173 protein-coding genes, 3 tRNA genes and 1 pseudogene are annotated in these 175645 nt (G+C 72.4%); 60 read left to right on the top strand and 117 right to left on the bottom strand.

Features of this window, described 5'->3' with window-relative positions; all coding sequences use genetic code 11:
- Window positions 1–77 precede the first annotated feature (77 nt).
- Both FXF60_RS08155 and FXF60_RS08150 read left to right on the top strand, forming a co-directional pair.
- Window positions 78–833 (top strand): IclR family transcriptional regulator, encoded by a 756-nt coding sequence (locus FXF60_RS08155; protein WP_151525351.1) that lies wholly within the window; start codon window positions 78–80, stop codon window positions 831–833.
- Window positions 833–1336, top strand: coding sequence for a type II toxin-antitoxin system PemK/MazF family toxin (locus tag FXF60_RS08150; RefSeq protein WP_151525349.1), 504 nt, complete (start codon window positions 833–835; stop codon window positions 1334–1336). Before FXF60_RS08155 ends, FXF60_RS08150 begins: the two co-directional genes overlap by 1 nt.
- Before the next feature lie 12 nt (window positions 1337–1348).
- Here FXF60_RS08150 and FXF60_RS08145 read toward each other — a convergent pair whose 3' ends face one another.
- The 12 genes from FXF60_RS08145 to FXF60_RS08090 all read right to left on the bottom strand — a co-directional run bounded on the left by FXF60_RS08145 (window position 1349) and on the right by FXF60_RS08090 (window position 12394).
- Window positions 1349–2560, bottom strand: a complete 1212-nt coding sequence (locus tag FXF60_RS08145) for an MFS transporter (RefSeq protein ID WP_151525347.1) — start codon at window positions 2558–2560, stop codon at window positions 1349–1351.
- Window positions 2561–2621: 61 nt separating this feature from the next.
- Window positions 2622–2694, bottom strand: a tRNA-Ala gene (locus FXF60_RS08140).
- A 63-nt stretch (window positions 2695–2757) separates the two neighbouring features.
- Entirely contained in the window at window positions 2758–3405 is a 648-nt protein-coding gene (locus FXF60_RS08135; RefSeq protein ID WP_151525345.1) for a histidine phosphatase family protein, read from the bottom strand.
- Between the two features lie 5 nt (window positions 3406–3410).
- A complete protein-coding gene (gene rsfS / locus FXF60_RS08130; protein WP_151525343.1) occupies window positions 3411–3791 on the bottom strand; it encodes a ribosome silencing factor in 381 nt (126 codons plus the stop codon).
- The gene (gene nadD, locus FXF60_RS08125) at window positions 3792–4376 is read right to left on the bottom strand and encodes a nicotinate-nucleotide adenylyltransferase (protein WP_302849019.1); all 585 of its coding nucleotides are present in this window, start codon (window positions 4374–4376) and stop codon (window positions 3792–3794) included.
- Window positions 4376–4594 carry a hypothetical protein gene (locus FXF60_RS08120; protein ID WP_151525341.1) on the bottom strand — a complete coding sequence of 73 codons (219 nt, stop codon included), beginning with the start codon at window positions 4592–4594 and terminating at the stop codon, window positions 4376–4378. Before FXF60_RS08120 ends, nadD begins: the two co-directional genes overlap by 1 nt.
- Before the next feature lie 41 nt (window positions 4595–4635).
- On the bottom strand, window positions 4636–5919 hold the full coding sequence (locus tag FXF60_RS08115) for a glutamate-5-semialdehyde dehydrogenase (RefSeq protein WP_151525339.1): 1284 nt from the start codon (window positions 5917–5919) through the stop codon (window positions 4636–4638).
- A gap of 25 nt (window positions 5920–5944) precedes the next feature.
- Complete coding sequence (gene proB, locus FXF60_RS08110; protein WP_151525338.1) at window positions 5945–7069, bottom strand: glutamate 5-kinase; 1125 nt, start codon at window positions 7067–7069, stop codon at window positions 5945–5947.
- A gap of 222 nt (window positions 7070–7291) precedes the next feature.
- Entirely contained in the window at window positions 7292–8797 is a 1506-nt protein-coding gene (gene obgE / locus FXF60_RS08105; protein WP_151525336.1) for a GTPase ObgE, read from the bottom strand.
- A 115-nt stretch (window positions 8798–8912) separates the two neighbouring features.
- On the bottom strand, window positions 8913–9182 hold the full coding sequence (gene rpmA / locus FXF60_RS08100) for a 50S ribosomal protein L27 (protein ID WP_151525334.1): 270 nt from the start codon (window positions 9180–9182) through the stop codon (window positions 8913–8915).
- A 31-nt stretch (window positions 9183–9213) separates the two neighbouring features.
- On the bottom strand, window positions 9214–9528 hold the full coding sequence (gene rplU / locus FXF60_RS08095) for a 50S ribosomal protein L21 (RefSeq protein WP_151525332.1): 315 nt from the start codon (window positions 9526–9528) through the stop codon (window positions 9214–9216).
- Between the two features lie 136 nt (window positions 9529–9664).
- Window positions 9665–12394, bottom strand: coding sequence for an Rne/Rng family ribonuclease (locus FXF60_RS08090; protein WP_151525330.1), 2730 nt, complete (start codon window positions 12392–12394; stop codon window positions 9665–9667).
- A 404-nt stretch (window positions 12395–12798) separates the two neighbouring features.
- On the opposite strand from FXF60_RS08090, the gene serC reads away from it, so the two are divergent.
- From serC to FXF60_RS08075, 3 genes are all read left to right on the top strand, one after another.
- Window positions 12799–13884: a 3-phosphoserine/phosphohydroxythreonine transaminase gene (gene serC, locus FXF60_RS08085; protein ID WP_238335765.1), complete on the top strand. Its 1086-nt coding sequence runs from the start codon at window positions 12799–12801 to the stop codon at window positions 13882–13884.
- 13 nt (window positions 13885–13897) lie between these two features.
- On the top strand, window positions 13898–15088 hold the full coding sequence (locus FXF60_RS08080) for a phosphoglycerate dehydrogenase (RefSeq protein WP_151525328.1): 1191 nt from the start codon (window positions 13898–13900) through the stop codon (window positions 15086–15088).
- A 76-nt stretch (window positions 15089–15164) separates the two neighbouring features.
- The gene (locus FXF60_RS08075) at window positions 15165–16385 is read left to right on the top strand and encodes an MFS transporter (RefSeq protein WP_151525327.1); all 1221 of its coding nucleotides are present in this window, start codon (window positions 15165–15167) and stop codon (window positions 16383–16385) included.
- Window positions 16386–16403: 18 nt separating this feature from the next.
- Here FXF60_RS08075 and FXF60_RS08070 read toward each other — a convergent pair whose 3' ends face one another.
- A complete protein-coding gene (locus FXF60_RS08070; protein ID WP_192796658.1) occupies window positions 16404–17339 on the bottom strand; it encodes a sugar-binding transcriptional regulator in 936 nt (311 codons plus the stop codon).
- Window positions 17340–17557: 218 nt separating this feature from the next.
- On the opposite strand from FXF60_RS08070, the gene FXF60_RS08065 reads away from it, so the two are divergent.
- Genes FXF60_RS08065 through xylB form a run of 5 tightly spaced genes read left to right on the top strand, consistent with a single transcriptional unit; the run spans window position 17558 to window position 23690 of the window.
- The gene (locus FXF60_RS08065) at window positions 17558–18898 is read left to right on the top strand and encodes an ABC transporter substrate-binding protein (protein ID WP_238335763.1); all 1341 of its coding nucleotides are present in this window, start codon (window positions 17558–17560) and stop codon (window positions 18896–18898) included.
- Window positions 18895–19857: a carbohydrate ABC transporter permease gene (locus FXF60_RS08060; RefSeq protein WP_151525323.1), complete on the top strand. Its 963-nt coding sequence runs from the start codon at window positions 18895–18897 to the stop codon at window positions 19855–19857. The genes FXF60_RS08065 and FXF60_RS08060 overlap by 4 nt, the downstream gene beginning before the upstream one ends.
- Window positions 19854–20747, top strand: coding sequence for a carbohydrate ABC transporter permease (locus tag FXF60_RS08055; protein WP_151525321.1), 894 nt, complete (start codon window positions 19854–19856; stop codon window positions 20745–20747). Before FXF60_RS08060 ends, FXF60_RS08055 begins: the two co-directional genes overlap by 4 nt.
- Window positions 20744–22270: a mannitol dehydrogenase family protein gene (locus FXF60_RS08050; RefSeq protein ID WP_151525319.1), complete on the top strand. Its 1527-nt coding sequence runs from the start codon at window positions 20744–20746 to the stop codon at window positions 22268–22270. The genes FXF60_RS08055 and FXF60_RS08050 overlap by 4 nt, the downstream gene beginning before the upstream one ends.
- Window positions 22257–23690, top strand: coding sequence for a xylulokinase (xylB, locus tag FXF60_RS08045; protein WP_151525317.1), 1434 nt, complete (start codon window positions 22257–22259; stop codon window positions 23688–23690). Before FXF60_RS08050 ends, xylB begins: the two co-directional genes overlap by 14 nt.
- A 50-nt stretch (window positions 23691–23740) precedes the next feature.
- On the opposite strand, the gene FXF60_RS08040 is transcribed toward xylB, so the two are convergent.
- The 9 genes from FXF60_RS08040 to rimP all read right to left on the bottom strand — a co-directional run bounded on the left by FXF60_RS08040 (window position 23741) and on the right by rimP (window position 34004).
- Window positions 23741–25579, bottom strand: a complete 1839-nt coding sequence (locus tag FXF60_RS08040) for an AMP-dependent synthetase/ligase (RefSeq protein ID WP_151525315.1) — start codon at window positions 25577–25579, stop codon at window positions 23741–23743.
- Window positions 25580–25613: 34 nt separating this feature from the next.
- On the bottom strand, window positions 25614–26750 hold the full coding sequence (rodA, locus tag FXF60_RS08035; RefSeq protein ID WP_151525313.1) for a rod shape-determining protein RodA: 1137 nt from the start codon (window positions 26748–26750) through the stop codon (window positions 25614–25616).
- 6 nt (window positions 26751–26756) lie between these two features.
- The gene (locus FXF60_RS08030) at window positions 26757–27722 is read right to left on the bottom strand and encodes a bifunctional riboflavin kinase/FAD synthetase (protein ID WP_151525311.1); all 966 of its coding nucleotides are present in this window, start codon (window positions 27720–27722) and stop codon (window positions 26757–26759) included.
- Window positions 27723–27732: 10 nt separating this feature from the next.
- Complete coding sequence (gene truB, locus FXF60_RS08025) at window positions 27733–28650, bottom strand: tRNA pseudouridine(55) synthase TruB (protein ID WP_151525309.1); 918 nt, start codon at window positions 28648–28650, stop codon at window positions 27733–27735.
- The gene (rbfA, locus tag FXF60_RS08020; protein ID WP_151525307.1) at window positions 28647–29114 is read right to left on the bottom strand and encodes a 30S ribosome-binding factor RbfA; all 468 of its coding nucleotides are present in this window, start codon (window positions 29112–29114) and stop codon (window positions 28647–28649) included. The genes truB and rbfA overlap by 4 nt, the downstream gene beginning before the upstream one ends.
- Before the next feature lie 93 nt (window positions 29115–29207).
- On the bottom strand, window positions 29208–31940 hold the full coding sequence (infB, locus tag FXF60_RS08015) for a translation initiation factor IF-2 (protein WP_151525305.1): 2733 nt from the start codon (window positions 31938–31940) through the stop codon (window positions 29208–29210).
- Window positions 31941–32135: 195 nt separating this feature from the next.
- Complete coding sequence (locus FXF60_RS08010; RefSeq protein ID WP_238335769.1) at window positions 32136–32393, bottom strand: YlxR family protein; 258 nt, start codon at window positions 32391–32393, stop codon at window positions 32136–32138.
- A 64-nt stretch (window positions 32394–32457) separates the two neighbouring features.
- Entirely contained in the window at window positions 32458–33489 is a 1032-nt protein-coding gene (gene nusA / locus FXF60_RS08005) for a transcription termination factor NusA (protein ID WP_151525369.1), read from the bottom strand.
- On the bottom strand, window positions 33489–34004 hold the full coding sequence (gene rimP / locus FXF60_RS08000; protein ID WP_151525300.1) for a ribosome maturation factor RimP: 516 nt from the start codon (window positions 34002–34004) through the stop codon (window positions 33489–33491). Before rimP ends, nusA begins: the two co-directional genes overlap by 1 nt.
- 107 nt (window positions 34005–34111) lie before the next feature.
- Between rimP and FXF60_RS07995 the strand changes: the two genes are divergently transcribed.
- The 4 genes from FXF60_RS07995 to FXF60_RS07980 all read left to right on the top strand — a co-directional run bounded on the left by FXF60_RS07995 (window position 34112) and on the right by FXF60_RS07980 (window position 39532).
- On the top strand, window positions 34112–35083 hold the full coding sequence (locus tag FXF60_RS07995) for a ferritin family protein (RefSeq protein ID WP_202879588.1): 972 nt from the start codon (window positions 34112–34114) through the stop codon (window positions 35081–35083).
- 71 nt (window positions 35084–35154) lie between these two features.
- Window positions 35155–37104 (top strand): thioredoxin domain-containing protein, encoded by a 1950-nt coding sequence (locus tag FXF60_RS07990; RefSeq protein ID WP_151525295.1) that lies wholly within the window; start codon window positions 35155–35157, stop codon window positions 37102–37104.
- Window positions 37105–37131: 27 nt separating this feature from the next.
- Window positions 37132–38268 carry an LCP family protein gene (locus FXF60_RS07985; RefSeq protein ID WP_151525293.1) on the top strand — a complete coding sequence of 379 codons (1137 nt, stop codon included), beginning with the start codon at window positions 37132–37134 and terminating at the stop codon, window positions 38266–38268.
- Window positions 38269–38281: 13 nt separating this feature from the next.
- Window positions 38282–39532 carry a CapA family protein gene (locus FXF60_RS07980; protein WP_151525292.1) on the top strand — a complete coding sequence of 417 codons (1251 nt, stop codon included), beginning with the start codon at window positions 38282–38284 and terminating at the stop codon, window positions 39530–39532.
- Between the two features lie 11 nt (window positions 39533–39543).
- Here the strand turns inward: FXF60_RS07980 and FXF60_RS07975 are convergent, their stop codons facing one another.
- The 3 genes from FXF60_RS07975 to FXF60_RS07965 form a co-directional block, all read right to left on the bottom strand.
- Window positions 39544–40347, bottom strand: coding sequence for a TSUP family transporter (locus FXF60_RS07975; protein WP_151525290.1), 804 nt, complete (start codon window positions 40345–40347; stop codon window positions 39544–39546).
- Window positions 40348–40361: 14 nt separating this feature from the next.
- Window positions 40362–42176, bottom strand: a complete 1815-nt coding sequence (locus FXF60_RS07970) for a proline--tRNA ligase (RefSeq protein ID WP_238335762.1) — start codon at window positions 42174–42176, stop codon at window positions 40362–40364.
- Window positions 42177–42371: 195 nt separating this feature from the next.
- The gene (locus tag FXF60_RS07965; protein ID WP_151525288.1) at window positions 42372–43583 is read right to left on the bottom strand and encodes a cysteine desulfurase-like protein; all 1212 of its coding nucleotides are present in this window, start codon (window positions 43581–43583) and stop codon (window positions 42372–42374) included.
- A 66-nt stretch (window positions 43584–43649) separates the two neighbouring features.
- Between FXF60_RS07965 and FXF60_RS07960 the strand changes: the two genes are divergently transcribed.
- Window positions 43650–45719 carry a prolyl oligopeptidase family serine peptidase gene (locus FXF60_RS07960; RefSeq protein WP_151525286.1) on the top strand — a complete coding sequence of 690 codons (2070 nt, stop codon included), beginning with the start codon at window positions 43650–43652 and terminating at the stop codon, window positions 45717–45719.
- Between the two features lie 19 nt (window positions 45720–45738).
- Here the strand turns inward: FXF60_RS07960 and FXF60_RS07955 are convergent, their stop codons facing one another.
- Entirely contained in the window at window positions 45739–46593 is an 855-nt protein-coding gene (locus FXF60_RS07955) for a GNAT family N-acetyltransferase (RefSeq protein WP_151525284.1), read from the bottom strand.
- A gap of 121 nt (window positions 46594–46714) precedes the next feature.
- On the opposite strand from FXF60_RS07955, the gene FXF60_RS07950 reads away from it, so the two are divergent.
- The 6 genes from FXF60_RS07950 to FXF60_RS07925 all read left to right on the top strand — a co-directional run bounded on the left by FXF60_RS07950 (window position 46715) and on the right by FXF60_RS07925 (window position 53347).
- Window positions 46715–48478 (top strand): glycerol-3-phosphate dehydrogenase/oxidase, encoded by a 1764-nt coding sequence (locus FXF60_RS07950; protein ID WP_151525282.1) that lies wholly within the window; start codon window positions 46715–46717, stop codon window positions 48476–48478.
- A gap of 84 nt (window positions 48479–48562) precedes the next feature.
- Window positions 48563–49261 (top strand): MIP/aquaporin family protein, encoded by a 699-nt coding sequence (locus FXF60_RS07945; RefSeq protein WP_437440856.1) that lies wholly within the window; start codon window positions 48563–48565, stop codon window positions 49259–49261.
- A 43-nt stretch (window positions 49262–49304) separates the two neighbouring features.
- Window positions 49305–50840: a glycerol kinase GlpK gene (gene glpK, locus FXF60_RS07940; protein ID WP_151525278.1), complete on the top strand. Its 1536-nt coding sequence runs from the start codon at window positions 49305–49307 to the stop codon at window positions 50838–50840.
- A 70-nt stretch (window positions 50841–50910) separates the two neighbouring features.
- Window positions 50911–51753, top strand: coding sequence for a transporter substrate-binding domain-containing protein (locus tag FXF60_RS07935; protein WP_151525276.1), 843 nt, complete (start codon window positions 50911–50913; stop codon window positions 51751–51753).
- A 26-nt stretch (window positions 51754–51779) separates the two neighbouring features.
- On the top strand, window positions 51780–52577 hold the full coding sequence (locus FXF60_RS07930) for an amino acid ABC transporter permease (RefSeq protein ID WP_151525274.1): 798 nt from the start codon (window positions 51780–51782) through the stop codon (window positions 52575–52577).
- Window positions 52577–53347, top strand: a complete 771-nt coding sequence (locus tag FXF60_RS07925) for an amino acid ABC transporter ATP-binding protein (RefSeq protein WP_151525272.1) — start codon at window positions 52577–52579, stop codon at window positions 53345–53347. The genes FXF60_RS07930 and FXF60_RS07925 overlap by 1 nt, the downstream gene beginning before the upstream one ends.
- Before the next feature lie 314 nt (window positions 53348–53661).
- On the opposite strand, the gene FXF60_RS07920 is transcribed toward FXF60_RS07925, so the two are convergent.
- The 11 genes from FXF60_RS07920 to FXF60_RS07870 form a co-directional block, all read right to left on the bottom strand.
- Window positions 53662–54141 (bottom strand): SRPBCC family protein, encoded by a 480-nt coding sequence (locus FXF60_RS07920; protein ID WP_151525270.1) that lies wholly within the window; start codon window positions 54139–54141, stop codon window positions 53662–53664.
- A gap of 14 nt (window positions 54142–54155) precedes the next feature.
- Window positions 54156–54857, bottom strand: a complete 702-nt coding sequence (locus FXF60_RS07915) for a nucleoside/nucleotide kinase family protein (protein WP_151525268.1) — start codon at window positions 54855–54857, stop codon at window positions 54156–54158.
- A gap of 4 nt (window positions 54858–54861) precedes the next feature.
- On the bottom strand, window positions 54862–55716 hold the full coding sequence (locus tag FXF60_RS07910) for a GNAT family N-acetyltransferase (protein ID WP_151525266.1): 855 nt from the start codon (window positions 55714–55716) through the stop codon (window positions 54862–54864).
- A gap of 34 nt (window positions 55717–55750) precedes the next feature.
- Complete coding sequence (gene ispG / locus FXF60_RS07905; RefSeq protein ID WP_151525264.1) at window positions 55751–56923, bottom strand: flavodoxin-dependent (E)-4-hydroxy-3-methylbut-2-enyl-diphosphate synthase; 1173 nt, start codon at window positions 56921–56923, stop codon at window positions 55751–55753.
- Window positions 56924–56977: 54 nt separating this feature from the next.
- Window positions 56978–58300, bottom strand: coding sequence for a M50 family metallopeptidase (locus FXF60_RS07900; RefSeq protein ID WP_151525262.1), 1323 nt, complete (start codon window positions 58298–58300; stop codon window positions 56978–56980).
- Between the two features lie 17 nt (window positions 58301–58317).
- A complete protein-coding gene (gene dxr, locus FXF60_RS07895; protein ID WP_151525260.1) occupies window positions 58318–59532 on the bottom strand; it encodes a 1-deoxy-D-xylulose-5-phosphate reductoisomerase in 1215 nt (404 codons plus the stop codon).
- Window positions 59533–59536: 4 nt separating this feature from the next.
- Window positions 59537–60790 carry a threonine/serine exporter family protein gene (locus FXF60_RS07890; protein ID WP_151525258.1) on the bottom strand — a complete coding sequence of 418 codons (1254 nt, stop codon included), beginning with the start codon at window positions 60788–60790 and terminating at the stop codon, window positions 59537–59539.
- Window positions 60787–61617: a hypothetical protein gene (locus FXF60_RS07885; RefSeq protein ID WP_151525256.1), complete on the bottom strand. Its 831-nt coding sequence runs from the start codon at window positions 61615–61617 to the stop codon at window positions 60787–60789. The genes FXF60_RS07890 and FXF60_RS07885 overlap by 4 nt, the downstream gene beginning before the upstream one ends.
- A complete protein-coding gene (locus FXF60_RS07880) occupies window positions 61605–63002 on the bottom strand; it encodes a coiled-coil domain-containing protein (RefSeq protein WP_151525254.1) in 1398 nt (465 codons plus the stop codon). Before FXF60_RS07880 ends, FXF60_RS07885 begins: the two co-directional genes overlap by 13 nt.
- A gap of 34 nt (window positions 63003–63036) precedes the next feature.
- Window positions 63037–63312, bottom strand: a complete 276-nt coding sequence (locus tag FXF60_RS07875) for a hypothetical protein (RefSeq protein WP_151525252.1) — start codon at window positions 63310–63312, stop codon at window positions 63037–63039.
- A 138-nt stretch (window positions 63313–63450) separates the two neighbouring features.
- Window positions 63451–65367, bottom strand: a complete 1917-nt coding sequence (locus tag FXF60_RS07870) for an acetate--CoA ligase (protein ID WP_151525250.1) — start codon at window positions 65365–65367, stop codon at window positions 63451–63453.
- A 96-nt stretch (window positions 65368–65463) separates the two neighbouring features.
- On the opposite strand from FXF60_RS07870, the gene FXF60_RS07865 reads away from it, so the two are divergent.
- Window positions 65464–66672, top strand: coding sequence for an LOG family protein (locus tag FXF60_RS07865; RefSeq protein ID WP_151525248.1), 1209 nt, complete (start codon window positions 65464–65466; stop codon window positions 66670–66672).
- A 22-nt stretch (window positions 66673–66694) separates the two neighbouring features.
- Here the strand turns inward: FXF60_RS07865 and rlmN are convergent, their stop codons facing one another.
- From rlmN to FXF60_RS07840, 5 genes are all read right to left on the bottom strand, one after another.
- Window positions 66695–67864 (bottom strand): dual-specificity RNA methyltransferase RlmN, encoded by a 1170-nt coding sequence (gene rlmN / locus FXF60_RS07860; RefSeq protein WP_151525246.1) that lies wholly within the window; start codon window positions 67862–67864, stop codon window positions 66695–66697.
- A 23-nt stretch (window positions 67865–67887) separates the two neighbouring features.
- Complete coding sequence (locus tag FXF60_RS07855) at window positions 67888–68790, bottom strand: phosphatidate cytidylyltransferase (RefSeq protein ID WP_151525244.1); 903 nt, start codon at window positions 68788–68790, stop codon at window positions 67888–67890.
- A 26-nt stretch (window positions 68791–68816) separates the two neighbouring features.
- Complete coding sequence (frr, locus tag FXF60_RS07850) at window positions 68817–69383, bottom strand: ribosome recycling factor (protein WP_151525242.1); 567 nt, start codon at window positions 69381–69383, stop codon at window positions 68817–68819.
- A 58-nt stretch (window positions 69384–69441) separates the two neighbouring features.
- A complete protein-coding gene (gene pyrH / locus FXF60_RS07845) occupies window positions 69442–70203 on the bottom strand; it encodes a UMP kinase (protein ID WP_151525239.1) in 762 nt (253 codons plus the stop codon).
- A 200-nt stretch (window positions 70204–70403) separates the two neighbouring features.
- A complete protein-coding gene (locus tag FXF60_RS07840; protein ID WP_238335761.1) occupies window positions 70404–71294 on the bottom strand; it encodes an NUDIX hydrolase in 891 nt (296 codons plus the stop codon).
- A gap of 142 nt (window positions 71295–71436) precedes the next feature.
- Between FXF60_RS07840 and nadA the strand changes: the two genes are divergently transcribed.
- The 3 genes from nadA to nadC are packed head-to-tail and all read left to right on the top strand — an operon-like array spanning window position 71437 to window position 74845.
- The gene (gene nadA / locus FXF60_RS07835) at window positions 71437–72441 is read left to right on the top strand and encodes a quinolinate synthase NadA (protein ID WP_151525237.1); all 1005 of its coding nucleotides are present in this window, start codon (window positions 71437–71439) and stop codon (window positions 72439–72441) included.
- Complete coding sequence (locus FXF60_RS07830) at window positions 72438–73985, top strand: L-aspartate oxidase (RefSeq protein WP_151525235.1); 1548 nt, start codon at window positions 72438–72440, stop codon at window positions 73983–73985. Before nadA ends, FXF60_RS07830 begins: the two co-directional genes overlap by 4 nt.
- Complete coding sequence (nadC, locus tag FXF60_RS07825; RefSeq protein ID WP_151525234.1) at window positions 73982–74845, top strand: carboxylating nicotinate-nucleotide diphosphorylase; 864 nt, start codon at window positions 73982–73984, stop codon at window positions 74843–74845. Before FXF60_RS07830 ends, nadC begins: the two co-directional genes overlap by 4 nt.
- 114 nt (window positions 74846–74959) lie before the next feature.
- Here the strand turns inward: nadC and tsf are convergent, their stop codons facing one another.
- Window positions 74960–75787: a translation elongation factor Ts gene (gene tsf / locus FXF60_RS07820; protein ID WP_151525232.1), complete on the bottom strand. Its 828-nt coding sequence runs from the start codon at window positions 75785–75787 to the stop codon at window positions 74960–74962.
- Between the two features lie 27 nt (window positions 75788–75814).
- Window positions 75815–76783, bottom strand: a complete 969-nt coding sequence (rpsB, locus tag FXF60_RS07815) for a 30S ribosomal protein S2 (protein WP_151525230.1) — start codon at window positions 76781–76783, stop codon at window positions 75815–75817.
- A gap of 263 nt (window positions 76784–77046) precedes the next feature.
- Here rpsB and FXF60_RS07810 point away from each other — a divergent pair, with 263 nt between their 5' ends.
- Genes FXF60_RS07810 through FXF60_RS07800 form a run of 3 tightly spaced genes read left to right on the top strand, consistent with a single transcriptional unit; the run spans window position 77047 to window position 79713 of the window.
- Window positions 77047–78210 (top strand): pyridoxal phosphate-dependent aminotransferase, encoded by a 1164-nt coding sequence (locus FXF60_RS07810; protein WP_151525228.1) that lies wholly within the window; start codon window positions 77047–77049, stop codon window positions 78208–78210.
- Between the two features lie 13 nt (window positions 78211–78223).
- The gene (locus FXF60_RS07805) at window positions 78224–79162 is read left to right on the top strand and encodes a tyrosine recombinase XerC (protein WP_151525226.1); all 939 of its coding nucleotides are present in this window, start codon (window positions 78224–78226) and stop codon (window positions 79160–79162) included.
- A 35-nt stretch (window positions 79163–79197) separates the two neighbouring features.
- Window positions 79198–79713, top strand: coding sequence for a DUF4112 domain-containing protein (locus tag FXF60_RS07800; RefSeq protein WP_151525224.1), 516 nt, complete (start codon window positions 79198–79200; stop codon window positions 79711–79713).
- Between the two features lie 18 nt (window positions 79714–79731).
- Here the strand turns inward: FXF60_RS07800 and FXF60_RS07795 are convergent, their stop codons facing one another.
- Genes FXF60_RS07795 through FXF60_RS07780 form a run of 4 tightly spaced genes read right to left on the bottom strand, consistent with a single transcriptional unit; the run spans window position 79732 to window position 83418 of the window.
- Entirely contained in the window at window positions 79732–80397 is a 666-nt protein-coding gene (locus FXF60_RS07795) for a M23 family metallopeptidase (protein WP_151525222.1), read from the bottom strand.
- Window positions 80397–81515 carry a DNA-processing protein DprA gene (gene dprA / locus FXF60_RS07790; RefSeq protein WP_151525220.1) on the bottom strand — a complete coding sequence of 373 codons (1119 nt, stop codon included), beginning with the start codon at window positions 81513–81515 and terminating at the stop codon, window positions 80397–80399. The genes FXF60_RS07795 and dprA overlap by 1 nt, the downstream gene beginning before the upstream one ends.
- A complete protein-coding gene (locus tag FXF60_RS07785; RefSeq protein WP_151525217.1) occupies window positions 81512–83041 on the bottom strand; it encodes a YifB family Mg chelatase-like AAA ATPase in 1530 nt (509 codons plus the stop codon). Before FXF60_RS07785 ends, dprA begins: the two co-directional genes overlap by 4 nt.
- Window positions 83041–83418, bottom strand: a complete 378-nt coding sequence (locus tag FXF60_RS07780) for a YraN family protein (protein ID WP_238335760.1) — start codon at window positions 83416–83418, stop codon at window positions 83041–83043. Before FXF60_RS07780 ends, FXF60_RS07785 begins: the two co-directional genes overlap by 1 nt.
- A 242-nt stretch (window positions 83419–83660) precedes the next feature.
- Between FXF60_RS07780 and FXF60_RS07775 the strand changes: the two genes are divergently transcribed.
- The gene (locus FXF60_RS07775) at window positions 83661–84233 is read left to right on the top strand and encodes a hypothetical protein (protein WP_151525215.1); all 573 of its coding nucleotides are present in this window, start codon (window positions 83661–83663) and stop codon (window positions 84231–84233) included.
- A gap of 46 nt (window positions 84234–84279) precedes the next feature.
- Here FXF60_RS07775 and FXF60_RS07770 read toward each other — a convergent pair whose 3' ends face one another.
- The 4 genes from FXF60_RS07770 to rplS all read right to left on the bottom strand — a co-directional run bounded on the left by FXF60_RS07770 (window position 84280) and on the right by rplS (window position 86611).
- Window positions 84280–84600, bottom strand: coding sequence for a DUF2469 domain-containing protein (locus tag FXF60_RS07770; RefSeq protein WP_151525213.1), 321 nt, complete (start codon window positions 84598–84600; stop codon window positions 84280–84282).
- On the bottom strand, window positions 84597–85322 hold the full coding sequence (gene rnhB, locus FXF60_RS07765) for a ribonuclease HII (RefSeq protein WP_151525211.1): 726 nt from the start codon (window positions 85320–85322) through the stop codon (window positions 84597–84599). The genes FXF60_RS07770 and rnhB overlap by 4 nt, the downstream gene beginning before the upstream one ends.
- Window positions 85319–86089, bottom strand: a complete 771-nt coding sequence (gene lepB, locus FXF60_RS07760) for a signal peptidase I (protein ID WP_151525209.1) — start codon at window positions 86087–86089, stop codon at window positions 85319–85321. The genes rnhB and lepB overlap by 4 nt, the downstream gene beginning before the upstream one ends.
- A 120-nt stretch (window positions 86090–86209) precedes the next feature.
- Entirely contained in the window at window positions 86210–86611 is a 402-nt protein-coding gene (gene rplS / locus FXF60_RS07755; protein WP_151525207.1) for a 50S ribosomal protein L19, read from the bottom strand.
- A 280-nt stretch (window positions 86612–86891) separates the two neighbouring features.
- Here rplS and serB point away from each other — a divergent pair, with 280 nt between their 5' ends.
- Complete coding sequence (serB, locus tag FXF60_RS07750; protein WP_151525205.1) at window positions 86892–87767, top strand: phosphoserine phosphatase SerB; 876 nt, start codon at window positions 86892–86894, stop codon at window positions 87765–87767.
- Here serB and trmD read toward each other — a convergent pair.
- The 5 genes from trmD to FXF60_RS07725 form a co-directional block, all read right to left on the bottom strand.
- Entirely contained in the window at window positions 87740–88465 is a 726-nt protein-coding gene (gene trmD / locus FXF60_RS07745; protein ID WP_151525203.1) for a tRNA (guanosine(37)-N1)-methyltransferase TrmD, read from the bottom strand. The two genes, serB and trmD, sit on opposite strands and share 28 nt — an antisense overlap.
- A 5-nt stretch (window positions 88466–88470) precedes the next feature.
- Window positions 88471–88983 (bottom strand): ribosome maturation factor RimM, encoded by a 513-nt coding sequence (gene rimM, locus FXF60_RS07740; protein ID WP_151525201.1) that lies wholly within the window; start codon window positions 88981–88983, stop codon window positions 88471–88473.
- An 86-nt stretch (window positions 88984–89069) separates the two neighbouring features.
- On the bottom strand, window positions 89070–89312 hold the full coding sequence (locus FXF60_RS07735) for an RNA-binding protein (protein WP_151525198.1): 243 nt from the start codon (window positions 89310–89312) through the stop codon (window positions 89070–89072).
- A gap of 2 nt (window positions 89313–89314) precedes the next feature.
- A complete protein-coding gene (gene rpsP, locus FXF60_RS07730) occupies window positions 89315–89902 on the bottom strand; it encodes a 30S ribosomal protein S16 (RefSeq protein ID WP_151525196.1) in 588 nt (195 codons plus the stop codon).
- A gap of 133 nt (window positions 89903–90035) precedes the next feature.
- Entirely contained in the window at window positions 90036–91592 is a 1557-nt protein-coding gene (locus FXF60_RS07725) for an XRE family transcriptional regulator (RefSeq protein ID WP_151525194.1), read from the bottom strand.
- A 116-nt stretch (window positions 91593–91708) separates the two neighbouring features.
- Between FXF60_RS07725 and aceA the strand changes: the two genes are divergently transcribed.
- A complete protein-coding gene (gene aceA / locus FXF60_RS07720) occupies window positions 91709–93016 on the top strand; it encodes an isocitrate lyase (protein ID WP_192796656.1) in 1308 nt (435 codons plus the stop codon).
- Window positions 93017–93079: 63 nt separating this feature from the next.
- Window positions 93080–94693: an aldolase/citrate lyase/malate synthase family protein gene (locus FXF60_RS07715; RefSeq protein WP_151525192.1), complete on the top strand. Its 1614-nt coding sequence runs from the start codon at window positions 93080–93082 to the stop codon at window positions 94691–94693.
- 162 nt (window positions 94694–94855) lie between these two features.
- On the opposite strand, the gene FXF60_RS07710 is transcribed toward FXF60_RS07715, so the two are convergent.
- Window positions 94856–95959: an amidohydrolase family protein gene (locus FXF60_RS07710; protein WP_151525190.1), complete on the bottom strand. Its 1104-nt coding sequence runs from the start codon at window positions 95957–95959 to the stop codon at window positions 94856–94858.
- A 73-nt stretch (window positions 95960–96032) separates the two neighbouring features.
- On the opposite strand from FXF60_RS07710, the gene FXF60_RS07705 reads away from it, so the two are divergent.
- Window positions 96033–96716, top strand: a complete 684-nt coding sequence (locus FXF60_RS07705; protein ID WP_151525188.1) for an N-acetyltransferase — start codon at window positions 96033–96035, stop codon at window positions 96714–96716.
- A gap of 417 nt (window positions 96717–97133) precedes the next feature.
- Here the strand turns inward: FXF60_RS07705 and FXF60_RS07700 are convergent, their stop codons facing one another.
- Both FXF60_RS07700 and FXF60_RS07695 read right to left on the bottom strand, forming a co-directional pair.
- On the bottom strand, window positions 97134–97718 hold the full coding sequence (locus FXF60_RS07700) for a mismatch-specific DNA-glycosylase (protein ID WP_151525186.1): 585 nt from the start codon (window positions 97716–97718) through the stop codon (window positions 97134–97136).
- Window positions 97715–98860 carry a M4 family metallopeptidase gene (locus FXF60_RS07695; protein WP_151525184.1) on the bottom strand — a complete coding sequence of 382 codons (1146 nt, stop codon included), beginning with the start codon at window positions 98858–98860 and terminating at the stop codon, window positions 97715–97717. Before FXF60_RS07695 ends, FXF60_RS07700 begins: the two co-directional genes overlap by 4 nt.
- 91 nt (window positions 98861–98951) lie before the next feature.
- On the opposite strand from FXF60_RS07695, the gene FXF60_RS07690 reads away from it, so the two are divergent.
- The gene (locus FXF60_RS07690; RefSeq protein ID WP_151525182.1) at window positions 98952–99875 is read left to right on the top strand and encodes a hypothetical protein; all 924 of its coding nucleotides are present in this window, start codon (window positions 98952–98954) and stop codon (window positions 99873–99875) included.
- Window positions 99876–99909: 34 nt separating this feature from the next.
- On the opposite strand, the gene ffh is transcribed toward FXF60_RS07690, so the two are convergent.
- The gene (gene ffh / locus FXF60_RS07685; protein WP_151525180.1) at window positions 99910–101553 is read right to left on the bottom strand and encodes a signal recognition particle protein; all 1644 of its coding nucleotides are present in this window, start codon (window positions 101551–101553) and stop codon (window positions 99910–99912) included.
- 87 nt (window positions 101554–101640) lie between these two features.
- On the opposite strand from ffh, the gene FXF60_RS07680 reads away from it, so the two are divergent.
- Complete coding sequence (locus FXF60_RS07680; RefSeq protein WP_151525178.1) at window positions 101641–102573, top strand: oxygenase MpaB family protein; 933 nt, start codon at window positions 101641–101643, stop codon at window positions 102571–102573.
- Window positions 102574–102689: 116 nt separating this feature from the next.
- On the opposite strand, the gene ftsY is transcribed toward FXF60_RS07680, so the two are convergent.
- Window positions 102690–103865: a signal recognition particle-docking protein FtsY gene (ftsY, locus tag FXF60_RS07675; RefSeq protein WP_151525176.1), complete on the bottom strand. Its 1176-nt coding sequence runs from the start codon at window positions 103863–103865 to the stop codon at window positions 102690–102692.
- A 62-nt stretch (window positions 103866–103927) separates the two neighbouring features.
- On the opposite strand from ftsY, the gene FXF60_RS07670 reads away from it, so the two are divergent.
- Window positions 103928–104665, top strand: a complete 738-nt coding sequence (locus tag FXF60_RS07670) for an AAA family ATPase (protein ID WP_151525174.1) — start codon at window positions 103928–103930, stop codon at window positions 104663–104665.
- Window position 104666: 1 nt separating this feature from the next.
- Here FXF60_RS07670 and FXF60_RS07665 read toward each other — a convergent pair whose 3' ends face one another.
- The 4 genes from FXF60_RS07665 to FXF60_RS07650 all read right to left on the bottom strand — a co-directional run bounded on the left by FXF60_RS07665 (window position 104667) and on the right by FXF60_RS07650 (window position 109801).
- Window positions 104667–104957 carry a hypothetical protein gene (locus FXF60_RS07665; protein WP_151525172.1) on the bottom strand — a complete coding sequence of 97 codons (291 nt, stop codon included), beginning with the start codon at window positions 104955–104957 and terminating at the stop codon, window positions 104667–104669.
- A gap of 213 nt (window positions 104958–105170) precedes the next feature.
- Window positions 105171–105683 carry a tetratricopeptide repeat protein gene (locus FXF60_RS07660; protein ID WP_151525170.1) on the bottom strand — a complete coding sequence of 171 codons (513 nt, stop codon included), beginning with the start codon at window positions 105681–105683 and terminating at the stop codon, window positions 105171–105173.
- Entirely contained in the window at window positions 105680–109360 is a 3681-nt protein-coding gene (smc, locus tag FXF60_RS07655; protein WP_151525168.1) for a chromosome segregation protein SMC, read from the bottom strand. The genes FXF60_RS07660 and smc overlap by 4 nt, the downstream gene beginning before the upstream one ends.
- A gap of 159 nt (window positions 109361–109519) precedes the next feature.
- Window positions 109520–109801, bottom strand: coding sequence for an acylphosphatase (locus FXF60_RS07650; RefSeq protein WP_151525166.1), 282 nt, complete (start codon window positions 109799–109801; stop codon window positions 109520–109522).
- 22 nt (window positions 109802–109823) lie between these two features.
- On the opposite strand from FXF60_RS07650, the gene FXF60_RS07645 reads away from it, so the two are divergent.
- Window positions 109824–110861, top strand: coding sequence for a Gfo/Idh/MocA family protein (locus FXF60_RS07645; RefSeq protein WP_151525164.1), 1038 nt, complete (start codon window positions 109824–109826; stop codon window positions 110859–110861).
- A 17-nt stretch (window positions 110862–110878) separates the two neighbouring features.
- Window positions 110879–111154, top strand: coding sequence for a hypothetical protein (locus FXF60_RS07640; RefSeq protein ID WP_151525162.1), 276 nt, complete (start codon window positions 110879–110881; stop codon window positions 111152–111154).
- Here FXF60_RS07640 and mutM read toward each other — a convergent pair.
- From mutM to FXF60_RS07600, 8 genes are all read right to left on the bottom strand, one after another.
- Window positions 111151–112074 (bottom strand): bifunctional DNA-formamidopyrimidine glycosylase/DNA-(apurinic or apyrimidinic site) lyase, encoded by a 924-nt coding sequence (mutM, locus tag FXF60_RS07635; protein ID WP_151525159.1) that lies wholly within the window; start codon window positions 112072–112074, stop codon window positions 111151–111153. The genes FXF60_RS07640 and mutM overlap by 4 nt on opposite strands.
- A 7-nt stretch (window positions 112075–112081) precedes the next feature.
- Complete coding sequence (gene rnc / locus FXF60_RS07630; protein WP_151525157.1) at window positions 112082–112834, bottom strand: ribonuclease III; 753 nt, start codon at window positions 112832–112834, stop codon at window positions 112082–112084.
- Window positions 112835–112850: 16 nt separating this feature from the next.
- Window positions 112851–113045, bottom strand: a complete 195-nt coding sequence (rpmF, locus tag FXF60_RS07625; protein ID WP_151525155.1) for a 50S ribosomal protein L32 — start codon at window positions 113043–113045, stop codon at window positions 112851–112853.
- 1 nt (window position 113046) lies between these two features.
- Complete coding sequence (locus tag FXF60_RS07620; protein WP_151525153.1) at window positions 113047–113643, bottom strand: YceD family protein; 597 nt, start codon at window positions 113641–113643, stop codon at window positions 113047–113049.
- Between the two features lie 117 nt (window positions 113644–113760).
- Window positions 113761–114243 carry a pantetheine-phosphate adenylyltransferase gene (coaD, locus tag FXF60_RS07615; RefSeq protein WP_151525151.1) on the bottom strand — a complete coding sequence of 161 codons (483 nt, stop codon included), beginning with the start codon at window positions 114241–114243 and terminating at the stop codon, window positions 113761–113763.
- Window positions 114240–114815, bottom strand: coding sequence for a 16S rRNA (guanine(966)-N(2))-methyltransferase RsmD (gene rsmD / locus FXF60_RS07610; protein WP_151525149.1), 576 nt, complete (start codon window positions 114813–114815; stop codon window positions 114240–114242). The genes coaD and rsmD overlap by 4 nt, the downstream gene beginning before the upstream one ends.
- Window positions 114816–114819: 4 nt before the next feature.
- Window positions 114820–117126, bottom strand: a complete 2307-nt coding sequence (locus FXF60_RS07605; RefSeq protein ID WP_151525147.1) for an ATP-dependent DNA helicase RecG — start codon at window positions 117124–117126, stop codon at window positions 114820–114822.
- Window positions 117126–118778: a DAK2 domain-containing protein gene (locus FXF60_RS07600; protein WP_151525145.1), complete on the bottom strand. Its 1653-nt coding sequence runs from the start codon at window positions 118776–118778 to the stop codon at window positions 117126–117128. Before FXF60_RS07600 ends, FXF60_RS07605 begins: the two co-directional genes overlap by 1 nt.
- Window positions 118779–118937: 159 nt before the next feature.
- Between FXF60_RS07600 and rpmB the strand changes: the two genes are divergently transcribed.
- Entirely contained in the window at window positions 118938–119123 is a 186-nt protein-coding gene (gene rpmB, locus FXF60_RS07595) for a 50S ribosomal protein L28 (RefSeq protein WP_151525143.1), read from the top strand.
- A 92-nt stretch (window positions 119124–119215) separates the two neighbouring features.
- On the opposite strand, the gene thiL is transcribed toward rpmB, so the two are convergent.
- The gene (gene thiL / locus FXF60_RS07590; RefSeq protein ID WP_151525141.1) at window positions 119216–120211 is read right to left on the bottom strand and encodes a thiamine-phosphate kinase; all 996 of its coding nucleotides are present in this window, start codon (window positions 120209–120211) and stop codon (window positions 119216–119218) included.
- A 50-nt stretch (window positions 120212–120261) separates the two neighbouring features.
- On the opposite strand from thiL, the gene FXF60_RS07585 reads away from it, so the two are divergent.
- Together FXF60_RS07585 and FXF60_RS07580 are read left to right on the top strand one after the other, a co-directional pair.
- Window positions 120262–120495 carry an Lrp/AsnC ligand binding domain-containing protein gene (locus FXF60_RS07585; protein ID WP_151525139.1) on the top strand — a complete coding sequence of 78 codons (234 nt, stop codon included), beginning with the start codon at window positions 120262–120264 and terminating at the stop codon, window positions 120493–120495.
- Window positions 120474–120956 carry a DUF3515 family protein gene (locus tag FXF60_RS07580; protein WP_151525137.1) on the top strand — a complete coding sequence of 161 codons (483 nt, stop codon included), beginning with the start codon at window positions 120474–120476 and terminating at the stop codon, window positions 120954–120956. The genes FXF60_RS07585 and FXF60_RS07580 overlap by 22 nt, the downstream gene beginning before the upstream one ends.
- 18 nt (window positions 120957–120974) lie before the next feature.
- Here the strand turns inward: FXF60_RS07580 and FXF60_RS07575 are convergent, their stop codons facing one another.
- The 3 genes from FXF60_RS07575 to FXF60_RS07565 are packed head-to-tail and all read right to left on the bottom strand — an operon-like array spanning window position 120975 to window position 123904.
- Entirely contained in the window at window positions 120975–122126 is a 1152-nt protein-coding gene (locus FXF60_RS07575; RefSeq protein ID WP_151525134.1) for a D-alanine--D-alanine ligase family protein, read from the bottom strand.
- A gap of 36 nt (window positions 122127–122162) precedes the next feature.
- Complete coding sequence (locus FXF60_RS07570; RefSeq protein ID WP_151525132.1) at window positions 122163–123164, bottom strand: NAD(P)H-dependent glycerol-3-phosphate dehydrogenase; 1002 nt, start codon at window positions 123162–123164, stop codon at window positions 122163–122165.
- The gene (locus FXF60_RS07565; RefSeq protein ID WP_151525130.1) at window positions 123161–123904 is read right to left on the bottom strand and encodes a lysophospholipid acyltransferase family protein; all 744 of its coding nucleotides are present in this window, start codon (window positions 123902–123904) and stop codon (window positions 123161–123163) included. Before FXF60_RS07565 ends, FXF60_RS07570 begins: the two co-directional genes overlap by 4 nt.
- A gap of 37 nt (window positions 123905–123941) precedes the next feature.
- Between FXF60_RS07565 and cofC the strand changes: the two genes are divergently transcribed.
- Window positions 123942–124601: a 2-phospho-L-lactate guanylyltransferase gene (gene cofC / locus FXF60_RS07560; protein WP_151525128.1), complete on the top strand. Its 660-nt coding sequence runs from the start codon at window positions 123942–123944 to the stop codon at window positions 124599–124601.
- Between the two features lie 9 nt (window positions 124602–124610).
- Window positions 124611–124841 (top strand): hypothetical protein, encoded by a 231-nt coding sequence (locus FXF60_RS07555; protein WP_151525126.1) that lies wholly within the window; start codon window positions 124611–124613, stop codon window positions 124839–124841.
- Between the two features lie 2 nt (window positions 124842–124843).
- Here FXF60_RS07555 and FXF60_RS07550 read toward each other — a convergent pair whose 3' ends face one another.
- The 6 genes from FXF60_RS07550 to clpS form a co-directional block, all read right to left on the bottom strand.
- Window positions 124844–125560: an HU family DNA-binding protein gene (locus tag FXF60_RS07550; protein ID WP_151525124.1), complete on the bottom strand. Its 717-nt coding sequence runs from the start codon at window positions 125558–125560 to the stop codon at window positions 124844–124846.
- A 141-nt stretch (window positions 125561–125701) separates the two neighbouring features.
- Window positions 125702–125774, bottom strand: a tRNA-Glu gene (locus FXF60_RS07545).
- 87 nt (window positions 125775–125861) lie between these two features.
- A tRNA-Gln gene (locus tag FXF60_RS07540) sits at window positions 125862–125933 on the bottom strand.
- 94 nt (window positions 125934–126027) lie between these two features.
- Entirely contained in the window at window positions 126028–127587 is a 1560-nt protein-coding gene (gene gltX, locus FXF60_RS07535; protein ID WP_151525122.1) for a glutamate--tRNA ligase, read from the bottom strand.
- A 105-nt stretch (window positions 127588–127692) separates the two neighbouring features.
- Complete coding sequence (locus FXF60_RS07530) at window positions 127693–128277, bottom strand: DUF2017 family protein (protein ID WP_151525120.1); 585 nt, start codon at window positions 128275–128277, stop codon at window positions 127693–127695.
- Window positions 128278–128281: 4 nt separating this feature from the next.
- On the bottom strand, window positions 128282–128542 hold the full coding sequence (gene clpS / locus FXF60_RS07525; RefSeq protein WP_238335768.1) for an ATP-dependent Clp protease adapter ClpS: 261 nt from the start codon (window positions 128540–128542) through the stop codon (window positions 128282–128284).
- Window positions 128543–128681: 139 nt separating this feature from the next.
- Between clpS and FXF60_RS07520 the strand changes: the two genes are divergently transcribed.
- Entirely contained in the window at window positions 128682–129938 is a 1257-nt protein-coding gene (locus FXF60_RS07520; RefSeq protein WP_238335767.1) for a nicotinate phosphoribosyltransferase, read from the top strand.
- Here the strand turns inward: FXF60_RS07520 and FXF60_RS07515 are convergent.
- The 5 genes from FXF60_RS07515 to FXF60_RS07495 all read right to left on the bottom strand — a co-directional run bounded on the left by FXF60_RS07515 (window position 129917) and on the right by FXF60_RS07495 (window position 135301).
- Complete coding sequence (locus FXF60_RS07515; protein WP_151525114.1) at window positions 129917–130507, bottom strand: nicotinamidase; 591 nt, start codon at window positions 130505–130507, stop codon at window positions 129917–129919. The two genes, FXF60_RS07520 and FXF60_RS07515, sit on opposite strands and share 22 nt — an antisense overlap.
- A 67-nt stretch (window positions 130508–130574) precedes the next feature.
- Complete coding sequence (locus tag FXF60_RS07510; protein WP_151525357.1) at window positions 130575–131375, bottom strand: RDD family protein; 801 nt, start codon at window positions 131373–131375, stop codon at window positions 130575–130577.
- Window positions 131376–131401: 26 nt separating this feature from the next.
- Complete coding sequence (locus FXF60_RS07505) at window positions 131402–132022, bottom strand: HIT family protein (protein ID WP_151525112.1); 621 nt, start codon at window positions 132020–132022, stop codon at window positions 131402–131404.
- Window positions 132023–132074: 52 nt separating this feature from the next.
- Window positions 132075–133394, bottom strand: coding sequence for a cytochrome P450 (locus tag FXF60_RS07500; protein WP_151525110.1), 1320 nt, complete (start codon window positions 133392–133394; stop codon window positions 132075–132077).
- A gap of 161 nt (window positions 133395–133555) precedes the next feature.
- Window positions 133556–135301 carry a DEAD/DEAH box helicase gene (locus FXF60_RS07495; RefSeq protein WP_151525108.1) on the bottom strand — a complete coding sequence of 582 codons (1746 nt, stop codon included), beginning with the start codon at window positions 135299–135301 and terminating at the stop codon, window positions 133556–133558.
- A gap of 131 nt (window positions 135302–135432) precedes the next feature.
- On the opposite strand from FXF60_RS07495, the gene FXF60_RS07490 reads away from it, so the two are divergent.
- A complete protein-coding gene (locus FXF60_RS07490; protein WP_151525106.1) occupies window positions 135433–135768 on the top strand; it encodes a DUF3039 domain-containing protein in 336 nt (111 codons plus the stop codon).
- 86 nt (window positions 135769–135854) lie between these two features.
- On the opposite strand, the gene FXF60_RS07485 is transcribed toward FXF60_RS07490, so the two are convergent.
- Genes FXF60_RS07485 through FXF60_RS07455 form a run of 7 tightly spaced genes read right to left on the bottom strand, consistent with a single transcriptional unit; the run spans window position 135855 to window position 143311 of the window.
- The gene (locus FXF60_RS07485; RefSeq protein ID WP_151525104.1) at window positions 135855–136427 is read right to left on the bottom strand and encodes a YqgE/AlgH family protein; all 573 of its coding nucleotides are present in this window, start codon (window positions 136425–136427) and stop codon (window positions 135855–135857) included.
- Window positions 136424–136783: a VanZ family protein gene (locus FXF60_RS07480; RefSeq protein ID WP_192796655.1), complete on the bottom strand. Its 360-nt coding sequence runs from the start codon at window positions 136781–136783 to the stop codon at window positions 136424–136426. Before FXF60_RS07480 ends, FXF60_RS07485 begins: the two co-directional genes overlap by 4 nt.
- A 56-nt stretch (window positions 136784–136839) precedes the next feature.
- A complete protein-coding gene (locus FXF60_RS07475) occupies window positions 136840–138255 on the bottom strand; it encodes an NAD-dependent malic enzyme (protein ID WP_151525102.1) in 1416 nt (471 codons plus the stop codon).
- Window positions 138256–138269: 14 nt separating this feature from the next.
- Window positions 138270–139790, bottom strand: a complete 1521-nt coding sequence (locus FXF60_RS07470; protein WP_151525100.1) for an ABC transporter ATP-binding protein — start codon at window positions 139788–139790, stop codon at window positions 138270–138272.
- On the bottom strand, window positions 139787–140671 hold the full coding sequence (locus tag FXF60_RS07465; protein WP_151525098.1) for an ABC transporter permease: 885 nt from the start codon (window positions 140669–140671) through the stop codon (window positions 139787–139789). Before FXF60_RS07465 ends, FXF60_RS07470 begins: the two co-directional genes overlap by 4 nt.
- Window positions 140664–141695 (bottom strand): ABC transporter permease, encoded by a 1032-nt coding sequence (locus tag FXF60_RS07460; protein ID WP_202879587.1) that lies wholly within the window; start codon window positions 141693–141695, stop codon window positions 140664–140666. Before FXF60_RS07460 ends, FXF60_RS07465 begins: the two co-directional genes overlap by 8 nt.
- Window positions 141668–143311, bottom strand: coding sequence for an ABC transporter substrate-binding protein (locus FXF60_RS07455; RefSeq protein ID WP_151525096.1), 1644 nt, complete (start codon window positions 143309–143311; stop codon window positions 141668–141670). Before FXF60_RS07455 ends, FXF60_RS07460 begins: the two co-directional genes overlap by 28 nt.
- A gap of 71 nt (window positions 143312–143382) precedes the next feature.
- On the opposite strand from FXF60_RS07455, the gene trxA reads away from it, so the two are divergent.
- The 3 genes from trxA to FXF60_RS07440 all read left to right on the top strand — a co-directional run bounded on the left by trxA (window position 143383) and on the right by FXF60_RS07440 (window position 144627).
- A complete protein-coding gene (gene trxA, locus FXF60_RS07450) occupies window positions 143383–143760 on the top strand; it encodes a thioredoxin (protein ID WP_151525094.1) in 378 nt (125 codons plus the stop codon).
- A gap of 121 nt (window positions 143761–143881) precedes the next feature.
- A complete protein-coding gene (locus tag FXF60_RS07445; RefSeq protein ID WP_151525092.1) occupies window positions 143882–144274 on the top strand; it encodes a YidH family protein in 393 nt (130 codons plus the stop codon).
- Window positions 144271–144627 (top strand): DUF202 domain-containing protein, encoded by a 357-nt coding sequence (locus tag FXF60_RS07440; RefSeq protein WP_151525090.1) that lies wholly within the window; start codon window positions 144271–144273, stop codon window positions 144625–144627. Before FXF60_RS07445 ends, FXF60_RS07440 begins: the two co-directional genes overlap by 4 nt.
- Here the strand turns inward: FXF60_RS07440 and FXF60_RS07435 are convergent.
- The 11 genes from FXF60_RS07435 to FXF60_RS07385 form a co-directional block, all read right to left on the bottom strand.
- Entirely contained in the window at window positions 144614–145870 is a 1257-nt protein-coding gene (locus FXF60_RS07435; protein ID WP_151525088.1) for a saccharopine dehydrogenase family protein, read from the bottom strand. The genes FXF60_RS07440 and FXF60_RS07435 overlap by 14 nt on opposite strands.
- Before the next feature lie 20 nt (window positions 145871–145890).
- Entirely contained in the window at window positions 145891–146406 is a 516-nt protein-coding gene (locus tag FXF60_RS07430; RefSeq protein WP_202879586.1) for a dihydrofolate reductase family protein, read from the bottom strand.
- 150 nt (window positions 146407–146556) lie between these two features.
- Window positions 146557–147318: an HpcH/HpaI aldolase family protein gene (locus tag FXF60_RS07425; RefSeq protein ID WP_151525086.1), complete on the bottom strand. Its 762-nt coding sequence runs from the start codon at window positions 147316–147318 to the stop codon at window positions 146557–146559.
- A gap of 42 nt (window positions 147319–147360) precedes the next feature.
- The gene (locus FXF60_RS07420; protein ID WP_151525085.1) at window positions 147361–148476 is read right to left on the bottom strand and encodes an Ldh family oxidoreductase; all 1116 of its coding nucleotides are present in this window, start codon (window positions 148474–148476) and stop codon (window positions 147361–147363) included.
- A gap of 40 nt (window positions 148477–148516) precedes the next feature.
- Complete coding sequence (locus FXF60_RS16925; RefSeq protein WP_151525083.1) at window positions 148517–149188, bottom strand: GntR family transcriptional regulator; 672 nt, start codon at window positions 149186–149188, stop codon at window positions 148517–148519.
- Between the two features lie 45 nt (window positions 149189–149233).
- Window positions 149234–150448 (bottom strand): enolase C-terminal domain-like protein, encoded by a 1215-nt coding sequence (locus FXF60_RS07410; protein ID WP_151525081.1) that lies wholly within the window; start codon window positions 150446–150448, stop codon window positions 149234–149236.
- 7 nt (window positions 150449–150455) lie between these two features.
- A complete protein-coding gene (locus FXF60_RS07405) occupies window positions 150456–151427 on the bottom strand; it encodes an aldo/keto reductase (protein WP_151525079.1) in 972 nt (323 codons plus the stop codon).
- Window positions 151427–153001: a tripartite tricarboxylate transporter permease gene (locus tag FXF60_RS07400; RefSeq protein ID WP_151525077.1), complete on the bottom strand. Its 1575-nt coding sequence runs from the start codon at window positions 152999–153001 to the stop codon at window positions 151427–151429. Before FXF60_RS07400 ends, FXF60_RS07405 begins: the two co-directional genes overlap by 1 nt.
- A gap of 10 nt (window positions 153002–153011) precedes the next feature.
- Entirely contained in the window at window positions 153012–153557 is a 546-nt protein-coding gene (locus FXF60_RS07395; protein WP_202879585.1) for a tripartite tricarboxylate transporter TctB family protein, read from the bottom strand.
- A gap of 5 nt (window positions 153558–153562) precedes the next feature.
- Window positions 153563–154594, bottom strand: coding sequence for a tripartite tricarboxylate transporter substrate binding protein (locus tag FXF60_RS07390; RefSeq protein ID WP_151525072.1), 1032 nt, complete (start codon window positions 154592–154594; stop codon window positions 153563–153565).
- A 177-nt stretch (window positions 154595–154771) separates the two neighbouring features.
- Window positions 154772–155182 carry a universal stress protein gene (locus FXF60_RS07385; protein WP_151525070.1) on the bottom strand — a complete coding sequence of 137 codons (411 nt, stop codon included), beginning with the start codon at window positions 155180–155182 and terminating at the stop codon, window positions 154772–154774.
- Between the two features lie 89 nt (window positions 155183–155271).
- Between FXF60_RS07385 and FXF60_RS07380 the strand changes: the two genes are divergently transcribed.
- Entirely contained in the window at window positions 155272–156069 is a 798-nt protein-coding gene (locus tag FXF60_RS07380) for an enoyl-CoA hydratase/isomerase family protein (protein WP_151525068.1), read from the top strand.
- Window positions 156070–156102: 33 nt separating this feature from the next.
- On the opposite strand, the gene FXF60_RS07375 is transcribed toward FXF60_RS07380, so the two are convergent.
- Window positions 156103–156912 (bottom strand): IclR family transcriptional regulator, encoded by an 810-nt coding sequence (locus FXF60_RS07375; RefSeq protein WP_151525066.1) that lies wholly within the window; start codon window positions 156910–156912, stop codon window positions 156103–156105.
- A 44-nt stretch (window positions 156913–156956) separates the two neighbouring features.
- Here FXF60_RS07375 and FXF60_RS07370 point away from each other — a divergent pair, with 44 nt between their 5' ends.
- The 4 genes from FXF60_RS07370 to FXF60_RS07355 are packed head-to-tail and all read left to right on the top strand — an operon-like array spanning window position 156957 to window position 161612.
- A complete protein-coding gene (locus FXF60_RS07370; protein WP_151525064.1) occupies window positions 156957–158174 on the top strand; it encodes a CaiB/BaiF CoA transferase family protein in 1218 nt (405 codons plus the stop codon).
- On the top strand, window positions 158171–159391 hold the full coding sequence (locus FXF60_RS07365) for a hypothetical protein (RefSeq protein WP_151525052.1): 1221 nt from the start codon (window positions 158171–158173) through the stop codon (window positions 159389–159391). Before FXF60_RS07370 ends, FXF60_RS07365 begins: the two co-directional genes overlap by 4 nt.
- Window positions 159388–160425, top strand: coding sequence for a CaiB/BaiF CoA transferase family protein (locus tag FXF60_RS07360; RefSeq protein WP_151525050.1), 1038 nt, complete (start codon window positions 159388–159390; stop codon window positions 160423–160425). Before FXF60_RS07365 ends, FXF60_RS07360 begins: the two co-directional genes overlap by 4 nt.
- Window positions 160422–161612 (top strand): acyl-CoA dehydrogenase family protein, encoded by a 1191-nt coding sequence (locus tag FXF60_RS07355; RefSeq protein WP_151525048.1) that lies wholly within the window; start codon window positions 160422–160424, stop codon window positions 161610–161612. The genes FXF60_RS07360 and FXF60_RS07355 overlap by 4 nt, the downstream gene beginning before the upstream one ends.
- A gap of 57 nt (window positions 161613–161669) precedes the next feature.
- Here the strand turns inward: FXF60_RS07355 and FXF60_RS07350 are convergent, their stop codons facing one another.
- Window positions 161670–162536 carry a DUF8189 domain-containing protein gene (locus FXF60_RS07350; RefSeq protein ID WP_151525046.1) on the bottom strand — a complete coding sequence of 289 codons (867 nt, stop codon included), beginning with the start codon at window positions 162534–162536 and terminating at the stop codon, window positions 161670–161672.
- A 254-nt stretch (window positions 162537–162790) separates the two neighbouring features.
- Between FXF60_RS07350 and FXF60_RS07345 the strand changes: the two genes are divergently transcribed.
- Complete coding sequence (locus FXF60_RS07345; protein WP_151525044.1) at window positions 162791–163579, top strand: IclR family transcriptional regulator; 789 nt, start codon at window positions 162791–162793, stop codon at window positions 163577–163579.
- A gap of 19 nt (window positions 163580–163598) precedes the next feature.
- Here the strand turns inward: FXF60_RS07345 and FXF60_RS07340 are convergent, their stop codons facing one another.
- Window positions 163599–163982: a DUF5655 domain-containing protein gene (locus FXF60_RS07340; RefSeq protein ID WP_151525042.1), complete on the bottom strand. Its 384-nt coding sequence runs from the start codon at window positions 163980–163982 to the stop codon at window positions 163599–163601.
- Between the two features lie 37 nt (window positions 163983–164019).
- Window positions 164020–164808 carry a nucleotidyltransferase domain-containing protein gene (locus tag FXF60_RS07335; RefSeq protein ID WP_151525040.1) on the bottom strand — a complete coding sequence of 263 codons (789 nt, stop codon included), beginning with the start codon at window positions 164806–164808 and terminating at the stop codon, window positions 164020–164022.
- A 226-nt stretch (window positions 164809–165034) separates the two neighbouring features.
- Between FXF60_RS07335 and FXF60_RS07330 the strand changes: the two genes are divergently transcribed.
- On the top strand, window positions 165035–166030 hold the full coding sequence (locus FXF60_RS07330) for a dihydrodipicolinate synthase family protein (protein WP_238335758.1): 996 nt from the start codon (window positions 165035–165037) through the stop codon (window positions 166028–166030).
- 416 nt (window positions 166031–166446) lie between these two features.
- Here the strand turns inward: FXF60_RS07330 and FXF60_RS07325 are convergent, their stop codons facing one another.
- From FXF60_RS07325 to FXF60_RS16970, 3 genes and pseudogenes are all read right to left on the bottom strand, one after another.
- The gene (locus FXF60_RS07325) at window positions 166447–167196 is read right to left on the bottom strand and encodes a dimethylsulfonioproprionate lyase family protein (protein ID WP_202879584.1); all 750 of its coding nucleotides are present in this window, start codon (window positions 167194–167196) and stop codon (window positions 166447–166449) included.
- Window positions 167197–167288: 92 nt separating this feature from the next.
- On the bottom strand, window positions 167289–167450 hold the full coding sequence (locus tag FXF60_RS16780; protein WP_238335757.1) for a hypothetical protein: 162 nt from the start codon (window positions 167448–167450) through the stop codon (window positions 167289–167291).
- 140 nt (window positions 167451–167590) lie between these two features.
- Window positions 167591–168031, bottom strand: a pseudogene (locus FXF60_RS16970) (alpha/beta fold hydrolase); the annotation flags it as partial.
- 77 nt (window positions 168032–168108) lie between these two features.
- Here FXF60_RS16970 and FXF60_RS07315 point away from each other — a divergent pair.
- Together FXF60_RS07315 and FXF60_RS07310 are read left to right on the top strand one after the other, a co-directional pair.
- A complete protein-coding gene (locus tag FXF60_RS07315) occupies window positions 168109–168255 on the top strand; it encodes an SDR family oxidoreductase (protein ID WP_151525034.1) in 147 nt (48 codons plus the stop codon).
- Window positions 168256–168399: 144 nt separating this feature from the next.
- Complete coding sequence (locus tag FXF60_RS07310; RefSeq protein WP_151525032.1) at window positions 168400–169386, top strand: proline racemase family protein; 987 nt, start codon at window positions 168400–168402, stop codon at window positions 169384–169386.
- A 438-nt stretch (window positions 169387–169824) separates the two neighbouring features.
- Here the strand turns inward: FXF60_RS07310 and FXF60_RS07305 are convergent, their stop codons facing one another.
- The 3 genes from FXF60_RS07305 to FXF60_RS07295 all read right to left on the bottom strand — a co-directional run bounded on the left by FXF60_RS07305 (window position 169825) and on the right by FXF60_RS07295 (window position 172965).
- Window positions 169825–170433, bottom strand: a complete 609-nt coding sequence (locus FXF60_RS07305; protein ID WP_151525030.1) for a hypothetical protein — start codon at window positions 170431–170433, stop codon at window positions 169825–169827.
- Between the two features lie 379 nt (window positions 170434–170812).
- Window positions 170813–171346, bottom strand: a complete 534-nt coding sequence (locus FXF60_RS07300; RefSeq protein WP_151525028.1) for a hypothetical protein — start codon at window positions 171344–171346, stop codon at window positions 170813–170815.
- 266 nt (window positions 171347–171612) lie between these two features.
- The gene (locus FXF60_RS07295; protein ID WP_151525026.1) at window positions 171613–172965 is read right to left on the bottom strand and encodes an MBL fold metallo-hydrolase; all 1353 of its coding nucleotides are present in this window, start codon (window positions 172963–172965) and stop codon (window positions 171613–171615) included.
- 112 nt (window positions 172966–173077) lie between these two features.
- On the opposite strand from FXF60_RS07295, the gene FXF60_RS07290 reads away from it, so the two are divergent.
- From FXF60_RS07290 to FXF60_RS07280, 3 genes are read left to right on the top strand one after another with little or no spacing between them, the layout of a single operon-like run.
- Window positions 173078–173662: a rhodanese-like domain-containing protein gene (locus FXF60_RS07290; protein ID WP_238335756.1), complete on the top strand. Its 585-nt coding sequence runs from the start codon at window positions 173078–173080 to the stop codon at window positions 173660–173662.
- Between the two features lie 2 nt (window positions 173663–173664).
- On the top strand, window positions 173665–174426 hold the full coding sequence (locus tag FXF60_RS07285; protein WP_151525022.1) for a sulfite exporter TauE/SafE family protein: 762 nt from the start codon (window positions 173665–173667) through the stop codon (window positions 174424–174426).
- Window positions 174427–174464: 38 nt separating this feature from the next.
- Window positions 174465–175202, top strand: coding sequence for a GntR family transcriptional regulator (locus FXF60_RS07280; RefSeq protein WP_192796652.1), 738 nt, complete (start codon window positions 174465–174467; stop codon window positions 175200–175202).
- Window positions 175203–175645: the final 443 nt, after the last annotated feature.

The following is a 175645-nucleotide window of genomic DNA, read 5'->3' as shown; positions in this document are numbered from 1 at the left end:
CTCACCACCGACGCCCATCACCACAACACCGTCCAGCCGATGCGCCAACCAGCCGCGGCTTGACATAGGAGAAACGCATGGGCCAGCGCGAGGACAGACCCCGTGGCGTGCAGTCGGTCGACCGCGCGCTCGACATCGTGGAGCTGCTGGCGGCCGCCCCCGCGCCGATCGGGGTCACCGAGATCGCCCGCGAGCTGGGTCTGGCCCAGGGCACCGCGCACCGGCTGGTCTCGGGCCTCGTCGCCCGTGGCTGGGTGCGGCAGGACACGGACCGGAGGTATGCCGTGGGTCCCGCCGCGATGCGCGTCGGGGACGCCTCCTACCGCACGCTCGGAGCCTCTGCGGCGCCGGCGCTGCGGGAGGCGGTGGCGGCGACCGGGGAGACGGCGAACCTGGCCCTGCTCGAGGGACGGGTGATGGTCTACGTCGCCCAGGCCCCCTCGCCGCACACCCTGCGCATCTTCGCCGAGGTCGGCCGGCGGGTGCCGCTGCACTCCACCGCCGTCGGCAAGGTGGCGCTCGCGACCCGGCCCCGCGCCGCCTGGGCCGAGCTGCTCGGCGACGCGCCGTTGGAGCCGCGCACCCCGCATACCGTCACCGACGTCGCGCGCCTCGTGGAGGAGCTGGAGCAGGTGCGGAGGCAGGGGTTCGCCCTCGACGACGAGGAGCAGGAGCTGGGGGTGCGCTGCGTGGCCGTCCCGGTGCAGGTGGCGGGGCTCGAGGTGGCGATGTCGGTGAGCGGCCCGACGGAGCGGATGACCCGGGAGCGGGCGCAGCAGGTGGTGCCCGAGCTGCGACGCATCGCCGCGGCGCTGGCGGGAGGAACATCGTGATGGACGCACGACGACTGGTGCGGGTGGCCCTGCGCGCGGCCCGTGTGATGAGACGCACGGCGGCGACGCGGCAGTCGTCCGCGAGGCCTGACGCGGGGTCCGCGCAGCCCTCCTCGGAGGCGACGCTGGGGTATGCCCCGGTCGACGACGACAAGGCGGACCCGGGCGAGGTGGTCTGGGCCTGGGTGCCCTACGAGGAGGACGCCAGCCAGGGCAAGGACCGCCCCGTCCTCGTCGTCGGCCGCGAGGGACCCGCCCTGCTGGCCCTCCAGCTCACCAGTCAGGACCACGACCGGGATGCCGAGCAGGAGGCCGCAGCCGGGCGCTACTGGATGGACGTCGGGGCCGGCGACTGGGACCATCGCCGCCGCCCCAGCGAGGCGCGCGTCAACCGGCTGCTCCGGTTGGACCGGGACACGGTGCGTCGCACCGGTGCACGGCTGGACCAGGCCGTCTTCGAGCGGGTGGTCGCTGCCGTGCGGGAGCACCAGCCCGGGCTCTGAGCCGCGCTCGTCTCACCCGGCGGCGCGCCGCCGCCGGTCGATCCGTCCGACCCGGTGGGCCACCCAGCCGCTCCCCAGCAGGCAGGCGACGCCGGCCACCACGCAGGCGATGCCGAGCGGGGCGACGAAGGTGAGACCGGAGAGGAGCAGCGGCGTCCCCGAGCCTCCGACGTCACCCGCCAGCCGGAAGCCGCCCAGGTACTGCGCCCGGTCGAGCGTCGGCGCGGTGTCCGCCCCCAAGGTCATGACGATGCCCGACCCCATGCCGTTGCCGACCGCCATGAGCAGGGCGAGCCCGGTGAAGACGGAGAGCCCGGTGCTCAGCGGCAGGCAGAGCACACCGATCCCGATGAGCAGCACGACGGTGACCGCCACCACGGTGCGGCCGAAGCGGTCCATCACCCAGCCCGCAGGGTAGAAGAGAAGGATCTCCAGCAGGGCCGCGGCCCCGAAGACCAGGGACGTCGTCGCGGCCGAGATCCCGATGTGCTCGGCCCACAGCGGCAGCAGGGTGATCCTGAGGCTGCGGGCGCCGGAGATCACGACGACGGCGCTGCCGACCGAGGCCAGGGTGCGCCAGTGACGGCGCAGCACCGCCAGCACTCCGCTGGGTGCGGTCGGCCCCGTCCGCGCGGCACGGTCGTGCTCCGTGGTGAGGTCGGGTGCCAGGCGGACCACCAGGGCCGCCAGCAGGGCCATCACCGCCGCCAGCCAGAAGACGGACGCCACCTCCCCCGAGGCGGCGATCAGCGCGCCACCCAGCACCGGCCCGACGAAGCCCCCGATCCGGTGGCTCCCTCCGAGCGTGGACATGGCGCGGGCCCGCAGGTGCACCGGCGCCACGACGATGAGGAACCCCTGGCGCGCCAGCAGGAAGACGCTCCACGCCATACCGCTCACGACCACGGCCAGCGCGAGCAGCACCAGCGACGGGGCCAGCGCGGCGACGACCATCGCCGCCGCGTCCACCAGGCCTGCCAGGATGAGCGCCCGACGCTCCCCGATCCTGGCCACCAGGGCGCCGGCCGGCAACGAGCCGAGCAGGCTGCCCAGCCCCAGGACGGCCACGACGAGGGCGGCCTGCCCGACGCTGGCACCCAGGTCCCGCGCGTGCAGCGCCAGGACCGGTGTGACGGCACTCAGGCCGACGGCGTTGACGATGCTCGGGGCGAAGGCGGGCAGGGCGATGTCGCGGAGGCGGAAGGTGCTCTCGTGCTGACCCACCGACCCCTCCTCTCATGACGACGGGCCGGCCACCCGAAGGTGGTCCGGCCCGCTCATCCGGTGGAGCTGAGGGGATTCGAACCCCTGACCCCCTCCATGCCATGGAGGTGCGCTACCAACTGCGCCACAGCCCCGGGAAGGTCCCGTGAGGACTGGACTACTTTACCCAGCGGCCCGAGCAAACACCAAATCCCTGGTCAGGGCGCGGTGAGCCTCCCGGCGCCGGTCCGGGCTGGCCCGCCGACCCCGGCGTTCCACGTCTCCAGGCGCCATCCGGAGGGATGCTCGACCAGCTCGGCCCAGTGGCAGTTGCGCAGCCCGACGAGTGCCTGCGCGCACTCCCGCAGGTCCAGCCCGACCACCGCCGACACGAGCGCGCGGGACGCCACGCCGTGCGAGGCGAGCACCGCGACCCCGTGCTCGGGCAGCTGTGCCGTCACGTCGTCGAAGGCCCGCCGGGTCCGCTCCGCGACGTCCGCCATCCGCTCCCCCGTCTCCCCGCGCAGCACGTCCTCACCACGTTGCAGCGCGGCCTGGGTCTCGGGATACCGGGCCTTCACCTCGGCGCGGGTCAGCCCCTCCCACCGACCGACGTGGATCTCCCGCAGCCGCTCGTCGGGCTCGACCTCCAGCCCGGTGAGGTCGGCCAGCGCTCCCGCCGTCTGCGCGGCCCGGCGCAGGTCCGAGGCCACCAGCCGACCCACGCCCAGCTCGGCGAGCACCGCCGAGGCCTCCCTCGCCTGCCGCACCCCGTGCTCGGAGAGCTCGGTGTCCAGGTGCCCCTGGAAGATGCCCCCCGCGTTGTGCTCGGTCTCGCCGTGCCGCCAGACGATGACCCGACGCATACCCCTCAGGCCTCGTCCCGGGCGGACCCGGTCGACGGCAGCAGCACCTGCGGACAGTCCTTCCACAGCCGTTCCAGGTCGTAGAACTCGCGGTCCTCGCTGTGCATGACGTGCACGACGATGTCGCTGAAGTCGAGCAGCACCCACCGCCCCTCGTGCTGTCCCTCGCGGCGCAGCGGCTTGGCGCCCAGCTGCAGCAGGCGCTCCTCGACCGCGTCGACGATCGCGCTCACCTGGCGCTCGTTGGGGGCCGAGGCGATGACGAAGACGTCGGTCAGGGCGAGCTGACCCGACACGTCCAGCCCGACCACGTCCTGCGCCAGCTTCTCCTGCGCCGCCGCCGCGGCGGCCTGGGCGAGCTCGACGGCGCGTTGGGTGGCTCTCACTCAGGCGTCCTTCCGGTAGAGGTCGTACTTGCCGATGTACTGGACGACGCCGTCGGGCACGAGGTACCACACCGGCTCTCCCTCGCCGGTGCGCTCCCGGCAGCCGGTCGAGCTGATCGCCATGGCGGGCACCTCCAGCAGCGTCACCTTGTCCTCGGGCAGACCGGCGTCGGTCAGCACGTGTCCGGGCCTGGTCACACCGACGAAGTGCGCGAGGTCCCAGAGCTCGTCCACGCCCTTCCAGGACAGGATCTGGGCCAGCGCGTCGGCGCCGGTGATGAAGAACAGCTCGTCGTCCGGCCGCTCCGCGCGCAGGTCGCGCAGGGTGTCCAGGGTGTAGGTGGGCCCTTCGCGGTCCACGTCGACCCGGCTCACGGTGAAGCGGGGGTTGGACGCGGTCGCGATCACCGTCATCAGGTAGCGGTGCTCGGCATCGGTGACCTCGCTGGCGTCCTTGCGGTAGGGCTGCCCGGTGGGCACGAAGACGACCTCGTCCAGCCCCAGCAGGTGTGCTGCCTCGCTCGCGGCCACGAGGTGGCCGTGGTGGATGGGATCGAAGGTCCCACCCATCACTCCCAGGCGCATCAGTGCTGGCTTCGGCCCACGTCAGGGTCGTGGTGCGCGTCGGCGACCCCGTGCGGGTCGAGGGCCAGGGTGTTGCGGAACGCCCACAGGAAGCCCAGCAGCAGGACGAACGCCCCGATGGCGAAGACGCCGAAGATGATCGGCGGGAACGGGAGCTCGTTGACGATGTGGTGGCCGCCTTCCTCGGCGGCCGCGACGACGATCTGGGCGGGCGACATGCGGGACACTCTACCTGTCGGTCACGTCCGGGTCGGCAGACTCAGCGGACCTGGCCGTCACCCTCCACGACCCACTTGGTCGTGGTGAGCTCGGGCAGCGCCATCGGGCCCCGTGCGTGCAGCTTCTGGGTGGAGATCCCGATCTCCGCGCCGAAGCCGAACTCGCCGCCGTCGGTGAACCGGGTCGAGGCGTTGACCAGCACCGCGGCGGCGTCGATCTCGGTGGTGAACCGCCGCGCGGCCGCCCGGTCCGCGGTCACGATCGCCTCGGTGTGCCCGCTGGTGTGCTCCTGGATGTGCGCCAGGGCGGCGTCCAGGTCGTCCACCACCCGCGCCGAGATGTCCAGGGAGAGGAACTCGGTGTCGTCGTCGGCGTCGGTGACCGGCTGGTATGCCGCGCCCGCCGCCTCGGCATACCCCCGCATCCGGTCATCGCCCCGGACGGTGACCCCGGCGGCCGCGAGCTCCGCCATGATGCCCGGCAGCACCCGCGCAGCAGCGTCCTGGTGCACGAGCAGTGACTCGGCCGCGTTGCAGACCGAGGTGCGGTGCGTCTTGGAGTTGGTCACGATGGCCGTGGCCATCTCGGTGTCCGCGCTCGCGTCGACGTAGACGTGGCAGTTGCCGACGCCGGTCTCGATGACCGGGACGGTGGACTCGGTGACGACCGTCTGGATCAGGCTGGCGCCGCCCCTGGGGATGACCAGGTCGACGAGGCCGCGGGCGGTCATCAGCGCACGGGCCGCGTCCCGGCCGCCATCGGAGAGCAGGTTGACGGCGTCCGGGTTGATCCCCTGCTGCTCCAGCGCGTCGCGCATGATCGTCACCAGCGCGGCGTTGCTCGAGCCGGCCGCCGACCCGCCGCGCAGGATCACCGCGTTGCCGCTCTTGAGACCCAGCCCGGCGGCGTCCACGGTGACGTTCGGCCGGGCCTCGTAGATCATCCCGACGACCCCCATCGGCACCCGGAGCTGGCGGATCTGCAGACCGTTCGCCAGGGTGGACCCCCGCACCACCTCACCCACGGGGTCCGGCAGACCGGCGACCTGCCGGAGCGCCTCGGCCACCGCGTGCACCCGCTCCACGTCGAGCGCGAGCCGGTCCAGCAGGTTCTCCGGCAGCCCTTCTGTCCGACCGCGCTCCAGGTCCTCCACGTTCGCGGCGACCACCTGGTCGGCGCCCGCGTCGAGCGCATCGGCGAGCGCGCCCAGGGCGGCGTCCTTCTGGGCCCGGGTGAGGAGCGCGAGCTCGCGGGCGGCCGTGCGGGCGCCGCGGGCCACGGCAGCGACGTGCTCGGCGATGTCGGGGGCGATGGTTGCGGTCATCGGTGCTCCTGCGCAGGTGTGGGTGTCAGAGGACGACGAGGTCGTCCCGGCGGACGACGGGTCGGGGGGCCGGTGCGCCGGAGCGCATCGCCGAGTCACGCACCAGCCGGCGGCCGACCAAGGGCCCCAGCTCGTCCGCGTCGTAGCCGACCAGCCCCCGGGCCACGACCAGGCCGTGCTGGTTGCACAGGTCGACCGTGTCCCCCGCGCTGAAGCGGCCCTCGACGCGGGTGATCCCGACGGGCAGCAGCGAGGTCTGCCGCCGGACGACGGCCTCGACCGCGCCGTCGTCGAGGACGACGCGGCCGGTGACGCTGCTGGCGTGCGCGAGCCACCGCCGCCGGGCCGGGCTCTTCCTGCCGACCGGGGTGAACAGCGTGCCCACGTCCTCCCCGAGCAGGGCCTGGTGCACCTGGTCGGCGCTGGTCAGCAGCACCGGTATGCCCTCGGCGACGGCCATCTGTGCGGCGTCCACCTTGGTCTGCATGCCGCCGGTGCCGACGGCCGAGCCCGCGCGGGAGACGTCCACCTCGGCGAGCGCCTCGACCCCGGACACGAGCGGGATGCGGCGGGAGTCGGGGCGGGCCGGGTGGCCGGTGTAGAGGGCGTCCACGTCCGAGAGCAGGACGAGGGCGTCGGCGTCCACGAGGTGGGCGACCAGGGCGGCCAGACGGTCGTTGTCGCCGAAGCGGATCTCGTCGGTGGCGACGGTGTCGTTCTCGTTGATGATCGGCACGACCTCCAGCTCGAGGAGCCGCTCCAGGGTGCGCGAGGCGTTGACGTAGTGGCTGCGCTTGTGCATGTCGTCGGCCGTGAGCAGCACCTGTCCGACCTGCACGCCGTGCATGGTGAAGGCCTGGGTGTAGGCGGACATCAGGGCGCCCTGCCCGGCGCTGGCCGCCGCCTGCTGGGTGGCCAGGTCCTTGGGTCGACGGTCCAGGCCCAGGGGCACCATGCCGGCCGCGATGGCACCGGAGGAGACGAGGACCACCTGCGTCCCACCCATGGCCTTCTTGGCCAGCGAGGTGGCCAGGGCCTGGAGCCGGAACCCGTCCAGCCCGCCCTCCGGGCCGGTGAGCGAGGACGAGCCGACCTTGACCACCATGCGGTGCGCGTCCCGGATGACGCTGCGGTCGACGCTCGAACCCATACGACGAATACTATTCCACTCCGACGCATACTCATGCATCCACGGGCGGGCGTGGGCGACTGGCGCCGAGCAGCCCACCGCCGACCGACCACGGGATAGCACAACCTTCATCGGGAAGTTCGCCGATGAAGGTTGTGCTATGCCGTGGTCACTCCCTCGTGGGAGGGGAGGGGAGGGGACGCGGAGCCGCCACGCACGGGGGCGCCAGCGGCGGGTCGGCGGTCAGTCCTCGTCGGTCCAGTAGCCGGCGCGGCGCTCGGCCTCCAGCTCCTCGCGGGCGGCGGTGGCGGCGTCCTTGCGGTCGTGGAAGGCCTCCCGCTTCTCCGCACGGGTGGGCCGGGCGCGGTCCTCCAGGCGGAGGTCGGTGCCCCGGCTGCCGAGGAGCTCGGCCCCGCCGGCCATCGTCGGCTCCCAGTCGAAGACGACCGCGTCCTCCTCGGGCCCGATGAGCACGGTGGAGCCGGCGACGGCGCCGGCCTTGAGCAGCTCCTCCTCGACCCCCAGCCTGCTGAGCCGATCAGCCAGGTAGCCGACCGCCTCGTCGTTGGCGAAGTCGGTCTGCCGGACCCAGCGGGTCGGTCGCTCACCCAGGACGCGGAAGATCTCGCCGTCCGCGGTGTTCTCCCGCCGGACGGTGAACCCCTGGTCGTCGAGGGCCCTGGGCCGGATGACGACGCGCTGCGGCTCCACGTCGACGTGCTCGGCGCGCTGCCGGGCCACGTGACCGGCCAGCGCGAAGGTCAGCTCGCGCAAGCCCTGGTGGGCGACGGCGGAGACGACGTGCACCTCGTATCCCTGCTCCTCCAGGTCCGGGCGCACCATCTCCGCCAGCTCCCGCGCCTCCGGCACGTCCGCCTTGTTGAGCACGACGACACGGACGCGCTCGGCCAGCGGGACACCGCCCAGCTCACCGTGCGGCACGTAGGCCGCGAGCTCGGCCTCGATCACGTCCAGGTCGGTCAACGGGTCGCGGCCGGGCTCGAGGGTGGCGCAGTCGATGACGTGGGCCAGCACGTGGCAGCGCTCCACGTGGCGCAGGAACTGCAGGCCCAGCCCCTTGCCCTCGCTCGCGCCCGGGATGAGACCCGGCACGTCGGCGATGGTGAAACGCTCGCCGCCCGCCGCCACCACGCCGAGGTTGGGGATCAGCGTGGTGAACGGGTAGTCGGCGATCTTGGGCTTCGCCGCCGACAGCACGCTCACCAGCGACGACTTGCCCGCCGACGGGAAGCCGATGAGCGCGACGTCCGCGAGCGTCTTCAGCTCGAGGATCACCTCCGCCTCCTCGCCGGGCTCCCCCAGCAGGGCGAAGCCCGGAGCCTTGCGCCGCGGCGACGCCAGGGCCTTGTTGCCCAGTCCCCCGCGACCGCCCCGCGCGGCGACGAACTCGGTGCCGTCGCCGACCAGGTCGGCCAGCACCTCCCCGCCCCGCGTGGTCACGACGGTCCCCGAGGGGACCGGGAGCACCAGGTCCTCCCCCTGGGCGCCGTTGCGCTCGTCACCCTCGCCCGGCCTGCCGTTGGGGGCGCTGCGGTGCGGGCCGTGGTGGTAGTCGATCAACGTGGTCACCTGGGCGTCGACCCGCAGCACGATGTCGCCTCCCCGGCCGCCGTTGCCGCCGTCCGGGCCCCCGAGCGGCTTGAACTTCTCCCGGTGCACCGAGGCTACGCCGTGGCCACCCTTCCCCGCGCGCAGGTGCAGCACGACGCGGTCGACGAAGTTGGCCATGCCGTTGATCCTCTCAACTGGTGCAGACAGCGCGACGCCGGTGGGTCCGATCCGACCCACCGGCGTCGTGCCGATCGCCGGGGCGTCCCGGCTCTGCAGTATGCGGTGTCGCGCCTCAGGCGTCGACGGTCGCGCCCTGGTCGACGACGTTGACCGTCTTGCGACCGCGCTTGGCGCCGAACTCGACGACCCCGGGCACCAGCGCGAACAAGGTGTCGTCGCCCCCGCGGCCCACACCCTCGCCGGGGTGGAAGTGGGTCCCGCGCTGCCGGACGATGATCTCGCCGGCTCCGACGACCTGGCCGCCGAAGCGCTTCACACCCAGGCGCTGGGCGTTCGAGTCACGACCGTTGCGGGTCGAGGACGCACCCTTCTTGTGTGCCATCTGCTGACTCCTCCTTGGCTCGGTGCGACGCTCAGGCGTCGATCGCGGTGATCTTGACCTGGGTGAGCGGCTGGCGGTGGCCCTGGCGCTTCTTGTACCCGGTCTTGTTCTTGTACTTCTGGATGACGATCTTGGGGCCCTTGACCGCACCCATGATCTCGGCGGTGACGGTGGCCTTGCCGAGCGCGTCGGCGTCGGTGGTCACGGTCTCGCCGTCCACCAGGAGCACGGGGGCGAGCTCGACGGTGTCGCCGGCCGCGGCGTCGCCGCGGACCTTGTCGATGGTCAGGACGTCACCGACGGAGACCTTCTCCTGGCGGCCGCCTGCACGGACGATCGCGTACACGTTGAACTCGCTTTCTCACTTCTGGTCGCAGTGGGCTCGGACGCGCACCTGGGACCCGGAAGGACACGGTCGAGCCGACATCGGTATGTCGTCTGCGAGACCGGTCCGGCGACCCAGGGCGAACCGACGCACCAGACTACCGTGCCGACCGGCTCGGCTCCAAACTCGCGTCGCCGTCCTCGACGGCCGGGGCGGAGGCGTCCGGGGTGACCTCGGAGGGGTCGGGCGCGGGGGTTGACGTCTCGGCGTCCGGCTCACCGACCGGTGGCCCGGCGGGGGCCACCACCCGACCGCGGCGCCGGCGCTTGGGCGGCGCGGCGACCGGCTCCTCCACCGGCGCGGGCGCGTCGGTGGCGCCCGAGGGCGAGCTGTCGGCGACCTCGGCCGCAGGCGCCGCGTCGGCCACCTCGGCGGCGGTCGCCGTGTCAGTCACCTCGGCCGCAGGCGGGCTGTCAGCGGCCTCGTCGGAGACCTCGCCGGCCGCTGCCACGGCGGCGGCGTCCGCCGCCTCCGACGACGCACCGGCCGTCAGTGCGGCCGCATGCGCCGCGGCGGCGATCTGGGCCGGCGTGGGGCCGTTTGGGTTGGGGGTCGGCAGCACGTTCTTCGGCTCGGACGAGCCTCCCTGGCTCCCGCCGCCGTTGCCGCCGCGACCCTTGCCGCGTCGCTTCCCGCCACCGCCGTTGCCGCCCTCGTCGCCCCCGCGGACGACCGGCTCGGTCTGCACGACGATGCCACGACCCGAGCAGTGCGTGCACGACTCGGAGAAGACCTCGATCAGCCCGGAGCCGACCCGCTTGCGGGTCATCTGCACCAGCCCGAGGGAGGTCACCTCGGCCACCTGGTGCTTGGTGCGGTCCCGTCCGAGGCACTCGAGGAGGCGTCGGACGACGAGGTCCCGGTTGCTCTCCAGCACCATGTCGATGAAGTCGACGACGATGATGCCGCCGATGTCACGCAGCCGCAGCTGGCGGACGATCTCCTCGGCCGCCTCGATGTTGTTCTTGGTGACCGTCTCCTCCAGGTTGCCGCCGGAGCCGGTGAACTTGCCGGTGTTGACGTCGACGACGGTCATCGCCTCGGTGCGGTCGATGACGAGCGAGCCACCGGACGGCAACCACACCTTGCGGTCCATCGCCTTGGCGATCGCCTCGTGCACCCGGTGCGTCGTGAAGACGTCGGTCGTGCCGGTGTGCTTCTCCACCCGTGCGGCCAGGTCCGGCGCGACCTCGTCGATGTAGCGCTTGACCTCGCCCCAGGCCTTCTCGCCGGAGACCACGAGCTTGGCGAAGTCCTCGTTGAAGACATCGCGGATGACGCGGACCGTCATGTCCGGCTCCCCGTGCAGGAGGGCCGGGGCGTTGGCGGTCTTGGCCTTGCTCTCGATCCGCTCCCACATCGAGGTCAGCCGTTCCACGTCGGCGCGCAGCTCCGTCTCCGAGGCACCCTCGGCCGCGGTCCGGACGATCACCCCGGCGTCGCTCGGGACGACCTCCTTGAGGATCTTCTTCAGCCGCGAGCGCTCGGTGTCCGGCAGCTTGCGGGAGATGCCGGTCATCGAGTTGCCCGGCACGTAGACGAGGTACCGCCCCGGCAGGGAGACCTGCGAGGTCAACCTCGCCCCCTTGTGCCCGATGGGGTCCTTGGTCACCTGGACCAGCACGGACTCCCCCGAGCTCAGGGCGTTCTCGATGCGCTTGGGCTGGTTCCCCTCCAGGCCGGCGGCGTCCCAGTTGACCTCACCGGCATACAGGACCGCGTTGCGCCCCTTGCCGATGTCGACGAAGGCCGCCTCCATGCTCGGCAGGACGTTCTGCACCCGGCCGAGGTAGACGTTGCCCACCATCGTCGACTGTGCCGACCGGGAGACGTAGTGCTCGACGGGGACGCCGTCCTCGAGCACCGCGATCTGGGTGCGGTCCTCGAGCCCTCGCACGACCATCACCCGCTCGACGCTCTCCCGGCGGGCCAGGAACTCGGCCTCGGTGATGATCGTCCGGCGGCGGCCGGCCTCCCGGCCCTCCCGCCGACGCTGCCGCTTGGCCTCGAGCCGGGTCGAGCCCTTGACCGAGGTGACCTCGTCCTTGGCCGAGCGCTCGCTGCCGCTGCGCGACCGACGGCGACGTCGCTTCGTGCCGCCACCCGACTCGCCGTCGGACCCACCGTCGGCAGCCTGGTCCGACGAGGAGTCGGTGGCGCCGCCACCCTTCTGCTTCCCCGAGGACTGGTCCTCGCCCTTGCTCTGGCCGGACTCCTTGCCGCCCCCGCCGCCGGAGCCCCGACGCCGGCGGCCGCCCCCGGACTGCTGCTCCTCGCCCGCGCCGTCGTCCGAGGACTGCTCGCCGCCCCCGTCGTCGCCCGAGCGGGAGCGGCGACCCTTGCCGCCGCGGCGGCGACGGCGTCGGCCCCGGGAGGACTGCTCGTCCTCGGCGTCACCGCTGTCGTCCGTGTCGTCCCGCTGGTCCTCGCCCGCCGACGCCTGGTCCTCGTCCTGGGACTGCTCGGCAGGAGCAGGCGCCGTGGAGGCCGAGGTCGCACGCCGGGAACGCCGCTTGGGCAGGTCGGTGAGGTCCGGTGCTTGGAAGACCAGCCCGAACGAGGCGGTGGGCGACTCGGACCCGCCGTCGTCCGACTCTGCCTCCGGCTCGGCGCCCTGCTCTGCCTCCGGCTCCGACTCGGCGTCCTGCTCCGGCTGCGGGTCGGCCCCGCTGCCGTCCTCGACCGGGGACGCGACGTCGCCGTCGTCGGGAGCAGACTGCTCCTGCACCGTCTCCGGCTGGGCCTGCGCGTCGGTGCCCTCCGCGGCGTCGTTCTGGGTCTCGTCGGCCTCTGCGACGGGGGATTCGGTGGTGTTCTCGTCAGACACGAGGTGTCCTTCCAGGCCGCGCGGTGCCAGTCCACACACCCGGGCCGGTTCCAGGCCCACTGCCCGCGCGGCGCGGGTGCCGTGTCGTCCTGGCCGGTCGGCCACGACGGAAGTCTTCCGTAGTCGTCGCAGGCGGCTCGCGCGGTCGCGCGGCACCGACTCCGGCGCGGTGCGGGCTGTCGTCGACTCCCTGTCGCGCCTCGCGTGACGCCGACCCTGAGGGCCGCGCCGCGAGGGACTCGCACCGGGTCTCGCGGCGGTGTGGGACGTCGCGGGACCGCTATGCAGTATCGCACACGGGCGACTCCGGGACCGCGACCACCGGCGGGTCGGCGCAGCGGCGCGACGCCGCTGCCCGCACCACGGGCCGGGGCCGGACCAGCCTCCCCTTGACGGTACGGTAGGTGCCCGTGCGCGTCTTCAACTTCTCCCCCGGTCCCGCCACCATGCCGCTCGAGGTTCTCGAGCGTGCGCAGTCCGAGCTGACCGACTGGCGCGGGTCCGGGATGTCCGTCATGGAGATGTCCCACCGCAGCCCCGAGTTCGTCTCCATCGCCGCCGAGGCGGAGCAACGGCTGCGCTCGCTGCTGGCCGTCCCCGACGACTACGCCGTGCTCTTCCTCCAGGGCGGCGCGACCGGACAGTTCTCCGCCGTCCCGCTCAACCTCTCCGCTCCCGGCCAGGTGGCGGCATACCTCAACACGGGGTCGTGGTCGAAGAAGGCGATCACCGAGGCGAAGAAGTATGCCGACGTCCAGGTCCTGGCGGACGAGTCGGCGTCGAACTACTCGACGGTCCCCGAGCCGGGGTCGTTCCAGGTCCCCGGCGACGCGGCCTACCTCCACCTCACCCTCAACGAGACGATCGGCGGGGTGGAGTTCCCCTCGCTGCCCGACGCCGGCGGGGTCCCGCTGGTCACCGATGCCAGCTCGACGATCCTGTCCCGGCCGCTGGACGTCTCCCGGTTCGGCGTGATCTACGCGGGGGCGCAGAAGAACCTCGGGCCCTCCGGCCTGTGCGTCGTCATCGTCCGCCGCGACCTGCTCGAGCGGGCCCGTCCCGACGTGCCCGCGGCGCTGGACTGGAAGGCCATGGCCGACGCCGACTCGATGCTCAACACCCCACCCACGCTGGCGTGGTACCTCGTCGGTCTGGTCCTGGAGTGGGTGGAGCAGCAGGGTGGGCTCGAGGAGATGGCCCGGCGCAACCAGGCCAAGGCCGACCTGCTCTACGGCGTGATCGACACCTCGGACTTCTACTCCAACCCGGTGCAGGTCCAGGCCCGCTCCTGGATGAACGTCCCCTTCCTGGTGCCGGACAGCGCCCTGGAGAAGCCGTTCGTCACGGCCGCGGCCGAGGCGGGCCTGTCCGGGCTGGCCGGGCACCGCAGCGTCGGCGGCATGCGTGCCAGCATCTACAACGCCATGCCGATCGAGGGCGTCCAGGCCCTCGTCGACTTCATGACCGACTTCGAGCAGCAGAACGGCTGAGAACACCACCGCCATGACCCAGACCTTCGCCATCCAGACCCTCAACGCCATCTCGCCCGTCGGCCTGCAGCGTCTCGACCGGGACGTCTTCGACATCGGCACCGACATCCCCGAGCCGCGCGGCATCCTGCTCCGGTCCGCGGACCTGCACTCGGCCACGATCCCGGACTCCGTCTATGCCGTCGCCCGCGCCGGGGCGGGGACCAACAACATCCCGGTGGACGCCATGGCGGCCCGCGGCATACCCGTCTTCAACACACCGGGCGCGAACGCCAACGCGGTCAAGGAGCTGGTGATCGCCGGCATGCTGCTGGCCGCCCGCAACCTCTACCACGCGGCCGACTACACCCGCGGCCTGGTCGCGGACCGCTCGCTCACCGGCAAGGACCTGGACACGCAGGTCGAGGCCGGCAAGAAGCAGTTCGCCGGCTACGAGCTGCCGGGCAAGACGCTGGGCGTCATCGGCCTGGGCGCCATCGGTGTGCTCGTCGCCAACGCCGCCCAGTCCCTGGGCCTGAAGGTGCTGGGCTACGACCCCGCCATCACGGTGGAGCGGGCCTGGCAGCTGTCCCCCAACGTCGAGCAGGTCACCAGCGTCGAGGAGCTCTTCGCCCGCTCGGACATGATCACCCTGCACGTGCCGCTGATCGAGGCCACGAAGGGCCTGGTCGACGCGGAGCGGATCGCGACGATGCCGGCCGGTGGCGTGGTGCTCAACTTCGCCCGCGGCGGGGTGGTCGACGAGCAGGCGGTCCTCGACGCCCTCGACAGCGGGCACCTGCACGCCTACGTGAACGACTTCCCCTCTGAGGTCGGGTCGGTCCACCCCAAGGTCATCGCCCTGCCCCACCTCGGCGCGTCGACCGGTGAGGCGGAGGACAACTGCGCCGTCATGGCGGCGGACCAGCTGTCCGACTACCTGCTGCACGGCAACATCCGCAACTCGGTGAACTTCCCCGAGGTGGTCATGGCGCGGACGCCCGGCACGACCCGTCTGGGGATCTTCAACCAGAACAAGCCCAACATGATCGGCCAGATCACCGCGGCGCTCGCCGAGGCGGGTCTGAACGTCGCCGAGTTCACCAACAAGTCCAAGGGCGAGGTGGCCTACACCCTCGTCGACGTCGAGGGTGAGGTGCGGGACGAGCTCAAGGAGTCGATCCTGGCGATCGACGGCGTCATCCGCGCCCGCAAGATCGACTGACGCCGCCCCACGCCGGGGAGGCTAGGGTGGCCGGATGAGCCGAGCGTCGTTCCCCTCCGGAGAGGGTTGAGTCACCCTGCAGACCCGCGCGATCGCCTATCGCGCCAGCCATGAGGCGATCCCGCTCTTCGGGATCTATGCCCTGCTCTTCCGCGACAGCGGCCTGTCGAGCACGCAGATCTCGGTGCTGCTCGTCGTCTGGTCCGTCAGCGCCTTCCTGCTCGAGGTGCCGTCCGGTGCCTGGGCCGACCTGGTCGACCGCAGGCGTCTGCTCGTCGCCTCCGGGGTCGTCTACGTCGCGGCCTTCCTGACCTGGTTGACCTGGCCCTCCTTCTGGGGGTTCCTCCTCGGCTTCGTCCTCTGGTCGGTCTCGGACGCCATGCACTCCGGCACGTGGGAGGCCTACCTCTTCGACCAGCTGGCCGACCACGGCGCCAGCGCGTCCTACGGCCGCATCCGGGCGCGGGCCGAGAGCGTGGCCCTGGTCGTCATGGCCGCGGCCATCGCGGTGGCGGCGCCGCTGCACCAGCTCGGCGGCTACCCCCTCGTGGGGTGGGCCAGCGCCGCGGTCGCCGTGGTCCACGTCGGCGTCACGCTGTCCCTGCCCAGGGCGGGGCAGGGTCGGCACCGCGCCGAGCCGGACGACCCCGTCCCGGACCGCACCACGCCACGCGCGGTGGCGCCGACGCCCGAGACCTCCGGCGGGCCGGACACCTGGCGGGGCACGCTCGCCGCCGGCCTGCGGCACGCCCGGGGCTCGCAGCCGGTGCGCCGCATCCTGCTCGGGTATGCCGCGATCGTGGCCCTCGTCGGGTTCGACGAGTTCCTGCCGCTGGTGCTGGCGGCGGACGGCATCACGGTCGGCGGGGTGGCCCTGGTGATGGCGGCGATCGTGCTGCTGGAGGCGGTGGCCACCTGGCTCGCGGACCGGGTCGCGCTGCTGCGCGGCGCCCGGCACGCTGCTCTCGTCGGGGTGGCCGGGCTGCTGCTGGCGGGCGGGGCCTGGTGGTCCGGCTGGGTGGCCGCGGCCGCGCTGGCGTGCGGATACGCCCTGGCCAGCAGTGCCTACGTCGCCGGTGACGTGCGACTGCAGCACGCGCTCGAGGAGTCAGCCCCTCGGGCGACCGTGACCTCCGTCGCGAGCGTCGTGGCGGAGCTCGGCTTCCTCGTGACCCTGGCCTGCGTGGGGCTGGCCACGCTCGTGCTCGACCTCACGACGGTGGTGGCGGCCACCGCCCTGGTGCTCACCCTGCCCGCGGTCCTCGCCGCCTGGCGGATGCCCGCGGGACGGGCGTGACCGGACCGGTGGTGCGGGCTAGGCCAGCAGCGCCTCGGCGGTGTCGTGGGTGGTGACCAGGCCGTTCACCAGGCCGCTGGTCATCGCGGCCTGCAGCGCCTGCACCTTGCCCATGCCGTAGGCCACGGCGATGACCTGGTCGATGCCTCCCAGCTGGGCCGGTGACAGGGCGATCAGGCGTCGTGACAGGCAGGTCGTCACGAGCTGGCCCTGGCCGTCGAAGCACGCACCCACGGACTCGCCCACCACCCCGGCCTCCCTCACCTGCCGACGGCAGTCCTCGTCGACGGCGTCGTAGATCGTGGACTCCCCCGGTGCCCAGGCACCGACACCGACCATCGCCACGCTCACCCGGTCGGCGGCGGCGAGGGTCTCGCTGACCGCCGGGTCGCGCCGCACCGCGTCGGCGGCGGCGTCGTCCGGCATCACGAGCGGGGCGAAGAAGACCCGCCTGCCGCCGCCCGAGATCCGCCCCGCCCGGCGCACCAGGTCGACCGCGCTGGAGTCCTCCCGCGTGGTGGCCAGGGCGCCGCTCAGCTGCACGATCGGCACCCGGGGCAGCGTCTCCAGGGCATACACCATGTCGTGCACCGACCTGCTCCACGGCAGCCCCAGGACGTCGCCCGGCCGGAGCGCCTCCCCCAGCAGCCTCGCCGCCGACCGCCCGACCTCGGCCCGGACCTCGGGCGCCGTGGACGACATCGGGACCACGCTGCAGCAGGCGAGGTCGAAGGTGGACTGCAGCTCGCGCGCGAGCCCACCACCCCGTGCATCGGGCTCGACGATCTCGATCCGCACGACACCCTTCTCGTGGGCTAGGTCGAGCAGCCTGGCCACCTTGAACCGGCTGATCCCCAGGGCCTCGGCGATGTCCGTCTTGGCCTGTCCCTGCTCGTAGTGTCGGCGCGCGACAGCGACCGCCAGGACGAGGTCACGCTCGTCTCTCGCTGGCACCAGAACCTCCTGCCTCCGCCACGACCTGTGTCATCCGGCCGGGCCATTGTCCCGACCCCCGAGGCCGTCGTCCAGATCCCTGGGCGATCCCTTGACAACGACGGCTCGGACGGATTCACTGAGCATACTCATATGTGCACATCTGTGCGCTCTGATGAGCACCAGAGGTCGGGAGGCCCGGTTTGCCCAACAACACCAGAAGAGCACGGTCGATCGCCGTGATCGCTACGTCCGGGGTGGCTCTGGTCGCCACCGGCTGCGCCGGTTGGGGAGGGGGCGGCGTCGGCGGCGGTGGCCCCGACTCGATCGACGTCCTCATGGTCAACAACCCGCAGATGGTCGACCTGCAGAGCCTCACCGCCGAGCACTTCACCGCCGAGACCGGCATCCGGGTGAACTTCACCGTCCTCCCGGAGAACGACGTCCGCGACAAGATCAGCCAGGAGTTCACCAGCCAGGCCGGGCAGTACGACGTGGCCACGCTGAGCAACTTCGAGATCCCGATCTACGCCCGCGCCGGCTGGGTCGCACCGCTGGACGACTTCATCGCCGAGGACGAGGAGTTCGCCTACGACGACATCCTCGAGCCCATGCGCACCTCGCTGTCGGTGGACGACGTCGCCTACGGCATCCCCTTCTACGGCGAGTCCTCCTTCCTCATGTACCGCCAGGACGTCCTCGAGGCCGAGGGGATCGAGATGCCCGAGCAGCCGACCTGGCCGGAGGTCGCCGAGATCGCGGCCCAGGTCGACGGCGCCGAGCCGGGGATGAGCGGCATCTGCCTGCGCGGCCAGCCGGGCTGGGGCCAGGTGATGGCGCCGCTGACCACGGTGGTCAACACCTTCGGCGGCACCTGGTTCGAGCAGGACATGACACCCAAGGTCAACGCGCCCGAGTTCACCGACGCGGTGAACTTCTACGTCGACCTGGTGCGTGAGCACGGTCAGAACGGCGCGCCCGCGTCCGGCTTCGTCGAGTGCCTGAACAACCTGCAGCAGGGCAACTCGGCGATGTGGTACGACGCCACCTCGGCGGCCGGGTCGCTCGAGGCACCGGGCTCACCGGTCCAGGGCAAGATCGGGTACGCCCCCGCCCCGGTGATGGAGACCGACAGCGCCGGCTGGCTGTATGCCTGGTCCTGGTCGATCCAGAACGCGAGCGAGAAGCAGCAGAACGCCTGGGAGTTCGTGTCCTGGGCCTCCAGTGCCGAGTACGAGGAGCTCGTCGGCACCGAGCTCGGCTGGTCCCGCGTGCCCGCCGGCAAGCGGTCCTCGACCTACGACAACCAGGACTACCTGGAGGAGGCCGGCCCGTTCGCGGAGGCGACCCGGGCCGCCATCGAGTCCGCCGACCCGGAGGATCCGGGCGTGCAACCACGTCCGGCCATCGGCGTCCAGTTCGTCGGCATACCCGAGTTCCCCGACCTGGGCACCCAGGTCAGCCAGGACATCAGCGCGGCCATCGCCGGCCGGATGAGCGTGGAGGAGGCCCTGGACCGCGGACAGCGTGTGGCCGAGGACATCTCCGAGCGGTACGAGGAGAGGGCGGCACAGCAATGAGCAGCACCGACACGGCCTCCGTCGGCACCAACCCGGAGCAGGGCAGGTCGGGCGCCACCCCACCGGCGCGGCGTCGACAGACCCGCTCCGACTCCTGGCAGCGACGCATCCCCCTGCTGCCGGCGCTGATCTTCGTCATCGTCATGACCCAGCTGCCGTTCCTGGGCACGATCATCATCTCGTTCATGAACTGGAACGCCTACTACCCCGACGAGCGCGGGTTCGCCGGCTTCTCCAACTTCGCGCGGGTGTTCACCGACGTCAACGCCCGCTCGGCCGTCTTCGTGACGATCCTCATCACCGTCGCGACGGTCCTCATCAGCCTGCTGCTGGGCCTGGCCATCGCGCTGCTGCTGGACCGCAAGTTCCGCGGGCAGGGCATCGTCCGGACGATGATGATCGCGCCCTTCCTGGTCGTCCCCGTCGCGGCCGCGCTGCTGTGGAAGCACGCGCTCTACAACCCCGAGTACGGCCTCTTCAACGGACTCCTGACCCTGGTCCTGGGAGAGAACGCACCCCAGCCCGACTGGGTCGGCACCATGCCGCTGCCGGCCCTCATCGCCGCCCTGGTGTGGCAGTGGACGCCGTTCATGATGCTCATCCTGCTGGCCGGGCTGCAGAGCCGGCCGCTGGACGTGGTCGAGGCCGCACGCATCGACGGCGCGTCCGAGTTCCGGATCTTCACCAGCATGACGCTCCCCCACCTGAGGCAGTACATCGAGCTGAGCACGCTGCTGGGGACGATCTACGTGGTCCAGAACTTCGACCACGTCTTCACCATCACGGCCGGCGCCACCGGCACCGCCAACCTGCCCTACTTCATCTATCAGACCTTCTACACCGCCCAGGACTACGGCCGGGCCTCGGCAGCGGGCGTGGTGACGGTGCTCGGCACCCTCATCGTGGCCATGTTCGCGCTGCGCACGGCGTTCGCCATCTTCAAGGAGGAGGGCCGATGAGCACCCAGGCCGAGAGCGGCACCACGGGCAGCACCGCGACCCGGACCGCGTCCGGAGGTCGCACCTTCCAGCAGGCCAGGCCGCCCCGCAGCGGGCTGTTCCTCACCGTCCTGGCCTGGGCGGTCGGCCTGCTCTTCTTCTTCCCCGTGCTGTGGATGGTGCTCGTGTCCTTCCGGGCCGAGACCGACGCGGCGAGCAACCCGCCGGACCTGTTCGCCCCGGTGAGCCTGGAGGGCTACCGCACCTTCTTCGAGGCCGGGCCCTGGCCGCCGCTGCTGAACTCGATGACCGCCAGCGTGGTGTCCACCGTCCTGGTCATCCTGCTGGCCTTCCCGGCGGCCTACGCGCTGTCCATCCGTCCGGTGAAGAAGTGGACCGACGTGCTCTTCTTCTTCCTGTCGACCAAGATGCTGCCCATCGTCGCCGGCATCCTGCCGATCTACCTCTTCGCCCAGGCGACCAACCTGCTCGACAACATCTGGCTGCTCATCATCCTCTACACCTCGATGAACATGCCGATCGCCGTGTGGATGCTGCAGTCGTTCCTGGCCGAGGTGCCGGTCGAGATGCTCGAGGCCGCCCAGGTCGACGGCGCCAGCCTGATGACCACCCTGAGACAGGTGGTGGCACCGGTCGTCATGCCCGGCATCGCGTCGGCGGCGCTCATCTGCTTCATCTTCAGCTGGAACGAGCTGCTGCTCGCCCGGGTCCTCACCAGCACCGTGGCCAGCACCGCCCCCGTCTTCCTCACCAGCTTCGTCACCAGCCAGGGCCTCTTCCTGGCCAAGGTCTGCGCGGCGTCCTTCGTCGTGTCCCTGCCGGTGCTGGCGGCCGGCTTCGCCGCCCAGGACAAGCTGGTCCAGGGCCTGTCGATGGGAGCGGTCAAGTGAGCACCCCCAGCAGCGGACGGGTCGCGCTGAGCCAGGAGACGCTGGCGGCCCTGCCGGACGAGGTGGCGCGGCCGACCTACGACCGGTCGGCGCTGCGCCCCGGCATCGTCCACTTCGGGGTGGGTGGCTTCCACCGTGCGCACCAGGCGATGTACCTCGACACGCTGATGAGCGAGCGGCCCGAGGACACGCTCGACTGGTCGATCGTGGGCGTGGGGACGATGCCCGGTGACGCCCGGATGCGAGATGCCATGGCAGCGCAGGACTGCCTGTTCACGATGGTCGTCAAGCACCCCGACGGTCGCCTCGAGCCCCGGGTCCTCGGAGCGATGTCGGCCTACCTCTTCGCCCCCGACGACCCGGAGGCGGTGCTGACCCAGCTCACCGACGAGGGGGTGCGGATCGTCAGCCTGACCATCACCGAGGGTGGCTACCACGTCAACCAGGTCACCGGCGAGTTCGACCCCAGCGACGAGGCGCTGCAGGCCGACATCGCCAGCCAGCCGGGTGAGGCGCCGCGCAGCGCGTTCGGGTTCATCACCGAGGCGCTGCGTCGACGGCGGGAGGCCGGCACCGAGCCGTTCACGGTGATGTCGTGCGACAACCTCCCCGGCAACGGCGACGTCGCGGGCAAGATGCTGACGTCCTTCGCCCGGATGCAGGACGAGAAGCGCCCGGACGCCGAGCCCCTCGCGGACTGGATGGGCGAGCACGTGCAGTTCCCCAACTCCATGGTCGACCGGATCACGCCGGTGACCACCCAGGAGGACATCGACGCCCTCGCGGAGCGGTTCGGCATCGACGACGCCTGGCCGGTGGTCTGCGAGCCGTTCACCCAGTGGGTGCTCGAGGACCACTTCACCGCCGGGCGCCCCGAGGTGGAGGCGGTGGGCGTCCAGGTCGTCGACGACGTCGTCCCCTACGAGCTGATGAAGCTGCGGCTGCTCAACGCCAGCCACCAGGCGCTGTGCTACCTCGGCTACCTCGCCGGGTACCGCTACGCCCACGAGGTCGCGCAGGACCCGCTGTTCGTCGACTTCCTGCTCGGCTACATGGAGCACGAGGGCTCGCCCACGCTGCCCGAGGTCCCCGACGTCGACCTGGCGGACTACCGCACCACGCTCATCGAGCGGTTCGCCAACCCCGAGGTGCGGGACACCCTGGCGCGGCTGTGCGCGGAGAGCAGCGACCGCATACCCAAGTGGCTGGTGCCGGTGATCCGGCACAACCTCGAGCACGACGGTCAGATCGAGCGCTCCGCCCTCGTGGTCGCCTCCTGGGCGCGGTATGCCGAGGGCGTGGACGAGGAGGGCGAGCCGATCGAGGTCGTGGACCGCTACAAGGACAAGGTGATGGCTGCGGCCGCCCGCCAGGACGAGGAACCGCTGGCCTTCCTCGAGGACGAGACGTTCTTCGGGGACCTGCGCGAGCAGGAGAGGTTCACCACCGCCTACCGCCACTTCCTCCAGCGGTTGCACGAGGTCGGATCCCGGGCCACGCTTGAGGGTCATGACTGGAGCTGATGCCACGCTGGTTGCCGGGGTCGACACCTCGACCCAGTCCTGCAAGGTCCTCGTGTGCGACGCGGACACCGGCGAGATCGTGCGCCACGGACGGGGTTCCCACCCGAACGGCACCGAGGTCGACCCCGAGCACTGGTGGACCGCCTTCGAGGAGGCGACCCAGGACGGGCTGCTGGACGGGGTGCAGGCGCTCGCCGTGGGTGGCCAGCAGCACGGGATGGTGCTGCTGGACGAGCACGACGACGTCGTGCGACCGGCCCTGCTGTGGAACGACACCCGGTCCGCGGGGTCGGCCCGGGAGCTGGTCGACGAGCTCGGGGGCGCGCAGGTCTGGGCCGACCGGGTCGGCGTCGTGCCGCTCGCGGCCATCACCGTCAGCAAGCTGCGCTGGGTCGCCGAGCACGAGCCGGAGAACCTGCGTCGCAGCGCGACCTGCGTCCTCCCGCACGACTGGTTGACCGGCCAGATCCTGCGCCGGCTCGGAGGTGCGGGCGAGGGCTGGGCGACGGACCGCGGTGACGCGTCCGGGACCGGCTACTTCAGCGCCGCGACGGGCGGGTACGACCACGAGCTGCTGCGGCTGGCCACCGGTGGTGACGTCGACCTCACCCTTCCGCGCGTGCTCGGCCCCGACGAGACCGCGGGCCGCGCCCGGCTCGGGACCGGAGAGCTGCTCCTCGGCCCGGGGACCGGTGACAACGCCGCCGCCGCGCTCGGCCTCGGGCTGTCCGCCGGCGAGGTGGTGATGTCGTTCGGGACGAGCGGCACCGCCTTCGCCCGTCACTCCTCCCCCACCGCGGACGCCTCCGGCGAGGTCGCGTCGTATGCCGATGCGTCCGGCGAGTTCCTGCCCCTGGTCTGCACCCTCAACGCCGCCCGCGTGCTCACCGCCGGGGCACAGGTCCTCGGCACCGACCTGGCCGGGTTGGAGGAGCTCGCCCTGCGTGCGCCGATCGGGGCGGGTGGCCTCACGCTGCTCCCCTACCTCGACGGCGAGCGGACCCCGAACCTCCCGGACGCCACCGGCACCCTGTCCGGGATCACCCGCGACAACCTCACGCCGGAGAACCTCGCCCGGGCCGTGGTGGAGGGGATGATCCTGGGCGTGGGCGCGGGCGTGGAGTCGCTGCGCCGCGAGCAGGTCCCCTTCGAGCGGGTCCAGCTCATCGGCGGAGCGGTCGCCTCCCGGGCCGTCCGCGAGATCGCCGCCGACCTGCTCGGCGTGCCGGTGCTCGTCCCGGAGGCCGGTGAGTACGTCGCGCTCGGGGCGGCACGGCAGGCAGCCTGGACGCTGCGGGGCGGGGAGGTCCCGCGCTGGCAGGTCCGCACCGCGGAGCAGCTGGACGCCCGGCCGTCCGACGCCGGCGAGGACGTGCGCACCCGCTACCGGCAGCTGGTCGCGACGGTGCACGGCGGCTGACGGCCACCCCGCCCGACACCGGACGGGGCTGCAGGAGGCCCGCCGGAGGCTCAGCCGACGTAGAAGCGGTCCAGCTCGTCCTTGTACTTCGCCGTGACGGCCCGCCGCTTGAGCTTCATGCTGGGGGTGAGGTCGCCGTCCTCGATGGACAGGTCGTGGTCCAGGATGTGGAACTGCTTGATCTGCTCGTGCCGGGCCAGCTGCTGGTTCAGTTGGTCGACATAGCCCTGCACCATCTCCCGGGCGGCGGGCGAGGTGACGATCTGGGCATACGAGTCACCGGCCATGTCGTTCTTGGCCCCCCACGCCGTGACGGCGTCCGGGTCGAGCGTGATGAGGGCCGACACGAAGTTGCGTCCGTCACCCTCCACGATGAGCTGGCTCGCGTAGGGGCAGATGCCCTTGAAGAGGGACTCGATGCGGGAGGGGGCGACGTACTTGCCCCCGGAGGTCTTGAACAGGTCCTTCTTGCGGTCGGTGATCCGGACGTAGCCGTCCTCGTCGATCTCGGCGATGTCGCCCGTGGCCAGCCACCCGTCCACCAGCGCCTCGGAGGTCGCGTCGTCGTTCTGGTGGTAGCCGGTCATGACGCCCGGCCCGCGCATCATCAGCTCCCCGTCGTCCGCGACCCGCACCTCGGTCCCGGGCAGCGGCCATCCCACGGTGCCGATCCTGTTGACGCCGTCGCGCGGTCGGTTCACGATCGAGGCCGCGCTGGACTCGGTGAGGCCATACCCCTCGATGATCATCAGGCCCATGGCGTCGAACCACCGGGCGATGTCGTGGTTCAGCGCGGCGGACCCGGAGATGAAGAAGCGGATGCGACCGCCGAAGCGCTCGCGGATCTTGGACAGCACCAGCTTGTCCGCCACGCCGTGCTTGGCCTTGAGCAGACCGCCCGGCTCGCCGCCGGCGGCACGGATCTCCGCCACCTGCTTGCCCACCCCGCTGGCCCAGCCGAAGAGCTTCTCCTTGACCCCTCCCTCGTCGGCCATCATCGTGGTGATCCGACCGTAGGCCTTCTCGAAGATGCGCGGAGCCGCTCCCATGAACGTCGGCTTGACGACGGCGAGGTTCTCGACGATCTTGTCCACCCGTCCGTCGACCGCCGTCGGGAAGCCCATCTGCAGCGGCAGCACCAGCAGGCACTTGCCGAAGACGTGCGCCAACGGGAGCCAGAGATACTGCAGGTCGTCCGGCCCCAGCAGGTCCACCGCGTCGACGCCGGCGCCCTCGTAGGTCCACGCCGAGTGCGGCAGCCGCACGCCCTTGGGTCGCCCGGTGGTGCCGGAGGTGTAGATGATGGTGGCGAGGTGCTCCGGCGTCAGACCGTCGATCCTGGCGTCGACCACGCCGGGCTCCGCCTCCAGCCGGGCCCGGCCCAGCTCCTCCAGCTCCGCCAGCGTGATCACGTCGCCGCCGTCGCCCGTGCCGTCGATGACGACGATCTTCAGGACCTCGCCCAGCTGGGCGCGGTGCTCCAGCACCTTGGCGACCTGCTCGTCGTCCTCGGCCACGACGACGCGGCTGCCCGAGTCGGTGATGATGAAGGCGACGTCCTCGGAGAGGGTCGTGGGGTAGATCGTCGTGGTCGCCGCGCCGGCGCACATCACCGCCAGGTCCACGATCACCCACTCGATGCGGGTGGAGCACGCCAGGGCGACCCGCTCCTCCGGCTGCACCCCGAGCTCCACCAGCCCGGCCGCCAGCGCGTAGGCGCGCTCCCCCGTCTGCGCCCAGGTGAGCGTCGGCCAGCTCTCGCCCTCGGGGTAGAGGAAGGCGTCCGTGTCCGGGGTTGCGGCGACCCGGTCCCGGAAGAGGTGGCCCACGCTCGGGACACGGTTCTCGATCAGGGCGAGATCTGGCTTCTCATCGGTGAGACGAGCCACGGCAACTCCTCAAGTCGTATGGGCCTGCGGATGCTCATCTTGGCAGGTCCACCGGCACCGGCCAAGAGGAACCCCTGGACCGCTCGCGCCCGCTGGCGCAGGCCAGCAGCCCGAGGGCGAGCCAGCAGGCCAGCATCGAGGACCCGCCGTAGGACAGGAAGGGCAGCGGCAGCCCGGTCACCGGCATCAGGCCGAGGTTCATCCCGACGTTCTGGAAGGTCTGGAAGGCGAACCACGAGGCCACCCCCACCGCGAGCAGCCGGCCGAAGGGGTCCTCGCACCGCAGCGCGACCACCAGGGCACGGACGACGAGGAAGCCCAGGAGCAGCAGGAGGCCGAGAGCACCGAGGAAGCCCAGCTCCTCCCCGGCGACCGAGAAGATGAAGTCGGTGTACTGGAACGGGATGAACCCGCCCTGGGTCTGCGGCCCCTCACCCAGGCCGGTCCCGGACCACCCACCGGAACCGATGGCGAGCCGGGCCTGCCTGGTCTGGTAGCCGATGCCCTCCGGGTCGAGAGCCGGGTCGCGGAAGGCCAGGAGCCGGTCCACCTGGTAGGGGTCGAGCAGGGGGACCCTGATCGCCGCGACCACGGCGGTGGCTGCTCCGCCGAGTGCAGCGGCGGTCCAGCCCCAGGGCGCCCCCGAGGCGGCCACCACCCCGATGGTGAGCACACCCAGCACCAGCGCGCTGCCCAGGTCCGGCTGCAGCATGATCAGCCCGATCGGGACCGCGGCCAGCACCCAGGCCGGCAGGACCTCGCGCCAGCCCGGCCGGGCATACGCCTCCCGGCCCTCGGCCAGGATCATGGCGAGCCCGATCACCAGCCCGATCTTGGCCAGCTCGGCCGGCTGCAGCGAGAATCCGCCGGGCAGGAACAGCCAGGACCGCGAGCCGTTCACCGTCTGGCCCAGGGGGCTCAGCACCGAGGCCAGGCCCAGCAGCCCGGCGAGGTAGATCCAGGGAGCGGTCGCGCGCAGCCACCGCACGTCCACCCCGATGAGCGCGAGCGCCAGCACCACGCCCACCCCGGTGTTGACCAGGTGCCGCACCGCCAGCGCGGGTCCCGCCCAGGTATGCGTCGCCGACCAGACCAGCAGCGCCCCGACCAGGCTCAGCCCGAGCCCCGCCACGAAGGGAGCCCAGTCGGTCCGCAGGTAGCGCTCCCGCACCGACCGCTATCCCCCGCTCAGCAGCGCACGGCTGCGGTCCACGTCGTCGGCCATCTGCGCGGTGAGCTCGTCCACGGACCCGAAGCGCACGTTGCCACGGAGCCGACTGACGAAGTCGACCCAGACGGTCTCGCCGTAGAGGTCGAGGTCGGTCCGGTCCAGCACGTAGGCCTCGACGCTGCGCTCCAGCACGTCGTCGAAGGTGGGGTTGGTGCCGACCGAGATCGCTGCGGGGAGGCGGCGGTCCGGGTCGGACGGGGGACGTCCGGGACGCTCGAGCCACCCGGCGTAGACACCGTCCGCCGGCACCATGCCCACGCGGTCGGGGCCGAGGTTGGCGGTGGGATATCCGAGCTCACGGCCCCGGTGATGACCGTGCACCACGGTGCCGGACACCCGGTGGAGCCGGTCGAGGATCCTCGACGCCTCGGTCATGTCACCGTCCGCGATCGCCTGGCGCAAGGAGGTGGAGGACCAGGTGCGCTGACCGTGGGCGAGCGCACCGGCGGTGTGCTGCACCACCACGTCGAAACCGTGCATCTCCCCCAGCTCACGCATGGTGCCGACGTCTCCGGAGTTGCCGAGCCCGAAGCGGGTGTCCTGGCCGACGACCACGGCATCGGCGTGCAGCGCGTCGACGAAGGTCTCGACGACGAAGTCCTCCGGCGAGAGGCGGGCATACTCCACGGTGAACTCGATGACCACGACCCCGTCCAGTCCGGCCTCCTCCAGCAGGTCGAGACGGTGCTCCAGGCCGGCGATCTCCTTGGGGGCGCGGTCCGGGTGCAGCACGGCGACGGGGTGGGGCTCGAAGGTGACGGCCACGGCCGCCAGTCCGCGCTCGCGGGCCAGGGTGGTCACCGTCTCCAGCACCGCGCGGTGCCCGCGGTGGACACCGTCGAAGTTGCCGAGGGTGGCGACCGTCGGCCCGAGGTCTGCCGGCACGTCCTGCAGGCTGGTCCAACGATGCACGGGCGTCACTCTAACTCTCGCCGGCCGGGGCGAGGACCACGTGGGCACGCGCCCGCTCGGCGGTCTCGTCCAGGATCGCGACCAGCCGTCCGTCCGGGCCGAAGGCGGCGACCGGGTCGGGTCGACCGGGCCGCTCGGACCGGACGCGCTGGCCGTAGCCCAGCGCGCGCGCCTCGGCCTCGTCGAGCTCGCGAGCCACCAGCGAGGCCCGGGCCGCGGCGGCGAGCGGGACCAGGTGCGCCGCCGCACCGTCCGCCTCGAGCCGGGGCAGGGGAACCGCCAGGTCCAGACCCAGACCACCCACCCTCGACCGCCTCAGCTGCGTCAGGTGCCCGCCGACACCCAACGCCTCCCCGAGGTCCCGCGCCAGGGCGCGCACGTACGTGCCGGACGACACCTCCACCTCGACGTCCACGTCCAGGTGCGGACCCACCCGGCGGGCGCCCAGCACGTCGAAGCGGCGCACCGCCACCGGCCTGGCCCGCAGCTGCACGTCCTCCCCCGACCGCACCCGGGCGTAGGACCGCACCCCGTCGACCTTGATCGCGCTCACCGCGCTCGGGACCTGCTGGATGTCGCCGGTCAGGGCGCCGACCGCCGCCCGGAGGTCCTCGGTGCTCACCCCGGAGGCATCGGCGCCGGCCACGACCTCCCCCTCGGCGTCGTCGGTGAGGGTGCTCTGCCCCAGCCGGATCGTGGCGGCATAGGCCTTGTCGTGGCCGACCAGGAAGGTCAGCAGCTTGGTGCCGCGACCGACGCCGAGCACGAGGACACCGGTCGCCATGGGGTCCAGCGTGCCGGCGTGGCCCACCCTGCGGGTGCGGCACAGCCGTCGCGCCCGCGCGACCACGTCGTGGCTGGTCCACCCGCCCGGTTTGTCGACGACCAGCAGGCCGTCACCCACCGGCGGCAGGCCGGCACCGCTCATCGCGCTCCGGCGACGTCCGGCCCGTCGTCGGCCTCGTCGTCGTCGACGCGGGGCTTGCGGTAGGGGTCGGCCTCCCCGGCGTAGGTCGAGGCGCCACGGGTCGCCGCCAGCTCGGCGTCGCGGGCGGCGACGCGGCGCAGCAGGTCATCCATGTGCTGGGCGTCCTCCGGCAGCGCGTCGAGGATGAACTCGAGGGTGGGTGTCAGCCGGATGCCCAGGCCCTTGCCGACGAACGACCGCAGCCGTCCGCGGTAGTTCTCCAGGATCTCGGCCGCCGTCTCCCGGTCCTCGTCGCCGCCCAGCACCGTGTAGAACACACTGGCGTGCTGCAGGTCTCCGGTGACCCTGACGTCGGTGATGGTGACGAAGCCGACCCGCTCGTCCTTGACGACCTGGGACAGGCCCTGCGTCACCAGCTGCTTGGTGCGCTCGGCGATGCGTCGGGCGCGTGCCTGGTCAACCATGACTCCTCCTGGCTTCGGTCCGGCGAGCCAGACCAGTGTAGGAACGGACGCGGCCCGATCCGTCGGGGACCGGGCCGCGTCGATGTCGCCACCTCAGGTGCGGGGGATCTCCCGCATCTCGTAGGTGGTGATGAGGTCATCGCCCTGGATGTCGTTGAACGACCCGAGGTTGACACCGCACTCGAAGCCCTCGCGGACCTCGGTGACGTCGTCCTTGAACCGCCGCAGGCCGGCGATCTGCAGGCCCTCGGTGATCACGACGCCGTCACGCGTGATCCGCGCCTTCGCGCCGCGCCGGATCTCGCCGCTGCGGACCATGCAGCCCGCGACGTTGCCGAACTTCGAGCTGCGGAAGATCTCCCGGACCTCCGCGGTGCCGGTCTCGACCTCCTCGTACTCGGGCTTGAGCATGCCCTTCAGGGCGTTCTCGATGTCCTCGATGGCCTGGTAGATCACCGAGTAGTAGCGGATCTCCACGCCTTCCTTGTCCGCGTAGTCGGCGTTCTGCCCCTCCGCGCGGACGTTGAAGCCCAGGATGATGGCGTCCGAGGCGACGGCGAGGTTGATGTTGTTCATCGTGATCGCGCCGACACCACGGTCGATGATCCGCAGGTCCACCTCGTCGCCGACGTCGATCTGCAGCAGCGCGTCCTCCAGCGCCTCCACCGAACCGGACACGTCGCCCTTGAGGATGAGGTTGAGCGTCTCGACCTTGCCCTGCGCCAACGCCTGGTTGAGGTCCTCCAGGCTGATCCGCTTGCGGGACTTGGCGAGCGCGGCCTGCCGGTCGGCGGCCTCCCGCTTCTCGGCGATCTGACGCGCGGTCCGGTCGTCCGGCGGCACCACGAAGGTGTCGCCGGCGCGGGCCACGGTGTCCAGACCGAGCACCTGCACCGGTCGGGACGGGGTGGCCTCCGACACGTTGTTGCCGTGCTCGTCGAGCATGGCCCGCACGCGTCCGTGGCTGGCACCGGTGACGATGGCGTCACCGACGCGCAGCGTGCCCTGCTGCACCAGCACGGTCGCGACCGCGCCACGGCCCTTGTCGAGGTTGGCCTCGATGGCGACGCCGCGGGCGTCCTTGTCCGGGTTGGCACGCAGGTCGAGCGCCGCATCGGCCGTCAGCAGCACGGCGTCGAGCAGCTCGTCGATGTTGAGCTGGTTCTTCGCCGAGACGTCCACGAACATCGTCTCGCCGCCGTACTCCTCGGCGATGAGGTTGTACTCCGTCAGCTGCCCGCGCACCTTGGCCGCATCTGCGCCGTCGACGTCGATCTTGTTGACCGCGACCACGATCGGCACGTCCGCCGCCTGGGCGTGGTTGAGCGCCTCGATGGTCTGCGGCATGACGCCGTCGTCGGCGGCGACGACGAGGATCGCGATGTCGGTGACCTTCGCACCTCGGGCACGCATGGCGGTGAACGCCTCGTGACCCGGGGTGTCGATGAAGGTGATCGCGCGGTCCTCGCCCTCGTGCTCGGTGTGCACCTGGTAGGCACCGATGTGCTGGGTGATGCCACCCGCCTCGTCGGCACCCACGTCCGCCTGCCGGATGGCGTCCAGCAGACGGGTCTTGCCGTGGTCGACGTGACCCATGACGGTCACGACCGGCGGGCGCGCCTCGAGGTCCTCGTCGGACTCGGCGTCCGCCTCGGCCTCGAGGTCGATGTTGAAGGAGCTGAGCAGCTCACGCTCCTCCTCCTCGGGCGAGACCACACGGATGGTGTAGTCCAGCTCGGCGCCGAGGACGCCGAAGGTGTCCTCGTCCAGGGACTGGGTGGCGGTCGCCATCTCGCCGAGGTGGAAGAGCACGGTCACCAGCGATGCCGGGTCGACGTTGATCTTGTCGGCGAAGTCGGTGAGCGAGGCGCCACGACGCACGGTGATGGTCGCGCCGTTGCCGCGCGGGATGCTGACGCCGCCGATGGCGGGCGCCTGCATCTGCTCGAACTCCTGGCGCTTGGCCCGCTTCGACTTGCGTCCCCGGACCTTGCCGCCACCGCGGCCGAAGGCACCCTGGGTGCCGCCGCGACCCCGGGGGCCGCCGCCACGTCCGCCGCCGGGCCCGCGGAAGCCACCGCCGGGGGGGCCACCGCCGGGGCCGCCGCCGCCCGGTCGACCGCGGCCTCCGCCGCGGGTCGGCCGCTCACCCGGACGAGGTACCGCGGCACGCTCGGGCATCATGCCCGGGTTCGGGCGCGGACCGCCCGGACGCGGACCGGCCGCGCCGGCACCCTGCCGGCCACCGGGACGCTCGGCGCCCCGGCTGCCGCCGGGTCGCGGCATACCCTGGCTGGTCGCGAACGGGTTGTTGCCCGGACGCGGGGCGCCGGAACGATCTCCCGAGCCACCGCGGCGTCCGCGGGACTGACCCATGCCCTGGTTCGAGCTGAACGGGTTGTTGCCCGGCCGGGGACCGGGCTTGGCACCGGGTCGGGGGCCCTTCGGGGTGGCCTCCGCCGCCGGGGTCTCAGGGGTCGGCTCCTCGGGCTTCTGCGTGGTGGGCTGCGGCGTGGCGGGCTCCGACGGGGCCTGCTCGGGAGCTCCGGCGCTCGTGTCCGGGGCGGCCGGGGTCGGCGTCGCGGCCGGACCCGGCTTCGGCGCGGCCGGCTTCTTCGGCGCGCTGCTGGCGGGAGTCTTCGGCGCCGCTGCCTTCGGCTTCGAGGCGGCAGCGGGCGGGTTCTCCCGGATCTTGCGGATGACCGGGGGCTCGATGGTCGACGAGGCCGACCTCACGAACTCTCCCTGGTCCTTCAGGTGGGCGAGCAGCTCCTTGCTCTCGACCCCGAGCTCCTTGGCGAGCTCGTAAACCCTGAGCTTTGGCACGGTGTGGTGTCTCCTTGGTGTTGGCGCCACGACCGTGACCCGCTCAGGGGCGGTCGTGACTACTGCTGGTGGGTGCTCATTGCTGAGTACTCATCGGGTGCTCATCAGCGTCAAACCCGCTTCCGGTTTCCTCGATGGCAGACCGGACGGCCTGCCTGTCGTGCTCCTCCCGGACCGGTTGGCCCAGGACATACCTCAACCCTGTTGCCGCGGGCGCCATTCCCGCACCTCGCTGACGTCGATCGCACCCGGTGCGCCGAGGCGCAGGGCGCGGGCGAAAGCCCGACGAGCGACCGCCAGCTCCATGCATCCCGGATCCGGGTGCACATAGGCACCACGCCCCGGGAGGCGACGCCGCTCGTCCAGCACGATGCGCCACGATGAGTCGGCGCGATCCTGTCGAGCGACGAACCGCAGCAACGCGGACTGGTCGGCCCGGTTCCGGCACCCCACGCACGTGCGCACGGGTGTCCGTGCTTCGTGTGCAGGGGCGACCGCTCCGGTCCGAGGGTCCACTTTACACGCCGGAGTCGGTGCCGAGGGCCTCGGCCTCGCCCTCGACCTGCTCCTCCGTGTCGGCCCGGATGTCGATCTTCCACCCGGTCAGCCGGTTGGCCAGGCGGGCGTTCTGCCCCTCCCGTCCGATCGCCAGGGAGAGCTGGTAGTCGGGGACCACCACGCGCACCTGCTTCGCCCGGGTGTCCACGACCCGGGCGGAGGAGACACGTGCCGGCGACAGGGCTGCCGCGACGAACTGGGCCGGGTCCTCCGCGTAGTCGACGATGTCGATCTTCTCGCCCTGCAGCTCGGCCATGACGGCGCGCACCCGCTGCCCCATCGGCCCGATGCAGGCGCCCTTGGCGTTCACGCCGGGGACCGTCGAGTGGACGGCGATCTTGGTGCGGTGTCCGGCCTCCCGCGCGATGGCATGGATCTGCACGGTGCCGTCGGCGATCTCGGGCACCTCCAGCGCGAAGAGGCGTCGCACCAGGTTCGGGTGGGTGCGCGAGAGCAGGATCTGCGGGCCGCGCATACCCCGCTTGGCACTCACCACGAAGCAGCGCAGCCGCTGGCCGTGCTCGTAGGCCTCGCCCGGGACCTGCTCGGAGACCGGGAGCTCGCCCTCCACGGTCCCGAAGTCGACCAGGATCCGTCGCGGGTCGTTCGACTGCTGGATGATCCCGGACACGATGTCGCCCTCACGTCCACGGAAGTCGCCGAGGACGGCGTCGTCCTCCAGGTCGCGCATCCGCTGGGCGATCACCTGCCGCCCGGTGGCGGCGGCCACCCGCCCGAAGCCCTCGGGCGTGTCGTCGTACTCCGGGCCGGGCTCCCCGCGGGTCCCGTCCTCGAGCACCGGGGCGTCCTCCCGCGCCCACACCGTGACGTGACCGGACTTGCGGTCCAGCTCCACCCGGGCCTCGCGGGCGTGCCCGTCGACCCTCTGGTATGCCGAGAGCAGCGCCTGCTCGATCGCCTCGACGATGACGTCCATCGGGATCTCACGCTCGCGCTCGAGCATCCTCAGCGCGGCCATGTCGATGTCCATCATGCGTCCTTTCCGTCGGGTCGGGTGAACTCCACCTGCACCTGCGCCTTCGCCACGTCGTCCACGGCGATGGGCTCGGGCTGGTCCTCGAGCCGGAGGTGGTCGGGGCCCGCCTCGAGGAGACGGGCCGTCACAGCGCTGCCGTCCTCGCGGGTCAGCCTCACCAGCCGCCCGACGTTGCGCCGGAACTGGTCGGGCGTGGTCAGGGGCCGGTCCAGACCGGCCGAGCTGACCTCGAGGGTGTAGGACCGCTCCCCCATGACGTCGGAGCCGTCGAGGGCCTCGGAGACCGCGCGGGTGGCGGCGGAGACCTCGTCCAGGCTCAGCGGCGCCACCGGGGAGGTGGTGTCGTCCGGGGCCAGCCCGGACACGTCGCGGGCGAGGAGCACCCGGACCAGCCGGCGTCGGCCGGCCTCCTGCACGGTCACGGCATCGACGACGACATCGAGGTCGGTGTCCAGGAGTGCCGCTGAGGTGTGCTGCGTGATCGTCGCGGCCGCTGCGCGGGCGTCCATGCGGTGCTCCTCATCTTCTGCTGTCGACGTCGGCCCTGGGCACCTCAAGGTGCCCGTGACGGTGCCGCCCGGGGCCACACACCCTACCGTCTGGGAAGATGACCGTCATGCCCTCCGGTCCCCCCTCCCGCCGCGCCCTCGTGCGGGCCGGGCTGTGGGTCACGGTGGCCGGCGCGCTCACCGGCTGCAGCGGCGACCGGCTGCGGACCCCGTGGTCCCCCGACCCTGGTGAGGAGGAACGGTCCGGCCCGCAGCCGCCCGACCTGGCGCTGATCCGGTCCGCGCGGGAGCGGTTGCGCACCTACTCCGGCGCCCTGGAGCAGGTCCGGCCCACCGACCACCAGGAGTCGCTGGTGCGTTCGCTGGGCGACCTCTGGTCGGTGCAGGCCGAGCGGCTGGACGCCCTGCTGGTGGCCCTGGGGTCCCCTGCGACGCAGACGTCCGACCCCACCTCCGGGACAGCAGGACCGGACGCGGCGAGCAGCACGACCGGAGCCGCCCTGGACGCACTGGAGGTGGGACGCCTGCTCCGGGGAGACCGTGAGGCGGTGGTCGCGGACCTCGCCGGGTCGACCGCGACGAACCGGGCCGTGCTGATGTCGCTGGCCGCCCAGCACCTGCTCAGCGCCGACCGGCTCGGCGCCGGCAGCACGTGGCCCGCGCTCAGCGGCCCGACCGGGACCGCCGCGGTCCCCGTCCTGTCCGCCACGCGTCCCGCGGTCTTCGCGCTCGAGGTGGTGGCGGCACGGTCCGGGGGCGAGGAGCGGGAGAGCTACGAATCCGTCCTCGCACCGCTGCGCGGGGTGACTCGCTCGCTGACCACCCTGGCCGGTGACGCCGCACCCGTGCCACCCCTGGGCTACGACCTGCCGGAGCCGCTGGCGAGCCGCGAGGACCGGCGTGCGCTGGCCCGGTCGGTGGTCCTGGACATCGCCCCGGCGGTGCTCCGCGTGGTGGACCGGGCCGGGGCGGCACCGGAGCAGGTGGACTCCTACCTCCGGCTGACGGTGGAAGCGACCTCCTGGAGCCTGGAGCTGGGCGCGGACGAGGCGCCCTTCCCCGGCATGACGCTGCCCTGAGCATCAGCGGGGCGATGCTCCGCGCACGGTCGAGGTCGAGAGCCGTGGCCTGCCGTTGCACACTGGCAGGCATGCCGAACCGCCTGGCCGCCACGACGTCCCCCTATCTGCTCCAGCACGCGGACAACCCGGTGGACTGGTGGGAGTGGGGCGAGGACGCCTTCGCCGAGGCCGACCGGCGTGGGGTCCCGGTCCTGCTCAGCGTGGGGTATGCCGCCTGCCACTGGTGCCACGTGATGGCGCACGAGTCCTTCGAGGACGACGAGGTCGCCCAGGTGCTGGCCGACGGGTACGTCGCGGTCAAGGTGGACCGGGAGGAGCGCCCGGACGTCGATGCCGCCTACATGGGGGCCCTGACCGCGCTCACCGGCCACGGCGGCTGGCCGATGACCTGCCTGCTGACGCCCGACGGGGCCCCGTTCTGGGCCGGGACCTACCTGCCGCGCGAGCAGTTCCTCGCCCTGCTGCGCGCCGCCGCGCAGCAGTGGGCGGCGGACCGGGAGCGGATGGAGCAGGGCGGGCAGGAGATCGTGGCCCGGCTCTCGGCCGCCCAGGCCTCGGCGCGGGCTGCGCGGGGCGGCGCGGAGATCGACCTGGACGCGGCGGTGCGCACCCTGGACGGGGAGTTCGACCCCCAGTGGGGCGGCTTCGGCGGCGCACCGAAGTTCCCGCCGTCGATGGTCCTCGCGTTCCTCCTCCGGCACCACGGCCGGACCCGCGACGCACGGTCGGTGGAGATGGTGCGGCACACCTGCGAGCAGCTGGCGCGGTCGGGGACCTACGACCAGGTCGGCGGCGGCTTCGCCCGGTATGCCGTGGACCGCGCGTGGGTGGTGCCGCACTTCGAGAAGATGCTCTACGACAACGCCCTGCTGCTCGGGGTCTACACCGACCTCGCCCGCACCGACACCGGGTCCCGGCCCTGGGCCGAGCGCGTCGTCCGGGAGACGGTGGAGTGGCTGGTCCGGGAGATGTGGACCGAGCAGGAGGCCTTCGCCAGCTCGCTGGACGCCGACTCCGACGGGGTGGAGGGTGCCACCTACGTCTGGACCCGCGAGGAGCTCGGGCGGACCCTCGGCCCCGAGGACGGAGAACGGGCGGCGGACCTGCTCGGGGTCACCTCCGCGGGCACCTTCGAGCACGGCACCTCGACCCTCCAGCTGCGTCAGGACCCGGAGGATCCCGCCTGGTGGTCGCGGGTCCGGCAGCGTCTGGACGTGGCCCGGAGCCTGCGGCCCCAGCCCGGCCGGGACGACAAGGTCGTCACCGCCTGGAACGGTCTGCTCATCGGCTCCCTGGCACACGCCGGGTGGGTCTTCGACGAGGAGGACTGGGTCGACCTGGCGGCCCGGTGCGCGCGCTTCCTCCTGGGCACGCACGTCGTCGACGGGCGGCTGCGCCGCTGCTCGCGGGACGGCACCGTCGGCGCCGCCCCCGCCGTGGCCGAGGACTACGGCAACCTCGCCGACGGGCTGCTCGCGCTGCACCGCGCCACCGGCGACCGGGTCTGGCTGGACGAGGCCGGCACCCTGCTGCAGCGCGCCGTCGACCTGTTCCACGACGACCAGGGCGGCGTCTCCGCCACCGGCCGGGACGCCGAGCCGCTCGTGCTGCGCCCGGACCCCACGGGGGACAACGCCGAGCCTGGTGGCCTGTCGTCGTTGGCGGTGGCGCTGGCGCGGCACGGCGCCCAGGCCGGGCGCGCCGAGCACCTCGAGCTCGCGGCGGGTGCGCTCGACCAGGTCTCCCGGCTGGCGCACGACGCTCCGCGGTTCGCCGGATGGGCGCTGGTCGCGGCGGGGGAGCTGGCCACCGGCCCCTCGCTCGTCCGCCTGTCCGAGCAGCCCGCGTCGGCAGCCGAGGACCCGCTGGTCGAGGCGCTGCGTCGCGGGCCGGTCGGGACGTTGGTGGTGGACGGCGACCCGGAGGTCCCGCAGCGCGAAGGTCGTCGCTCCGCGGTGCTCTGCCGGGGGACGGTGTGCGGTCTCCCGACGACAGACCCGGACTCCCTCCCGAGATGAGGGTGCGGAGTGCGACAGGATGAGCCCATGAGGACGCGTGCACCCCTCTTCCCCTCCGTCACGGCGACGGTGCTCGCGGCGACCCTCGCGCTGGGTGGGTGCCAGGGGGACCCGGCGGGTCCGAGCGACGAGGCCGCCACGTCCTCGGCCGCCGTCGCCCCGACGGGAGACCGGGAGGCAGAGACGGAGGACTCCGGCGGGACGACCACCACCGACACCGAGGAGACGACGTCCGGCGACCCGGCCGCGGACCAGACCTCGGGCGGGGAGAGCGCCGAGGCCGCCGAGCAGACCACCTCGGGACCGTCGGCGGACGGTGCCGAGGAGTCCACCTCGGCGCCGAGCGACACCGAGGAGGCGGCGCCGCTGGGCGACGGGCCGGTCAACGTGCTCGTGATCGGGACCGACTCGCGCGAGCCGGGATCCTTCGGCGGGCTGTCGGACTCGATCATGGTGCTCCACCTGCCGGCGGACCGGGAGGACGTCGCCCTCGTCTCCTTCACGCGTGACATGTACGTCGACATCCCGGGCGTGGGCTACAACAAGATCAACGCCGCCTTCGTCAGCGGTGGGACCGACCTGCTGACGCGCACCGTGTCGGACACCCTGGGCGGACTACGGATCGACTACACCGTCCAGGCGAACTTCGGCGCCTTCGACCAGCTCATCGGCTACCTGGGCGGGATCCAGGTCGACAACCGCTACGCCTCGACCGTCCGGGGGTTCTCCTTCCCGGCCGGCGAGATCTGGCTGGACGAGAGCTCCGCCCTGACCTATGCCCGGCAGCGCAAGGGCCTGCCGCTCGGTGACCTGGACCGGGCCGAGCGTCACCGGGCGGTGCTCATCGGGGTGATGGAGCGGCTCCAGGAGCGCCTGCGCGAGCAGCCGCAGGACTTCCCCGAGCTCGTGCGCCGCCTGCACGGCACCGTCCGGGTCACCGGCGGTCTGGACCCTCGCGACGCCGCCGCCCTCGCACCCGTCCTGCGCGACCTGGACCCGGACGAGGTGGTCTCCCTCATGGCGCCGCTCACCGGATTCGACATCATCAACGGCGCCTGGGTGAACCTCGTCGACGAGCAGCAGACCGCGGCCCTGGGCCGGGCCCTGCGCGAGGACCGGGTCGGCGCCTACGTGGAGGAGTGGGGCACCGGGTATGCGCCCTAGGGTCCCGGTCACCATGCTGACCGCCGCCACCCTGCTCCTGGCGGCCTGCCAGCCCACCGACGCGCCCGGAGACGGGACCTCGCCCGCACCCACCCCCTCGGCCACGGCGACCGCCACGGCCGGCGACCGGCCCGCGGACACCTCGGCAGAGGTCACGGCCACGGCCAGCCCCGTCCCGACCACCGCAGCGGGTGAGGAGGAGCTCGAGATCACCATCGCGGCCGGCGGCGACATCCTCCCGCACAGCAGCGTGAACGTCTCGGCCGCCGGCTACGCGGGCACCGGCGCCGACTACGACTTCTCCCCCATGTTCGCCGACGTGGCACCGCTGCTGCGCGAGGCGGACCTCGCCCTGTGCCACCTCGAGACACCCCTGTCCGCGGACAACACGGCGCTGACGGTCCCTCGGGTGCTGACCTTCAACACGCCGTACCAGATCGCGGACGCCCTCGCCGACGCCGGCTTCGACGGCTGCGACTTCGCCAGCAACCACACGCTCGACCGGGGGCTGGCAGGCATCGAGAGCACCGAGCAGGTGCTGGCGGACGCCGGTCTGGAGTATGCCGGGCCGCGGTCCTCGCCGCAGACCGCCGGGGACCCGACCTGGTACGACGTCGCCACGCCCGACGGGCGACGTGTCGAGGTCGCCCAGCTCGCCCTGGGCTACACCATCGCCAACTACGGCCACAGCAACACCGAGGTGCCGCCCGACCTGCCCTGGCTGGGTCAGGCCTCCTGGCCGGTGACGGGTGCCGAGGGCATCCTGGACCGCGCCCGCGAGGCTCGGGAGGCGGGGGCGGACTTCGTCGTCGTCACCCTCCACTGGGGCCAGGAGTACCAGAGCGCCCCGCTGCCGGAGCAGACCGAGCTCGCGCAGGAGCTGCTGTCCAGCGACGAGGTCGACCTCATCCTGGGCAGCCACGTCCACGTCATCCAGCCCTGCGAGCGGATCGACGGCAAGCACGTCCTCTACGGGATGGGGAACTTTCTCTCCAACCAGAGCCCGCAGGTCAACGCGAACCTCCTGCCCGGCACGCAGGAGGGCATGGTCGCCCTCGTCACCCTGACGCGCGCCGCCGACGGAGAGGTCAGCACCGAGCTGCGCTACCAGCCCACCCGGGTCGAGATCGATCCGCAGGGCGGACCCAGCCACGTCATCCGACGCGTCTCGCCCGAGACCTACCCGGAGACGTGGCAGCGGACCACCACGACGGTCGACTCCCTCGGTGGGTGCGGGGCCGAGCCGATCACCGCCGGGGACTGATCCGGCGAGGTTCAGGCCGTGGCCAGCTGGACCCAGACGTCGTAGCCGATCTTGAGGATGAAGGCGACCACGATGACCACGAAGACGACCCGGACGAAGCCGCTACCACGGGAGACCGCGACCCGGGCGCCGAGGTAGCCGCCCAGCACGTTGGTGGCGCCGAGGACCAGCCCGACCGACCAGATGACCGCCCCCTGCGGGACGAAGACGACGAGCGCCGCGAGGTTGGTGGCGAGGTTGGCGATCTTGGCCTTCGCGCTCGCCTCGAGGAAGCCATACCCGAGCGCGCTGACCAGGGCGAAGACGAAGAAGGAGCCGGTCCCGGGCCCGAGCGCCCCGTCGTAGGCCCCGACGACGAGCCCGATGACGACGGCCGTGCCCAGGTGCTTGCGCCGAGCCTGGCCGAAGCGCAGCGCCTGCATCCGACCCATCGACGGCTTGAGCAGGGTGTAGGCCCCGACCGCCACCAGCACCACCAGGATGATGGGGTTGAAGGCCTCCTTGCTGATGAGGAAGGCCAGTGCCGCACCCCCGGCGCTCCCGGCGAAGGCCGCCAGGGCGAACGGGACGGCGGTGCGCACATCCGGGCGGATGCGCCGGAAGTAGGTCACCGAGCTGACCGTCGTGCCGCAGATGGAGCCCAGCTTGTTGGTGGCGAGCAGCTGCACCGGCGTCGCGCCCGGCAGGCCCACGAGCAGCGCCGGCAGCTGCACGAGGCCACCCCCACCCACGACCGCGTCGATGAACCCGGCCGCGAAGCCGGCCAGGGCGAGGAAGACGACGACCCGTGGCTCCAGGTCCAGGCTCTCCAGCACGGCCGGGTATGCCGTCAGGCGCCGGCGGGAGGTGCTGCGTCGCGCGGTCCGCCGCGCACCTCCGCCAGCACGGCCGCCGCGGCGTCGTCGGCGGGGACCTCCTGCCGCGTGCCGGTCGCCCGGTCCTTGACCTCGACCACCCCGTCGGCCAACCCCTTGCCGACGACGACGATGGTGGGCACGCCCAGCAGCTCGGCGTCCTTGAACTTCACACCGGGGCTGACCTTGGGCCGGTCGTCGTAGATCACCTCCACGCCCTGGGCGGCGAGCTGCTCGACGAGCCCGTCGGCGTGGTCGAAGACCGCCTGGTCCTTGCCGGTGGCGACCACGTGCACGTCCGCCGGCGCCAGCTCCCGCGGCCAGACCAGCCCCAGCTCGTCGTGGGTGGCCTCGGCCACGGCCGCCACGGCGCGGGAGACCCCGACGCCGTAGGAGCCCATGGTCACCGTGACCAGCTTGCCGTTCTCGTCCAGCACCGTGAGGTCGAGAGCCTCGGCATACCTGCGCCCGAGCTGGAAGATGTGGCCCATCTCGATGCCTCGCGCCAGGGTGAGCGGGCCGGCGCCGTCCGGGCTGGGGTCGCCCTCGCGGATCTCGCCCGCCTGGATCGTCCCGTCGGCGGTGAAGTCGCGGCCCAGGACGAGGTCGAAGACGTGCTTGCCGTGCTCGTCGGCCCCGGTCACCCAGGCCGAGCCGTGCGCGACCGAGGGGTCGAGCAGGTATCTGATGCCGCTGCTGCGCTCCTCCCCCAGCACGCCCGGCCCGATGTAGCCCTTGGCGAGCATCGGGTAGGCGGCGAAGTCGGCCTCCTCGAAGGGGCGCCAGTCGGCCGGGGCGACCTGTGCCTCGAGCCGCTTGGCGTCGACGTCCCGGTCGCCGGGCAGCCCGATCGCCAGCGGCTCGGTGCTGCCGTCCGGGTGGGTCAGCATGACGACGACGTTCTTGAGCGTGTCGCCGGCGGTCCATCCCCGCCCGTCGGTGCGCGGGTGCAGCGCGTCGGCCTGGGCGACGAGGGTCGCGATGGTGGGGCTGTCCGGGGTGTCCTCGACGTGCGCCGCGGGCGTGCCTGCCACCGTGGCCTCGTCGACGGGCTCCGCCTGCGGCACCACGACCGCCTCGACGTTGGCGGCATACCCGGACGCCTCGCAGCGGACGAAGGTGTCCTCCCCCACCGGGCTGACGGCGAGGAACTCCTCGCTGGCGGAGCCGCCCATCGCGCCGGAGTCGGCGTAGACGACGACGTAGTCGAAGCCGAGCCGGTCGAAGATCCTGACGTAGGCCTCGCGATGGCGGGCGTAGGCCTCCTCGAGACCTGCGTCGCCGACGTCGAAGGAGTAGGAGTCCTTCATGATGAACTCGCGGCCGCGCAGCAAACCGGCGCGGGGACGCGACTCGTCGCGGTACTTCGTCTGGATCTGGTAGAGCGTGAGCGGCAGCTCCTTGTAGGAGCTGAACATGTCCTTGACCGCGAGGGTGAACATCTCCTCGTGCGTGGGCCCGAGCAGCATGTCGACGCCCTTGCGGTCCTGCAGGCGGAACAGGTTGGGTCCGTACTCGGTCCAGCGGCCGGTCGCCTCGTACGGCTCGCGCGGCAGCAGCGCGGGGAAGCTCAGCTCCTGCCCACCGATGGCGTCCATCTCCTCCCGGACGATGCGCTCCACCTTGCGCAGCACCCGCAGACCCAACGGCATCCAGGAATAGACACCGGGCGCGGCACGTCGGATGTAGCCGGCGCGCACCAGCAGCTTGTGGCCGGGCAGCTCGGCGTCGGCAGGGTCCTCGCGCAGGGTCCGCAGGAACAGGGTCGACAGGCGCAGGGGGCGCGTCACGTGGGTGGTCTCCTCGGGTGGGTCGCGGGTCGGGCGTGGCGGGTATGCCGCGCGCCGCTCGGCGCTACGAGGGTACCTGCCGGCCACGGCGCGGCTCGACGGGTTTGTGCTGCGCACCCGCCCGCATGAGCAAGGAAGCCCGACGTGATGCAGGGAGATGTCGCTGCATCACGTCCGGCTTCCTTGCTCATGTGGTCAGCCCATCGGGGGGACGACCTGTCGGACGCCCTCGACGAGCCGGTCGACCTCCTCCGCCGTGGTGTAGGGCGCGATGCCGATCCGCACGCCCCCGGCAGCACCCAGGCCGAGCCGGTGCGAGAGCTCCCAGGCGTAGAAGTGCGAGGCCGGGGCGTTGACGTCCAGGGTCGCGAGGTGCCGGTGGATCCCGGCCGGGTCCAGACCGTCGACGGTGAAGAGCAGCGTCGGGGTGCGGTGCGCCGCACGCGAGTGGAGGGTCAGGCCCGGGACCTGCGCGAGCCCCTCCTCCGCCCGGCGACGCAGCGCGTCCTCGTGCTCCTCGATGGCGGCGAAGGCGGCGGTGAGGCGCTCGGTCCGGCCCGCCCCATCGCCCAGCGAGGCGATGAAGTCCACGGCGGCGGTGCTCCCGGCCAGCAGCTCGTAGGGCAGCGTGCCGAGCTCGAAGCGCTCGGGCACCGCGTCGGAGGACGGCAGGAGCTTGTCCGGCCGCAGCTGCTCGAGCAGCTCGGCCCGCCCGGTCTGCACCCCGAGGTGCGGCCCGAAGAACTTGTAGGGCGAGCACGAGAGCAGGTCGGCCCCGGTGGCCGCGAGGTCGATCCGGTCGTGGGCGGCCAGGTGGACCGCGTCGAGGTGGACGAGCGCGCCGGCCTCGTGCGCCGCCGCGGCGATCCCCGCGACGTCGGGACGGGTGCCGATGAGGTTGGCCGCCCCGGTGACCGCGACCACGCGGGTCCGTGCGGACAGGACGGAGGTGACGGCCTCCAGCGGGAGCTCTCCGGTCTCCGGGTCGACCTCGGCCCAGCGCACCGTCGCCCCGGCGGCGAGGGCCGCGTTGACCCACGGCCGGATGTTGCCGTCGTGGTCGAGGCTGGTCACCACCACCTCGTCGCCGCGACCCCACCCCTGGTCGCGCGCGAGCGTGCGGGCCAGGTCCATCGTCAGGGCCGTCATGCTCCGGCCGAAGATGACGGTCGCCGGGTCGACGCCGAGGAGGTCGCCCATCGCGGCCCTGGCGCCCAGCACCGTGTCCTCGGCCCGCCGCTCCGAGCCGGTCACGGTGCCCCGGTTCGAGATCGAGCTCAGGAGCGTGCCCGCCACGGCGTCCGCCACGACCCGCGGGGTCTGCGACCCTCCCGGGCCGTCGAAGTGGGCCACCCCTGACTCGAGGGCGGGGAACTGAGCGCGGACTGCGGCGACGTCGAGCGGCATACCTCCAGGCTAGGCACGAACTCGGGCGCCTGCAGCGACGGCGCACCCGTGTGATGGCATGGCCCCATGACCGACACCTCCTCGCCCGACGACCCGCACCGCTGGCTGGAGGAGGTCGAGTCCACGGAGGCACTGGCCTGGGTCCGCGAGCGCAGCACCGCGAGCGAGCAGTCGCTCCAGGCGCACCCGCTCTACGGCACCCTGCACCGGGACATCTGGGACGCGCTCGAGGCGAGCGACCGGATCCCGCTGGTCGCCCAGGTGGGTGACCACCTCTACAACTTCTGGACCGACGCCGACCACCCGCGCGGGGTCTGGCGACGCACCGGCTGGGAGTCCTACCGCTCGGCGGACCCCGAGTGGGAGGTGCTCCTCGACGTCGACGCCCTGGGGCAGCAGGAGGACGTGCCCTGGGTGTGGCAGGGCGCGAGCCTGCTGCGGCCGACCTGCGACCGCGCCCTGGTGCACCTGTCCCGGGGCGGTTCGGACGCGGGCACCACGCGGGAGCTGGACCTCGTCACCGGGGAGTTCGTGCCCGCTCCCGAGGGTTTCGCCAAGCCCGAGGCCAAGGGCAGGCTCACCTGGCGGGACCGGGACCACGTCTTTCTCGCGACCGCCGACGACCCGACGGGAGCGACCCGCTCCGGCTATCCCCGCACCGTCCGCCTCTGGCGCCGCGGCACCCCGGTCGAGACGGCGGAGGTCGTCCACACCATCGCCGAGGAGGATCTCGGCCTGTTCGTCGCGCACGACCAGGAGCGGGACCAGACCGTGCTGCACCACGGGCTGGCCTTCTACCGCGGGCACACGCTCGTCGTCACCGACGACGGCGTGCAGCAGCTGGACCTTCCGGAGAGCGCCGAGGTCTCGGTGCACGGCGAGCACGTGGCCGTGCGGCTCCGGCACGACTGGCGGCCCACCGGTGAGGGCGGGTTCGCCGCCGGGTCGCTGCTGGTGGCCCCGCTCGCAGAGGTGCTCACGGACCCGGCCTCCGCCGGGTGGTCGGCACTCTTCGCCCCCGACGAGAGCACCGCGCTGGTGGACCTGGCCTGGACCGCCGGGCAGCTCGTCACCACCGCGCTCCGGGACGTGCGGCATACCGTCCGGTCGCACCGGCACACCGACCAGGGGTGGACGACGACCGACCTGACCGACTCGCTGGACATCGGTCTGCGCACGGTCAGCATCTCCGCCGTGGACGACGCCCGCAGCGACGACCTGTGGCTGGTGAGCACCGGTTTCGTCGAGCCGATGACCCTCTCGCTGGCCACGGTGTCCCCGGCCGGGGACGAGACGCCGGTGCAGCTCGAGGTGCTCCGGTCCGCCCCGGAGAGGTTCGACGCCACCGGCCTGAGCGTCACCCAGGAGTGGGCCACCTCCGCCGACGGGACCCGCGTCCCCTACTGGCAGGTCGGACCGTCCGACCTCCCGATGGACGGCTCGACACCGACGGTGCTCCACGGCTATGGCGGCTTCGAGCACGCGCTCACCCCCGCCTACGACCCGATCGTCGGTCGCTCCTGGCTGGCCCATGGCTTCGTGCACGTCGTGGCCGGGATCAGGGGCGGCGGCGAGTTCGGTCCCCGGTGGCACCAGGCGGCGCTGCGCGACCAGCGCCACCGGGCCTACGAGGACTTCGTCGCCGTGGCGCGGGACCTGGTCGCCCGCGGCGTGACCTCCGTGCCCCACCTCGGCACGACGGGTCGGAGCAACGGCGGCCTGCTGGTCGGCAACATGCTCACCGGCTATCCCGAGGACTTCGGCGCCATCGTCTGCCAGGTTCCCCTGCTCGACATGGCCCGCTACCACGAGCTGCTCGCCGGTGCCTCGTGGATCGCGGAGTACGGCGACCCGGAGCAGCCCGCCGACTGGGAGTGGCTCCGCACCTTCTCGCCCTACCAGCGGTTCGAGCCCGACCGCCCCACCCCGCCGGTCTACCTGGCCACGTCGACGCGCGACGACCGGGTGCACCCCGGCCACGCCCGGAAGATGACCGCGCTGCTGGAGCAGCACGGCAAGGACGTGACCTACTGGGAGAACACCGAGGGTGGGCACGGTGGGGCCAGCACGGCGGAGCAGTGGGCGACCTGGCACGCCCTGGCGTGGGCCTTCCTGCACGGTCGGCTGAGCGGCTGAGACGCACGCCGGTGCTCGGTCAGAGCAGGACCGTCGCGAAGGTGCCCGTCTGGACGAAGCCGACCCGGCGGTAGGTCGCCACCGCCGGGGTGTTGAAGTCGTTGACGTAGAGCGTGACGACCGGCACCACCTGCCGGATGGTGTGCTCCACCACCGCGGCCATCGCCGGAGCGGCCATCCCCCGGCCCCGCCAGTCGGGGTGGACCCAGACACCCTGGACCTGCGCGCACCCCAGCGCCACCGACCCGAGGTCGGCCTTGAAGACGACCTGCCCGTCCTCGACCCGCACCAGGGTGTGGCCCTGCTCGATCAGCCCGGCGACCGCCCGCCGGTAGGCGTTGCTGCTGCCGTGGTAGGGCGGGTAGCCGATCTCCTCGGTGAACATGGCGGCCGCGGCCGGCACCACCAGGTCCAGCTCCTCGGGCCGGGCCACCCGCACCCGCTCGTCGATGTCCACGCCCAGCGTCGAGGGGAGCTCCTGCATGGTCAGCACCAGCTGGTTCTCCCGCACCTCGCGCGGGGTGCCCCAGCGCGGCTCCAGCCGACTCCACAGGTCGAGCACCTGGTCGGCCGGACCGAAGATCGAGCTGGCGGTGGCACGGCGCCTGACCACCTTGCCGGCGAGCGCGCCGATGGCCCGAGGACTGGCCGCGACGGGCACGACGTTCGCGGCGCACCAGCACAACGCGTGCTCGCTCCCCGACTCGTAGCCGAACAGCGGTCCGCGGGTGCCGATCAGGCCGCTCTCCTTGATCCGCGCCGCCACGAAGACGTTGGTCACCGGGTCCTGCGCGCACACGTCCAGCGCCCGACGCACGTCCTGGAGTCCGTACGCCCGCACGCTCCCCATACCGGAGCCCAGTGTGCGCAGCATGACCCCAGCCTGCCGCACCGTCGCCGCCATGGCGACACCGGAGGGTGCGCTGTTGCGTGGTCGGTCACCGCAGGGCAGGATCGGGGTCGCGCAGGATCACCACGGACACGGGAGGCGACACATGCAGCCACGCGCACTCAGCCCCGCCAGCCGAGACGAGGCGCTGCAGGCCCTGCGCGACTCCGGTGACGGGGGCGAACCGCTCGACGTGCTCGTGATCGGCGGCGGCGTGACCGGGGCCGGGGCGGCGCTGGACGCCACCACCCGCGGGTTGTCGACCGTGATCGTGGAGGCGCAGGACTGGGCCTCGGGGACGTCCCAGTGGTCCACCAAGCTGGTGCACGGCGGGTTGCGCTACCTGCAGATGCTCGACTTCAAGCTGGTGCACGAGGCGCTCACCGAGCGCGGGCTGCTGCTCAAGACGCTCGCGCCCCACCTGGTCAAGCCGATGCCCTTCCTCATCCCCCTGGAGCACCGGGTATGGCAGCGGGCCTACTACGGCGCCGGCGTCACCCTCTACGACGTGCTGGCCAACATCATGCCCGGGCGACGGGCGCTGCCGATCCACCAGCACACCACGCGCGGCGGGTTGAGCAAGCAGTTCCCCGACCTGCGGCACGACACCGCCATCGGCGCGGTCAAGTACTACGACGCGACCGTCGACGACGCCCGCCTCGTCTCCACCCTGGTCCGGACGGCGCACACCTACGGCGCCCACGCCGCCAGCCGCACCGAGGTGGTGCGGATCGTCAAGGACGAGCACGGGACGGCGGTCGGCGCCGAGCTGGCGGACCTCGAGACCGGCGAGCGGTTCGAGGCCCGCGCCCGGCACATCATCAACTGCACGGGCGTGTGGACCGACGACGTCTCCGAGCTCGCCGACACCGACGGCGGGCTCAACGTCCTCGCGTCCAAGGGCATCCACCTGGTCATCCCCCGCGAGCGAATCCAGGGCACCTCGGGCCTGTTCCTGCAGACCGAGAAGTCGGTGCTGTTCTTCATCCCCTGGTCGCGCTACTGGATCCTCGGGACCACCGACACCCCCTGGGAGCTGGACCGGCAGAACCCGGTCGCCACGGCCGCCGACATCGACTACGTGCTCGAGCACGCCAACGCGGTCCTCAAGACGACGCTCACGAGGGACGACGTCGTGGGGTGGTATGCCGGCCTGCGTCCGCTGTTGCAGCCCGGGACCAAGGAGGGCACGGACTCGGCCAAGGTCAGCCGGGAGCACACGGTCGCCAGCCCGGTGCCCGGGCTCACCGTGATCGGCGGTGGCAAGCTGACGACCTACCGGGTCATGGCCAAGGACGCCGTGGACTTCGCGCTCGGGGGCCGGGCCGAGGAGCTGCCCTGCATCACCGACCAGATCCCGCTGCTGGGTGCGGTCGGCGAGGCGGCGATGCGCCGTCGGATGCCCGCGCTGCGGGAGCAGTTCGGCTGGTCCGAGCAGCTCACCGACCACCTCCTGCACCGCTACGGCTCGCTGGTCGAGGAGCTGCTGGCGATGATCGACGAGGACCCGTCCCTGGCCAGCACGTTGCAGGAGTCGACCGCCTATCTCCGTGCCGAGGTCGCCTACGCCTGCCGGACCGAGGGGGTCCTGCACCTGGAGGACCTGATGATGCGCCGCACCCGGCTCATCTACGAGGCACCGGACAAGGGGCTGCACACCGTGCCGGAGATCGCCGAGATCGCCGCCGCGGAGCTCGGGTGGGACGACGCCACCACACAGGCCGAGATCGAGGCATACACCGCCCGCGCCGAGGCGGAGATCGCCGCCGCGGCCGAGCCGGACGACCAGAGCGCCGCCCGTGTGCGCGACCACCTCGGCGAGGTGGCGCCACTGCAGGCGATGGGGTCGGGCGCGGACTCGCCCGACTGACAAGGACCGGGCGCCCGCCCGGTCCTCCTCACGACAAAGGAGTCATTCGTGGGAGCTGTTTTCTTCTCCGAGGTGCTCGGCACCATGATGCTGCTGCTCTTCGGGTGCGGCGTGGTGGCCAACGCCATCCTGCCCAAGACGAAGGGCACGGGAGGCGGCGCCAGCGCCGCCTGGCTGCTCATCAACTTCGGCTGGGGACTGGGCGTCTTCGCCGGAGTCTTCACCGCCTACAAGTCCGGTGCCCACATCAACCCCGCGGTCACCATCGGACTCATGGCCAACGGCGCCGACGAGTTCGCCCCCGGTGTCGCCGCGAGCGCCGGCAACGCCGTGATCTACATCCTGGCCCAGATGCTCGGCGCCTTCCTCGGAGCCGTGCTGTGCTGGGTGGCCTACAAGCAGCACTTCGACGCGGACGGCGACCCTGCGGCCAAGCTGGGCGTCTTCTCCACCGGCCCGGAGATCCGCAACTACGGCTGGAACCTCGCCACGGAGATCATCGGCACCTTCGTCCTGGTCTTCGTCGTCATCATGTTCGGCAACACACCGGACCGGCTCGGGCCGCTGGCCGTCGCGCTGCTCGTCGTCGGCATCGGTGCCAGCCTCGGTGGCCCCACCGGGTATGCCATCAACCCCGCCCGTGACCTCGGCCCCCGCATCGCGCACGCCGTCCTGCCGATCCCCGGCAAGGGCAGCAGCGACTGGAGCTACTCCTGGGTCCCCGTCGTCGGTCCGATCATCGGCGGCATCCTCGCGGGTCTGCTCGCGACGATCTACGGCTGACCCGACCTTTCGACCATGCACAACGACGTGAAGGAGCAAGTCCATGGCTGACTACGTCCTGGCCATCGACCAGGGAACGACCAGCACCCGAGCCATCGTGTTCACCAAGAGCGGCGAGATCCACTCGGTCGGGCAGAAGGAGCACGAGCAGATCTTTCCGAAGGCGGGGTGGGTCGAGCACGACCCCGCCGAGATCTGGGAGAACACCAAGGAGGTCATCGGCACGGCCCTCGGCAAGGGCGGCCTCGGCAACGACGACCTCGCCGCCATCGGGATCACCAACCAGCGCGAGACCGCGGTGGTGTGGGACAAGAACACCGGTGAGGCGGTCTACAACGCGATCGTCTGGCAGGACACCCGCACCGACAAGATCGTGGCCGAGCTCGGCGGCGACGCCGGCGCGGACCGGTACAAGGACATCTGCGGGCTGCCGCTCGCGACGTACTTCTCCGGGCCCAAGGTCAAGTGGATCCTGGACAACGTCGACGGCGCCCGGGAGAAGGCCGAGGCCGGCGACCTGCTGTTCGGCAACACCGACAGCTGGGTGGTGTGGAACCTCACCGGCGGGACCGACGGCGGCGTGCACGTCACCGACGTGACCAACGCCTCGCGGACCATGCTCATGGACCTGAAGTCGCTGTCCTGGTCCGAGCAGGTCGCCTCGGACATGGGCATACCGACCTCGATGCTGCCGGAGATCAAGTCCTCGGCCGAGGTCTACGGCGAGAGCACCAAGCTCAAGGTGCCGATCGCGGGCATCCTCGGCGACCAGCAGGCGGCCACCTTCGGCCAGGCCTGCTTCGAGAAGGGGATGAGCAAGAACACCTACGGCACGGGCAACTTCATGCTGCTCAACACCGGCACCGAGATCGTCCCGAGCGAGAACGGCCTGCTCACCACGGTCTGCTACAAGATCGGCGAGCAGGACGCGGTGTATGCCCTGGAGGGCTCGATCGCGGTCACCGGCTCGCTGGTGCAGTGGCTCCGGGACAACATCGGGCTGATCAAGGACGCCCCGGAGATCGAGACGCTGGCGACCGAGGTCGACGACAACGGCGGGTGCTACATCGTCCCGGCGTTCTCCGGGCTCTTCGCGCCGTACTGGAAGGACGACGCGCGCGGTGCGATCGTCGGCCTGACCCGCTACGTCAACAAGAACCACATCGCCCGGGCGGCGCTGGAGTCGACCGCCTTCCAGACGCGGGAGGTCTCGGACGCGATGAACGCCGACTCCGGCGTCGACCTGACCGAGCTGCGCGTCGACGGCGGCATGGTCGCCAACGAGACGCTGATGCAGTTCCAGGCGGACATCCTGGGTGTCGACGTGGTCCGGCCCAAGGTCGCGGAGACCACGGCGCTCGGCGCTGCGTATGCCGCCGGCATCGCGGTCGGCTTCTTCAGCGGCGAGCAGGACGTCATCGACAACTGGGAGGAGGGTCAGCGCTGGAGCCCGCAGATGAAGGACGCCGAGCGGGACCGGCTCTACCGCCAGTGGAAGAAGGCCGTGACCAAGACCTTCGACTGGGTCGACGAGGACGCCGAGGCCGCTGAGGAGGCCGCCGAGGAGGCGGACGCCTGACCCGGCATCGTTTCGGTCACGATCCGGCCCGGGTGAGTGCTCTCGCCCGGGCCGGACGTATGGTTCGCCCATGAAGAACTCGATCCTTCCCGTGCTCGCGGCCAGCGCCCTGGCCTTCTCCCTCACCGCCTGCGGCTCCGAGGACGGGGGTGCGGACGCCGGCTCCGGTGGAGAGGCCGCCGGCTCCGACCTCGACCTCATCACCGAGGGCACCCTGACGGTCTGCTCTGACGTCCCCTACCCGCCCTTCGAGGACTTCGACGAGTCCTCCGAGTCCGGCTTCACCGGCTTCGATGTCGACATCGTCAGCGCCGTGGCCGAGGGGCTCGAGCTGGAGATCGAGATCAAGGACTCCTCCTTCGACGCCCTGCAGTCCGGGCTGGCGCTCAACTCCGGCGACTGCGACCTCGCCGCCTCGGCGATGACGATCACCGAGGACCGGCAGGAGAGTCTCGCCTTCTCCGACGGCTACTACGAATCCAAGCAGTCCTTGCTCGTCCCCGCCGGGTCCGACATCACGGGTATCGGCGACCTGGCCGGACGGCCCGTCGGCGTCCAGCAGGGGACCACTGGCGAGTCCTATACGCAGGACAACGCGCCGGAGGCCACGATCACCGCCTTCCCGAGCAACGCCGAGATGTTTCAGGCCATCCAGGCCGGGCAGGTCGACGCGTTGCTCCAGGACCTCCCGGTCAACGTGGACAACTCGACCAAGGGTGACTTCGAGGTGGTCGAGGAGTACGACACCGACGAGACCTACGGGCTGGCGATGCAGAAGGACAACACGGCTCTCGTGGACGCCGTCAACGAGCAGCTGACCGCGCTGCGGGACAGCGGTGAGTACGACGAGCTCTACGACACCTACTTCACCACCGAGGGCGCCGAGGACTCCTCGGCCACCTCCGAGGGCTGAGCCACCGGAACGACAGCACCCCTCCCGTGACCCGTACCCAGCGGCAGCGCGCCGTCCGGTTGGCGCTCTACGCCCTCTTCGTCCTCCTCGCCGTGGTCTTCGTGCTCGTCGCGGACTGGGAGGCGATCTCGACCAGCTTCTTCGTGCCTGAGGGGTTCACCGAGACCTGGCAGGACTTCGTCCTCATCGGCGCGAGGAACACCATCCTCTACACGGTCATCGCCTTCGCCGGCGGCTTCGTGCTCGCGCTGGTGCTGGTGCTGATGAAGCTCGCCCCGGTCGCCCCGTTCCGCTGGGTGGCCACGGCCTACATCGAGCTCTTCCGCGGGCTTCCCGCCCTCGTTGTCATCCTCTTCATGGCGCTGGGCGTGCCGATCGCCTTCGACGGATGGCGGCCGCCTGGGGGCACCATCGGCGCCGGCCTGGTCGGGCTCATGCTGGTCGCCGGCGCCTACATGGCCGAGACCATCCGGGCCGGGATCGAGGCGGTGCCCAAGGGACAGACCGAGGCGGCGCGCTCCTTGGGCATGAACGGCGGCTGGACCATGGCCACGGTGGTTATGCCCCAGGCGCTGCGCATCGTCATCCCGCCGCTCACCAACGAGCTGGTCATCCTCATCAAGGACACCTCGCTGCTCTTCGTGGTCGGGATGGCGGCCAACGAACGGGAGCTGACCACGCTGGCCCGGGACTTCATGGCCAGCGGTCCCTCCGCCGGCACCGCGACGTCGCTGATCTTCGTGAGCGTGCTCTACCTCGCCATCACGCTCCCGCTCACCCGCGTGGTCGCGTGGCTGGAGCGCCGACAGAGGAGGTCCCGCTGATGTCAACCCAGCTCCACCCCACCCAGCAGGTCGACCCGGGCGCGCCCGCGATCGAGGTCCGCGACCTGCACAAGTCCTTCGGCGACAACCACGTCCTCACCGGGATCGACTTCCACGTCGACGCGGGCCAGGTCGTGTGCGTCATCGGGCCGTCCGGCTCCGGCAAGTCGACGCTGCTGCGCTGCGTCAACCGGCTGGAGGAGCCCACCGCCGGGCAGGTGCTCATCGAGGGCATCGACATCACCGACCCGGAGACCGAGCTGGACGCCGTACGCTCCCGGATCGGCATGGTGTTCCAGCAGTTCAACCTGTTCAGCCACATGACGGTGCTGCGCAACCTCACCATCGCCCAGCAGCGGGTGAAGAAGCGGGGCCGCAGGGAGGCCGAGGAGGTCGCCCGCGCCAACCTGGAGCGGGTCGGGCTGTCCGAGAAGGTCGACGCCTACCCCGCCCACCTGTCCGGCGGCCAGCAGCAGCGGGTCGCGATCGCGCGGGCGCTGTCGATGAACCCCGACATGATGCTCTTCGACGAGCCCACCTCCGCGCTCGACCCCGAGCTGGTGGGCGACGTGCTCGACGTGATGAAGACGCTGGCGTCCGAGGGCATGACGATGATGGTCGTCACGCACGAGATGGGCTTCGCCCGCGAGGTCGGCGACAAGCTCGTCTTCATGGCCGACGGCGTCATCGTGGAGGAAGGCGACCCCCGCACGGTGCTCGGCAACCCTCGCGAGGCCCGCACCCAGGAGTTCCTCTCCAAGGTCCTCTGAGCCACCCCGCCGCGGCCTCACCCACTCCCCCCTCCCCCCGCGTCGTCACGCTCCCGTCGCCGGATTTCGACTGCTGGATTGTTTGCCATGGCGAACAATCCAGCAGTCGAATTCCGGCAGAGGGCGGTGCGGGGCAACCACGAGCGACGCCCGGTCAGTCCCAGGGCAACCACGGGCGACGCCCGGTCAGTACCAGGGCAACCACGAGCGACGCCCGGTCAGTCCCAGGGCAACCACGAGCGACGCCCGGTCCGTCCCAGGGCAACCACGGGCGACGCCCGGTCGGTCCCAGGGCAACCACGAGCGACGCCCGGTCAGGTGGGTTGGATGAGCTCCTTGAGCTGGGCCAGCCCCTTCTCGAAGTCCTTACCGACCAGCTTGTCCATGGACATCACCCGGCCGAGCACCCGCATCAGGCCGGTGTGCTCGCCGCTCATCGTCCAGGTGACCATGGTGGCCGCTCCCCCGTCCTCGGCATCGAGATCGAATCGGATGTCGTTGTCCGCCGGGAAGGGCTTGTCGAACCGGAGGTCGATGTCCACCCGGCGCGGTCGCTCGGCCCCGGTGATCGACATCGACCCGGCACCGGCCGCCTTGTTGCCGTCCCAGGTATACCCGGAGCCGACGCCCGACTTCGGTCCGGTGTAGGAGCGGTTCATCTCGGGGTCCACCCCCTCCCAGGGCGACCAGTCCCGCCACCGGCGGAAGTCGACCAGCTCGGTGAAGATCCGCTCGGGCGGCGCCTCGATCCGGATGGTCCGGGAGACGCGGTAGGGAACGGGTGCGAAGGGCATACGAACCACTCCTGTCACTGCTCGAACCACTGCGGTTCGTCGGGGTCGGGCCAGACCAGCTCCGGACGCTGGAGGTCGGTGTTGTCGAGGATCCAGTCGGGCGGCCAGCCGCGGGACTTCAGCCGGTAGATCTCCTGGGCCTCGACATAGCGCGCGTTCGCCGCATGACGCGGGTCGTCCGCACCGGCCAGGTGGGGGAAGCGGGCGTTGCCGCGCCGCACCGTCACCCGGGCCGGAGCCGTCACCAGGCAGGTGGCGTCCCACGCCTGCCGGAGCTCCGGCCGGCGCAGGAAGACTCCCTCGACGAGCAGCACCGCATCGTCGGGCAGCCCGACCGGGGCGGCGTCCACCGGCTGGTCCGCGGCGACGTCGAAGACGGCGGGGACGATGTCCCGACCGTCCCGGTAGGGCCAGAGCACCGCGCGCCGCAACGAGTCGTAGTCGAAGGAGTCCTCGTAGCAGGTGGTGCCGGTGCGACCCCGGGCATACCGGTGCTCCTGCGGATGGTGGAAGCCGTCGATCGACACGGCGTGCACGGTGCGCCCGGCGACGTGCGCGGACAGGGCCACCAGCTCGGCGGCGAGGTGGCTCTTGCCGACCCCGTCCGGGCCGTCGATGGCGACGACGGCCCGCTCTCCAGGCCGGACCGCCAGGATCAACCCCAGCAGGTCGACGAGGACCAGCTGGCGCAGGGGCAGGAATCCGGGCGCGCTCACCGCATCAGGGTAGGCGGTGGGTGTCGCCCCACTCCATGTAGACACCGTTCTCGAGCAGGGTGGCGTCCGCCGGCGCCGCCTTCTCCACGAAGCCGAAGGTGCGGTAGAGCGAGCGGGCGCGCGTGTTGTCGGCGCTGACGTCCAACCAGACCCGGTGCACCCGGGGGTTGGCCAGCGCGTGCTCGAGCAGCTGGCGCAGCAGCAGACGGCCCAGGCCCTGACCGCGTCCCTCGGGGGCGACCACCATCCGGCGGATCTCCACCACGTCGCCACCGCCGACGCCCACCAGGACGCCGAAGGCGATGACCCGGTCGAGCCGGTCCACCAGCACCCAGTGCTCGAGATCGGGATCGGTGAGCGCCGCCGTGTGCCACTGCAGCCCGCCCTGGCCCAGGAACGGGCTGGTGTCCATGGCCTCCTCGAAGCGCACCACCGTCGACAGGTCCCGGTCGCGGGTGTGCCGCAGGTGCGAACCGACGACCAGCCCGCCCCGGTCCCGACCGAGCGGCTGCTCCCGCACGTGCGGGGTCCCGCTCGCGCGCGGGGTGGTCACGACGATCATCTCCAGGTCGGCCTCCGCGTCGTTGCGCATGTAGTGATGGGTGCGCGGAGGCACCTCGATCCCCGACTCGGCCTGGACCTGCACCTCACGCTTCCCCAGCGTCATCGTGCCGGTCCCGGAGAGGACGTAGAAGAACTGGCGGGAGCGGGTGTGGCTGTGCGGCTCCGCCGACGTCCCCGGAGGCATGTGCTCGTGCACCACGGTCAGGTCGGCGCGCTCCACGAAGTGGAAGGCCTGGCACACCTCGTGCCACGTCGACTGGCGGGCGGTCTGCCTGCTGATCGGGTCCGGTGCCATGACCAGACGTTACCGGGCCGGCGGGGCCGGTGGGTCAGCCGACCGTGACCGTCGGCGCAGCGGCCTGGCCGTCGGTGTCGATCTCACCCATCTCCTCGGCGATCCGCATGGCCTCCTCGATCAGGGTCTCGACGATCTGGCTCTCGGGCACGGTCTTGATCACCTCGCCCTTGACGAAGATCTGCCCCTTGCCGTTGCCCGAGGCCACGCCCAGGTCCGCCTCCCGCGCCTCGCCCGGGCCGTTGACGACGCAGCCCATCACGGCCACGCGCAGCGGCACCTCCATGCCCTCCAGGCCCGCGGTGACCTCGTCGGCCAGGGTGTAGACGTCGACCTGGGCGCGCCCGCAGGAGGGGCAGGAGACGATCTCCAGCTTGCGTGGCTTGAGGTTGAGGCTCTGCAGGATCTGGTTGCCGACCTTGACCTCCTCCACCGGCGGGGCGGAGAGCGAGACACGGATCGTGTCGCCGATCCCCTGCGAGAGCAGGGCCCCGAAGGCCACCGACGACTTGATCGTGCCCTGGAAGGCCGGCCCCGCCTCGGTGACACCGAGGTGCAGCGGCCAGTCGCCGCGCTCGGCCAGCATCTCGTAGGCACGCACCATGACGACCGGGTCGTTGTGCTTCACCGAGATCTTGAAGTCGTGGAAGTCGTGCTCCTCGAACAGGCTGGCCTCCCACACCGCGGACTCGACCAGTGCCTCGGCCGTCGGCTTGCCGTACTTCTCCAGCAGACGCTTGTCCAGGGAGCCGGCGTTCACCCCGATCCGGAGGGAGACCCCGGCGTCCTTGGCGGCCTGCGAGATCTCCTTGACCTGGTCGTCGAACTTGCGGATGTTGCCCGGGTTGACCCGGACCGCGGCGCAGCCGGCGTCGATCGCGGCGAAGACGTACTTCGGCTGGAAGTGGATGTCGGCGATGACCGGGATCTGCGACTTCCTCGCGATGGCCGGCAGGGCCTCGGCATCGTCCTGCGTGGGGCAGGCGACGCGGACGATGTCGCAGCCGGTCGCGGTGAGCTCGGCGATCTGCTGCAGCGTGGCGTTGATGTCCGTGGTCGGGGTAGTGGTCATCGACTGCACCGAGACGGGGGCGTCTCCCCCGACCTCGACCTTGCCGACCTTGATCTTGCGGGTCTTCCTCCGGGGCGCCAGCACCGGGGCCGGGGCGGAGGGCATACCGAGGGAGATGGGGACACCAGCAGTCATGGACCCATTGTCGCACCCGGTGCTGGTGGCATCCTGAACGGTCGCTGAGGACGCTCAGCCCAGCTGCACCGGCCGCACGATGTCGGCGTAGATGAGCAGTGCCGTCATCCCGAGCAGCCCGATCGCCACGGCATACGCGACCGGCAGTGCCGCGGCGGTGTCCACCGGACCGGGGTCGGGTCGGCGGAAGACCCTCGCCCAGGCCTTCTTCACGCTCTCCCACAGGGCTCCGGCGATGTGGCCGCCGTCCAGCGGGAGCAGCGGGATGAGGTTGAAGACGAACAGCGCCATGTTCAGCGAGGCGAGGACGGAGACGAGCAGCCAGAACCGCTCCTCCGCGCTCTCGACCAGGCCCTCGATGCCGTTCTGCGTGACGTCACCCGCGATCCGGCCCACGCCCACCACAGACATCGGCCCGTTGGGGTCACGCTCCTCGATGCCGAAGGCGGCCTGCGAGACGTCGACCAGGCGCTGCGGCAGGGTGAGGACGATGCCCGCGGTCTCGGTGAACATCCCCCCGACCATGCCCGGGACCGCGGTGATCGGTTGCGGGTCGTGGTCCAGCGTCGGCGAGGCCCCGAGGAAGCTCGCCTGCCCGTAGACCCGCTCGCCCTCCTCGTCCACGACCGGCATGCCGTCGGCCCCCATCAGCGCCAGCTCGCGCTGCACCAGGTCCGCCGTGAGCTCCTGCCGAGCCCCGTCCCGCTCGATGACGAAGGTGGCCTGCTCCCCGGCGTTCTGGATCGCGTAGGTGGTGGCGGCCCAGTCGTCCACCGGCACACCGTCGACGGCGAGGATGGTGTCACCGACCTCGAACCCGGCGGCGGCCGCGGGCGAGGCCTCCTGACCGGCGCAGTCGTCGTCGGAGACGTCGGTGTTGGCGCACGCGGCGACCTGGCTGACCTGGGACGTCACCACGGGCAGGCCCTGCATGGTCATGAGCAGCGTGATGAGCACCGCGCTGATCGCGAGGTTCATCAGCGGCCCTCCGGCCATGACGACGACCCGCTTCCACACCGGCAGCCGGTAGAACACCCGGTCCTCGTCGCCGGGACCGATCTCCTCGAGGGAGTCCTGGCGCGCCTGCTCGACCATGAGGTGCATGGGGTTGGAGCTGCTGGCTCGGACCTTGCCGCCGTCACCGGGACGGGGCGGGAACATGCCGATCATCCGCACGTAGCCGCCGAGCGGGATCGCCTTCAGGCCGTACTCCGTCTCGCCGCGTCGCCTCGACCACAGGGTCGGGCCGAAGCCCACCATGTACTGCGTGCACCGGACCCGGAACAGCTTCGCCGGGACGAGGTGCCCGATCTCGTGCAGCGCGATCGACGCGGCGATGCCGACGAAGATCACGACCACACCGAGCAGGTAGAGCATGAGAGCGGACTCCTTGGTCAGTCCCGGGAACGGGTCTCGATTCTACGCGCGGCGGCACCCCTGGCCCAGCCGTCGGCAGCCAGCACGTCGTCCACCCCCAGATCAACATCCGAGCCGCCCCCGAGGTTCCCGACGTGCTGGTCCACCACCTCCCCGACCACGTCGACGATGCCCAGGAAGGGCAGCTCACCACGGTGGAAGGCAGCCACACAGACCTCGTTGGCCGCGTTGTAGACCGCCGGTGCCGTGCCTCCGGCACGACCGACCTGCTCGGCCAGCCGCACCGCGGGGAACGCCTCGTCGTCCAGCGGCAGGAAGTCCCACGACGTCGCGCGGGTCCAGTCGCAGGCCGGTGCCACGTCGGGGAGCCGGTCCGGCCAGGCCAGACCCAGGGCGATGGGGATGTGCATCGTCGGCGGTGAGGCCTGGGCGATGGTCGACCCGTCGACGAACTCGACCATGGAGTGCACCACGGACTGCGGGTGGACCACGACCTCGATCGCGTCGAAGGGCACGTCGAAGAGCAGGTGGGCCTCGATCAGCTCCAGGCCCTTGTTCACCAGGGTGGCCGAGTTGGTCGTCACCACCAGGCCCATGTCCCAGGTCGGGTGCGCCAGCGCTTGCTCCGGGGTGACGTCGGCCAGCTCCGCACGAGACCTGCCGCGGAACGGCCCACCGCTGGCGGTCAGCACCAGCTTGCGCACCTCGCGCTCGCGACCGGAGCGCAGCGACTGGGCGATGGCGCTGTGCTCGGAGTCGACCGGGACGATCTGCCCGGGAGCCGCGGCCTGCGTCACCAGCCGGCCGCCGACGATGAGCGACTCCTTGTTGGCGAGCGCCAGGGTGCTCCCGGCTTCCAGCGCGGCGAGGGTGGGTCGCAACCCGATGCTCCCGGTGATGCCGTTGAGCACAACATCGGCGCCGTTGCCGGCGACGTGCTCCGCGGCCCGGGGACCCGTGAGCACCTCCGGCCGGTATGCCGCGAGCCCGGCCGCCCGTGCCGCCTCCTCGACGGCGGCGGTGAGCTCGGCGTGCGCCCGGTCGTCGTCGCGGGCGACGGCCACCTGCTCCACCTGCAGCTCGACCGCCTGCCGGGCCAGGGCCCCGAGGTCCCGCCCACCGGCGGACACGGCCCGCACCCGGAACCGGTCCGGGTTCGCACGGATCACGTCGACGGCCTGGGTGCCGATCGACCCGGTCGACCCGAGCAGGGTCAGGCTGCGCGAACTCACCCGGTCATTGTGCCCCGCGCCGTCGCCAGGTCGAGGCAGGCCGGGACAGGGGCAGGGCGAGTGCCGAGCCGATGAGCAGACCGAGCGCGATCGAGGCCACGATCCCCACCGCGCCGAGCAGCGTGGCCGCCCCGCCGCTGCCGACGCCCACCTGGCTGACACCCATGAGGCCGACGGTGCCGGGCACGAGCAGCCAGAAGGAGGGCAGGAAGGCCACGAGTCGCGGCACGTCCTCCCGCACCCGGCTGAGCAACGAGGGGACGAAGGAGGCGACGACGGCGCCGGTGAACCCGCCGATGGGCAGGGACGACGCGCTCTGCTGACCCGCGAGCTGGGCCGCGAAGGTGAGCACGAGCACCAGCCCGGACCACCGCAGCAGGGACCACGGCAGGGCCTCGGCCAGGGTGAGCCCGAGCGTGATGAGCACGAGGCCGAGGGGGGCGACCCAGATCCCCGGCCCCGCCACCCGCACGTTGGCGAAGGCGCCCTCGTCGACCCCGAGCACCATGGAGGCACCGACCACGCCGAGGGAGAAGAGCCCGAGCTGCACCATGCCGTAGAACACCCGTGAGGCTCCTGCGACCATCGCCCCCTGGGCCAGCTCGCTGACCCCGGTCACCAGCAGCGCTCCGGGGAGCAGGACGGCGAGCGGGCAGATGAGGGTGCGCAGCGGACCGTCCAGCAGGTCGAGCTGGTAGGCGCCGAAGGCGAGCAGGGCGGCGGTGAACGCCGCGAGCGAGGGCAGCAGCGAGCCGAGCACGGTATGCCGGCCCGCCTGCGTCATGAGCAGGCTGACGAGGACCGATCCGAGCGCGGCGACCGCGACGTTGGGCAGACCGGGCTGCAGGATGAGGGACAGCCCGACGGAGACGCCCATCAGGCCCAGGTGGCGCACCCAGCCCGGATAGGGGTGCGGCAGCGCACGGATGGCATCCAGCTCCTGGTCCGCCTGGGCGAGGGTGAGACGTCCGGTGTCCAGGAAGTGCCGGACGGCGTGGACCGCGGCGCACTGGTCCAGGCGGAGCGGCCCCCGCACCGGCGCGATGGATGCCGCGGAGCCGGCGCTCAGGCTGAGGAAGACGGCGGTCGGGCTGGTGGCGACCTGGACGTCGGGGTATCCCGCTCCCCGGCCCAGCGAGCGCACCGCACGCTCGACGTCGACCACCGGCTCGCCCGAGGCCGCCAGCTCGCCGGCCATCCGCAGCAGCACCGTGCGGGTCAGCTGCGAGCCCTCGGGGTCGGGGTGCGGGTGGGTCACCGGACCAGGGTAGGCCCGTCCGGATCGGCGGGGGTCACGACGCGGCGCACCCAGCCCCGCACCAGCTCGCGCACCGTGTCGGGCGCGACCGGCGTGAAGACCAGTGCCCCGCTCCCGCGTCGCGTCGCCTCGTCCAGATCCTCCCGGTGGGCCAGGTGGCACCCCCTCTCCCCGACCGCCAGCAGGACCGATGCCTCGGGCCTGCCGTCGGGTCGCACCAGGGTGAGCTCGGCCAGGACGGAGGCCGAGAGCCGGGCGGTCGACGGGTCGGGGTCACCCGTGTCGAGGGTGATCGGCTCCCCGCCGCCCGGGGCCGCGTCCGGCGGCAGCATCGGCTCGAGCGCCCGGTCCGCCAGCTCGGCCGGCTCGAGGCACAGGTCCAGCGCGTGCCACCCCTGGGGGTGCAGGTCCTCGACCACGCCGCCGGACTCGACCAGGTGCAGCAGCCGCAGGTCCGCCTGGTGCTCCGATCCCGCCAGCCGTCGCTCGACCACGAGCAGGGCCTGCGCCGAGACCCGCACGTCGAGCAGGACCAGCACGAGGTCGGCCACGGCGCTGCCGGCGACCAGCCGGGCCTGCGCGTCCAGCACACCGCGGCCCTGGAGCGACCGGAGCGCCTCGGTCCGTCCGGCCCGGCCCCGTGCGGGCGGGCGTCCCTGGCCCTGACCGTCAGCGGGGCCGCCCGCAGGGCCCTCCAGACCGAGGTGGGCCGCGTGCGCGTCCTCCAGCAGCTCGAGCTCGGCCGGGGTCACCACCAGCAGCGGGCCGGGACCCTCGGCCCCGTCGTCCGGTTCTCGCTCCTCGGACCCGCCGGTCAGGGCCACCACCGCCCCAGCCGGACCGGACCCCCCAGCCCGGGTGGCAGCGGGACGACCGGCATGAGGATCGGGTCCCCCGCCTGCCGCCACCAGTGCCGCAGCGGCCCGACGTCCGGGAGCCTGCCCAGCACCCGGTCGACGACCTCCCGGGTGGGCAGGCGCACCGGCCCTCCCGGTGGGAGCCCGACGACGCGGTGCACGGGGTCGTCGAGGCGCTCCAGCACCGGGGCCGTCGCGTCCCGCACCTGCGTCATCCGGCGACCGGCCTCCAGCGCCAGCGCCACGCGTGCGAGGCGCACCGTGTCGCGGGCGGAACGGAGCCGTCCCACGGCACGACGGTGCGCCAGCAGGGTCGCCTGGCCCAGGTCGCGCAGGCGCGGGACGGCATACCGTCGCAGGTAGCGCAGCGCGACCACCGCCCCGTCGTAGGCGGCGTTGCCCGCCGACCACGCCTGGTAGAGGGTGAGCAGGCCCACTCCGGCGGCGCCGAGGAGGGGGAACGCCGGTGTGGTGAGGACCATCACCCCGCCAGCCAAGCCGAGACCGGCCAGGACGCGGGTGGTGCCGCCCCGCCACCCCGCATAACCCCCGCCGTCCCGCAGGTCGGACCAGGCGGTGAACCACGCCGCCACCATGCCGACCGGCCCGGGCACCAGCCGGATCCTCGAGAACAGCCTCGGGGCATGACGCCACCGGCCGAGAGCGCCGAGCCGGGCCAAGGCCTGCTGGGCGCGATGCAGCGCCTGGAGGCGCACGGCCGTGGCGCGGGCCCAGCGGGCGCGGGCCAGCTGCACCACTACCTGCGTGGTGCGGATCCCCCGCTCGACGGTGCTCCAGGCATACCCCGCCGCCTGCAGGGCGTTCGAGGGGATGTCCCGGATCGAGCGCAGGTCCTGGATGACCTCCCACGCGGTGCGCACCCGTCGGGCGGCCGTCTCCTGGGCGGACCGGAAGTCGTCCTCCGCGGCGTCCACCCGCCGCCGGGCGGTGTCGATCTCGTGCTGCAGCTGCTCGAGCCGTCGTCGCCAGAGCGCCTCCAGGGCGGGCTCCGGGGGCGGCCCCGGTGCCCGCAGCGCGACCGACTCCGCCAGCCTGCGCTCCCCCACGCGGTGCCACCGGCGCACCTGCTCCCCTGCGCTGCGGGCGACCCCGGCGCACTGCTGCACCGCCGCCGCGGCCTCCTGCGGTGGACCGGCCGCCGACCGGGTCACCCGGTGCAGGGCCTGCACCCGCGCGCTCGCCTGCAGGGCGGCCAACCCGGCCCAACCGTCCGGCGTGGGGCTGCTGGACAGCAGGCGCCCCGCGACGGCCTCGATCTCCGAGCCTGCCTCACGCAGCAGTCTGGCGGTGCGCTCCAGCTCGTCCGGCGAGCACGCCAGGACCGAGCTGCTCACGGCATCCACCTGAGGCCCGGACGCCACTGCTCGGTCAGCAGCTGCTCCACCCCCGCGTAGTCCGCGCGCGCCTGGCGGTGGCCCGGGCGAGAGCGTGCCCCTGCTCCGCCACCAGGTGCAGGCCAGCACGCCACTGCCCCGCCACCGTGCGCGCCGCGTCGGCGAGGCTGCCACCGCCGCTGCCCTCCGCGACCATCCCGAGCAGCCGGGCGACCCCCTCGGCCAGGTCGTCCAGCGCAGCTCCCGCCGCCGCCTGCTCCTGCGCCATCGCCGCCAGCCGGTCGCCGTCCACCTGCACGACCTGTCCCACCTGCGCACCCCCTCGCTCCGGGCCGGATCCGCATCGCCCGGCTCGCTCCGAGGCTAGGCAGGACGGCGCCTCCGCCGCAGAACTTGTCCACAGGGCCGGGGGCGGGGACGTCTCCGCCCGGGTCGGGACGCTGCCGAGCTACCCCTGCAGCACCGGCCGCAGGGCGTCGAGCACGGCGACGTCCTCGATGGTGGAGGGGACCATCGGGGTCTCACCGTCGGCGAGCTGGCGCATGGTCCGGCGCAGGATCTTGCCCGAGCGGGTCTTGGGCAGCCCGTCCACGACGTCGACCCGGCGCAGCGAGGCGACCGCACCCACCTCGGAGCGCACCCGGGCCACCAGCTCCTCCTGCAGCCGGGCCACGCCCGCGTCGTCCAGGTCCACGCCGGACTTGAGCACGACGAGCGCGCGCGGCACCTGGCCCTTGAGCTGGTCCGCGACGCCGATCACGGCGCACTCGGCGACCGCCGGGTGCCCTGCGAGGGCCTCCTCCAGGGACCCGGTGGACAGCCGGTGCCCGGCCACGTTGAGCACGTCGTCGGTGCGGCCCATGACGAAGACGTAGCCGCGCTCGTCCACATGGCCCCCGTCGCCGGACAGGTAGTAGCCGTCGTAGGCGGACAGGTAGGAGGAGACGTAGCGCTCGTCGTCCTGCCACAGCGTCGGCAGCGTGCCCGGTGGCAGCGGCAGCCGCAGGCAGATGGCGCCGTCGACCCCGGGCGGGACCTCCGCGCCGCGCTCGTCCAGCACGCGCACGTCGTAGCCGACGGTGGGCACCGTCGGGCTGCCGGGCGTGATCTCGAAGAGCGCACCCTCCGGCCCGACCGGGTTGATCGCGATCGGCCAGCCGGTCTCGGTCTGCCACCAGTTGTCGATCACCGGCACGCCCAGGTGCTCGGTGGCCCACTCCCAGGTGTCCGGGTCGAGCCGCTCCCCCGCCAGGAAGAGCGCCCGCAGCGAGGACAGGTCGTGCTGGCCGATCTGCTCGGCCGACGGGTCCTGCTTCGTGATCGCCCGGATCGCGGTCGGTGCGGTGAAGGCCGCCACGGCGCCGTGCTCGGCGATCAGCCGCCAGTATGCGCCCGCGTCCGGCGTGCCCACCGGCTTGCCCTCGTAAAGGATCGTCGTGGCGCCGGTCAGCAGCGGCGCGTAGACGATGTAGGAGTGGCCGACCACCCACCCGACGTCGGAGGCGCACAGCCAGGTCTCCCCGGGCTGCACGCCGTAGAGGTGGGTCATCGACCAGCGCAGCGCGACGGCATACCCGCCGCTGTCCCGCACGATCCCCTTGGGCCGCCCGGTCGTGCCCGAGGTGTAGAGGACGTAGAGCGGGTCCGTGGCGGCGACCGGGACGCACGCCGCCGGCGCGACGGCGTCCGGGTGCATCAGCGTGGCCCAGTCCAGGTCCCGGTCACCCAGCTCGCACCGGTGCTGCTCACGCTGCAGGATCACGCAGTGGTCGGGGGTGTGCGCGGAGCGCTCGATCGCCGCGTCCAGCATCGGCTTGTAGGCGACGACGCCGGACGGCTCGATCCCGCACGAGGCGGACACCACCACCTTGGGCTGCGCGTCCTCGATCCGCGCGGCCAGCTCGGCCGGGGCGAAGCCACCGAAGACCACCGAGTGCACGGCACCGATCCGGGCACAGGCCAGCATGGTGACGACCGCCTCGGGCACCATCGGCAGGTAGACGACGACCCGGTCGCCCTTGCCGACGCCCAGGTCGCGCAGCACCCCCGCGAACCGGGCCACCAGGTCCAGCAGCTCGGCGTAGGTGAACCGCTGCACCGTCCCGGTCACCGGGCTGTCGTGGATGAGTGCGGTCTGGTCGGCACGACCGTGGACGACGTGCCGGTCCAGGGCGTTGTAGCAGACGTTCAGCCGGCCGTCCGCGAACCAGCGGTAGAAGGGCGGCTCGGCGTCGTCGAGCACCTGCGTCGGTCGGTGGATCCAGTCGACCAGCCGGGCCGCCTCCGCCCAGAACCCCTCCGGGTGGGACAGGCTCTGGGCCACCAGGTCCCGGTAGGTCTGCCGGTCGGTCACGTCGTGGCTCATGCCCCCATCACACACCCGCAGCGACCTGGGCGCCAGGGAAGGCCGGGCGGCGGTGCCCGGCACCGGCGCGGGTCGGCACGGCTAGGGTCACGAGGTATGCAGCGACGCAGCCGACCGGTGAGCGAGGACGTCTCCGACCTCCGGGTGGGTGCCGGCCCGGGTGCGGAGGTCCGCTACCGCCGGGTCGAGCCGCAGGCGGCGGTCCCCGGGCGCGAGGTCGAGGACCAGACCACCTGGCGGCGGTGGCTCCGCACGGAGGACGCGCTGCCCCCCTTGCGCGTGCAGGGGCTGGACCTGACGGCCGACCGCGACCTGCTCCTGGCCCGGGACGACCTCGCCGACCTCGTGGTGCTCGGGGGCCGGCTGGACACCGAGATCGAGGCGCACCTGCGGGAGGCGGGCGCGCTGGTCTTCCCGTCGGCGCCGCACGCCCCGGTCGATCCCTACCGGGCCCACCTCTACACCGCCGAGGAGCTCTACGCCGGGCTGGCGGACGAGGGGTACGCCACCACCCTCGACGCGCGCGCCTACCGGTGGTTCGAGGACGCGACCCTGCGGCACGACGCCTACGTGACGGCGCTCCGGGCCATCCACGACGACGCGATGTCGGACGCCCTCGCCGCCGCCCTGGACGGCCGGCGGGCGGTCGGCGTCATGGGCGGGCACGCACTGAGGCGGGGCACGCCCGAGTTCGCGGCGGCCTCCCTGCTCGGCCACCGCCTCGCCGAGGACGGCGCGGTCGTGCTCACCGGCGGCGGGCCCGGGGCGATGGAGGCCGCCAACCTCGGGGCCTGGGCCGCGGACGAGTCCCTGCTCCAGGACGCATTGGAGGCCTTGGCACGGGTGCCGGAGTTTGCCGCCGACATCGGCGCCTGGGCCGAGCCGGCGCTGCGGTTGCGCGCGGAGGCGGGGGCAGGGGCGCCGCGTCGGCTGCGCAGCGTCGGCATCCCGACGTGGTACTACGGCCACGAGCCCCCCAACGCCTTCGGACAGCTCATCGCCAAGTTCTTCAGCAACGCGCTGCGCGAGGACCTGCTGCTGGCGCACTCCCGGGCCGGCCTCGTCGTGCTGCCCGGCGCGGCCGGGACCGTGCAGGAGATCTTCCAGATGGCCACCCGGCTCTACTACCAGGTCGACGTCGACGACGGCCTGGCGCCGCTGGTGCTGGTCGGGCGCGAGCACTGGACCGCGCAGCTCCCCGTGTGGCCGCTGCTGCAGGCGCTGGGCCAGAGTCGGCCGATGGGGGCCACGCTGCACCTGGTGGACACCGTGGAGGACGCCGCCGCGATCCTGGCGGACCGCTGACCTTCCCGCCCCGCGCAGCTCGCTACACGGTGGCCGCGAGCTGGCCGCACGCGCCGTCGATGTCCGAGCCACGCGTGTCGCGCACCGTGGTGGGGATCCCGTGGGCGAGCAGCCGCTCGACGAACTGCTGCTCGACACCACGCCGCGAGGCGGTCCACCTGCTGCCCGGGGTGGGGTTGAGCGGGATCGGGTTGACGTGCACCCAGCCGCGCCCGCGCGCGTTGAGCTTCTCCCCCAGCAGGTCGGCGCGCCAGGCCTGGTCGTTGATGTCGCGGATGAGGGCATACTCGATCGACACCCGCCGGCCGGTCACCTCGAAGTAGCGCCGGGCGGCGTCCAGCGCCTCGTCGACCTTCCACCTCGTGTTGATCGGCACGAGCTCGTCGCGCAGCTCGTCGTCTGGCGCGTGCAGCGACAGCGCGAGCGTGACGGGTATGCCCTCCCCCGCCAGCCGGTCGATCCCGGGCACCAGTCCGACCGTCGACATGGTGACACCGCGCGCCGACATCCCCAGGCCCTCCGGCGCGTCGTCGACCAGCCGGTGGATGGCGCCGAGGGAGGCCTTGTAGTTGGCCAACGCCTCACCCATCCCCATGAAGACGACGTTGGAGACCCGCAGCGCCTCCTGCGCGTCCTGGGTCCCCTCCTCACCCCCGTGCAGGTCACCGTGCCGCAGCGCACGGGCCGCCGCGACCACCTGCTCGACGATCTCGGCCGTGGACAGGTTGCGGGTGAGCCCGGCCTGACCGGTCGCGCAGAACGGGCAGTTCATGCCGCACCCGGCCTGGCTGGAGATGCACATCGTGACCCGTCCGGGGTAGCGCATGAGGACGGACTCCACCATCGCGCCGTCGTGCAACCGGTGCACCTGCTTGAGCGTGGCACCGTCGTCGGCCGAGAGCGTGCGCACCGGGGTCAGCAGCGGCGGGAGCAGGCCCGCCACCAGCTCCTCCCGTCCCACCTTCGGCAGGTCCGTCATCTGGTGGGGGTCGGTCACCAGGCGCTCGAAGTAGTGCCTGCTGACCTGGTCTGCGCGGAACCCGGGGATCCCGAGCTCGGTGGCCCACGCCTTCCGCGCGGCGAGGTCGTGATCGGCCAGGTGCGTCGGTGCCTTGCCCCGGCGTGGGGCGCGGAAGGTCAGCTGCCCGGGGGCGGGACGGTCGGTGGTCGGGGTCGGCAGGTCGGTGCTCATGTCCCTCCCAGTGTCTCAGGGATCTAGACGAACAGGCGCAGCAGCGCCCAGCAGACCGGGGCGGTGACCACCAGCGAGTCCAGCCGGTCCATCACCCCACCGTGCCCGGGCAGGATGCTGCCCATGTCCTTGATCCCGAGGTCGCGCTTGATGGCCGACTCGGCGAGGTCCCCCACGGTGGCGAAGGCCGCGGCCACGGCACCGACGAGCGCCCCGGCCCACCACGCCCCGTCGAGCAGCAGCACCACGCAGAGCACGCCGACCAGGGCGCTGGTCGCGACCGACCCGGCGAAGCCCTCCCACGACTTCTTCGGCGACAGCGAGGGCGCCATCGGGGTGCGTCCCCGCAGCACGCCGACGGCATACCCTCCGGTGTCCGAGGCCACGGTGACCAGGATGAAGGTGATGATCCGCCCGGCCCCGTCCGGCTGGGCGAGCATGAGCGAGCTGATCGCAGCCAGCAGCGGCACGTAGGCCACGATGAAGACGCCACCGGCGACGTCCCGCGCGGCGTCCTGCGCGAAGCCGAAGCTGCGCCACAGCAGCACCAGGGCGGCCGCCGCCGCGAAGCCGACGGCGAGCGCGTCGGCACCGCCGTAGTAGGCCAGCGGGACCAGGCCGACCGAGGCCAGGACGGGGGGCAGCGGAGCGTCCACCCGGCCGCTGCGCAGACCCTCCGCGAGCTCCCACACCCCCACCACCGCGGCAGCGGTGACGAGGTAGACGAAGGCGGGCTTCCAGAAGACGAGGCTGGCGAGGATCAGCGCGACCAGGAAGACCCCCACCCCGATGGCTGCGGGCAGGTTCCGCCCGGCGCGCGGCGTGCGCCCCGGGTCGGACGCCCGTGCGGCCCGCCGGGCGGCACGCGCCGCCCGGCGGGTCAGCGGCTGCTCGGGTGCCGGCGTCCCGGTCGTGGGCTCGGTCATCGGGGTGGCTCCCAGCGGACGGCTGCTCAGACCTCGAGCAGCTCGGCCTCCTTGTGCTTGAGGATGTCGTCGACGGCGTCGACGTGCCGCTTGGTGAGGCCCTCCAGCTCCTTCTCGCCGCGGGACCCGTCGTCCTCCCCGATCTCGCCGTCCTTGACGGCCTTGTCGATGAGGTCCTTGGCGTGCCGACGCACGTGCCGCACGGACACCTTGGCCTCCTCGCCCTTGGCGTGGGCGAGCTTGATGTACTCCCGCCGCCGCTCCTCGGTGAGCTGCGGCATGACGATGCGGATGGCGTTGCCGTCGTTGCTGGGGTTGGCCCCCAGGTCGGCGTCCCGGAGCGACTTCTCGATGTCCTTCATCGCCCCCTTGTCGTAGGGGGTGATGAGCACGGTGCGTGCGTCCTGGATGCTGAAGCTGGCCAGCTGCTGCAGCGGGGTCGGCGCACCGTAGTAGTCCACCTCGAGCTTGCTGAACATGCCCGGGTGCGCCCGTCCGGTGCGGATGGAGGCCATGTCCTCACGGGCCACCTCCAGGGCCTTGTCCATCTTCTCCTCGGCCTCCATGAGGGCCATCTCGACGACCTCGGACATGATGTCGTGCTCCTTCGGTGGTGTGTCGTTCGGCGACTGGTCGGTGCGGTGCCGGGGGTCACCCCGCGGTCACGAGTGTCCCGATCCTCTCACCCTTGATCGCGCGGGTGATGGAGTCCTCGCCGTCCATGCCGAAGACCAGCATCGGGAGCGCGTTGTCCATGCAGAGGCTGAAGGCGGCGGCGTCGACGACCCTGAGGTTGCCGCTGAGCGCCTCGGAGAAGGTCAGCCGGTCCAGCTTGCGGGCGGCCGCGTCGCGCCGCGGGTCCGCGGTGTAGACACCGTCCACGCCGTGCTTGCTCATGAGGACCTGGTCGCACTTGATCTCCAGCGCCCGCTGCGCCGACACCGTGTCGGTGCTGAAGTACGGCATCCCCGCGCCCGCGCCGAAGATGACCACGCGGCCCTTCTCCAGGTGGCGCATGGCGCGCCGCGGGATGTAGGGCTCGGCCACCTGCCCCATGGTGATCGCGGTCTGCACGCGGGTGTCCACGCCCTCCTTCTCCAAGAAGTCCTGCAGGGCGAGGCAGTTCATGACGGTGCCCAGCATCCCCATGTAGTCCGCCCGCGCCCGCTCCATGCCCCGCTGCTGCAGCTCGGCCCCCCGGAAGAAGTTGCCCCCACCGATCACCACCGCGATCTCCACCCCGGCCCGGTGCGCGTCCGCGATCTGGTGCGCGATCCCCTTGACCACGTCCGGGTCCACCCCCACGTTGCCGCCCCCGAAGGCCTCCCCCGACAGCTTGAGCAGGACCCGGCGCGGCCCTCCGGCGGACTCGGGACTGGCCTGGGTGTCGTGCTCGGACACGGTCGTGGTCATGCGGATCCTCCTGGATCGTGCTGGGCGGTCGCTCGATCCTGCCACACGGTGCTGGGTGCGGCGATCCGCGCCGACCCCTGCGTGGGTGCACGGCGAGGCGACTGAGCACTCGTATGCGGAAACTGTTCCTCTGCGCTGATGCATCACGGCAGACGAACACTTTCTGCGTAGGAGTCGGAAGGCGGGTCGCCGGCCGGGCCTCAGCGGACCGACGGCAGCTTGGTGCCCGCGACGTGGCGCTCGTCCAGCACGTCGCGGCGGAAGCGGTAGAGCCTGGCCGGCCGGCCCCCGGTCTGGCTCGAGCTCGACCCCGTCTCCTCGACCAGCTCCTGACCGGTCACGAGCCGTCGGAAGTTCTGCTTGTGCAGCGGCTGTCCCGCGAGCGCCTCGACCGTGCGCTGCAGCTGGCCCAGGGTGAAGGAGTCCGGCACCAGCTCGAAGACCACGGGTCGGTACTGGATCTTGGCCCGCAGCCGGGACAGCGCCGTCGCGAGGATGCGGCGGTGGTCGGACTGCATCGCCTGACCGGGCACGGTGGGTCCACCGGTGCCCGCCTCGGGGATGGCCCCCGACTCGTAGAGCAGCTCGTAGCGCTGCAGCGCCAGCTCGGGCGACCAGTGGCGGCCCCCCAGCCCGAAGCAGATGTCGGCCCGGCGGCGACGCCGGTCCCGCTCGTCGGTCGTGCCGGCAGCGACCCACGCGTCGAGCGCCGGTCGCACCAGGTCGTCGACCATGGCCGCAGCCGCTGGGACCACACCCGACGGTGCGCGTCGGTCCTCCCACGGGAAGTAGGCATACCAGTCCTGCCACCCGGGTCCGTCCGTGGTGCGGGTCAGCCCGAGGTAGGACACCGAGATCGCGCGGCGCTCGTCCCGGCCCGAGTCGGCGAAGGTGTAGAGCTGCTCGACGTAGCCCAGCCGGTGCCCCGTCTGCTGCTCCACCCAGGCGCTCAGCCCGGACTGCATCGACCGGTGGTCCGAGCGCAACGGGCCGGCAGGGAGCCGCTCCGGCTCGCCCGCGGTGAGCAGCACGGGCACGTCTGCGTCGACGGCGGTCACCACCGCCACCAGCTCCGCGCTCAGGTCAGGCACCAGGTCATCCTGCCCGTCCCGCTGCACGAGGACCACCTCCGACACTCCGGATTGACTTATGCTCACCTCCAGCATATATACTCGTCCCGTCTAATGCTCACACTCAGCATAAGGGTCCCGCCCGGCCCGTGGAGGAGACACGATGACCACCCTGAGCACGGCACCGTCGGAGGCCGCCGCCGCAGCCGCCCGCACCGCCCACGTCTACGAGCGGGTCCGGCACGTCATCCCCGAGGTCGAGTGGCCGGCGTTCGCCGAGGACGTCGAGGCGATCGGTCGGCTGAAGCGGGAGCGCAACGCCGTCGTGCTGGCGCACAACTACCAGACCCCGGAGATCTTCCACTGCGTCGCCGACATCGTCGGTGACTCCCTGGCCCTGGCCCGCGAGGCCGAGCGCGTGGACGCCGACGTGATCGTGCTCGCCGGGGTCCACTTCATGGCCGAGACGGCCAAGCTGCTCAACCCGGGCAAGACGGTGCTCATCCCCGACCTGCGGGCCGGCTGCTCGCTGGCCGAGTCGATCACCGCCGCGGACGTGCGCACGTTGCGCGAGCAGCACCCGGGCGTGCCGGTCGTGACCTATGTCAACACCTCGGCGGACGTCAAGGCCGAGAGCGACATCTGCTGCACCTCCGGCAACGCCGTGCAGGTCATCGAGTCGCTCGGGGTCGACAAGGTCATCATGATCCCGGACGAGTTCCTCGCGAAGAACATCGCGGCGCAGACCGGGGTCGAGGTGGTCACCTGGGCGGGGCACTGCGAGGTGCACGAGAGGTTCTCCCCCGCCGACGTGCGCCAGCTGCGCCGGGAGCATCCCGACGCGGTCGTGCTGGCCCACCCGGAGTGCCCTCCCGACGTGGTGGCCGAGGCCGACCACTCCGGGTCGACCGCCCAGATGCTCGACTTCGTGGTCACGCGCCGACCCAGCCAGGTGGCCCTCATCACCGAGTGCTCGATGAGCGACAACGTGGCGGCCGAGCACCCGGACATCGACTTCGTGCGGCCCTGCAACATCTGCCCGCACATGCGCCGCAGCACGTTGTCCACGATCCGACGCTCGCTGGAGACCATGAGCCACGAGGTGCGCATCGAGGACCAGGTGGCGCACCGCGCGCGGCGGGCGGTCGAGCGGATGCTGGCGGTATGACCCGGGTCCCGGTGGTGGTGGGCGCCGGCCTCGCCGGTCTCACGACGGCGCTGCACCTGGCACCCGAGCCGTGCGTCGTGCTCTGCGCCGGCCGGCTCGGCAGCGGCGCCGCGAGCGGCTGGGCCCAGGGTGGGATCGCCGCCGCGGTCGACCCGGACGACTCGGCCGCCCAGCACCTCGGCGACACCCTGGCGGCGGGTGCCGGCCTGTGCGACGCCGAGGTCGTCCGGTCCGTCGTCGAGGCCGCTCCCGGTGCGGTGGCCTGGCTGGACGGGCTCGGGGTCGCCTTCGACCGGGAGCCGGACGGGTCCTACGCCCTGGGCCTGGAGGGTGCCCACGGCCGGCGCCGGATCGTCCACGTGGGCGGCGACGGCAGCGGCGCCGAGATCATGCGGGCGGTCGTCGCCGCGGTCCGCGCGACCCCGTCGATCACCGTCGTCGAGCAGGCGCGCGCCCGCAGACTGGTCCTCGGAGCGGACGGCGAGGTGCGCGGGGTCGAGGTGGAGGTCGGGCCCGACCGCGAGCTCAGCGTCCTGGAGTCACCCACGGTCGTCCTGGCCACCGGCGGCACCGGAGCCCTGTGGCAGCACACCACCAACCCTCGTGGCGCGACCGGCAGCGGGCTGGCCCTGGCCGCCCGGGCCGGGGCGGTGCTCCGTGACCTGGAGATGGTGCAGTTCCACCCCACCGCCCTGGACGTGGGTCGCGACCCCATGCCCCTGGTCAGCGAGGCGGTCCGGGGTGAGGGCGCCGTCCTGGTCGACGGGTCCGGCAGACGGCTGCTCGACGCCTCGGCCGGCGGGGCGGGTGACCTCGCCGCGCGCGACGTCGTCGCGCGGGCGGTGGCATCCGAGCTGCGGCGCGGGGGTCGGGTCGGGCTGGACGCCCGCTCGGCGCCGGGTGCCAGGCTGGCCTCGCACTTCCCGGCCGTCTGGGAGGCCTGCCGTCGTGCAGGCGTCGATCCCGGGTCGGTGGCCATCCCGGTGCGGCCCGCCGCGCACTACCACTGCGGGGGCGTGCTGGTGGACCCGGCGGGGCGCACCACCGTCCCCGGCCTGTGGGCCGTCGGCGAGGTCGCCTCGACCGGGCTGCACGGCGCCAACAGACTCGCCAGCAACTCGCTGCTGGAGGCCGTGGTCTGCGGTGCACGCGTCGCCGCCGGGGTGCGCCAGGTCGACCGAGGGTCGGCGGCCCCGCGCGCTGCCGAGCCGCCGCACCGCGGTGGGCGACGGCATACCGCGCCAGGGCCGCCCCCCTGGGTGCGCCCGACGATGACCGAGCAGGTGGGGATCGCCCGGGACGGCGCCGGTCTGGCCGCCGCGGTGGAGCGCCTGGCCGTCGAGGTCGACCGGCACGGCGTCGACGGGGTCTCCGACCCCGTGCTGGTCGCCCTGCTCGTCGCCCGGAGCGCGCAGCTGCGCGCGGAGTCTCGCGGTGGCCACCTGCGGCTGGACCACCCGGGTCCGGTCGGACCCGTCCGGCACACCCTCCTCACCCTGGCGGACGTCGTCTCCGCCCCCGTCCCCGCACGGAGGAGCGCATGAGCACCCACGGTCTCCCCGACCTCGTCTGCGAGCCCCTCGTCCGCGCCGCCCTGCACGAGGACCTCGGACGGGCCGGTGACCTCACGACCCAGGCCGTCGTCCCGGCCGCTGCCCGCGCCACCATGTCGGTGACCGCTCGCGAGGCCGGCGTGGTGGCAGGCCTCGACCTGGCCCGGCGTACCTTCTCCCTGGTCGACCCGGAGATCCGGGTCGACGTCTCCGCCCCGGACGGGTCGCGCGTGGAGCCGGGCGACGTCGTGGCCGTGGTCACCGGCCCGGCCCGCGGCATCCTCACCGGCGAACGGGTGGCGCTCAACTTCCTCGGGCACCTCTCCGGGGTGGCCACCGCCACCGCGCAGGTCGCCGACGCCATCGGGCACACCCGGACCCGCGTCTGCTGCACCCGCAAGACGACACCCGGCCTGAGGACGGTGGAGAAGTATGCCGTCCGCGTCGGCGGCGGGGTCAACCACCGGTTCGGGCTGGACGACGCCGTGCTGGTCAAGGACAACCACATCGCCGTGGCGGGTTCGGTGACCGAGGCGGTGCGACGGGCGCAGCAGGGTGTCGGTCACCTGGTGAGCATCGAGGTCGAGGTCGACACCCTGGACCAGCTCCGGGAGCTGCTGGCCTGCGAGCGCCCGGTCGACGCGGTGCTGCTCGACAACATGTCACCGCGGGAGCTCGCGGAGGCGGTGGCCCTCGTCGACGGGCGGCTCACCACCGAGGCGTCCGGTCGGGTCACCGCTGAGACCGGGCCGGCGCTGGCCGCGACGGGGGTGGACCTGGTGTCGGTCGGCTGGATCACGCACAGCGCTCCCGTCCTCGACCTCGGCCTGGACGACCTCGGCCGACCCTGAGGGCCCCAGGGACCCCCTCCCTCTTCCCGGCCGGGTGGGGCCTGACACGACGCAGGCCGGGCTCCCGAACGGGAACCCGGCCTGCGGCTGCCTCGTCGGCAGGTGGCGTCTGCCTCAGACACCGACCTTGAAGCGGGCGAAGCCGGTCACCTCGGCGCCCGCCTCCTCGGCGACCTTGGCGACGGTCTTCTTGTTGTCCTTGGCGAAAGGCTGGTCGAGGAGGACGTTCTCCTTGTAGTAGCCGTTCACCCGGCCCTCGATGATCTTGGGCAGGGCCTGCTCCGGCTTGCCCTCCTCACGGGCGGTCTGCTCGGCGATGCGGCGCTCGTTCTCCACCGTCTCGCCGTCGATCTCCGCGCGGGTCAGCACCGACGGGGAGAACGCCGCGACGTGCATCGCGATGTCGCGGGCGACCTGCTGGTCGCCACCGGAGGTGGCCACCAGCACGCCGATCTGCGGAGGCAGGTCGGGCATCGTCTTGTGCAGGTAGGACACGACCTGGTCGCCCTCGACCCGGGCGACCCGGCGGACCTCGATCTTCTCGCCGATGGTGGCGTTCGCGTCGTCGAGGACCTCCTTGACGGTCTTGCCGTCCAGCTCCGAGGCCAGGAGGGCGTCCGCGTCGCCGGCCTCGACGGCCACGGCCTGGGCCAGGACCCGGTCGGCCAGCTCGGCGAAGGTCGGGCCCTTGGCCACGAAGTCGGTCTCGCAGTTGACCTCGACCAGCGTGCCGACGCCTCCGTCGACCTGCGCGCGCACCAGCCCGTTGGTGGCCGAGCGGCCCTCGCGCTTGGTGACGCCCTTCAGGCCCTTGACCCGCAGGATCTCGGTCGCCTTGGTGGTGTCGCCGTCGGCCTCGTCGAGGGCCTTCTTGACGTCCATCATCCCGGCGCCGGTGGACTCGCGCAGCGCCTTGATGTCAGCGGCGGTGTAGTTCGCCATGAGTGCTTCTGTGCTCCTTCAGGTGCGTCAGGACTGGGTGGGCTGGGCGTCGGCCTCGGCCTCGGTGGCCTCGGCCGTCTCCGCGGCGGCCTCGGTCGCCTGGGCCTCGTCGGCGACGGCGGTGGTCTCCGTGGTGGCGGCCGCAGCGTCGGCGGTCTCGGGCTCGGCGGCCGGTGCGCTCTGCGCCTCGTCGGCGGCCGGCGCGGCCTGCGCCTCCTCGGCGCCGGCGAGGAGCTCGCGCTCCCACTCGGCCATCGGCTCGTTCTCCGCACCCTCGGTCTCGGCACCGGCCTCGCTGCCACCACCGGAGCGGGCGATCAGCCCGTCGGCGACGGCGTCGGCGACCACGCGGGTCAGCAGGGTGACGGAGCGGATCGCGTCGTCGTTGCCCGGGATCTTGTAGTCGACCTCGTCCGGGTCGCAGTTGGTGTCCAGGATCGCGATGACCGGCAGGCCGAGCTTGCGGGCCTCGGTGACGGCCAGGTGCTCCTTCTTGGTGTCGACGACCCAGACCGCCGAGGGCACCTTCTGCATGTCGCGGATGCCGCCCAGGGTCTTCGCGAGCTTGTCGTACTCGCGGCTCATCATGAGCAGCTCCTTCTTCGTGCGGCCGCTGCCGGCCACATCGTCGAAGTCGATCTCCTCGAGCTCCTTCATGCGGGTCAACCGCTTGGAGACGGTCTGGAAGTTGGTGAGCATGCCGCCCAGCCAGCGGTGGTTGACGTAGGGCATCCCCACGCGGGTGGCCTGCTCGGCGATCGACTCCTGCGCCTGCTTCTTGGTGCCGACGAACAGGATCGACCCGCCGTGCGCGACGGTCTGCTTGACGAAGTCGTAGGCCTCGTTGAGGTAGGTCAGCGACTGCTGCAGGTCGATGATGTAGATGCCGTTGCGCTCGGTCATGATGAAGCGCTTCATCTTGGGGTTCCAACGACGGGTCTGGTGCCCGAAGTGGACGCCGCTCTCCAGGAGCTGGCGCATGGTGACGACGGCCATGCCGTGGTCTCGCTTTCTTCTCGGTTGCAGTTGTGTCCTGGCCCGGGGACGCTCCCCACCCGCCTGCTCACCAGGGTGAGACTCGGCGGGACCGCGGGGTGCGCCACCGGCCACTGGCCGATACCTGCGAGAGGTATGCGGTGCGGTCCGGTCGCGCCCGGGCGCGAATTCGCGCGGCTCACCCGCCCGAGGGCAGCACGAGACGCACGTGCCACCGATGATACGGCACCGGGCCGCCCGCTCCGAATCGTTACGGTGGCGGCATGAGCGATTCCCTCGTCCAGCGTCTGCGACCGTTCGGCACCAGCGTCTTCGCCGAGATGACCCAACGGGCGCTGCAGTTCGACGCCGTCAACCTGGGCCAGGGGTTCCCGGACACCGACGGCCCCGAGGAGATGCGGGAGATCGCGGCGGAAGGCCTGCGAGAGGGCCTGAACCAGTACGCCCCGGCCCGCGGCCTCCCCGCGCTGCGCGAGGCGGTGGCGGCGCACCAGGACCACTGGTACGGCATACCGCTCGACCCCCAGTCCCAGGTGCTCATCACCGTCGGCGCCACCGAGGCGATCGCCGCCTCGCTCATCGCCCTGGTCGAGCCCGGCGAGGAGGTCGTGCTCGTCGAGCCGTCCTACGACTCCTACGGCGCCGCGGTCGCGATGGCCGGCGGGCTGCGCCGGACGGTGCAGCTGCGCTTCCCCGACCTCCGCCTCGACCTCGACGAGCTGCGTGCCGCCGTCAACGACCGCACCCGGGTGCTGGTGCTGAACACGCCGCACAACCCGACCGGCAAGGTGTTCTCGGCGCAGGAGCTGGAGGGGATCGCCGAGATCGCCCGGGAGCGTGACCTGGTGGTGATCGCGGACGAGGTCTACGAGCACCTGGTCTTCGACGGGCTGCGGCACACCCCGATCGCGACGTTGCCGGGCATGTTCGACCGCACCCTCACCATCTCCTCGGTCGGCAAGACCTTCTCGCTGACCGGGTGGAAGACCGGCTGGGTCAGCGGCCCTGCGCACCTGGTGGACGCGGTGGCGGCGGTCAAGCAGTTCCTCACCTTCGTCGGGGTGACGCACGTGCAGCCCGCCGTCGCGCACGGCCTGCGGATGCCCGACGAGTTCTTCACCGGCTTCGCCGCCACGCTGCAGGCCAAGCGGGACCTGCTGGTGAGCGCCCTCACCGAGGTGGACGTGCCGGTCAGCCCGTGCCAGGGCAGCTACTTCGTCATCGCGGACCTGGCCGGTCACGGGGTGGACGACGCGGTCGAGTTCTGCCGGCGGATGCCGGAGGACCTGGGTCTCGTCGGCGTCCCGGTGTCGGTCTTCTGCGACGACCCCGAGCCGGTGCGGAGCCTGGTCCGCTTCGCCTTCTGCAAGCAGGACGAGGTGCTCCGCGAGGCGGCGCGCCGCCTGCACCGGCTGGCCGGGGCCTGACAGGCTGGGGAGTATGCCTGCCACCAGGGCTGCCGACGGTGACACCCCGTTCTCGGGCGAGGTGCTCGCGGCCTTCACCCAGCACCTCGAGGTCGAGAGGGGCCGCTCGGCGCACACCGTGCGCGCCTACCTGGGCGACCTCGCCGCCCTCGGAGCCTTCCTGGTCGAGCGCGAGGTCGTCGGGCTCGGGTCGGTGCGCCTGGCCGACCTGCGCTCCTGGCTGGGGCGGGCCGGTGCCGAGGGCGCGTCCCGATCGACGGTGTCCCGCCGGGCGGCGGCGGCCAAGACCTTCTTCCGTTGGGCGCAGCGCACCGGACGACTGGAGGTGGACCCCTCGCTGCGGCTCGTGGCTCCCGGGAAGGACACGCACCTCCCCGGCGTGCTCAAGGCAGGTCAGGCCACCGAGCTGATGGATCTCGCGGCGCTGGCTGCCGATGACGAGGACCCGGTGCACCAGCGCAACCGCGCGATGCTCGAGCTGCTCTACGCCTCGGGTATGCGCGTGGGCGAGCTGACCGGGCTCGACGTCGACGACGTCGACCTGGCGCAGGGCACCGCCCGGGTCCTGGGCAAGGGCGACAAGGAGCGGATCGTGCCCTTCGGGGCACCCGCCGCCGAGGCGGTCACCTCCTGGTTGTCGACCGGGCGGCCCCGGCTGGTGACCGAGCACTCCGGGCCCGCGCTGTTCCTCGGACGGCGGGGTGGGCGGATCGGGCAGCGCCAGGTCCGGTCCACGCTGCACGAGCTGCTGCAGCACCTCCCGGACGCCCCCGACCTGGGGCCGCACGGACTCCGGCACAGCGCCGCGACCCACCTGCTGGAGGGTGGTGCCGACCTGCGCACGGTGCAGGAGCTGCTCGGCCACGCCAGCCTCGCGACGACCCAGATCTACACCCACGTCTCGGTCGACCGGCTCCGGACGGCATACCAGCAGGCGCACCCACGCGCCTGAGTGACGGACGCGGTCCGGTCGAGGACAATCGGGGGATGCCCGAGGACCCCACCGCACCGGCGACACCGGCCGCAGCACCGCGCAGCACGCAGGCTGCGGCGCCTGACACCGGTGCCAGCCGGCACCTGGCCCGGGTCATGGACGACCTGGTCACCATCCCCGGCACCAGGATCGGGCTGGGCATCGATGCGCTGCTGGGACTGCTGCCCGGTGCCGGTGACATCATCGGGTCCGGACTCTCGGCCGCGATCATGGTGGACGCGGCACGACGTCGCGTCCCGGTCTGGGTGCTGGCCCGGATGGCGTGGAACGTCCTGCTGGACGCGGCCCTCGGGCTCCTGCCCGTCGTCGGGGACGCCGCCGACGTGGCGCACCGGTCGAACCGGAAGAACTACCGGCTGCTGCAGGCCACCCTGGCCGAGGGCCGTCGCTCGGACCGGCCGGCCGTCCTCTACCTCCTCTGTGCCGTGGTGCTCATCGTGCTCCCCGCCGTCATCGCGATCGCCGTCGGCGTGCTCGTCCTCGTGGGCCTGTGGACCCTGATCACCTGAGCGCCCGGCGCAGCCGGCTCAGGGCTCCACCGGCAGCAGGGTGAGCTCTACGCCGAGGAGCAGCGGGGTCGGGTCGACGTAGCCGTCCCGACCGCGGAGGGCACCCAGGTGCAGACAGGCTCGCAGCCGGCAGTGGCCACCCTCGTCGAGACGCCCGAGCTGGTCGCCACGCGCGACCCGCGTCCCCCGCGGGATCCGGTCCGCCACCGGTTGGTAGGTGCTGCGCAGACCGCTCGCGTGGGTGACGCTGACCACGCCCACCCCGGCGATCTTCCCGCTGTGGGTGACCACGCCGGCCTCCACCGCACGCACCGACTCCCCCTGGATCCCGGCCAGGTCGATCCCCCGGTGGCCCGCTCCCCAGCGCACGGCGGGCGGGTCGTAGCCGTGGACCACGGTCGGCGTCCCGGCCAGCGGCCACGCCCAGAGGGCGGTCCGGCTCCGGTCCCGACGCTGCTCCGGGTCTGCTCGCGCACCCACCACGGCGGAGGCGGTGGCACCCGCGACGGCCGCTGCCGGGCGGGTCGCCTCCGTGGACCGGCCGCCCCGGGTCTCCTCCCGCGCGGGTGAGGTCACCATCGGGTCGGCCACCGCTCCGTCCGCGCCCTGGCCCGGCGTGACGACGATGATCCCGAGAGCCACCATCACCACCGCGCGCACGCCGCGGCTGCGGAGGCGCGCCATCACCGGGACCCCGCGGGCCGTCGCTGCCAGCCGTCCAGCAGCTCCTCGGCCAGGCCCTCGCGCTCGAGCTCGCGGAGCACACCGAGGGTCTCCGCCAGGGTGAGCCCGGAGCGCAGCATCACCTCGTCGACCCCGCTGGACGAGCGTGGGCGCAGCCACTGCCAGACCCGGCGGAGCTCGTCGCTCAGCTGGTCCTCGACCCGCACCCGGCCCTGCTTCGCCGGGGCGAGGTCCTCCCCCATGCGCCCGACCAGCTCGGCCACCTCGGCGCCGTCCGTCACCAGCTCCGCGCCCATCCGGATCTCGGCATGGGCTCCCTGCGACATGAGGCTCTCGACCGAGCCGGGCACGGCCATGACGTGCCGACCCAGCTCTCGGGCGTGCTTGACCGTCGACCGCGCGCCGGAGCGCAGGCCCGCCTCCACGACGACCACGCCGAGGCTCAGCCCGGCGATGATGCGGTTGCGGGCCAGGAAGCGCATCCGGGCCGGAGCGCCTCCTGGAGGGGTCTCGCTCACCACCAGCCCGGTCTCCCGGATCTGGTGCAGGAGCGAGGCGTTGGCGCGCGGGTAGTCGACGTCGACCCCTCCGGCCAGCACCGCGACAGTCGATCCGTCGACCGAGAGCGTGGCCCGGTGCGCGGCCGCGTCGATCCCGAAGGCGGCTCCGGAGACGACGGTGAACTCCCGTCCGACCAGGTCGACGCAGAGTCCAGCCGTGACGTGGTCGCCGTAGGCGGTGCTGGCCCGCGAGCCGACGACCGCCACGCTGCGGTCCGCCAGCTGGTCCAACCGGCCCGGACCCGACACCCACAGGCACCACGGCGGGTGCTCGAGCGCATCGAGGCCGGACGGCCACTCGGCATCACCGGGCACGAGCACCCTGGCCCCGACGAGGCGGGCCACGTGCGCGTCGTCGACCCCGGTCGCCCGGTCGGCCCGGGCGCTCAGCCGGCGCAGCTCGGGCGCGGACGGCAACCGCGTGCCCCGCAGCGCCTGACCCACCACCGCCTCGACCCCGTGCTCGGCGACCAGCCCCTGCACCTGCGCGTCGTAGGGCTCGGCCAGCCGGGACAACAGGATCCGCGCCCGACGCTCGGACTGACTCATCCCGGTCATGCCACCTTCACCCCCGTCGGGGTGCGCAGGTCGAGCGCCAGGCCGACGTCGTCCAGCTCGGGGCGTGGCGCACCGCGCAGGTCCGCCAGGGTCCAGGCCACCCGCAGCGTCCGGTCCAGCCCCCGCAGGGTGAGGGCTCCCCGGTCCATCGCCGTCTCGAGCGGTCGCCGCTCCCGGCTGCCGAGCCGCCACGGCGCTCCACGCAGCAGGGCTCCCGGGACCTGGCTGTTGAGGCGGAAGGGCAGGCCGCCCCACCGCTCCTGCTGACGTCGCCGTGCCAGCGCGACGCGGGCCGCGACCACGGCGGAGGGCTCTCCGGGCGGCAGCGCGAGATCTCCCCGCGTCACCGCGTTCACGCCCAGCTTCAGGTCCACCCGGTCCAGCAGCGGGCCGGAGAGGCGAGCGAGATAGCCGTTGCGCCGGAACGGCGTGCACACGCACTGCCCACCGGAGCTGCCGCACGGGCACGGGTTCGCGGCGAGCACCAGCTGGAAGCGGGCCGGCAGCCGCACGTGCCGGTCGGCGCGGGCGATCACCACCTCGCCAGACTCCAGCGGTTGACGCAGGCCGTCCAGGACGTCCCGGCGGAACTCCGGTGACTCGTCCATGAAGAGCACCCCGTGATGCGCTCGCGACACCGCCCCCGGGTGCACGGCCCGGGAGCCGCCGCCGATGACCGCCGCGGTCGAGGCGGTGTGGTGCGGCGCCACGAACGGCGGCCGGCACACCATCCGGTCGTCCGCCTCCAGCGCGCCGAGCACCGAGTGGATGGCGGTCACCGCCAGGGCGTCGTCGCCGCCGAGCTCCGGAAGCAGGCCGGGAAGCCGCTCGGCCAGCATGGTCTTGCCCGCCCCGGGCGGCCCGACGAGCAGCAGGTGGTGGCCGCCGGCCGCCGCGATCTCCAGCGCCTGCCGGGCCACCGCCTGACCCACCACGTCGCCGAGGTCCGGGACAGCCGGGGTGGGCTCCGGCGCCGCCGGTGGCATCGCCAGGTCGAAGCCCGAGCCCTCGGCCCTGGCCAGGAAGAAGGACCGGACCTCGGTCAGGGTGCGCACCGGGTGCACCCTGACCCCGTCCACGAGCGCGGCCTCGCGGGCCACGTCGGCGGCGACGAGCACCTCCTCCACACCACCGGCGACCGCCGCCACCACCATCGGCAGCACCCCGGGGACGCGCCGCACGTCCCCGGCCAGCCCCACCTCACCGATGTGCGCCACACCGGCGACGGCGGACGCAGGCACGTGCCCCTCCGCCGCCATCATCGCCACCGCGATCGACAGGTCGAGGCCGCTCCCGGTCTTGGGGACCCCGGCCGGGGACAGGTTGATCGTCCACCGGCGGGGAGGCACGGGCATACCGCAGTTGCGCAGTGCCGGTCGCACCCGGTCCGGCGCCTGCCGGCAGGCGCTGTCGGCGAGCCCGGTCATCACCGTGGCCGGGAGCCCGTCGGCACCCTGGGCCTCCACCGTCACCAGCCGTCCCTCGACACCGCTGAGGGTCACCGCGTGCGTCCGCGCCAGCCCCATCAGGCCACCGCCCGCAGGTGGGTGAGCAAGGGCGCGTCGTCGCGCCGTCGCAGCACTCCGACCAGATCGATCCGGAAGGCCGCGCCGCGATGCCCGTGCGCGTCCAGCCAGGCCCAGGCCAGCGTCCGGAGGCGGCGGGCCTTGTCCTGGCCGACCGCCTCCACCGGCTCCCCGAAGCGCACCGAGCGTCGCGTCTTGACCTCGCAGAAGACGAACATCTCGCCCTCGCACGCGACGATGTCGATCTCTCCCTCGGCGCACCTCCAGTTGCGGTCGACGACCCGCCACCCCTGCTGCTCCAGGTGCGCGCACACCAGCTCCTCACCCTCGTCGCCGACCTCCCGGGCCCGCGCCCAGGGCATACCCCCACCAGCCATGTCCCCTCCTCGACCGCACTGTCGTGCGACCTCCAGACAAGGGCACGCCCGGCCCGGCCACAACCCCACCCGGACGTCCGGCCGACCATCTGTGGACGGTCGCTCCAGGCGCCCCAGGATGTGGACGACACCCAGATGAGACACCTCTCACCCTGACCTCACGGCACCCTCATGGCGGTGCCCCACTGTGGGTCCCGAGCGTGGTTCCGCCCGGAACCCGCCACCACCGAAAGGTCGAGATCATGCGACGCACGCTCGTTTCCCTCACCACCATCACCATGCTGACGCTCGGGGCGCTGGTGTCCGCCGCCCCGGCCCACGCCGACGACCGCACCTGCCGCGGCAGCATCGGCCGGGTCGTCGTCGACGGCAACGTCATCGTGCCCAAGGGCGCCTCGTGCACCCTGAACCGCACCACGGTCAAGGGCAACGTCCTGGTCCGCGCCAACGCCACGGTCGTGGTCAACGACGGCCTGGTGGACGGCAACGTCCAGGCCGACGGCCACCGCCGGGTCACGGTCCGCTCGACCGCGGTCGTCAAGGGTGACGTCCAGGTCGAGGACGGCCGCTACCTCACCGTCGCCGACTCCCGCGTCGACGGCAACATCCAGAGCAAGCGCAACCGTGCGGCGCAGGTCGTGCGGGACAACCGGGTCAACGGCGACATCCAGTTCTTCAGCAACCGGGCCGGCGCCAAGACCATCAGCCGCAACGTCGTGGACGGCAACCTGCAGTGCAAGTCCAACACCCCCGCACCCCGGGGCAGCCAGAACCGCGTCGACGGCAACAAGGAGGACCAGTGCCGCAACCTGTGAGCGGCCCGCGCGGGTGACCCGGCCACCGTGCCGGGTCACCCGTGCATCAGCTGCTCTCGGTGAAGCCCTTGACGTCGAGGTCGGACTTGGCCAGCTCCTCGACGTTGACGTCCTTGAAGGTGATCACCCGGGCCTTCTTGACGAAGCGCGCCGGCCGGTAGACGTCCCAGACCCAGGCGTCCGTGAGGGTGACCTCGAACCACGTCTCCCCGTCCCCGCTGCGCACCTGCACGTCCACCTCGTTGGCGAGGTAGAACCGCCGCTCCGTCTCGACCACGTGCGTGAACAGCCCGACCACGTCGCGGTACTCGCGGTACAACGCCAGCTCGGCGTCGGTCTCGTACTTCTCCAGGTCCTCCGCGCTCACTGCGCCATCCCTTCCTCGCACGCCGCGACCGTGCCCGCCGCGGCGATGTTCCAGCTCCGCCGGTGCCACTCGCAGGGCCCCAGACGCCGCAACGCGTCCTGGTGCTCGGGCGCGGCATACCCCTTGTTCTGCTCCCACAGATAGGGCGTATGCCGTTCCTCCCGCGAGGCCTGCACCATCAGCCCGTCCCGCTCGACCTTCGCCAGGACCGACGCCGCCGCCACCGAGGAGCAGCGCAGGTCGGCCTTGATCATCGTGCGCACCAGCGGCGGCGCGGGTCCGTCGACCAGCCCGAGCAGCCCCACCCGGTGCGGGTCGGTCAGCCAGTCGTGGTTGCCGTCGAGCAGGACCAGGTCGGGGCGCACCTGCCCCAGCTGGTCCAGGGCCCGCTCGCCGGCCAGCCGCAGCGCGGCCATGATGCCGATGGCGTCGATCTCCTCGGGCCAGGCGTGCCCGACGCCGTGGCCCATCGCCCACCGCCGGATCCGCGGGACGAGCCGCTCGCGCGCGGCGGCGGTGAGCAGCTTGGAGTCCTTGACGCCCTGGGGTGCGCTGCGGCAGGTGCCGTCGATCGCGACCACCCCGACGCTCACCGGCCCGGCGAGCGCGCCCCGGCCGACCTCGTCCATCCCCACGAGGACGTCGTAGCCCTCCCGCTGCAGCGTCCGCTCGACCCGCAGGCTGGGCCGGCGGGTGGTGGTCCGTCGCGTGGTGGCGGTCATGGCGCCCCCGGCACGTCGGCGTAGGTGTCCGGGATGCTGAACCAGTCGAAGTGGTCGAACGGGTAGATGAGGACCACCGCCTGACCCACGACGTCCTCCAGCGGCACCGACCCCTGCTCGCCCGTGCCGTCGTCGTTGGCGCGCGAGTCGCGCGAGTTGGACCGGTGGTCGCCCATCAGCCAGATGCGTCCCTCCGGCACGGTGATCTCGAAGTCCGCGGTGCTCGGGACGTCCCCGGGGAAGAGGTAGTCCTCCTCCAGCGGCTCCCCGTTGACGGTGAGACGACCCTGCTCGTCGCAGCACGCCACGGTGTCGCCTGGGAGCCCGACGACCCGCTTGATGAGGTGGTTGCCCTGGGAGGAGGGAGCCACGCCCACGAACTCCAGCGCCCGCAGCGCCGAGTTGAGCACCGGCCCGCGATCCACCCGCTCGACCGGGGGCAGCCACCCGCCCGGGTCCTCGAAGACGACGATGTCGCCACGGTCGACGCCCAGCGAGCCGAGCTGCACCTTGCTCACCATGACCCGGTCGCCGTAGACCAGGGTCTGCTCCATGCTCCCGGACGGGATCCAGAACGCCTGGGCGAGGAAGGTCTTGATGAGGAAGGACAGGACCACCGCGGTCGCGGCGATCGCCGCGATCTCCTTGAGGGCCGCCAGGAAGCCTCCGCGAGGGCGCGGCTCCGCCTGGTCCTCGCCGCCAGGACGGTCCGGCCCGACGTCGTCGTGCTCACCCTCCGCCCGGGTGTCCCGCGTGGGGTCGCTCACCAGCTGCCGTCCTTGCGTCGATTCGAGGTCGCCCCGACCCTAACCCGGGACGCTGGAAACAGACCGATCCCCCGCCGGAGGCCGGCGAGGGATCGTCAGGGTCCGTGGAGGACCAGGGTCTCAGTCCTGCTGGGCCGGCGCCTCGGCGGCCGGGGCCCCGCCCTTCATCGAGGGGACGCTGTCACGGCGCTCGCGGATCTTGGCCGCCTTGCCGCGCAGGTCGCGCAGGTAGTAGAGCTTGGCACGCCGGACGTCACCGCGGCTGACGACCTCGATCTTCTCGATGTTCGGGGAGTGCAGCGGGAAGGTGCGCTCGACGCCGACGCCGAAGGACACCTTGCGGACGGTGTAGGTCTCGCCGAGGCCCCCACCGTGGCGGCGGATGACGACGCCCTTGAAGACCTGGACACGGGAGCGGTTGCCCTCGATGACCTTGACGTGGACGTTGACGGTGTCGCCGGCCCGGAAGTCCGGGATGTCGCTGCGGAGGCTGGCGGCGTCGAGGTCGGCAAGCTTGTGCATGAGTGTCTCCTGCTCGGGTGCCACAGGTCACCCGCGGCGGTCGGTGCTCGTCGCAGCCGGACGGCTGCGCGGCACGTGTCGTCGTGGTGTCGTCGTCGGCGGGTGCCACCCGCACTCTCCCCCTGTGGCAGGGGCACGGGCTGGTCGGCACGGATGCCGGGACGCAAGGATCCAGTCTGCCAGAGGTGCCCTCCGGCGTCCAAGTCGCAGCCCACCGCGGTGACCCGCGGCAACCGCGGCACGGGCGTTCGGACGGGGTGTCGGCGCATACCATCGGCGGGTGCCCGTGCTGACCCTGCTGTGCAACCCTGCCTCCCCCGAGCTGACCGACGCGGCGGTGCGCGAGGCGGGGGCCGGGCTCGCGACGTCGGCACCCCGGTGGCTGCGCCGCGGCGCCGCCGTCGAGGTGGAGGTCGCGGACGGGTGGGCGATGGAGCCGCACGACCAGGACTCCTGGCGGGCGCGGGGGGTGGACGTGGTCGTGCAGCCGGACGGTCCGCGGCGCAGGAGGGTGCTGCTCGCCGACATGGACTCCACGATGATCCAGCAGGAGTGCATCGACGAGCTCGCGGCCGAGGTCGGCGTGGGTGAGCGGGTCGCCGCCATCACCGCCCGCGCGATGAACGGGGAGCTGGACTTCGCCGAGGCCCTGGCCGAGCGGGTGGGGCTGCTGCGAGGGCTGCCGCTGCAGGTCGTGCGCGGCGTCCTGGACGAGCGCATCACGCTGGCGCCGGGTGGTCCGGAGCTGCTGGCCACGACCGCTGCGCACGGTGGGTATGCCGCGCTCGTCTCCGGCGGGTTCACCCACTTCACCGAGCAGGTGGCGGCGCGGCTCGGGTTCGACGAGCACCGGGCGAACACCCTGGAGGTGGAGGACGGCCGGCTCACCGGCCGGGTCGTCCCACCGGTCGTGGGGCAGGACGCCAAGGTCGCGGCCCTGCGGGAGATCACCGCGCGGCTGGGGCTGGGACCGGACGACGTGGTCGCCGTCGGCGACGGGGCGAACGATCTGCCGATGCTGCAGCTCGCCGGGCTGGGGGTGGCCCTGCATGCCAAGCCGGCGGTGGCGGATCGAGCGCCCGTGCGGGTCGACCACGGCGACCTCACCGCCCTGCTCTTCCTCCAGGGCTACTCCGACGACGAGATCGTCCGGTAGCGCTCCATCAGGTCGGGTCGGCGCTCCCGGGTGCGGGCCAGCCGTTGCTCGTGCCGCCAGGCGGCGATCTGCCCGTGGTGACCGGAGAGCAGCACGTCCGGCACGTCGTGGCCGCGCCAGCTCGCCGGCTTGGTGTAGACGGGGTACTCCAGCAGCCCGCCGGTGTGCGACTCCTCCGCCAGCGACGCCTCGTTGCCGACCATGCCGGGCAGCAGCCGCGCGATGGCCTCGGTCATGACCAGCACGGCCACCTCGCCGCCGTTCAGGACGTAGTCGCCCAGGCTGAGCACGGACAGCGGGTAGCGCGCGGCGAACTCGTCGTAGACCCGCTCGTCGATGCCCTCGTAGCGCCCGCAGACGAAGACCAGCCAGTCGTCCTGGGCGGCCATCCGGGCCGCCGTGCTCTGGGTGAAGACCTCCCCGCCGGGGCCGGGCACGACGACGTGCGGCGTGCGGCCGGGCAGGGCGGAGCAGATCTCGTCCAGCGCCTCTCCCCAGGGCTCGGGACGCATCACCATGCCCGCTCCGCCACCGTAGGGCGTGTCGTCGACGGTCCGGTGCCGGTCGTGGGTCCACCGGCGCAGGTCGTGCACGTGCACCTCGAGCAACCCCTCGCGGCGTGCCCGCCCGAGCAACGACAGGTCCAGCGGGGCGAGGTAGTCGGGGAAGATGGTCACCACGTCGAGCCGCAGCGGCATACCGGTCACTCCCCCAGCTCCAGCAGGCCCGGCGGCGGATCGACCACGACCCGGCGAGCATCCTCGTCCACCTCGGGGACGAGCTCCTCGACGAAGGGCACCAGCACCTGACCCCGGGTGGTCCGCACCTCCAGCAGGTCCTGGGCCGGGCGGACGTGCAGCGCGCTGACCTCGCCGAGGTGGCTGCCGTCGGGCAGGCTCACCGCGAACCCCACCAGGTCCTCCTCGCGCCAGTCGTCGCCGGGCTCGCTCTCGCCCTCGTCGTCCACCAGCAGGCGGGTGCCGCGCAGCTCCTCGGCGGCGTCCCGGTCGGTATGCCCCTCGAAGGACAGCAGGTACACCCCCTGGTGGCGGCGCACGCCGGTCAGGAGGAGCGGACCCCGTGGCGCGGGGTCGGTCGCGAAGCTCGCGCCGGGGACGAACCGGGCGGCGGGGTCGTCGGTGTGCACCTGCACGGTGACCTCACCGCGCAGACCGTGCGGCTTGCCGACGCGGGCGACGACATAGCTCTGGCTCATGCCTACCTCCGGTGGCGGAACGGGCGACCCGCCCGGCGCCGGAGCGCGCGGGCGGGTCGGCCGGTCGTCGTGGGGTGGTCGGTCGCTCAGCGGGACCGGTCCGTGTCGACGATGTCGACGCGGATCTTCTCGCCGCCGGCCAGGGCGCCGACGACGGTCCGCAGCGCGCTGGCGGTGCGACCCCGTCGACCGATCACGCGGCCGAGGTCCTCGGGGTGGACCCGGACCTCGAGGATGTCGCCGTGCCGGGCGTGCTTGGTGCGGACGACCACGTCACCGTCGTGATCGACGATGCCCTTGACCAGATGCTCCAGGGCTTCTTCGAGCACGCTCAGGCCTCGTCGGTCTGCTCGCTGCCCTCGGCAGCCTCGGTGCCGGTGGCGGAGTCCTCGGTGGCGCCCTCACCGGTGCTGGCCGCGGCCGAGCCCTCGGTGTCGGCCGCCGGGGCGGTCTCCTGCGCGGTGGGCTCCTCGGCGGCCGGCTCCTCGGTCGCCGCGGGGGCCTCGGCGGCCTCTGCCTTCTCCGGCTTGTCGGCCTTCTTGCGACGCTGGGTGGTGGCACCCGAGGTGTCCTCACCGTCGGAAGCCGCGAGGGCGGCCTCGTAGAGCGCCTTCTTGTCGGCCTTCGGCTCGCGGGTCTTCAGGGTGCCCTCTGCACCCTCCTCACCCTTGAACTTCTGCCAGTCACCGGTGACCCTCAGCAGCGCGGCGACCTGCTCGGTCGGCTGCGCGCCGACACCGAGCCAGTACTGCGCCCGCTCGGAGTTGATGTCGATGAGCGAGGGCTCCTCGGTGGGGTGGTACTTGCCGATCTCCTCGATCGCCCGGCCGTCGCGCTTGGTGCGCGAGTCCATGACGACGACGCGGTAGTACGGTGCACGGATCTTGCCCATGCGCTTCAGGCGAATCTTGACAGCCACGTGTGCGGTGTCTCCTCATTGTTGTCTGTGGTGGGCATCCTGGTGTCCGCGTGGGGAACACACGCACGGCACCGAGGCTGCGATGGACGCGTCCGGGCAGGGTGAGAGGGACCGGCCACAGATGCGTACGCCCTCATTGTGCCACATCCTCCGGGGCCTGCTCCTCCTGCTCGTCGCCGGTGGGCCGGCTCCCCGGCTCCGGGGCGTGCCCCGCCACGAAGCGCAGCACCTCGGTGTCGTCCACGCCGGGAAAGACGCCGGGGGGCATCACGGCCAGCAGGTGCGAGTGCGCGCGGGCGCTGGGCCACACCTGGCCGTCCCACGCCTGCGCCAGCTCGGCCGGCGGGCGGGTGCAGCAGCGGGGGTCGGGGCAGCGGGAGACGCGGCGCTCGCGGGTATGCCGTCCGCGCATCCAGCGCACCTGCTCGAAGGGCACCCCCAGGCTGATCGAGAACAGTCCGGCGGCGGTCTGCTCGGCCACCGCGGTGCACCAGTAGGTGCCGGCCCCGGTGTCGGTGTACTGGTGGTAGACCGACCCCCTGGGCTGGTCGAAGACGACGCGAGCGGTCCACGCGCGGCAGACCCGCGCCCCCTCGATCGCTCCCGAGGCGTCCATCGGGAACCGCACGCCGTCGTTCTCGTAGGCCTTGTAGATCACCCCGTCGGCGCTGGTGCGCATGAAGTGGACCTGGAGGTCGAGGTGCTCGGTCGCCAGGTTGCAGAACCGGTGCGCCGCCGTCTCGTAGGACACGGCATAGGCGTCCCGCAGGTCCTCCAGCGCGATGTCGCGCTCGGCCTTGGCCCGGCGCAGGAACGGCACCGCACTGCTCTCCGGCAGCAGCACGGCCGCCGCGAAGTAGTTGATCTCCACCCGTTGGGCGAGGAACTCCGCGTAGTCGCGCGGTGGCAGGTGGTCCAGGACGACGTGGCCGAGCGCCTGGAGCGCGGCGGCGCGCGGGTCGTGGCCACCGCCGGCCGGCAGGTAGATGCGTCGGTGCGCCAGGTCGGTCACCGTGCGGGTCGAGGCGGGCACGTCGGGCACGGGGACGATCTCGAAGCCCACGTGGCGCGCGATCCGGTTGACCGACTCCCGGGACAGCGGCCCCTGGGTATGCCCGACCTGCTCGACGAGGGCGGCAGCGGCGGACTCGATCTCGGCGAAGTAGTTGCCCGCGTCGCGCATCCTGCCGCGCAGCTCGGCGTTGGCGAGCCGGGCGAACTCCGGTGTCGCGGCCCGTTGCTGCTGCAGCCCCACCACGCTCTCGTAGAGACCCACGAGCGCCTCCAGCGCGTCGTCCGGCAGCCCGGGACCGACACGCACCGGGGGGATCCCCAGGGTCTGGAAGCCCTCCGCCCGCTGGGCCCGCTCCCACCGCACCTCGAGGGCCGCCCGCCGGCTCGGCGCGCCGCCCGTGAGCAGGGCCCCGAGGTCGAGACCCAGGGCACCCGCGATCCGCTCCAGGGTGGAGGCCCGGGCCTCTCGGCGACCGTTCTCGATGAGCGACAGGGCAGACGTGGACAGCTCCACCCGGGCGGCGACGTCGGCCAGGGTCAGTCCCGCCGCCCGCCGGTGGTGGCGGATCCGGCGACCGACCGCGACCGGGTCGGCAGCGCCGCCGGGCGACAGCTCGGTGCTGTCCAGGCGCTCTGCGGGTCGGAACGGCAGCACTCGACCGTGAGACAACGTCATACCGCCACCATAGCGAAACTTTCGCAGAACTTGACAGCAAGAATCGGGTGCAGCGGCCTCTGCCCCCGGCACTGTGGTGTCACACCCGCAGCCGCCACACCCAGAAAGGCTCGACGATGACCACCACCACCACAGAGCAGACCACCCTCGCTCCGGCCGCGCAGCAGGCCCTGGAGATCGAGCAGGACTGGCAGACCAACCCCCGCTGGAGCGGGGTGGAGCGCCGCTACTCCGCGGAGGACGTGGTGCGCCTGCGCGGGTCCGTCGTCGAGGAGCACACCCTCGCCCGCCGTGGCGCCGAGAAGCTCTGGGAGGCCCTGGAGACCAAGCCCTTCACCCGCGCCCTCGGCGCCCTCACCGGCAACCAGGCGGTGCAGATGGTCAAGGGAGGGCTCGAGGCGATCTACCTCTCCGGCTGGCAGGTCGCGGCTGACGCCAACCTGGCCGGACAGACCTACCCCGACCAGAGCCTCTACCCCGCCAACTCGGTCCCGGCGGTGGTGCGTCGGATCAACAACGCGCTGCAGCGCGCGGACCAGATCGCCTGGATGAACGGCGACACCTCCACCGACTTCTTCGCGCCCATCGTCGCCGACGCCGAGGCCGGCTTCGGCGGTCCGCTCAACGTCTTCGAGCTGATGAAGTCGATGATCTCCGCCGGTGCGGCAGGGGTCCACTGGGAGGACCAGCTGGCCTCGGAGAAGAAGTGCGGTCACCTCGGCGGCAAGGTCCTCATCCCCACCGGCCAGCACGTCCGCACCCTGAGCTCGGCGCGGCTCGCGGCCGACGTGCTCGGCGTCCCGAGCGTGGTCATCGCCCGCACCGACGCCCTCGCTGCCGACCTGCTCACCAGCGACGTGGACGAGATCGACCAGGAGTTCATCACCGGCGAGCGCACGGCCGAGGGGTTCTTCCGGGTGCGCAACGGCATCGAGCCCGTGCTGGCCCGGGCCAAGGCCTACGCGCCCTTCGCCGACCTCATCTGGGTGGAGACCGGGACGCCCGACCTCGGGCTGGCCCGCGAGTTCGCCACCGAGCTGCACAAAGAGTTCCCGGGGCAGAAGCTGGCCTACAACTGCAGCCCGTCCTTCAACTGGAGGTCCGCGCTGTCGGACAGCGAGATCGCGGCCTTCCAGGACGAGCTGGGCGACCTCGGCTACGCCTTCCAGTTCATCACGCTGGCCGGCTTCCACGCGCTGAACCACTCGATGTTCCAGCTGGCGCAGGGGTATGCCCGCACCGGGATGAGCGCCTACGTCGAGCTGCAGGAGGCGGAGTTCGCGGCGGCCTCCTCCGGCTACACCGCGGTGCGGCACCAGGCCGAGGTGGGCACCGGGTACTTTGACGCGGTGAGCACCGCGGTGAACCCGGAGTCGTCCACCACGGCACTGTCCGGCTCGACCGAGTCCGAGCAGTTCCACTGATCGACCCACCCGCCGGGCGGGGAGACCCCGCCCTGCGGCCCGGACCCCGAGGATGAGGACGTCATGGAGACCTATCCCGACGCACTGCTCGACGAGCAGCAGCAGGTGATGCTGGCCGACCTCGAGCGGACGCTGCGCGTCTCCCGTGCCGAGCTGCTGGCCGGTCGCAAGGAGCAGTCCCGCGCAGTCCGTGCCGGGGCCGAGCTGCAGGCCCGGTCGGAGGGTGCGCAGGTCCGCGCGGACGGCGGCTGGCAGGTGCGCCGGCCGCCCGCCGACCTGACCCACCGACGGGTCGAGCTGGCGACCGCCGCGACCGCCGAGCAGGCCAAGGGCGCGCTGGCCTCGGGCGCCGACGTCTGGGTGGCGGACCTGGAGGACATGCTGGTCCCCACCTCGCGGCGCCTCGTCGCTGCGCAGGAGGTCATCCTGGAGGTCGCCGGGACCCGGACCGGCGACCCCGACCCCGGGGTCCCGACGCTCATGGTGCGGCCGCGCGGGCTGCACCTGGACGAGGCGCACCTGAGCGTCGACGACCGGCCCGCCGGCGCCTCGCTCGTGGACACGGTGACCTTCCTGGCCCGGTGCGGGCAGCTGCTGCTGGACCGCGGCACCGGCCCCTACCTCTACCTGCCGAAGGTCGAGTCCGCGGCCGAGGCACTCTGGTGGGACCGGATGCTGACCGCGGCCGAGGAGTCTCTCGGGCTGCCGCCGGGCTGCACCCGGGTCAGCGTGCTCGTCGAGACCGTGCAGGCGGCATACGAGCTGGACGAGATCGTCCACGCGCTGCGCGAGCGGGTCACCGGCCTCGCGGCCGGCCGGTGGGACTACATCTTCTCCCACCTGCGCACCTACGGCGACCGGCCCGACCACGTGCTGCCCGACCGGGACGCCTTCACGATGAACACCCGGTTCCTGCGCACCTACACCGACCTGATCGTGCGGACCTGCCAGCGACGGGGCGTGCAGGCGATCGGTGGCCCGATCGCGCTCGCGGCCAGCGGCCCCTTCGACGACTCGGTCGCGATGACGCACGCGCGGGTGCACCGGGACAAGGCCCGGGAGGCCAAGCAGGGCTTCGACGGCGCCTGGGTGCTGCACCCTGCCCTGGTGCCCGTGGCGAGGCAGCCGTTCGAGGAGCGGGACCGGCGGCGGGCCCAGGGTCGTGGCCCTGCCTCCGCGCCGGCCGCCACGACCTCGACCGGCGCGGGCGACGGCCCCCAGCCGGACGCCGTGGCGCTGCGTGACGTGAGCGCGATCCCGGGGGCGTCGACGCTGACCGGGGTGCGCACGGCGATGCGCTCGTCGCTGACCTATCTCACCGGCTGGCTGGCCGGTGAGGGCACGGCGACGCTCGCCGGGCACGTCGAGGACTTCGGCACGGTGGAGCTCGCCCGGATGCAGCTGTGGCAGTGGTTGACCCACGGCACCCGGCTGGCCGAGGGGCCCACGATGTCGACGCTGCTGCTGGACCGGATGCTGGAGGACGAGGTGGCGCTGCTCCGGCGCCGGGGTGCACGGGAGGACCTGCTGGAGCACGCCGTCCGGCTGCTGCGTGACTCCGTGGTGGCGGAGGAGCCGCCCGCCTTCCTCTCGCAGCGCGCCTACGACGTGCTGCTGGGCATCGGCGAGCCCGAGCCGGAGACGGAGAGCGAGCAGCAGGCCTCCGGCGCGGCCTGACCGCGGTGGGTTCAGGCGGCCCGGGCGACACGTTGCCACCGCGGTGGGTCGAGGCCGCCCGAGCAGCAGAAGGCCACCGCGGTCGGTCCCGGCGGCCCGGACGACACGTTGCCACCGCGGTGGGTCCATGTGGCCAGGGCAGCAGAAAGCCACCGCGGTGGGTCAGCCGGGCGCCCCGGAGTGGGTATGCCGGTGGCCGCGCAGGATGACGTGCGCCGGGTCCGCGAGGACCCGGACGTCCTCCCGCGGGTCTGCGGCGTAGACCACGAGGTCGGCCGACTCGCCCTCGGCGATGCCCGGACGACCCAGCCACTCCCGTGCCGACCAGGTGGCGGCACCGAGTGCCTCCGAGGCGGTCAGTCCGGCCCTGGTCAGGGCCTGCACCTCCTGGGCCACGAGACCGTGCGGCAGCTGACCACCGGCGTCGGTCCCGACGTAGATCGGGATGCCCGCCTCGTGCGCCTTGGCGACGGTCTCGTGGCGCCGGGCATACAGGTCCATCATGTGGTCGGCGTAGGTGGGGAACTTGCCGCGCCCGGCCTCGGCGAACCCGGGGAAGTTGTCGATGTTGACCAGCGTCGGGACGATCGCGATGCCCTGCGTGGCGAAGGTGTCGATCGTGTCGTCGACCAGCCCGGTCGCGTGCTCGATGCAGTCCGTCCCGGCGGCGGCGAAGTCCACCAGCGACTGCTCCCCGAAGCAGTGTGCGGTCACCCGGGCCCCCTCCTCGTGCGCTGCCGTGATCGCCTCGGTCAGCACGTCCACCGGCCAGCAGGTCCCCAGGTCACCGGTCTCCCGGTCGATCCAGTCCCCCACCAGCTTCACCCACCCGTCGCCGGCACGCGCCTCCTGGCGCACGTAGGCGACGAGGTCCTCGGGCTCGACCTCCCAGGCGAAGTTCCTGATGTAGCGGCGGGTGCGCGCGATGTGCCGACCGGCGCGGATCAGCCGCGGCAGGTCGTCGCGGTCCTGCACCCACCGGGTGTCGGCCGGGCTGCCCGCGTCCCGCAGCAGCAACGCCCCGGCGTCGCGCTCGGCGAGGGCGTGCTCCTCGGTCCGCGCGTGGTCGACCGCTCCCTGCGCCTCCAGACCCACGTGGCAGTGCGCGTCGACCAGGCCGGGCAGCACGTACCCGTGCACCGTCTCGACGTCCCCTCCGGTCGGCGCGGTGAGGCTGACCCGACCGTCCATCACCCAGATCTCGTCGAGCACCTCCTCGGGACCGACCAGGATCTGGCCGGTGATGTGCAGCACCGGTGCGCTCATCTCGTCTCGCTTCCTCGCTCGTCCGCCCTCACCGTATCGGTGCGCTGCGGCTGCCGCCGTAGACTGCGCTGCCGTGTCCGATCCAGCAGGTATGCCTTCCCGCGAGCCGCTCCGGGTGCCTCGCGTCGACCTCGGCTCACTGCTGCGAGGGACGGTCGACGGCCGGTTCCCGGAAGCGGACGGGCTCTTCTCGCGCGCCGCCCCGTGGCGGGACGGGGTCGAGGGCGCGCTCGCCTTCACCGGTCACGCGGTGATGGTCGTGGGCGAGGACGTCACCGACGGGGAGCTCGCCGGGCTCGGGGTGCACGGGTTCGGCGGCGCGCACGACCCACGCGTCGCGACGATCCTCGCCGGCGAGGGCCCGATCGGCGCGCTGGACGCGCTCCTGGTCCGTCGCGGCACCGGCTCGGGCGGCCCGCTCGTCCCCCGGCCCGACCTCGCCGTGACCGACCGCGCCGCCCATGCCGGGGAGTGGCGGACCGAGGTGGACGTCTACGGCCTGCCGGATCGTGCGATCACCTCGTTGGCGACCCTGTCGCGCGGCATCGGGGGCCTGCCGGAGGTCGGGATCCAGGCTGACGACGGTCACGGCGACACGTTGCTGGACGGCATCCTGGGTCGACTCCCCACCACGGAGATCGTCCTCGCCTCGGTCACGCCCGGCAACGCCCGCTCACTGCGCTTCTTCCTCCGGCACGGCTTCGTCCCCGTCGCCAGCGAGCAGCTCTGGAAGCCACGGCGCGTGCGAGCGTCCTGAGCACGTGGCGCACCGCCCACCGCGATCGGCATGACCCGACAGCGGTAGCCAGAACTCTTCACGACGTTCCGTCCGCCGCACCAGGACGACTGTCAGATCGAGATCCCCGCCTCAGTCCGCGAAGGATCATCACCGTGGCGACAACCAGGAGTACACCACTCCCGGCGAGGAGGACGACGTCTCCGATGCGATAGCCATGGGCGCCGTACACCACCGCCATGGCAACGGCCAACCACGCGACCGTCAACTCCCGCCGTGATGACGGGCGTGACCGCGCTCCCTCGGGGCTCCCTGCCACGCGTCGGGACCCTACACCAGCCCTACGAGGCATGACCTCGTGCCGACTGGCTGCCGCAGTCGGCGGGGGTGCGACGCTCACGTCCAGGCAAGCCTCAAGCGATCGTTGGTGCCAGCCGGTCACAGCAGGCCCGCAGCGCGGGCCGGCTCGGCGTAGGCACGGGCGAGCGACTCGACCGTCTCGTGGGCGTTGAGGCCGCTGGGGTTGGGCACGACCCACAGCTGGGCACCCTCGATCCCTTCCGGCTGGCGCCCCGGGGTGGCTCCCCGCACCCCGAAGGCGCCGCGGTATGCCGTGATCCCGGCGATCGCGACCACGGCCGGACGCACCCGGCGGACCGTCGCGCGCAGACGCTCGGCGCCGGCGCGCAGCTCCTGCGCCGTGAGCTCGTCGGCCCGTGCGGTCGCCCGGGCGACCAGGTTGGTGATGCCGATGCCCCGGCCGAGCAGGTGCTCGCGGTCGCCGTCGTCCATCCCGGCGGCCGGGTCGATCCGGCGCCCGCTCACCCCGGAGCGCTCCAGCGCGGGGTAGAACCGGTTGACCGGGTGCGCGAAGTGGGTCTGCGTCGCCGCCGTCCACAGGCCGGGGTTGATGCCGACGAAGAGCAACCGCACGGCGCGGTCGTCGCCGGGCGCCGGGAGCAGGTCCGGGACGACCTGGTCGCGGAAGGACTCCAGCTCCTCCCTGCTGCACCGGGGCGTCACGAGACCTCGATGCCGACCCCGTCCCACGCCCCGAGCAGGGCCTCGACGACCTCCGGAGCGTCGGCATACCGCTCGCGTGCCGACACCAGTGTGGCTGCGGCGAAGGTCGCGAAGTCCACGTCCCGGGCCAGGCGCCCGCGGGTGGCGAGGGTGTCGTACCAGACCTGACCCGCACGCTCCCAGGCCGGGCCACCCAGCGCGGTCGCGAAGAGGTGGAAGGCCTTGTTGGGGATGCCGGAGTTGATGTGCACCCCACCGTTGTCGTTGTCCGCGTCGTGCGGCAGGTCGACGTAGTCGTCCATGTGGGCCGGCTGCGGGTCGGTCCCGAGCGCCGGGTCGTCGTAGGCGGTGCCGGGCGCCGACATCGAGCGCAGCGCCACCCCCTGCACCCGGTCGGTGAGCAGGTCGGCCCCGATCAACCAGTCCGCCGCCTCCGCGCTCTGGCCGAGCACGCGCTGCCGCACGAGCGAGCCGATGACGTCGCACACCGACTCGTTGAGCGCGCCCGGCTGACCGACGTAGGTCAGGCCGGAGGTGTACTGCACCAGGCCGTGGCCCAGCTCGTGGGCGATGACGTCCAGGCTCGCGGTGAACCGGGTGAAGTAGACCCCGTCCCCGTCGCCGAAGACCATCTGCCGCCCGTCCCAGAAGGCGTTGTCGTAGTCTCGCCCATAGTGGACCGTGGCCGCGAGCACCATCCCCTGCCCGTCCAGCGAGTCCCGGTCGTAGGACCGCGCCAGCAGCTCCCACGTCGCGCCCAGCCCGTCGTAGGCCTCGGTGGCCGCGATGTCGTCCGTCGCCGGATCGCCCTCCCCACGCACCAGTCTCCCCGGCAACGTGGTCGCGCCGTCCGCGTCATAGACGCTGCGGCGGGGCCCGGCCTCCTCCGGCACCACGGACGGCGCCGGGCGCGGCGCCTCCGTCCCCGCCGCCTCGCGGTGCAGCGGCATCGTCGAGGGCAGGAACCCGCCCTGCTCCGGCGGGTGCCCCCCGGGCCAGCGGGTGGCCAGCATCTCGCGTCGGCCCCGGGTCTGGGCGCTGTCCTGCAGCGTGAACTCGACCGCGGTGGCCAGCTCCGGCTCGGCCTCGGCGATCCGGGCGAGCAGGTAGCCCGGGATGATCGTGCAGCGTGTCCCCGTCATGACCACACTCTGCCACCCGGCACCGACACCCTTCCCAGCAGCAGCACCGCTGGCTAGGGTGACGCGTATGGCGCGCCCGCCCAGGAGAACCGTGACACTTCCTGCTCGCACCGCCGCGGCGACCCTCATCGTGGCTTCGCTCCTCGCCGCCTGCGGGGGCGAGCCGGAGGTGCCGGCCGAGTCACCCGAGGGTGCGGTCGACGCCGAGGTGAGTGCCGGCGGAGCGGCGCCCGAGGACACAGCCGACGATGTCGCGGTAAGCGCGCCGGCGTCCGACGCATCCGACGACGACGCGCTCGCCGGGCTCGCCGACGTGGATCTCGGCGAGACCGTGTGGATCTTCCGGCCCGGCGCCAACCTTCCCGAGTCCGTCCAGGTGCCCCTCTCCGGCGGTTCGGCCCAGGTGGACGGCGTGAGCTACACCCTGGGCGAGGTCCTCACTCTCGACCTCTCCGGCGACGGCGTCGAGGACGCCGCCGCCCAGCTGACCAGGCTGGACGGCAACGCGGTGGACGACCAGTGGTACCTCTGGATCGCCACCGACGACGGCCCGGTGCAGGTGACCCTGCCAGTGGCCCGCACCGCTGGCTGCGGCACCGTCACGGAGTCGGTCACCGTCGTGGACGAGGGGCTGCAGATCCACGAGTACCGCCGCGGGCCCGGCGAGGACGGCCTGGCCTGCTCCGAGAGGGGGAGCGACGAGCGCACCCGCGTCATCGCCGCGGTCGAGGCGCGCAACGCGGGTGAGTGGTGGCCGGTGCAGGTCGCCCCCGAGGGCGGCTTCGGCGGGCTCTGCCCGACCGCGACCGACCTCGACGGCTTCCCGCACGACGGCGCCCTGTATGCCGCGCCCGACACCTCCGCCCCGGAGATCACCGGGGGTGAGCCGGTCGGCGTGGCCTCGGTCGAGGCCTGGCCGGTCTACGGCGAGCCCTTCGGCGCGTGGCTCCTCCTGGCCGTCATGGACATCGAGGGCGGCAACCTGCGCTGCGCGTGGAGCGAGGTGTCCGGCTAGACCCGGACAGGCTCGGGCCGGTCGGCGACCTGCGTCAGCCCTTGCCGCCGTCGAGGTACTTCTCGAAGCCCTTCGGCAGCTTCAGACCCGACAGGTCCTGCCCGGCCTCCTCCTGCTCGCCGGCGCCGAGCGCACCGCCGCCGAAGGCGCTCTCCAGCGACCGCTCCCGTGCGGCCTGCTCCTTCGCCGCCGCGTCCCGCTCCTGCTGCGCCCGCTTGGCCGGGTTGCCGGACTTGCCCTTCTTGCGCTGCGGCTGCTTGCCCTTCTTGCCGCCGCCACCGCCGCCCATGCCGGGCATACCTGGCATCCCCGGCATACCGGGCATGCCGCCGCCCTTCTTCAGCTGGCGCATCATCTTCTGCGCGTCGCCGAACCGCTCGAGCAGCTGGTTGACCTCCGTGGTCGACACCCCGGAGCCGCGCGCGATTCGTGCCCGGCGGGAGCCGTTGATCTGCTTCGGGTGGTTGCGCTCGAAGGGCGTCATCGAGCGGACCATGGCCTCCACCCGGTCGAACTCCCGCTCGTCGAGAGAGTCCAGCTGGGCCTTCATCCCCTGCATCCCGGGCATCATGCCGAGCATCTGCTTCAGCGAGCCCATCCGCTTGATGGCGGACAGCTGGTCGAGGAAGTCGTCGAAGGTGAAGTCCTCGTCCGCCAGGAACTTGCGGGTCATCTCCCGCGCCTGGGCCTGGTCGAAGGCCTTCTCCGCCTGCTCGATCAGGGTCAGCACGTCACCCATGTCCAGGATGCGCGAGGCCATCCGGTCGGGGTGGAAGAGCTCGATGTCCTTCACGCCCTCGCCCGTGGAGGCGAAGAGGATCGGTTGCCCGGTGACGGTGGCGACCGACAGCGCGGCACCACCTCGGGCGTCGCCATCCAGCTTGGACAGCACCGAGCCGGTGATCCCGACGCCGTCGGCGAAGGCCTTGGCCGTGTCAACGGCGGCCTGACCGATCATCGCGTCAATGACGAAGAGCACCTCGTGCGCACTGGTCTCGACCCGGATGTCGTGGGCCTGCCGCATCAGGTCCACGTCCACCGCGAGCCGACCCGCGGTGTCGATGATCACCACGTCGTGGCTCTTGCGCCGCGCCTCCTCGACCCCGTCCACGGCCACGTCCACCGGGTCGCCGAAGGACCGGGTCCCCTCCCCCGACTCCAGGCTCGCGTCGTGCCCGTGGATGTTGCCCCGCTCCGGGGCGAAGACCGGCACACCCGCCCGTTCACCGACGACCTCCAGCTGGGTGACGGCGTTCGGGCGCTGGAGGTCGGCGGCCACGAGCAGGGGCGTGTGCCCCTGGTCGGACAGCCACTTGCCCAGCTTGCCGGCGAAGGTCGTCTTGCCCGAACCCTGCAGGCCGGCGAGCATGATGACCGTCGGCGGCGTCTTGGCCAGGTTGAGCCGTCGGGTCTGCCCGCCGAGGATCGAGACGAGCTCCTCGTTGACGATCTTGACGATCTGCTGGGCCGGGTTCAGCGCCTGGTGCACCTCGGCGCCCAGGCCGCGCTCACGGATCCGCCCGGTGAACTCCTTGACCACCGGCAGCGCCACATCGGCGTCGAGCAGCGCCATCCGGATGTCGCGGATGGTCGCGTTGAGGTCGGACTCGGTGACGGTGCCCTTGCGCTTGAGGTTGCGGAAGGTCTGCGTCAGACGGTCGGAAAGGCTGGTGAACACCCGCCCAAGGATACGTGCCACGCGCCGCGGCCACCTCCGCCGCCCGTACGCCGCGCGCCGCGGCGGGGGCGTACGCATACTGGACAGATGCCCGCCACCCGCCTCACCCAGCGAGCGCGGGTCCGTCTGTCCACGGCGCTGCGCGACCGCGTCGCCGGTCCGGAGGCCGAGGCGAGGGCGCGCGCGATCTGGCTGGCGCCGGGCGAGCGCCGCTTCGCTCCCGGGGACCCGATCTGCCGCGTCCACGGGCATGCCGGCATGTATGCAGGGGGCATCCGGGCGCTGCTGCTCCAGTCGCTGCACCCGCTGGCGATGGCCGGCGTGGGCGAGCACTCCGGCTACCGCGGCGACCCGTGGGGGCGGTTGCAGCGCACCAGCGAGTTCATCGCGATGACGACCTACGGGCCGAAGGAGTCGGCGCAGCGGGTCATCGACCGCATCAACCGGGTGCACCGGACAGTGCGGGGCACCGCACGCGACGGGCGGCCCTACTCCGCCACCGACCCGCACCTGCTCCGGTGGGTCCACGTCGCCGAGATCGACAGCTTCCTCGTCGCGCACCAGCACTACGCGCGGACACCGCTCACCCCGGCGGAGGCGGACGGCTACGTCGCCCAGGCGTCCTGGGCCGCGGACCAGCTCGGGGTCGTGGACCCACCGCGCTCGGTGGCGGACCTGGAGGCCGCGCTCACGGCATACCGACCGGAGCTGGAGGCGAGCGAGGGCGCGCGTGACGTCGCCCGGTTCCTCCTGGCCGAGCCGCCTCTGCCGTGGGCGGCGCGTCCGGGCTTCTGGTTGCTCGCCGCGGGCGCGGTCAGGCTGCTGCCCGGGTATGCCCGTGAGCTGCTGGGACTGCAGCTCCCCGGCCGGGCGCAGGCGCTGGACCGGCCCGCGCTCGCCGCGCTGGACCCGCTGGGGCGGCTGGGCACGGCGGCGGTCGGGTGGGCGCTGAGCAGTCCGGAGGACCCGCGCAACCACCCCGACAGCTCAGCGGTGCGGACGATGGACAGGGGCGCTTGACCCCAGAGCCTCGGTCCGCGCCGGCCTCCCGCCCGAGTTCGCGCAGCCGGGCCCGCCGGAATTCGACCGCTGGTTTCGTCGCCATGGCGACGATTCCAGAGGTCGAATTCCAGAGGTCAGCCCACGATCGCCGAGACGAAGGCCTCCGGGTCGAACGGCGCGAGGTCGTCCGGACCCTCACCCAGGCCGATCAGCTTCACCGGGACGCCCAGCTTGCGCTGCACGTTGACGACGATGCCGCCCTTGGCGGTGCCGTCCATCTTGGTGAGCACGATGCCAGTGATCGCGACCTCCTTGGCGAACTCCTCCGCCTGCCGCATGCCGTTCTGCCCGGTGGTGGCGTCGAGCACGAGGAGCACCTCGCCGACCGGCGCCACCTTCTCCACGACGCGCTTGATCTTGCCCAGCTCGTCCATCAGCCCCCGCTTGGTGTGCAGCCGGCCCGCGGTGTCGACCAGCACCACGTCGACCTCGGCGTCGACCCCGGACCTGACCGCGTCGTAGGCCACCGAGGCGGGGTCGGCCCCCTCCGTGTGCGACCGGACGGTCGGCACGCCGACCCTCTCCCCCCACGTCTGCAGCTGGTCGGCCGCGGCCGCACGGAAGGTGTCGGCGGCCCCGAAGAGCACGTCCTTGTCCTCGGCGACGAGCACCCGGCCGAGCTTGCCGACGGTGGTCGTCTTGCCGGTGCCGTTCACCCCCACGACGAGGATCACCGCCGGGTGCTCTCCGGTGCGGCTGGCCTCGATCCGCCGGTCCAGCGTCGGGTCCACGAGGCGGAGCAGGTCGTCGTGCAGCCACTGCTGGACCTGCGCCGCGTCGGTGGTGCCGTCCACCTTCACCTGGGTCCGCAGCGAGTCGACCAGCTCCTGGGTCGCCTCGACGCCGAGGTCCGAGGCCAGCAGGGTGTCCTCGACCTCCTCCCAGTCCTGCTCGCTCAGCCCGCCGCGCGACAGCAGGGCCAGGAGCGCGTGCCCGATGGCGTTGTTGGACCGGGCGAGCCGGGCGCGGAGCCGCTGCAGCCGCCCTCGGGCCGAGTCCGGCCGCTCCAGGGTCGGCGTCGGGGCCTCGCGCTCCTCGACCGCGACACCGCCCCCGCGGTTCTCCACCTCGCCCGATGGTGCGGATGTCTCGTCGGTGCCGCGCTCGTCGCCGGCCGGCCGGTCGGTCCGCGGCAGGGTCGCGCTGTCGCGACCACGGCCGCGCACCAGGGCCACGAGGAGCCCGAGGCCACCCAGCACGACGACGCTGATCAGCGTCAGGATCTCCCACAACTCATTGATCGGTCCCACGGCCCCAGTCTCTCAGACCCAGGAGACGCCGAGGTGTCGGCGGCAGCGCCTACGGTGCCGGTATGCCCTCCGCCGAGCAGCCGACCTTCGACCCGGTCCCCGTGCGTCGGGTCGAGCGTGACCCGGAGGCAGCACTGCCCGACCCCGAGGCGTGGCCGCGCGACATCCCCGCCGTCGACCAGCTGCTGCGCGAAGGCTTGGACCTGGCCCCGTGCATGGTCCTGGTCGGTCCGAACGGCTCGGGCAAGTCCACCATTCTCGAGGGCATAGCGATGGCCTTCGGACTCAACGCCGAGGGCGGATCCACCGGAGCGATGCACAGGACCAGCCACAGTGAGTCACCGCTGGCCGACTGGCTGCGGGTCGTCCGAGGTCCGGGTGGGTCCCGGTGGGGATATTTCGTCCGAGCAGAGACCATGCACGGGCTGTTCAGCTACCTGCAGGAGACGACCTACGAGCACTTCCATGCGCGGTCGCACGGCGAGGCCTTCCTGGACCTGCTGGGGACCAAGCGCTACGACGGAGACGGTCTCTTCGTGTGGGACGAGCCAGAGGCCGGTTTGGCCTTCGAGGCTCAGCTGCACCTGTTGGCCGACATCGCCGTCATCGCCGCCCGACCTGGGGCGCAGGTGCTGCTGGCGACCCACTCACCCATCCTCGCCGCGATCCCCGGTGCACGGATCGTGCAGTGCTCGGAGTCGGGCATGGCGCCCGCCACCTGGGACCGGCTCGACGTCGTGGACCACTACCGCCGGTTCCTCGACGCACCGGAGCGCTACCTCCGGCACCTGCTGGAGTGAGTCAGCTCGCGGCGCGGTAGGTGTCGTCCTCCGCCGGCCGCGGGGCGTCGTCACGAGTGCGCTCCGGGCGCCTCTCGCGCAGCGCCTGGGTGCGCTGCGCGGCGGACCGACCCAGCTGCTCACCCCGGCTGCGCACCTGCTCACTGCGGCGGCGCGCCCCGGCGATGAGCTCCTCCCCCTCCGGGGTCCAGAACTCGCCTCGACCCTCACGACGCGCCTCGATCATGACGTATCCCACGACCCCCACGCCCAGGGCGACACACAGGAGCATGGCCAGGACAAGTGCAAGCATGTGACCAGTGTGCCGCCAGGAGGGCGCCCCGACCGATCTGGCGACCGGCGTGTCGTGGGCGTGTCGCCCAGGAGGTGAGCAGGATCACAGCCGGCCGGTCGACACAGACCGTGCGGCCGGTCGACACAGACCGTGCGGCCGGTCGACACAAACCGTGCGGCCGGTCAACGCAGACCGTGCGGCCGGTCGACGCAAACCGTGCGGCCGGTCGGATCAGTCCCGGAGATCGAGCTCTCGCTCGATGCGTGCCAGCGTCTGGCGGGTCGAGGCGATCAGCCCGGCGTCGCCGGCACCCTCCCGCAGCGTCAGGGCAGCCCGCGCACTGTCACGGGCCTGCTCCGGGCGACCCTCGTCGAAACAGACCTTGGCCCGGTGCTGCAGCACGAAGGCCGTGCGCGCGTCGTCCCCGGCGAAGACCTGCTGCGCCGCGTCCAGCAGCTCGTGCGCCTCGGCATACTCCCCCCGCCAGTGGTGCACGTGGGCGAGCCGGACCGCGGCGGTGGCCCAGGCAGGTGTCCCCGGGTCCTGCTCGTGCAGCCGGTCCTGCCCGGCGGTCAGCGCCCGCTCGAGCTCGCCCAGCATGCGCAGCAGCGCGACCGCGTGCGGGTCGTCGGGCGTCTCCTCCACCCACTCGCGGGTCTCGTCCTCGTCCAGCAGCTCCTCGCGCAGCGTCTCGTCGTCGATGACGTAGGCGGGGAACTCCGCCCCGCCGAAGACGACGGTCATGCCGGTGCCGGCTCCGGCTCGGGCGCCGCGGAGCGCGTGGGCTGCTCCACCCCGTCGGCCGCGACGTCCTTGATCCGCTGGCTGACGACCGTCGTGACGCCGTCCCCCCGCATGGACACGCCGTAGAGAGCGTCCGCGATCTCCATCGTGCGCTTCTGGTGGGTGATGACGATGAGCTGGCTGGAGTCGCGCAGCTCCTCGAAGAGGGTGATCAGGCGACCCAGGTTGGTGTCGTCCAGCGCCGCCTCGACCTCGTCCATGATGTAGAACGGGCTGGGCCGCGCCTTGAAGATCGCGACGAGCAGCGCCACCGCGGTCAGCGACCGCTCACCGCCGGAGAGCAGCGAGAGCCGCTTGATCTTCTTGCCCGGCGGCCGCGCCTCCACCTCGATGCCGGTGGTCAGCATGTTGTCCGGGTCGGTCAGGGTGATCCGCCCCTCACCGCCGGGGAAGAGCCGGGCGAAGACGCGCTCGAACTGCTCGGCCGTGTCGTGGAACGCCTCGGTGAAGACCCGCTCGACGCGCTCGTCGACCGAGCGCACGATCTCCAGCAGGTCCTCCTTGCTGCGGCGCAGGTCCTCCACCTGCTCGGTGAGGAAGGTATGCCGTTCCTCCAGGGCGGCGAACTCCTCCAGCGCCAGCGGGTTCACCTTGCCGAGCTGGGTCAGGGCGCGCTCCGCCTTGCGCAGCCGCTTGTCCTGCACGTCCCGGACGAAGGGCTGCTCCTGCGGCGTCTGGGCGGCGGGGTCCTCTGGGTCCGGGTCGTCCGGGCCGGGGATGTGCGGCACCGGCAGGTGCGGGCCGTACTCCTCCACCAGGGTCTGCGGGTCCACGCCCAGCTCCTCGACGGCCCGCGCCTGGAGCGCCTCGATGCGCAGCCGCTGCTCGGCCCGGGCGATCTCGTCCGCGTGCACGGAGTCGGTCAGCTCGCGCAGGTCGTCGGCGAGCTCCCGGGCGCGCTGCCGCGCCCCGGCGAGGGCCTGGTCCCGCTCGGCCTGCTCGGCCTGACCGCGCGACCGCTCCTGCGCCGCCTCGGCGAGCACCTGCTCGGTGCGCCGCAGAAGGTAGGCGGCACCGACGCCGACGGCCTGCGCCGTGGCCCGCTCCCGGGCACGGCGCTCCCGCCGCTCGGCGGCCTGGCGCCGGGCGGCGAGCTCTCCGGCCGCGGCAGACTCCAGGCTGTCGGCACGGCCGGCGAGCGCGGTCGCCCGCTCCTCCTGCGTCCGCAGCGCCAGTCGGGCCTCGGTCTCCGCGCTGCGGGCGCGGGCCGCCGCCTCGGCGAGCCGCTCCCGCTCCGCGGTGTCGGGGTCGTCGGTGCCCTCCTGGGTCGCCAGCTCCTCGGCGTCCGCCAGTCGTTGCTCCAGCTCGGCCAGCTCCTGCCGGGTGGCGGCGAGGGACTCCTCGGCGGTGCTGATCGAGGTCGTGGCCCGCTCGTGCTCGGCGCGCGCCGTGCGCATGGTCTGGCCGAGCTGGGAGAGCTGCTCGGCCACGGCGGTCATGCGGGCGTCCGAGTCGTGCAGGGCGTCCAGCGCCTCGTCGCAGGCCTGCTGCGCGTCCTCCAGATCCTCCCGTGCGGACCCCAGCGCGAAGGTCGCGCGCTCGGCCCGGGCGGTCGCCTCGGCGACCCCGGCCTGCGCCTCGTCGAGGGCGGAGGTGAGCTCGAGCAGGCTCGGCGCGGCCGACGACCCGCCCCGCACCCAGCCGGGGCCGTAGACGTCCCCGGCGGCGGTCACGACCGTCACTCCCGGCAGGGCCCGGACGAGGAGCGCGGCGTCGTCCGCGTCGTCCACCAGCGCGACCCGCTCCAGCAGCCCGGTCACCGCACGACGCAGCGGCTCGTCCCCGTCCCTGGCGTGCACCATGTCCGCGGCCCAGACGGCATACCCGGGCAGGTCCGGCCACCCCGAGCGCGCCTGCGTCCCGGCGTCCCCGGCCACCAGCTCGGGCACCATGAGCCCCGCCTGACCCTGGTCCTGGTCCCGCAGCCACTCCAGCGCCTGCTGCGCCGGGGCCAGCCCGTCGGCGACCAGGGCCTCCCCGGCCCAGCCGAGCGCGGCGGCGAGCGCCGTCTCGCGGCCCGGCTCCACCTGCAGCTGGTCGGTCACGGTGCCGCGGACACCGCTGACCCCCTCGGCCGACAGCAAAGCGCTCGCGCCGTCGGTGCGGCGCAGGCTCAGCGAGAGCGCCTCCACCCGGGCCTCCCACCGGGCCTGCTCGGCCTGGGCGTCGCGCAGCTCCTCGGTCAGCCTCTCGACCTCCTCGTGGGCCTCGTCGCGACGGTGCTCCGCCGCCTCGTAGTGCTGGTCGAGCCCTTCCTCCCCCTGCTCGACGTCGAGCACCGTGCCCTCGAGACCGGCGAAGTCCTGCTCCGCCTTCTCGGCGCGGGTGACGACGGCGGCCGCGACCTCTTGCAGCCGGGCGACCTCACCCTCCCCGGCCTCCAGCCGGGAGCGGCGGGCGGAGACCTGCCCGGCCAGCCGGGCCAGCCCCTCACGCCGGTCGGAGGCCGCACGGGCCAGCCGGTGCAGCCGCGCCTGCTCCTGGGCGTGCTCGTCCTCGGCACCTACGCGGGCCTGCTCCGCCTCGGCGAGCGCGGCGGCCAGCTCCTGCACCCTGGACTGCAGCTCGGCCTCCTCCTGGCGCACCCGGGCCGCCTGGGCACGCAACTCCTCCGGATCACGGCCACGGCGGGACCGGCCGCTCTCCTCCGCGGCCAGGTCCTCGGCCTCGGCGCCGAGCAGCCGGACCCGCTCCGCGGCGAGGTCGCCCATTGCGCGCACCCGCTCGACCAGCGAGGAGAGGGCATACCACCGGTCCTGCACGGCGGTCAGCAGCGGGGCCGACGCGGCCCGCTGCTGCTCCAGCTCGGCGACCCGGCCCTCGGCCACACGGGCGTCCTCCTGCACGCGGGTGCGCCGCTCGACGAGGGCGCGCTCGTCGGCCATCTCCTGCTCCAGCGCGCTGGTCAGCTGGACCAGGTCGTCGGCGAGGATCCGCAGCCGGGCGTCGCGCACCTCGGCCTGGATGGTCGCGGCCCGGCGCGCGGTCTCCGCCTGCCGTCCCAGGGGACCGAGCTGGCGCCGGATCTCCGTGGTCAGGTCGCTGAGCCGGGTGAGGTTGCCCTCCATCGTCTCCAGCTTGCGCAGCGCCCGCTCCTTGCGCTTGCGGTGCTTCAGGACCCCCGCGGCCTCCTCGATGAAGCCCCGCCGCTCCTCGGGCGTGGCGCGCAGCACCTGGTCGAGCTGGCCCTGCCCGACGATGACGTGCATCTCCCGACCGATGCCGGAGTCGGACAGCAGCTCCTGCACGTCGAGCAGGCGGCAGGAGGTGCCGTTGATGGCATACTCCGACCCCCCGGTGCGGAACATGGTGCGGGTGATCGTCACCTCGCTGTAGTCGATCGGCAGGGCCCCGTCGGTGTTGTCGATGGTGAGCGAGACCTCGGCCCGACCGAGCGGCTGCCGCCCGGACGTGCCGGCGAAGATGACGTCCTCCATCTTGCCGCCGCGCAGGCTCTTGGCGCCCTGCTCCCCCATGACCCAGGCGAGGGCGTCGACGACGTTGGACTTGCCGGAGCCGTTCGGGCCGACGATGCAGGTGATCCCCGGCTCCAGGCGCATCGTCGTCGCGGAGGCGAACGACTTGAAGCCCTTGAGGGTCAGGCTCTTCACATACATCTGGCGCTCTTCCGCGGTCGGGTCGGGTCGGGCTCGTCGGCTCCCGGTCACCATACTGGCGAGGTATGCCGGAGCCGCGCCGCCGCGCGCCGGTCGGTGCAAACCGCGCGGTCGGTCGACGCAAACCGTGCGGCCGGTCGACGCACACCGTGCGGCCGGTCAGCGCTCGACGAAGCCCGTCAGCCCCTCGCGCACCTCGTGCCACTGCGTCACCACGGCGTCCACCCGGCCCGGCCGGCTGTGCGTGGACGGGTCCTCGCGCAGCAGCTCCAGCAACGCGTCGATCCCGGCGCGTTCCCCCTGTGCGTTGACCTCCACCCGCCCGTCCGGCAGGTTCAGCGCGTGCCCGACCAGGCCCAGCTCCAGCGCCCGCGCCCGGGTCCACCAGCGGAAGCCGACACCCTGGACGCGACCGCGCACGAAGATCACCGCACGTTCCATCCCGTGAGACTACGGTGGGTCCATGGAGCAAGCCACGCCGAGCGGACCGACCTATACCCCCATCAGCGGCCGTCCCGTCCGGTGGGGACTGCTGGCCGCGGGCGGCATCGCGCGGTCCCTGGCCGAGGCGATCGCCGCCGTCGACGGCGGCGAGGTGGTGGCCGTGGCGGCTCGCGACGGCGGACGGGCGCGGACGTTCGCCGACGAGTTCGGCATCCCGCGCTCCTACGGCAGCTACGCCGAGCTCATCGCCGACCCCGAGGTCGACGCGATCTACATCTCCTCCACCCACCCCTTCCACCGGGACCAGGCCCTGGCCTGCATCGAGGCCGGCAAGCACGTGCTGGTGGAGAAGCCCACCACGCTCACGGTGCACGACACCGAGGCGGTCCTGGACGAGGGCCGGGCCCGCGGGGTGCTGGTGATGGAGGCGATGTGGACCCGCTTCCAGCCGGTGGTCCTGGACGCGCTGGCCCGCGTGCGGGATGGCCGGATCGGCACCGTGCGCAGCTTCCACGCCGCCTTCCCCATCCCGGTCGACTACGACGAGTCGCACCGGCTCTTCGACCTCGACAACGGCGGCGGCGCCCTGCTCGACCTAGGCATCTATCCCGTGACCCTGGCGCACCTCGTCGTGGGTCACCCCACGCACGTGCACGTGCTCGGGTCACGGGTCGCGACCGGAGCCGACTCGCTGGCCGCCCTGCAGTGGATGACCACGGACGGCGCGGTGGTCCAGGTGCTCACCGACTCGCTCTCCCACGGCAGCACCGAGACGATCGTGCGGGGGACCGAGGGATCGATCCACCTGCACGGCCCGGTCAACAACCCGACCTCCTTCACGGTGCGCCGGGGCGACGAGGAGGAGCTGGTGGAGGGCGGCGACCGCCGCGGCTACCAGCACCAGGTGGAGGAGTTCCACCGGTGCCTGGCAGAGGGGTTGCTGGAGTCCCCGCTGGCGCCGCACGCCGACACCGTGGCGATCATGACGATCCTGGAGAGCGCGCGTCGCGAGCTGGGCGTGCGCTACCCCCAGGAGGACGCCCCGCTGCACACCTGAGGCAGGATGGGGACCCCATGGTCGAGCTCGCCGTCTTCGCCCTCATCGTCGTGCTGCTGCTCGCCCTCCTCGGGCGGGCCGCGACTCCGCGCCGGGACCGGCTGCCGCTGCGCCAGTGGACACCGGTCCACATCACCGACCTCGTGGGTCGGGGGTTGCGCGTCTTCGGCGACGCCGGCAAGGAGCGGGCGCGCCGGCAGGAGCAGGCCAGGGAGTCGGTCGACGGTCGCCGGCCGGAGAAGCCCGAGCGCGGTCCGCTCCCGCCCCCTCCGCCGAACCCGGAGGACGACTAGACCAGCTGTCTCGGGACCCGGCGCACCCTCGGCGGCACCTGGCAGCGCGGGCAGAAGTGCGAGCTGCGGTTCATGAACTCCTCGCGCCGGATCGCGGTGCCGCACCGGGGGCACGGGCGGCCGCCCTGGCCGTAGGCCGCGAGCGAGCGGTCGAAGTAGCCGCTGGCGCCGTTGACGTTGACGTAGAGCGCGTCGAAGCTCGTCCCGCCCTGGACCAGCGCGTCCCGCATGACGTCGGCGGCGTGGTCCAGCACCCGCCCGAGCGCGGGCTTGGTGAGGGCCGAGGCCGGCCGTCGACCGTGCACCTGCGCGCGCCACAGCGCCTCGTCGGCGTAGATGTTGCCGATGCCGCTGACGACGGACTGGTCCAGCAGGACGCGCTTCAGCGCCACGTCCTTCGCCTTCATCCGGCGCGCCACCGCGGCCCGGTCGAAGGCCTGCTCGAGGGGGTCAGGAGCGATGTGCAGCACCGGCTCGGGTATGCCGTGCACGTGCTCGCCCGGCCCGGGCGCGCCGGCGCTCGGGTCGGGGTGGAGGGGGGCCAGGGCCAGACCGCCGAAGGTGCGCTGGTCGACGAAGCGCAGCTGCGGGCCGGCGTCGTCGAAGTCCACGGTGGCGTGCAGGTGCTTCTGCGGTGCGGCTCCCGCCCCCGAGACCAGCAGCTGCCCGCTCATGCCGAGGTGCACGACCAGGGCCTGCGGGTCGTCGCCAGGTGGCTGCAGCACGAGCCAGAGATACTTCCCCCGGCGGTCGGCGTCGAGCACCAGCGCGTCCTCCACCCTCGCAGCCAGGTCGGCGGGTCCGGCCGCGTGCCTGCGCGCCACCCGCGCACCCGTGAGGACGGCGTGGGAGATGCGGCGGCCGACCACGTGGGTCGCCAGCCCCCGTCGCACGACCTCGACCTCGGGAAGCTCCGGCACGAGGAGGTCAGCCGGTGGAGGGGCGGGCCGAGGTGCCGGCCGTGGGCTCGGTCGCCACGACCTGCGCCGCTCGCTCGGTCAGCAGCTGCCAGCCCTGCTCGGCGGCCTGCTGCTCGGCCAGCTTCTTGGACCTGCCCACGCCGGTGCCCACGACCTCCTCCGCCACGACCGCGCGCGCGGTGAAGGTCTTGCTGTGGTCCGGCCCCTCGGCGTCCACGAGGTACTGCGGCTGTCCCAGCTCGGCCGCGGAGGCCACCTCCTGCAGGCTGGTCTTCCAGTCCAGGGCAGCACCCAGGTCGGCACTGCGGCGCAGCAGTGGGTCCAGCAGGTGGTGCACGAAGGCATCGGCCGCGGGCAGCCCCGCCGAGAGGTAGAGGCACCCGATGACCGCCTCCGTCGTGTCCGCGAGGATCGAGTCCTTGTCGCGGCCCCCCGTGGCTTCCTCTCCCTTGCCGAGCAGCACGAAGGAGCCCAGGTCGACCACCCTGCCCACCTCCGCCAGGGCGCGCGAGTTGACCACCGCGGCGCGCAGCTTGGCCAGCTGCCCCTCGGTCAGGTCGGGATGGGTGCGGTAGAGCGTGTCGGTGACCACGACCCCCAGCACGGAGTCACCGAGGAACTCCAGCCGCTCGTTGTGCGGCTGGCCGTCGTGCTCGTAGGAGTACGAGCGATGCGTCAGGGCACGCAGCAGCAGCGCCTCGTCGCACGACTCCCCGACCACCTCGAGCAGGTAGTCGTTGAACTCGGAGACGGGACGCACGCCGCGGGCCCCGGGATCAGCCCTGGTGCTCGGTGCGCTCGGCGGCGGCGTAGTGACGGCCACCGTAGGTGCCGCAGCTCGGGCACGCCTGGTGCGGCGTGGCCACGGCCTGGCACTGCGGGCAGGTGGTCAGCGCGATCGGCGCGGCCTTCCACTGGGAGCGGCGGTGCCGGGTGTTGGAACGGGACATCTTCCGCTTGGGAACGGCCACGTCAGGTCCTCTCGTCGTCGTCGGTCGGCGTGGCCATCGCGGCCAGCGCCGACCACCGGGGGTCGATCACGTCGTGCTGGTGCTCCGGGTCGTCCGCCAGGCGTGCCCCGCACTCGGAGCACAGGCCCGGACAGTCGTCCCGGCACACCGGTTGGAAGGGCAGCGCGGTCACCACGGCGTCCCGGACGACCTCTTCGAGGTCCATCAGGTCTCCGTCGAGCGTGCGCTGCTCGTCCTCGTCGCTCGTGTCCTTCTCGGCGCCCGACCGGCTCCCCACCTGCTGGTGGTGCGCCGCGCGGTCGGGATAGGCATACAGCTCCTGGAAGGTGACCTCGACATCCTCGAGGACCTCGTCCAGGCAGCGCACGCACTCCCCCGTCGCCGCGGCCTGGGCCGAACCCGTCGCCAGGATGCCCTCGACCACCGACTCCATCCGCAAGCCCACCTGCACCGGGTGACCGGCCGGGATCGCGATGACGTCGGTGCCCATCGGCTCCGTCGTGGTCACCTCGCGCGACACCTCTCGCATGGTCCCGGGCCGGCGGACCAGCTCCCGGGTGTCGAACACCCAGTCGCGCTCCGTCTGCTGGGCAGCCATGTCGAAAGTCCCTCACGTTTGGTCTGACCTGCTGATCGGGTTCGGGTCCTCGTCCACGGCGAGCACGGAGAGGGACACAAACCGACGCACCAGACTACCGGAGCCGGGCGGTCCCGCTCAAATCTGGGCCAGCGCCTCCAGCACCGCCCCGGGCACCAGGTCGGAGACGTCTCCGCCGAGCCGGTGCACCTCCTTGACCAGCGAGCTCGAGACGTGCTCCAGGGCCGGGTCGCCGGGCAGGAAGACGGTCTCGACCCCGGTGAGGTGCCTGTTCATCAGCGCCATCGGCAGCTCGTAGGCGAAGTCGGTGCCACCACGCAGGCCCTTGACGACGGCCTCGGCACCGACGTCCCGGCAGACGTCGACCAGCAGCCGCTCGGCGAACGCCTCCACGCGGACCCGCTCGCTGACCTCGGCCGGCAGGGACGCGCGCACCAGGTCCATCCGCCGGGAGACCTCGAAGGTGCCCTGCTTGGCGGGGTTGTGCAGCACGGCGACGACGACCTCGTCGTAGAGGGCGGCCGCGCGGCTGACGATGTCGACGTGGCCCAGGGTCACCGGGTCGAAGGAGCCGGGGCAGACGCAGCGGCGGGTCGTCATGGCTGCGAGCCTACTGCGGGCTCGGCGAGGTGCAGCGCGGTCTCGCCGTAGCGACGGGTGTCCAGGTGGGTCAGGGCCGGTGGCCAGGCCGGCCGGGGCGAGCGCGCACCGCGCTCGACGACCACCAGGGCGTCGGGGTCCAGCCACCCATGCGTGGTCAGGGCCTCGAGCACCTGCGCCAGCTCGGCCTCGGGGAGCGGGTAGGGCGGGTCGAGCAGCACGAGCTGGTAGGTGTGCTGCCCCGGCCCGGCGGCGAGCGCCGAGGCGACCGACGCCGCCACCACCTCGACCCCTTCCAGGCCTAGCTGGGCCGCGTTGCGCTCGATCAGCCGTGCGGTCGCGCGGTGCCGCTCCACGGCGAGCGCCCGCGCCGCACCCCTGGACACCGCCTCCAGCCCGAGCGCGCCGGACCCGGCATACAGGTCCAGCACGGAGCACCCCTCGAGGTCGAGCAACGACTCCACGCGGGAGAACAACGCCTCCCGCACCCGGTCGGTGGTGGGGCGGGTGTCGGCCCCGCGAGGAGAGTGCAGGGTGCGTCCGCCCGCGCGGCCGGCGATGATCCGCGGCATCGGCTCAGCCCCGCTCCAGGAAGGCCGCGCTGGTGGCGTCCAGGCGGGTCAGGGCGTCGGCGAGCTCGGGATGCGACTCCAGGTCGGGGTCGCCCTCGACGGTGCGCCAGGCCGCCTCGTGCGCCTGCACGATGAGCTCCTCGTCCCGGGCCAGGCGGAGGAACCGCAGGCCGCTGCGCCCACCGCTCTGGCTGGCACCGAGCACGTCGCCCTCGCGGCGACCCTCCAGGTCCAGCCGGGCCAGCTCGAAGCCGTCGGTCGTGGCGGCGACCTGCTCCAGCCGCTCGATCGCCGAGGGGTCGACGCCCTCGCCCTGGGTCACCAGCAGGGCCAGCCCGGGCCTGCCGCCGCGACCGACCCGGCCGCGCAGCTGGTGCAGCTGGGAGATGCCGAAGCGGTCCGCGTCCAGCAGCACCATGGTGGTGGCGTCCGGCACGTCGACGCCCACCTCGATGACGGTGGTGGAGACCAGGACGTCGACCCTGCCGGCGGCGAAGGCCTGCATGACGGCGTCCTTGGCGTCGGCGGGCATGCGCCCGTGCAGCACCTCGATCCGCAGGTCGCGGGTCGCCGGCAGCCCGCGCAGACACCGCGCCACCTGGTGGACGCCGTGCAGCCCGGGCAGGGCCGCTGCCTCCGACCCGTCCGCGGCCGCGGGGCCGGTGAGCAGGTCCGCGCCGTCCTCCCCGCCCCCGGTGCCCGCCCCGGTGCCGATCGGCACCCCCGGTCCGTCGCCGTCACTGCCCGGCAGGTCCGGGTCGTCAGGGTCCCCGATCCGGGGACAGACGACGTAGACCTGACCTCCGCCCCGGACCTCCTCGGCCACCCGCTGCCAGGTGCGCCGCACCCAGTCGGGACGCTGCCCGTCGACGACGAAGCTGCTGATCGGGCGGCGACCGCCAGGGAGCTCGCGCAGCGTCGAGATCTCCATGTCGCCGTAGACGGTCATCGCGACGGTGCGCGGGATCGGGGTGGCGGTCATGACCAGCACGTGGGGCGCCGTGCCGCCCTGGGCCTTCGCCCGGAGCGCGTCCCGCTGCTCGACGCCGAAGCGGTGCTGCTCGTCGACCACGACCATCCCGAGGTCGGCGAACTGCACGTGCTCCTGGATCAGGGCGTGCGTGCCGACGACGATGCCGGCCTCTCCCGACGCCGCCGCGAGCAGCGCCTGCCTGCGCTCGGCGGTGGACTGGCTCCCCGTCAGCAGGGCCAGCCGGGTGCCCTCGGCCAGGCCACCCAGCATCCCGGCCTCGGCGATCGGACCGAGCAGGTGGCTCATCGACCGGTGGTGCTGCGCGGCGAGCACCTCGGTCGGTGCCAGCAGTGCGGCCTGACCACCGGAGTCGACGACGGCCAGCATCGCGAGCACCGCCAGGACGGTCTTGCCCGACCCCACCTCGCCCTGGAGCAGGCGGTGCATGGGCACCTCCCGGTCGAGGTCGCCGAGCAGCTCGGCCAGCACCTGCTCCTGCCCGTCGGTCAGCGCGAACGGCAGCCGGGCACGCAGCTGGTCGCCCAGGCCCTCCGGTCGCGGGGCGCGGGCGCGGGCCGGGACCGCGTCGCTGGAGCGCCGCACGCGCGCAAGCTGCGCCTGCACGGTGAAGGCCTCGCCGAACTTGAGCCGCCACCTGCCCCGGCGGTGGTCGGCCTCGGTGCGCGGGCGGTGCACGAGCCGGTAGGCCTCCAGCAGGCCCGGGAGACCCACCTCGGCCCGGACCGGGGCGGGGACGGGGTCGGGCAGCTCCTCCAGCTGGTGGAAGACCAGCTCCAGGCACTGGCCGTGGACGATCGGGGACAGTCCCTTGGTCGCGGTGTAGACCGGCACGAGGCCGTCGAGCAGCCAGTCGGCCGCGCCCGCCCCGTCCTCCCCGACCGTGGCGTAGTCGGGATGGGTGAGCTGAAGGGTGTCGCGGAAGACGCCGACCTGACCGGAGCACACCACGCGCACGCCGGGCCGGAGCCGGTCCTGGTGCCCGTAGGGCTTGAAGAAGGTCAGCTGGATGGTGCCGCCGGACTCGTCCGCGACGTCGACCACCAGGCGGCGGCCCCGGCGGTTGCGCATCTGGTGGGTGGTGGCGGCCCGGACGGTGCCCACCACGACGACGTCCTCCCCGTGCGGCAGGTCGCGGAAGGCGGTCGGCCGGGACGGGTCGAGGTAGGTCCTCGGGACCCAGTCGAGCAGCTGGCCCACGGTCCGGATCCCTCGGGTGCGCTGCAGCGTCTGGGCACTCGACCCGATCAGGTCGCGCAGGCCGAGGTCGAGCGGGTTCCCTTCGGACCCACCGACGGCGTGGAGGTGGCGGCGCGCCATCACTCGACCCCGAGCAGCACGGTATAGGTCGGCTGGCCCCCGTCCAGTGACGTCACCTCGACATCGGTGCCGGCGCACTGCTCCTCGACCGCCCGCGCCAGCAGGCCGCGGACGTCGGGATCGGCGTCACCGCCCAGCAGCACGGTCAGCAGCTCGACGCCGGGGTGCCAGATGGTGTCCAGCACGCTGCGCGCGACCGGATCCAGCTCGTCCGCCACGGCGGTGATGCCGTGGTCCACGATCCCGAGCCACTGGCCGGCCCGGCAGGGCCCGACCGGGGTGTCGGCCGCCCGCTCGGCCCGGGTCAGCGCGCCGCCGTGCACGGCGCCCGCCGCCGCCGTCATCGCGTCGACGACCTGCTCCAACCGGCCCTGCGGGTCGAGGACGGACAGGGCGGCCAGGCCCTCCACGAGGGTGCGGGTGGGGACCACCGCCACCGCCAGCCCCTCGCGCCGGGCCTCGAGCGCCGCCGCGCGGGCGACCATCACCATGTCCTCGTCGTTCGGCAGCACCACGACGGCGGCCGCCTCGCAGGCCCGGACCGCCGCGAGCAGCTGGCCCGCGGCCGCCCGTCGGCGCGGGCCGCTCGGCACCAGGACCGCACCTGCCGAGGCCATCAGCTCGCAGACGCCCTCACCCAGGGCGCAGGCGACCACCCCGAGACCGGTCGGCAGCGACGAGGGCGCGGAGCGGTCGTGGGCGTCCGCGTGGTCGGTGCCACCGGCCAGGGAGGTCTGCCGCACGTCGCTCACGACCCCCGCGAGGCTGCCGGCCTCGATGGCGGCCGCCGGATCCTCCAGGTGGACGTGCACCTGGAACTCCTCGGGGCCGCCCGCCACGACGACGGAGTCGCCGACGTGCGAGAGGTGGGCGCGCAGCCGCTCGGCCCGGTCCGGGTCGCTGCCCGTCAGCAGGAACATCACCTCGACGGCGTCCTCGTCCCCGGCGTCCGTCCCGGCGGGCAGCGGCTGGGTGGACCACCAGTCCGGGACCTCGCCGTCGGCGCCGACCGGGCGTTCGGCCAGGACCGCCTCCAGCGCCTCGATGACCAGCACCAGGCCGGCACCCCCCGCGTCGACCACGCCCGCGTCGCGCAGCTCCGGCAGCTGCGCGGGGGTGCGGGCCAGCGCCTCCCTCGCCTCGTGCAGGGCCGCGTCCACCACGGCCGCCACGCCGTCCGCTCCCACGTCGACCGCCGACCGGGCACCCTGGGCGGCCGCCCGGGCCACCGTGAGGATGGTGCCCTCGACCGGTGCGGCGAGCGCGTCCCAGGCGCTGCGTGCCGCGGACTCGAACGCCGCGGCCACGTCCTGCGGCCCTGCCTCCTCGACCTCGGGCCCCACCGCGTCGGCCAGGCCACGGGTGAGCTGGGCGAGGATCACCCCGGAGTTGCCGCGGGCGGCCAGCAGCATGCCGCGGGCGATGAGCGCCAGGCCCTCGCGGAGCCGGTCGGTGCCGCGGCCGCTCTCGAACTGCACGCGGACGTGCTCCAGCGCGCCGTCCAGCGTGAGATACATGTTGGTGCCCGTGTCGCCGTCGGCGACGGGGAAGACGTTGAGGGCGTCGACCTGGTCCCGCGCCGCGGCCAGCGACATACGTGCCGTGATCGCCCAACGACGGGCGGTCACGAGGTCGAACACGGGTCGTGGCACGCCACCAACCTAGTGCCCGCCACCCCCGCGCCCGCGTCGGGCCGCGGCCGGGTCCGGGATTTGGGTGCCACCGACCGTGTCCGGTACTCTGGACCGGTTGCCTGCGCCCCGACGCCGCGGGCCCGAGACCTTTCACCGGACGACCTTCAGGAGAACACCGTGGCTGCCACTTGCGATGTCTGCGGCAAGGGACCGAGCTTCGGTCACAGCATCTCGCACTCGCACCGCCGCACCAAGCGCCGCTGGAACCCGAACATCCAGCGCGTGCGCACCACCGCGGGCGGGACCTCGAAGCGACTCAACGTCTGCACCTCCTGCCTCAAGGCGGGCAAGGTCACCCGCTGACCGCGTCCCCCTCGCAGGCCTGAGCCGGCGCCGACCCACCCCGGGTCGCGCCGGCTCTGCTGTGTCCCCGGTGAGTAGCGCAGCACGGGTGCTCAGCCGCCGAAGTGGTCCCAGCCGACCTCCGCGCGGTCCAGGATCCGCTCCCCCAGCCGCACCGTCGGTCCGGCACCGGCCGGCGCCACGTGCCCGAGCCTGATCCAGCCGGCCGGGACGCTTCCGGTGGGGAAGGTGGCGAGCAGCTCGTGCTCCTCGCCGCCGCCGAGCACCGCCCGCAGCGCCGCGTCCGAGCCCTCGTCCAGATCGGGGGCCAGCCGGTCGGCCAGCTCGCGGATCACCGCCTCGTCCAGGACGAGGTCCACCCCGCTGGCGCGGGCCAGCCTGTCCCCGTCCCGGCCCAGCCCGTCGGAGACGTCGATCATCGCCGTCGCCCCCGCCCGCGCCGCCGCCGGGCCCTGCCCGAGGTCGACCCAGGGACGCCGGTGGTAGTCGACCCACCGCCCGGTCCGCCGTCCCTCCCGCAGCAGCTCCAGGCCCGCGGCGGAGCGCCCCAGCGGCCCGGAGACGGCCAGCACCTCTCCCGGGCTCGCGCCGTCCCGCAGCACCGGGTGCGGTATGCGCTCGCCCAGCTCCCCGAGCGCGGTCACCGAGACGGCCACGACCCCGGCACCGGCCGCGCTGAGATCCCCGCCGAGCACCGGCACCCCGGCCCGCGCGCAGGCCTCGGCCACTCCCTCGGTCAGCTCGCGCGCCCAGGACAGCGGCAGGTCGGGATCGCAGAGCAGCGTCACCAGCACCCCGGTGCCGTGGCCGCCCATCGCGGCCAGGTCGGCCAGGTTCTGGGTGATCACCTTGACCCCCACGTCGTGCGCGCCCGACCACTCGTCCAGCCAGTCCTGCCCGCGCACCATGGTGTCGGTCGTCGCCAGCACGCCAGCACCGTCCACCCGCAGCAGCGCGGTGTCGTCACCCGGCCCCACCAGCACCCCGGCCCCGCCGCGCTCCCCGAGCACCGCGAAGACCTCGCGCAGGATGCCGCGCTCCCCGACCTCGCCGACCGTCCGCGCGTCACCGTCACCCGTGCTGCCCACCCCCGCACGGTAGCCTCCCCACCAACCGGTCCCGAGCAGGAGGAAGCACGGTGGTCAAGGCATACATGCTCGTCCAGACCGAGGTCGGCGTCTCCGCCCGGGTGACCAGGGCGATCCGGGCGCTGCCGGGGGTCGTCAGCGCCGAGGACGTCGCCGGCCCCTACGACGTCATCGCCTGCGTCGAGGCACCCAGCGTGGCGGACCTGGGGCGCGGCGTCATCGCGCACGTCCTGGAGGTGCCCGGGATCACCCGGACCACCACATGCACCGTGGTCGAGCTCTGAGCGGCCGCCGGGGCGCCGCCGCGACCGCGGTCGCGCTGCTGGCGCTGGCCGGGTGCGGCGAGCGACCGGTGCGGGCGGTGCCCTTCGACGCCTCGGACTCCCTGGTCTGCCAGGAGGTCGCGCAGGTCTGGCCGGAGTCGGTGGGCCCCTACGAGCCCCGTGTGACCGCGGTGCAGTCGGACGGCGTGGCGGCCTGGGGCGACCCGCCCATCGTGGCCCGCTGCGGCAAGGCAGCCCCGGGCCCGACGACGGACCCGTGCATCGACGTGGCCGGGGTCGACTGGGTGGCGACGGTGCTGGACGACGGGGGCACGATGTTCACCACCTACGGTCGCGAGCCCGCGCTGGAGGTGCTGGTCCCTGCCGACTACGACAGCCACCCGCTGCTGCTGCCGCCCTTCGACGACGCCGCGAGGGTGGTGCCGCAGACGTCCGGCGAGTGCTCCTCGCCGGAGGGGTGAGCCGACCCGGCCGGTCGCTCAGCGCAGCCCGAGCGGTCGCTCCAGCGCCAGCGTGATGAGCTCGTCCACCAGCTCCGGGTAGCTGAGCCCGGACGCCGCCCAGGCCTGCGGATACATCGAGTAGGGCGTGAAGCCCGGCATGGTGTTGATCTCGTTGAGCACCACCGAACCGTCCGGTGCCACGAAGACGTCGACCCTCGCCAGCCCCTCGGCGTCGGCCACCTCGAAGGCCGCGGTGGCGATCCTGCGGATCTCCTCCCGGACCTCGTCGGGCAGGTCCGCAGGCGCGGTGATCTGCACGTTCGCCTCGTCGAGGTACTTCGCCTCGAAGTCGTAGAAGTCGTGGCCGGACACGGTGATCTCGCCGCACTCGCTGACCCTCGGCGGCTCCGTGCCCCGACCGCCGAGCACGCCGCACTCGACCTCCCGGCCGGTGATCCCCTGCTCGACCAGCACCTTCGGGTCGTGGTTGCGGGCCTTGTCGACGGCGACCTCCAGGTCCTCGGGCCGGTCCACCTTGACCACCCCGACGGAGGAGCCGGCGCGGGCCGGCTTCACGAAGACCGGGAAGGTCAGCGCCTGGGCACGGGCCAGGGCGGCGGCGCGGTCCCGCTGCCACTGCAGGTCGGTGATCACCGTGTAGGGGCCGACGGGCAGGCCGACGGAGGCGAACAGCACCTTCATCACGTGCTTGTCCATCATGGCCGCCGACGCCAGCACCCCGCACCCGACGTAGCGCAGGTCGGCCAGCTCCAGCAGGCCCTGGATGGTGCCGTCCTCCCCGAACGGTCCGTGCAGCAGCGGGAAGACCACGTCGACCTCACCGAGCGGGTGCACCTGCCCCTCCCCGTCCTTCCAGGCCCACTCGTGCTCGACCCCGCCCAGCGGCACGATGACCTGACGTCCCGTGTCCTCCACCTGGGGCAACCGGCCGTCGCGGATGTCCAGCGCCTCCGGGTCGTCGTCGACGAGCACCCAGTGCCCCTCGCGGGTGATGCCGACCGGCACGACGGCATACCGCTCCCGGTCCAGGGCCCGCAGCACGCTCGCGGCGGTGGCGCAGGAGATGGCGTGCTCGTCCGACCGCCCTCCGAAGACCAGGGCCACGCGGTGTCGGCCGGAGCCGGCGCGGGCGTCGTCAGGGGTGTGAGGTCCGGTGGCAGCGTCCATATCGGGACGAGCCTAACCAGTGGTGCCGGGTGCTGCTCAGTGCCGTTCGTGCTTGCGCGCACGGCTCATCAGCGCGCCGGTCAGCTCCGCCGGTGTGGCCGCCCCCTCGACGACCGCGCTGACCCCTTGGCAGATCGGCAGGTCGACCCCGTGCCGCGCCCCGAGCTCGACCACGCTGCGGCACGACTTGACCCCCTCGGCCGTCTGGTGCGGCACGGCCAGCACCTCCTCGACGCTGCGGCCCTGACCCAGCGCCACACCCACCCGGTGGTTGCGCGACAGCGGGGACATGCAGGTGGCGATGAGGTCACCGACACCCGCGAGACCCATGAGGGTCGCCGGGTCGGCACCCAGCTCCTGCCCGAGCCGGGCGGTCTCGGCGAGCCCGCGGGTGATCAGGCTGGACTTGGTGTTGTCGCCGTAGCCCAGCCCCTCGGCCATCCCGACCGCGAGGGCGATGACGTTCTTCACCGCTCCCCCGATCTCCGCGCCCACCACGTCGGTCTGGGTGTAGGGGCGGAAGTATGCCGTCATCGCCGCCGCGGCGACGCGGTCCGCAGCACCGTGGTCGACCCCGGCGACCACGCTGGCGGCGGGCTGCCGGGCCGCGATCTCCCGGCTGAGGTTCGGTCCGGTGACGACGACGATGCGCGCGACGTCGACTCCGCTGTCCTCGATCACCTGGCTCATCCGCCTGCCGGTGCCGAGCTCGATGCCCTTCATGAGGGACACCACGGGCGTGTCCGGAGGCAGCTCGGAGCCCCAGTCGGTGAGGTTGTCGCGCAGGGTCTGGGACGGCACGGCCAGGACGGTGATCTCGGCGTCGGCCGCCGCCTCCGCGGGGTCGGTGGTGGCGGTGACCACCGGGGGCAGCTCGATCTCGGGGAGGTAGTCGGGGTTGCGGTGCTGGACCCGGATGCCCTCGGCGACCTCCGGGCGCCGCGCCCAGAGCACCACGCGCTCGGCCCCGGCGTCCGCCAGGATCTGGGCGAAGGCGGTGCCCCAGCTGCCGGCGCCGAAGATCGCCGCCCTCGTCATGCGTCGTCCTCACGTCGGCGAGCCGGGTCGAAGGGCTCGGTCGGGGGCTCCTCCCCGCGGATGATCGCCAGCTGCGCGGTGATGGCGGCCATCACGCGGCGGCTCGCCTCGGCGTGCGCGCGGGGGTCGTCGGGCCGGTCGTAGAGGTCCTCGAGGTCCACCGCCGGACCGGCGCTCACGTGCTGCACGGGGCGTTTCAGCAGGTTGCCGGGGCGGCGTGCGTAGTGCCCCAGCACCTCCTGGGCGCCCCACTGCGCGACCGGGACGACCGGTGCCCGGCTGGTCAGGGCGAGCCGGCCCACGCCCGACTTGGCCTTCATCGGCCACAGGTCCGGGTCCCGGGTCAGCGTGCCCTCTGGCATGATCGCGATGCACCGCCCGGCCGCCAGGGCCTCGCGAGCGGCCACCAGGGCGTCGCCGGCGCGCGAGCTCGAGCGGTAGACCGGCACCTGCTCCAGGTGCCGCAGCGCGGCGCCCAGCAGCGGGATCTCGAAGAGCGAGGACTTGGCGAGGAAGAAGGGTGCGCACCCGTGGTCGACCAGGAAGTGCGCCAGCATGACGGGGTCGACCTCGGAGTAGTGGTTGCCGGCCACGATGAAGCCGCGGTCCCTCGGCAGGTGCTCGGCACCGGCCCAGTCGCGGCGGGTCACACCCATGAGCACGGGGCGGAGCGACGCGATGACGGCGTGGTAGGACCAGGGCACGGCCTGGCGCAGGGGCTGGCGTCTCACGCCGGTCATCTTTGCATCTGGCGGCACTGCTGGCGAAGATGCAGCCGTGCCGCCGAACCCGCAAGCCCAGGACGCCGGACCGCGATGGCGTCTGGTGGTGCCGATCCAGGACGCGGACCGGGCCAAGTCGCGTCTGGTCGCGCCGCACGGTGTCCACCGCGCCGACCTGGCCCGGGCGATCGGCATGGACACCGTGGCGGCGGTCTGCGCGGCCCTTCCGCCGGCGTCGGTCACCGTCGTGACGAGTGACCCGGGGGCTGCCGCGTGGGCCGGGCAGCTGGGCGCCCGCGCGGTGCCCGACCCCGGATCGGGGCTGAACGCCGCCATCCGCGCGGGCCTCGAGGACGCCGCCGAGCAAGGGCCGCCCGCCTCGGGCTGGGCGGTGCTGCTGGGCGACCTGCCGTGCCTGCGTCCCGAGGACCTGGGTCGTGCGCTGGCGCGGGCCGGGGCGCACGAGCGTGCCGTCGTGCCGGACGCCGACGGCAGCGGGACGGTGCTGCTCACCTCGACCGCGGGCATACCCGAGCCGCGGTTCGGAGCAGGCTCGGCGGCCAGGCACGGCGTGGACGCCACCGTCCTCGACCTGGACCTGCCCCGGCTGCGTCGCGACGTGGACACGGCCGACGACCTCGCGCTCGCGCTGCGCCTGAGGGTCGGTCCCCGCACCACCGCCGTCCTGCGCGAGGCTGGGGCGATACCGCCCTAGAGTGGCCACATGCAGGCCAGCGTGCACACCTACGACCTCGAGTCCCGCACCGGCGAGGTGCTGCTGGACACGGGTCGCGTCCTGCCCTTCTCCGCGCCGGTCATGGAGGCGAGCGGGCTGCGCCACCTGCGCGTCGGGCAGCGCGTCAGCATCGAGGTCGACGGCGACCCGGAGGCGACGGGCACGCGGCTGGGACGGCTGTGGATCGTCGGCATCGGCGCCGACGAGGTGATCCGCTGAGGTCAGGCGCTCGGCTGGCCCTTCCGCTTCTTGCCCGACTTCTTCTTCCCGGACTTCTTCTTCGACTTCTTGGCGCCCTTGGTGGTCTCGTCGTTCTTCACCCTGGCCAGCTGCGCCTTCTTCGCCGTGATCATCCCGGCGGTGATCTCCTCCCCGCCGGAGAAGGGCGGCCCGCCGCTGCTCGGCTGCTGGCCCTCGCGCTCGGCCACCGGCTCCGGGCGCTCGACCTTCGGCTTGCGCACGGTCGCCGGCGTGCCGGTGGTGACTTCCTGGCGCCGCTCGCGGCTGGCGTCCCGGGCCGCCTGACGTCGCGCCGAGGCGGCGTCGCGGGGTGGGGCGGCGCCGTCGCGGCGCACGGTGCTGGGCGTGCCGGCGGACTCCTGCTCGCGGGCGGCGGGCGAGGCCCCACCGCGCACCCCGGCCATCCCCTGGCTCGGCAGCGTCGTCGGGTCCGCCACCACGTCCTTGAAGTAGCTGCCGGGCCGGAAGCGTGGGGTGCTGGTGCCGTCGATGGGCACGGCCTCGCCGGTGCGGGGGTTGCGGCCGGTCCGCGGTGCCCGGTCCACGCGCTCGAAGGTGCCGAAGCCGGAGATCCCCACGCTGCCGCCCGCGGCCACCTCGCGGAGCACCACGTCGACCAGCGCCTCGACCGCCGCTCCAGCGGCGGCCCGACCACCCACCCTCGGCGCCAGCGCCTCGATCAGGTCCGTCTTGTTCATCAGCCAACTCCTCGCGCGCGTCTGGACCAGCACGCTAGCGCGCGCAGGGGCGGGCGGTCTCGACGGCCCGACGCCGGACGTGCGGGCGGGGAACGCGAACGGCCCTCATCGCTGCTGCGATGAGGGCCGTGTCGACACGGGTAGCCCCGACGGGATTCGAACCCGCGCTACCGCCTTGAGAGGGCGGCGTGCTAGGCCGCTACACAACGGGGCCGTGTGTTCGGCGCGCTCGGCGCCGACGGGAGACATTACCTGATGAGGCAGACCTCCACGAAATCGGAATCGGTGCTCCGACGTCGCGCTGGGGTACCAGGACTCGAACCTAGAACAACTGAACCAGAATCAGCCGTGTTGCCAATTACACCATACCCCAAAGGGCATCCCCGATCCCTTCTCAGGGCGGAGAACCGAGGCACCACTCTACCGTGCCCGGCGACCTCGACCCAAATTGCCGGGCCGCCCGCGGGTCACACGCTGCGACGCAGCCGACCGAGCCGGTCGAGGGTCTCGTGCTTGCCCAGGATCTGCATCGACTCGAACAGCGGCGGGCTGATCCGCTGGCCCGAGACGGCCGTCCGCAGCGGCCCGAAGGCGAACCGGGGCTTGAGCCCCATCCCGTCCACCAGGGCCTCGCGCAGGGCCGCCTCGATGCGGTCGTGCGTCCACTCGACGCCGCCGCCGAGCGGCTGCGGCGCCGCGCCGGAGATCGGCTCGAGGGCGGCGACCGCCGCGTCCAGCACGGCACCGGCGTCCTCCTTGAGCTGCCCGCGCGCGTCGTCGGCGATCTCCAGCTCCTCGCCGCGCTGGAAGAACGGCGCCACCATGGGGACCGCCTCCGACAGCACCTGGATCCTGGTCTGGATGAGGTCGGCGATCACCTCCAGCCGGGCCAGCTCCCCCATCCCGGACTGCTCGCCGAGCACGCCGGCCCCGCGCAGGACCGGCAGCAGCCGCGAGGTGAACTCCGCGAGCGGCAGCCGCCGCAGGTGGTCACCGTTCAGCGACTCCGCCTTCTTCTGGTCCCACCGTGCCGGGTTGGGGTTGACGTCGCGCACGTCGAAGGCCTCGACGAGGTGCTCCGGGTCGAAGATGTCGCGGTCCGGGCCGATCGACCAGCCCAGCAGGGCCAGGTAGTTGATCATCCCCTCGCGGACGAAGCCGCGCTCGCGGTGCAGGAAGAGGTCGGACTGCGGGTCGCGCTTGGACAGCTTCTTGTTGCCCTCCCCCAGCACCAGCGGCAGGTGGGCGAAGGTCGGCACCCGCTCGGCCACCCCGATCTCGATCAGGGCGCGGTAGAGCGCGATCTGCCGCGGCGTCGAGCTGAGCAGGTCTTCCCCCCGGATGACGTGCGTGATGCGCATCAGCGCGTCGTCGACCGGGTTGACGAGGGTGTAGAGCGGCTGCCCGTTGCCCCGCACGATGACGAAGTCGGGGACCGACCCGGCACCGAAGGTCACCTCGCCGCGGACCAGGTCGGTGAAGGTGATGTCCTCGTCCGGCATGCGCAGCCGGAGCACCGGCTCGCGCCCCTCGGCGCGGAAGGCGTCCTTCTGCTCCTGGGTGAGCTCACGGTCGTGGTTGTCGTAGCCGAGCTTGGGGTCCCGCCCTGCGGCCTTGTGCCGCGCCTCGACCTCCTCCGGCGTGCTGAAGGACTCGTAGGCCAGGCCCGCCTCGAGCAGGCGGCGGGCCGCGTCGGCGTGCAGGTCGGCCCGCTCGCTCTGTCGGTAGGGGCCGTACGGCCCGCCGACACCCGGACCCTCGTCGTAGTCCAGCCCGAGCCAGTCAAGCGCGTCGACCAGCTGCGCCACCGACTCCTCGGAGTCGCGCGCGGCGTCGGTGTCCTCGACGCGGAAGACGAGGGTGCCGCCGTGGTGCCGGGCGTAGGCCCAGTTGAACAGCGCCGTCCGGGCGAGCCCCACGTGCGGGGTCCCGGTCGGGCTGGGGCAGAAGCGGACCCGGACGTCGGTGCCGGTGGCCTCCTCCTGCGTCGGGGCGGCGGCGGGGTGCGGGGTCGGGTGCGTCGTCATGATGGGCGCCAGCCTACTTCCCGCGGTCCTGCCCGATTTCGACCGTGCTTTCTGCTGCCATGGCACACCTTCGGAAGGTCGAATTCCGGCAGCGGAGGGTATGCCTCAGCGCGCCATCAGGCCGAGCGTCACCGACTCCTGCATCCAGGACAGGAAGTCGTAGTAGGCCATCTTCTGCGCGAGCGCCGGGTCCAGCTCGACCTCGCCGGCGAGCGCCTGCTCCAGCTCCTCGTGCAGGCGTTCGGAGTCCTCGTCGGTGCGCAGCCCCAGCCGCTCCCCCAGGATGAGACGGGCGTCGGTGAGGGCGACCGCGAGCGCCCGCGCCTGGTCCAGGTCCAGCTCGACGCGGGGCGCCTCCGCGGCCTCCAGCGCGGCGATGGCGGTGGCCAGGGTCGCGGCCTTGCGCTGGCGCAGACCGTGCTCGGTCAACCGGCGGAACTCGACCGCCTGCTCGTCGTCGTCGCGGGAGGCCGGAGGGAGCAGCCGGGCCAGCGCGGGGTCGCTGGGCTCTGTGGGGTCCACCTCGTCCCCCAGGCCGGCGACCAGGTCCAGGAACGGGTCGCCGGAGTCGGGCCGCTCCGGCGCCACGAAGTCCCGCGTCAGCCGCAGCACGTGGGTGACCACGGAGATCTCCTCGGCGTCGAAGGAGCCGACCAGCCGGCCGCCCTTGCGACGGAACGCGCGCGCCATACCCCTAGTCGTCCTTCTGGAAGGTCGCCCAGAGGCCGTAGCCGTGCATCGCCTCGGTGTCGGCCTCCATCTTCTCCCTGGTGCCGGTCGAGACCACCGCGCGGCCCTCGGTGTGGACGTCCATCATGAGCTTCTCCGCCTTGGCCCGGCTGTAGCCGAAGTGCGTCTGGAAGACCCAGGTGACGTAGTTCATCAGGTTGACGGGGTCGTTCCACACGAGGGTGATCCACGGGACGTCCGCCTCGGGCCGGTCCAGGACCGCCACGCCACCCTGCTCCTGCGGACTCGTCTGCGGATCGGCGGGCGGGGCGGGCGGGCTGGGGGTGTCGATCGGCACTCCCCCACCATAGGGTGCCGGGGTGAGCCCGAGCACCGCCCTGCTGACCGACCACTACGAGCTGACGATGATCCAGGCCGCTCTGGCCAGCGGTCACGCGGACCGCCGCTGCGTCTTCGAGGCGTTCGCCCGCCGGCTGCCCGACGGGCGGCGCTACGGCGTCGTGGCCGGCACCGGGCGGGCCCTCGAGGCGCTGCGCGACTTCCGCTTCGGGGAGGAGGAGCTCACCTTCCTCGCCGACCGGCAGGTCGTGGACGGGCGCACCCTGGACTGGCTGGCCGACTACCGCTTCACCGGCGACATCTGGGGGTATGCCGAGGGCGAGATCTACTTCCCCGGCTCGCCGCTGCTCGTGGTCGAGTCCTCCTTCGCCGAGGGGGTGATCCTGGAGACGCTCTTCCTGTCGATCCTCAACCACGACTCGGCCGTGGCCTCGGCCGCGTCCCGGATGACCGCGGTCGCGCACGGCCGCCCGTGCATCGAGATGGGATCGCGCCGCACCCACGAGGCGGCCGCCGTCGGGGCGGCGCGGGCGGCATACCTCGCCGGCTTCGCCTCGACCTCCAACCTGGAGGCGGGTCGCCGCCACGGGCTCCCGACCATGGGCACCGCCGCCCACTCCTACACCCTGCTGCACGACGACGAGCGCTCGGCGTTCGCGACCCAGCTCGCCAGCCTCGGGCTGTCCACCACGCTGCTGGTCGACACCTACGACGTCACCGGGGCGGTGGAGCTGGCGGTCGAGCTCGCCGGCGCCGAGCTGGGAGGCGTGCGCCTGGACTCCGGTGACCTGGTCAGCCAGGCGTTCGAGGTCCGCGCCCAGCTGGACCGGCTCGGCGCGACGGACACCCGGATCGTGGTGACCTCGGACCTGGACGAGTACGCCATCGCCGCGCTCCAGGCGGCCCCGGTCGATGCCTACGGTGTCGGCACCCAGGTCGTCACCGGGTCGGGTCACCCCGCGGCGGGGATGGTCTACAAGCTCGTCAGCCGGGAGAACGGCGCGGGTCAGCTGGAGGGCGTCGCCAAGGCGAGCAAGGACAAGACCAGCGTCGGCGGGCGCAAGTATGCGCTGCGTCGCCGGTCCGCCCTCGGCGTGGCGAGCGCGGAGATCGTGGGCATCAACGAGCACCCGGACGACGACGGCGACGACCGGAGCCTATTGGTCCCGCTCGTCGCCTCGGGCGAGGTGGTCGCCCCGACCGACGTGCAGACCGCCCGGGCGCACCACGAGCAGGCCCGGGCCGAGCTGCCGCTCCCGGCGCTGCGCCTGTCCCACGGCGAGCCGGCCCTGCCGACGACCTACCTCGACGACTGGAGCTGAGCGACCCCGGCGTCTCGCATCTCCTCCAGCGCCGCCTCGGTGCTCTCCGGCGCGACGCCGGCGCACAGGTCCCTGAGCAGGGTCGTCTCCAGGCCCTCGCGCCGGGCGTCCAGGGCGGTGGCGCGCACGCAGTAGTCGGTCGCGAGGCCGCAGACGTCGACGGCGGTGACCCCGCGCTCCCGCAGCCAGTCCGCGAGCGGCACCGACCGACCGTCGACGTCGGCGCTGCCCTCGAAGCCGGAGTAGGCGGCCTCGTGCTCGCCCTTGCGGAAGACCGCGTCCACGAGCTCCAGCGCCGGGGCCAGCTCGGGGCGGAATTCGGCACCCTGGGTGCCGACCTCGCAGTGCACCGGCCAGGAGTGCCGGAAGTCGGGCTCGCCGTCGGTGGCCCAGTGGTCACCGGGGTCGACGTGCCAGTCGGCCGTGGCGACGACGGCGGCATACCGGTCCCGGTGCCGGGTCACGAACTCACCGATCCCGGTGGCGACGGCGATCCCACCCGTCACGGGGAGGGACCCGCCCTCGCAGAAGTCGTGCTGGACGTCGACGATGATCAGCGCGCGGCTCATGGCCACGATGGTGCCAGGAGCGGGGTCGCCGGCGCCCGCCGGCACGGAGGGGTATGCCCGTGGGCGGCTAGCGGGTCCGCACGACGTTGGTGCGCGCGGCCTTGTCGTGCAGGGCCTGCCGCTGGGGGTCCCACAGCGGCCAGAGCACGTCGACCAGGGTGAACAGGCCGAGCAGCGACAGGGCGGGCAGGAGGTAGGAGACCAGGTTGGGGCCCTGGTAGACAGCCGACCGCAGCAGCACCGCGTTCCACGACGGCAGTCCCGGCTGGTCCCTGAGGCGGACCCGCAGGCCGGTGATGAGCTTGCCGACCGTGCCGCCGAAGAACTTCACCATGAGCACCTCGTAGGCCACCCCGACCAGCCCTGAGATCAGCCCGAGCTGCAACAACCAGTCCTCGAGCACCACCGGGACGGCCGAGGTCGGGTCGGGGTTGAGGGCGTAGTCCTCCAGCGCGGCGGTCAGCTCGGGGGTGGCCGTGACCACCACCAGCACGGTCGAGAGCACGAGGGCGAGCAGGCCGTCGATCAGCCGGGCACCGACCCGGTGCCACCAGCCGGCCAGCGGTTGGCCGTCGGGCGTGGTCGGGACGGGCCGCGGCTGGTAGCCGCCCGGCCCTCCCTGCCACTGCTGCTGCGCGGCATAGGGGTTGTCCTGCTGGAGACCCTGCTGACCCCCGCCCGGGCGCCCCCACGGCGACTGCCCCTGGCCGGAGGCCTGCGCACCCGGGGAGTCCTGGGGCTGCTGGCCCGCCTGGGCGAGGTTCGGCTTCTGCTTGGGGGCCGTGTGGTCGCTCCACTGGACGCCGTCCCAGTAGCGCAGCTGGTGCTCGTCCTGAGGGTCGTCGTACCACCCTGCCTGCTGACTCATGGCGCCAGCGTAACGGCGGACGACCCTCAGTCCGGCACGGCTTCGCCGCCGACCCGGCGCGCCAGCTCCTGGGTCACGAGCACCTGGTCGGCGCGGAACTGCGCGGGCGGCACCGGAGGCAGCAGGTCGTCCCAGTGCGACAGGAAGGTGCCCCGCAGCTGGAGCATCCCGGTGGGCCGGGCATACAGCCACCAGTGCAGGTGCTCGGTCCCGTCACCCCACATCGCCACCTGGATCCGCGGGACGGCGAGCACCTGCCGTGCGGCGACGTCCACGGCCGTGAGCAGCTCGCCCTGGCGGGTCGCCTCCTCGGTCGTCAGGTTGCCCAGCTCGGCGTGCCGCCGCGGCATGAGGAACAGCGCGAACGGCAGCCCGCGCCGCTCGTGCGGCAGGCCGAGCAGGAAGAGGTCGTCGTGCCACACGACGGAGCTGGGGTCGAGGGAGGCCGCGTTCGCGCAGACGAAGCAGTCGACGCCCCCGGCTCCCCTGCGCGGCGGCTCGACGTCTGCGGGCGGATCGAGCGGTTTCGGCGCGAGCGCACCGGTCCAGGGCCAGGAGCTCCACTGCTGCAGGTCGCTCTCGCGGTACCCGTCGCGCTCGATCGCCTCGCTGACCCGTGCATACCACTCCTGCGGCGTCTCCGGCATACCCCGACCCTAGAGCGACCGGGTCCGGAGCGCCCGGGCGGTGCGGAGGGGGTCAGCCGGGGGGCGGGCAGACCCGCAGCGGGGCACCGTCGCCGGGGACGTTGGTGATGTTGCGCAGCCGGGTGGGGGCCGGGGAGTCGGCGACGACATCGACGCGGGTGAGCACCTCGCGCAGCACGACCACGCCCTCCATGAGCGCGAACGCGGCGCCGATGCACCGGCGCACTCCCCCGCCGAACGGGATGAACGTGTGCGGCTCCGGCCCCTCGCCGAGGAACCGCTCCGGCCGGAACCTGTCCGGCTCCGGGAAGGCGTCGGGGTCGTGGTGCGCGAGCAGGATCGCCGGGGCTGCGGTCGCCCCGGCCGGCAGGTCGACGCCGCCGATCCGCTGGTCGCTGCGCAGGGTGCGGGCGACGTAGTCGATGATCGGGTGCAGCCGCGTCGCCTCCTTCACGCAGGCCTCCAGGTGCTCCTCGTCACCGGCGTGCGCGGCGCGGCGGGCGTGGGCGCGCACCTGCTCGTCGCGGCCGAGCTCGTGCAGCGTCCACGCCAGGGTGGAGGCCGTGGTCTCGTAGCCGGCGAGCAGCAGGGTCACGACCTGGTCGCGGATCTCGTCGGCGGTGAGGGGCTCCCGGTCGTCGGCCTCGCTGCCGACGGCGAGCAGCTGGGTGAGCAGGTCCGACGAACCGGCGGTGCTGCCGCGTCTGCGGTCCGTCACCTCGGCGTGGATGAGGTCGTCGATCGCCCGCAGGTTGCGGGCGTGGCCGCGCCAGGGCGGCAGGGCGCGCAGCCGGGGGTAGAGCCAGCCCCCGACCACCACGGGGTCGACCTCGACCAGACGCAGCACGCGGGGACGCAGCGCGGCCAACCGCTCGGGGTCGCTCGCGCCGAGCACCACCTGCATCATCACCTCGAGCGTGACCCGGCTCATCCGCTCCAGCGCCACGACCGGGAGGCCCGGGGTCCAGGTGTCGATCTCGGCCGCGGCGGCGCGCTCGACGACGGGGCGGTATGCCCGCACCGCGGCCGGCGAGAAGGCCGGCATGAGGTAGCGCCGGATGGCCCGGTGGGCCTCGCCGTCGTTGAGCATGACCGAGCGGTCCCCCATCGCCGCCCGCAGCATCTCGTTGCCCTGCGCCCCGCTCAGCTCGACCGGGTCCCCGGCGAAGATCTCCTTGATCGCGTCCGGGTCGCTGAAGAGGACCAGGTGCTGCGGGCCGGGCAGCATCCGCACCGTGAAGGGGTCGCCGTAGCGGGCACGGTGGCGCTCGAAGGTGCTCCGACGGTCGGTGAAGGCCTGGATCGTCTGGAGGGCCGCGGGCGTCCGCGGGCCGGGCGGCAGTCCCCCGCGCGCCGGCTGTCGGGTGCGCATGCGCCCGCACGCTACCGGCCGACGGCATACCCGCGCACGCACCAGCCACCCCTCCCGCCCCTGGGCAAGGTTGTGCACCCGAAGCGCCCTTCTCGGCGCTGCATCCGGTGCGCAACCTTGCCCAGGTGGGTCAACCCCGCTCCCCGGGAGCGTTGTGGCGCTCAGCGACGCCCGACGAACCAGCGGCGGAGGGTGTCGATCCGGGTGCGCACCTGCTCCGAGGTGGCCGTGGCCAGCTCCGGCCCGCCGGAGGCGCGGCGCAGCTCCGCGTGCACCACCGCGTGCGGCTGACCCTTCTTCTGGGCGTAGGCCGACACCAGCTTGTTGAGCTCCTTGCGGTGCTCGGCCAGGGCGCGGTGCGCCGACACGGCCTCGGCCCGCTCGCGACCGCCGTCCCGACCGACCTGCTGCTTCTGCCGCTCGCGCAGCAGGGTGGCCACCTGGTCCGGCTCCAGCAGGCCCGGCAGCCCGAGGAACTCGTCCTCGTCCTCGGACCCCGGCATCCCCCCGAGCCCGTACTGCTCCGCATCGAAGAGGACGTGGTCGAACTCCGCGTCCGACCCGATCGCCTCGTAGCTGCCCTCCAGCTCGTCAGAGGCACCCTCGGCCTGGGCGGCGGCGACCAGCCCGTCCTCCTCGGACCACAGCTGCTCCTCCTCGCTCTCCCTGCGGTTCAGCGCGTGGTCCCGCTCCACCTCCATCGTGCCCGCGTGGGTCAGCAGCAGCGGGACGTTCGGCAGGAAGACCGAGGCGGTCTCCCCCCGCCGCCGCGCGCGGACGAAGCGACCGACCGCCTGGGCGAAGAAGAGCGGGGTCGAGGTGGACGTGGCATACACCCCGACGGCCAGCCGCGGCACGTCGACCCCCTCGGACACCATCCGCACCGCGACCATCCAGCGGGAGTCGCCCGCGGCGAACTCCTCGATCCGGGCGGAGGACCCGGCGTCGTCGGACAGCACCACCGTGGCCGGCTCACCGGTGAGCTCGCGCAGCTGCTTGGCGTAGGCGCGGGCCGAGCGCTGGTCGGAGGCGATGACCAGGCCGCCCGCGTCCTCGACGTGGCGGCGCACCTCGGTGAGCCGCTTGTCCGCCGCCCGCAGGACGGACGGGATCCAGTCGCCGGCCGGGTCGAGCGCCGTCCGCCACGCCTGCTTCGTGACGTCCTGGGTCAGCGGCTCCCCCAGCCGCGCCTCGAGCTCGTCCCCGACCTTCGTGCGCCACCGCATCGTGCCGCCGTAGGACAGGAAGAGGACGGGCCGCACGACGCCGTCCCGCAGCGCATCGGCATACCCGTAGGTGTAGTCGGCGGACGAGCGCAGGATGCCCTCGGCATCCATCTCGTAGCGGACGAACGGGATCGCCGCGGTGTCCGAGCGGAACGGCGTGCCGGTCAGCGCCAGCCGACGGGTCGCCGGCTCGAACGCCTCCCGGACCGCCTCGCCCCAGGACAGCGCGTCGCCACCGTGGTGGATCTCGTCGAGGATGACCAGGGTGCGCGCCGCCTCGGTGCGCGCCCGGTGCAGCAGCGGCTTGCTCGCCACCCCGGCATAGGTCACCGCCACGCCGTCGAAGTCACGGCTGTGCCGCCCGTGCGCGTTGGCGAAGCGCGGGTCGATCCGGATCCCGACCTTGGCGGCCGCCTCCGCCCACTGCGTCTTGAGGTGCTCGGTCGGCGCGACGACGGTGATCCGCTGCACCTCGCCGCGGTCCAGGAGCTCGGTGGCGACCCGCAGCGCGAAGGTCGTCTTGCCGGCGCCCGGCGTGGCGACCGCGAGGAAGTCGCGCGGGCGGTCGGTGAGGTAGGTCTCGAGGGCACCCGCCTGCCAGGCGCGCAGCTTGCCCGCGGTTCCCCAGGCGGCGCGCTCGGGGTAGGCGGGTGGGAGGTGGGAGGCGGCTGACGTGGACATCGGCGACCCAGGATAGGTCGTTCCCGGATCCGACTCACCGTCGCTCCGGTGCCGGTTCCGCGGACCCCGACGTGGTATGCGGCGGCTCCCGCGCGAGAACGGCCGCACCTGCGCGCCTCTAGACTGAGGCCATGAACGCCCGCATGTCCGACCAGCCCCTCGACGCGCCGGAGGCCCCGAGCGCCCCGTCCACGCAGACGGCCGTGCTGGAGCGGGAGGACACCCGCGTCGACCCAGACCTGTCCGAGCCGGGCGACCACGAGCGCTTCTCCCACTACGTCCGCAAGGAGAAGATCATGGAGTCCGCGCTGAGCGGCAATCCCGTGATCGCCCTGTGCGGGAAGGTGTGGGTGCCGGGCCGGGACCCGCAGCGGTTTCCGGTATGCCCGCAGTGCAAAGAGATCTACGAAGGGCTCCGCGAGCCGCAGGACGGCGGCGGCACAGGTCCCGGCGGCGACGAGGGCTGAGGCAACCACACGCGACGCCCGGTGGCCCGTGAGGCAACCACACGCGACGCCCGGTGGCCCGTGAGGCAACCACGGGCGACGCTCGGTCAGTTGTGCTCGGGGTGCTCGGTGAAGGTCACGAGGAACGACGCCGGGTTGCGCTGCCGGAGCAGCACCTCGCGCCAGAGGCCCTCGGTCTGCTCCCGGAAGGGGTCCCGCGGCTCGCGGGGCACGACGTGCCAGGCCCCCTGCCGGATCTCGGAGTCCAGCTGGCCGGCGCCCCAGCCGCTGTAGCCGACGAAGATCCGGAACGCGCCCAGCTCGGGCACGACGAGCGGCGCGGGCGCGTCCAGGTCCACCAGGCCGATCCCGCCGAAGAGCAGCTGCGTCCCCAGCGGCGCGTCGCCCGGCTCGTGCCCCGGCACGCTCACCAGCCCCATCGCGGTGTCGCGCCCGACCGGTCCCCCGCGGAAGAGGACGCTGGGCTGGGTGACGAACGGTTGCCACTCGGGCAGCACCGCGTCGACCGCGGCCTCCATCGGCTGGTTCAGCACGAGCCCGTGCGCGCCGTCCTCGTCGTGGTGCAGCACGAGCACCACCGACTCGGCGAACGGCTCCCCGGTCAGCGGCGTCGCGACGAGCAGCTGACCGACGGCGAGCGCTGCGCTGCCCGCGCTCATGGTGACCTCTGCGACTGGCCTGCCGTGCTGCCCATGCCTTCATCATGGCCCCACCGACGCCGGCACGTCGCGGCGATCCAGACCCCGAGCGCGATCCCCACCAGGTCGGCGGCCGCGTCCAGCGGGTCCGCCTCGCGGGTGCCGACGAGCAGGTGCTGGACCGGCTCGCTGACCAGCGCGTGCAGGATGAGCACCGGCACCAGCCAACGCGCACCCAGCAGCCAGGCGAGCAGGGCGGGGACCCCGAACATCAGCAGGTGGCCCAGCTTGTCCAGCCCGGGTATGCCCTCGGGGCCGGGCGCCTGCGCGGCATACAGCCCGAACCCCTGGATGAGCAACGAGACGACCAGACCCACCCATCCGAAGAGGACGACGGGCTCGAGCCCGGAGGGGCGACGCGGCGGCGCAGGTGTCAGCTCGACCCCTTCAGACGTGCCTCGGCCGCCTCCTGCACCGCCTGGGCGACGGCCTTGGTCGCCTTGGGGTTGAACACGCTGGGGATGATGTAGGTGGGGTTGAGCTCGTCGGGCGAGACGACGTCCGCGAGGGCGGTGGCGGCCGCGAGCAGCATCTCGTCGTCGATGTGGTCGCTCTGCGCGTCCAGCAGACCGCGGAAGACGCCGGGGAAGACGAGGACGTTGTTGATCTGGTTGGCGAAGTCGCTGCGCCCCGTCGCGACCACGGTCGCGTGCCGGCCGGCCTCGACCGGGTCCACCTCGGGGACCGGGTTGGCCATGGCGAAGACGACGGCGTCGTCGTTCATCTGCGCGATGTCGTCCCCGGTGAGGATGCCGCCGGCCGAGACGCCGATGAAGACGTCCGCGCCGACGAGCGCGTCCTTGAGGGTCCCGGTCTCGTTGGCCTGGTTGGTCTGGCTGGCGATCCAGGCGAGGTTGCCGTTGTCGCCGCGCATGACGTCGGCCCGGCGCGGGTGGATGACCCCGTCGACATCGGTGACCAGCAGGTCCGTGGCACCGGCCCGGAGCAGGAGCCGCATGATCGCCGACCCGGCCGCGCCGGCGCCGGACATGACGATCTTGACGTCCTTCATCTCCTTGTTGACGACGCGGAGCGCGTTGGTCAGCGCGGCCAGGGCCACGATGGCGGTCCCGTGCTGGTCGTCGTGGAAGACGGGGATGTCCAGCTCCTTGCGCAGCCGCGCCTCGATGGCGAAGCAGCGCGGCGCCGAGATGTCCTCCAGGTTGATGCCGGCGAAGCCCGGCGCCAGCGCCTTGACGATGCGGACGATCTCGTCCGCGTCGCTCGCGTCCAGGCAGATCGGGAAGGCGTCGATGTCGGCGAACCGCTTGAACAGCGCCGCCTTGCCCTCCATCACCGGCATCGCGGCCAGCGGCCCGATGTCGCCCAGGCCCAGCACGGCGGAGCCGTCGGTGACCACCGCGACCGTGTTGCGCTTGATGGTCAGGCTGCGCGCGTCCTCCGGCTTCTCGGCGATCGCCTGGCAGATCTTGGCGACCCCGGGGGTGTAGACGAGGGACAGGTCGTCGCGGTTGCGGATCGGCAGCTTGGAGTTGACCTCGAGCTTGCCGCCCAGGTGCGCCAGGAAGGTGCGGTCGCTGACCCGCCCGATCTCGACGCCGTCGACGGCGCTGACGGCCTCGACGACCTCGGCGGCGTGGTCGGTGCCGTAGGTGGCGATCGTCAGGTCGGCCTGGAGCCGCTCGGTGCCGGAGTCGCTGATGTCGACCGCGGTGACCATCCCGCCCACGTCCGCGACGGCGGTCGTGATCTCCGAGACGGCGGTGACCCGGGCCGGCAGCTCCAGCCGGACGGTGATGGAGTTGGACACGGACGGAACGGGGCTCATGGCCCCATTGTTGCCTACCAGGTGACCACCGTGTCGGACCACCTGCGGAGCAGTTCCTCGTCGTGCGAGGCGACCAGGACGCCGCAGCCGGAGCGGTGCTGGTGCTCGTGGACCACCCGCACCAGGTCGGCGGCGGTGGCACCGTCGACCATCGAGGTGGGCTCGTCCAGCAGCAGGTAGTCCGCGTCCAGGGCCAGCGCCCGCGCGAGCACCACGCGCTGCAGCTGCCCGCCGGAGACCTGGTCGGCCCTCCGCCCGGCCAGCGAGGGGTCGAGTCCCACCCGCTCCAGCAGGCCGGCGACGACCGACCGGTCGTGCGGGAGACCGGCGAGCGCGAGCGGCTCGACGACCACGCGGCCCAGCGCCCAGCGTGGGTCGACGGACTGCCGCGGGTCCTGGGGCAGGTAGGCGATGCGGCGGCGCACCGGCGCGGGGACCTCGTGGCCGACACCGTGGACGACCGTGCCGTCGAGCAGCACGTGCCCGGCCGACGGCGGGTGCAGGAGGGCCAGGGTGCGCAGCAGGGTGGTCTTGCCCGCCCCGGAGGGCGCCATCAGGCCGGTGACCTGGTCCGCCCGGACCTCCAGGGTCACGCCCTCCTTGACCAGGGTGCCCCTGCCTCGCCGCAGGGTGAGGCCGACCCCCGTGAGGGCGTGGCCCTCCGCCCTCGGCGACGTCGCCCGGCGGCCCGCGTCGTGGTGCCGGGCCTGGCGCACCCGGGCCACGACATCCTCCGGCGGCCCGGGCGGGCCGGTGCGGCCGGCGTCGATCTCGACGACCCGGTCGGCCACCTGCTCGGCCAGCTCCAGGTCGTGGGTCACGACGAGCACCGCCCGGCCCTCCTCCCGCGCGAGCCGGACGAGGCCGTCTCCGACGGCCCGTGCGCGCGGCCGGTCCAGCCCGGTGCTGGGCTCGTCCGCCAGCACCAGGCTCGGGTCACCCATGAGGGCCAGCGCGTTGGACACGCGTTGCGCCTGCCCTCCGGAGAGCTGCGAGGGCAGCCGCGGGGCCCACTGCGGCTCGACGTCGTGCCGCGCCATCGCGGCAGCGACGACGTCACGCGCCCGGTGGGCGGACGCGTGCACCTGGGCCTTCTCGACGAGGTGGTGGCGCACGGTGAGCACCGGCGTCATCGAGCCGACCGGTGCCTGCGGCAGCCAGGCGACCAGACGGCCCCGGACCCGCTCCCGCACCGCGGGGCCGGGGTCGAGCAGGTCCACCGCCCCTGCCCCGGCGCGACCTCCGCGCCGTCCCGTCGGCAGCGGTCCGTCCCAGCAGGCCTGACCCCGCACCAGCGCCCCCGGGGGCAGCAGCCCGAGCAGCGCCGCCACCAGGGTGGACTTCCCCGCCCCGCTGGGCCCGAGCAGCACCACAACCTCGCCGGCCTCGACCTCGAGGTCCACCTCGTCGAGGATCACCTGCTCACCACCGGAGCCGTCGGGCAGCGCCACGCCCAGGCCCGCGACCCGAAGTCCGGCGCCCGGCCCGGGTCCGTCGACCGGGTGCCGGCTCCCCGTCCTGTCGGCCGTGCTCATGCCCGCCCCCGGGACTCGGGACGCAGCCGCTCGGCCACCGTGAAGACGAGCAGGCTGAGCGCCACCAGCAGCAGCCCGGGCAGCACCGCCGGCCACCAGTGGCCGGCCAGCACGGCGGAGCGCGACTGCTCGATGATGGTGCCGAGCGAGGCCCGGTCGTCCGGCAGCCCCAGGCCGAGGAAGCTCAGCGCCGACTCGTGCATGATCGCGTGCGGGACCATCAGCACGCTGGCGAGCAGCACCCGGCCGAGGACGTGCGCGAGCAGGTGCTGCCGCAGCACCCACCACCGGTTCGCGCCGGCCCCGACGGCCGCCTCGACGAAGCCGGCCCGCTCCAGCGCCAGCAGCTCGGCACGCACCAGCCGCGCCGTCGTGGTCCAGTGCGTGAGCGCAACGCTGATGACGACGCTGGACAGGGACGGGCCGAGCAGCGCGACGATGACGATGCCGAGCACCAGGTGGGGCAGCGCGTTGACGGCATCGACCAGCCGCATCAGAGCGGCGTCCAGCCAGCCCCCGCCGCGACCGGCCGCCATGCCAGCCACTGCACCGACGACGACACCCACGATGCTGGACACCGCGGCCGCGACGAGGCCGACGAGCAGCGACACGCGCGCGCCGGACAGCGAGCGGCCCAGCAGGTCGCGGCCGGCGTGGTCGGTGCCGAACGGGTGGTCCAGCGACGGCGGGAGGTATGCCCGCCCGAAGTCGGCGCGCTCGCCCGCCTGGCCCAGGTCGAGCACGAGGACGAGCAGCACGAGCAGGCATACCGCCAGCACCCATCTCCACGCCCCTCGCCGGGTGGAGGGGCCGCGCCCGAGCCAGGGTCGGGAGCGCAGCTCGCCCCGACCCGCGCCGACCGTCCGCCAGGCCTCAGCCATCGCGCTGCCCCACCCGCGGGTCGACCAGGCGGTAGGCGAGGTCGGCGGCCAGGTTGCCGAGCACCACGAGCACGGTGGTGAGCACGGTCAGCGCGGCGAGCAGCGCGAAGTCCAGCCGGAGCGCCGAGTCGACGGTGGCGCTCGCGATCCCCGGCCAGGAGAAGACGGTCTCGACCAGCACCGCCCCGGTGATCAGCTCGGGCACCCGCACCCCGAGCACGGTGACCAGCGGCAGCAGCGCCGGGCGGACGGCGTGCGAGCGCAGCAGCCGCCGCCGGGGTATGCCCCGTGCCCAGGCCGCGTGCACCGGGGCTCCCGCGAGCGCGTCCCGGGTGGCGTCACGCACGACGAGCACGAACCACGGCAGGTGGGCCAGGGCGAGCACGAGGACCGGCAGGACGGCATGACGCAGCACGTCGAGCAGCTCCACCCCGCTGGCCTGCGGCGAGGTCGCGCCCCCCGTGGGCAGCCACCCGAGCGTCACGGCGAAGACCCACACGGCCACCAGCCCCAGCCAGAACGGCGGCGCCGCCTGCACGGACAGCATCCCCGGGCCGATGACCCGGTCGACCAGTGACCCGGGGTGCGTCCCTGCCCACCCGCCGAGCGCCACGCCGAGCGGGATCGAGACCAGCAGCGAAGCGCTCACGAGCCCGATCGTCCAGGGCAGCCGTTGCGCCAGGACGGTCCCCACGGAGGTGCGCTGGCTGGTCGAGTAGCCCAGATCCCCGGTGAGCGCGTTGCCCCACCAGGTGAGCCACTGCTGCACGGCGGAGGTGTCCTCCAGCCGGGCACGCATCGCCTCCAGCGTCGGGCCGTCCAGGGTGAGCGCCCGCTCCCCCAGCACCGCGAGCACCGGGTCGAAGGGCGAGCGCTGGGCGAGGAGGAACATCACCAGCGTGACGACGCCGGCGAGCACCGGGAGCAGCACCAGCCGACGGGCCACCAGCGCCCCCGGCCCGCCCGTGCGGATGGGGACGCTCCGGCGCCGCCGGGTCAGTCCGAGGGCGCCGTCGTGGTCCACGCCGGGAGGTTCCACCACGGGCCGCCCTGCAGCCCGTGCTCGTGCGGCTCGACGAGGGGCACATCGTAGCCGGACCAGGCGTCGGCCCGGATGACGTAGTCGTGCCCGACGTAGGCGAGGAAGACCCACGGCAGGTCGTCGGCCAGCTCCTCCTGCACCTGCCGGTATGCCTGCACCCGCTCCCCCTCGTCCATGGCGGAGCGCCCCTGCTCGAGCGCGGCGTCCATGGCGTCCGAGGCATACCCTCCCGGGTTGTCGAAGCCCTGGAAGGCGCGGGAGGAGTGGAAGAGGGGGTAGGTCGACAGGTCAGCGTTGTAGGGGTTGCCGCTGCCGTAGACCAGGGCATCCTCGCGCATGCGGGGCTCGATGGCCTCCCAGCTCAGCGCTTCCGGCTCGACCTCGATGCCGAGCTCGGCCGCCTGGGACTGCACGGCGAGCGCGATGTTCTGCCGCAGCGTGTCACCGGCGGGATACATGAGGGTGAACCTGGCTGCCTGCCCGTCCCTGGCGCGGGTCCCGTCCGCCTGCTCCGCCCAGCCGGCCTCGTCCAGGACCTGGGCGGCGGCGCCGGCGTCGGTCTCGACCTCGACGGCCTCGGAGTATTCAGTCGCCTCGGGCGGGATCGGGCCGAAGGCGGGGCGGCCCGCGCCGGCGAGGGCACCGTCGACGAGCGCCTGACGGTCCAGCCCCCGGTTGAGCGCCTCCCGGATCGCGGCGTCGCCGGCGACGGGGTGCGACTCGGGCAGGACGAGCGCCCGGAAGTCGGCGCTGTCGCGGCGGACGACCTCGTAGTCGCCGCCCTCCTCCACGCGGCCGAGGGCCTGCGCGGGGAGCAGGGCGCCGTCGACCTCCCCCGAGGCGACGCGGGCGGCGCGGGCGGCGTCGTCCTCCACGAAGACGAACGTGGCGCGCTGCACCTGCGGCTGCTCGCCCCAGTAGTCGTCGTAACCCTCGAGCACGACCCGGTCCCCCGACCGGTAGTCGGCCAGGGCGTAGGGCCCGGTCCCCACCACGTCACCCGACGCGGCGGGCTCGGGGTCGAGCGACTCCGACGGCACGATCCCCAGGACCGTGGCGGTGACGAAGGAGGACTGCGGCTCGCTGAGGGTGAACTCCACCGTGCTCTCGTCGACCGCCTCCACGTCCTCGAGCGCGGTGAGGTCCGCGGCGACGGGCGAGGCGAGCTCGGGGTCGATCGCGGCCTCGTAGGTCGCGACGACGTCCTGCGCGTCCAGGCTGCTGCCGTCGTGGAAGGTGACGCCGTCGCGCAGCGAGAAGGTATACGTGAGCCCGTCCGCGGACACCTCCGGCATCCCGGTCGCGAGCAGCGGCTCCGGCTCGAGGTCGGCGGTGAGCCGCACCAGTCCCTCGACCAGCTTGCCGTCGCCCCACCGGGCATACCCGAGCACGGGGTTGAAGCTGTCCGGCTCGCCGCCGGTGGCGATGACGACCTCGCTCCCGGCCTCGCTGCCCGACGGTCCACCCTGGGTCGCGGAGCCCCCCTCGGTGGAGCCGCCGGAACCCGGCTGGGTCGGATCGGTGCACGCGGTGGCGGCGAGGACCACGCCGAGTCCGAGGGTGAGGTGACGCAGGCGCTTGTCGCGAGTGATTCGCATGTCACTGGACGCTAGCAGGCGGCGACGTCGCACCCAGGAATCAGGTGGCGGGAGGTGTTGTTGGACCCGGTATGAGCACCGTAGACCTGACCGCCGACACCTTCGAGCAGACCGTCACCGGCAACGACATCGTGCTGGTGGACTGGTGGGCCGAGTGGTGCGGCCCCTGCAAGATGTTCGCGCCGCACTACGAGCAGGCGTCGGACAAGTACGACGACGTCGTCTTCGGCAAGGTCGACACCGAGGACCAGCAGGCGCTGGCCAGCGGCGCCGGGATCAGCTCGATCCCGACGATCATGGCCTTCAAGGAGGGCGTGCTCGTCTTCCGCCAGTCCGGCGCCCTGCCGGCGCGCGACCTGGAGTCCGTCGTCGACCAGGTGCGGGCCCTGGACATGGACGACGTCCGCGCCAAGCTCGCCGAGGCCGAGCAGGAGAACGCCCAGGCCTGACGCGATTCAGCTCCAGGACGCCCCGGCACCGGTCGACCCGGTGCCGGGGCGTTCTGCTGACGCACGCCGGTGAAGGTGCGACGATCGACCTGAGCTCCCGCCCCCTGAAGGAAGGCCGCTGATGCCGGCGTGGCAGAAGAACCCGAACGATCCGCGTGGTCTGGCCGCGCGGGCGCTGCTGCCTGGCGGTGCCGAGCCGGACCCGCGTCTCACCCTGGCCAACGAGCGCACCTTCCTCGCCTGGATCCGCACCAGCCTGGCCCTCATGGCCGGCGGGATCGCGGTCGAGGCCTTCGCCATCGAGATCTTCGAGCCCGCGGTGCGCGAGGGCGTCGCGATCCTGCTGCTGGCCCTGGGCATGCTGCTCAGCGGTGGCGCCTTCGTCCGGTGGGTCGGTGTCGAACGCGCCATGCGCCACCAGGCACCCCTGCCCATCCCCCTCATCGCGCCCCTGCTCGCCGGGGGCGGCGCGGTCTCGGCCGCCATCGTCGCCGCCGTCATCCTCACCCGATGAGCACCGGCCCCGGCCGGTTCGCGCCACGCCACGGCACCGCCGCAGCCGTCGACGCCGGCCTGCAGCCCGAGCGCACCACCCTCAGCTGGAGCCGCACCCTGCTCGCCCTGGTCACCGTCAGCGCCATCTCCCTGCGCTGGACCCCGCTTTACGGCGCCGCCATCCTGCTCGTGCCCGGCGGCGCGCTGCTCGGGGCACTGGTCATCGGCGCGACCCAGCGCCGCGCCACCGCCAGACGGGTCCGGGCCATCCACGAGGAGACCGGCATCACCCGATGGTCCGGCAAGGCCTCCCTCGTCGCCCTCGTCACCTGCCTCGGCCTCGTCCTCATCTGGCTCATCACCCGGTCGTGACCCGACCCCGGGCAGCGGGCGCAGGCTCATCCCGTCGCACCTCGAGCGTGAAGCCCTGTGCGCGCAGCGCCTCCACCAGGTCGTCACCGAGCGCCACCGCCGGCGTCAGCACCCCACCGCCTCGACCCGGGGTCCCCCGCGTCGCGAGCAGCACCAGACCCGCCTGCCCGAGCTCGACGGAGGTGGCGGCATACCCCGGGTCACCCTGCCCGGCCACGGTCGCGGCATACCTCCACCCGGCCTCGGTCGTGGTGATCGTCTCGGTGCGGAAGGACCCGGCCTCCCGGCGCTCCCGGCTCGGTCCCTCCCCCGGTGCGGGCAGGGCACGGTCGACCAGCGCGCGCAGCCCGGGCACCGCCAGCGCGCCCATCAGGCCACCCAGCGCCGCGACCATCGCGTGCGCCTGGAGCGCACCCCGCGCACCACGGCCGGTGCCCACGAGCTCGCGATAGCGGAAGCGCGGGCCGTAGGCGCCGCCGCGCAGGGCGTCGGAGCGCCGGACCACCCGGGTGTTGTAGGAGGCCATGAAGAACGGCACCGCCCACCGGCCGCTGCGCTCCTCGACGAAGGGACGCCAGTGCTCGCGCTGGCCGGATGCTCCCCGCCGCCCGCCGCTGAGCGCGAAGGGGTCGCCCGCCACCCGGCGCAGCGCCGGGTCCTCACGCACACGCTGCAGCTGGACGCGCATCGAGTCGACGGTGCCGCCGCTGACCCCGCCCGACGCCTCGCGCACCCACATCGTGGTGTCGGTGAGCGCGCCGGCGCCGTCCGCCTCGGCCGCGCGGTGCAGCAGGTGGACACCGAGGTCGGAGGGGACCGAGTCGAACCCGCAGGAGACGACGATCCTGGCCCCGCTCTCCCGGGCCTGCTCGTGGAAGCGGTCGATCACCTCGCGGACGAAGAGCACCTCGCCGGTGAGGTCGCAGTAGTCCGTCCCCTCCCTCGCGCACGCCTCGACGAGGGGTATGCCGTGCCGCTGGTAGGGCCCGACGGTGCTGATGACCACGCGCGAGCGCGCGGCGAGCGCCCCCAGGGCCGCAGGGTCGCCGGAGTCGGCGACGACCAGGGGCCAGTCCCTGACCCGGCCGCCGAGCCCGTCGCGCACCTCCCGCAACCGCCGCTCCGACCGGCCGGCCAGGCCGATCACCACGCCGTCGGGAGCAGCCTCGGCGAGGTGCTCGGCGACCAGCCGGCCGACGAAGCCGGTGGCGCCGAAGAGGACGATGTCGATGTCGCGTGCCATGCCCCGATCCTGGCAAATCCTCAGCCGGAAGGATCGCGCGTGTACGTCAGGACGGCCACGCCGCCGGAGGTGACCAGGCTGTCGGTCAGGGTGAACTCGGCACGGTGGGCGTTCTCGTCGAAAATGCGCTTGCCGGCGCCGAGCACCACGGGGAAGAGCAGCAGGCGGTACTCGTCGACCAGGTCATGCCTCGCCAGCCCTCGGACCAGGGTGGCGGATCCGAAGATGACCAGGTCACCCTCGGCGCGGTCCGTCAGCTCGGCGACGGCGAGCGACAGCTCGCCACCGAGCAGGTGCGAGTTCGACCAGGCGAGCTCGCCCGCTGAGGAGGAGACGACATACTTCGGCATCCGGTTCATCGCCGCTACGGCCGGTTCGGAGTCGTCGGCCGTCGACCACGCCTGGCGCAGGATGTCGTAGGACCGCCGCCCGAGCAGCATCCCTTCCGCGCCGACCGTGGCGGCCTGCAATGACGTCGTCGACGGTCCCGTCGCTGTGGGGCGGGACCCATCCGCCGTGCTCGAAGCCGCCCTCACGATCCTCGTCCGGCGAGAGAGGCGACTGGACGACCCCGTCGAGGCTGACGAAGTTCACCACCACGATCCGACCCATGCTCCACCCTCCTGGACGACCCACCGACTCAGCTCGGTGGGCACCACCGGACGCCCGACGGGGCCGGGCGGGCGCTACGACTGAGCTGCAGCGCCCAACTCGTACGACCCACCGCTGCGCACCAGCGCCAGGTCGTTGACGAGCGTGGTCATCCGGAACCCCTGGGAGACCCGTCGTGCTCCCATCTCACCGCCGGTGCAGTGCACCCCGGCCACCACCCCGTGGCGGTCGCAGGCACTCTGGATCTTGGCGACAGCCTCGGCGTGCACGGGGTCCTCGTGCTCGTAGGCAGGGGGAAGTCCGAGCGCCAGGGACAGGTCAGCCGGGCCGACGTAGATGACGTCCACCCCGGGGGTGGCTGCGATCTCGTCCACCCGGTCCAGACCCTCCTGCGTCTCCACCATGACGGCGCAGACGACCTGGTCCAGATCCGCCGGGTCCTTCGACCCGGTGACCGTGCTCGCCCGCACGGGCCCGTACGAGCGGCCGCCGAGCGGGGGGTAACGGCAGGCGGCCACGGCTCGCGCCGCGTCCTCCGGGGTGCTGACCAGCGGGACGACCACGCCGAGGGCACCCGCGTCGAGCACCCGGCCGATCATCGCCGGGTCGTTCGCCGGGACGCGCACGACCGGGGTCGCACCCTGGCCGCTGATGGCCTGCATCATCGGCACCACGTCGGAGTAGTCGGCCACGCCGTGCTGCATGTCCGCGCACACGTAGTCGAAGCCCACCGAGGCCAGGGCCTCGGCGACGACGGCGCTGGGCGAGGCGCACCAGGCGCCCTTCGCGATCTCGCCGCGCTCCCAGATCGCGCGCAGGGGGTTGGTGAAGGTCATGGTGATCAGGCTCCTGTTCGAGAGGGGTGCTTCGGTGAGGGGTCAGGACGGCTCGACGACCGCGCCCGCGAGCTGACGCTCGGCGCCGACCTCGTCGGCGAGGTTCTGCAGGTCTGCGAAGACGGTGCCCGAGACGACGACACCGTCACGGGTCGCACGCTCCAGCGCGCGCTCCTCGACCTCCCCGGGCAGCAGCACCTGGTCGAAGCCATCGGCCGGGGGCAGGCCGTGGACCCGGTGGGCGAACTCCTCGATGTGCTCGAGGAAGGCGGCGCTGCCGACCCAGCCGTCCGGGTTGAGGGTGATGAAGACGTGACCGACACGTTGCGGTCGGGTCCAGTCCTCGTACATGTCGCCGATGCCCTCGCCGCTGACCCCGGCCACCATGCCTCCGGCGAGCAGGTCGATCATCATCGCCAGGCCGGAGCCCTTGGGACCGCCGAACGGTGTGACCGAGCCCGCGAGCGCCGCCGCGGCGTCCGTCGTCGGGCGGCCCTCCGCGTCGACCGCCCACCCCTCGGGGATGTCCTTGCCGAGCTGGTTGGCCAGGATGATCTTGCCCCGTGCGGTGGCGCTGGTGGCCATGTCCACGGTGATGGGTGGGCCGTCGGGACGGGGCAGCGCGATGCTCAGCGGGTTGGTGCCGACGGCGCGGCTGCGCCCCCCGAAGTAGACCATCGTCGTGGGGGCGGTGGAGATCGCGATGGCCGCGACCCCTGCCAGGGCGGCGCGGCGGGTGTAGTACGCCAGGGTGCCGCAGTGGTTGGAGTTGGCGACGCCGACCGCGCCGACGGCACCGGCCTTCGCCCGTTCCACGGCCAGGTCCATCCCGACGTCCGCGCCCACGTGCCCGATCGCGTTCCGGGCATCGAGGTACGCGCTGGCCGCGTCCTCCCGGATGACGACGGGCTCCGCCTGGGCGTCGAGCATCCCTCCGCGCAGCCGCTCGGCGTAGATCCTGGTCCGCGTCACCCCGTGCGAGGAGATCCCTCGGGCCTCCGCGTCGGTCATCGAGTCCGCGACCAGGTCTGCCGGTGCCTGGGCCAACCCCGAGGCACGCAGGACCGCGGAGCAGTGCCCTCGCAGCTCCTCGATCGCCACCCGCCGGGCGGGGGCCGTGTCGCCTGCACCGCGCACGTAGGCGGTCTTCGTGCTCATGTGGTCCTCCGGGTCGGGGCTGTCGGGACGTCCAGCGGCGTCAGCCGCGCTGTCGCAGCTGCTTGATCATGAGTTCCTCCCCGGTCCGCAGGTGGAGGAGCAGCTCGCTGCGGGCCCGGGCGAAGTCGCCCTCGCCGATGGCCCGGGCGACGCCGAGGTGCTCGTCCAGCGTCTCCTCCACGCGTCCCGCGGCAGCTCCCAGCAGGAAGTGTCGGCCCCGGTTGATGTGCCCCTCGATGACGTCGTAGAAGTGCTGGAGCCGGCTGTTGCCGCTGCACGCCACGATCGCTCGGTGGAAGCGCTGGTCCTCGGCGAAGTAGTCGCCGTAGCGGTCCACGTCGATGGGGTGGGCGTAGTCCTCGAAGAAGCGGCTCAGCGCCCGGATCCGAGCTGGGTCGCCGGTGCGCTCCAGCTCCTCCAGCCCCACCGGCTCCAGGACCACCCTGAGCTGAAAGATCTCCCTCACGTCCTTCTCGGTGAAGTGGGCGACGGCCCACCCGGTCCGTCCGCGCGGCTCCACCAGCCCGGCTTCCTTGAGCCGGTGCAACGCCTCCCGGACGGGGGTGCGGCTCACCCCCAAGGACTCGGACAGCTCGCGGTCGCTCAGCGGCGTCCCTCCGGCGAGCTCGCCGGTGATGATCGCAGCCCGGATAGCAGCCATGGTGCGGTCCCCCAGGGGAACCGTCTCGATCCGTCCCAACGATGACGTCATCGTCCCTCTCCTTCACCCTGTTTGGATGTGGTATGCAGCATACCGTCATGACGGATCGGCCCACCTCTCGTTGGGGACGAGCGGATACCAGCCGGGGCGGCGAGGATCCCGGTCGTAGGTGTAGTTGCCCACCTCGCGGAAGTACTCCGCATACTTCTCCATCCGGTCCCGGTCCAGCTCGACACCCAGGCCCGGCCCGGTGGGCACGGCGATGGTCCCGTCCTGGTACTCGAGCTTCCCGCCGACGACCACGTCGTCCATGAGGTGGTGGTAGTGGGTGTCCACCGCGAAGGGCAGGGCGGGGAGCACCGCCCCCAGGTGGAGCATGGTGGCGAGCTGTATGCCCAGCTCACCCGAGGAGTGCATGGCGACCGACAGCTGGAAGGTCTCGCAGACGGCGGCCGCCTTGATGCAGGGCCGGATGCCGCCCCAGAAGGTGGTGTCCAGCAGGATCACGTCCACGGCCGGGTTCAGCACGTTGGCCGCCAGCTGCTCGAAGTTCACCACGACGGTGTTGGTCGCCATGGGGATCCGCACGTTCTCGCGCACGCGTCGCATCCCGTTCAACCCCCAGGTGGGGTCCTCGAAGTAGTCGTTGCGCAGGTGCTCGATCGCGCGACCGAAACGGATCGACTCCTCCACGCTCAGCACGGCGTTCGGGTCGTAGCGCAGCCCGTCCTCGGGGAAGGCCTCGGCCAGCGCCTCGTAGCAGGAACGTTCGTAGTCGGGGTGGAACACCCCACCCTTGAGCTTGTGCGAGGTGAAGCCGTGCTGCTGCTTCAGCTCCGCGGCCTGGGCGACCAGCTGCTCCGGGGTGCGCACCTCACCGTGCCCGTCCTCGTCCGGGTAGCGGAAGAAGAGGTAGGACCCGAAGGCCACCCGGTCCCGCACCCTGCCCCCGAAGAGCTGCGAGGCGGGCAGGTCGAGGTACTTGCCCATGAGGTCGATGCACGCGAACTCGAGCGCCGAGTGCAGGCTCGTCCGGTTGCCGTAGAGGGCAGCGGTCGGGTTGAGGAGCTTGAACCGCATCGCCTCCAGGTCGAACGGGTCGTGCCCGACCAGGTAGGACGTGAGCGCCCGCAGGGCGTCCTCGGTGACGGCCCCGTTGCCCCGCAGCTCGCCGAGGCCGACCAGCCCCTCGTCGGTGTCGACCTCCACGATGGTGCGCACGAACCGGCCCCAGTGGCCGCCGTTGGCGTGCCGGAGCGGCGCCTCCAGCGGTATGGCGACCGTGGTCGCCCGGATGTCGGTGATCCTCATCGTGGCCTCAGCGGTTGTAGTCCGGCGCGCTGCCGCGGAGGTCCTCCCAGACCTCGTCGCAGGCGGTCATGACGTCGTCGCCGAGCGGTGGCCCGTCCAGGGCCTGCAGGTTCGCCTCCAGCTGCTCCTGCCGGGAGGCCCCCAGCAGCATGCCGTCGGACAGCGGCCGCTCCCCGACCCACCGCAGGGCGAGCTCGACGAGCGAGAGGCCTGCCCCGTCGGCGACCTCGCGCAGTCGCTCCACCGCCGCGAACTGGGCGTCGTTCCAGTACCGGTCCCGGTAGATCGGCTTGCTGAAGCGCGTCCCCTGCTCCGGCGCCTGATCCGGGCGGTGCTTCCCGGTCAGCAGACCACCGGCCAGCGGGTTGTAGGTGATGCTGGTCAGCCCGAGCCGCTGCGCACAGGCGGCATACTCCGCCTCCACCCGCCGCCCGAGCAGGTTGTACATCGGCTGGGAGACGCGGATCTCCGGCCACCCGTTGAGCTCGGCGAGGTAGAGCATCTGGGTGATCTGCCACGCGGCGAAGTTGGACTGCCCGACATACCGCACCTTGCCGGAGGCCACGATCTCCTCCAGGGCGGCCAGCGTCTCCTCGATCGGCGTGTTCCAGTCCGGCCGGTGCAGGTAGTAGACGTCGATGTGGTCCACCCCGAGCCGCCGCAGGCTGCCGTCGACCGCATGCAGCAGGGCCTTCCGGCTCAGGCCGGCCAGGGACGGGTCGGCCTGGTCGACGTGACTGCCTCCCTTGGTCGAGATGACGACCTCGTCCCGGAACGGACGCACGATCCGGCCCAGGATCTCCTCCGAGGCGCCACCCGCATAGTTGTTGGACGTGTCGAACATGGTGATGCCGGCGTCCCGGCAGGTCTGGACCATCCGGGTGGCCCCGGCCTCGTCGACCTGCGCGCCGAAGGTCATGGTGCCGAAGACGACCCTTCCGACCGTGAGGTCGGTGCCGGCCAGCTGGATCTGTTCCATCAGTGCTCCTCACGAGCTCGTGTGCGTGTCCGCCGGGACTCGTCGTCGGTCTCGGCGCGGGCCCGACGCCGCTCGCGAGCGGCGTTGACCATGGGCAGGATGAAGAGTGCTGCGGTGACGACGAGCACGGGCAGCCCGACCGGGCTGGTGGCCAGCGTCCCCGCCGAGGCCAGCACGTCGCCGTCGTTCAGCGAGAGCAGACGCCGCAGGTTGCTCTCGAGGATGGGGCCGAGGATGAGCGCCAGCACCAGGGGCGCCTTGGGGATGCCCGCCCGCGAGAAGAGGAAGCCGACCAGCGCCGCCACCAGGGTCACCCCGACGTCGAAGGCACTGCCGTTGAGCGCGTACGCCCCGGCGATGCAGGCCACGACGATGAGCGGGTAGAGCAGGGTGCGCGGGACGTTCAGCACCTTGGCGAAGTGCCTGGCGCCGAGCATGCCGATCAGGAGCAGGCAGACGTTGGCCAGCAGCAGGCTGATGAAGATGGAGGAGACCAGCGCACTCTCGTTCTCGAAGAGCAACGGGCCGGGTTGGACACCTTGGATGATCAGGGCGCCCAGCAGGATCGCGGTCAACGCGTCACCCGGTATGCCCAGGGACAGCGTCGTCAGCAACGAGCCGCCGGTGGCTGCGTTGTTGGCGGTGTCGGAGGCGGAGAGCCCCTCCGGGGCCCCCTTGCCCATCTTCTCGGGATGCTTGGACAGCTGCTTCTGGGTGCCGTAGGAGATGACCGAGGCGATGGTCGGGCCGGCCCCGGGGATCGCACCCACCAGCGTCCCGATCACCGAGGACCGGGCGATCACCCACCTCAGGGGCAGGACGTCCTTGACGGCGGACCAGACCCGCCGGACCTCCTGCGGGCGCTCGGAGAGCCGGTGCTGTCGGGCATACACCTGCTCGATGACCTCCGAGAGGCCGAAGATGCCGACCACGACGGCGATGAAGTCGACGCCGCCGTAGAGCTCCTGCTGGTCGAGCGTGAGGCGTGACTGCCCCGTCATGACGTCCCGGCCGATGCTCCCGACCAGGAGCCCGAGCAGGGCGGAGATGATGCCCTTGAGCATCGAGGACCCGGAGACGAAGGCGATCACCGACAGGCCGAGCAGCGCCACCGCGAAGTACTCGGCGGAGCCGAAGTTGCTGGCGAACGACGCCAGGACCGGCCCGGCGCTGCCGAGCACCAGGACGCTGAAGACACCCCCGAGGAACGAGGAGAGCACGCCGATGCCGATCGCGCGGCCGCCCTCGCCGCGACGGCTCATCGGGTATCCGTCGATGGTCGACATGAGGTCTGCCGGGGTGCCCGGCATGTTGATGAGGATCGCCGGGAGGGTGCCGCCGTACATCGCGCCGAGCCAGACGCCCGTGAGCACGGCGATGGCCTCGGTCGGCGACATGGTGAAGGTCAGCGGCACCAGCACCGCCACGCTCATGTTGGCGGTGAGGCCGGGGATCGCCCCGACCACCATGCCCACCAGGACGGAGACGAGGATGAGCAGCAGGGTGGTCGGCGTGGCGACCAGCGACCATCCCTCGGTGTAGAGGGATCCGCCCGAGGCGGCGAGAACGGTCATGACCCCTCCCTCACGGCAGCGGTGTGTCGGGAGCGCGGACGCTGAGCAGCTCGAAGAACCCGAGGTGGGCGACCGTCGCCACCGCGGCGGCGAAGATGCCGAGGGTGAGCAGGGAGCGTCTGCTCCGGTCACGCCCGAGGATCAGGCTCGCGGCCGACACGAAGGCGAAGGTGGACACGATGAAGCCGAGCTGGAAGGCCGCGACCGCATAGACGGTCACCGCGACGGACAGCCCGCCCACGACCCCCCAGTCCACGGCGGGTGCCTGAGCCTGGGCGGTGCGTCCGGCCTCCCGGGCCTGCTCGGCCTCCTCGGGGAGATCCAGCGGAACGCTGTCGACGTCGTCAGCCGTGACCAGCCCCAGGCGGCGGCGCACCAGGTGCACCACTACGAGGAGGGCGCCGCACCCGATCAGCCCGGCTCCGAGCAGGCGCGGGAGCAGCGCCGGGTCGGACGCCACCGGCGCACTGACCGGGAAGTCCGAGACCGCCCACAGGACCGCGGCCCCGAGAGCCACCGTCGCGGCACCCGAGACGAGATCCGTCGACCGGGCCAACCACGTCACTCGCTCAGCCGCTCCGGCATCGTCGTCATGAAGTCCTCACCCTCGAAGAGCTCGCGGACCAGCTCGTCCTCCTCGGCGATCAGGTCACCGAACTCGCCGGCGGGGATCCACGTGGTCTCGAACCCGACCTCCTCCATCGCGGAGACGTACTCGTCGGAGGTCGCGGCCTGCTCCAGGCGGGCGGCGAGCTCCTCCTGGATGGCCTCGGGCGTCTCGGCGCTGACGACGTAGCCGCGCCAGACGTAGTAGGTGACGTCGATGCCCTCCTCCTGCAGCGTCGGCACGTCCGGCAGCGTCGCCGACCGCTCGTCGCCCAGGACGCCGAGGGTGACGGCGTCGCCGCCGTCGGTGATCGGGCGGGTCTCGGAGGGACCGTTGAGGACGGCATCGATCTCCCCGGCCAGCAGCGCCGCGTTGGACGCGGCCCCACCGTCGTAGGGGACGAAGGAGAACTCCACGCCTGCGGCGTCCTCGAGGAGCAGCCCTGCGGCGTGCCACACGCTGCCCACACCGGAGTGCCCGATCTGGATCTCGCCCGGGTTCTGCTCCGCGTAGTCGATGAACTCCTCGACGCTCTGGTAGGGGGCGTCCGAGCGGACGGTGAGCGAGGACACGTCCTGCACCGTGACCCCGAGCGGGGCGAAGTCCACGACGGGGTCGATCTCCGGCGAGCCGCTGTAGGGGACCGAGGAGATCGAGCGCGACACCACCATCATCGACGTGCCGTCGGTCGGTTGGTCGAGCATCTCGGCGGCCGCGATCGCGCCACTGGCGCCGGTGACGTTGGTGACGACCACGCTCGACCCCAGCGCCTCGGCCATCTGGTCCTGCATGCCGCGGACCATGATGTCGAAGCCGCCACCGGCAGCGGCGGGGACGTAGACGGTCAGGTCACCGTTCCACTCGCCCTCGGCGGGGACATCGGCCTCTCCCCCGCCGTCGGCGTTCCCGCTGCCGCCGTCATCGCCACAGGCGGCCAGGCACAGGAGGAGGGGGACGGAAACTGCGAGTGCTCGGATCGTGCGCATCAGGGCTCCTTTGCTCGTGCCACACGGGGTGGCCTGCGCGTGTCTCGCCGGTGCGACGACGGGATGGCCGCACCGGTCCGAAGTGTTCTGAACTCAATGTTCGGAACGTGGTATACGCAACACCATCCTCCCGATGGCTGTCAAGGGTTCGCGGCACGGCTCGGGGTCTCGCTCGCGTCAGGCCCGGCCACGGGGCGGTTTGACCGCCAGCACGTCGCAGTCCGCCTCGAGGAGGACCCGCTGCGCGGTGCTGCCGAAGAGGAACTTGCCCGTGGCCGAACGTCGGCGCAGGCCGATGACGATCACGTCGACCTCGAGCTGCCGCGCCGTGGCCAGCAGCTCGTCGGCGGGGTTGCCCGGATGGCTCTCGCGCCGGATGGAGTAGGTGGCTCCCGAGCTGTCCAGCACGTCGGTCAGCACGGCGAGCTGGTCGTCGTAGAGCCGTCGGTCCTCCACCACGGCGTCCCCGCTCGAGAAGTTCAGGACCACGAGCTCACCGTCCTGCTCCTGCGCCAGTCGGATGGCCCGCCGGAGTGCCGCTTCGCCCTGAGGGGTGGGGACATAACCCACGAGAATCAAATTCTGCATGTGGTATACCACTATGCCATCCGCAGACCTGTCAAGCGTCCCGTGGACGCAGCACCGTCCCGCGGGACGGACCGAGGAGAGGAAAGGCCATGGACACCGACCACGTCGTGCCGCCCCTGCTCACGGTGGAGCATGCCGGGGCCGTGGCGACCGTCACGCTGCGCAACCCCCCGCTGAACATCCTCACCAGCGAGCTGAAGGACCTCATCACCACCACCTTCCTCGACCTGTCCGCCGACGAGGGGGTGCGCGCCGTGGTGCTGACGGGAGGCGGCGACCGGGCGTTCTCGGCGGGAGCGAACCTCAAGGAGTTCCCGGAGCGCATCCGGCTGGGCAACGCCTACGAGGTGTCCAAGCAGGGGCACCGGGTCTCCGAGGCGGTCCGCCGCTGCCGGTGCCCCGTCGTGGCAGCCGTCGACGGTCTGGCGCTCGGGGGCGGGCTGGAGCTCGCCCTCTTCGCCGACCTGCGGATCGCCGCCCGACGCTCGACCTTCGCCCTGCCGGAGGTGCGGCGCGGGGTCTTCCCCGGCACCAGCGGCTCGCAGCTGCTGCCCCGCATCGTCGGTGCCGCCCAGGCCAAGCGGCTGATGATGTTCGGCGACCCCATCGACGCCGACGAGGCACTGCGCATCGGGCTGGTCGACCTGGTGGTCGACGACGGCACGGCCACGACACAGGCACAGAAGTGGGGAGGCACGCTGGCCGAGCGCCCTGCCGTCGCGGTCCGCCTCATCAAACGGCTGGTGGACACCGGGGCCACGGCCCCGCTCGAGGTCGGCCTGGAGTACGAGTCCCAGCTCTTCGCCCGCGCCTTCGACACCGCCGACGCCGCCGAGGGCGCAGCCGCCTTCCTGGAGCGACGCGAGCCGGACTTCCGGCACGAGTAGGTCCGCGATGACGGGGTCGTGCGAGGGTGCGGGTCACCCGGACTGGAGGACCTCGGACACCCGGGCAGCGGCGTCACGGACCCGCACCCCCAGCTCGTGCATCTGGTCGGCGGACGGAGGTGAGCCCAGGTGAGCCAGGCTGAGGGCCGCCACGACCTGACCGCCGTGACCCCGGACCGGCGCCGCCCACGCGGTCACGGCAGGGTGCAGCTCCTGGTCGTTGACCGCATACCCGAGCCGGTCCTGGGCGGCCAGCTGGGCCCGGAAGGCCTCCGGGTCCCCCACGGTGCTCCCGGTGACCTGGGTGAAGGTATGGGCGTCGACCCAGCGCTCGCGCTCCCCCGGGGGCAGAGCCCCCACCAGCGCCTTGCCCAGGGCGTTGATGTGCGCCGGCACCCTGGTGCCGACCTGGGTCACCACCTGCACCAGGCTGCTCCGGTCCTCCACCTTCTCCAGGTAGACGACGTCGTGACCGTCGAGGACGGCCAGGCTCGCGGTCCCGCGGGTGCTCTCCGACAGCTCCCGCATCGCCGGACGGGCCACGTCGCGCAGGTCCTCGAAGCCCAGGGCCGTGGCAGCCAGCGAGAAGAGCCGGATCGAGATGCGGTAGCGCTGCTCCTCGTCACGACGCACGAGGTCCTGGGCCGCCAGGGTGTGCAGCAGCCCGTGGACGGTGCTCTTCGGGATGTCGAGCTCCTGCGCGATCTCGCCCAGGCGCAGGGGTTGCCGCCTGGCCGACAGGAGCTCGAGCACCGCCGTGACCCGTTCGACCGACCGCACCAGACCGTTGTCGCTGACCACGCTCCGCCTCCTCCACGCCTGACCGGTTGCCAGGACCAGCACACCCTACTAGTGTGAACGGCATTCCTATTTACGAACGGAGCCGTATGTCCGCACACCTCCCCCTCGCCGGCGTGACGGTCCTGGACCTGAGTCATCTCGCCGCCGGCCCCTGGTGCACGATGCTGCTGGCCGACCTCGGGGCCGAGGTGATCAAGATCGAGCGGCCCGGCGCCGGCGACATGGCCCGGCACGCGGGCAGTGTGTATGCCGAGGGCGAGAGCGCGGTCTTCCTCGCCCTCAACCGCAACAAGCGCAGCGTGGTGCTGGACCTGACCCGCCCTGAGGGGCAGGACGTCTTCGGCCGCCTGGTCGCCGGGGCCGACGCCGTCGTGGAGAACCTCCGGCCGGGGAAGGCAGCGGCCCTGGGCGTCGACCGGGCCTCGCTCGAGCACCTCGCCCCCGCGCTGGTCTACGTCTCGATCTCGGCCTTCGGCGCCGACGGACCCTATGCCGGTCTCGCCGGCAACGACCCCATCGTGCAGGCCCTGTCCGGCGCGATGTCCATCACCGGGGAGGAGGACGGGCCGCCGGCCCGCCAGGGGGTGAGCGTGCCCGACTTCGCGGCGGGGATGCTCGCGGCGCAAGCCGTCCTCGCGGGGTTGCTGGGCCGAGCCCGGCACGGCGGTGGTGCCCAGGTGGACCTCAACCTCCTCGATGCCGAGATCTTCGCCCTCGGCCCGCGGGCACAGGAATACCTCATCAACGGTGAGGACCAGCCGCGCCTCGGCAGCGGCCACCCGCAGTTCTGCCCCTACCAGGCGTTCCGGTGCCAGGACGGGAGGTACCTCTACCTGTCGGTCATCAACGACAAATTCTGGCGGCTGCTCTGCGCCGCCCTGGGGCGGTCCGACCTGCTCGAGGACGTCCGGTATGCCTCGAACCGGGACCGTGTGGCCCGCCGGGACGAGCTCGTGCCCACCCTCGCCGCACAGTTCGCCGAGCGCGACGCCGACGCCTGGCTCACCGTCCTGCACGAGGCCGGGGTGCCCTGCGCGCCCGTCAACACCCTCTCCTCGGCGATGACCGACCCTCAGGTCGTCCACAACGAGATCGTGGCCGAGGTCGACCACCCCACCGTCGGGCGGCTCCGCACCCTGGCCGCCCCGATGCGCTTCGACGGTGCCCGGCCTCCGGTGCACACCGCTCCCCCACGCCTGGGCGCCGACACCCGGTCGGTCCTGCAGGAGCACGGTCTGTCCGTGGATGAGGTCGACGCCTTGCTCGCCGCCGGGGTCGTCGCCGAGGACGGCGAGCGCGGATGACCACGGGTCAGCAGCTGCGCGCGTCTGCCGAGCAGGCCCTGCTGGACGTGCGCGCCGGGCTGGATCCGGTGCTGGCGCTGGTCGAGGGCGCACCCCCCGGACACGTCCCGCGCTTCAGCTACAGCACCGGCGGGTACCTACCGGTCGCCCCCTACGACCCCCACCGGTGGGCGACCTTCCAATGGGTCGGCTTCCTCACCGGCCGGTTGTGGCTGGTCTCCGAGCACCTCGGTGACGAGCGGGTCCGCGCGGCCGCCACCAGACTCGCCGACACGGTCGCGAGTGCCCTCGCGGCCGCGCCGCCGCGGTTCTCCGCCGCCGGCAGCGACCTCTTCTACGCCTCCTGCCTGGGGGCCAGGCTGACCGGTGACGAGGAGCTCGCCGGCGCGGCGCTGCGAGCCACGGCACGGTATGCCGAGAACCTCGACCCCGAGCTGCGGATCTTCTTCCAGGTCCTCGGCGTGAACCGCGCGGTGATCGACACCGGACTGAACCTGCTGCCCTTCTACTGGGCCGCGCCCCAGGCTCCCGAGCTGCGCGACGTCGCCGTGGCGCACAACGCCCAACTGCTCGACCACGGGATCATCCGCGAGGACGGCTCCGCCCACCAGGCCATCGAGTTCGACCAGCGCACCGGGGCCGTCGCACGTCGCTACTCCCTGCAGGGGTATGACGACGAGACCACCTGGGCGCGCGGTCAGGCCTGGGCGATGCACAACTACACGAACGCCTACGAGGCCACCGGGAAGGACCGCTTCCTCGACGTGGCCCGCCGCACCTGCCGGTGGTACGTCGAGCACCTCCCGGAGGACGACGTGCCCTTCTACGACTTCCAGGACCCTGCCGCTCCGGCCGTGCCTCGGGACTCCTGCAGCGCGGCCATCGCCGCCAACGCCCTGCTCCGCCTCGCCCGGCTCGACCCCGCATCCGTCGGGTGGGCCGAGGCGGCGGGGGCCCGGATCGCCGGCCGGCTGTTCACCGACCACCTCTCCCCCGGGGGCGTGCTGCTGCACAGCAGCTGGGGGCGGCTCCCGGCCGACAAGGCGGGTGCCGGCTTCTCCCGCTTCCCCCTGGAGGACGTCATGCCCTACGGCAACTACTGGGTGGTCGAGGCTGCCTACCGGCTGCTCCACCCCGGCTCGACGGCGCTGAGCCTGGCCCCGACCGTCGGCACCACCGGATCGGTCGCTCACGCGTCGCCGGCTCCCCACCGATGACCTCTCCGCTGACCGGCGTGCGCGTCCTGGACCTCGCTCACTTCGTGGCCGGGCCCTGGTGCACGCAGATGCTGGCCGACCTCGGCGCCGACGTGATCAAGGTCGAGCCACCCGGCGGCGAGATCGGCCGGTCGATGGGTGCGGTCTACCGCGAGGGCGAGTCGGCCATCTTCCTCGGGTTCAACCGGGGCAAGCAGTCCATCACGCTGGACCTGAAGCGCCCTGAGGATCAGCGCCGGGCCCAGGAACTGGCAGCCACCTGCGACGTGGTGGTCCACAACTTCCGGCCGGGCACGGCGGAGCGGCTCGGCATGGGCGCGGCCCTCCTGCGCAGCACCGATCCGACCCTCGTCCACTGCGCGGTCTCGGCCTTCGGCCCGGACGGACCGGCCGCAGGGCGGCCGGCCAACGACCCGGTCATCCAGGCGCTGAGCGGCGCCCTGGACGAGACCGGTGGAGGTGTGCCGGTGCGGATGGCGGTCAGCCTGCCCGACTTCGCTGCGGCCACGCTGGCAGCGAGCTCCATCCTCGCCGCGCTCCTGCGTCGCGCGTCCACCGGCCGTGGCTGCTCGATCGAGCTCAGCCTACTGGACGCGCAGCTCTACGCACAGAACGACCTCATGACCACGCCGTGCGACGAGTCCATCACCGGCCGGAAGCGCGCCGAGCTCGGCGCATGTTCCTGCCGGGACGGGGTGGTCTGGATCGACTCGGCCGACCACGCTGCCGTGGCCCGCGCGCTGCACGCCCCCGGGCCCGAGCACGTCGAGGCCGTGCTGGAGCACACGTCCCGCGCCGACGCGGTCCGCGAGCTCGTCGCAGCGGGCATCGCCGCCGCTCCCGTGCACGAGCTCCACGAGGTCCTGCCCGGCCCACCCGGACGCACCATGCACGTCGAGCATCCGCGCCTCGGGCGCCTCTCGCAGCTCCCCACGCCGCTCGCCGCGCAGCCACCCTGGCCCCCGGCAAACGCAGCGCCACCGCTGCTGGGTCAGCACGACCCGGGACCGCCCCACGAGGAGGAGACACCATGACCACGCCCTCAGCGCGCGCCGACCACCAGCGCCACGACCACGAGCAGTACGTCCTCACGCCCGAGCAGCGACGGCTCGTCGACCGGGTGCGGGTGCTCGCGGACGGCCCCGTCGCCGCCGGCGCCGCCGAACGCGACCGCACCGGCGACTACCCGCAGGACATGTTCGAGCTGCTGCGCGAGGAGGGCCTGCTGACGCTGCCCTTCGCGGAGGAGCACGGCGGACAGGGTGCCGGCATCCTCACCTGCGCCCTGGTGATCGAGGAGCTGACCCGGGCCTGCTACAACACCTCGTACCTGCTGATGATGACCTGGCAGCCGCTCTTCGCCATCGCGATGGCCGGGAGCGAGGAGCAGCAGGCACGCCTGCTGCCCGGGCTGGCGTCGGGTGACCTGCGGTTCTCCACCGCCAACACCGAGCCCGACGTGGGCTCGGACATGGCCAACCTGCAGACCCGGGCCGAGCGGGTGCCCGGCGGCTACCGGCTCAGCGGCACCAAGGTCTGGGCAGGCAACGCCCCCGTCTCCGACTACTTCGTCACCTTCGCCCGCACCGGCGAGCCGGGGCACAGGGGGCTGAGCAGCTTCGTCGTGCCGACCACCGCCCCGGGCGTGCGCCTCGGGGACGCGATGAACAAGATCGGTGGGCGCGCCATCCCCTCCTGCCGGGTCGACTTCGAGGACGTGATGGTGCCTGAGACCGACCGCCTGGGCGAGGAGGGACGCGGTTTCGCCACGGCGGCGAGCACCTTCACGATGCTGCGCCCGCTCGTCGGCGCCCGCGCGCTGGGTCTGGGCCGTGCGGCCCTGGACCACGCCGTGGCCTACGCCCGCGAGCGACGTGCCTTCGGTCGGGCCATCGGCGACTTCCAAGGGCTGTCCTGGATGCTGGCCGACATGAAGATCGCGCTGGAGGCCTCCCGCCACCTGGTGTACAAGTCCGCTGCCGTCCTCGACGCCGGGACACCACCACGGGAGGCTGCCCCGCTCATCGCCATGGCCAAGGCCTTCGCGACGGACTCCACCATGCGGATCACCGTCGACGCGCTCCAGGTCTTCGGGGCTAACGGCTTCAGCACGGACTACCCCCTGGAGCGCTTCATGCGGGAGGCGAAGGGCCTGCAGATCATCGAGGGCACCAACCAGATCCAGCGCAACATCATCGCCCGCGACCTGCTCGCCACCTAGGGCTCGGCGCACGACGCCGGGGCGACAAGGCTGGCCCGATCTCCGGCCCGCGCGCCGTCACAGCGTCAGCCGCGAGCGGAAGATGGTCTCCCCGTCGAGGCCGACGACGAACAGGTCGATCGTCCCGGGGACCGACGAGACGGCCACGGGCGTGTCGCGCGACTGTCCGGGAAGGCGTTGCCAGCCACTCCATCGGCTGCCGTCATGGAAGTTCATATAGAGCCAGTCGTCGTTGCCGGAGTGGAACGTCGCCAGCTGCCCCGGCCGCGGCGACACCGCACCGGGCGCTCCGCGGAATCTTGCAGCACCGCCCAGCGAGTGCCACCCGCTCCAGTCGTGTCCTTCCTGATGCCAGGCGTGGAAGAACTCGCGCCCGCCGCCGACGCCGAAGACATCGATACGCCCCTCCCCCGAGGAGGCCACTGCGGGACTGGACAGGAAGAATCCGTGGATGCTCACCCCGCCCAGCCATCGCCCGTCCAGCCACGTCCGGTACCAGTAGTCCTCCCCCGTCCACCAGACCAGCTCGAACCGCTTGCTGGCCGGGCGTGCCATGGCGGGTCGGCCCGGGGTGTAGAAGTCGGGGATGGGCGTCCACTCTCCCCAGTTGCTACCTCCGACCGGATAGCCGCGCGTGAAGAAGGTGTCACCTTGCCGGACGAGGAGTTGTTGATTGACACCCGCGCGGAGTCCGACCACGGCAGGGAACCGGGCGGGTGCGTTGGAGAGCGGGTTGGGTCGGCCCAGGTTGGCCCAGCGCAGACCGTCCCAGTGCGGCCCGCTGTCCCACCCGTCGTTGGCCCACATGACGTCCTTGCCGTGGACGTAGAACACGGAGAGGACCTCGGGCAGGGTCGCGGCGATCGCGACCGGCCAGCCATACCTCGACCTCGCCCCGACCTGCTCCCACGGTGACCAGCCCATCGGTGTCAACCTCCTCGAGTCCGCACCGGGCACCGCGTCCGCCGACCCGATCGCCCGCGGCCGTCTGCTGCCCCCGGCTGCACGACGCGACGCTAGGGACCCCAGGGGCACTTCGGAAGCCCACCGTTCCGCTCACCGGAACAGGAAAGCTCGCACGTCGTCTGCGGCCGCAGCCGATATGGTCTGAGGTGGAGCCGGTCGGCGGTCGAGGGATCGTGACGACCTGGCTGCCCTGAGACCCCGAGGGGACAGGCATGGCTCATCTCACGGTGGGTGCCGATGACCGGTCGACGCTCGGTCGCCTGCTGGCTGTGATCGACCTGTGCCTGGCCGCGCAGACCCCGGTGACGCTGACACATGTCGTCGCGGAGACGGGTCTCCCCAAGACCACGGCCTGGCGGATCATGCGCGAGCTGACACGCCGGGGCCTCCTCGACCGGACGCCTGAGGGCCGCTACACGCCAGGGCTCCGCCTCGTCGAGATCGGCAACCAGGCGGCCACCCGTCTGTCACTCCAGACCGTGGTCACCCCGGAGCTGACCGACCTGCATCTGCGGACAGGTGGCGCTGCGGTCTGGGTCGCCGACGTGCGCAACGACGACGAATGGGTCATCGTCAACTCGATCTACAACCGTCGCGCCGCCGAGACGCGTTACGTCGGGACCTGGCAGCACAGCCCGCGCGATCCAGCGGTCCTGGCGTCGTCACTCGGCATCCTGGGCATGGCCGACAGGCCTGGTCGCGCCCAGACCCTCATCCATCGTGTCCCCCGCCTGACCCCCTACACCGAGACCAACCCGGGACGGGTCCAGAAGGCCCTGGTGCGCGCGCACGAGGAGCACCAGGTCGTGGAGCACGAAGCCTTCCGGCTCGGCTGGTCCTGCCTCGCCGTCCCCGTCGTCGACCGCAGGTCCGCGCGCACGGTGGCGGTCGTCGGTGTCGTGGAGCGCTCGCCGAGCTTCGTGCCGAGCAAGTTCCTCCGCCTCGCACACGCCGCCGCCGACTCGATCGGGCTCCAGCTGGCGCAGACCGGCGAGCGCTGAGGCCCGACGGCGGCTGACCTCACGACCTCAGGTGATCGCCTTCTCCCACGCGCCACGCCTCGTGCAGGTAGGACCGGAACGTGCCGTCGATGTCCGCCTCGGAGGTGACGAGGTACTGGTGCACGTAGAGGCGCTGGGTATACGGGGCCACCCTGCGGATGCGCGGATCGTCGTGCAGCGCGCGGGTGAGATCGCGGTAGCCCTGGAACCCGCGACGGGTCGGTCGCGCACCCGCGAAGCCCCGCCGGCGTCCCTTGAAGGTGATGGTCGTCTTCGACACCGAGACGGTGACGCCGTCCAGGCTCAGCAGATGCTTCTCGATCATCCGGTACAGCGCGACGTGCTCGGGCGGTGCGTCACGCAGGTGGTCCTCGACGCTCCACTGCTGATCGGCCTGCCCCATGCCCGCACGATAGCGGGAGGAGGGAGAGCATGCGGCCCTACCAGGGGCTGGGTCGCTGCTGCTCGTCGATGAGGTGGTGGATGGCGCGGGTGATGGAGGGGTTGGTGGTGTGGTGGGTCGTGAGCCAGTCCAGGACGGCCCCTGCGGCAGCCACGTTGTGGGCGTAGCCCGGGGCCATGCGGTGCAGGGGTAGGTCGGTGGGCAGGCGGGCGTGCTCGATGCGGCGGGTGGCCTCGAAACGGTCAGGGTGGTCCAGGTGCGAAGCAGGGTCGAGCCGCACCAGCGCCAGCACCCGGTCCACGGCATACACCTGGATGAAGCGCATCGCCGTCAGCCGCTCCCCCCTGCTCTCGCGGTGAAGTCCGACGAAGAGGTTGGTGAGGGCCTCGTTGAGATGGAAGTCGACGGTGTCGATCGCGGTGGCGGACGGGACGGCCGGGCTGCCCGGCGCGAGCTCGCTCTCGGTGCGTGACCAGACGACGCGCGCGCCGGCGATGGGCACGGCCGCAAGCTGGTCCGGGGTGAAGATCGCGTACTCCACGAACAGCCCGTCGGCGAACAGCGCCTTCCTGCCGTTCGGGTCGTTGACGAAGCTGTGGGCGACCTCGCCACCGAAGCCGACCAGCCAGCTGACGTCCCGGAGGTACTGCTCCTTCGTGGCGGTGTTGTCGACGACGACGAAGAAGTCGATGTCAGAGTGCTCGTCGAAGCGGTGGGTCTCGATCCCCGCCGAACCCAGACCCAGGACTGCCTGGACGTGCTCGTCTGCGGTTAGGTGGGCGGCCAGAGCGTCCAGCCGCAGCAGGGTGGGGTGCAGGCCGCTCACGCCCCGTGCTGGCGACCCGTCATGATGAGCACCCTCGAAGGGTCCAACGGGTCCAGAAGAAGAGAATTGTCGCGACATGACGTCGTCCTTTCGATGAAGGTCGACGTTTCAGCCCGCATGGGTCCGGCCCCACCGAGGTCGCGACACCGCCATGCTAGACCGCTCGTGCGCCGGTCGGCCAGCATCGCCGACCGCGACGCAAGAGTCCACACACAGGAGCTGCACCTTGACCGCGAAGGAAACGACCGATCAACCCTCTCACCCTTCTCTCCTGACCGGGCTGAGCGCCTTCCCACTCACCCCCATCACTGATGAGCGTGAGGACGGTGGCGCCACGGGGGCTCGCGCATCGGGCATCGACGACGACGCCTTCACCGGGCTCATCCAGCGCCTGGCTGCGGCGAACGTGGACTCCATCACCGTCCTGGGGTCCACCGGCAGCTACGCCTACCTCACACGGGCCGAGCGGCGACACGTCGTCGAGCTGGCCGTCGCCGCGGCAGGTGCTGTGCCAGTGCTCGCCGGTATCGGCGCCCCACGAACCCGCGACGTCCTCTACCACGCCCAGGACGCCCAGGCAGCCGGCGCGGCGGGACTGCTGCTGGCGCCGGTGACATACCAGCCGCTGTCGGCCGAGGAGGTCTACCAACTCTTCCACGACGCCGCCGCGGAGGCAGCAGTCCCGTTGGTGGTCTACGACAACCCTGGTACGACACACTTCACCTTCACCGACGACCTCTACGCGAGAGTCGCCCAGTTGGCTCGCGTGTCCTCCATCAAGATCCCACCCATCGTGGGCGGGCCTGACTCGATCCGGACGCGGGTGGCCGCACTCCGCGCCTGCCTGCCGTCCGACGTGACCATCGGCATCAGCGGCGACGGCGTCGCTGCGGATGCCCTGCGTGCCGGCTGCGACACCTGGTACAGCGTCCTGGCCGGCACCCTGCCCCAGGCCTGTCAGACCATCGTCACCGCCGCAGCCGCAGGCGACCACCAACACGCCCAGGAGCTGTCCAACCGCCTCATGCCGCTGTGGGACCTCTTCTCCCGATACGGCAGCTACCGCGTCGTCTCCGCTCTCGCTGAGAACCTTGGTCTGGTGAAGCACCCCAACCTGCCCCGCCCCGTGCTCGCCCTGGACACCGACGCCCGACAACAGCTCGCGGCGGCGATGATCTTGATGCGAGAGAACGGCGTCCCCGGCCTCGACCGACCCGTGTGACCACCGGGACCCACGGCGCACCTCGCCATGATCCTCAGGCCGTAGGACGGAAGGGTCCCTCAACCGGGTCAGCCCATCCGGCACATCGTTGAGCGCCGACTCGAGGCCTCGCGCATGAGTGAAGGCTGAGGCGTGGATCGCCTGCGCAGAGGGGCCAGACCCCTGAGCCCCAGGGGCAGTCTGCGCTTCACCTGGCAACACGGGGTTCGGTGAAGGGCGGTTCTCAGTGCACGTGAGCACTCGTCGCAACCTCGCGGCAGCGATTGATGTGCTCCTGATGCTGGCTCCCTTCACCATGCTCACCAACCCAGCACGGACGTGGCCACCAGGCCTTGCTCGCAAGTCTTGGCCTTGCCGTCGCCGGTCTCTGGCGCGCAATCATCGCCCTGTGGGGGCCGATCATCGCTCTGTTGGCGTCAAGGCCCAGAAGTGTGGTCTTTGCCCTCGGTGTACGAAGTGCGACGGCGGGGTGAGGAGAAGCGCATCGCGGGCGTGGTCAACCGCTCGGCTGGTCCGATCCACGAGTACGCCAGCAGGCACGGAGACTGACGCCCGGTCGTGATCCGATGCTCGTGCCCTGCCTCGTTGAGGATCAGCGAACCCGGGGCGTGCACGGCGACGTCGTTCTCCGACCACTCTCCGGCGATCGCTACGTAGGACTCCTGAATACCCTCATGGTGATGCTGGGGATAGACGGTCTCGGGGGCGAAGAGCACCAGTCCCAGCACGATGCGATCGGTCACCACCGGCCCTCGGGGACCGACCACCTCGCAGTAGCCGTACTTGCGCGACAGGCCCCGCGGGACCTTCTCGTACCCGTGCTCCCACGTCAGCCGGTCCGAGATCCGGCGCAGCGAGTCGCTCAGCGTGCTCAGGTCGCCACGTGACCCCAGGTCCAGCGCTCGACCGAGGTGCTTCACCACCGGCAGGTGAGCAGGCTCGCGGTCGACCACCTCCGGGTCGTCCTCGAGAACATCGGCGATCGTCTCGCGCACCCGGCGCATGTGCGTGCGTATCGGGCGGCTCCCACCGGCCGAGCCGTACCGGTAGAGGGCATCGAAGTCACTGATCGTGTACGTCAGATCGGGATACTCGTTCAGCCGTGACATACCCATCCCCTGAAAGTCCTCACTCCTGAAGATTGACACCGTGCGCCCGCGCACCACCGGCGACTGCCTCGGCGAAGGACCGGATTGCCAGCGTCCGCATCGGTCCGTCTCCTTCCGTCGGGTGCCGCATTCCCCTGCTTGCCAGGGCCTCAGCCGCGTACGTCGCCGACGACGGAGACCAAGAGTGCGTGCAGCGCCTCCGGGCGGGTGAGCATGGGCCAGTGACCGCCACCGAGCACCTGATGGCGCCACCGCTCAGGCCGGTCGTCCAGCTCCGGGGGCAGGTCCGCGTCGGTGTCGGACAGGAACACGACGCGCTGCTGGGTGACCGGTCGCTCCAAGACGACCGTGTCCGGCACGGTCCGGCCGGGATGGGCGACGAACCGCTCGGCGAGCCAGGAGCGCTGGTCGGCGGAGAGGTCGACCTCCCCTTCGAGCAGTTCCGCGGCGGTGCCGCCCAGATCATTCCGTCGTCGAGCACCTGCTGCTTCTCCGCGGCTCGCCCCTCGGCGTCGTCCCCCCAGTCGTCGAGGAGCGAGCGCCCGTCACGTGGCAGGAAGGACCCGACGTGCACCGAGGCCACGACCGTGTCTGGTCGCCGGTCTGCGACCTGGCCCACGACCGTGCCGGAGTAGGAGTGACCCACGAGCACGACCGGTGAGGGTCCCAGCCCATCGAGCAGGGCGAGCACGTCGTCGACGTGGTCGGCCAGGGTGACGGCCGACACCCCCTCGCCGGCTTCCTGCTCGAGCCCGCGCAGCGGCAGGGTCTCGGCCCGGTGCCCCTCGCTGCGCAGCCGCGCGACGGTGTCCTCCCAGATCCATCCGCCCATCCACGCTCCCGGCACCAGGACGAACGTGGGGGGTCGGTCGGTGTGGTCGTCCTTCGGCATGACTGCTCCTTCGCTCCTCATCCGGTATACCGTCCAGCTGATACAGGATCAACAAAGCACCCGGACGTGACAGTTCAATGATCCCCCGACTCGGGGAGCCGACCGACGTCACCCAGTTGCTGCTGTTCCTCACCTCCTCCGACGCATCCTTCATCACCGCGTCGGAGTACGTCATCGACGGCGGACTGCTGCTCGGCCCCGCGCTCCAGACCGAGACCACATGAACCTGGACACGACCGCGCACATCTCAACCAGCTTGGGTTCGACAAGCGTTGGTCCCTGTCGAGCGCAGCAGGTTAGCGTGGGCGAGGGTTCGCCGACCCCCAGATCGAGCGTTTCCGCATCCGGTCCTCAGGAGGACTCAAGACATGGAGTCGATCACGACGGAAGACTGGCACACCGCTGGAGAGCCGTTCCGCATCGCCACGACGGTGACGACGCAAGGATCTACCGTCGCTGAGCGCCGCATCAAGGCGATGTCGGGCGAGCCGGACACCGTGCGCCGGTTCCTGTGCCTCGAACCTCGGGGGCACGACGACATGTACGGCGGATTCATCACCCCGCCGGACGATGAGGGAGCGGACTTCGGCGTCTTGTTCTGGCACAAGGACGGCTTCTCCACCGCGTGTGGTCACGGCACGATGGCCCTCGGGGCTTGGGCCGTCGCCACCGGCCGCGTCCCGGCTCCTGACCACGGAGAAGCGGTCGTGACCATCGACGTCCCGAGCGGCCGTGTGCAGGCGCGCGTGCAGCGCGAGAACGGTCGAACCGTGGGTGTCATCTTCGGGAGCGTGGCATCGCGCGTGCTGGAAACAGGCATCCCCGTGGAAGCCACTCGCGGGCACGTCACGGTCGACCTCATCTACGGCGGCGCCGTCTACGCCACGCTCCGGGCGAATGACGTCGGCCTCACGGTACAACCGGAGAACACGACAGAACTGATCCGCCTCGGGCGCGAGGTCAAGTGGGCGCTGAACGATCATCCCGCCGCGAGACTGAACGACCATCGACTCTCCGGGGTATACGGCACCATCCTGGTCGACGATCTCGGTCGCACGGACACCGGTCCGTGGCAGAGGAACGTCACCATCTTCGCCGACGGCCAGGTCGACCGCTCCCCCTGCGGATCGGGAACGGCCGCGCGGACGGCCCTGTTGGCCGAGACGGGACAGCTGGGCCAAGGCGACTGGCTCACCCACGACTCGATCATCGGCACCAAATTTCTCTCACGCGTCGTCGATCACTCTGCCGATGGAGTAGTCCCGGAGGTCACCGGAACGGCATTCGCTGTCGGTACCACCACCTTCACCGCCACTGAGGGAGATCCCCTCCCACTCGGGTTCAGCCTGCGCTGACAGACCCCGAGCACACCTCGGTAACATTCACCGAGCAGGCCCGACGTCGACAAGGACGGCTTGTGAGCCAGCATGAGGACTGACATCGGACTCCCCCAGCGAAGTGCTTGGCGTGAAGCGCGACAGCCGCACAGCGTGAGACACGTGCGCGGAGGTGGCGGGAACCTCACCACCAGCCCTCTGAACTGCGCCGACACCTCAGGCACCGCGCCTGTGACAGGCCTGTGACCCAGCCCCCCGGGGTGCTCGAGGCACTGGGGAGTGGCCGGTGGCAGTGGTCTCTGGGTACGAGCACCTCCCCTATGGTGCCCGTTCCTAGGCATGCGGCCAGCGGTCCCAGCGCACGGGTGAGCCTGACTCGTGCTGAACGCTGTCCCGGCCGGCATCGCACCGAACGGATGGCGGACCTGACTTCCCCAGCACCCTGCAACGGTTCCTCTACGGCATGCTCAGCGCTGGCAGGTCACGTTGATCGGGGGTGGCGACGGCTCGACCGCGGTAGATCTCGGGCAGAGCCAACGAAAAGCTGACAGGTTCCTGGGCGAGGCTGCCGTAGAAGATCGTCGGCACCGGCCCACCCAACTCCCACAACTGCGCCTCGAGCTGTCGCGCCCGTTGCGGATCTGTCGACCTGAGTCGGTCGAGCCGCGTCTGCGTGGCAGGTGAGGGACCGATGCCGAGGAAGACCACCGGGGGGCCACCATCAGTGCGCGTGTCCAGGACCGGCATCTTGACGCCCGGCGCGACGATGGTGCTGCGATAGGACGTATCCAGCCCCACCTGCACGACCGGAGAGCGACGGTTCACCCCCGTGCTGGCCGGCCCGGCGAGGGTCTGAAAGCCCTCGTCGCGGATGCCCGCACCATTGAGGGGATTGACGCCGAAGAACTGCACCAGCTCGGTGCGGTCGGTCGTGTGGATCCGCGCCCCGTTGGCGGAGGTGCCCGTGACCGTACAGCTGACCTGTAACCCCGCGGCCGGTCGTTGCGCCGCCGCAGCAGGCAACGTCGTCGCGACAAGGGCAGCTACGGCGGCGACGACCGTCACCGATCGCAGCCCAAGGGCTGAGGATGTCTTCATGGCGGGCTCCCGAGGTCGACACGATGCGGATGCTCTGAGGCTAGAACTCACGTGATACCGCAATCATTACGGCTTCGTGAACAGCGCCGGACAGGTCGTCTCAGGCGGTGTGACGAGATCGAGGGTGTGCCCGATGGTGGCTCGACAGAGCGCCGGACCACGCACACGTCGATCAGGCCCCCGGGCGACCGGTGACATATGACCCCGAACCATCGGCTGGTGCCTGCACGGCCAGTTGCCCGGTGAACCGGGGCCGGTCGGCGAACTGTGGTGATCCGACAGAGCAGCAAATCCTGTGCGGAAGCGGAAGAGGGCTTGCCGGCCGGTCGGCCGGGGGGTGCATGGGCTACTGAGTGGTGACCCAGTCGCCGATGTCTCCCCACAGCGCGCAGGCCAGACGGCACGCCTGCAGGCGCACCGTGCACCGCTTCCTGGTCTCTTCGGAGGGGAACAGTCCCAGACAGGCCCGGTATTTGCTGTTGCAACTCACGTAGCAATTCAGACTGCTTCCTCCGCCCGTGCCCGGGTCCTTCGGGGCCAGTTCAGCCTGTTCGCATCCACACCCTCCCGTTGCACCCGGCGCCTGCGGGAGCGTCACGGGCAATTCGAGCTCGGCAGCACGCAGACGGCGAGAGACGCGGGTGGTCAGGACGGCGTCAGGGTCGACATAGAACGAGGACGGCGATTCGTCATCCGGGGGATCGACGAAGTCCAGCACATCCTCCGTCCTGATCTCCAGTCCCAGTCGGCCGTCGGCGTCCAGATACAGGAGGACAGACGTGTCATCAGCGGATGCAACGAAACCTAAGACCTCGGTGCGGTCAGGGTTCGGGTTGTTGGCAATCGTCTCTGCCACCTGATTGATGCGCGGTCTCTCCATTGAGACCACCTCCCTAGGCGGCGAAATTGTACTCCTCTTCGGAGAACCGCACAAGAGGCGGAGGGGTCACCGGCACACCGGACAACGACGTTCCCGTGGCTATGGCCCGCGATGGACCAGCACGCATTGGAGCAGCAGTGGCGCCCGTGGCGCCGAGCCGTCTTGGGCTGCCCGCACGGGTTCAATCCTCACGACCGGGTTCCGCGGCGAGGCATGACGATGACCGCGCTCGAAGCAACCGCGGATGCGGCACGACGCCGGCCTGCTCAGGAGTCGAGCACGACTCCGGCCGCCTCTGCATTGGCGAAGCCCGCGTCCACGTGGACCGGGGAGCCACCGGCACGCTGGATGAGGCTGGCGGCCACGCCGGCGCGGTAGCCCGAGCCGCAGTGCACCCAGACGGTGCCGGTCGGCACCTCGTCCATGCGGGTCAGCAGCTCGTGCAGCGGCACGTTGACCGCGCCCTCGACGTGCGAGGCGGCGAACTCGTCGGTCCGGCGCACGTCGAGCACGGCCTCGTCCGCGCCGCGCTCCTGGAGCATCTGCTCCCAGCCCACGCGGGGGTAGGACGCGGTGGCGGCGTCCGGGGCGAGCTGCGCGGGGTCGGTGCCGAGCGCGGCGTCCGGGGAATCGATGCCGATGCGGGACAGGTCGCGGATGGCGGCCTCGACCTGCTCCCGGCTGCCGGCCAGCGTGATGCGGTCGTTCCACGGCAGCACCCAGCCCAGGAAGGTGGTGAAGCTGGCCCCGTTGCCGTACTCGAAGCTCACCGCGCCCGAGAGGTGGCCATCGGCGAAGGCCACGCGCTCGCGCAGGTCGACGACCCACTCCCCCTGCTCCAGGCGCCGGGTCAGCTCCTCGGCGTCCAGCGGCTCGGGGACGGCCAGGTCGACCGGCTGCGGGCCCTTGAGGTTGGCCGGACCCATGTGGGCGTAGTAGGTCGGGTAGGCGGTGAGGTTGGCGATGAGCTGCTCGACGAAGTGGGCCTCGTCCTGGTCGGTCAGGGCGTGGTTGTGCTCCCGCTGCTCGGCGATCGTCGAGCTCTCGGCGCCCGTCGCCGGCCCGCTGGAGCAGAACGACCCGAAGCCATGGGTGGGGTAGAGCGCGGCGTCGTCCTGGGACTCCCCCACGAGCCGCCGCACGGAGGCATACTGCGCGTGCGTGAGCTCGGTCGTCTTGGCCGCCGCGACGAGGTCGGTGCGCCCGACCGAGCCGAAGAGCAGGCTGCCGCCGGAGAAGACGGCCTGCTCGCCCTCGTGCGTGACGACGTAGGACAGGTGGGTCTCGGTGTGACCCGGCGTGGCGACCGCCTGCACCTGCAGACCGCCGACGGCCACGCTCTCGCCGTCGCTGATCGGGGTGCGGTCGAACTGCACCGGGTCGGCGGCGTTGACGAGGTATGCCGCTCCCGTCGCCCGGGCGAGCTCGAGCCCACCGGTGACGTAGTCGTTGTGGATGTGCGTCTCCGCGACGTGGGTGATCCGCACCCCCGCCTCGTCGGCGGCGGCGGTGACGCGGTCGATGTCGCGCTGCGGGTCCACGACCAGGGCCACCTCGCCGTCGTGCACAAGGTAGGACCGGTCGCCCAGGGCGGAGGTGTCGATGACGGTGACGTCCATGAGGGGTGCTCTCTCTCCTTCGGTTTGGCGGCGTACCTAAATGTACGTACTATTGCTGCCCGGTGCAACAGCGCCACCCCTGCACATCTTCCCCACCACTCGAGGAGCGAACGTGAGCAACACCCCCGCCAGCACGAGCACGACCGTCGACGCCCAGTGGCTCGCCGAGCGCCGCGCCGCCGGAGCCGACCTGCTCGTCCTGGACGTCCGCACCCCCGCCGAGTTCGAGTCGGCCCACATCGAGGGCTCCTACAACGTGCCGCTGGACACGCTCAAGGAGCACCGCGCCGACATCGCCCGGCACCTGGACACCGACGTCGTGCTCGTCTGCCGGTCCGGCGCGCGGGCCGAGCAGGCCGACATCACCCTCAGCGCCGCCGGCAGCGACAACCTCCACGTCCTGCGTGGCGGGATGGGCGCCTGGCAGAGCTCGGGCCAGCGGGTCGTCCGCGGCGCCCAGCGCTGGGAGCTGGAGCGCCAGGTCCGGCTCGTCGCCGGCAGCATCGTCCTCACCAGCATCCTCACCAGCACCGTCGTGCCAGGCGCCAAGTGGGTCGCCGGCGGCATCGGCGCCGGCCTCACCTTCGCCGCGCTGAGCAACACCTGCGCGATGGGGATGCTGCTCTCCAGGCTGCCCTACAACCAGGTCAAGGGGACCGACCCGGCCCAGCTCGTCGCCCAGCTGACGGGTCGCTGACCGTGCTCGTCCTCGTCCTCCTCGCCGCGCTGGTCGGGGTCACCCTCGGCCTGCTCGGCGGCGGCGGCTCGATCCTCATGGTGCCACTGCTCGTCTACGTCGCCGGGATGGAGACGAAGGAGGCGATCGCCACCTCGCTGCTCGTCGTCGGCGTGACCAGCGCCGTGGGTGCGGTCTCGCACGCCAGGGCCGGGCGGGTCCAGTGGCGGACCGGGCTCGTCTTCGGCGTGGCGGGGATGGCGGGGGCGTATGCCGGTGGCCGGCTCGCCGCCTACGTGCCGGGCCACTGGCTGCTCGTCGGCTTCGCGGCCATGATGCTCGCCACGGCCTTCGCCATGCTGCGCGGACGCCGCGACCTTGACCCGCGCAAGGTGCACGACCGCCTCCCTGTGCCCCAGGTCGTCCTGGAAGGTCTGGTCGTCGGTCTGGTCACCGGCCTGGTCGGCGCGGGCGGCGGCTTCCTCGTCGTGCCGGCGCTGGCCCTCCTGGGCGGCCTGCCGATGCCGGTGGCCGTGGGGACCTCGCTCGTCGTCATCGCCCTGAAGTCCGCGGCCGGCCTGGGCGGGTACCTCGCCTCGGTGCACATCGACTGGACCACGGCCGGGGCGGTCACCGCCGCGGCCGTGGTGGGCGCCCTGCTCGGCGGGCCGCTCGCCGACCGCATCAGACCCGATCTGCTGCGCACCATGTTCGGGTGGTTCGTCCTGGTCATGGCGGCGTTCATCATCGTCCAAGAGGTCGTCGTCCCAGCCCTGGCACGGTGACCTCTCCTCGCTAACCTCCCGTGGCTACCCTGGATGAGGTGAGACTCGACCGGACCAGCGCACAGCCGCTCTGGGCACAGCTGCACGCGGATCTGCTGCGGCGCCTCGAGGCGGGCGAGTTCACCCGGGGTTTCCCGGCCGAGGGAGAGCTGCGGGAGGAGTATGCCGTCTCCCGGCATACCGTCCGCGAGGCGCTGCGCCGGATCCGCGCCGCCGGCCTGGTGCGCTCCGGCCGGGGCCGCCGCAGCGAGGTGCTGGCGACCACCATCGAGCAACCGCTGGGGACCCTCTACTCGATGTTCGCCGAGGTCGAGTCCCAAGGACTGGCCCAGACCAGCACCGTGCTGCGCTGCGGCATCACCAAGAACGAACAAGCCGCCACCGCCCTGGGCCTGGCCACCGACACCGACCTCTTCGGCCTGGAACGCGTCCGCCTCGCCGACGGTATGCCCCTGGCACACGACGACGTCTGGATGCCGGCAAGCGTGGCCGCGCCGCTGGTCAGCAGCGACTTCACCCGCACCGCCCTCTACACCGAGCTCGAGAGGCACGGAATGTCCCGACCCGACGGTGGCCGAGAACGCATCACCGCGACTCTCCTCGGCCCCGAACAAGCGCAGCAACTCGGCGTGCGATCCCCCACCGCAGCACTACTCATCGAACGCACCGGCACCCTCGAAGGCCAGCCGGTCGAATGCCGCCGCACCACAGTGCGCGCCGACCGCTACGCGCTCACCATGTCCTTCGGACCCAACGGATACCACGTCGGACGATAAACACCTGGAGCGTTTGCGAACGCTCCTCGCGCTCCTACGACGCCAGCCGGACGCGCAACGGGCCGAAAGAGGCTCTCTCAGCCGGTCCACCAACACAAGACCCCAGATCCGCGTCGTTCTGCGGAAACTAGGGCCGAGCGGCGACGAGCCGCACAGCGTGGGACACAGAGAGGAGGCGCCGGGAACCTCACCATCGGCCTCTTGACCTGCGACGACGCTGCGCATGGCGCGTATGTGACAACGCTGTGGCCACGGCCATGCCAGCAGTCAGACTCCTGCCGGCCCTGGCCCAAGCGGCGACACCTGCTGAGTAGCAATCCGGTCCCTTCGAGTCGACTCAAGAGTCTCCGAGGCTGGGGCCAGAGCTGTCAACGGCAGGCCAAATCTGACCCCCTGACGGCAGGTGAAAGCTGACCCCCTGCATGTCAGTTCTCTTCCTGGTT

This window comes from Serinicoccus kebangsaanensis (genome assembly GCF_008919445.1).
Lineage (GTDB): Bacteria > Actinomycetota > Actinomycetes > Actinomycetales > Dermatophilaceae > Ornithinicoccus > Ornithinicoccus kebangsaanensis.
Note: the sequence above shows the minus strand (reverse complement) of the source record. Positions and strands in the feature narration are given on the sequence as shown.

Excerpts from the sequence above, each read along its gene's own strand:
- FXF60_RS08155 (WP_151525351.1), top strand. The coding sequence starts at position 78 with ATGGGCCAGCGCGAGGACAGACCCCGTGGCGTGCAGTCGGTCGACCGC.
- FXF60_RS08150 (WP_151525349.1), top strand. The coding sequence starts at position 833 with ATGGACGCACGACGACTGGTGCGGGTGGCCCTGCGCGCGGCCCGTGTG.
- FXF60_RS08135 (WP_151525345.1), bottom strand. The coding sequence starts at position 3,405 with ATGCGTCGGGTCATCGTCTGGCGGCACGGCGAGACCGAGCACAACGCG.
- nadD (WP_302849019.1), bottom strand. The coding sequence starts at position 4,376 with ATGCGCCTGGGAGTGATGGGTGGGACCTTCGATCCCATCCACCACGGC.
- FXF60_RS08120 (WP_151525341.1), bottom strand. The coding sequence starts at position 4,594 with ATGTCGCCCGCCCAGATCGTCGTCGCGGCCGCCGAGGAAGGCGGCCAC.
- FXF60_RS08115 (WP_151525339.1), bottom strand. The coding sequence starts at position 5,919 with ATGACCGCAACCATCGCCCCCGACATCGCCGAGCACGTCGCTGCCGTG.
- proB (WP_151525338.1), bottom strand. The coding sequence starts at position 7,069 with ATGGGTTCGAGCGTCGACCGCAGCGTCATCCGGGACGCGCACCGCATG.
- obgE (WP_151525336.1), bottom strand. The coding sequence starts at position 8,797 with ATGGCCAACTTCGTCGACCGCGTCGTGCTGCACCTGCGCGCGGGGAAG.
- rpmA (WP_151525334.1), bottom strand. The coding sequence starts at position 9,182 with ATGGCACACAAGAAGGGTGCGTCCTCGACCCGCAACGGTCGTGACTCG.
- FXF60_RS08080 (WP_151525328.1), top strand. The coding sequence starts at position 13,898 with ATGACCCAGACCTTCGCCATCCAGACCCTCAACGCCATCTCGCCCGTC.
- FXF60_RS08060 (WP_151525323.1), top strand. The coding sequence starts at position 18,895 with ATGAGCAGCACCGACACGGCCTCCGTCGGCACCAACCCGGAGCAGGGC.
- FXF60_RS08055 (WP_151525321.1), top strand. The coding sequence starts at position 19,854 with ATGAGCACCCAGGCCGAGAGCGGCACCACGGGCAGCACCGCGACCCGG.
- xylB (WP_151525317.1), top strand. The coding sequence starts at position 22,257 with ATGACTGGAGCTGATGCCACGCTGGTTGCCGGGGTCGACACCTCGACC.
- truB (WP_151525309.1), bottom strand. The coding sequence starts at position 28,650 with ATGAGCGGTGCCGGCCTGCCGCCGGTGGGTGACGGCCTGCTGGTCGTC.
- rbfA (WP_151525307.1), bottom strand. The coding sequence starts at position 29,114 with ATGGTTGACCAGGCACGCGCCCGACGCATCGCCGAGCGCACCAAGCAG.
- nusA (WP_151525369.1), bottom strand. The coding sequence starts at position 33,489 with ATGGACATCGACATGGCCGCGCTGAGGATGCTCGAGCGCGAGCGTGAG.
- rimP (WP_151525300.1), bottom strand. The coding sequence starts at position 34,004 with ATGGACGCCCGCGCAGCGGCCGCGACGATCACGCAGCACACCTCAGCG.
- FXF60_RS07995 (WP_202879588.1), top strand. The coding sequence starts at position 34,112 with ATGCCCTCCGGTCCCCCCTCCCGCCGCGCCCTCGTGCGGGCCGGGCTG.
- FXF60_RS07990 (WP_151525295.1), top strand. The coding sequence starts at position 35,155 with ATGCCGAACCGCCTGGCCGCCACGACGTCCCCCTATCTGCTCCAGCAC.
- FXF60_RS07985 (WP_151525293.1), top strand. The coding sequence starts at position 37,132 with ATGAGGACGCGTGCACCCCTCTTCCCCTCCGTCACGGCGACGGTGCTC.
- FXF60_RS07980 (WP_151525292.1), top strand. The coding sequence starts at position 38,282 with ATGCTGACCGCCGCCACCCTGCTCCTGGCGGCCTGCCAGCCCACCGAC.
- FXF60_RS07965 (WP_151525288.1), bottom strand. The coding sequence starts at position 43,583 with ATGCCGCTCGACGTCGCCGCAGTCCGCGCTCAGTTCCCCGCCCTCGAG.
- FXF60_RS07960 (WP_151525286.1), top strand. The coding sequence starts at position 43,650 with ATGACCGACACCTCCTCGCCCGACGACCCGCACCGCTGGCTGGAGGAG.
- FXF60_RS07955 (WP_151525284.1), bottom strand. The coding sequence starts at position 46,593 with ATGCTGCGCACACTGGGCTCCGGTATGGGGAGCGTGCGGGCGTACGGA.
- FXF60_RS07950 (WP_151525282.1), top strand. The coding sequence starts at position 46,715 with ATGCAGCCACGCGCACTCAGCCCCGCCAGCCGAGACGAGGCGCTGCAG.
- FXF60_RS07945 (WP_437440856.1), top strand. The coding sequence starts at position 48,563 with ATGATGCTGCTGCTCTTCGGGTGCGGCGTGGTGGCCAACGCCATCCTG.
- glpK (WP_151525278.1), top strand. The coding sequence starts at position 49,305 with ATGGCTGACTACGTCCTGGCCATCGACCAGGGAACGACCAGCACCCGA.
- FXF60_RS07935 (WP_151525276.1), top strand. The coding sequence starts at position 50,911 with ATGAAGAACTCGATCCTTCCCGTGCTCGCGGCCAGCGCCCTGGCCTTC.
- FXF60_RS07925 (WP_151525272.1), top strand. The coding sequence starts at position 52,577 with ATGTCAACCCAGCTCCACCCCACCCAGCAGGTCGACCCGGGCGCGCCC.
- FXF60_RS07920 (WP_151525270.1), bottom strand. The coding sequence starts at position 54,141 with ATGCCCTTCGCACCCGTTCCCTACCGCGTCTCCCGGACCATCCGGATC.
- FXF60_RS07910 (WP_151525266.1), bottom strand. The coding sequence starts at position 55,716 with ATGGCACCGGACCCGATCAGCAGGCAGACCGCCCGCCAGTCGACGTGG.
- ispG (WP_151525264.1), bottom strand. The coding sequence starts at position 56,923 with ATGACTGCTGGTGTCCCCATCTCCCTCGGTATGCCCTCCGCCCCGGCC.
- FXF60_RS07900 (WP_151525262.1), bottom strand. The coding sequence starts at position 58,300 with ATGCTCTACCTGCTCGGTGTGGTCGTGATCTTCGTCGGCATCGCCGCG.
- FXF60_RS07870 (WP_151525250.1), bottom strand. The coding sequence starts at position 65,367 with ATGAGCCACGACGTGACCGACCGGCAGACCTACCGGGACCTGGTGGCC.
- FXF60_RS07865 (WP_151525248.1), top strand. The coding sequence starts at position 65,464 with ATGCAGCGACGCAGCCGACCGGTGAGCGAGGACGTCTCCGACCTCCGG.
- rlmN (WP_151525246.1), bottom strand. The coding sequence starts at position 67,864 with ATGAGCACCGACCTGCCGACCCCGACCACCGACCGTCCCGCCCCCGGG.
- FXF60_RS07855 (WP_151525244.1), bottom strand. The coding sequence starts at position 68,790 with ATGACCGAGCCCACGACCGGGACGCCGGCACCCGAGCAGCCGCTGACC.
- frr (WP_151525242.1), bottom strand. The coding sequence starts at position 69,383 with ATGTCCGAGGTCGTCGAGATGGCCCTCATGGAGGCCGAGGAGAAGATG.
- pyrH (WP_151525239.1), bottom strand. The coding sequence starts at position 70,203 with ATGACCACGACCGTGTCCGAGCACGACACCCAGGCCAGTCCCGAGTCC.
- nadA (WP_151525237.1), top strand. The coding sequence starts at position 71,437 with ATGACCACCCTGAGCACGGCACCGTCGGAGGCCGCCGCCGCAGCCGCC.
- FXF60_RS07830 (WP_151525235.1), top strand. The coding sequence starts at position 72,438 with ATGACCCGGGTCCCGGTGGTGGTGGGCGCCGGCCTCGCCGGTCTCACG.
- nadC (WP_151525234.1), top strand. The coding sequence starts at position 73,982 with ATGAGCACCCACGGTCTCCCCGACCTCGTCTGCGAGCCCCTCGTCCGC.
- tsf (WP_151525232.1), bottom strand. The coding sequence starts at position 75,787 with ATGGCGAACTACACCGCCGCTGACATCAAGGCGCTGCGCGAGTCCACC.
- rpsB (WP_151525230.1), bottom strand. The coding sequence starts at position 76,783 with ATGGCCGTCGTCACCATGCGCCAGCTCCTGGAGAGCGGCGTCCACTTC.
- FXF60_RS07810 (WP_151525228.1), top strand. The coding sequence starts at position 77,047 with ATGAGCGATTCCCTCGTCCAGCGTCTGCGACCGTTCGGCACCAGCGTC.
- FXF60_RS07805 (WP_151525226.1), top strand. The coding sequence starts at position 78,224 with ATGCCTGCCACCAGGGCTGCCGACGGTGACACCCCGTTCTCGGGCGAG.
- FXF60_RS07800 (WP_151525224.1), top strand. The coding sequence starts at position 79,198 with ATGCCCGAGGACCCCACCGCACCGGCGACACCGGCCGCAGCACCGCGC.
- FXF60_RS07795 (WP_151525222.1), bottom strand. The coding sequence starts at position 80,397 with ATGGCGCGCCTCCGCAGCCGCGGCGTGCGCGCGGTGGTGATGGTGGCT.
- dprA (WP_151525220.1), bottom strand. The coding sequence starts at position 81,515 with ATGACCGGGATGAGTCAGTCCGAGCGTCGGGCGCGGATCCTGTTGTCC.
- FXF60_RS07785 (WP_151525217.1), bottom strand. The coding sequence starts at position 83,041 with ATGGGGCTGGCGCGGACGCACGCGGTGACCCTCAGCGGTGTCGAGGGA.
- FXF60_RS07780 (WP_238335760.1), bottom strand. The coding sequence starts at position 83,418 with ATGGCTGGTGGGGGTATGCCCTGGGCGCGGGCCCGGGAGGTCGGCGAC.
- FXF60_RS07775 (WP_151525215.1), top strand. The coding sequence starts at position 83,661 with ATGCGACGCACGCTCGTTTCCCTCACCACCATCACCATGCTGACGCTC.
- rnhB (WP_151525211.1), bottom strand. The coding sequence starts at position 85,322 with ATGACCGCCACCACGCGACGGACCACCACCCGCCGGCCCAGCCTGCGG.
- rplS (WP_151525207.1), bottom strand. The coding sequence starts at position 86,611 with ATGCACAAGCTTGCCGACCTCGACGCCGCCAGCCTCCGCAGCGACATC.
- trmD (WP_151525203.1), bottom strand. The coding sequence starts at position 88,465 with ATGCCGCTGCGGCTCGACGTGGTGACCATCTTCCCCGACTACCTCGCC.
- rimM (WP_151525201.1), bottom strand. The coding sequence starts at position 88,983 with ATGAGCCAGAGCTATGTCGTCGCCCGCGTCGGCAAGCCGCACGGTCTG.
- FXF60_RS07725 (WP_151525194.1), bottom strand. The coding sequence starts at position 91,592 with ATGACGTTGTCTCACGGTCGAGTGCTGCCGTTCCGACCCGCAGAGCGC.
- aceA (WP_192796656.1), top strand. The coding sequence starts at position 91,709 with ATGACCACCACCACCACAGAGCAGACCACCCTCGCTCCGGCCGCGCAG.
- FXF60_RS07715 (WP_151525192.1), top strand. The coding sequence starts at position 93,080 with ATGGAGACCTATCCCGACGCACTGCTCGACGAGCAGCAGCAGGTGATG.
- FXF60_RS07710 (WP_151525190.1), bottom strand. The coding sequence starts at position 95,959 with ATGAGCGCACCGGTGCTGCACATCACCGGCCAGATCCTGGTCGGTCCC.
- FXF60_RS07695 (WP_151525184.1), bottom strand. The coding sequence starts at position 98,860 with ATGACGGGGACACGCTGCACGATCATCCCGGGCTACCTGCTCGCCCGG.
- FXF60_RS07680 (WP_151525178.1), top strand. The coding sequence starts at position 101,641 with ATGCCCGCCACCCGCCTCACCCAGCGAGCGCGGGTCCGTCTGTCCACG.
- FXF60_RS07670 (WP_151525174.1), top strand. The coding sequence starts at position 103,928 with ATGCCCTCCGCCGAGCAGCCGACCTTCGACCCGGTCCCCGTGCGTCGG.
- FXF60_RS07665 (WP_151525172.1), bottom strand. The coding sequence starts at position 104,957 with ATGCTTGCACTTGTCCTGGCCATGCTCCTGTGTGTCGCCCTGGGCGTG.
- FXF60_RS07660 (WP_151525170.1), bottom strand. The coding sequence starts at position 105,683 with ATGACCGTCGTCTTCGGCGGGGCGGAGTTCCCCGCCTACGTCATCGAC.
- smc (WP_151525168.1), bottom strand. The coding sequence starts at position 109,360 with ATGTATGTGAAGAGCCTGACCCTCAAGGGCTTCAAGTCGTTCGCCTCC.
- FXF60_RS07650 (WP_151525166.1), bottom strand. The coding sequence starts at position 109,801 with ATGGAACGTGCGGTGATCTTCGTGCGCGGTCGCGTCCAGGGTGTCGGC.
- FXF60_RS07645 (WP_151525164.1), top strand. The coding sequence starts at position 109,824 with ATGGAGCAAGCCACGCCGAGCGGACCGACCTATACCCCCATCAGCGGC.
- FXF60_RS07640 (WP_151525162.1), top strand. The coding sequence starts at position 110,879 with ATGGTCGAGCTCGCCGTCTTCGCCCTCATCGTCGTGCTGCTGCTCGCC.
- FXF60_RS07620 (WP_151525153.1), bottom strand. The coding sequence starts at position 113,643 with ATGGCTGCCCAGCAGACGGAGCGCGACTGGGTGTTCGACACCCGGGAG.
- coaD (WP_151525151.1), bottom strand. The coding sequence starts at position 114,243 with ATGACGACCCGCCGCTGCGTCTGCCCCGGCTCCTTCGACCCGGTGACC.
- rsmD (WP_151525149.1), bottom strand. The coding sequence starts at position 114,815 with ATGCCGCGGATCATCGCCGGCCGCGCGGGCGGACGCACCCTGCACTCT.
- FXF60_RS07605 (WP_151525147.1), bottom strand. The coding sequence starts at position 117,126 with ATGGCGCGCCGCCACCTCCACGCCGTCGGTGGGTCCGAAGGGAACCCG.
- FXF60_RS07580 (WP_151525137.1), top strand. The coding sequence starts at position 120,474 with ATGCACCGTGGTCGAGCTCTGAGCGGCCGCCGGGGCGCCGCCGCGACC.
- FXF60_RS07575 (WP_151525134.1), bottom strand. The coding sequence starts at position 122,126 with ATGGACGCTGCCACCGGACCTCACACCCCTGACGACGCCCGCGCCGGC.
- FXF60_RS07570 (WP_151525132.1), bottom strand. The coding sequence starts at position 123,164 with ATGACGAGGGCGGCGATCTTCGGCGCCGGCAGCTGGGGCACCGCCTTC.
- FXF60_RS07565 (WP_151525130.1), bottom strand. The coding sequence starts at position 123,904 with ATGACCGGCGTGAGACGCCAGCCCCTGCGCCAGGCCGTGCCCTGGTCC.
- FXF60_RS07555 (WP_151525126.1), top strand. The coding sequence starts at position 124,611 with ATGCAGGCCAGCGTGCACACCTACGACCTCGAGTCCCGCACCGGCGAG.
- FXF60_RS07550 (WP_151525124.1), bottom strand. The coding sequence starts at position 125,560 with ATGAACAAGACGGACCTGATCGAGGCGCTGGCGCCGAGGGTGGGTGGT.
- gltX (WP_151525122.1), bottom strand. The coding sequence starts at position 127,587 with ATGACGACGCACCCGACCCCGCACCCCGCCGCCGCCCCGACGCAGGAG.
- FXF60_RS07530 (WP_151525120.1), bottom strand. The coding sequence starts at position 128,277 with ATGGCGCGCGCGTTCCGTCGCAAGGGCGGCCGGCTGGTCGGCTCCTTC.
- FXF60_RS07520 (WP_238335767.1), top strand. The coding sequence starts at position 128,682 with ATGATCCAGGCCGCTCTGGCCAGCGGTCACGCGGACCGCCGCTGCGTC.
- FXF60_RS07515 (WP_151525114.1), bottom strand. The coding sequence starts at position 130,507 with ATGAGCCGCGCGCTGATCATCGTCGACGTCCAGCACGACTTCTGCGAG.
- FXF60_RS07510 (WP_151525357.1), bottom strand. The coding sequence starts at position 131,375 with ATGAGTCAGCAGGCAGGGTGGTACGACGACCCTCAGGACGAGCACCAG.
- FXF60_RS07505 (WP_151525112.1), bottom strand. The coding sequence starts at position 132,022 with ATGCCGGAGACGCCGCAGGAGTGGTATGCACGGGTCAGCGAGGCGATC.
- FXF60_RS07500 (WP_151525110.1), bottom strand. The coding sequence starts at position 133,394 with ATGCGCACCCGACAGCCGGCGCGCGGGGGACTGCCGCCCGGCCCGCGG.
- FXF60_RS07495 (WP_151525108.1), bottom strand. The coding sequence starts at position 135,301 with ATGTCCACGTCAGCCGCCTCCCACCTCCCACCCGCCTACCCCGAGCGC.
- FXF60_RS07490 (WP_151525106.1), top strand. The coding sequence starts at position 135,433 with ATGAACGCCCGCATGTCCGACCAGCCCCTCGACGCGCCGGAGGCCCCG.
- FXF60_RS07485 (WP_151525104.1), bottom strand. The coding sequence starts at position 136,427 with ATGAGCGCGGGCAGCGCAGCGCTCGCCGTCGGTCAGCTGCTCGTCGCG.
- FXF60_RS07475 (WP_151525102.1), bottom strand. The coding sequence starts at position 138,255 with ATGAGCCCCGTTCCGTCCGTGTCCAACTCCATCACCGTCCGGCTGGAG.
- FXF60_RS07470 (WP_151525100.1), bottom strand. The coding sequence starts at position 139,790 with ATGAGCACGGCCGACAGGACGGGGAGCCGGCACCCGGTCGACGGACCC.
- FXF60_RS07465 (WP_151525098.1), bottom strand. The coding sequence starts at position 140,671 with ATGGCTGAGGCCTGGCGGACGGTCGGCGCGGGTCGGGGCGAGCTGCGC.
- FXF60_RS07455 (WP_151525096.1), bottom strand. The coding sequence starts at position 143,311 with ATGCGAATCACTCGCGACAAGCGCCTGCGTCACCTCACCCTCGGACTC.
- trxA (WP_151525094.1), top strand. The coding sequence starts at position 143,383 with ATGAGCACCGTAGACCTGACCGCCGACACCTTCGAGCAGACCGTCACC.
- FXF60_RS07445 (WP_151525092.1), top strand. The coding sequence starts at position 143,882 with ATGCCGGCGTGGCAGAAGAACCCGAACGATCCGCGTGGTCTGGCCGCG.
- FXF60_RS07440 (WP_151525090.1), top strand. The coding sequence starts at position 144,271 with ATGAGCACCGGCCCCGGCCGGTTCGCGCCACGCCACGGCACCGCCGCA.
- FXF60_RS07435 (WP_151525088.1), bottom strand. The coding sequence starts at position 145,870 with ATGGCACGCGACATCGACATCGTCCTCTTCGGCGCCACCGGCTTCGTC.
- FXF60_RS07425 (WP_151525086.1), bottom strand. The coding sequence starts at position 147,318 with ATGACCTTCACCAACCCCCTGCGCGCGATCTGGGAGCGCGGCGAGATC.
- FXF60_RS07420 (WP_151525085.1), bottom strand. The coding sequence starts at position 148,476 with ATGAGCACGAAGACCGCCTACGTGCGCGGTGCAGGCGACACGGCCCCC.
- FXF60_RS16925 (WP_151525083.1), bottom strand. The coding sequence starts at position 149,188 with ATGACGTCATCGTTGGGACGGATCGAGACGGTTCCCCTGGGGGACCGC.
- FXF60_RS07410 (WP_151525081.1), bottom strand. The coding sequence starts at position 150,448 with ATGAGGATCACCGACATCCGGGCGACCACGGTCGCCATACCGCTGGAG.
- FXF60_RS07405 (WP_151525079.1), bottom strand. The coding sequence starts at position 151,427 with ATGGAACAGATCCAGCTGGCCGGCACCGACCTCACGGTCGGAAGGGTC.
- FXF60_RS07400 (WP_151525077.1), bottom strand. The coding sequence starts at position 153,001 with ATGACCGTTCTCGCCGCCTCGGGCGGATCCCTCTACACCGAGGGATGG.
- FXF60_RS07390 (WP_151525072.1), bottom strand. The coding sequence starts at position 154,594 with ATGCGCACGATCCGAGCACTCGCAGTTTCCGTCCCCCTCCTCCTGTGC.
- FXF60_RS07385 (WP_151525070.1), bottom strand. The coding sequence starts at position 155,182 with ATGCAGAATTTGATTCTCGTGGGTTATGTCCCCACCCCTCAGGGCGAA.
- FXF60_RS07380 (WP_151525068.1), top strand. The coding sequence starts at position 155,272 with ATGGACACCGACCACGTCGTGCCGCCCCTGCTCACGGTGGAGCATGCC.
- FXF60_RS07370 (WP_151525064.1), top strand. The coding sequence starts at position 156,957 with ATGTCCGCACACCTCCCCCTCGCCGGCGTGACGGTCCTGGACCTGAGT.
- FXF60_RS07365 (WP_151525052.1), top strand. The coding sequence starts at position 158,171 with ATGACCACGGGTCAGCAGCTGCGCGCGTCTGCCGAGCAGGCCCTGCTG.
- FXF60_RS07360 (WP_151525050.1), top strand. The coding sequence starts at position 159,388 with ATGACCTCTCCGCTGACCGGCGTGCGCGTCCTGGACCTCGCTCACTTC.
- FXF60_RS07355 (WP_151525048.1), top strand. The coding sequence starts at position 160,422 with ATGACCACGCCCTCAGCGCGCGCCGACCACCAGCGCCACGACCACGAG.
- FXF60_RS07350 (WP_151525046.1), bottom strand. The coding sequence starts at position 162,536 with ATGGGCTGGTCACCGTGGGAGCAGGTCGGGGCGAGGTCGAGGTATGGC.
- FXF60_RS07345 (WP_151525044.1), top strand. The coding sequence starts at position 162,791 with ATGGCTCATCTCACGGTGGGTGCCGATGACCGGTCGACGCTCGGTCGC.
- FXF60_RS07340 (WP_151525042.1), bottom strand. The coding sequence starts at position 163,982 with ATGGGGCAGGCCGATCAGCAGTGGAGCGTCGAGGACCACCTGCGTGAC.
- FXF60_RS07315 (WP_151525034.1), top strand. The coding sequence starts at position 168,109 with ATGATCCCCCGACTCGGGGAGCCGACCGACGTCACCCAGTTGCTGCTG.
- FXF60_RS07310 (WP_151525032.1), top strand. The coding sequence starts at position 168,400 with ATGGAGTCGATCACGACGGAAGACTGGCACACCGCTGGAGAGCCGTTC.
- FXF60_RS07300 (WP_151525028.1), bottom strand. The coding sequence starts at position 171,346 with ATGGAGAGACCGCGCATCAATCAGGTGGCAGAGACGATTGCCAACAAC.
- FXF60_RS07295 (WP_151525026.1), bottom strand. The coding sequence starts at position 172,965 with ATGGACGTCACCGTCATCGACACCTCCGCCCTGGGCGACCGGTCCTAC.